Source organism: Type-A symbiont of Plautia stali, from assembly GCF_059731155.1.
This window is the reverse complement of the sequence record NZ_AP035891.1, coordinates 2,809,221-3,039,906: the sequence shown is the minus strand read 5'-3', so window position 1 is coordinate 3,039,906 and position 230,686 is coordinate 2,809,221. Positions and strand designations below refer to the sequence as shown.

At 55.6% G+C, this 230,686-nt stretch carries 153 protein-coding genes, 2 tRNA genes and 65 pseudogenes (2 of these 220 only partly in view); 110 read left to right on the top strand and 110 right to left on the bottom strand.

Annotation, left to right across the window (positions count from 1 at the left end; genetic code table 11):
- The 6 genes and pseudogenes from ugpB to AC6I8M_RS15975 all read right to left on the bottom strand — a co-directional run.
- Positions 1 to 464 (bottom strand): annotated as a pseudogene (gene ugpB / locus AC6I8M_RS16000) (sn-glycerol-3-phosphate ABC transporter substrate-binding protein UgpB) (it extends 853 nt beyond the left edge of the window).
- 341 nt (positions 465 to 805) lie between these two features.
- Entirely contained in the window at positions 806 to 1,519 is a 714-nt protein-coding gene (gene livF, locus AC6I8M_RS15995; RefSeq protein WP_010615896.1) for a high-affinity branched-chain amino acid ABC transporter ATP-binding protein LivF, read from the bottom strand.
- Position 1,520: 1 nt separating this feature from the next.
- The gene (gene livG / locus AC6I8M_RS15990) at positions 1,521 to 2,288 is read right to left on the bottom strand and encodes a high-affinity branched-chain amino acid ABC transporter ATP-binding protein LivG (RefSeq protein ID WP_010615897.1); all 768 of its coding nucleotides are present in this window, start codon (positions 2,286 to 2,288) and stop codon (positions 1,521 to 1,523) included.
- The gene (locus AC6I8M_RS15985) at positions 2,285 to 3,556 is read right to left on the bottom strand and encodes a high-affinity branched-chain amino acid ABC transporter permease LivM (protein ID WP_010615898.1); all 1,272 of its coding nucleotides are present in this window, start codon (positions 3,554 to 3,556) and stop codon (positions 2,285 to 2,287) included. Before AC6I8M_RS15985 ends, livG begins: the two co-directional genes overlap by 4 nt.
- Positions 3,553 to 4,479, bottom strand: a complete 927-nt coding sequence (gene livH / locus AC6I8M_RS15980) for a high-affinity branched-chain amino acid ABC transporter permease LivH (RefSeq protein ID WP_010615899.1) — start codon at positions 4,477 to 4,479, stop codon at positions 3,553 to 3,555. Before livH ends, AC6I8M_RS15985 begins: the two co-directional genes overlap by 4 nt.
- A gap of 150 nt (positions 4,480 to 4,629) precedes the next feature.
- On the bottom strand, positions 4,630 to 5,757 hold the full coding sequence (locus AC6I8M_RS15975; protein WP_010615900.1) for a branched-chain amino acid ABC transporter substrate-binding protein: 1,128 nt from the start codon (positions 5,755 to 5,757) through the stop codon (positions 4,630 to 4,632).
- 389 nt (positions 5,758 to 6,146) lie between these two features.
- On the opposite strand from AC6I8M_RS15975, the pseudogene panM reads away from it, so the two are divergent.
- A pseudogene (gene panM, locus AC6I8M_RS15970) lies at positions 6,147 to 6,532 on the top strand (aspartate 1-decarboxylase autocleavage activator PanM).
- Between the two features lie 129 nt (positions 6,533 to 6,661).
- Here panM and AC6I8M_RS15965 read toward each other — a convergent pair.
- On the bottom strand, positions 6,662 to 7,546 hold the full coding sequence (locus AC6I8M_RS15965) for an IS110 family RNA-guided transposase (protein ID WP_498013404.1): 885 nt from the start codon (positions 7,544 to 7,546) through the stop codon (positions 6,662 to 6,664).
- A 239-nt stretch (positions 7,547 to 7,785) separates the two neighbouring features.
- Positions 7,786 to 8,577 (bottom strand): annotated as a pseudogene (locus AC6I8M_RS15960) (MFS transporter); the annotation flags it as partial.
- Between the two features lie 392 nt (positions 8,578 to 8,969).
- Here AC6I8M_RS15960 and AC6I8M_RS15955 point away from each other — a divergent pair.
- Both AC6I8M_RS15955 and AC6I8M_RS15950 read left to right on the top strand, forming a co-directional pair.
- Positions 8,970 to 10,363: pseudogene (locus AC6I8M_RS15955) on the top strand (EAL domain-containing protein).
- Positions 10,338 to 11,186, top strand: a pseudogene (locus AC6I8M_RS15950) (D-2-hydroxyacid dehydrogenase family protein); the annotation flags it as partial. The pseudogenes AC6I8M_RS15955 and AC6I8M_RS15950, both read left to right, overlap by 26 nt.
- Positions 11,187 to 11,274: 88 nt before the next feature.
- On the opposite strand, the gene AC6I8M_RS15945 reads toward AC6I8M_RS15950, so the two are convergent.
- Positions 11,275 to 11,550 (bottom strand): hypothetical protein, encoded by a 276-nt coding sequence (locus tag AC6I8M_RS15945; protein WP_010616684.1) that lies wholly within the window; start codon positions 11,548 to 11,550, stop codon positions 11,275 to 11,277.
- On the bottom strand, positions 11,550 to 12,200 hold the full coding sequence (locus tag AC6I8M_RS15940) for a hypothetical protein (RefSeq protein WP_010616685.1): 651 nt from the start codon (positions 12,198 to 12,200) through the stop codon (positions 11,550 to 11,552). Before AC6I8M_RS15940 ends, AC6I8M_RS15945 begins: the two co-directional genes overlap by 1 nt.
- 358 nt (positions 12,201 to 12,558) lie before the next feature.
- Between AC6I8M_RS15940 and proP the strand changes: the two are divergent.
- The 3 genes and pseudogenes from proP (at position 12,559) to AC6I8M_RS15925 (ending at position 16,470) form a co-directional block, all read left to right on the top strand.
- Positions 12,559 to 14,065 (top strand): annotated as a pseudogene (gene proP / locus AC6I8M_RS15935) (glycine betaine/L-proline transporter ProP).
- Positions 14,066 to 14,401: 336 nt separating this feature from the next.
- Positions 14,402 to 15,379 carry a porphobilinogen synthase gene (gene hemB / locus AC6I8M_RS15930; protein WP_010618678.1) on the top strand — a complete coding sequence of 326 codons (978 nt, stop codon included), beginning with the start codon at positions 14,402 to 14,404 and terminating at the stop codon, positions 15,377 to 15,379.
- 116 nt (positions 15,380 to 15,495) lie between these two features.
- The gene (locus AC6I8M_RS15925; protein WP_010618677.1) at positions 15,496 to 16,470 is read left to right on the top strand and encodes a GGDEF domain-containing protein; all 975 of its coding nucleotides are present in this window, start codon (positions 15,496 to 15,498) and stop codon (positions 16,468 to 16,470) included.
- A 20-nt stretch (positions 16,471 to 16,490) separates the two neighbouring features.
- On the opposite strand, the gene AC6I8M_RS15920 is transcribed toward AC6I8M_RS15925, so the two are convergent.
- The gene (locus AC6I8M_RS15920; protein ID WP_498013825.1) at positions 16,491 to 17,459 is read right to left on the bottom strand and encodes an alpha/beta fold hydrolase; all 969 of its coding nucleotides are present in this window, start codon (positions 17,457 to 17,459) and stop codon (positions 16,491 to 16,493) included.
- Between the two features lie 426 nt (positions 17,460 to 17,885).
- Between AC6I8M_RS15920 and AC6I8M_RS15915 the strand changes: the two genes are divergently transcribed.
- The 7 genes and pseudogenes from AC6I8M_RS15915 (at position 17,886) to AC6I8M_RS15885 (ending at position 23,164) form a co-directional block, all read left to right on the top strand.
- Positions 17,886 to 18,263: a helix-turn-helix domain-containing protein gene (locus AC6I8M_RS15915; protein WP_022549200.1), complete on the top strand. Its 378-nt coding sequence runs from the start codon at positions 17,886 to 17,888 to the stop codon at positions 18,261 to 18,263.
- Positions 18,264 to 18,591: 328 nt separating this feature from the next.
- Positions 18,592 to 20,415: a S6 family peptidase gene (locus tag AC6I8M_RS15910; RefSeq protein WP_498013824.1), complete on the top strand. Its 1,824-nt coding sequence runs from the start codon at positions 18,592 to 18,594 to the stop codon at positions 20,413 to 20,415.
- 19 nt (positions 20,416 to 20,434) lie between these two features.
- Positions 20,435 to 20,947 (top strand): hypothetical protein, encoded by a 513-nt coding sequence (locus AC6I8M_RS15905; RefSeq protein WP_010618673.1) that lies wholly within the window; start codon positions 20,435 to 20,437, stop codon positions 20,945 to 20,947.
- Between the two features lie 51 nt (positions 20,948 to 20,998).
- A complete protein-coding gene (locus AC6I8M_RS15900) occupies positions 20,999 to 21,715 on the top strand; it encodes an autotransporter outer membrane beta-barrel domain-containing protein (protein WP_010618672.1) in 717 nt (238 codons plus the stop codon).
- An 18-nt stretch (positions 21,716 to 21,733) separates the two neighbouring features.
- Positions 21,734 to 22,126, top strand: a pseudogene (locus AC6I8M_RS15895) (autotransporter domain-containing protein); the annotation flags it as partial.
- Positions 22,127 to 22,273: 147 nt separating this feature from the next.
- Entirely contained in the window at positions 22,274 to 22,717 is a 444-nt protein-coding gene (locus AC6I8M_RS15890) for a hypothetical protein (protein ID WP_010618670.1), read from the top strand.
- Between the two features lie 84 nt (positions 22,718 to 22,801).
- Entirely contained in the window at positions 22,802 to 23,164 is a 363-nt protein-coding gene (locus AC6I8M_RS15885) for a hypothetical protein (protein ID WP_010618669.1), read from the top strand.
- A gap of 17 nt (positions 23,165 to 23,181) precedes the next feature.
- Here AC6I8M_RS15885 and AC6I8M_RS15880 read toward each other — a convergent pair whose 3' ends face one another.
- Entirely contained in the window at positions 23,182 to 23,340 is a 159-nt protein-coding gene (locus AC6I8M_RS15880; RefSeq protein WP_318285219.1) for a hypothetical protein, read from the bottom strand.
- 84 nt (positions 23,341 to 23,424) lie between these two features.
- On the opposite strand from AC6I8M_RS15880, the gene AC6I8M_RS15875 reads away from it, so the two are divergent.
- Positions 23,425 to 23,667 carry a hypothetical protein gene (locus AC6I8M_RS15875; protein ID WP_010618667.1) on the top strand — a complete coding sequence of 81 codons (243 nt, stop codon included), beginning with the start codon at positions 23,425 to 23,427 and terminating at the stop codon, positions 23,665 to 23,667.
- A 288-nt stretch (positions 23,668 to 23,955) separates the two neighbouring features.
- Here the strand turns inward: AC6I8M_RS15875 and AC6I8M_RS15870 are convergent, their stop codons facing one another.
- From AC6I8M_RS15870 to AC6I8M_RS15860, 3 genes and pseudogenes are all read right to left on the bottom strand, one after another.
- Positions 23,956 to 24,141 carry an Hpt domain-containing protein gene (locus AC6I8M_RS15870; RefSeq protein ID WP_153005963.1) on the bottom strand — a complete coding sequence of 62 codons (186 nt, stop codon included), beginning with the start codon at positions 24,139 to 24,141 and terminating at the stop codon, positions 23,956 to 23,958.
- 107 nt (positions 24,142 to 24,248) lie between these two features.
- A complete protein-coding gene (locus AC6I8M_RS15865) occupies positions 24,249 to 24,461 on the bottom strand; it encodes an NAD(P)/FAD-dependent oxidoreductase (RefSeq protein ID WP_498013500.1) in 213 nt (70 codons plus the stop codon).
- Positions 24,410 to 25,510 (bottom strand): annotated as a pseudogene (locus AC6I8M_RS15860) (BaiN/RdsA family NAD(P)/FAD-dependent oxidoreductase). The gene AC6I8M_RS15865 and the pseudogene AC6I8M_RS15860 overlap by 52 nt, the downstream one beginning before the upstream one ends.
- A 152-nt stretch (positions 25,511 to 25,662) precedes the next feature.
- Between AC6I8M_RS15860 and pitA the strand changes: the two are divergent.
- Positions 25,663 to 27,162 (top strand): inorganic phosphate transporter PitA, encoded by a 1,500-nt coding sequence (gene pitA, locus AC6I8M_RS15855; RefSeq protein WP_010618666.1) that lies wholly within the window; start codon positions 25,663 to 25,665, stop codon positions 27,160 to 27,162.
- A 78-nt stretch (positions 27,163 to 27,240) separates the two neighbouring features.
- On the opposite strand, the gene uspB is transcribed toward pitA, so the two are convergent.
- A complete protein-coding gene (gene uspB / locus AC6I8M_RS15850; protein ID WP_010618665.1) occupies positions 27,241 to 27,576 on the bottom strand; it encodes a universal stress protein UspB in 336 nt (111 codons plus the stop codon).
- 422 nt (positions 27,577 to 27,998) lie between these two features.
- Here uspB and uspA point away from each other — a divergent pair, with 422 nt between their 5' ends.
- Complete coding sequence (gene uspA, locus AC6I8M_RS15845) at positions 27,999 to 28,436, top strand: universal stress protein UspA (protein WP_010618664.1); 438 nt, start codon at positions 27,999 to 28,001, stop codon at positions 28,434 to 28,436.
- Positions 28,437 to 28,718: 282 nt separating this feature from the next.
- Entirely contained in the window at positions 28,719 to 29,603 is an 885-nt protein-coding gene (locus AC6I8M_RS15840) for an IS110 family RNA-guided transposase (RefSeq protein ID WP_498013404.1), read from the top strand.
- 113 nt (positions 29,604 to 29,716) lie between these two features.
- On the opposite strand, the gene queE is transcribed toward AC6I8M_RS15840, so the two are convergent.
- The 6 genes from queE to rlmD all read right to left on the bottom strand — a co-directional run bounded on the left by queE (position 29,717) and on the right by rlmD (position 38,431).
- A complete protein-coding gene (gene queE / locus AC6I8M_RS15835; RefSeq protein WP_010615609.1) occupies positions 29,717 to 30,388 on the bottom strand; it encodes a 7-carboxy-7-deazaguanine synthase QueE in 672 nt (223 codons plus the stop codon).
- Between the two features lie 156 nt (positions 30,389 to 30,544).
- Positions 30,545 to 31,837, bottom strand: a complete 1,293-nt coding sequence (gene eno, locus AC6I8M_RS15830) for a phosphopyruvate hydratase (RefSeq protein ID WP_010615610.1) — start codon at positions 31,835 to 31,837, stop codon at positions 30,545 to 30,547.
- Positions 31,838 to 31,914: 77 nt separating this feature from the next.
- Positions 31,915 to 33,552: a glutamine hydrolyzing CTP synthase gene (pyrG, locus tag AC6I8M_RS15825; RefSeq protein WP_058948848.1), complete on the bottom strand. Its 1,638-nt coding sequence runs from the start codon at positions 33,550 to 33,552 to the stop codon at positions 31,915 to 31,917.
- Positions 33,553 to 33,835: 283 nt separating this feature from the next.
- Positions 33,836 to 34,594: a nucleoside triphosphate pyrophosphohydrolase gene (gene mazG / locus AC6I8M_RS15820; protein WP_010615612.1), complete on the bottom strand. Its 759-nt coding sequence runs from the start codon at positions 34,592 to 34,594 to the stop codon at positions 33,836 to 33,838.
- A 253-nt stretch (positions 34,595 to 34,847) separates the two neighbouring features.
- Entirely contained in the window at positions 34,848 to 37,082 is a 2,235-nt protein-coding gene (gene relA / locus AC6I8M_RS15815) for a GTP diphosphokinase (protein WP_022549205.1), read from the bottom strand.
- Positions 37,083 to 37,114: 32 nt separating this feature from the next.
- Positions 37,115 to 38,431 carry a 23S rRNA (uracil(1939)-C(5))-methyltransferase RlmD gene (gene rlmD, locus AC6I8M_RS15810; protein ID WP_498013499.1) on the bottom strand — a complete coding sequence of 439 codons (1,317 nt, stop codon included), beginning with the start codon at positions 38,429 to 38,431 and terminating at the stop codon, positions 37,115 to 37,117.
- A 90-nt stretch (positions 38,432 to 38,521) separates the two neighbouring features.
- Here rlmD and barA point away from each other — a divergent pair.
- Positions 38,522 to 41,234, top strand: a pseudogene (gene barA / locus AC6I8M_RS15805) (two-component sensor histidine kinase BarA).
- Positions 41,235 to 41,326: 92 nt separating this feature from the next.
- Here barA and AC6I8M_RS15800 read toward each other — a convergent pair.
- Together AC6I8M_RS15800 and AC6I8M_RS15795 are read right to left on the bottom strand one after the other, a co-directional pair.
- Positions 41,327 to 41,740: pseudogene (locus AC6I8M_RS15800) on the bottom strand (glucarate dehydratase); the annotation flags it as partial.
- 10 nt (positions 41,741 to 41,750) lie between these two features.
- A pseudogene (locus AC6I8M_RS15795) lies at positions 41,751 to 43,098 on the bottom strand (MFS transporter).
- A gap of 507 nt (positions 43,099 to 43,605) precedes the next feature.
- Between AC6I8M_RS15795 and garD the strand changes: the two are divergent.
- Positions 43,606 to 45,164: pseudogene (gene garD / locus AC6I8M_RS15790) on the top strand (galactarate dehydratase).
- A gap of 136 nt (positions 45,165 to 45,300) precedes the next feature.
- Here the strand turns inward: garD and AC6I8M_RS15785 are convergent.
- The 4 genes from AC6I8M_RS15785 to syd form a co-directional block, all read right to left on the bottom strand.
- Positions 45,301 to 45,747 carry a flavodoxin gene (locus AC6I8M_RS15785; RefSeq protein ID WP_010616421.1) on the bottom strand — a complete coding sequence of 149 codons (447 nt, stop codon included), beginning with the start codon at positions 45,745 to 45,747 and terminating at the stop codon, positions 45,301 to 45,303.
- A 12-nt stretch (positions 45,748 to 45,759) separates the two neighbouring features.
- A complete protein-coding gene (gene truC / locus AC6I8M_RS15780) occupies positions 45,760 to 46,539 on the bottom strand; it encodes a tRNA pseudouridine(65) synthase TruC (RefSeq protein WP_010616420.1) in 780 nt (259 codons plus the stop codon).
- Positions 46,539 to 46,865, bottom strand: coding sequence for a YqcC family protein (locus AC6I8M_RS15775; RefSeq protein ID WP_010616419.1), 327 nt, complete (start codon positions 46,863 to 46,865; stop codon positions 46,539 to 46,541). Before AC6I8M_RS15775 ends, truC begins: the two co-directional genes overlap by 1 nt.
- 589 nt (positions 46,866 to 47,454) lie before the next feature.
- Positions 47,455 to 47,946, bottom strand: a complete 492-nt coding sequence (gene syd / locus AC6I8M_RS15770) for a SecY-interacting protein (RefSeq protein ID WP_041387337.1) — start codon at positions 47,944 to 47,946, stop codon at positions 47,455 to 47,457.
- Positions 47,947 to 48,008: 62 nt separating this feature from the next.
- On the opposite strand from syd, the gene queF reads away from it, so the two are divergent.
- From queF to xni, 3 genes and pseudogenes are all read left to right on the top strand, one after another.
- The gene (gene queF / locus AC6I8M_RS15765) at positions 48,009 to 48,854 is read left to right on the top strand and encodes an NADPH-dependent 7-cyano-7-deazaguanine reductase QueF (protein WP_010616417.1); all 846 of its coding nucleotides are present in this window, start codon (positions 48,009 to 48,011) and stop codon (positions 48,852 to 48,854) included.
- A gap of 186 nt (positions 48,855 to 49,040) precedes the next feature.
- A pseudogene (gene ppnN / locus AC6I8M_RS15760) lies at positions 49,041 to 50,394 on the top strand (nucleotide 5'-monophosphate nucleosidase PpnN).
- A 38-nt stretch (positions 50,395 to 50,432) separates the two neighbouring features.
- On the top strand, positions 50,433 to 51,200 hold the full coding sequence (gene xni, locus AC6I8M_RS15755) for a flap endonuclease Xni (protein WP_010616416.1): 768 nt from the start codon (positions 50,433 to 50,435) through the stop codon (positions 51,198 to 51,200).
- 208 nt (positions 51,201 to 51,408) lie between these two features.
- On the opposite strand, the pseudogene rlmM reads toward xni, so the two are convergent.
- The 4 genes and pseudogenes from rlmM to AC6I8M_RS15735 all read right to left on the bottom strand — a co-directional run bounded on the left by rlmM (position 51,409) and on the right by AC6I8M_RS15735 (position 54,372).
- Positions 51,409 to 52,566: pseudogene (rlmM, locus tag AC6I8M_RS15750) on the bottom strand (23S rRNA (cytidine(2498)-2'-O)-methyltransferase RlmM).
- Positions 52,559 to 52,837: a DUF423 domain-containing protein gene (locus AC6I8M_RS15745; RefSeq protein ID WP_010616415.1), complete on the bottom strand. Its 279-nt coding sequence runs from the start codon at positions 52,835 to 52,837 to the stop codon at positions 52,559 to 52,561. Before AC6I8M_RS15745 ends, rlmM begins: the two are co-directional and overlap by 8 nt.
- A 50-nt stretch (positions 52,838 to 52,887) precedes the next feature.
- Complete coding sequence (locus AC6I8M_RS15740; protein WP_010616414.1) at positions 52,888 to 53,805, bottom strand: transcriptional regulator GcvA; 918 nt, start codon at positions 53,803 to 53,805, stop codon at positions 52,888 to 52,890.
- Between the two features lie 342 nt (positions 53,806 to 54,147).
- Entirely contained in the window at positions 54,148 to 54,372 is a 225-nt protein-coding gene (locus tag AC6I8M_RS15735; protein WP_010616412.1) for a YgdI/YgdR family lipoprotein, read from the bottom strand.
- A gap of 208 nt (positions 54,373 to 54,580) precedes the next feature.
- On the opposite strand from AC6I8M_RS15735, the pseudogene csdA reads away from it, so the two are divergent.
- Both csdA and csdE read left to right on the top strand, forming a co-directional pair.
- A pseudogene (gene csdA, locus AC6I8M_RS15730) lies at positions 54,581 to 55,734 on the top strand (cysteine desulfurase CsdA).
- A 4-nt stretch (positions 55,735 to 55,738) separates the two neighbouring features.
- Positions 55,739 to 56,176, top strand: a pseudogene (csdE, locus tag AC6I8M_RS15725) (cysteine desulfurase sulfur acceptor subunit CsdE); the annotation flags it as partial.
- On the opposite strand, the gene tcdA reads toward csdE, so the two are convergent.
- Both tcdA and mltA read right to left on the bottom strand, forming a co-directional pair.
- Entirely contained in the window at positions 56,135 to 56,986 is an 852-nt protein-coding gene (gene tcdA, locus AC6I8M_RS15720; RefSeq protein WP_010616410.1) for a tRNA cyclic N6-threonylcarbamoyladenosine(37) synthase TcdA, read from the bottom strand. The pseudogene csdE and the gene tcdA sit on opposite strands and share 42 nt — an antisense overlap.
- A 38-nt stretch (positions 56,987 to 57,024) precedes the next feature.
- On the bottom strand, positions 57,025 to 58,173 hold the full coding sequence (mltA, locus tag AC6I8M_RS15715; protein ID WP_010616409.1) for a murein transglycosylase A: 1,149 nt from the start codon (positions 58,171 to 58,173) through the stop codon (positions 57,025 to 57,027).
- Between the two features lie 207 nt (positions 58,174 to 58,380).
- On the opposite strand from mltA, the gene AC6I8M_RS15710 reads away from it, so the two are divergent.
- Positions 58,381 to 58,457: transfer RNA gene (locus AC6I8M_RS15710), tRNA-Met, on the top strand.
- Between the two features lie 88 nt (positions 58,458 to 58,545).
- Here AC6I8M_RS15710 and AC6I8M_RS15705 read toward each other — a convergent pair.
- Positions 58,546 to 59,579, bottom strand: a pseudogene (locus AC6I8M_RS15705) (N-acetylmuramoyl-L-alanine amidase).
- A gap of 232 nt (positions 59,580 to 59,811) precedes the next feature.
- Between AC6I8M_RS15705 and argA the strand changes: the two are divergent.
- Positions 59,812 to 61,140, top strand: a complete 1,329-nt coding sequence (argA, locus tag AC6I8M_RS15700) for an amino-acid N-acetyltransferase (protein WP_010616351.1) — start codon at positions 59,812 to 59,814, stop codon at positions 61,138 to 61,140.
- Positions 61,141 to 61,192: 52 nt separating this feature from the next.
- Here argA and recD read toward each other — a convergent pair whose 3' ends face one another.
- The 13 genes from recD to rppH form a co-directional block, all read right to left on the bottom strand.
- Positions 61,193 to 63,040: an exodeoxyribonuclease V subunit alpha gene (gene recD / locus AC6I8M_RS15695; RefSeq protein ID WP_058948849.1), complete on the bottom strand. Its 1,848-nt coding sequence runs from the start codon at positions 63,038 to 63,040 to the stop codon at positions 61,193 to 61,195.
- A complete protein-coding gene (gene recB, locus AC6I8M_RS15690; RefSeq protein ID WP_010616349.1) occupies positions 63,037 to 66,576 on the bottom strand; it encodes an exodeoxyribonuclease V subunit beta in 3,540 nt (1,179 codons plus the stop codon). The genes recD and recB overlap by 4 nt, the downstream gene beginning before the upstream one ends.
- The gene (ptrA, locus tag AC6I8M_RS15685; RefSeq protein ID WP_010616348.1) at positions 66,573 to 69,467 is read right to left on the bottom strand and encodes a pitrilysin; all 2,895 of its coding nucleotides are present in this window, start codon (positions 69,465 to 69,467) and stop codon (positions 66,573 to 66,575) included. The genes recB and ptrA overlap by 4 nt, the downstream gene beginning before the upstream one ends.
- A gap of 107 nt (positions 69,468 to 69,574) precedes the next feature.
- A complete protein-coding gene (gene recC, locus AC6I8M_RS15680; protein ID WP_498013498.1) occupies positions 69,575 to 72,955 on the bottom strand; it encodes an exodeoxyribonuclease V subunit gamma in 3,381 nt (1,126 codons plus the stop codon).
- 74 nt (positions 72,956 to 73,029) lie between these two features.
- Entirely contained in the window at positions 73,030 to 73,287 is a 258-nt protein-coding gene (locus tag AC6I8M_RS15675) for a prepilin-type N-terminal cleavage/methylation domain-containing protein (RefSeq protein ID WP_022549229.1), read from the bottom strand.
- 22 nt (positions 73,288 to 73,309) lie between these two features.
- Positions 73,310 to 73,693, bottom strand: a complete 384-nt coding sequence (locus AC6I8M_RS15670; RefSeq protein WP_010616956.1) for a DUF2509 family protein — start codon at positions 73,691 to 73,693, stop codon at positions 73,310 to 73,312.
- On the bottom strand, positions 73,690 to 74,229 hold the full coding sequence (locus AC6I8M_RS15665) for a prepilin peptidase-dependent protein (RefSeq protein WP_010616955.1): 540 nt from the start codon (positions 74,227 to 74,229) through the stop codon (positions 73,690 to 73,692). The genes AC6I8M_RS15670 and AC6I8M_RS15665 overlap by 4 nt, the downstream gene beginning before the upstream one ends.
- Entirely contained in the window at positions 74,220 to 74,486 is a 267-nt protein-coding gene (locus AC6I8M_RS15660) for a hypothetical protein (protein WP_318285155.1), read from the bottom strand. Before AC6I8M_RS15660 ends, AC6I8M_RS15665 begins: the two co-directional genes overlap by 10 nt.
- A complete protein-coding gene (locus AC6I8M_RS15655; RefSeq protein WP_022549231.1) occupies positions 74,389 to 74,682 on the bottom strand; it encodes a prepilin-type N-terminal cleavage/methylation domain-containing protein in 294 nt (97 codons plus the stop codon). The genes AC6I8M_RS15660 and AC6I8M_RS15655 overlap by 98 nt, the downstream gene beginning before the upstream one ends.
- 202 nt (positions 74,683 to 74,884) lie before the next feature.
- Positions 74,885 to 75,679: a thymidylate synthase gene (thyA, locus tag AC6I8M_RS15650; RefSeq protein ID WP_010616954.1), complete on the bottom strand. Its 795-nt coding sequence runs from the start codon at positions 75,677 to 75,679 to the stop codon at positions 74,885 to 74,887.
- Positions 75,676 to 76,557 (bottom strand): prolipoprotein diacylglyceryl transferase, encoded by an 882-nt coding sequence (gene lgt / locus AC6I8M_RS15645; protein ID WP_010616953.1) that lies wholly within the window; start codon positions 76,555 to 76,557, stop codon positions 75,676 to 75,678. Before lgt ends, thyA begins: the two co-directional genes overlap by 4 nt.
- 112 nt (positions 76,558 to 76,669) lie before the next feature.
- Positions 76,670 to 78,916, bottom strand: a complete 2,247-nt coding sequence (gene ptsP / locus AC6I8M_RS15640; protein WP_010616952.1) for a phosphoenolpyruvate--protein phosphotransferase — start codon at positions 78,914 to 78,916, stop codon at positions 76,670 to 76,672.
- Positions 78,917 to 78,928: 12 nt separating this feature from the next.
- Positions 78,929 to 79,459 (bottom strand): RNA pyrophosphohydrolase, encoded by a 531-nt coding sequence (rppH, locus tag AC6I8M_RS15635; protein ID WP_010616951.1) that lies wholly within the window; start codon positions 79,457 to 79,459, stop codon positions 78,929 to 78,931.
- A 683-nt stretch (positions 79,460 to 80,142) separates the two neighbouring features.
- Here rppH and mutH point away from each other — a divergent pair.
- The 4 genes and pseudogenes from mutH (at position 80,143) to AC6I8M_RS15615 (ending at position 83,155) form a co-directional block, all read left to right on the top strand.
- The gene (gene mutH, locus AC6I8M_RS15630; RefSeq protein ID WP_010616950.1) at positions 80,143 to 80,829 is read left to right on the top strand and encodes a DNA mismatch repair endonuclease MutH; all 687 of its coding nucleotides are present in this window, start codon (positions 80,143 to 80,145) and stop codon (positions 80,827 to 80,829) included.
- A 97-nt stretch (positions 80,830 to 80,926) separates the two neighbouring features.
- Positions 80,927 to 81,637: pseudogene (locus AC6I8M_RS15625) on the top strand (TerC family protein).
- 116 nt (positions 81,638 to 81,753) lie between these two features.
- Positions 81,754 to 81,933, top strand: coding sequence for a YgdI/YgdR family lipoprotein (locus tag AC6I8M_RS15620; protein WP_022549235.1), 180 nt, complete (start codon positions 81,754 to 81,756; stop codon positions 81,931 to 81,933).
- Between the two features lie 181 nt (positions 81,934 to 82,114).
- Entirely contained in the window at positions 82,115 to 83,155 is a 1,041-nt protein-coding gene (locus tag AC6I8M_RS15615; RefSeq protein ID WP_010616948.1) for an NADP(H)-dependent aldo-keto reductase, read from the top strand.
- A 109-nt stretch (positions 83,156 to 83,264) separates the two neighbouring features.
- On the opposite strand, the pseudogene lplT reads toward AC6I8M_RS15615, so the two are convergent.
- The 9 genes and pseudogenes from lplT to AC6I8M_RS15570 all read right to left on the bottom strand — a co-directional run bounded on the left by lplT (position 83,265) and on the right by AC6I8M_RS15570 (position 97,906).
- Positions 83,265 to 84,454 (bottom strand): annotated as a pseudogene (gene lplT, locus AC6I8M_RS15610) (lysophospholipid transporter LplT).
- Positions 84,451 to 85,771: pseudogene (locus tag AC6I8M_RS15605) on the bottom strand (AMP-binding protein); the annotation flags it as partial. The pseudogenes AC6I8M_RS15605 and lplT, both read right to left, overlap by 4 nt.
- A pseudogene (locus AC6I8M_RS15600) lies at positions 85,752 to 86,771 on the bottom strand (efflux transporter outer membrane subunit); the annotation flags it as partial. The pseudogenes AC6I8M_RS15605 and AC6I8M_RS15600, both read right to left, overlap by 20 nt.
- 3 nt (positions 86,772 to 86,774) lie before the next feature.
- Positions 86,775 to 86,891, bottom strand: coding sequence for a hypothetical protein (locus AC6I8M_RS15595; protein ID WP_498013823.1), 117 nt, complete (start codon positions 86,889 to 86,891; stop codon positions 86,775 to 86,777).
- Positions 86,892 to 86,945: 54 nt separating this feature from the next.
- Positions 86,946 to 89,088, bottom strand: a pseudogene (locus AC6I8M_RS15590) (efflux RND transporter permease subunit); the annotation flags it as partial.
- A pseudogene (locus tag AC6I8M_RS15585) lies at positions 89,085 to 91,953 on the bottom strand (efflux RND transporter permease subunit). The pseudogenes AC6I8M_RS15585 and AC6I8M_RS15590, both read right to left, overlap by 4 nt.
- Positions 91,950 to 93,148, bottom strand: a pseudogene (locus AC6I8M_RS15580) (MdtA/MuxA family multidrug efflux RND transporter periplasmic adaptor subunit). The pseudogenes AC6I8M_RS15585 and AC6I8M_RS15580 overlap by 4 nt, the downstream one beginning before the upstream one ends.
- Before the next feature lie 443 nt (positions 93,149 to 93,591).
- Positions 93,592 to 95,322, bottom strand: a pseudogene (locus AC6I8M_RS15575) (penicillin-binding transpeptidase domain-containing protein).
- 310 nt (positions 95,323 to 95,632) lie between these two features.
- Positions 95,633 to 97,906, bottom strand: coding sequence for a molybdopterin-dependent oxidoreductase (locus tag AC6I8M_RS15570; protein WP_058948840.1), 2,274 nt, complete (start codon positions 97,904 to 97,906; stop codon positions 95,633 to 95,635).
- Between the two features lie 196 nt (positions 97,907 to 98,102).
- Here AC6I8M_RS15570 and galR point away from each other — a divergent pair, with 196 nt between their 5' ends.
- Positions 98,103 to 99,104 (top strand): HTH-type transcriptional regulator GalR, encoded by a 1,002-nt coding sequence (galR, locus tag AC6I8M_RS15565; RefSeq protein ID WP_010616944.1) that lies wholly within the window; start codon positions 98,103 to 98,105, stop codon positions 99,102 to 99,104.
- Between the two features lie 179 nt (positions 99,105 to 99,283).
- On the opposite strand, the pseudogene AC6I8M_RS15560 reads toward galR, so the two are convergent.
- Positions 99,284 to 99,714: pseudogene (locus AC6I8M_RS15560) on the bottom strand (GNAT family N-acetyltransferase).
- Positions 99,714 to 100,967, bottom strand: coding sequence for a diaminopimelate decarboxylase (lysA, locus tag AC6I8M_RS15555; RefSeq protein WP_010616942.1), 1,254 nt, complete (start codon positions 100,965 to 100,967; stop codon positions 99,714 to 99,716). The pseudogene AC6I8M_RS15560 and the gene lysA overlap by 1 nt, the downstream one beginning before the upstream one ends.
- 110 nt (positions 100,968 to 101,077) lie before the next feature.
- Here lysA and AC6I8M_RS15550 point away from each other — a divergent pair, with 110 nt between their 5' ends.
- On the top strand, positions 101,078 to 101,998 hold the full coding sequence (locus AC6I8M_RS15550) for a LysR family transcriptional regulator (RefSeq protein ID WP_010616941.1): 921 nt from the start codon (positions 101,078 to 101,080) through the stop codon (positions 101,996 to 101,998).
- Here the strand turns inward: AC6I8M_RS15550 and AC6I8M_RS15545 are convergent.
- On the bottom strand, positions 101,995 to 103,158 hold the full coding sequence (locus AC6I8M_RS15545) for an MFS transporter (RefSeq protein WP_498013497.1): 1,164 nt from the start codon (positions 103,156 to 103,158) through the stop codon (positions 101,995 to 101,997). The two genes, AC6I8M_RS15550 and AC6I8M_RS15545, sit on opposite strands and share 4 nt — an antisense overlap.
- Before the next feature lie 391 nt (positions 103,159 to 103,549).
- Between AC6I8M_RS15545 and AC6I8M_RS15540 the strand changes: the two are divergent.
- Positions 103,550 to 104,177 (top strand): annotated as a pseudogene (locus AC6I8M_RS15540) (serine protease).
- Between the two features lie 138 nt (positions 104,178 to 104,315).
- Here the strand turns inward: AC6I8M_RS15540 and AC6I8M_RS15535 are convergent.
- The 9 genes and pseudogenes from AC6I8M_RS15535 to prfB all read right to left on the bottom strand — a co-directional run bounded on the left by AC6I8M_RS15535 (position 104,316) and on the right by prfB (position 112,129).
- On the bottom strand, positions 104,316 to 104,990 hold the full coding sequence (locus AC6I8M_RS15535) for a DUF1989 domain-containing protein (protein ID WP_010616939.1): 675 nt from the start codon (positions 104,988 to 104,990) through the stop codon (positions 104,316 to 104,318).
- 13 nt (positions 104,991 to 105,003) lie between these two features.
- The gene (locus AC6I8M_RS15530; RefSeq protein ID WP_010616938.1) at positions 105,004 to 105,669 is read right to left on the bottom strand and encodes an amino acid ABC transporter permease; all 666 of its coding nucleotides are present in this window, start codon (positions 105,667 to 105,669) and stop codon (positions 105,004 to 105,006) included.
- Positions 105,669 to 106,320: pseudogene (locus AC6I8M_RS15525) on the bottom strand (amino acid ABC transporter permease). Before AC6I8M_RS15525 ends, AC6I8M_RS15530 begins: the two are co-directional and overlap by 1 nt.
- A 3-nt stretch (positions 106,321 to 106,323) precedes the next feature.
- Complete coding sequence (locus AC6I8M_RS15520; RefSeq protein ID WP_022549259.1) at positions 106,324 to 106,971, bottom strand: urea carboxylase-associated family protein; 648 nt, start codon at positions 106,969 to 106,971, stop codon at positions 106,324 to 106,326.
- Positions 106,955 to 107,586, bottom strand: a pseudogene (locus AC6I8M_RS15515) (DUF1989 domain-containing protein). The gene AC6I8M_RS15520 and the pseudogene AC6I8M_RS15515 overlap by 17 nt, the downstream one beginning before the upstream one ends.
- A gap of 2 nt (positions 107,587 to 107,588) precedes the next feature.
- Positions 107,589 to 108,425 (bottom strand): annotated as a pseudogene (locus AC6I8M_RS15510) (transporter substrate-binding domain-containing protein).
- Between the two features lie 95 nt (positions 108,426 to 108,520).
- A pseudogene (locus AC6I8M_RS15505) lies at positions 108,521 to 109,299 on the bottom strand (MurR/RpiR family transcriptional regulator); the annotation flags it as partial.
- Between the two features lie 201 nt (positions 109,300 to 109,500).
- Positions 109,501 to 111,021 carry a lysine--tRNA ligase gene (gene lysS / locus AC6I8M_RS15500; RefSeq protein WP_010616934.1) on the bottom strand — a complete coding sequence of 507 codons (1,521 nt, stop codon included), beginning with the start codon at positions 111,019 to 111,021 and terminating at the stop codon, positions 109,501 to 109,503.
- A gap of 9 nt (positions 111,022 to 111,030) precedes the next feature.
- A protein-coding gene (gene prfB / locus AC6I8M_RS15495; RefSeq protein ID WP_153005941.1) for a peptide chain release factor 2 occupies positions 111,031 to 112,129 on the bottom strand; the annotation gives its coding sequence in 2 pieces (ribosomal slippage) (positions 111,031 to 112,053 and positions 112,055 to 112,129; 1,098 coding nt in all).
- 551 nt (positions 112,130 to 112,680) lie between these two features.
- Between prfB and AC6I8M_RS15490 the strand changes: the two genes are divergently transcribed.
- Both AC6I8M_RS15490 and AC6I8M_RS15485 read left to right on the top strand, forming a co-directional pair.
- On the top strand, positions 112,681 to 114,213 hold the full coding sequence (locus AC6I8M_RS15490) for a S8 family serine peptidase (protein ID WP_010616932.1): 1,533 nt from the start codon (positions 112,681 to 112,683) through the stop codon (positions 114,211 to 114,213).
- 142 nt (positions 114,214 to 114,355) lie between these two features.
- Positions 114,356 to 115,438, top strand: a complete 1,083-nt coding sequence (locus AC6I8M_RS15485; protein WP_010616931.1) for an autotransporter outer membrane beta-barrel domain-containing protein — start codon at positions 114,356 to 114,358, stop codon at positions 115,436 to 115,438.
- 3 nt (positions 115,439 to 115,441) lie between these two features.
- Here the strand turns inward: AC6I8M_RS15485 and recJ are convergent, their stop codons facing one another.
- Genes recJ through xerD form a run of 3 tightly spaced genes read right to left on the bottom strand, consistent with a single transcriptional unit; the run spans position 115,442 to position 118,808 of the window.
- The gene (gene recJ / locus AC6I8M_RS15480; protein WP_498013496.1) at positions 115,442 to 117,169 is read right to left on the bottom strand and encodes a single-stranded-DNA-specific exonuclease RecJ; all 1,728 of its coding nucleotides are present in this window, start codon (positions 117,167 to 117,169) and stop codon (positions 115,442 to 115,444) included.
- A 9-nt stretch (positions 117,170 to 117,178) separates the two neighbouring features.
- Positions 117,179 to 117,892 (bottom strand): bifunctional protein-disulfide isomerase/oxidoreductase DsbC, encoded by a 714-nt coding sequence (dsbC, locus tag AC6I8M_RS15475; RefSeq protein ID WP_498013495.1) that lies wholly within the window; start codon positions 117,890 to 117,892, stop codon positions 117,179 to 117,181.
- A 22-nt stretch (positions 117,893 to 117,914) separates the two neighbouring features.
- Positions 117,915 to 118,808 (bottom strand): site-specific tyrosine recombinase XerD, encoded by an 894-nt coding sequence (gene xerD, locus AC6I8M_RS15470; protein ID WP_010616928.1) that lies wholly within the window; start codon positions 118,806 to 118,808, stop codon positions 117,915 to 117,917.
- 100 nt (positions 118,809 to 118,908) lie between these two features.
- Here xerD and fldB point away from each other — a divergent pair, with 100 nt between their 5' ends.
- On the top strand, positions 118,909 to 119,427 hold the full coding sequence (gene fldB, locus AC6I8M_RS15465; RefSeq protein WP_010616927.1) for a flavodoxin FldB: 519 nt from the start codon (positions 118,909 to 118,911) through the stop codon (positions 119,425 to 119,427).
- Here fldB and AC6I8M_RS15460 read toward each other — a convergent pair.
- Both AC6I8M_RS15460 and sdhE read right to left on the bottom strand, forming a co-directional pair.
- Positions 119,424 to 119,843, bottom strand: coding sequence for a protein YgfX (locus AC6I8M_RS15460; protein WP_010616926.1), 420 nt, complete (start codon positions 119,841 to 119,843; stop codon positions 119,424 to 119,426). The two genes, fldB and AC6I8M_RS15460, sit on opposite strands and share 4 nt — an antisense overlap.
- Positions 119,818 to 120,084 (bottom strand): FAD assembly factor SdhE, encoded by a 267-nt coding sequence (gene sdhE, locus AC6I8M_RS15455; RefSeq protein ID WP_010616925.1) that lies wholly within the window; start codon positions 120,082 to 120,084, stop codon positions 119,818 to 119,820. Before sdhE ends, AC6I8M_RS15460 begins: the two co-directional genes overlap by 26 nt.
- A gap of 228 nt (positions 120,085 to 120,312) precedes the next feature.
- On the opposite strand from sdhE, the gene ygfZ reads away from it, so the two are divergent.
- The gene (gene ygfZ, locus AC6I8M_RS15450; RefSeq protein ID WP_010616924.1) at positions 120,313 to 121,296 is read left to right on the top strand and encodes a tRNA-modifying protein YgfZ; all 984 of its coding nucleotides are present in this window, start codon (positions 120,313 to 120,315) and stop codon (positions 121,294 to 121,296) included.
- A gap of 52 nt (positions 121,297 to 121,348) precedes the next feature.
- On the opposite strand, the gene trhA is transcribed toward ygfZ, so the two are convergent.
- Entirely contained in the window at positions 121,349 to 122,002 is a 654-nt protein-coding gene (gene trhA / locus AC6I8M_RS15445; protein ID WP_498013494.1) for a PAQR family membrane homeostasis protein TrhA, read from the bottom strand.
- A gap of 177 nt (positions 122,003 to 122,179) precedes the next feature.
- Here trhA and AC6I8M_RS15440 point away from each other — a divergent pair, with 177 nt between their 5' ends.
- Entirely contained in the window at positions 122,180 to 122,911 is a 732-nt protein-coding gene (locus AC6I8M_RS15440) for a MurR/RpiR family transcriptional regulator (RefSeq protein WP_010616922.1), read from the top strand.
- Positions 122,912 to 123,035: 124 nt separating this feature from the next.
- Positions 123,036 to 124,474 (top strand): annotated as a pseudogene (locus tag AC6I8M_RS15435) (6-phospho-beta-glucosidase).
- A gap of 60 nt (positions 124,475 to 124,534) precedes the next feature.
- On the opposite strand, the pseudogene AC6I8M_RS15430 reads toward AC6I8M_RS15435, so the two are convergent.
- Both AC6I8M_RS15430 and AC6I8M_RS15425 read right to left on the bottom strand, forming a co-directional pair.
- Positions 124,535 to 125,184: pseudogene (locus AC6I8M_RS15430) on the bottom strand (SDR family oxidoreductase).
- Positions 125,185 to 125,668: 484 nt separating this feature from the next.
- On the bottom strand, positions 125,669 to 126,316 hold the full coding sequence (locus tag AC6I8M_RS15425) for a hypothetical protein (protein ID WP_022547328.1): 648 nt from the start codon (positions 126,314 to 126,316) through the stop codon (positions 125,669 to 125,671).
- A 399-nt stretch (positions 126,317 to 126,715) separates the two neighbouring features.
- Here AC6I8M_RS15425 and uraH point away from each other — a divergent pair, with 399 nt between their 5' ends.
- Entirely contained in the window at positions 126,716 to 127,051 is a 336-nt protein-coding gene (gene uraH, locus AC6I8M_RS15420; protein ID WP_010616706.1) for a hydroxyisourate hydrolase, read from the top strand.
- Positions 127,052 to 127,297: 246 nt separating this feature from the next.
- A pseudogene (gene katG, locus AC6I8M_RS15415) lies at positions 127,298 to 129,475 on the top strand (catalase/peroxidase HPI).
- A gap of 44 nt (positions 129,476 to 129,519) precedes the next feature.
- On the opposite strand, the gene AC6I8M_RS15410 reads toward katG, so the two are convergent.
- From AC6I8M_RS15410 to fadE, 3 genes and pseudogenes are all read right to left on the bottom strand, one after another.
- Positions 129,520 to 130,293, bottom strand: coding sequence for an amidohydrolase (locus tag AC6I8M_RS15410; protein ID WP_010616708.1), 774 nt, complete (start codon positions 130,291 to 130,293; stop codon positions 129,520 to 129,522).
- Positions 130,281 to 131,441, bottom strand: a complete 1,161-nt coding sequence (locus AC6I8M_RS15405) for a pyridoxal phosphate-dependent aminotransferase (protein WP_010616709.1) — start codon at positions 131,439 to 131,441, stop codon at positions 130,281 to 130,283. The genes AC6I8M_RS15410 and AC6I8M_RS15405 overlap by 13 nt, the downstream gene beginning before the upstream one ends.
- A gap of 184 nt (positions 131,442 to 131,625) precedes the next feature.
- Positions 131,626 to 134,091 (bottom strand): annotated as a pseudogene (gene fadE / locus AC6I8M_RS15400) (acyl-CoA dehydrogenase FadE).
- A gap of 229 nt (positions 134,092 to 134,320) precedes the next feature.
- Here fadE and lpcA point away from each other — a divergent pair.
- Positions 134,321 to 134,899, top strand: a complete 579-nt coding sequence (gene lpcA / locus AC6I8M_RS15395; protein ID WP_010616712.1) for a D-sedoheptulose 7-phosphate isomerase — start codon at positions 134,321 to 134,323, stop codon at positions 134,897 to 134,899.
- 48 nt (positions 134,900 to 134,947) lie between these two features.
- A pseudogene (locus AC6I8M_RS15390) lies at positions 134,948 to 135,715 on the top strand (class II glutamine amidotransferase).
- Here AC6I8M_RS15390 and dpaA read toward each other — a convergent pair.
- Positions 135,686 to 136,429, bottom strand: a complete 744-nt coding sequence (gene dpaA, locus AC6I8M_RS15385) for a peptidoglycan meso-diaminopimelic acid protein amidase (protein WP_010616713.1) — start codon at positions 136,427 to 136,429, stop codon at positions 135,686 to 135,688. The pseudogene AC6I8M_RS15390 and the gene dpaA overlap by 30 nt on opposite strands.
- Positions 136,430 to 136,673: 244 nt before the next feature.
- Here dpaA and dinB point away from each other — a divergent pair.
- Both dinB and AC6I8M_RS15375 read left to right on the top strand, forming a co-directional pair.
- Positions 136,674 to 137,676: pseudogene (gene dinB / locus AC6I8M_RS15380) on the top strand (DNA polymerase IV).
- 100 nt (positions 137,677 to 137,776) lie between these two features.
- The gene (locus AC6I8M_RS15375) at positions 137,777 to 140,329 is read left to right on the top strand and encodes an Ig-like domain-containing protein (RefSeq protein ID WP_058948986.1); all 2,553 of its coding nucleotides are present in this window, start codon (positions 137,777 to 137,779) and stop codon (positions 140,327 to 140,329) included.
- 65 nt (positions 140,330 to 140,394) lie between these two features.
- On the opposite strand, the gene pepD is transcribed toward AC6I8M_RS15375, so the two are convergent.
- Positions 140,395 to 141,855, bottom strand: a complete 1,461-nt coding sequence (gene pepD, locus AC6I8M_RS15370) for a beta-Ala-His dipeptidase (protein ID WP_010616717.1) — start codon at positions 141,853 to 141,855, stop codon at positions 140,395 to 140,397.
- A 254-nt stretch (positions 141,856 to 142,109) separates the two neighbouring features.
- Between pepD and gpt the strand changes: the two genes are divergently transcribed.
- The 3 genes and pseudogenes from gpt (at position 142,110) to crl (ending at position 144,448) form a co-directional block, all read left to right on the top strand.
- A complete protein-coding gene (gene gpt, locus AC6I8M_RS15365) occupies positions 142,110 to 142,568 on the top strand; it encodes a xanthine phosphoribosyltransferase (protein WP_010616718.1) in 459 nt (152 codons plus the stop codon).
- Positions 142,569 to 142,688: 120 nt separating this feature from the next.
- Positions 142,689 to 143,937: pseudogene (gene frsA, locus AC6I8M_RS15360) on the top strand (esterase FrsA).
- A gap of 109 nt (positions 143,938 to 144,046) precedes the next feature.
- Positions 144,047 to 144,448: a sigma factor-binding protein Crl gene (gene crl, locus AC6I8M_RS15355; RefSeq protein ID WP_010616720.1), complete on the top strand. Its 402-nt coding sequence runs from the start codon at positions 144,047 to 144,049 to the stop codon at positions 144,446 to 144,448.
- 80 nt (positions 144,449 to 144,528) lie between these two features.
- On the opposite strand, the pseudogene ompC reads toward crl, so the two are convergent.
- Positions 144,529 to 145,611: pseudogene (gene ompC, locus AC6I8M_RS15350) on the bottom strand (porin OmpC).
- Between the two features lie 246 nt (positions 145,612 to 145,857).
- Between ompC and proB the strand changes: the two are divergent.
- Positions 145,858 to 146,925, top strand: a pseudogene (gene proB / locus AC6I8M_RS15345) (glutamate 5-kinase).
- A gap of 82 nt (positions 146,926 to 147,007) precedes the next feature.
- Here the strand turns inward: proB and AC6I8M_RS15340 are convergent.
- The gene (locus AC6I8M_RS15340) at positions 147,008 to 147,598 is read right to left on the bottom strand and encodes a recombinase family protein (RefSeq protein WP_022548474.1); all 591 of its coding nucleotides are present in this window, start codon (positions 147,596 to 147,598) and stop codon (positions 147,008 to 147,010) included.
- 185 nt (positions 147,599 to 147,783) lie between these two features.
- Here AC6I8M_RS15340 and AC6I8M_RS15335 point away from each other — a divergent pair, with 185 nt between their 5' ends.
- Positions 147,784 to 148,356, top strand: coding sequence for a hypothetical protein (locus AC6I8M_RS15335; RefSeq protein WP_498013493.1), 573 nt, complete (start codon positions 147,784 to 147,786; stop codon positions 148,354 to 148,356).
- On the opposite strand, the gene AC6I8M_RS15330 is transcribed toward AC6I8M_RS15335, so the two are convergent.
- Together AC6I8M_RS15330 and AC6I8M_RS15325 are read right to left on the bottom strand one after the other, a co-directional pair.
- Positions 148,273 to 148,863, bottom strand: a complete 591-nt coding sequence (locus AC6I8M_RS15330; protein WP_022549149.1) for a tail fiber assembly protein — start codon at positions 148,861 to 148,863, stop codon at positions 148,273 to 148,275. The genes AC6I8M_RS15335 and AC6I8M_RS15330 overlap by 84 nt on opposite strands.
- Positions 148,864 to 148,870: 7 nt before the next feature.
- A complete protein-coding gene (locus AC6I8M_RS15325) occupies positions 148,871 to 149,398 on the bottom strand; it encodes a tail fiber protein (protein WP_498013492.1) in 528 nt (175 codons plus the stop codon).
- A gap of 185 nt (positions 149,399 to 149,583) precedes the next feature.
- Between AC6I8M_RS15325 and AC6I8M_RS15320 the strand changes: the two genes are divergently transcribed.
- The 3 genes and pseudogenes from AC6I8M_RS15320 to AC6I8M_RS15310 all read left to right on the top strand — a co-directional run bounded on the left by AC6I8M_RS15320 (position 149,584) and on the right by AC6I8M_RS15310 (position 151,561).
- Positions 149,584 to 150,174, top strand: a complete 591-nt coding sequence (locus tag AC6I8M_RS15320; protein WP_022548474.1) for a recombinase family protein — start codon at positions 149,584 to 149,586, stop codon at positions 150,172 to 150,174.
- 87 nt (positions 150,175 to 150,261) lie between these two features.
- A pseudogene (locus AC6I8M_RS15315) lies at positions 150,262 to 150,810 on the top strand (TraM recognition domain-containing protein); the annotation flags it as partial.
- Positions 150,803 to 151,561, top strand: coding sequence for a TIGR03747 family integrating conjugative element membrane protein (locus tag AC6I8M_RS15310; protein WP_058948775.1), 759 nt, complete (start codon positions 150,803 to 150,805; stop codon positions 151,559 to 151,561). The pseudogene AC6I8M_RS15315 and the gene AC6I8M_RS15310, both read left to right, overlap by 8 nt.
- Before the next feature lie 90 nt (positions 151,562 to 151,651).
- On the opposite strand, the gene AC6I8M_RS15305 is transcribed toward AC6I8M_RS15310, so the two are convergent.
- Positions 151,652 to 151,999, bottom strand: coding sequence for an FxLYD domain-containing protein (locus tag AC6I8M_RS15305; protein WP_058948776.1), 348 nt, complete (start codon positions 151,997 to 151,999; stop codon positions 151,652 to 151,654).
- A 184-nt stretch (positions 152,000 to 152,183) separates the two neighbouring features.
- Here AC6I8M_RS15305 and AC6I8M_RS15300 point away from each other — a divergent pair, with 184 nt between their 5' ends.
- From AC6I8M_RS15300 to AC6I8M_RS15250, 11 genes and pseudogenes are all read left to right on the top strand, one after another.
- A complete protein-coding gene (locus tag AC6I8M_RS15300; protein ID WP_058948777.1) occupies positions 152,184 to 152,531 on the top strand; it encodes an integrative conjugative element protein, RAQPRD family in 348 nt (115 codons plus the stop codon).
- Positions 152,531 to 152,775: pseudogene (locus AC6I8M_RS15295) on the top strand (TIGR03758 family integrating conjugative element protein). Before AC6I8M_RS15300 ends, AC6I8M_RS15295 begins: the two are co-directional and overlap by 1 nt.
- A 35-nt stretch (positions 152,776 to 152,810) precedes the next feature.
- Positions 152,811 to 153,197 carry a TIGR03745 family integrating conjugative element membrane protein gene (locus AC6I8M_RS15290; RefSeq protein WP_006785968.1) on the top strand — a complete coding sequence of 129 codons (387 nt, stop codon included), beginning with the start codon at positions 152,811 to 152,813 and terminating at the stop codon, positions 153,195 to 153,197.
- 12 nt (positions 153,198 to 153,209) lie between these two features.
- Positions 153,210 to 153,566 carry a TIGR03750 family conjugal transfer protein gene (locus AC6I8M_RS15285; protein WP_004115534.1) on the top strand — a complete coding sequence of 119 codons (357 nt, stop codon included), beginning with the start codon at positions 153,210 to 153,212 and terminating at the stop codon, positions 153,564 to 153,566.
- Positions 153,563 to 154,221 (top strand): annotated as a pseudogene (locus AC6I8M_RS15280) (PFL_4703 family integrating conjugative element protein). Before AC6I8M_RS15285 ends, AC6I8M_RS15280 begins: the two are co-directional and overlap by 4 nt.
- A pseudogene (locus tag AC6I8M_RS15275) lies at positions 154,221 to 155,172 on the top strand (TIGR03749 family integrating conjugative element protein). Before AC6I8M_RS15280 ends, AC6I8M_RS15275 begins: the two co-directional pseudogenes overlap by 1 nt.
- Positions 155,162 to 156,661: a TIGR03752 family integrating conjugative element protein gene (locus AC6I8M_RS15270; RefSeq protein ID WP_058948778.1), complete on the top strand. Its 1,500-nt coding sequence runs from the start codon at positions 155,162 to 155,164 to the stop codon at positions 156,659 to 156,661. Before AC6I8M_RS15275 ends, AC6I8M_RS15270 begins: the two are co-directional and overlap by 11 nt.
- Positions 156,639 to 157,040: a hypothetical protein gene (locus AC6I8M_RS15265; RefSeq protein ID WP_223479954.1), complete on the top strand. Its 402-nt coding sequence runs from the start codon at positions 156,639 to 156,641 to the stop codon at positions 157,038 to 157,040. The genes AC6I8M_RS15270 and AC6I8M_RS15265 overlap by 23 nt, the downstream gene beginning before the upstream one ends.
- Entirely contained in the window at positions 157,040 to 157,450 is a 411-nt protein-coding gene (locus tag AC6I8M_RS15260; RefSeq protein WP_058948779.1) for a TIGR03751 family conjugal transfer lipoprotein, read from the top strand. The genes AC6I8M_RS15265 and AC6I8M_RS15260 overlap by 1 nt, the downstream gene beginning before the upstream one ends.
- A pseudogene (locus tag AC6I8M_RS15255) lies at positions 157,450 to 160,310 on the top strand (conjugative transfer ATPase). Before AC6I8M_RS15260 ends, AC6I8M_RS15255 begins: the two are co-directional and overlap by 1 nt.
- The gene (locus AC6I8M_RS15250; RefSeq protein WP_004115528.1) at positions 160,307 to 160,684 is read left to right on the top strand and encodes a hypothetical protein; all 378 of its coding nucleotides are present in this window, start codon (positions 160,307 to 160,309) and stop codon (positions 160,682 to 160,684) included. Before AC6I8M_RS15255 ends, AC6I8M_RS15250 begins: the two are co-directional and overlap by 4 nt.
- Before the next feature lie 114 nt (positions 160,685 to 160,798).
- On the opposite strand, the gene AC6I8M_RS15245 is transcribed toward AC6I8M_RS15250, so the two are convergent.
- Positions 160,799 to 161,344, bottom strand: a complete 546-nt coding sequence (locus AC6I8M_RS15245; RefSeq protein ID WP_498013491.1) for a hypothetical protein — start codon at positions 161,342 to 161,344, stop codon at positions 160,799 to 160,801.
- Here AC6I8M_RS15245 and AC6I8M_RS15240 point away from each other — a divergent pair.
- Positions 161,339 to 161,572: pseudogene (locus AC6I8M_RS15240) on the top strand (tyrosine-type recombinase/integrase); the annotation flags it as partial. The gene AC6I8M_RS15245 and the pseudogene AC6I8M_RS15240 sit on opposite strands and share 6 nt — an antisense overlap.
- 51 nt (positions 161,573 to 161,623) lie before the next feature.
- Here AC6I8M_RS15240 and AC6I8M_RS15235 read toward each other — a convergent pair.
- Positions 161,624 to 163,245 (bottom strand): annotated as a pseudogene (locus tag AC6I8M_RS15235) (ISL3 family transposase).
- 83 nt (positions 163,246 to 163,328) lie between these two features.
- Here AC6I8M_RS15235 and AC6I8M_RS15230 point away from each other — a divergent pair.
- The 3 genes and pseudogenes from AC6I8M_RS15230 to AC6I8M_RS15220 all read left to right on the top strand — a co-directional run.
- Positions 163,329 to 164,234, top strand: a pseudogene (locus AC6I8M_RS15230) (tyrosine-type recombinase/integrase); the annotation flags it as partial.
- Positions 164,235 to 164,576: 342 nt separating this feature from the next.
- Entirely contained in the window at positions 164,577 to 164,819 is a 243-nt protein-coding gene (locus tag AC6I8M_RS15225) for a hypothetical protein (protein WP_318285110.1), read from the top strand.
- A gap of 95 nt (positions 164,820 to 164,914) precedes the next feature.
- Positions 164,915 to 165,241 carry a sugar phosphate isomerase/epimerase family protein gene (locus AC6I8M_RS15220; protein WP_498013490.1) on the top strand — a complete coding sequence of 109 codons (327 nt, stop codon included), beginning with the start codon at positions 164,915 to 164,917 and terminating at the stop codon, positions 165,239 to 165,241.
- Between the two features lie 469 nt (positions 165,242 to 165,710).
- On the opposite strand, the gene AC6I8M_RS15215 is transcribed toward AC6I8M_RS15220, so the two are convergent.
- Complete coding sequence (locus AC6I8M_RS15215) at positions 165,711 to 166,649, bottom strand: LysR family transcriptional regulator (RefSeq protein WP_058948797.1); 939 nt, start codon at positions 166,647 to 166,649, stop codon at positions 165,711 to 165,713.
- A 152-nt stretch (positions 166,650 to 166,801) separates the two neighbouring features.
- On the opposite strand from AC6I8M_RS15215, the gene AC6I8M_RS15210 reads away from it, so the two are divergent.
- The 5 genes from AC6I8M_RS15210 to AC6I8M_RS15190 all read left to right on the top strand — a co-directional run bounded on the left by AC6I8M_RS15210 (position 166,802) and on the right by AC6I8M_RS15190 (position 170,951).
- Entirely contained in the window at positions 166,802 to 167,230 is a 429-nt protein-coding gene (locus tag AC6I8M_RS15210) for a hypothetical protein (RefSeq protein WP_058948782.1), read from the top strand.
- 10 nt (positions 167,231 to 167,240) lie between these two features.
- A complete protein-coding gene (locus AC6I8M_RS15205) occupies positions 167,241 to 167,939 on the top strand; it encodes a metallophosphoesterase (protein WP_082670867.1) in 699 nt (232 codons plus the stop codon).
- 202 nt (positions 167,940 to 168,141) lie between these two features.
- Positions 168,142 to 169,344: an MFS transporter gene (locus AC6I8M_RS15200; protein ID WP_082670868.1), complete on the top strand. Its 1,203-nt coding sequence runs from the start codon at positions 168,142 to 168,144 to the stop codon at positions 169,342 to 169,344.
- Positions 169,341 to 170,180 (top strand): SDR family NAD(P)-dependent oxidoreductase, encoded by an 840-nt coding sequence (locus AC6I8M_RS15195; RefSeq protein WP_498013489.1) that lies wholly within the window; start codon positions 169,341 to 169,343, stop codon positions 170,178 to 170,180. Before AC6I8M_RS15200 ends, AC6I8M_RS15195 begins: the two co-directional genes overlap by 4 nt.
- A 66-nt stretch (positions 170,181 to 170,246) precedes the next feature.
- Complete coding sequence (locus AC6I8M_RS15190; RefSeq protein ID WP_498013488.1) at positions 170,247 to 170,951, top strand: dienelactone hydrolase family protein; 705 nt, start codon at positions 170,247 to 170,249, stop codon at positions 170,949 to 170,951.
- Positions 170,952 to 170,971: 20 nt separating this feature from the next.
- Here AC6I8M_RS15190 and AC6I8M_RS15185 read toward each other — a convergent pair whose 3' ends face one another.
- Together AC6I8M_RS15185 and AC6I8M_RS15180 are read right to left on the bottom strand one after the other, a co-directional pair.
- A complete protein-coding gene (locus AC6I8M_RS15185) occupies positions 170,972 to 171,775 on the bottom strand; it encodes an SDR family NAD(P)-dependent oxidoreductase (protein WP_058948785.1) in 804 nt (267 codons plus the stop codon).
- 59 nt (positions 171,776 to 171,834) lie between these two features.
- On the bottom strand, positions 171,835 to 172,719 hold the full coding sequence (locus AC6I8M_RS15180; RefSeq protein ID WP_058948786.1) for an NAD-dependent epimerase/dehydratase family protein: 885 nt from the start codon (positions 172,717 to 172,719) through the stop codon (positions 171,835 to 171,837).
- Positions 172,720 to 172,891: 172 nt separating this feature from the next.
- Here AC6I8M_RS15180 and umuC point away from each other — a divergent pair, with 172 nt between their 5' ends.
- From umuC to AC6I8M_RS15160, 4 genes and pseudogenes are all read left to right on the top strand, one after another.
- Entirely contained in the window at positions 172,892 to 174,001 is a 1,110-nt protein-coding gene (umuC, locus tag AC6I8M_RS15175) for a translesion error-prone DNA polymerase V subunit UmuC (RefSeq protein ID WP_318285113.1), read from the top strand.
- 754 nt (positions 174,002 to 174,755) lie between these two features.
- Positions 174,756 to 174,959, top strand: coding sequence for a hypothetical protein (locus AC6I8M_RS15170; protein WP_498013487.1), 204 nt, complete (start codon positions 174,756 to 174,758; stop codon positions 174,957 to 174,959).
- On the top strand, positions 174,949 to 175,455 hold the full coding sequence (locus AC6I8M_RS15165) for a hypothetical protein (RefSeq protein WP_072216133.1): 507 nt from the start codon (positions 174,949 to 174,951) through the stop codon (positions 175,453 to 175,455). The genes AC6I8M_RS15170 and AC6I8M_RS15165 overlap by 11 nt, the downstream gene beginning before the upstream one ends.
- A gap of 931 nt (positions 175,456 to 176,386) precedes the next feature.
- Positions 176,387 to 177,286: pseudogene (locus tag AC6I8M_RS15160) on the top strand (integrase domain-containing protein).
- A gap of 66 nt (positions 177,287 to 177,352) precedes the next feature.
- On the opposite strand, the pseudogene AC6I8M_RS15155 reads toward AC6I8M_RS15160, so the two are convergent.
- Positions 177,353 to 177,971 (bottom strand): annotated as a pseudogene (locus tag AC6I8M_RS15155) (recombinase family protein).
- A 463-nt stretch (positions 177,972 to 178,434) separates the two neighbouring features.
- Here AC6I8M_RS15155 and AC6I8M_RS15150 point away from each other — a divergent pair.
- The 7 genes and pseudogenes from AC6I8M_RS15150 to AC6I8M_RS15120 all read left to right on the top strand — a co-directional run bounded on the left by AC6I8M_RS15150 (position 178,435) and on the right by AC6I8M_RS15120 (position 183,123).
- Entirely contained in the window at positions 178,435 to 178,614 is a 180-nt protein-coding gene (locus AC6I8M_RS15150) for a hypothetical protein (protein WP_195910867.1), read from the top strand.
- Between the two features lie 181 nt (positions 178,615 to 178,795).
- Entirely contained in the window at positions 178,796 to 179,170 is a 375-nt protein-coding gene (locus AC6I8M_RS15145; RefSeq protein ID WP_058948788.1) for a hypothetical protein, read from the top strand.
- Positions 179,171 to 179,273: 103 nt separating this feature from the next.
- Positions 179,274 to 179,921, top strand: a complete 648-nt coding sequence (locus AC6I8M_RS15140; RefSeq protein WP_058948789.1) for a hypothetical protein — start codon at positions 179,274 to 179,276, stop codon at positions 179,919 to 179,921.
- Positions 179,922 to 179,995: 74 nt separating this feature from the next.
- Positions 179,996 to 180,751 (top strand): DUF3085 domain-containing protein, encoded by a 756-nt coding sequence (locus AC6I8M_RS15135; protein ID WP_318285114.1) that lies wholly within the window; start codon positions 179,996 to 179,998, stop codon positions 180,749 to 180,751.
- A gap of 26 nt (positions 180,752 to 180,777) precedes the next feature.
- Complete coding sequence (locus AC6I8M_RS15130) at positions 180,778 to 181,020, top strand: hypothetical protein (RefSeq protein WP_498013486.1); 243 nt, start codon at positions 180,778 to 180,780, stop codon at positions 181,018 to 181,020.
- Between the two features lie 77 nt (positions 181,021 to 181,097).
- Positions 181,098 to 182,084, top strand: a pseudogene (locus AC6I8M_RS15125) (ArdC family protein).
- A gap of 105 nt (positions 182,085 to 182,189) precedes the next feature.
- Positions 182,190 to 183,123: pseudogene (locus tag AC6I8M_RS15120) on the top strand (DUF1281 domain-containing protein).
- A gap of 48 nt (positions 183,124 to 183,171) precedes the next feature.
- On the opposite strand, the gene AC6I8M_RS15115 reads toward AC6I8M_RS15120, so the two are convergent.
- Positions 183,172 to 183,387 (bottom strand): ATP-binding cassette domain-containing protein, encoded by a 216-nt coding sequence (locus tag AC6I8M_RS15115; RefSeq protein WP_082670869.1) that lies wholly within the window; start codon positions 183,385 to 183,387, stop codon positions 183,172 to 183,174.
- A 132-nt stretch (positions 183,388 to 183,519) separates the two neighbouring features.
- A pseudogene (locus AC6I8M_RS15110) lies at positions 183,520 to 184,456 on the bottom strand (LysR family transcriptional regulator).
- Between the two features lie 109 nt (positions 184,457 to 184,565).
- Here AC6I8M_RS15110 and AC6I8M_RS15105 point away from each other — a divergent pair.
- The gene (locus AC6I8M_RS15105; RefSeq protein ID WP_058948791.1) at positions 184,566 to 185,024 is read left to right on the top strand and encodes an MFS transporter; all 459 of its coding nucleotides are present in this window, start codon (positions 184,566 to 184,568) and stop codon (positions 185,022 to 185,024) included.
- Here the strand turns inward: AC6I8M_RS15105 and AC6I8M_RS15100 are convergent.
- A complete protein-coding gene (locus tag AC6I8M_RS15100) occupies positions 184,989 to 187,973 on the bottom strand; it encodes a Tn3 family transposase (RefSeq protein ID WP_058948792.1) in 2,985 nt (994 codons plus the stop codon). The two genes, AC6I8M_RS15105 and AC6I8M_RS15100, sit on opposite strands and share 36 nt — an antisense overlap.
- Positions 187,974 to 188,132: 159 nt before the next feature.
- Here AC6I8M_RS15100 and AC6I8M_RS15095 point away from each other — a divergent pair, with 159 nt between their 5' ends.
- The 8 genes and pseudogenes from AC6I8M_RS15095 to AC6I8M_RS15060 all read left to right on the top strand — a co-directional run bounded on the left by AC6I8M_RS15095 (position 188,133) and on the right by AC6I8M_RS15060 (position 195,067).
- A complete protein-coding gene (locus AC6I8M_RS15095) occupies positions 188,133 to 188,717 on the top strand; it encodes a recombinase family protein (RefSeq protein ID WP_498013485.1) in 585 nt (194 codons plus the stop codon).
- 390 nt (positions 188,718 to 189,107) lie between these two features.
- A pseudogene (locus AC6I8M_RS15090) lies at positions 189,108 to 190,586 on the top strand (SulP family inorganic anion transporter).
- A gap of 18 nt (positions 190,587 to 190,604) precedes the next feature.
- Positions 190,605 to 191,432, top strand: coding sequence for a universal stress protein (locus AC6I8M_RS15085; RefSeq protein WP_498013484.1), 828 nt, complete (start codon positions 190,605 to 190,607; stop codon positions 191,430 to 191,432).
- 187 nt (positions 191,433 to 191,619) lie between these two features.
- The gene (locus AC6I8M_RS15080) at positions 191,620 to 191,982 is read left to right on the top strand and encodes an MFS transporter (protein ID WP_318285119.1); all 363 of its coding nucleotides are present in this window, start codon (positions 191,620 to 191,622) and stop codon (positions 191,980 to 191,982) included.
- Positions 191,979 to 192,398, top strand: a complete 420-nt coding sequence (locus tag AC6I8M_RS15075) for an MFS transporter (protein ID WP_318285120.1) — start codon at positions 191,979 to 191,981, stop codon at positions 192,396 to 192,398. Before AC6I8M_RS15080 ends, AC6I8M_RS15075 begins: the two co-directional genes overlap by 4 nt.
- A 393-nt stretch (positions 192,399 to 192,791) precedes the next feature.
- Positions 192,792 to 193,376 carry a DUF2913 family protein gene (locus AC6I8M_RS15070; protein ID WP_195910868.1) on the top strand — a complete coding sequence of 195 codons (585 nt, stop codon included), beginning with the start codon at positions 192,792 to 192,794 and terminating at the stop codon, positions 193,374 to 193,376.
- A gap of 338 nt (positions 193,377 to 193,714) precedes the next feature.
- Positions 193,715 to 194,347 carry a hypothetical protein gene (locus AC6I8M_RS15065; protein WP_498013483.1) on the top strand — a complete coding sequence of 211 codons (633 nt, stop codon included), beginning with the start codon at positions 193,715 to 193,717 and terminating at the stop codon, positions 194,345 to 194,347.
- A 408-nt stretch (positions 194,348 to 194,755) separates the two neighbouring features.
- Complete coding sequence (locus tag AC6I8M_RS15060) at positions 194,756 to 195,067, top strand: hypothetical protein (protein ID WP_498013482.1); 312 nt, start codon at positions 194,756 to 194,758, stop codon at positions 195,065 to 195,067.
- A gap of 399 nt (positions 195,068 to 195,466) precedes the next feature.
- On the opposite strand, the gene AC6I8M_RS15055 is transcribed toward AC6I8M_RS15060, so the two are convergent.
- Together AC6I8M_RS15055 and AC6I8M_RS15050 are read right to left on the bottom strand one after the other, a co-directional pair.
- Positions 195,467 to 196,426, bottom strand: a complete 960-nt coding sequence (locus tag AC6I8M_RS15055) for a sugar kinase (protein ID WP_010616168.1) — start codon at positions 196,424 to 196,426, stop codon at positions 195,467 to 195,469.
- Positions 196,427 to 196,435: 9 nt separating this feature from the next.
- A complete protein-coding gene (locus tag AC6I8M_RS15050) occupies positions 196,436 to 197,269 on the bottom strand; it encodes a DeoR/GlpR family DNA-binding transcription regulator (protein WP_022549463.1) in 834 nt (277 codons plus the stop codon).
- A 620-nt stretch (positions 197,270 to 197,889) separates the two neighbouring features.
- Here AC6I8M_RS15050 and AC6I8M_RS15045 point away from each other — a divergent pair.
- The 9 genes and pseudogenes from AC6I8M_RS15045 to lacD all read left to right on the top strand — a co-directional run bounded on the left by AC6I8M_RS15045 (position 197,890) and on the right by lacD (position 208,303).
- A complete protein-coding gene (locus tag AC6I8M_RS15045; RefSeq protein ID WP_498013822.1) occupies positions 197,890 to 198,732 on the top strand; it encodes a substrate-binding domain-containing protein in 843 nt (280 codons plus the stop codon).
- Between the two features lie 59 nt (positions 198,733 to 198,791).
- A pseudogene (locus AC6I8M_RS15040) lies at positions 198,792 to 200,289 on the top strand (sugar ABC transporter ATP-binding protein).
- A gap of 50 nt (positions 200,290 to 200,339) precedes the next feature.
- A complete protein-coding gene (locus AC6I8M_RS15035) occupies positions 200,340 to 201,272 on the top strand; it encodes an ABC transporter permease (protein WP_498013821.1) in 933 nt (310 codons plus the stop codon).
- 42 nt (positions 201,273 to 201,314) lie between these two features.
- On the top strand, positions 201,315 to 202,262 hold the full coding sequence (locus tag AC6I8M_RS15030; RefSeq protein ID WP_010616165.1) for a sugar kinase: 948 nt from the start codon (positions 201,315 to 201,317) through the stop codon (positions 202,260 to 202,262).
- A 669-nt stretch (positions 202,263 to 202,931) separates the two neighbouring features.
- A pseudogene (pfkB, locus tag AC6I8M_RS15025) lies at positions 202,932 to 203,846 on the top strand (1-phosphofructokinase).
- A gap of 10 nt (positions 203,847 to 203,856) precedes the next feature.
- A pseudogene (locus tag AC6I8M_RS15020) lies at positions 203,857 to 205,233 on the top strand (PTS fructose transporter subunit IIC); the annotation flags it as partial.
- A gap of 63 nt (positions 205,234 to 205,296) precedes the next feature.
- A pseudogene (locus tag AC6I8M_RS15015) lies at positions 205,297 to 206,081 on the top strand (HPr family phosphocarrier protein).
- A 246-nt stretch (positions 206,082 to 206,327) separates the two neighbouring features.
- Positions 206,328 to 207,263 carry a hexose kinase gene (locus AC6I8M_RS15010; RefSeq protein WP_041387753.1) on the top strand — a complete coding sequence of 312 codons (936 nt, stop codon included), beginning with the start codon at positions 206,328 to 206,330 and terminating at the stop codon, positions 207,261 to 207,263.
- A 53-nt stretch (positions 207,264 to 207,316) separates the two neighbouring features.
- On the top strand, positions 207,317 to 208,303 hold the full coding sequence (gene lacD / locus AC6I8M_RS15005; protein ID WP_498013481.1) for a tagatose-bisphosphate aldolase: 987 nt from the start codon (positions 207,317 to 207,319) through the stop codon (positions 208,301 to 208,303).
- A 210-nt stretch (positions 208,304 to 208,513) separates the two neighbouring features.
- Here the strand turns inward: lacD and AC6I8M_RS15000 are convergent.
- From AC6I8M_RS15000 to gatZ, 6 genes and pseudogenes are all read right to left on the bottom strand, one after another.
- Positions 208,514 to 208,837, bottom strand: a pseudogene (locus AC6I8M_RS15000) (IS21 family transposase); the annotation flags it as partial.
- A 972-nt stretch (positions 208,838 to 209,809) separates the two neighbouring features.
- Positions 209,810 to 210,871: a galactitol-1-phosphate 5-dehydrogenase gene (gene gatD, locus AC6I8M_RS14995; RefSeq protein WP_058948795.1), complete on the bottom strand. Its 1,062-nt coding sequence runs from the start codon at positions 210,869 to 210,871 to the stop codon at positions 209,810 to 209,812.
- Positions 210,872 to 210,920: 49 nt separating this feature from the next.
- Positions 210,921 to 212,294, bottom strand: coding sequence for a PTS galactitol transporter subunit IIC (locus AC6I8M_RS14990; protein ID WP_010616157.1), 1,374 nt, complete (start codon positions 212,292 to 212,294; stop codon positions 210,921 to 210,923).
- A 4-nt stretch (positions 212,295 to 212,298) separates the two neighbouring features.
- A complete protein-coding gene (gene gatB / locus AC6I8M_RS14985) occupies positions 212,299 to 212,583 on the bottom strand; it encodes a PTS galactitol transporter subunit IIB (RefSeq protein WP_010616156.1) in 285 nt (94 codons plus the stop codon).
- Between the two features lie 33 nt (positions 212,584 to 212,616).
- Positions 212,617 to 213,075 (bottom strand): PTS galactitol transporter subunit IIA, encoded by a 459-nt coding sequence (gene gatA / locus AC6I8M_RS14980; protein ID WP_010616155.1) that lies wholly within the window; start codon positions 213,073 to 213,075, stop codon positions 212,617 to 212,619.
- Positions 213,068 to 214,365 (bottom strand): annotated as a pseudogene (gene gatZ / locus AC6I8M_RS14975) (tagatose-bisphosphate aldolase subunit GatZ). Before gatZ ends, gatA begins: the two are co-directional and overlap by 8 nt.
- A 267-nt stretch (positions 214,366 to 214,632) precedes the next feature.
- Here gatZ and AC6I8M_RS14970 point away from each other — a divergent pair.
- From AC6I8M_RS14970 to AC6I8M_RS14950, 5 genes and pseudogenes are all read left to right on the top strand, one after another.
- Complete coding sequence (locus tag AC6I8M_RS14970; protein WP_010616154.1) at positions 214,633 to 215,409, top strand: DeoR/GlpR family DNA-binding transcription regulator; 777 nt, start codon at positions 214,633 to 214,635, stop codon at positions 215,407 to 215,409.
- 711 nt (positions 215,410 to 216,120) lie between these two features.
- A pseudogene (locus AC6I8M_RS14965) lies at positions 216,121 to 217,399 on the top strand (MFS transporter).
- 154 nt (positions 217,400 to 217,553) lie between these two features.
- Positions 217,554 to 219,058: pseudogene (xylB, locus tag AC6I8M_RS14960) on the top strand (xylulokinase).
- A gap of 184 nt (positions 219,059 to 219,242) precedes the next feature.
- The gene (locus AC6I8M_RS14955; protein ID WP_318285123.1) at positions 219,243 to 220,715 is read left to right on the top strand and encodes a TraI domain-containing protein; all 1,473 of its coding nucleotides are present in this window, start codon (positions 219,243 to 219,245) and stop codon (positions 220,713 to 220,715) included.
- Between the two features lie 228 nt (positions 220,716 to 220,943).
- Positions 220,944 to 221,882, top strand: a complete 939-nt coding sequence (locus AC6I8M_RS14950; protein ID WP_010616151.1) for a tyrosine-type recombinase/integrase — start codon at positions 220,944 to 220,946, stop codon at positions 221,880 to 221,882.
- A 244-nt stretch (positions 221,883 to 222,126) separates the two neighbouring features.
- Here AC6I8M_RS14950 and AC6I8M_RS14945 read toward each other — a convergent pair.
- A tRNA-Phe gene (locus AC6I8M_RS14945) sits at positions 222,127 to 222,202 on the bottom strand.
- A gap of 193 nt (positions 222,203 to 222,395) precedes the next feature.
- Between AC6I8M_RS14945 and AC6I8M_RS14940 the strand changes: the two are divergent.
- The 3 genes and pseudogenes from AC6I8M_RS14940 to AC6I8M_RS14930 all read left to right on the top strand — a co-directional run.
- Positions 222,396 to 223,497 (top strand): annotated as a pseudogene (locus AC6I8M_RS14940) (methyl-accepting chemotaxis protein); the annotation flags it as partial.
- A 158-nt stretch (positions 223,498 to 223,655) separates the two neighbouring features.
- Entirely contained in the window at positions 223,656 to 224,042 is a 387-nt protein-coding gene (locus AC6I8M_RS14935; protein WP_010616150.1) for a DUF1987 domain-containing protein, read from the top strand.
- A pseudogene (locus AC6I8M_RS14930) lies at positions 224,039 to 224,753 on the top strand (GGDEF domain-containing protein). Before AC6I8M_RS14935 ends, AC6I8M_RS14930 begins: the two are co-directional and overlap by 4 nt.
- On the opposite strand, the pseudogene mrdA reads toward AC6I8M_RS14930, so the two are convergent.
- The 5 genes and pseudogenes from mrdA to deoC all read right to left on the bottom strand — a co-directional run.
- Positions 224,754 to 226,643: pseudogene (gene mrdA / locus AC6I8M_RS14925) on the bottom strand (penicillin-binding protein 2). It abuts the pseudogene before it with no gap.
- Positions 226,644 to 226,882: 239 nt separating this feature from the next.
- Complete coding sequence (gene deoD, locus AC6I8M_RS14920) at positions 226,883 to 227,596, bottom strand: purine-nucleoside phosphorylase (protein WP_010616149.1); 714 nt, start codon at positions 227,594 to 227,596, stop codon at positions 226,883 to 226,885.
- 34 nt (positions 227,597 to 227,630) lie between these two features.
- Complete coding sequence (gene deoB / locus AC6I8M_RS14915; protein ID WP_010616148.1) at positions 227,631 to 228,854, bottom strand: phosphopentomutase; 1,224 nt, start codon at positions 228,852 to 228,854, stop codon at positions 227,631 to 227,633.
- 93 nt (positions 228,855 to 228,947) lie between these two features.
- Positions 228,948 to 230,270 (bottom strand): thymidine phosphorylase, encoded by a 1,323-nt coding sequence (deoA, locus tag AC6I8M_RS14910; RefSeq protein ID WP_498013480.1) that lies wholly within the window; start codon positions 230,268 to 230,270, stop codon positions 228,948 to 228,950.
- 111 nt (positions 230,271 to 230,381) lie between these two features.
- Positions 230,382 to 230,686 carry the end of a deoxyribose-phosphate aldolase gene (gene deoC / locus AC6I8M_RS14905; protein WP_022549438.1) on the bottom strand. Its footprint extends 475 nt past the window's final position, so only the last 305 of its 780 coding nucleotides appear in the window; its start codon lies off the right edge, out of view; its stop codon occupies positions 230,382 to 230,384.

The following is a 230,686-nucleotide window of genomic DNA, read 5'->3' as shown; positions in this document are numbered from 1 at the left end:
GCGTCTTTGTTGTAGTACAGCACCGGCGTGGAGCTGTTGAACGACTGCGAGATCAGCTGGCCGTTGCTGTCGCTGTAGTAACCGGCAACGGCAGGGACAAACTGTTTCAGGTCCATCGGCACGCCGGCGTCTTTAAACACTTCATGCACCGGCACGATGGCTTTAGAGGCCATCATGGTGGCGGTGCCCACTTCGTAAACCTGCAGAATGGCCGGTGCCTTACCGCTGCGCACCGCAGCGATACCCGCGGCCAGGCTCTGCTCGTAGTTGCCTTTGTAGGTCGGAACGATTTTGTAATCCGGGTGAGCCTGGTTAAAACGCTGTGCCAGAGAATCGACTTCTTTGCCTAACTCGCCTTCCATTGAGTGCCAGAAAGGGATTTCGGTAGCAGCCAGCGCATTACCGCTGATCGCCAGACCGAGCAGCAGACTCATCAGGCGGGGACGAAGCGTAAAAGCGGACATAAGGGTTTCCTGTGCTTGTGGCGCGCGCGATATCACGCATTTTTTGTTCGCGAAGTAACATGACACGAGGAAATGACGGAAAAATGACAGGAATATGACGGGAGTGTGACGGGGTTAGTGCGCGCTGACGCCCTCACCCCGGCCCTCTCCCACGGTGAGAGGGAGATAAACGACCGCGCTGATGCCTTCTTCTGCAGGGAGAGAGAGGTCCGGGAGGATGTCAGGATAGCAATGCGGCCGGTAAAACGCTGCCGTACGGTTCCCTCTCCCGCGTGCGGGAGAGGGTTAGGGTGAGGGCAAATCACCGTACCAACGTCATGACCACAGCCAGCACAGCCAGATCAGGCACCTAAATACGCGCTTCGCACCGCTTCATTCGATAACAGCGCTTCACCGCTATCCTCCAGCACCACATGGCCGTTCTCCAGCACGTAGCCGCGATCGGCCAGCTTCAGCGCTTGGTTGGCGTTCTGCTCGACAAGGAAGATGGTCATGCCTTCTTTACGCAGCTGTTCGATGGTGTCGAAAATCTGCTGGATAATGATCGGCGCCAGACCCAGCGACGGCTCGTCCAGCAGCAGCAGGCGCGGCTGGCTCATGAGTGCGCGGCCAATCGCCAGCATCTGCTGCTCACCGCCGGACATGGTGCCGGCGCGCTGCACTTTGCGCTCCGCCAGCCGGGGGAACAGCTGATAAACGCGCTCAATGCGCTCCTGATACTGCTGACGCGTCGCGAAAAAGCCGCCCATCGCCAGGTTCTCTTCCACCGTCATGCGCGAAAATACGCGCCGGCCTTCCGGCACGATGGCAATCGCTTCACGCATTATTTTTGCCGTCTGCCAGTCGGTGATGGTTTTACCATCAAAGGTGATGGTGCCGCTGGTGGCGCGCGGTTCGCCACACAGCGTACCGAGCAGCGTGGTTTTACCCGCGCCGTTAGCGCCAATCAGCGTCACGATTTCGCCCTGGCTGATGTGCAGATTAATGTTGTGCAGTGCCTGGATCGGGCCATAGTGTGCACTGACGCCCTGTAAAGTTAAAATCGGGTTCGCCATGTTACGCCTCACCTAAATAAGCGCGGATCACATCCGGGTTGTTACGCACTTCTTCCGGCGTACCGTTGGCCAGCGGCGTTCCCTGATTCACCACATAAATGCGGTCAGAAATGCCCATCACCAGTTTCATATCGTGTTCAATCAGCAACACCGTCACCTTGTGTTCGCCGCGCAGTTCAGCGATCAGCTCATCCAGTTCGTGCGTTTCGCGCGGATTGAGGCCGGCGGCCGGTTCGTCGAGCATCAGGATTTCCGGACGCGTCACCATGCAGCGGGCGATCTCCAGCCGGCGCTGCTGGCCGTAAGCCAGATTGCCGGCATGCCGGTTAGCCAGCTCCAGCAGGCCAATGCGCTCCAGCCAGCTGGCTGCGCGGTCCAGCGCTTCGCTCTCGCCGCGCCGGAACGCCGGGGTTTTAAACAGCCCGGAGAACACGCCGCTTTTCAGATGCTGATGCTGCGCCACCAGCAGGTTTTCAATCACCGTCATCTCACGGAACAGGCGCACGTGCTGAAAGGTCCGCACCACGCCCATGCGCGCAATCTTCTGCCCCGGCAGGCCCTGCAATGGCTGATCGCGCAGTTTGATGGTGCCGCCCGTTGGCTTATAGAAACCGGTCAGGCAGTTGAATACCGTGGTTTTCCCCGCCCCGTTCGGGCCAATCAGCGAGACGATCTCCTGCGGATGCAGTTCCAGCGCTACGTTGTTGACGGCCAGCAGGCCGCCGAAGCGCATCATCAGGCCTTCAACGGCTAATAAAGGCTGACTCATGCCTGCTCTCCTTGTTTTGCCTGTTTCAGCTTCAGGTGCGGACGCTTCATCGGCAGCAGCCCCTGCGGACGCCAGATCATCATCAGCACCATCAACCCACCGAGCACCAGCATGCTGTACTCGTTCAAATCACGCATCAGCTCGCGCGATACCACCAGCAGAATCGCGGCCAAGATCACCGCCAGCTGCGAACCCATGCCGCCCAGCACCACAATAGCCAGCACAAACGCAGACTCGACAAAGGTGAAGGATTCCGGGCTGACAAAGCCCTGACGCGCGGCAAACAGCGTACCGGCGAAACCGGCGAACACCGCGCTGATGGTAAAGGCCGTCAGCTTGATGCGCGTCGGACTGAGACCGAGCGAGCGGCAGGCGATCTCATCTTCACGCAGCGCTTCCCATGCGCGCCCCAGCGGCATGCGCAGCAGACGATTGATGACGAATAGCGTCAGCACCACCAGCAGCAGCGCCACCAGATAAAGGAAAATCACGCGGTGATTGGGATCGTACGCCAGGCCCGTCAGCTCGTGGAAGGTGGTCCAGCCGCCTTCACTGACGCGCCGGCCAAATTTAATGCCAAACAGGCTCGGCTTGGGAATCTGCGCGATTCCGTTGGGACCACCAGTGATTGATGTGCTGTTGAGCAGAAGAATGCGCACGATCTCACCAAAGCCGAGCGTCACAATCGCCAGATAGTCACCGCGCAGCCGCAGCACCGGGAAGCCAAGCAGCAGGCCAAAAGCACCGGCGACAATGCCCGCCAGCGGCAGACTCTCCCAGAAGCCAAAGCCGTAATAGTGGTTGAACAGTGCAAAGGTGTAAGCACCGATGGCGTAAAAGCCGCCGTAGCCCAGCACCAGCAGGCCAGACAGGCCCACCACCACATTCAGACCGAGGCCAAGCATCACGTAGATCAGCGTCAGGGTGGCGATATCCACGCTGCCGCGCGACACGAAGAAGGGCCAGGCGATGGCGGCAACAATCACCAGCAGCATCAGCAGTTTTTGTTTTGGTGTCGAACCGTCAAAACCCGGCAGCACCAGCCCTTTGCCACTGCGTTTTAACTTGCCCTGCAACAGCGGACGCAGCAGCTGGAACACAAACATCACCGCGCAGCCGAGGAAGATCCAGTTCCAGCGCACGGTGCCCGCATTCGCGACCACCAGTTTGGTGCCGTCGAGATCGAGGCGCATGCCCATAAAGAAGCTGGCGAGCACCAGCAGCATCACCGTGGAGACCACGGCGTTAACCAGGCCGAGGCGTTTCATACTTTCTCCACCTCCGGACGGCCCAGGATACCGGTTGGCATCACCAGCAGCACCACGATCAGCAGCGCGAACGACACCACGTCTTTATATTCGGTCGACAGGTAGGCTGAAGTCAGCGCTTCCGCAATGCCCAGCACCAGGCCGCCAATCATCGCGCCCGGAATGCTGCCGATGCCGCCCAGTACCGCCGCGGTAAAGGCTTTCATACCGGCCATAAAGCCGATGAACGGGTTGATGGAGCCGTAAAACTGCCCCAGCAGCACGCCAGCCACGGCCGCCATCGCTGCGCCGATCACAAAGGTCAGCGAGATCACGCGGTCGGTGTTGATGCCCAGCAGGCTGGCCATTTTCAGATCTTCAGCGCAGGCACGGCAGGCGCGGCCCATGCGCGAATAGCGGATGAACAGCGTCAGCGCCAGCATCGCCAGGAAGGTGACCACCCAGATAACCAGCTGCATGGTGGTGAGCGTGGCGGCAAAGCCGTTGCTCTCACCCAGCGTCCACTGGCCGGTGATCAGGCTGGGCAGCGCCAGATCGCGCGAGCCCTGCGTCAGGCTGACGTAGTTCTGCAGAAATATCGACATACCAATCGCCGAGATCAGCGCGATCAGGCGTTTGGAGGAGCGCACCGGCTTATACGCCACGCGCTCGATGCTCCAGCCATAGGCGCTGGAGATAATCACCGCCATCACGAACCCGGCGGCGATCATCAGCCACGAGGTGTCGATACCCATCATCATCAGGGCGGCAATCACGATAAAGGAGACATAGCTGCCGATCATGTACACCTCGCCGTGGGCGAAGTTGATCATGCCGATGATGCCGTAAACCATGGTGTAACCGATGGCGATCAGCGCGTAGGTGCTCCCGAGGGTGACCCCGTTGAACATCTGCTGAATGAAATAGAGAAACTGCTCGGACATAGTGAGGACCTGCATGTAAACGGGAAATCCCCGGTGCGTTCGGCACCGGGTTAGGGTGAGAGCACCGCGTCGCAGCGCCTCATTCAGCGCGTGCGCGCGGTGCCGCACCCTGCCCTCGCCCATCAGGAGAGGGAAAATTCAGGAGCGTGCTTACTTAACCGCGGTAGAAGAACCGTCTTTGTGCCATTTGAAGACGCCAAATTCAAAGCCCTTCAGATCGCCTTTCTGGTCCCAGCTCAGGTTACCCATCACGGTGGGTACCGGCGCACCCTCTTTCAGGTTTTTAGCAATCGCATCAGGCTCATCGCTTTTGCTGCGCTCAATGCCCGCCACCAGCGACTGAATAGCCGCATAGGTGGTCCAGACGAATGGACCAGTTGGATCTTTGCGGTTTGATGCGCTGTTGGCTTTGATCGCGTCCACAATCGCTTTGTTGTCTGGCAGCTGGTCGTAGCGCTTCGGCAGCGTCACGTACAGGCCTTCAGACGCGTCACCCGCGATGTTAGACAGGGAAGCGTTGCCGACACCTTCTGGTCCCATAAAGCCGGCTTTCAGACCGGCCGTTTTGGCCTGACGCAGAATCTGGCCCAGCTCCGGGTAGTAACCGCCGTAGTAAACGAAATCGACGTTCTCTTTCTTCAGGCGCGCAATCAGCGTGGAGAAGTCTTTATCGCCAGCGGTGCTCCCTTCGAACAGCACCACGTTGCCGCCTTTCGCCTTCAGGGTTTTCTGCACAGATTCCGCCAGGCCCTGACCGTACTGCTGCTTGTCATGCACCACTGCAATACGTTTTGGTTTGATCTGATCGAGGATGTAATTGGCAGCGGTCGGGCCCTGATCGGAATCCAGACCGGTGGTACGCATCACGTCGGCATAGCCGCGCGCGGTCAGTTCAGGCGCGGTAGCCGCCGGGGTAATCATCAGAATGCCTTCATCGTTATAAATGTCTGATGCCGGCTGAGTGGAGGAGGAGCACAGGTGGCCGATAACGTATTTGATGCCGTCATTGACCACTTTGTTGGCCACCGCAACCGCCTGTTTCGGGTCACAGGCGTCGTCATATTTTACGCCGACCAGCTTGTCACCGTTTACGCCGCCTTTGGCGTTGATGTCCTTGATAGCTTGGGCCGCACCGGTGAACTGCATGTCACCGTACTGCGCCACCGGGCCGGTTGCCGCACCGACAATCGCAATTTTGATGTCTTTCGCCAGTACCGCATGGCTCATCGCCAGCGCTACGCATCCCGCCAGTAATGCGCGTCCTTTACTCATTTTCATGCGAACTTCCCCATCTGTTGTGATTGGTTATTTATCTGCCAGTTAAAGAGCAAAACTGATTTGAGAATAATGAGTTAGCGCTCTTTTCTGGCATTTTTTGTTAAGAAGGCTTTATTTTTCAGGTTATTAAACAGGAACTTTCTTCTGTAAATCAACTGACATATTCAGTAAAAGCTGACGAGAACAGCAGATTACTCTGGTTTTTATGGCCGGTTTTTCACCACCAGGCCAGCGCGTTATGCTGGCTTTTTCAGCGATCGATGCTGGCTTACTCCACAATCCTGGCAAAGTGGCTGGCATTTGCCCTCTTTTCATCGCAAAAAAGTGACAGCGCTCTGACTGTCTAAATTCGCTACACTAAGGCCTTTCTGCCAGTACAGGTAAGGGTTATGAAGCTCACTATTCAGTGCATCAGCACGCTGACGCCGCAGATCGACTGGATTTAGCCAAAGTCTGGCCGCAGCAGGATATCGCGCAGCTGGAAGCCAGCCTCAGTGAAGCGCAGCGGCTGTATGCAGCGCGCTTTAACGATCGGTTGCTCGGAGCGCTGCGGCTGGAGATTCGCGGCACGCTGGGCAAGATTACGCAGCTGGAAGTGCGTGAAGTCACGCGGCGGCGCGGCGTAGGGCAATATCTGCTGGAAGAGACGATAGCGCAGAACAGCGCGCTGGATCACTGGTGGGTTGCCGATGACGGCAAAGACGATCAGCACGTACGCGCGGCGTTTATGCAGGCGTGTGGTTTCCGCGCGCAGAGCGACGGTTGGGTGCGTTAAGCGGCGATTTTACGCCGTGCAGAGCGGTACGCATGAATGCGTATGTTGCGTAGGAGCGTGATTAACGGTGCGCATGAATGCGCACCCAACATAAACCGTGCCATCAACCTGTAGATACCGTCTTGCCGGTTACCTGGCAAGACATATTTCGGCATCGAACGGACGACCCGACTTCAGCACACCATAAGCCAGCTGCAGCAGCTTCTTCAGCAAACTTACCGCCGGATTCCACTTCATCGCCACTATCGCTGGCATGTACAGGGCCTTGCGCATCGCGCTGTTGCCCATCTTCGATATCCTGCTTTTGCCCTTCCACTCACCGGACTCCTGCCGCATCGGATTCAGCCCCACCCACGCCACAAGAGCCTTGCTGCTGCTGAACCTCGACATGTCCCCCATATACGCCAGCATCGTGCTGCCCAGCACGCCCGGGATGGACTCCAGCAGTTCCCTGTTCTTTTTAAGGCCCGGGTCATTGTCAATATGGTCGTTTATTGCCCGCTTCGTTTCGTCTATCTGCGCATCCAGCGCCGCAATGACCACGCGGATTGAGGGCTGCACCACCGCATCCGATACCTCCAGCCGGTTCTCTTCCATCTGCCGCATTTCCTGAAGATTCGTCAGGCGCTTCACCAGCGCTTTCAGCCTGCGTTCATTCAGCGGCGCCGGCTGCCACAGCGATGGGCCGTGCAGTTTACAGTAGCGCGCTATCATGCGCGCATCGTCTTTATCCGTCTTATTCCGGCTCAGCTCGGCCTGCCCGAAGCGCCTGATGCGCGCAGGATTTTCCACGCTGACATCATAGCCTTCGTCGTGCAGGAAGGTGGCCAGCGGCTCACTGTACGCGCCGGTAGCCTCCATGCAGATATGGCAGCAGCCGAACGGCTCCAGCCATTTTTTCAGGGCGATAAAGCCCTTAGGGGTGTTGGGAAAGACTTTGGTTTTGTAAGACGTGTCGCCTTTCCAGACGGCCACATCAAACTTTCCGGAGGCAATATCAATGCCGACAGGCATACGGGTTTGTATAGATTCTCCTTAACAGCACAGGGAAACCGCCATGACCATCCTTATGGATGCGTGCTCGGGGCACAGGATACCGTCCGGTCTTGAAGGCGGGAGTTAAGTTGCCGGGGATGAATCCACAAAGCAGGCTTTATGCCCAGGGGTCGCCCCCATCTCACCAGCAACTTCCCGATGATCAGTCGGGGATCATCATACCCGGAGGAGAATGATCGGGATATAAGGGTCGCCATTCATGGCGACCTGGACACAGCGTCTTCGGCTGGCAACCCAGCCTGACGCTTGATCATCCGCAGGGTACAAAGCAGCGCAAATCCCACCAACAGCGCAGTCAGCAGGTAGACCAGCTGTACGCCGGCGAAGCTCATGATAAAACCAGCGATGGGACCGGTGATGCCGAGCGACAGATCCATAAACGCGGTGTAAGTGGCCAGCGCGCTGCCCTGGTTCTGCTGCGGCACCACTTTGACTGCGACCACGCCAATCGCCGGGAACACCAGCGAGAAACCGGCGCCGGTGAGAAAAGCGCCGAACTTCGCCATCCACGGATCGAACGCGCCCGCCACCAGCAGCAGGCCAAAACCGTACACCTTACCGAGCACCGCGCGGAACGGCAGCGGTTTGGCCTTGCTGCCTTTCACCGGCGCACGGGGCAGCGCCAGCACTATCGCCAGCACGCTGATGGCGATAATCACGCTGGAGAGCAGCAGCAGGCCGCCGCTGCGAAAGATCATCACCCCAAGCGGTGCGCCAATCGCCATCGCGCCATAGGTGACAATGCCGTTCCAGGAGATCACCCGGCCAATATGCAGCAAGCCGACTTTCGCCACGCCCCACAGCGAGGTGCCGGTGCCGCAGAAACTCTGCCCGACGCCCAGCAGCACACGCCCGAGGCACAGCAGCGCGAGGCTGAGCACCTCCTGCTCCTCCGCCAGGGCCGAAAGCAAAATACACAGCCCGCTCACCAGCGCTGCCAAATAGCCCAAGCACCACCACTTGGCTGGCGATAATGCTGGGTAATGGCCGCCCCAAACCGCGACTGTGCGTCAAAAATAACCGGCCCGCGCCGCGCCCTTAACGTCTTACCACCCCACGATGCCAGACAATCCGTATTTGTCGATCGTCTGGCATCTTCCCTGCGCAGTGACGCTGCCGCCGTATGGCGTCATCGCGCATCGTCATGCCTGATTATTCTGGCGCAACATTCTTACTCATCTCGTGTCCGAGGTGTTTTCTTGCCGGGAAATGCCAGTAACGGCAAAACATTGTCAATAAACGCAAAGCGCGAACCATAATTGACTTGTATCAGATTGGTGGAAAATCAAAACGCTAACATGCACGGCCCCGGGAAAGTGTTATGCTGCTGACGCCGTAACGCGCTCCCTGAATGCTGCTTAAACCGACCGAGGAAAGTCTGGTGCCTCTGCAAAAACGACAACGCGATTTTGGCTGGCTGTTGATTGTCTGTGCCGGGTTATTACCGCTGGTGCTGGGCATATTTTGCACAGCCATTGAGGCGCGCCATACGGTCAGCCAGCAGCAAATTGCCACCGCCAATGCCCTTCTGACGCAGGCAGAAAAGATGAGTGACAGCGCCTGGGACATGGCGACCCGCCTGCGTCAGTATCAGAATCGTCGCTGCGCCGATATTGATGAAGATTTGCAGCGCGCCGGCACCCTTAATGCCTACTTCCGCTCGATTGGCACCCTGCAGGGCAGCGAAATCACCGGCTCGTCGGCTTACGGACTACAGCACGACACTCTGCCGGGATGATGATGCAGTCGCCGCCGGTGACCGGCAAAGCCTAGTGGAGCCTGTCGATTCGCGGCACCTCCGGCGTACCGGATCGCCCGGCGGTGATTTTCGTGCGTCACCTGCCGGACAGCAGCGGTTTCTGGACGGTGATTGATGGCCAGTATCTGATGGATTTCATGCGCGCCATCGGCGAGTCGAACCGTTATCAGATGAGCCTGCGCTTCAACGGCGGCAGCCCCATCGCCAGCGGTCCGGACGACCAGCCAGAGCTGCTGTACCTCAGCAGCGCCAACTATCAGGCGGAGTCCAGCCGCTATCCAATCAGCGTCAGCGTGACGGTACCCGCCGCCGAGCTGATCAAAGCCTAGCGTCAGGCGCTGCTTATTTTCCTGCCGATGGCCGCCATCTTTTCGATTTTGCTGATGGTGCTGACCGCCAACTGGCTGCGCCGCCGCCTCTCATGGGCGGATGAAATTCGCCGGGCGATACGCAACCGTGAGTTCACGGTGCACTATCAGCCGGTGTACAGCACCGAGATTCAGCGCTGCACCGATGCGGAAGCGCTGATGCGTTTTGCCCGCAACATCCGAGATAAACAGATGCTGATCACGCTGGAGCTCACCGAGCGCAGCCTGATCGAGGACGGCGACGCGGTGTCGCGCAAGCTGCGCTATTTGCAGTCGCACGGCATGAAGGTGGCGATTGACGACTTCGGCACCGGCCACTGCGCGCTTTCCTATCTGATAACCTTCCCGCTCGATTACCTGAAGATCGACCGCGGCTTTATCAACGCCATTGAAGGACTGGAGATCGAAACCCCGGTGCTGGATGCCATCATCAATCTGTGCCACAAGCTGCAGCTCGAGGTACTGGGTGAAGGGGTAGAAACCGCGTTGCAATTTCAGTATCTGCAGCAGCGTGGCGTGGTGTTTATTCAGGGCTATTATTACGCCCGTCCGATGGACAACAACCAGCTTCGCGCCTGGCTTAATCAGCAGGGGCGCCAACCGCTTCCCGTTGAGGGCCACCATGAGCCTGAACTGCATCATTCTTGATGATTATCAAAATTTTGCCCTGTCGCTGGCCGACTGGGCATCGCTGCAACCGCAGGTACAAACTACCGCGCTGCACCGGCACTACGCCGACGAAGATGAACTGGTCGCTCACATCGCGCACGCCGACATTCTGGTGGTGATGCGCGAACGCACGCCGCTCAGCGCCCGGCTGATAGGCCGCCTGCCCAATCTGAAGCTGATTGTCACCTCCGGTATGCGCAATGCCTCAATCGATCTGCACGCCTGTGCCGAACGGCTGATCGCGGTGTGCGGCACCGCCAGTAGCAGCGCGGCGCCGCTGGAACTGAGCTGGGGGCTGCTGCTCGGTCTGGCACGCCATATCCCGGCGGAGAGCTAGGCGCTGCGCAGCAACGGTGCGTGGCAGCATACGCCGGGCATGACGCTGCACGGCAAAACCCTCGGCCTGCTCGGACTGGGCAAGATTGGCGGTGAGATGGCTAACGTGGCGCGCGCTTTTGGCATGCGCGTGTGCGCCTGGAGCCAGAACCTGAGCGAAGCACGCGCAGCGGCGTGCGGCGCAGAGAAGATGGCTTCGCTGCCGGCGCTGCTCAGGGCGAGCGATGTGGTATCGATTCATCTGGTGCTGAGTGAGCACACCCGTCATCTGCTGGACGGCGCGGCGCTGGCGCACATGAAGCCGGGCGCGCTACTGATTAACACCTCGCGCGCCGGGATTGTCGATCAGCAGGCGATGATCTGCGCGCTGCAGTCTGGCCAGCTGGCGGGCGCCGGGCTGGATGTATTTGAACAGGAGCCGCTACCGGCCGATCATCCGCTGCGTCAGTTGCCGAACGTGCTGGCGAAAACACGATCTGCGCCGCCAGCGCGGGCGGTACGGTGTCGTCTGCCAGGATACGTACGTTGCGCGTGGTGCTGAGCATGAAATCGCCCTAGCGGCGCCAGGTGGTATCGGATACGCGATGCAGGCGATAGTGGCGATCGCGTACCGTGACGGTTCCGGTCAGCGTTGAGCTGCCGCTGCCGTCCGCCTTAAAGCGCGTGCGAATGGTGGCATCAATCGCGCCAGCCGGCGCGCCTTCATGATCAAAACGATACGGTGCTTCACACCACTTCGGCACCGGTTCTACCGGCCGCAGCAGCAGCGCCAGCGCCCACGGCAGCACAAAGGCCAGTACCACCGCCGTGGTGATTATCGCTTTACGCATCAGGTATCTCCTGCGCTGACACCATCCATGAAACACATTCGTTGTCCTTCTGCGCGATCGGTTTGGCGCACAGGAAGGTACTGGAAAAGAGTCGGGTACGCACCGGCTTGATGTACACCCGCGCAGGCGCTGAGCCATCCGGCAGGCGCGGCTGCCACTGCCGATAGCGCCGCAGCGCGACATTCACCAGCAGCAGCGCAACGATCACCCAGCGCAGCACAGGCCGCTTCTTCTTTACGCTGGCCGGCCGGCGCGGGCGAAGGTAGCGGACTGACCACCGCTGCCGCTGGCGCAGCCACTGGCTCATCGCTCAGCGGCGCCACATCGACCTGATCGGCCAGCACGCAGCCAATCAGCGGCACCTGATGCACCAGCGGCCCCGGCGCGTGTGCCAGCTGCGCCTGCTGATTGATGGCGGCAATGGTGGCCGTCAGGCGTTCGGCGAACGGTGTGTCGTTGGGGACGCGCTGAAATAGCGCATGCAGGGTCTGGTTGCGCACCAGTTTGCCATCCGCATCAATCACGCGCCGCAGAATGGCGGTTTGCAGCGGCGTCAGTGCCACGCGGTGCGCGGGCGACTGCACCGGAAAGAGGACCTGCTGGTCAACGTCAAAACAGAGACTTTTTGCAAATAAAACAAAGCGTGCCATGCGGCGCCCGATCTCCGGAAGAGAAACTGGCGCAAGTATAGATATTTTCGCTCGCCCACGCATCTACGCTGCGGCCTGCGTCGCGATTCAGACAATTTTTTTGCCGCGATTGCGGACCAAAACTGCCATAGTTTTAGTCAAAAAATAGCCAGTTATTAGCGGAAACATGACAAATATCACATTTAAACGGTATACGCTGTCGCGGGATGCAATAATTACCTGAGTAATAATTGCTTTGGCAGGCCAAGGAAAAAACCACTTTCACGGCTATGCTTTAATTTTCTCAACGCCGCGGACTGAACGCTCCACCGAGTCCGCAGCGTTGAGGACTTTTTGAATTCCAATACAGGGTAACCTCATGAAATTACGTAGGAAGCGTGTAAAACCTATTGGGCTGGATGACGTCACGATTACCGATGACGCTCGTTTACGTAAGGCCATTACCGCCGCGTCACTCGGTAACGCGATGAAATGGTTGGATTTTGGTGTTTATGGCTTCGTGGCCTACGCGCTGGGTAAAGTGTTCTTCCCGGACGCCTCGCCTGGCGTGCAGATGATTGCCGCACTCGGGACCTTCTCGGTACCGTTCCTGATTCGTCCGCTGGGCGGCCTGTTCTTCGGCATGCTGGGCGATAAATATGGTCGCCAGAAAATCCTGTCGATCACCATTGTTATCATGTCGATCAGTACCTTCTGTATCGGCCTGATCCCTTCTTACGCCTCGATTGGCATCTGGGCACCGATACTGCTGCTGCTGGCGAAAATGGCGCAGGGCTTCTCGGTGGGCGGTGAATATACCGGTGCGTCGATCTTCGTCGCCGAATATTCGCCGGACCGTAAGCGCGGCTTCATGGGAAGCTGGCTGGACTTTGGTTCGATTGCCGGCTTCGTGCTGGGCGCGGGCGTGGTGGTGCTGATCTCAACGGTGATTGGCGAGCAGAAATTCCTCGACTGGGGCTGGCGTATTCCGTTCTTCCTCGCGCTGCCGCTGGGCATTATCGGCCTGTATCTGCGTCACGCACTGGAAGAGACGCCAGCGTTCCAGCAGCATGTCGATAAGCTGGAGCAAGGCGACCGCGAAGGTCTGCGCGACGGCCAGAAAGTGTCGTTCAAAGAGATCGCCAGCAAACACTGGAAAAGCCTGCTGGCCTGTATCGGTCTGGTGCTTTCCACCAACGTGACCTATTACATGCTGCTGACCTACATGCCGAGCTATCTGTCGCATAACCTGCACTATTCTGAAGATCACGGCGTGCTGATTATCATCGCCATCATGATGGGGATGCTGTTTGTGCAGCCGGTGATGGGCATGCTGAGCGACCGCTTCGGCCGTCGTCCGTTCGTGATCGTCGGCAGTATTACCCTGTTCTTCTGCGCGATTCCGGCCTTTATGCTGCTCAACAGTAACGTACTGGGGCTGATTTTTGCCGGTCTGCTGCTGCTGGCGGTGATCCTCAACGCCTTTACCGGCGTGATGGCCTCCTCGCTGCCGGCAATGTTTCCAACGCACATTCGTTATAGTGCGCTGACCAGCGCCTTTAACATCTCGATTCTGATTGCCGGCCTGACGCCAACCGTGACCGCCTGGGCGGGTGGAAGCCAGCAACAATCTGTATATGCCGGCTTACTACCTGATGGTGGTGGCGGTGGTCGGTCTGGTGACCAGTCTGTACATGAAAGAGACCGCCAACAAACCGCTGCGCGGCGAGACACCGGCGGCATCGGACCTCGAAGAGGCGCGTGAGATCCTGCAGGAGCATCACGACAATATCGAGCAGAAGATTGAAGATATTGATGAAGAGATCGCCCGCCTTGAGGCGAAGCGGAAAAACTTGGTGCAGCAGCTCCGGGACATCAACGAGTAATCTGTCCTTTCACTCCCGCCACCTAGCGGGAGTTTTGTTTCTGCGATTGCCAGGTGCGTGAGAATGTGTGCCTTGCAGTGATGCTTCCAGGTGCGCATGAATGCGCACCCTACGGGTAACGGCGGGTTGTGATTCTGCTGATTCCAGATGTGCATTAATGCGTGCCCTGCGGGTATGTTGCGGGTGATGATTCTGCGATTGCCGGGTGCGCTGTAGGGTCGGCATTCATGCCGACCGGCAACGACGCCCGGCCCGCACCGCACACAATCCTTCATGCTACCCGGCGAAAAGGGGTAAACTGTCGCCACTTTTTTCACCAGCATAAGTTAACCGAGCATGTCTGATTTCAATCTCATTCAGCGCCCAAGAAGACTGCGCAAAAGCGCGTCGATGCGCGAACTGTTCCAGGAATCCCACCTCAGCCTGAACGATCTGGCCCTGCCGATCTTCGTTGAAGAAGGCGTGGATGATTACGTGCCAATCAACGCCATGCCGGGCGTGATGCGCATTCCGGAAAAACGTCTGGCGTACGAAATCGAACGCATCGCCAAAGTCGGTATCCGTTCGGTCATGACCTTTGGTATCTCGCACCACACCGATGCCACCGGCAGCGATGCGTGGAACGAAAACGGCCTCGTGGCGCGCATGTCGCGCATCTGCAAAGACACGGTGCCGGAAATGATTGTCATGTCCGATACTTGCTTCTGTGAATACACCAGTCACGGCCACTGCGGCGTGCTGTGCGATCACGGCGTCGACAACGATCAGACGCTGGTTAACCTCGGCAAACAGGCGGTGGTTGCTGCTCAGGCCGGTGCCGACTTCATCGCGCCGTCAGCAGCAATGGATGGCCAAGTGAAAGTGATTCGCCAGGCGCTGGACGCGGCCGGCTTTACCGATACCGCTATCATCTCCTACTCCACCAAATTCGCCTCGTCGTTCTATGGCCCGTTCCGTGAAGCGGCGGGCACCGCGCTGAAAGGCGACCGCAAAACCTATCAGATGAACCCGATGAACCGCCGTGAAGCGATTCGCGAGTCGCTGATTGATGAAGCGGAAGGTGCAGATTCGCTGATGGTCAAACCGGCAGGCGTTTACCTCGATATCCTGCGTGATATCCGCGAGCGCACCACGCTGCCGCTGGCGGCTTACCAGGTAAGCGGTGAGTACGCGATGATCAAATTCGTCGCTCAGGCGGGCGCCATCGATGAACGCAACGTGGTGCTGGAGAGCTTAGGTGCCATTAAGCGTGCCGGTGCCGATCTCATTTTCAGCTATTTCGCCCTTGATCTTGCCGAGCAAAAAGTGCTCTGATCCTCTCGTTACGCTAAACAATCGCGGATTGCCGCGGTTGTTTAGTGCTCTCTGCCCCTGCACGGGCACGACATCCGGTTTGCTGTAACACATCCATCATTAACAAGAGTTACGCGATGAAAGCACCTGCACTGCCTGCGGACGAATCACAGCGTCTGGCCCAGTTACGTGCGCTCAACATTCTGCACACACCCACAGAAGAGCGTTTTGACCGTTTAACCCGCCTTGCCCGACGTCTGTTTGACGTTCCGGTCGCGATGGTCAGTCTGCTGGAGAATGACTATCAATGGTTTAAATCCAGCGACGGTTTTGATCGGCCAACCACCGCCCGTAACATCTCTTTTTGCGGCCACACCATCCTGCAGGATGAGGTGATGGTGGTAGAGGACGCGCTGGCCGACACGCGCTTCAGCGATAATCCGCTGGTTACCGATGCAGACAATCCGGTGCGTTTCTACGCGGGCTATCCGCTGCGCACGCCGTCCGGCGCCAAAGTCGGTACGCTGTGCATCATCGATAATCATGCGCGCCAGTTCAACGCGGAGGATCTGCACGCGCTGCGCGATCTGGCGGCCATGGCCGAAGCCGAGCTGGTGGCGTTTCAGACCGCGACTTCCGATGAGCTGACGCAAATCACCAACCGGCGCGGCTTTATGACGCAGGGACAGATGGCGCTGAATGAGTGCCAGCTGAGACTGCTGCCCGCCAGCCTGACGTTTCTCGATCTCGACGGCTTCAAGGCTATCAACGACCGGCATGGTCACTGCGAGGGCGACCGCGCGCTGATGGACTTTGCCGATGCCATGAAGGTGAGTTTTCGCCATGCCGATATCTTTGCCCGGCTCGGCGGTGATGAGTTTGTGGTGCTGCTGAACGGCATTCGTCAGGACGAGGCGGAAGCGACGCTGGCGCGCTTCGCCCACTATCTGCATAAACAGATGCAGGATCTGGAGCGGCGCTACACGCTGCAGTTTTCGTCGGGCATCGTAGAATTTGATCCGCAGCAGCCGCAATCGCTGGAGCAGCTGCTGGAAAGCAGCGACGCACGCATGTACGCCGCCAAGTACCAGAAAAGGCAGCCGCGCAGATAGCTGCCGCGCGGGCATTCACCTTAATGCGCTAGGTCATCAATCAACGTCTGATTAAACTTCGCTGGCGCTTCCATCTGCGGCGCGTGCCCCATGCCGGGGAACTCAATCAGTCGCGCGCCAGGAATCAGCTGTGCCACCTGTTTGCCCAGCACATTGTAATGTCCGAGCTGCGCTTTCACCGCCTGTGAAGCGATATCGCTTCCAATCGCTGTGGTATCGGCCGTGCCGATCATCAGCGTGGTCGGCACCTTCAGGTCTTTAAACTCGTAATAGACCGGCTGGGTGAAAATCATGTCGTAGATGAGCGCCGAGTTCCACGCCACTTTCTCATGCCCTAGTCCTTTATTCAGCCCGGCCAGCATCTGCACCCATTTGTCATATTCCGGCTTCCACTGGCCGCTGTAATAGGTGTGCTGCTCATATTTCTTAATGCCCGCCGCGTCGAGCTTCAGCTCGCGCTGATACCACTGATCCACCGAGCGCCACGGCGCGCCCTTCGCCTTCCAGTCCTCGAGACCAATCGGATTGACCAGCACCAGCTTCTGCGTCTGCTGCGGATACATCAGTGCGTAACGCGTCGCCAGCATACCGCCGGTCGAGTGGCCAACGATCACCGCTTTCTCAATGCCGAGCTGCGCTAACAGCTGATGAGTATTTTGCGCCAGCTGCTGAAAGCTGTACTGATAGCGGGCGGGTTTGGTGGAGGTGCAGAAACCAATCTGATCCGGCGCGATCACGCGATAGCCCTGCTGGCTCAGTGCGTTGATGGTGTCTTCCCAAGTGGCAGCGCAGAAGTTTTTACCGTGCATCAGCACCACTGTCTGACCATTGGCCTGCTGCGCGGGCTTCACGTCCATATAGCCCATGCTGAGCGACTGCTGCTGGGAGGAGAAGATAAAATGCTGCAGCGGATAAGGATAGTGAAACCCCTCCAGCTGCTCGCCATACACGACCTCTGCGGCCTGCGCGCTGAGCGTGCCGCACAGCATCGCTGACGCCAGCGTCACGCTAAGTAACGGTTTTAATCGAAAACGAAACGTCATGTGACCTCTTCTGTAAAGGGGAAAACCCTCAGTCTGGCACGAAAAACGCCGGTGGATATTGATGCGCCGTGAAGCCGCCCGTCACACCTTTGACTGTTAAGCCGCGCAAAGCGATAACCAATTTGCGTTAATAATAACGGCCGTAATTACGGCAACTATTCAACATCATCACAACATGTCGGCGATTAATTTCACGATAAACAAGACCAGTCTTGATGACAATTAATAAAAAAGCCATTTCCTGATAAAACTTTACGTTACGACGGTGCTTAAAAAGTTTAATTTAATTACACTGTGTCGAGTTATTGGAGGACCATAATGATGCAGTAAAAATACAACCAAGGGGTGATTGATTCGGTGACCTAATGGATTATGGCCAACCTAGATCAATGTTTGAGCATTGATGATATTGCACTGAAATTTGGCTATTCCAAATGGTATTTACAGAAACTGTTTGCCCGTTACCATAACGAAACGCTGGCGCGTTATATTCGCAAAAAGAAACTGATTTGTTGCGTGAACGAGCTGAAATTCAGCCGCACACCGATCATCGGTCTGGCGGTTAAATACCATTTCGAAAGTCAGCAATCCTTTACCCGATCGTTTAAACAGGTGATGGGCTGCACGCCGCTGTTCTGCCGCAAACGCCAGCTGAGCGATGCTGCCGAAGCCCTGTTGCGCAGCAGTGACGATCCCTGCGCGCTGTTATCGCGCCCGTCATGGGTCAGCGTACAAAAGGTCGCGATGTAGTAAGCCTTGTCCTCATCGCTGTAATGCGGCATCAGCCACCAGACCAGCGCACTAATAACCAGCAACAGCGGCAGCAGGAATTTGATTTTTAACATGGGTTTATTGACCAGCTGAAAAAGAAAACGCCGCGATCTTAACAGATTCGCCGCGCCATGCCGCACGCCATTTTCAGGCTTTTCTCCGGCAGATTGAGACGAGGCTTAAGCGTGAATAACGCCGATGCGCTTATAAAGTAGCCCACTTATTTGCTTCATTATTCAGGGAAGAAAATCATGAGAAAAAGCCAGCTTGCACTGCAGCTTGTCTTAGCAGTTCGCCGCAGGCCGGTATCATACGCCACGACGTTGATATGCAGGAGTACCGGGATTTTGCAGAGAATCGCGGTAAATACGTCGTCGGCGCTACCAACATTCCGGTATATCGTAAAGACGGCAGCTTTGATGGTTATGTCGGCGATGTACCGATGCCCGATTTCGGCATGGTAAATGAAAAGGGTTTTACCACCTTTATTTCACCAGCGTTTGTTGTCAGTGCTGCGCACAATAAAGGTAATAGTTTGACTGTTATTGGCAACAAGGCAAAATTTGCGCCGGTCTATGCATCTGTTGGTAATTATGTCAGTGAAATTCGTGACTTCCATGTACAGCGCGTGAAAAAAGTCATTGTTGAAAGTGCGCCAGCGCCATTTATTAGTAGCGAAGAATTTCTTACCAACCAGGATCGCTATATCACCTTTGCACGTGTGGGTGCTGGGTATCATTACGCGGAAAACCCCATAACCGGTGTGCTGGATTACATCCGTGGAGTATATGCCTATAACGCAGGCGGCATAATTTCATCACAAGCGATACATGACTTCACCAGGAATCGGATGTGGTGGTCTACTTTTTTGCCTAGCGACCCCAGATCCGCAACGCTAGCCATTGGTACTCGCCCGGGAGATAGTGGTAGTCCGATGTTCGTCTGGGACACCTTAGAAAAACGCTGGGTTCTGTTTGGTGTTCACACCCATGGTACATTGTCAGACATACCTTATAAGCGAACTTACGTTGCCACTCTGATTGATAATGAAGCCGTACAATCAGCGCTGGATGCGCTGAAAACACCCGACGTCGAAAATATTGGTAACAGCGTCATTCAATGGCGCAGCGACATGATTTTGCAGGATGATAAGCAGTGGCTGTGGTATGGACTTGATAACAGCCTGGCGGAAACGATTCCGGATAAAGCTAGCAATGATCAGCTCAATGCCACCAAAGATCTGCGCTTTAACGGCGACGGCGGCATCATCGAGCTGGCGCAGTCGGTCAACCTAGGTGCGGGTTTGCTGCGTTTCTCTAACGACTACACCCTGCGCGCCGCAGGCGACGGCAACTTCAGCTGGGTCGGCGGCGGCGTTGAGGTCGACAAAGACAAAACCGTGCTGTGGCAGGTTAACGGCCTGCAGGACGATGCGCTGCACAAAATCGGCGCCGGCACGGTCATCCTCGACCAGCAGGCCGACGCGCAGGGGCGCAAACAGGCGTTCTCCACCGTCACCCTGTTCAGCGGCCGCCCGACCGTGGTGCTCAACAGCGCCGATCAGTTGAGCACTGACAACATCCGCTTCGGCTATCGCGGCGGTACGCTGGACGTTAACGGCCACGATTTGACCTTCGACGATATCCTGCACAACGACAGCGGCGCGCGCATCGTTAACCGCAGCCAGACGCTGGCGCATCTCGATCTCACCGGCGATAACCGCCTGTTCCTCGGCGAGCTGGGCGAAACGGACTCACGCGATAACCTCAACGTGACCACCCATCAGCGCTGGCAGCTGGCCGGCGGCGCGCAGCTTAACCAGCTGGCGGTGGCCGACGGTGTGCTGACGCTGAGCGGCGAACAGGTTGAGCATGCCGGGAAAGTGTTCTTTGCCAATGACTGGCAGGACAAAACTTATCACATCAACCAGCTGCAGGTGGCGCAGGACGCCGCGCTAACCGTTGCTGAGCACGCCCACGTTACCGGCGATATCACGCTGGCCGACGAGGCCACGCTTAACGTGCTGGGCCGATCCACTCTGGCCGGCGACATCAACCTGAGCGGCACCGCTTCCAGTCTGAGCGCAGTACGTCAGCACGCTGGGCGAGCTGGCTTCCACCATCAGCGCTAATATCAGTGGCCAGGGCAGCGTGATTAAAAGCGGTGACGGCCGGCTGACGCTGAGTGGTGACGTCAGCAATCAGCAGGGCATCGGGGTGCTGAAGGGCGAGCTGGAAGTGAGCGGTCGGCTGCATACGCCGCTGAACATGGCCGCCGGCACGCTGCTCTCCGGCGGCGGCGTCATCAATCACGCCAGCCTCGCCGATAACGTCACGCTGGCACCGGGCTGGAACAATGCGCCGGACAGCTGGTCGGCCATGCGCCTTGGCGATCTGCGCCACGGGCGTGATACGGCGCTGGTGCTGAACTCCGCGTTCCGCGATAACGCCAGCGATCGCCTACTGATCGATGGCGATCTGCAACAGCCGGACGATGCGCCGCTGTGGCTGACGGTAAAACCGCAGGCCAGCTGGATCGATAGCGATCGTAACCACAACGGCGCAGCGGATAACAATGAAGGTGTGTCGCTGGTGCAGGTGGGCGGCCAGACGCACGCCGACAGCGTCCAGCTGGCCCGCAACTATGTGGCGCGCGGCGCCTAGGCTTACGGTCTGTACGCCTTCGCGCCGGGCCGCGCCAGTGCCGATGAGCGTTTGGTAGCGGGCGAAGGGGATCAGTTCTGGGATTACCGTCTGCAAAACATTCTGCTGGCGGAAGGGGATAACCGCGAACCTTACCTGCCGGAGCCGGCACCTGAACCCGAACCGCAGCCGCAACCCGAGCCAGAACCGCAGCCGGAACCGGAAAATCCGCAGGTGCCGCAGCCAGAGCCAAAACCGGAGGCGGGCAAGGTGCGCGCGGCGGTGATTCCGCAGGTGCCGGCGTACATCTCGCTGCCTGCCGCCTTCCACAGCGTGACGCACAACCTGCAAGCGCTGTTCAGCAGCAGCGCGCAGCAGGCGGGCGCAGAGGGCCGTCCGGATCTGTTTGTGTCCGGCTACACCGGCGACGACCGCTATCACAGCGCGGGCGGCTTTATGGATTACGGCTACGATTTCCACAGCCGCTATCAGGGCTGGATGATTGGCAGCCGCTTCCCGCTACATTCCGCGCTGGCGCTGAGCGTCGGCGTCAATAAAGGCAACCTGAGCATCACACCGGAAGCGCGCGACGGCAACAGTCACGCCCGCGTCGACACGCTGGGCGCCAGTACGCTACTGAGCTGGCAGCCCGATCAGGGCCTGCAGCTGGCCGTGCCGGTTGGCGTGATGCAGTATCGCGGCAGCGTCAGCACTGACCTGCGCGGTAACGTGACGCAGGTGAAAGCGCGCGGCGCTAACCTTGGGCTCGACAGCGGCTGGCGCTGGTAGTCCGGCGCGCATGCGCTAACGCCGGTGGCCGGCGTGAATGCGCAGTGGCTCGATATCAATGATTTCACCGACAGCGACGGCGCACAGGTCAGCTACCGTAATCCGCTGCAGTGGCAGCTTTCCGGCGGCGTAAAATACGACTTCCGCCTCAACGAGAAGCTGAAGCTGGGCGCGGGAACGCGCTACGTGCAGCGCATCAGCCAGCGCGATCGGGTGGCGATTGGTGACGGCCAGCAGGCGGCGCACTTCGCCACCGGACGCGGCGGCAACAGCCTGCAGTACAGCGGTTACGCCGGCTGGCAGGTACTGGATAATCTGGAGCTTAACACCCAGCTTCAGGGCCAGCAGCGCCTGACGCAGGAAGGCATCAGCGACTGGAATCTGCAGGCCGGTGTGAAGATCAGTTTTTAATCGCGGCTCTCACCACGCATCAGCCCGGGACATGTCTTACCGGGCTTTTTTATGCTTTTCTGAAAAAAACCAGACAAAACTTAATTGCTACGTTAGTCGGTCGCTTTAGGTTTGCGATTCTCGCTATTTTCATCCATGGAAGAGAATATGAAACTTACCCCGCTGACGCTGGTGATCAGTACGTTCTGTTATGGCCTTCCTGCATTCGCTGATGAGCGCTACCCTGCATTTTCCACATCACAAAATAATAACGTTAACGCTGCGAATATTCCGCAGCTGCCAGAGCCTTCGTCTGGCACGGCAATTGAGGAAATTCTTGAGCTGCCGCTGATGGCGCAGGTCAGCCGCCAGACCGGCGAAGGGATTAAACAGCTTGGGAAAATGATCGCCCGCGGCTCGTGGTTTGATGAGATCAATCCGGCCACGTCTGGCCTAGTGAGAAGCAGCGTGCTGGCCGGCAATAACAGCCATCATTTATGGTATTACCGGTTACAAAACGTGGTTGTGACCGGTGAGCCAGACAATGGCATCCCTAATCTTATTGATATCCCCGGTGAAATAATGCCGGAACCTGATCCCGATCGTGGCTAAGCTGTCATAATACCGCCGCCTGAGCCGGAACCGCCACAGCTCACACCCGCGCCACAAATCCCGACCTATCTCGCCCTGCCCAACATGCTGTATGCCCTGAACGACGCCATGCAAACCCGCTTCCACTTCGCTGCCCAGCAGATGAGCCTGGATAATCATCACAACCTGTTTGTGTATGGCTATAGCGGCGGCGAGCATTATCGCAGTGCGCAGGGCGATAGCGATGCCACCAGCCGCTATCAGGGCTGGATGCTGGGCGCGCGCTGGACGCCTGAAGCGGAACAGAGCCCGCTGGCCTTCAGTGCTGGCGTGCATAAAGGCGTAGTGACTATGCTGTCGGATACGCAGGCGGGACGCAGCCAGCTGCGTATCAAACCCAGGGCATCAATGCGCTGGTCGGTATTCAGCCGCCTGAGGGTTGGCAGCTGGAGATACCGCTGGGGCTGACGCATTATCGCGGCACCTTACGCCATGAAACCCAGGGTGAAGTTGCGCGGATCAGCGCCGTTAGCGGCAATATCGGCGCAGAAGCGAGCTGGCGCTGGCAGCAGGATGCGCATAGCCTGATGCCGCTGGCCGCAGCCGGTGTGCAGTGGCTGCATATTGCGGATTTTACGGAGCAACAGGGTGCATAGGTGGACTATCAGCTGGCGCCGCAGTTCAGCCTAGCTGGCGGTGTTAAGTATGATTATCAGCCGCTGTAGTCAGTGAAGCTTGGGCTGGAGGCGCGTTATGTCTGGCACAGCGGCAGGCAGAATACGCTGGATGCCGGCGATATGCGCGGATTACCAATTGAGCGCGCCCGTCACAGCGCAAAGATGGGCAGTTACGTCAGCTGGCAGCTGCATGAAAACGTGGAGATTGGCACGCAGTTGCAGGCGCAGCAGCGGCTGGATCGCCCCGGCCTGAGCGACTGGAATGTGCTGGGCGGATTGAAAGTGGCGTTTTAAAATTAATAACAAGGGAAGCGGTGGTGAATAGCTGGCGATAAATGATTTGGTCGCCATAAATGGCCCCCTACAACGATGCGGGACAGGTTTTGTCGTCAGGCACATTCATGCACGCTTGTAGCAAGGTTGCACAGTACCGTAGGGTGCGCATTCATGCGCACCGGCGTGAAGATGAAAATGTTTGCTTAGATAAACGTCATTGCGCAATAAATTGCGCCGCTACTAACCGTGCGGTTATCCGCTGCATGTAATACCAGCATGATCAACGCGATAAACCACCCCGCTCCATCACGACGCCTGTAAATAATGCACTGCCGACTGGTTCAGCGTATCCAGCTTCTCTTCCAGCAGGTGTAGCCCTTCGCGGATGACCTCATGATCTTCAGCGCTTTGGCAGGCGCGCTCGATCTGTCCGCACAGATTATCGATCTCGCCGGCGTAAATGATCTGCGCCGACCCGCCCAGCCGATGCAGCCAGCGCCGGCCAGTTCACTCTCCCGCCGGGAGAGATACCGTCTTGCCGGATGACCGGCAAGACATAAGGGTTAGGGTGAGGGAAAAACCACTCTACTATCAAAAAATTAAATCGCCTGCGCCCACGCCGAGCTCCACGCCCACAGGAAATTGTAGCCGCCCAGCCAGCCCGTCACGTCCACCACTTCGCCAATGAAATAGAGCCCCGGCACATCGCGCGCTTCCATGGTCTTTGACGACAGCTGCGTAGTATCCACGCCGCCTAGCGTCACTTCGGCGGGTGCGATAGCCTTCGATGCCGTTTGGGCTGCACGCGCCACTGGTGCAGCGTAGTGACCAGCTCGCTCTGCTGCTTGCTGTTGAGCTGCTTCAGCGTCACGTCTGGAATCTGCTGCAGCTCCTGCAACACTTCCACCAGCCGCTTCGGCAGGCTGTTTTTCTGGCTGAGGTTGGGATGCGCCGCGCGCTGCACGTCGATAAAATCGTCCAGCGCGGTCTCCGGCGACAGGTTGACGGTGACAAACTCGCCCGGCTGCCAGTAGCTGGAGATCTGCAGCACCGCCGGACCGGACAGGCCGTGGTGGGTAAACAGCATCGCCTCTTTAAACAGCGTGCTGTCCTGAGCGGTGATGGTGGTCGGCAGCGCCACGCCGGAAAGTGTGTTCGGCTGCTCCAGCAGCGGCTTGTGCAGCGTAAACGGCACCAGCGCGGCGCGCGTCGGATGCACGCGCAGGCCAAACTGTTCCGCTACCTTATAACCGAACGGTGTTGCCCCCAGTCCCGGCATCGACAGACCACCGCTGGCGATCACCAGTTTTTCCGCGCGAACCGCCGAGCCATTCAGCTGCAGCGTATAGCCGTCGTCGTCGCGCGCCACGCTCAGCACTTCGCTGCGCAGCCGCAGCGTCACCTGGCCGGCTTAACACTCCTTCAGCAGCAGATCAACAATCTGCTGCGCCGAATCATCGCAGAACAGCTGGCTAAGAGTTTTCTCGTGATATGCGATGCCGTGACGATTAACCAGATCGATAAAATCCCACTGGGTGTAGCGCGCCAGCGCCGATTTGCAGAAGTGCGGATTATGCGACAGATACGCCGCCGGTTCGGTGTACAGATTAGTGAAGTTGCAGCGGCCGCCGCCGGACATCAGGATTTTGCGCCCCGCTTTCTTGCCGTTATCCAGCAGCAGCACGCGACGGCCCAATTGCCCGGCCTGCGCCGCGCAGAACATGCCGGCCGCGCCTGCACCAATGATGATAACGTCAAACTTTTCCACTGCCTTAACCCACCTGATTGAAAGGCGCTGATTGGATTGTAGAGATCTGCGGCTTTTCGCGCCAGCGACAAAAAATTGCCGTAAATGTGTCATATTGTAACTTGCTCATTTTGCGGTCTTTTTGCCTTTAATTACCTGCCGGATGACAAATTTAAGACAAAAAATAGCTATATTTTTCTTTCCCATAACGCACGTTGTCGCAGATAATGCGCCGCGTTCATGTCCTCCAAAATGGCGTAACGTTTATGCTACATCTGTTTGCTGGTCTTGACCTAAGCACCGGCCTGTTATTGGTTCTTGCTCTGCTGTTTGTGTTGTTTTACGAAGCAATCAACGGCTTTCACGACACTGCCAACGCTGTCGCTACAGTCATTTACACCCGTGCGATGCGGGCGCAACTGGCGGTTGTGATGGCCGGTGTGTTCAACTTCTTAGGTGTGCTGCTCGGCGGTTTGAGCGTGGCCTATGCCATCGTGCATATGCTGCCAACCGATTTGCTGTTGAACGTCGGTTCGGCGCATGGGCTCACCATGGTGTTCTCCATGCTGCTGGCGGCGATTATCTGGAACCTCGGTACCTGGTATCTCGGCTTACCGGCGTCCAGTTCGCACACGCTGATCGGCGCCATCATCGGTATTGGTCTCACAAATGCGCTGATGACCGGCACGTCGGTGGTGGATGCGCTGAACCTGCCGAAAGTCATCAATATTTTCCTCTCCCTGATTCTGTCACCGATTGTCGGTCTGATCATTGCGGGTGGCCTGATTTTCCTGCTGCGTCGCTACTGGAGCAGCACCAAGAAACGGGCTCGCATCCACATGACGCCCGCTGACCGCGAGAAGATCGACGGCAAGAAAAAGCCGCCGTTCTGGACGCGTATCGCGCTGATTGTCTCCGCCATTGGCGTGAGCTACTCGCACGGTGCCAACGACGGTCAGAAAGGCATCGGCCTGATCATGCTGGTGCTGATCGGCGTCGCGCCGGCGGGATTTGTGGTGAATATGAATGCCTCCGGTTATGACATCACCCGTACGCGCGACGCGGTGAACCATCTGGAACAGTATTACCAGCAGCACGGCCAGTCGCTGACGCACATTGTGCATATGGCACCACCGGCGGTGCCGACGCCGGAAGAGTCGCTCGGCGGCCCGCAGGAGTTCCATTGTGATAGCTCCCGTGCGCTCGATGCGATAAACCGGGCGCAGGGTCTGCTGGGTAATCTGCAGAGCTACAGCGATCTCACGCCTGACCAGCGCGGTCAGATGCGTCGTCTGCTGCTGTGCATCTCCGACACTGCGGACAAAGCCGCTAAGCTGCCGGAGACCAGCGCCGACGATAAGCGCTTCCTCAATAAGCTGAAAGGCGATCTGCTCGGCACCATCGAGTATGCGCCGGTATGGATTATCGTGGCGGTCGCACTGGCGCTCGGCATCGGTACCATGATTGGCTGGCGCCGCGTGGCGACTACCATCGGCGAGAAGATCGGTAAAAAAGGCATGACTTATGCGCAGGGCATGTCAGCCCAGGTAACGGCTGCGGTGTCGATTGGTATCGCCAGCTACATCGGGATGCCGGTTTCGACCACGCACATTCTGTCATCGTCGGTTACCGGTACCATGCTGGTAGATGGCGGTGGGCTGCAGAGCCGCACCATCAAAAATATCGCGATGGCATGGGTATTTACCCTGCCGGTGTGTATTTTGCTGTCTGGCTCGCTGTACTGGATTGCGCTGAAGCTGATTTAACGCTTCAGCGTTGCACGGTTCTGTCGTGGTGCGTTGCGAATACAACACAGCGCGCCGCTACAGAACCCGCTCCCCCTCTCAGTGCCAAATCGCTAAGGCGATCAGGCTCACCACCACCAGAAAACACAGCCCGCTGGTCAGAACAAACTGACCGCGCACCCGCTCGCAGCGACGAATAAATTCATCGTCGTGGTGATCGCGATAGCGTTTCTCCCAGATATAGCGCACCAGCCGCACCTGCTTGCTCGGCTGACCGTGGGACGTAAAGAAACCGGCACCATCAACATACTGATACAGCAACGGATCGCACCCGCGCAGCACCGCCAGCAGTGAGCGCAACGATGAGAAGTAACGCGCCATATTCACCAGACAAACCACACACAGAGCCCAAAAAAGCGCGATAGTGCTGATCATGTTCCCCTCCCGGCTGGAGCCGCAATGACGTTACCTGCAGCGAGGAAAAGCTGCAGACGCCCCACGGGGAATAAGCCAGCCACAGATGAATCGAATTGCATTGTTGTTATGCGGACCTGAGTGCACTACCCGGACGGGAGTGGCCCTCATTGTCAGTGTAGGAGATCTGTTTAAATTTTTTCCAGCGATGATTTTCGTTCAGCGCGAGCGAAAAAAGCGATAACCCATGATCTGACTCACAACCGGGCTTCGGTTTGCAGCATTTGCTACCCACTCTGGCTATACTCGGGATATAACAATTATTCGCCTGCGTGGCTGACATCGTGGTTGGTGGCGCTTCATCGCCGTTACGCGCAAAGGATTACGCCAGCCGAACGGCAGGAATTCGGGTTGCCCCAGAATCTTGAGAAAGGAGTTTTATCATGGCTTATAAACACATCCTGATTGCAGTAGACCTTTCCCCGGAAAGCCAGTTACTGGTTGATAAAGCAGTATTACTGGCCCATCCTTACGATGCAAAAATCTCGCTGATTCACGTTGATGTGAACTATTCAGATCTCTACACAGGGCTGATTGACGTCAACCTCGGCGATATGCAGAAGCGTATTTCGGAAGAGACGCACACCGCGCTGCGCGAGCTCTCCACCAATGCCGGTTATCCGATTAGCGAAACCCTGAGCGGCAGCGGCGATCTCGGCCAAGTGCTGGTGGACGCGATTAAAAAATACGATGTCGATTTGGTGGTGTGTGGGCATCATCAGGATTTCTGGAGCAAGCTGATGTCGTCAGCGCGCCAGCTGATCAATACCGTGCATATCGATATGCTGATTGTGCCGCTGCGCGATGAGGAAGAGGAATAACCGCGAGGCGTGGGGTCGCCGGGACCGGATTCGGTCGCCATGAATGGCGACCCTTATATCCCGATCATTCTCCTCCGGGTATGATGATCCCCGACTGATCATCGGGAAGTTGCTGGTGAGATGGGGGCGACCCCTGGGCATAAAGCCTGCTTTGTGGATTCATCCCCGGCAACTTAACTCCCGCCTTCAAGACCGGACGGTATCCTGTGCCCCGAGCACGCATCCATAAGGATGGTCATGGCGGTTTCCCTGTGCTGTTAAGGAGAATCTATACAAACCCGTATGCCTGTCGGCATTGATATTGCCTCCGGAAAGTTTGATGTGGCCGTCTGGAAAGGCGACACGTCTTACAAAACCAAAGTCTTTCCCAACACCCCTAAGGGCTTTATCGCCCTGAAAAAATGGCTGGAGCCGTTCGGCTGCTGCCATATCTGCATGGAGGCTACCGGCGCGTACAGTGAGCCGCTGGCCACCTTCCTGCACGACGAAGGCTATGATGTCAGCGTGGAAAATCCTGCGCGCATCAGGCGCTTCGGGCAGGCCGAGCTGAGCCGGAATAAGACGGATAAAGACGATGCGCGCATGATAGCGCGCTACTGTAAACTGCACGGCCCATCGCTGTGGCAGCCGGCGCCGCTGAATGAACGCAGGCTGAAAGCGCTGGTGAAGCGCCTGACGAATCTTCAGGAAATGCGGCAGATGGAAGAGAACCGGCTGGAGGTATCGGATGCGGTGGTGCAGCCCTCAATCCGCGTGGTCATTGCGGCGCTGGATGCGCAGATAGACGAAACGAAGCGGGCAATAAACGACCATATTGACAATGACCCGGGCCTTAAAAAGAACAGGGAACTGCTGGAGTCCATCCCGGGCGTGCTGGGCAGCACGATGCTGGCGTATATGGGGGACATGTCGAGGTTCAGCAGCAGCAAGGCTCTTGTGGCGTGGGTGGGGCTGAATCCGATGCGGCAGGAGTCCGGTGAGTGGAAGGGCAAAAGCAGGATATCGAAGATGGGCAACAGCGCGATGCGCAAGGCCCTGTACATGCCAGCGATAGTGGCGATGAAGTGGAATCCGGCGGTAAGTTTGCTGAAGAAGCTGCTGCAGCTGGCTTATGGTGTGCTGAAGTCGGGTCGTCCGTTCGATGCCGAAATATGTCTTGCCAGGTAACCGGCAAGACGGTATCTACAAAATATGGCCCGATGCGCATTCATGCGCATCGGATACAATCCCACAACCGTTGCCGTTTGTCATAGGGTGCGCATTGATGCGCATCGGGTGAATCAGGCGATGTTCAGGTATTTGTGCGTCTGCATCGAAAGCCGCCAGTTGCGGACAATGCAGGTTTCAATACACAGTCTGGTCGCCGCCTCGCCACGGCTGATGGGCTGCAGCGCCACAATGCGCTTTTTCTCATCCTGCAGGCCAGCCAGCAGCGCATCCAGCGCTTCCACATCCCGCTCGCGCGCCACCGGATGTTTGATCTCATCGGCACGCTGCAGCGCCTGCGGCAGCACATCGTAGCCACCCCGCATGTTCACCTTCGGCGACACCGTCACCCAGGTGGCAGCGGAACAGTGCACTTCATGCGTGCCGCTGGTTTCAATCTGACACTGAAAACCGGCCGTTTCCAGCGCTTCCGTCAGTGGACGTAAGTCAAAAATTGCCGGTTCACCGCCAGTGATCACTAAATGGCGGGCGGTCCAGCCCTGACGCTGAATGGTCTCAATCAGCGTGGCCGCATCGGCGCTGCCCCATGCATCGCTCTCCACGGTTTTGACCAGAATGTCTCCCAGCGACGTCTCCAGATCCGCCCGCGTTTCCCAGGTATGTTTGGTATCACACCAGCTACAGCCCACCGGACATCCTTGTAAGCGGATAAAGATGGCCGGCACGCCGGTGTAAAAACCTTCGCCCTGCAGCGTCTGGAACATTTCGTTAATCGGGTAGAACATTTTTTTACTCACGTCAGAAATTCGAGGCGCAGATTATGGCAGATTTTGTGCGTCGCTTCACAGCTGCTTCGTGCCATAAAAAGCAAAAGCCCCGCACGAGGCGGGGCCTGATGTCAGGCGATGTGGCCGTTTAGCCACATCCGCAGGCGATTACGCCTAGCCTTTAACTTCTTTCAGACCGTTGAACGGCGCTTTGTCACCCAGCGCTTCTTCGATACGAATCAGCTGGTTGTACTTAGCAACGCGGTCAGAACGGCTCATAGAACCGGTTTTGATCTGGCCAGCCGCAGTACCGACCGCCAGGTCAGCGATGGTAGCGTCTTCAGTTTCACCAGAACGGTGAGAGATGACCGCGGTGTAGCCAGCGTCTTTCGCCATCTTGATCGCAGCCAGGGTTTCGGTCAGAGAACCGATCTGGTTGAATTTGATCAGGATAGAGTTAGCGATGCCTTTCTCGATCCCTTCTTTCAGGATTTTGGTGTTGGTCACGAACAGGTCGTCGCCCACCAGCTGAATTTTGTCGCCCAGCACTTTAGTCTGGTAAGCGAAGCCGTTCCAGTCAGACTCATCCAGACCGTCTTCGATAGAAATGATTGAGTACTGTTTGGTCAGGTCTTCCAGGAAGTGGGTGAACTCTTCAGAAGTGAAGGCTTTGTTGCCTTCGCCAGCCAGTACATATTTGCCGTCTTTGTAGAATTCAGATGCTGCACAGTCCATCGCCAAGGTGATGTCTTTGCCCAGCTCGTAGCCTGCTGCTTTAACGGCTTCTGCGATAACGGCCAGCGCTTCGGCGTTTGAACCCAGGTTTGGCGCGTAGCCACCTTCGTCACCCACCGCCGTGTTCATGCCTTTGGCTTTCAGGACTTTAGCCAGGTGATGGAACACTTCAGAACCCATACGGATGGCTTCTTTCACGGTTTTCGCGCCAACCGGCTGAATCATGAACTCCTGGATATCAACGTTGTTATCCGCGTGCTCACCACCGTTGATGATGTTCATCATTGGCAGTGGCATAGAGTATTTGCCCGGGGTGCCGTTCAGTTCTGCAATGTGTGCGTACAGTGGCAGGCCTTTAGACGCTGCAGCCGCTTTAGCCGCTGCCAGGGAAACCGCCAGAATGGCGTTTGCACCGAAGTTGGATTTGTTGTCAGTACCGTCCAGCTCGATCATGATCTTATCGATGTTCGCCTGGTCTTTGGCATCTTTGCCTTTTACCGCGTCAGCGATTGGGCCGTTAACCGCAGCAACCGCTTTGGTTACGCCTTTGCCTAGGAAACGAGACTTATCACCGTCACGCAGCTCCAGTGCTTCGCGTGAACCGGTTGATGCACCTGATGGCGCAGCAGCCAGACCAACGAAACCGCCTTCCAGATGCACTTCTGCTTCTACAGTCGGGTTGCCACGGGAGTCGATGATTTCGCGACCGATGACTTTAACGATTTTGGACATTCGATTTTCCTCAGTACAAGTTAGTCAATCCTAAGACAAACAACGCGCGAAAAGTTCGCGCGCTGTTCGTTAAACTCTTACTTCGCTAAACGCTTCTGGTGCTCCTGCGCGGCTTTCACAAAGCCAGCGAACAGCGGATGACCATCACGCGGGGTCGACGTGAATTCCGGGTGGAACTGGCAGGCTACAAACCATGGATGATTCGGGATCTCGATGATCTCCACCAGTTGATCGTCGCCGGAACGGCCTGCGATGTGCAGACCCGCCGCTTCAATCTGCTTCAGCAGCAGATTGTTTACTTCGTAACGGTGGCGATGACGCTCAGTAATGACGTCAGAGCCGTACAGCTGGCGCACTTTGCTTTCCGGCGTCAGCTGGCACTGCTGGCTTCCCAGACGCATGGTGCCGCCCAGATCGCTCTGCTCGGTGCGCTGTTCAACGTTACCGTTTTCATCGCGCCATTCGGTGATTAACGCAACCACCGGGTACTTACAGTCTGGCACAAATTCAGTGGAGTTGACGCCTTCCATGCCGGCCACGTTGCGCGCAAATTCCATCAGCGCAATCTGCATTCCAAGGCAAATGCCGAGGTACGGAATGTTGTTTTCACGTGCGTATTGCGCGGTCAGCAATTTCCCTTCCACACCCCGGTAACCGAAGCCACCAGGAATCAGGATAGCATCAAGATCTTTCAGAATTTCGACGCCGCGCGTTTCCACATCCTGCGAATCGATCAGCTTGATGTTAACGGTGACACGATTTTTCAGGCCGCCGTGCTTCAGCGCTTCAATCACGGATTTGTAGGCATCCGGCAGTTCGACATATTTGCCGACCATGCCGATGGTGACTTCGCCGCCCGGATTAGCTTCTTCATAAATCACCTGCTCCCACTCGGCCAGATTGGCTTCCGGCGCGCTCAGGTTGAAACGCTTGCAGATGTAATCATCCAGACCCTGCGATTTCAGCAGGCCCGGGATCTTGTAGATCGAATCAACGTCTTTCAGCGAGATAACCGCTTTTTCCAGCACGTTACAGAACAGGGCTATCTTCGCGCGTTCGTTGGCCGGCACCGCGCGGTCTGAACGGCAAATCAGCACGTCGGGCTGAATACCAATCGACAGCAGCTCTTTAACCGAGTGCTGAGTTGGCTTGGTTTTCACTTCACTCGCCGCCGCCATGTAAGGCACCAGCGTCAGGTGCATATACATGGTGTGTTCACGGCCAACATCGACCGCCATCTGGCGAATAGCTTCTAGGAACGGCAGGGATTCGATATCACCCACGGTTCCGCCGATTTCCACCAGCACGACGTCATGACCTTCGCCACCTTCAATGATGCGCTCCTTGATGGCGTTGGTGATGTGTGGGATGACCTGAATGGTCGCACCCAGATAGTCGCCGCGACGCTCTTTGCGCAGCACTTCTGAGTAGATACGGCCGGTAGTAAAGTTGTTGCGGCGCGACATTTTGGTACGGATGAAGCGCTCGTAGTGACCTAAATCCAGATCGGTCTCGGCCCCGTCATCGGTGACGAACACTTCACCGTGCTGCGTAGGGCTCATGGTACCCGGATCGACGTTGATATACGGATCGAGTTTCATGATGGTCACATTCAGACCACGTGCTTCAAGGATGGCTGCGAGGGAGGCTGCGGCAATGCCTTTGCCCAGAGAGGAAACGACCCCGCCGGTCACAAAAATATAATTCGTTGTCATGCTGAACCTGAGAGTTTAGGTTTAAAGACGGTGGAATAACCAAGACGGGAAAACAGTATACCCGAAGTCGTCCGCAGCCACAATTGATGAATCACACCATCCTCCTCGCATTACAGCCTGTAACATAGCGGAGAGTGCCGGGTGAAATGTTGACGTACGTCACAAAGCTGCCGACTGGCTGAATCGAGTAAGCTCAGGCTGTGATTTTATGCGCAGCGCTGGAATAATCACCTGCGCTGCGCAGAAAGGTTGAACAAGGTTATTCGCCCGCTTTGACCTGCTGCTAGGCGGCTTCCATCTGCGCCAGCGTAGCCTGTTCCATACTCAGCCCCTGGGCCTGAATAATATTCTCTACCTGGCGGAAGCGGCGCTCGAACTTGTCGTTGGCCTTTTGTAGCGCGGTTTCCGCTTTGCTGCCGAGATGGCGTGACAGATTGACGGTAGCGAACAGCAGATCGCCAATCTCCTCTTCCAGCTTGTCGCTGTCCATCACGGCCTGCTGCGCTTCATGCATCACTTCGTCGATCTCTTCGTGCACTTTATCCAGCACCGGCCCGAGGCTATCCCAGTCGAAGCCTACACTGTGACAGCGCTTCTGAATTTTATAGGCGCGCATCAGCGCCGGTAGCGCTTTAGGGATATCGTCCAGCACCGAGTGCTGCGACTTCTCCGCACGCTCGCGCTGCTTGATCGCCTCCCAGCTTTTCAGCACTTCGGCCGTGGAATCGACCTGGACTTCACCGAAGATGTGCGGATGGCGACGCTCCAGTTTGTCACTGATGGCGTTGCAGATGTCATCGAAGTTGAAACGCTGCTGTTCCTCGGCCATGCGGGCGTAGAACACCACCTGAAACAGCAGATCGCCCAGTTCGCCGCGCAGATCGTCAAAGTCTTCACGCTGGATGGCGTCGATAACTTCATAAGTATCTTCCAGCGTGTACGGCGCGATAGAGGCAAAGGTCTGCTGGCGATCCTCGGGGCAGCCGCGCACCGGATCGCGCAGGGTTTGCATGATGGTGAGCAAGCGGTTTAAAGCAGTCATGAAAGTCCCCGGAACAACAAGATAAAAAAGCCATGAATGGCGTGATACCGATTCGTTAAGGTAGCAACAAGTCGCACAATACTGGTAGCGGCGCGATTTATCGCGCAATAAATTGCGCCGCTACCAAAACGCAACCGCTGTGGAACAGGTTCGAAACTTAACTGAACGGCATCGCACCATGAATGGCGACCCTGCAGGGTAATTACGCGGTTTTGCCAAGGTGCGCATTGCTGCGCACCGGTCTCAGCAGGGCTTAATGTAAGCGGCGCGCATCGATAATATCCGGCACCTGATTAAGGCGCGCCAGCACGCGACCCAGCACCCGCTGGTTATAAATCTCGATATCCATATCGATGGTAGCGAGCTGCTTTTTGGTGTCGCTGCGGCTGGACACGCCCAGCACGTTGACCTTTTCATTGGCCAGGATGGTGGTGATGTCGCGCAGCAGCCCGCTGCGATCGTTGGCCGTCACGCGTACCACCAGCGAATAACCGCTGGAGTAACTTTCGCCCCACACCGCATCGACAATACGTTCCGGCGCATGCGAAATCAGTTCGCTGAGCTGATCGCAGTCGGCGCGGTGAATCGAAATGCCGCGCCCCTGGGTAATAAACCCGACAATATCATCGCCCGGAATCGGCTGGCAGCAGCGCGCAATGTGGTGCAGCAGATTGCCGACGCCCTCCACTACCACGCGGCCACTCTCTTTGCGCGCCGACGACGGCTGATGCGATTTCTGCGTCAGCTGACGTAGCGCCTCGCGATCTTCCTCTTCGGCGCTCGGCTTGTTGAGCTTCGCCTGTAGGAAGTTAACCATCTGGTTAAGACGGATGTCCCCGCCGCCAATCATCGCCAGCAGCTCATCCTGCGAGCTGACGTTATAACGCTGCAGCAGAAGCTTCTCGGCTTCGCGCATGCTGATATCCAGCTGGCCCAGCTCGTTATCCAGAATCTGCCGGCCGGCCGCGATATTTTTGTCGCGATCCTGTTTACGGAACCAGGCATGAATCTTCGAGCGTCCGCGGCTGGTGGTGATATAGCCTAGGTTGGGGTTCAGCCAGTCGCGGCTCGGGTTCGACTGCTTCTGGGTGATCACCTCAATCTGATCACCCAGAAGCAGCTGATAGGTAAAGGGCACGATACGGCCGCCGATTTTGGCGCCGATGCAGCGATGACCAATATCACTGTGAATGTGATAGGCAAAGTCGAGCGGCGTGGAACCGGCCGGCAAATCGACCACGTCGCCCTTCGGCGTAAACACGTAAACGCGGTCATCAAATACCTGGCTGCGCACCTCTTCCAGCATCTCGCCGGAATCCGCCATCTCTTCCTGCCAGGTAATCAGTTTACGCAGCCAGGCGATGCGCTCTTCGTGCCCTGCGGCATCGCGTGCGTTGCTGGCCGTCGGTCCTTCTTTGTACTTCCAGTGTGCCGCGACGCCCAGTTCAGCGTCCTCGTGCATCTGGCGGGTACGAATCTGAATCTCGACCGTTTTGCCCTGCGGTCCCAGCACCACGGTATGAATCGACTGATAGCCGTTTGGCTTAGGATTGGCGACGTAATCGTCGAACTCGCTTGGCAGATGACGATACAGCGTGTGGACAGTGCCGAGCGCGCCGTAGCAGTCTTGCAGGCGTTCAGCGACGATGCGCACCGCGCGCACGTCGAACAGCTCATCAAACGCCAGCGACTTCTTCTGCATTTTGCGCCAGATGCTGTAGATATGCTTGGGACGGCCGTAAACTTCCGCACGCACGCCCTCTTTTTGCATCTCTTTACGCAGGTTATCGACGAAGTTATCAATATATTGTTCACGATCGATGCGGCGTTCGTGCAGCAGTTTGGCGATGCGCTTATATTCGTCAGGATGCAGGTAGCGGAAGCAGTAATCTTCCAGCTCCCATTTGAGCTGGCCGATACCGAGACGGTTGGCCAGAGGCGCATAAATGTTGGTGCTCTCTTTCGCCGCCAGCACGCGCTCATCTTCCGGCGCATCTTTCATCTCGCGCAGATGGGCAATACGTTCTGCCAGCTTGATGACCACGCAGCGGAAATCTTCCACCATCGCCAGCAGCATGCGGCGCACGTTATCCACCTGCTCTGAGGCCATCGAGTCGTTGTGAATGGCTTTCAGCTGGCGGATGGCATCCATATCGCGCACGCCGTGCACCAGCGAGACGATGCTTTTGCCAAAGGCCTTCTCCAGATCCTCTTCGCTCACCACGCTCGCATTGGCCAGCGGGAACAACAGCGCGGCGCGTAGACTGTCGATATCCATACTGAGCATGGTGAGAATTTCCACCATCTCAATACCGCGCCACAGCAGCAGAGCCTGATCTGGATGGTCGTGCGTTTCGGCTTCACAGTAGCGCCATGTTTCCGCCAGTCGTTCGCAGGATTGCGGATTACTGATACTCAAGCTGGCGATCCACTGGTCAAGGGCAAATTCCCCGGCCGTATTTAAATGCGCACTTCTAACCGCAACCATATCCTCTCCTGCCACAGCGACTTAAACATCGCTTATGTTTTGCTAAACAGCACCATGGATTCGAGATGGCTGGTATGAGGCAACATATCCAGCATAGCGACCCTTTCCAGATGGTAGCCCGCCGACAGTAATGTCTGACTGTCGCGGGCAAGTGTTGTCGGGTTACAGGAAACATAGACCACGCGTTGCGGAGCAAGTTTAACGATATGCGACATCACGCCCGCGGCCCCGGCACGCGCCGGATCCAGTAACACCTTATTAAATCCCTGCGCCGCCCATGGCTGGCGCGAGACATCTTGCTCTAAATTGTGCTGGAAGAAGCAGACATTTCTGAGATTGTTAAGCTGAGCATTATACTCTGCCTGGCGCACTAATACTGCAACGCCCTCCACACCCACCGCATTTTGTACGAACTTTCCTGGCGGCAATGTGAAGTTGCCCATGCCGCAGAACAGATCGAGCACCCGATCGTCCGGCTGCAGATCCAGCCAGGCAATCGCCTGTGCCACCATCTGCTGATTCACGCCATCGTTGACCTGAATGAAATCCTGCGGGCTAAAGGTTAGCTGCAAATCAAACGAGCGATAGTAAGGCTGCTCAGCGCCGAGCGCCTGCAGCGCGTCACTGCCGTCCGCCAGCCAGATCATCAGCCGGTGCTCGTGCGAAAAACGTTCCAGTTTTGTCCGGTCCGCAGCCGAGAGCGCATCAAGATGGCGCAGCACCATTAGCGGACCGTTGTCCGCCAGCACCAGTTCCACATGCCCCAGCCGTTTCACTGCGTGCAGGCTGCTGAGAAAGTGGTGCAGCGACTGCAGCAGCGCCTCAAGCTCGGGCACCAAAACAGGGCATTGCGTCAAATCAATCAGATCGTTACTGGCCGCCTGACGGAAGCCCATGTGCAGGCGCTGCTGCTTCGGCAGCCACTGCAAACCGAGACGCGCGCGCCGGCGATATCCCCAGGGCGCAGCGCTGATGATCTCATCCACCTGCACCGGCAGCGCCGCTTCCTGACTCAGCATGCGGCCCAGCGCCCGCGCTTTGCTCTCCTGCTGCAACGCCACGGACACGTGCTGCTGCTGGCAGCCGCCGCACACGCCGAAATGGATGCAGCGCGGTTGCTGGCGCTGCGGGCTCGGTTGTGTAATCTTTTTGGCTTTGCCGCGCGCAAACTGACGCTTATCTTCGGTCAGGATCACCTCGGCCTGTTCGCCGGGTAGCGCGCCGCTGACAAACAGCGTTTTACCGTTATGGCGCGCCACGCCCTGACCAAAGGGATCGAGCTCGTCAATGGTGACGCTGAGACGTTGCTTCGTCGTCACACGCTGTTTTGCGGAGTAAAATTGCGCCATAGTATTGTGAATTCTCAGTTTTCATTAGGTGTGCAGCCGTACGCGGTTTTTGCACAGGGATAAAATGCCAAGAGTCGCTAGGCCACAATTATGACCAAATACAGCCTGCGGGCGCGAATGATGATTCTGATACTGGCGCCGACGCTGATGATTGGCCTGCTGCTCAGTACCTTCTTCGTGGTGCACCGCTACAACGAACTGCAGCACCAGGTGCGCGATGCCGGCGCTAACATTATCGAACCGCTGGCGGTGTCGAGCGAGTACGGCATGACATGGCATAATCGTGATGTGATTCGCGAGCTGGTCAGCCTGCTGCATCGCCGTCATTCGGATATTGTCCGTGCCATTACGGTTTTCGACAACAACAATCACATCTACGTTAGCTCCAATAACAACCAGAACCTCGCGCTGCTGCAAAAAGCCGATATTTCCACGCTGGCGGATGGCGTGTCGGTGGAGCGGCACGGCAACCAGATGGTGCTGCGCACGCCGATCATCTCTGAACGCTATTCGGTGGACGAACTGCCGGGTGAAGACGCCAAGCCGGCAGCGAATCCGCTGGGTTATGTGGCGATTGAGCTGGATCTGCAGTCGGTGCGGCTGGAGCAGTACAAAGAGGTCTTTGTCGCCACCCTGCTGCTGCTGTTCTGCCTGTGTATCGCCATGCTGTTTGCCTATCGACTAATGCGCGACGTCACCGGGCCCATCCGCAACATGGTTACTACCGTGGACCGCATCCGGCGTGGCCAGCTCGACAGCCGCGTGGATGGCTATATGCTGGGCGAGCTGAGCATCCTGAAAAACGGCATCAACGCCATGGTGATGTCGCTCACCGCCTACCATGAAGAGATGCAGCAGAACATTGACCAAGCAACCTACGATCTGCGCGAAACGCTGGAGCAGTTGGAGATTCAGAACGCCGAGCTGGACCTGGCGAAAAAGCGCGCCTAGGAAGCGGCACGCATCAAGTCGGAGTTTCTCGCCAATATGTCGCACGAGCTGCGCACGCCGCTCAATGGCGTCATTGGCTTTACCCGCCAGATGCTGAAAACCGGGCTAAGCACCAACCAGCGTGATTACATGAGCACCATTGAGCGTTCGGCCAATAACCTGCTCAGCATCATTAACGACGTGCTCGATTTCTCCAAACTGGAAGCCGGTAAGCTGGTACTGGAGTCCATCCCGTTCCCGCTGCGCGCCACACCGGATGAAACGCTGGTGCTTCTGGCGCCGTCCGCGCACGAAAAAGGCTTGGAGATTACCGTATGCCTGGAGAAACAGGTGCCGGATAATGTGATTGGCGATCCGCTGCGTCTGCAGCAAATTCTGATCAACCTGATTGGCAACGCCATCAAATTCACCGAGCGCGGCCACATTGATCTGCGCGTCGAGCTGCGTCATCTCAGCATCACGCGGGCTGAACTGGAGATTCAGGTGCACGATACCGGCATCGGTATCTCCGAGCAGCAGCAGTCGCAGCTGTTTCAGGCATTTCGTCAGGCGGACGCCAGTATTTCACGCCGTCACGGCGGTACCGGTCTTGGCCTGGTGATTACGCAGAAACTGGTGCATGAAATGGGCGGTGAGATCGCCTTTCACAGCCGGCAGAATCAGGGCTCCACCTTCTGGGTACAGGTACATCTGGATCTCAATCCTAATGCACCGGCGATTCCACGCATGCTGGACGATCTGCACGCCACGCCGCTGGCTTATATCGAACCCCATCCGGCGGTGGCGAAAGCGGTTCAGGAGATGCTGAGCATTACGCCTCTGCAGGTGCAGCACTTTGCCAGCCTTGACGATCTGCCCGACGCCCACTTCCCGCTGCTGCTGATGGGGCTGCCGGTCAGCGATTCGCATCCGGCTACCCTGTCCGATGCGCTGATTGCCCGCCTGCGCGCGCATGCCGATTCCGTGCTGCTGGCGCTGCCAAGTGAAATGATGCTGTTCGCTGACGATTTGCGCGCGCGCGCGGTATCGCCGGCTGCATTGCCAAACCGGTGTCGCTGACGCGATTGCTACCGATGCTGCTCGATCTCAACATCCGTCACAGCGACGCCGCCCCGCGCGGCGTAAGACAGCCACTGACGGTGATGGCGGTGGATGATAATCCGGCCAACCTGAAGCTGATCGGCGCATTGCTGGAGGAGCAGGTCCAGAACATCATTCTGTGCGACAACGCTAGTCAGGCGATTCATCAGGCGCGGCAGCATCGGCTGGACGTGATTCTGATGGATATTCAGATGCCGGACATCGATGGCATCCGCGCCAGCGAGATTATCCGCAGCCTGCCACAGCACGCCGATTGTCGCGGTCACGGCGCATGCGCGGGATGGCGAACGCGAGCAGTTGATCGCCGCCGGCATGAATGATTATCTCGCCAAGCCGATTGATGAGGACAAGCTGAAGCAGCTGCTGCAGCGCTATGCGCCGAGCGGCGTGGCGAGCGCGGTGCGACAACCAGCTATCGCGCCCTCACTCGACTGGGCGCTGGCGCTGCGTCAGGCGGCGAATTAAAGTGGAGCTGGCGCGCGATCTGCTGCAGATGCTGCTGGATTTTCTGCCAGAAGTGGAGCAGCGCATGGCGCAGAATGACGTCGATGGGCTGCGCGAGATTATCCACAAGCTGCACGGCAGCGCCAGCTACAGCGGCGTGCCGCGGCTGAAACAGCTGTGTCAGCAGCTGGAGAAGAGTCTGCATCAGGAGAGCGATATCGCAGCGCTGGAACCAGAGCTGCTGGAGCTGAGCGACGAGATGGCCAACGTGGCGCGCGAAGCGCGTCAGGTGCTGGGCGTGGCGTAGTGAGGGATGTGCGCTGGCCCCTAACCCTAACCCTTTCCCGCCTGCGGGAGAGGGTTAGAGTTAGAGTTAGGGGAAAATCGCACCCCCTATAACCCCTGCCCCACCTTAATCGTGGCAGCGACATTCCTTGACGTCAGGCGTACATTCTGCGCGGCATTGGCCAGCGCCGCCACCGCATTGACCCGCAGCTCAAACGTCCAGGCGCCGTTGCCGAAGGTATCGAAATCCGCCGACTGGTTACCTTTGTGCACCTGCTGAACCAGCCGGTTCATGCGCGCCACCTGCTGCCCTTTCACCTGCGGTATTGCTGCGACCAGCGTCTGATAGATGTTTTCACCGCCCGGCGCTTCGCCGACGCCAGTGTGGCCGGCGCTGTCGGTCAGCACCACGATATTGCGTGTGAAGCAGGCGCTGTGCGCGCCGCCGATGTTGAGCAGCATGCTGTCGTAACCCGCCACCGGGACCACCTGCATGTCGGTGATCACCGGGGAACTTTGCGTATTCATGTTCTGTTCCTTATGACCGGGGTTTGAGTTCGACACGTTTGATATCGCCGGTTATCACCAGGAAGCTGAACGCCGCCACAAACGCATGGATGCCGACATAAATCAGCGCCCCTTCAAACGAACCGCTGGTGGCGATGATGTAACCAATGGCAATCGGCGTGACGATGCCAGAGAAGTTACCGAACATATTGAACAGGCCGCCGCTCAGGCCGCTGATCTCTTTGGGTGCGGTATCGGCCATCACCGCCCAGCCCAGCGCGCCAATGCCTTTACCAAAGAACGCCAGCGCCATAAACAGCACTACCACCCATTCGGTTTCGGTGTAGTTACACATCACCATGCTGATGGAGAGCAGCATGCCGATGACGATTGGGGTTTTACGCGCGATGTTCAGCGAGCCGGTTTTACGCATCAGATAATCTGAAATCACGCCGCCCAGCACGCCGCCGAGGAAGCCGCAGATGGCGGGAATAGAGGCGATCATGCCGGCTTTAAGAATCGACATGCCGCGCGCCTACACCAGATACACCGGGAACCAAGTAATAAAGAAGTAGGTCAGGGCGTTAACGCAGTACTGGCCGAGATAGATCCCCCCACATCATGCGGGTGGAGAGCAGTTGCTTAATTTGAAACCACTTCTCATCCCAGCTCACTTTACGCTCGGCTTTCTTCGCATCCATGTTGATCAGCGCACCGCCCTGCTCCATGTACTCCAGCTCGGCTTTGTTCACGCCAAGGTGATCGTTCGGGTCATGAATCACTTTCAGCCAGATAAAGCTGAGAATGATGCCCAGCCCGCCCATGAACCAGAACACGTGCGCCCAGCCCACCTCGGCCACCAGCCAGCCCATGATCGGTGCGAAAATCACCGTGGCGAAGTACTGGGCGGAGTTAAAGATGGCGACGGCGGTACCGCGCTCCTGCGCCGGGAACCAGGCAGCAACAATACGGCTGTTACCCGGGAAAGACGGCGCTTCCGCCAGCCCCACCATGAAGCGCAGCAGGAACAGCGACACCACAATGCCAAAGCCGCTAAAGATGTCGACAAAGCCCTGCAGCAGGGTAAACAGCGACCACAGGAAGATGCTCCAGAAATAGACGCGTTTGGAGTCGAAGCGGTCCAGCAGCCAGCCGCCAGGAATCTGACCAATAACGTACGCCCACGAAAAGGCGGAGAAGATGTAGCCGAGGCCGACGGAATCGAGACCGATCGCCTTCGACATCGCCGAACCGGCAATTGAAATGGTGGCCCGGTCACCGTAGTTGAACGAGGTGACGATAAATAACATCACCACAATCCAGTAACGGGCGTTGGTGCGCTTCTGCACCGCTGTCGCTGTCTGGCTGTAACTATTCATGATGCACTCCTGAAATATAGCGAACGCTACATTCACTCTGACTGCATACACATCGCGTTGGGTATCAGAATGATGTTGGGTTAAACACGGCGATTGTTGTTATGGCAAAACGATGATGCGTCGTGACGAATAACCAAACGTTGAAGAACGGCAATCAGTATAGAAACAGCATCGCCGCGAAATACTGGAGGAACGCCCGAGGATAATCACCAATCCGGCACGATTTTATGGCATTTGCCCATAACGCTGCGGCGTGGCTCACGGAACCCGCCATTCAGCCGCCAGATTGCTGCAAAAGTGAACAGCAAGCGTACGCTTTGTGAGGCTCTTCACTTGCGTTTGGTAAAACGAACCAAACTGCGCGCCAAACGCGGCGCAAAGCCAGTCAGTTGCACAATGCGCGGGCGAATACCCCTGCTTATACTGAGGCTGGCAAATAACGATGATGTGACGGACGTGATTTCAACCGCACCGCCATGACCGGTGCGACGAACCGGAAGGTGAGCAATGAACCGACCTCTGACAGACAAACCGCGCTACATTAAAGTGCACGACGCCGATAACGTGGCGATTGTGGTCAACGATCAGGGACTGCCCGCAGGCAGCCGCTTTGATGATGGTCTGCAGCTGACTGAGCATGTGCCGCAGGGGCACAAAGTGGCGCTGAGCGATATCGCCCTGCACGGTGCCATCGTGCGTTACGGTGAAGTGATTGGCACGGCGCTGCGCCCGATTGCGCGCGGCAGCTGGATTGAGGAGTCACTGGTGGCGCTGCCCGCCGCCCCGCCGCTGGCCAGCCTGCCGCTGGCTACCAACGTGCCTCCCCCCCTGCCGCCGCTGGAAGGATACACCTTTGAAGGCTATCGCAACGCCGACGGCAGCGTCGGCACGCGCAATCTGCTCGGCATCACCACTAGCGTGCACTGCGTGGCGGGCGTGGTGGATTATGTGGTGCAGCTGATTGAGCGCGATCTGCTGCCGCGCTACAGCAACGTAGACGGCGTGGTGGCGCTCAACCATTTATATGGCTGCGGCGTGGCGATCAACGCACCGGCGGCGGTGGTGCCCATTCGCACCATTCACAACCTTGCACTGAATCCTAATTTTGGCGGCGAAGTGATGGTGGTGAGCCTCGGCTGCGAGAAATTACAGCCGGAGCGCCTGCTGACCGGTACACCGAACGTACAGGCCATTTCGCTGGATGAGCGCGATATCGTACGCCTGCAGGATGAACGTCACGTGGGTTTTGGCGCGATGGTCGATGAAATTCTGCAGGTGGCCGAGCGCCATCTGAAAAAGCTCAACCAGCGTCAGCGCGAAACCTGTCCGGCATCGGCGCTGGTGGTGGGCACCCAGTGCGGCGGCAGCGACGCGTTTTCCGGCGTGACGGCCAATCCGGCGGTTGGCTTTGCCTCGGATCTGCTGGTGCGCTGTGGCGCGACGGTGATGTTCTCGGAAGTGACCGAGGTGCGCGATGCAATCCATCTGCTGACGCCGCGTGTGGTAAACGAAGCGGTGGGCAAACGGCTGCTGAAGGAGATGGCGTGGTACGACGACTACCTGAGCCAGGGACAAACCGACCGCAGCGCGAATCCGTCGCCGGGCAATAAAAAAGCGGCCTGGCCAATGTGGTAGAAAAAGCGCTGGGCTCGATTGCCAAATCCGGGCGCAGCCCGATTGTCGAAGTGCTGTCACCCGGACAGCGCCCGACGCAGCGCGGGCTGATTTACGCCGCCACGCCGGCCAGCGATTTTGTCTGTGGCACCCAGCAGATGGCTTCCGGCATTACGCTGCAGGTATTCACCACCGGACGCGGCACGCCCTACGGCCTGGCGGCGATTCCGGTGATCAAAATGGCGACGCGCAGCACGCTGGCGAACCGCTGGCACGACCTGATGGACATCAATGCCGGCACCATCGCGACGGGCGAAGAGAGTATTGAACAGGTCGGCTGGCGGCTGTTTGAGCTGATTCTGGATATCGCCAGCGGACGTAAACAGACGTGGTCAGATCGCTGGGGAATACGTAATCAGCTGGCAGTATTCAATCTGGCACCGGTGACGTAATGTGTGCACACTTGGCGGAAGGAAGAAGCTGTTCGGGTGAACAGTTAAGGTTCATCCCTACAGCCCCCGCGCGCACAGGCTGTTCCCTCTCCCGCCTGCGGGAGAGGGTTAGGGTGAGGGCGTGAACCAGGCAAAACTACAACAGCTGACCCCAGCTCTCCACCCACGGCGTGGTCACTGACTCGGGCTCCGGATTTTCCGTCGCATCCACCAGCAGCACCTCGCCAATACGCTGCACCTGCTGCTCCTGCAGCGTGGCATCAAAGGTCTTTCCTGCCCCGCAGAAGTGGTCGTAACTGCTGTCGCCTAAAGCGATTACGCCATAGCGCAGCTCAGGCTGATAGCCCAGCTCATCGCGCACCTGCACATACAGCCGCGCGATATTGTCCGGAAAATCGCCCTGCCCGGTGGTCGAGGTAACAATTAACGCGACCTCTTTGCTGTAAGCCTGCCAGTCGGCCAGTGACGGATCTTCAAACACCTTCACCTCATGCCCCTGCGCTTCCAGCACCGGCTGCGCCTCTTCGGCGACCAGCAGCGCGTTGCCGTACACCGTACCTGTAAAAATGCCAATCTTTGCCATTTTGCCGCTCCTTTATTCTGTCGGCTTATCCTGGACTGCCTCAGCGGCAAACTCAACCCTCGGCACATCAGGCAGTTGCTGCTGCCAGCCAAACGGGTGCAGCATCTGCTGCCAGACGCGATCCAGCCCGGCGCGAATCACCAGCGGTTCGCCGGTCACCGGATGCGTTAGCGTCAGCGCACTGGCGTGCAGCATCAGTCGATCCATGCCAAAGTGGGCCGCGGCACCGCGGTTCTGCCGCAGATCGCCGTGCGAGCTGTCACCAATAATAGGATGACGCAGGTGCGCCATATGGCGCCGCAGTTGATGCTTGCGCCCGGTGTGCGGCGACAGCTCAACCAGCGTATAACGTGCGCTGGAGTACTTGCCGATAGCCACTGGCAGTTCCGCCTGCGCCAGCGCGCGATAATCGGTGACCGCCGGCTGCGGCGCTCGCGGTTCCGTGACAAACTTGTCCGCAATTTTATCCAGCTCTTCCACCAGCGGATAATCCAGCGTTGCGCTACCGTCCAGCCAGCCGCGCACCACTGCGTGATAGGTTTTCTGAATCTGATGCTGCTCAAACTGCTGCGCCAGCAGCCGCCCGATTTCGCTGGAGAGTCCCATCAGCAGCACGCCAGAAGTGGGACGATCGAGGCAATGCGCGGTAAATACGTGCTGACCAATCTGATCGCGCACCGTCTGCATCACCACCACTTTCTCTTTGCGATCGAGCCAGCTGCGGTGCACCAGCCAGCCCGCCGGTTTATTCACCGCAACCAGCCATGCATCCTGATAAATGATCTCCAGCATCAGGCGTCCGTCGGCGCAAACAGCGCATCAAGCTGGCTGAGCGTCAGCAGCAGCGCTGCATGGCCCGGCGTGGTTGGCGGTAGGGCCATCTCATAATAAGGCGTAACGGCGAAGTTTTGCGGCAGCGCGGCGTCGGCGTCAAGCAGCGCCTGCATGCGCGGCAGCAGTACCCACTGCAGCCATTCAAGCGGCTGCAGGGTATCGAGACAGAAAGGTTGCGTGCTATTAAAGGCTTCCGCCGCCGGGGCGTGCGTCTGCCAGTGGCCGTGTTCGCGCATCACTGCTTCGACCTGCTGCAGTCGCTGAATAATCAGGTGCGTCGACATACGCTACCTCCGCGTCAAAAAGGGGCGGCAAGCATATCATTAGTGGGTGCGCGCGCAAAAACGGCATAAAAAAAGGGAGCACTGTGATTACAGTGCTCCCGGTTCGTTTGCAGCATTCCCGCCACCGCTGCGCTCCCTGCTCATCCATGACAACTGTTCCTGCGCTTTCCGTCGCCTGTCATCGTGACATTGGTCCTTAGCATCCTGGCCCGCCACATCCCGCGTGGATCTCATTCTCCATCCTGGATGGTGTCCTTTACTCACTCCGGAGTGTCCTGCTTCATCCTGAAGCCTTCCCTGTGACGTAAACTCCGTTACGTTCCTGCCGCCTGGCTGACATTCTCCTGAAAGTCTCTCAATCCATGGCTTCCTGCCAGTGGTGACTACTCTGGCAGAAACCATCGCAATAACAAGTCAGTAAGCGCCGTTAAACGATTAAGCCATGTCTTTATTTTCAGATTGATGCCATAACTGCATGATTCAAAATCTTTTTACATTGCGGACTTCCGGAAGCCTGCGTAATGTTCTGGCGATCTCGCACAACAGTTGTGAGAGCTCTCTTACAAGAGCTGCGAGAAAAGTCTGCAACTCACGGACTAACCGGTTGTAAAGTATTAAAAAATGTCTGAATATCCACCGCCAGTAACTGCCGCTTTTTCGTACCCGGCTGCTCCAGAATCACCTCGCCGGTCAGATTACACACCGCGGTAACATCCTGCTCAGAATCTGTAGTGGCGATAAACAGCGTCGGGCTCTGTTTCAGACGGCGCTTCATCACCAGATGACCAATCAGGTTTTCCTGCAGGCGGGTAAAATCGGCCTCGCTCCACACCTGCAGCAGCGTCAGCGGTTGCTGCGCAAAATGCGCGCGCATGTCACCGGCAAATTGCGTGGTATAGAACGTGGTGAGGTCCGGCTGCAGCTGAATATCCAGTGCGCGCTCATCCAGTTCACTGATGATGCAGGGCGACGGCACGCCGTACAGCTCTTCGCTGGCGGGAAAATGGCCGTGCTGCTGCTGCCAGTGCGCTACATAACGGGCGGTAAAATCGCGCAGGGCCTCTGCGGTTTGCTGCATCATTCATCTTCTCGCTGGTGATTGGTTACACTGACTCCCTTTGATGGATTTTAGTGGTAACCGTTATGTCTTCTGAAAACCGGGATACGGCGCTGAGCAGCCTGACTTTGGGTAAGCCCACCGCGTATGTTGATCGCTACGATAACACGCTGCTGCAGGCGGTGCCGCGCAGCCTGAATCGCGAACCTCTCGGGCTTTATCCCGATAACCTGCCGTTCCACGGCGCAGATATCTGGACGCTGTATGAACTCTCCTGGCTTAACAGCAAAGGCGTGCCGCAGGTCGCGGTCGGCGAAGTGGTGCTAAGCGCCGACAGCGTGAATCTGATCGAGTCCAAAAGCTTCAAACTCTATCTTAACAGCTTTAACCAGACGATTTTCGCCGACTGGGGCGCCGTGCGGCAAACGCTGGAGCGCGATCTCAGCGCCTGCGCTAACGGCCAGGTCAGCGTGGCGCTGTTTCGCCTGAGCGAAGTGGAAGGTCAGCCGATCGGGCACTTCGCTGGGGATGTCATCGACGAGCAGGATATCACCATCAGCAATTACGGCTTTAACGCCGATTACCTCGCCAGCGCAACGGGCAGCGAAGTGGTTGAAGAGACGCTGGTCAGCCATCTGCTGAAATCGAACTGTCTGATCACCAATCAGCCGGACTGGGGTTCAGTGATGATTCGCTATCAGGGCCCGCGTATCGATCGCGAAGCGCTGCTGCGCTATCTGATTTCGTTCCGCCAGCACAATGAGTTTCACGAGCAGTGCATCGAGCGCATTTTTAACGATATTCAGCGCTTTTGTCAGCCAGCAGCATTAACCGTCTACGCGCGCTACACGCGGCGCGGCGGGCTGGATATCAATCCGTGGCGCAGCAATGTTCCTTTCACGCCGGGCTACTCCCGCCTGGTGCGCCAGTAGCAGATTGCGAGATGTCTTGCAGGCCGCCGCACGGATGCGCGGTTCCACTTGAGCATTCGCGGCCGACAACGGTACTCTGGTACAGGCGCGAGGGCGACAGCGTGCTTACCGAAGGATTTTCGTCACTGCGCTCAACGGGTTAAGCGCAGCGTCATCAGTCACGCATTTGCGTGTAAAGGAGTTCTCTTGATTACACATATCAGCCCGCTTGGCTCAATGGATCTGCTCTCCCAGCTGGAAGTCGACATGCTGAAGCGTACTGCCAGCAGCGATCTCTACCAGCTGTTTCGCAACTGCTCGCTGGCGGTACTCAACTCCGGCAGTCAGACCGACAGTAGCCACGAACTGCTTTCCCGCTTTGAAAACTTTGACATCAACGTGCTGCGCCGCGAGCGCGGCGTGAAACTGGAGCTGATCAATCCGCCGGAAGAGGCATTTGTTGACGGCCGGATTATCCGTTCGCTGCAGGCGAACCTGTTTGCCGTACTGCGCGACATTCTGTTTGTTAACGGCCAGCTCTCGGCGGCGGATCGTTTGCAAAATCAGGACGTCACCGACTCCGCGCACATTACCAATCAGGTGTTCTCTATTCTGCGCAACGCGCGCGCGCTGCACGTGGGCGAATATCCCAACACTGTGGTGTGCTGGGGCGGTCACTCCATCAACGCGGTCGAATATCAATATTGCCGCAATGTCGGGACGCAGATGGGCCTGCGCGAACTGAACATCTGTACCGGCTGTGGTCCGGGCGTGATGGAAGCGCCGATGAAAGGGGCGGCGGTAGGCCATGCACAGCAGCGCTATCACGACAGCCGGTTTACCGGCCTGACCGAACCGTCCATCATCGCTGCGGAGCCACCTAACCCGCTGGTGAATGAACTGATCATCATGCCGGATATTGAAAAGCGTCTGGAAGCCTTTGTGCGCATCGTGATCTTCCCGGGCGGCGTGGGTACGGCAGAAGAGCTGTTGTATCTGCTGGGCATTCTGATGAATCCGCAGAACAGCGATCAGGTCCTGCCGCTGATCCTCACCGGGCCAAAAGAGAGCGCCGATGACTTCCGCGTGCTGGATGATTTCATCGTTAATACGCTGGGTGAAGCCGCGCGCCGGCATTACAAAATCATCATTGATGATGCTGCGGAAGTGGCGCGTCTGATGAAGAAAGCCATGCCGCAGGTGAAAGAGTACCGCCGCGAAACCGGCGATGCCTACAGCTTCAACTGGTCGATTCACATTGCGCCGGATCTGCAGGTGCCGTTCCTGCCGACCCACGAAAATATGGCCAACCTCAAGCTGTTCCCGAATCAGCCAGCGGAAAAACTGGCGGCGGATCTGCGGCGTGCCTTCTCGGGCATCGTGGCCGGTAACGTCAAAGAGATGGGGGATCCGCGAAATCCGGGAAAAAGGTCCGTATCAGCTGCAAGGCGATGCCGATCTGATGCACCGTATGGACGAACTGCTGCAGGGCTTCGTCGCGCAGCAGCGCATGAAGCTGCCGGGTAGCGCTTACATCCCCTGCGACGAAATCATCAAATAACCCATCAGGAAGGCAGCCTGCGGGCTGCCGGTATCACTATGTCGCTTCATCTGCTTATTATCGACGCGCTCAATCTGATCCGCCGCCTGCACGCGGTGCAGGGTTCGCCCTGTCGTGAGGCCTGCGTGGCAGCGCTGCATCAGCTGCTGGGCCACACGCGACCAACACACGTGGTGGCGGTGTTTGACAGCCATGACCGACAGCCCGGCTGGCGTCATCAGTTATTGCCGGACTACAAAGCGGGTCGCCCGCCGATGCCGGATGATTTACAGCAGGAGATGGCCTCGCTGCAGGCGGCCTTTGAGGCCAGCGGTGTCAGCTGCTGGATTGCCGAACATGATGAAGCGGACGATCTGGCCGCGACGCTGGCAGTGAAGATGGCCGACGCCGGTCATCAGGCCACCATCGTTTCCACCGATAAAGGTTACTGCCAGCTGCTGGCGCCGAGCATCCGCATCCGCGATTATTTTCAGAAGCGCTGGCTGGACGTGCCGTTTATTGAACAGGAGTTCGGCGTCGCGCCGGCCCAGCTGGCGGATTACTGGGGCTTATGCGGTATCAGTAGTAGCAAAATTCCAGGCGTGCTTGGCATCGGGCCGAAAAGCGCGCGGGAATTGCTGCAGCAGTTTGGTTCGCTCGAGGCCCTGTATCAGCAGCTGGATCAGGTACCTGAGAAGTGGCAGAAAAAGTTACGCGATCACCGCGCGATCGCGGAGGTGTGCCGACAGGTGTCAACGCTGAAGCGGGATTTGGTGTTGCAGGGGAATTTAAATACGCTGAGGTCTCAGGGGCCGGCGCGTCATTGAGGTCGCCATAAATGGCGGCCCTACAGCAGGACGGCAAGCCTGAGCTGGTCAGGCAGCTTTCAAACCCATCCCACACCAGTTGCGGTTTTGGTAGCGGCGCAATTTATTGCGCGATGAATCGCGCCGCTACGGGTTAGTGCAACTAAGTTCTGCGAAATAATTTGTGCTAGCGCAAGGCGGCAAGCCTGGGAGTCACCGGGAGCATACATTAGTATGTGACCGGGGCGAGCAGGCGCAGCCAACGCTGCGGTAGTGCAAAGTATGAAGCAGGACTAGCGTTCGTCGCGCCGTCCGCCGCCCAGATACGGCGCACATGCACGGTCACTTCTTCGCGGTCGTGATACAGCTGGCGCGCCTGAATCTGCGCGTTTACGCCCTTCTCCTTCAGCGCCGCGTCCATCATCGCCAGGTTCTGCGTGACTTCTTCATAGCGCTTTTTCATCGGCAGCTTGAGGTTGAAAATCGCCTCACGGCACCAGCCGTTGACCAGCCATTAGGTCATCAGGCTGGCGACGCGCACCGGTTTTTCCACCATGTCACACACCAGCCAGCGGATGTTGCTGCGCGGCGGGCGGAATTTGAAACCGTCTTCGCTGCAGTGCGTAACCTGTCCGGTATCCATCAGGCTCGGCGCCATCGGGCCGTTATCCACCGCGTAGACCCACATGCTGCGCTTCACCAGTTGATAGGTCCAGCCGCCGGGGCAGGCACCGAGATCGACCGCATACATGCCGCTGCCCAACCGTTCGTCCCACTCATCGGCCGGCACGAACACATGGAATGCTTCTTCCAGCTTCAGTGTAGAGCGGCTTGGCGCATCGGCCGGGAACTTCAGGCGCGGAATTCCCATATAAAACGGCGAATTGTTGTGCGGCAGCGAATAACCGACATAGCAGGTGCCCGGCGCGATAAAGAACACATGCACCACCGGACGTTTATTGCTCTCATAATTCAGCAGGATTTTGCTGTCGCGCAGGCTGGCGCGCAGCGGTACCGTCAGCTTTCGGCAAAATCTGGTCAGCTCTTTGACTTCATTGGTGTCGGGCACTTCAACGCGCAGCTCGCCGCCCTTCTCCACCACGCCGCTCAGCATGCCGACGATCGGGGTAATACGATCTTCCGGCGGGAGATCGCGCAGCAGCTCGCCCACCACCAGCATTTGCCGGGCAAAAATCAGCTCCGCGAACGGCAGCGTGGCGATCAGTTTTTCCGCCTCTTCCGGCTGGTAGCACTCAAACAGCACGTAACCGGCGTCATCTTTAACGCGCGGAAAACCGTAGATTTCGCGCTCCGCTGCTTTGGCACTGATTTCTGCCGCGCATTCTTTCTCAAATCCCGGGCGGCAATAGAGTAAAACTTTATTCATGGCGATCTGCCTTTCGTTTCAGACGCAGCGCGCCAATCAACATCAAAAACCAGCCAATCAGGAAGCACAGGCCTCCAACCGGCGTAACGAACACCCAAAACTTCAGGTGCGACAGCGCCAGACAATAGAGGCTGCCGCTGAACAGGACGATACCCAGCGCCATCTCGGCCGCGCCAAGGGATTTGCTCAGCACGTGCGCCCCAAAAGCACCAAACGCCACCAGCAGAAAGCCGCTGATGGCGGCAAATATAAACATGGCACGACTGGACATTTATTTATTCTCAAGGTGAAACCGCACATCACTGTGCGGCAGGCAACGCGTTAGTGATCGTAGCGGAAGCGGAATTTTTCTTGTTCAGTTGCGGCTTTTTCCAGAATCCACTGCCGAAAGGCGGCTATTTTACCCAGTTCTGCCTGGCTGTCATGACAAACCAGATAAAAAGCATTTTTACTCACTAAGACATCGTTGAAAGGGCAGACCAGACGTCCGGCCTCAATTTCACTCTGCGCCATCACGTTATTGGCCAGCGCCACGCCCTGGCCGTGGATCGCCGCCTGCAGCACCATAGCGCTGTGGCTGAAGATCGGCCCCTGCTGAACATTAATGTGCTGCAAGCCCAGCTGACGAATATAGGATTGCCAGTCACGTCGCGAAGCGTCATGCAGCAGCGTGAAATGCGCCAGATCGGCCGGTGATTTGAGCGGATTGTCGCCGGTCAGCAGCAGTGGCGAGCACACCGGCAGCAGATATTCGGCATACAATTTCTCTACCCGCAAACCGGGCCAGTTGCCGCGGCCGTAAAAAATCGCCACGTCGACATCGTCGGCCAGCTTCTCCTCATCACGGTCCACCGCCTGGATACGCACATCAATGCCCGGATAAGCCAGATTAAAGCTAGAGAGGCGCGGAACCAGCCACTGAATGGCGAAACTCGGCAGCAGGCTGACGGTGAGTGCCCCTTTGGCACTGCGCGCCTGCAGTTTGCGCGTGGCATCGTTCAGTGCCGAAAAAATTTCTTTGATATCGAGATAGTAGCTTTGACCCTCTTCGGTCAGTAACAGCGAACGATTTCGCCGGCGAAACAGCTTGAGACCGAGAAAATCTTCCAGCGATTTAATCTGATGGCTGACAGCCGCCTGGGTCACAAACAGCTCCTCAGCGGCTTTGGTGAAGCTCAAATGACGGGCCGCAGCGTCGAAGACGCGAAGAGCATTAAGCGGCGGAAGGCGTTTTGACATGGTTTTCCGTACCCGGATTGACACCGTAACACTGCAACTTATACAAAGTTGTTACGTATTAGATTTTTTAATCCGAGACATTATAATTTGTCCGTTGAGGAAGCTCCAGCAAATACCTATAGTTGCCGCACTTTCTGAGCCGGAACGAAAAGATTTCTGGAAACGTGCGAGAGATCGCAGACTTTTAGAGAGCTTTTGGCTTATGGTCGTGACGTTGTGTTTGCATTTTGATCTGACGATTGCAGATCAAACTTTTAATTCCTGTAGATTTACCCTGTCTGTCCATAGTGATTTTAAATAGCACCGCAAATTGCGGTGCTTTTTTTTACCTGCTTACCGGGCTTACTGGCCCATTTCCACCATCTCTTTCACATCTGAGCGGTTAATCTGCTGCTCGTTGCCATTGGCATCTTTATAGCTGATCATACCGGTTTCATCGTCAACTTTTGGTTTGCCATCCGCAACAATGGTGCGACCATCATTTGTATGCATGACGTAGTTGCTGGAACAGGCGGCCAGGGTAAAGGCCATGGTGCACACGGCCAGCACTGCAGCGAGTTTATTCATCTTCTATCTCCTTGCAGATTGATTGCATTAAACCACCCGCGTGCGCTGACCAACGGCAGCAAACAGAGCGATCGACTGGAACAGACCGATTCGTTATGCGGGTTTCGGTTCAAACCTTGCAATAATTAGCATAACGCGCTTTTCCAGCTTTGCCAGACCACGGCGTGGCTTTCAGCCTGATCCTAACATCCAAGTAAGTGAGCTGAGTATGACCCATTTCTCTCCTGGCGAGTTTCGTCAGCAGTTTCCCGCGCTGAGCGATGCGGGTGTCTATCTCGACAGCGCCGCCACCGCGCTGAAGCCGCAGGCGGTGATTGACGCGACCGCGCAGTTTTATTCGCTGAGCGGCGGCACCGTCCACCGCAGCCAGTTCGCCGCCGCCCGCGCGCTGACGGCACAGTATGAACAGGCGCGCGCGTGGCGCACTGGCTGCAGGCGGCGGACGATCGGCAAATTGTCTGGACGCGTGGCACCACGGAAGCCATTAACCTAGTGGCGCACAGCTGGCTGGCGCCGCGTCTGCAGCCGGGCGACGAGATTGTGGTGAGCGAAGCCGAGCACCACGCCAATCTGGTGCCGTGGCTGATGGTGGCGCAGGCCAGCGGTGCGAAAGTGATAAAGTGGCCGATTGGCGCTGACCGGCGACCGGATATCGCCCTGCTGCCGCAGCTGCTCAACGCGCGCACCCGGCTGCTGGCGATAGGTCAGATGTCTAACGTGACCGGAGGCTGTCCGGATCTGGCGCAGGCGATTACGCTGGCGCACGGCGTCGGGGCGAAAGTGATGGTTGATGGCGCTCAGGGCGTGGTGCACTGCCCGCCGGATGTGCAGGCGCTGGATATCGACTTCTACGCCTTTTCCGCGCACAAGCTGTATGGTCCGATGGGCACTGGCGTGCTGTACGGCAAAGCTGAGCTACTGGAAGCGATGCCGCCGTGGCAGGGCGGCGGCAAAATGCTAACGCAGGTCGATTTCAGCGGCTTCACGCCGCAGCCGGTGCCGTGGCGCTTTGAAGCAGGCACGCCGAACGTGGCGGGCGTGGTCGGGCTGAGTGCGGCGCTGGACTGGCTGGCGCAGCACGATGCGGAAAAAGCCGAACGCTGGAGCCAGCAGCTGGCCAGCCTTGCCGCAGAGCAACTCAGCACCATTCCCGGCTTCCGCAGTTTCCGCTGCGGCAGCGCCAGCCTGCTGGCGGAACAGGGCATCGCGCTGCGCGCCGGCCAGCACTGTGCCCAGCCGCTGATGGCGGCGCTTGGCGTCAGCGGCACGCTGCGCGTCTCATTTGCCCCCTATAATAATCTGCAGGACGTGGACGCGCTGGTGCGCGCCATGCACCATGCCGTGGATTTACTAAGTGAGTAACGTAATGACATCAGCCCTGCTTGCCCCCCATCCGTTTGGTGACCTGATTACCGAAGCCAGCCTGACGGAGAAGTTTGCCTATTTTCATCAGAGGGAAGATAGCTATCGCCAGCTGATTCAGCTCAGCCGGCAGCTGCCGGCGCTGCCGGAGGCGCTGAAAACGGCGGAAATTGAGCTGTCCGGCTGCGAAAACCGCGTCTGGCTCAGCAGCCAGCAGCGGGCCGACGGCACGCTGCATTTTTACGGCGACAGTGAGGGGCGCATTGTACGCGGATTGCTGGCGGTGCTGCTGACAGCGGTGGAAGGAAAAACGCCCGCGGCGCTGTTAGCCACAGACCCGCTGGCGCTGTTTGATACCTTAGGTCTGCGCGCGCAGCTGAGCGCCTCGCGCAGCAGTGGTTTACAGGCGCTGGCTGAGGCGGTACAGCGTGCCGCACGCGCGCATCAGGCAGACCTGACGCGCCGCACGCGCGAGAAATTTTTTCAGCACGTGCGACACCGCAACAAAACCAAAGGTGGCCGTGACCATGGTAGCCGCACCAAAGCCGGCGGCACAGTCCATGCGCTTTGGCCCTTCCGCCGTGCTGCGCGAAGCGCACACGCTGCCGTCCGGCTGCGGATACACTAACGCCTCGGTGGAGAACACGCAGTCAATCCCCAGTTTACCCTTGCTGTTTTTCACCACGCCAAAATCGCTTTTCAGCCGCTCGCGCAGTTTGGCAGCCAGCGGATCCTGAATGGTTTTGGCTAAGTCACTGACCTGAATCTGCGTCGGATCGATCTGTCCGCCCGCGCCGCCGGTGGTGATCAGCGGGATCTTATTGCGCCGGCACCAGGCGATCAGCGCAGCCTTAGGGCGCACGCTATCAATCGCGTCGATCACATAGTCGAACCCCGCCGCCATCAGCTCAGCGGTATTGTCCGGCGTGATAAAGTCATCGATGCAGATCACCTCACACTCCGGATTGATGGCGTGAATACGCTGCGCCATCACCTCGGTTTTCGCCTGACCGACATTACCCTGCAACGCATGAATCTGACGGTTGGTATTGGTAATACACACATCGTCCATGTCGATCAGGGTAATTTTACCGATGCCGGTGCGCGCCAGCGCTTCGGCCGCCCAGGAACCGACGCCGCCGATGCCGATGACGCAGAAATGCGCGTCGGCAAAACGCAGCAGTGCTTCCTGCCCGTAGAGACGCGCCGTGCCGCCAAATCGCTGGCGCCAGGCGTCGCTGACAACTTTCATAGCTAACCTTTTAGTACGATGCGCAGATGCGCACCCTATCAATTCGCGCCGATAATCAATGAACCATTATTGCCGTTTTGCGGATTGCTGAACAGCGGCTGGCCGGTTCCCGGTGCGGCTTTCAGCACCCAGACGCGGCCATAATGGTTGTAGAAGCCCGCCAGATGCGCCGCATCCGGGCCGACGCCCTGGTAGATATCGAAGTGCTGGCCTTTGATCGCGCCGCCCACGTCCAGCGCGACCATCAGGCGCATCTCATATTTGCCGTTGAATTTGCCCTTCCCATTCAGCTGCGGCACTTCAGCCAGCAGCGCCGTGCCAGCGGGAATCAGCGAACGACCGGACGCCACCGAGGCTTTGGCAATCAGCGGTACCGCGCTGGCGCCGCGCACCGGCACATACTCTTCCGGCTTGAAGAACACGAACGACTGGTTCGTTTCCAGTACGTTGCGCACTTCCTGCGGCGAGTGCTCCTGCGCCCACTGACGAATCGCCTGCATCGACATGTCTTCGCGCTTCACTTCACCGCGGTCGATCAGCTCTTTACCAATACTGTGGTAAGCCCAGCCGTTCTTGCCGCCGTAGCCGAAGAAGCGCAGCGGACGGCCATCGCCGAAATCGACATAGCCGCTGCCCTGCACGTCCATCATAAAGTTGTCGATCAGCGAGTTGCTCCAGGCAATCACATAACGCTCATCCAGCGCGCCGCTATAGATAGAAGCGCGGCTTGGCAGCTTCTGTCCGCGCGGACGCCGCGGCATGCGATAAATCGGATACTGGAATTCGCCCTGACGGGTATAACGCGCTTCCACCACCGGTGTGTAGTAACCGGTAAACTGTACGTTGCCGTAGCTGTCGGTGCCTTCCATCTGATAGGCGTTCAGGCCGAAATGGCGCAGCTGACGCGTATCGGCGCCGGAGAGCAGCCAGTTCTGAATCGCACTGTAAGTGCCGAGGTTGCGGCCATACAGACCGGACGACGCCGACTGGATCTGCTGCACCTGCAGGCCGAAATCACGGCCATTGACCGGACGCCCTTTGGCGTTCGGCTCATTTACCAGCCCGAGCGGTTGCTCCAGCTTGCCATCAATATATTGCTGACCGCGATCGGTCGGCTTAGAGCTACAACCGGCTAACAGCGCCAGAAATGCGCCAGTAAGTGCATACTTCGCCCAATGTCCTTTCATTACCTTCTCTTTTTAAGCTAGTTGTTTGCACGGCGACGATAGCAAAGGGGCAGACAGAATGAAATCTGCCGCAGGCTAGCGCGCTCACATCTGTATAATAAATCGCCCAATGGCCAAATAATTCAGCAACTGTTTGTCTATTTAGCGCTTTAACGCAAAAAAGGGGTTGCATCATCATACGCCCGGTGTATAGTGCGCATCCACGGACGCGGGGTGGAGCAGCCTGGTAGCTCGTCGGGCTCATAACCCGAAGGTCGTCGGTTCGAATCCGGCCCCCGCAACCACTTCTTCTGCGGAAGAACATCACAACCCTCTGACGGGTGTTTTTTTGTTTCTGCGCCCGATAAAAAGCGGCATCGCTGCCGCCCTGACCTAACGTCGTGCCAGAACGCAGCCTTTGTCAAAATACGCCTTAATACCGTGCAGAATGGCTTCCGCCACCTGATGCTGATAGCGCGGCGTACGCAGCTTCCGCTCCTCTTCAACGTTACTGATAAACGCCGTTTCCACCAGAATCGACGGGATATCCGGCGCTTTCAGCACCGCAAAGCCGGCCTGATCCACCGTGCGTTTATGCAGGTGGTTAATGTGGCCCATGCGCGTCAGCACTTCTTTGCCAAACTTCAGGCTGTCGCTGATGGTCTGCCGCTGCACCATATCGAACATGGTGTGGTCGAGATAGCGATCGCCGCTCATGCTGACCCCCCGATGAAATCCGCTTCGTTCTGCGTCTGGGCGAGAAAGCGCGCGGCGGCCGAGGTTGCACCGCTGGTGGAGAGCGCGAAGACCGAAGAGCCGCGCGCCGCCCGGCTGGTAAAAGCGTCAGCGTGAATCGAGACAAACAGATCGGCGCGCTGCTTACGCGCTTTGGCTACCCGCACGCGCAGCGGTATAAACACATCTTCGTTGCGCGTCATGTAAGCCTTCATATTACGTTCTTTGTTGATCAGCGCTTTCAGATAGCGTCCAATCTTCAGCACGATATCTTTCTCGCGCGTTTTGTACTTGCCGTGCGCACTGGGATCTTCGCCGCCGTGACCGGGATCGATCATGATAATAATCGGTCGATCGCGCCCGGCTTTGCCCGGTAGCGGCGCCTGCGCCGGTTGATCGCGCTCCAGTTCGCCCTGGTTGTAATCCTTCAGTAACGCCAGCAGCGGATCCTCTTCCTATGACGACTGGCTGGGATAGAGATCGACCACCAGCCGTTCGGGATTGCTCAGCGTGAACTGCTTATAGTGCAGCGCTACGTTGGATTCCAGCGTCACGCGCGAGTAAGTCGAGGATGGCCAGATGCGCACAGCCACAATGTGCTGACTGGCCGCAAAACCGCTGCGCGTCACGCTCAGCAACCACAGCGCACCTGCGCCCTGTAAAAGTCGTCTTCGGGTAAAAGCTTCGGACATGCCGCTCCAGCTACTGTGTTATGTCTAAAAAATCGTCAGTTGACGAGCAGAAGGCGAAAACTTTATTCAATGAGGAATGTCTTGTCTTGCCGGAAAAACCAGATAATGCAGTCTGTTAGCGCGGCTTGCATCAGAAAAATCGTAAAGTAACGTCAGGTCCGATGCTTGCAAAAAGCGGTGAAATAGCATAAAAATACATAAATTTAGAATAACCATTCACAGAGTGTTTGCCGTGAAGGAACGCAGTACCGAACTGGTTCAGGGTTTTCGCCATACCGTTCCCTATATTAATGCCCACCGTAACAAGACGTTTGTCATCATGCTGGGTGGCGAGGCCATAGAGCATGAGAACTTCTCCAGCATCGTTAACGATATCGGCCTGTTGCATAGTCTCGGCATTCGCCTAGTGGTGGTTTATGGCGCACGGCCGCAGATCGATGCCAGCCTCGCGCAGCAGCAGCTGGAGCCGATTTATCACAAACACACGCGCGTGACCGATGCCCAATCGCTGGAGCTGGTGAAGCAGGCGGCCGGGCGTTTACAGCTCGATATTACGGCGCGTCTGTCGATGAGCCTGAATAATACGCCGCTGCAGGGCGCGCATATTAATGTGGTGAGCGGTAACTTTATCATCGCTCAGCCGCTGGGCGTGGATGACGGCGTCGATTACTGCCACAGCGGCCGCATCCGCCGGATTGACGAAGAGGCGATCCATCGTCAGCTGGATAACAATGCCATTGTGCTGCTGGGTCCGGTGGCGGTCTCAGTGACCGGCGAAAGCTTTAACCTGACCTCGGAAGAGGTGGCGACGCAGCTGGCGATTAAGCTGAAAGCCGAGAAGATGATCGGTTTCTGCTCTGAACAGGGCGTAACCGACCGCGAAGGCACCATCATTTCCGAGCTGTTCCCGAACGAGGCACAGACGCGTATTGATGAAATGGAGAGCGACGGTGATTTTCTCTCCGGCACCGTGCGTTTCCTGCGTGGTGCGGTCAAAGCCTGCCGCAGCGGCGTGCGCCGCGGCCATCTGATCAGCTACCAGGAGGATGGCGCGCTGCTGCAGGAGCTGTTCTCCCGTGACGGTATCGGTACGCAGATTGTCATGGAGTCGGCCGAGCAGATTCGCCGCGCCAACATCAACGACATCGGCGGGATTCTTGAACTGATTCGTCCGCTGGAGCAGCAGGGCATTCTGGTGCGCCGTTCGCGCGAGCAGTTGGAGATGGAGATCGACAAATTCACCATTATTCAGCGCGACAACATGACCATCGCCTGCGCGGCGCTCTATCCGTTCCCGGACGAACAAATCGGCGAGATGGCCTGCGTGGCGGTGCACCCCGACTATCGCAGCTCTTCGCGCGGCGAGCTGCTGCTGGAGCGCGTGGCGCTGCAGGCGCGGCAGATGGGGCTGAAGAAGCTGTTCGTGCTGACCACGCGCAGTATCCACTGGTTCCAGGAACGCGGCTTCACGCCAGTGGATATTGAGTCGCTGCCTGAAAGCAAAAAGCAGATGTACAACTATCAGCGTCGTTCCAAAGTGCTGATGGCAGACTTACGCTAAGCGCCAGCGCACCTTTACGCGCCGCTGAGGGCTATTACCCGCTGCGGCGCAATCATCTGCCCTCTTCTCCCCCTAAACGATCCAGCAGTCCGCTGCGCCGCTGCGTGCGCAACTGCACCGCGCGCCGGAATACCGCCTCATCACTGAACAGCGTCAGCTGGCTGCGCGCCCGGGTAATGGCCGTGTAAATCAGCTCGCGCGTCAGTACCGGCAGGAACTGAGCCGGCATCACCAGCGCGGTGTGGTCAAACTCCGAACCCTGTGATTTGTGCACCGTCATCGCCCATGCCGTGTCATGGGCCGGCAGGCGACTTGGCTGTACCGCTTTGATGCTGCCATCGGGCAGCGGGAAAAACACCTTGAGCAGCCCTTCCTCATCGAACAGCGTAATGCCGATGTCACCATTGAACAGGCCGAGTGCGCTGTCGTTACGCGTCACCATCACCGGACGCCCCTGATACCAGCGGCTGCCCCCCGGCGGACGACGAATCAGCTGCAGCTGCATCAGCTTGTGCTCAATACGCTGATTGAGCCCCTGCACGCCAAATGGCCCTTCGCGCAAAGCGCACAGCAGCTGATAACGGCCAAACGCAGCAATCACCTCGGCCGGTGCGGCACGCTGGTTAATCAGCTGGAGAAACGGCCGATAGCCTTCGGCAATCTGCGTCAGCATCGCCTGATACGCTTCGGCATCGTTGAGCGGCTGGCGCACGATATCGCTAAAGCCCGCCTGAAAGGCCGCCTCGACTGCCTGCGCTTCGCCGGCGTTGACCGCCGCAGCCAGTTGACCGATGCCGGAGTGCGCCGCAAAACGGTAGCTTTTGCGCAGCAGGCAGATGGCATCGCGCACCGCCGGGGCCACCGCATCATCGGTGCCGGCAACCTCGCAGCCGGTCAGCATGGTGAGCTGCAGCGCGCGCACCGGACTGTAGCCCGCCTCGGCACAGCGGCAGATATCCCCGAGTACCGCACCGGCTTCAACCGAGGCCAGCTGGTCGCGATCGCCGAGAAAAATCACCCGCGCGTGAGCGGGCAGCGCGGCGATCAGGTTTGCCATCATGCCGAGATCGACCATTGAGGCTTCATCGACCACCAGCACATCGAGATGCAGCGGGTTACCGGCGTGGTAGCGCAGGCGCTGCGTCTCCGGCTGGGCACCGAGTAAACGGTGCAGCGTGGTGGCTTCTGCCGGAAAACGCTGGCGCTCCGCATCGCTAACGTCGAGACTGCGCAGCGCCTTACCCAGCGACTCGGTGAGCCGCGCCGCCGCCTTGCCGGTAGGGGCGGCCAGCTGAATGCGCAGGGTTCCCTCACTGAGGCGAATCAGCGCCGCCAGCAGCTTCGCCACCGTGGTGGTTTTGCCGGTGCCGGGCCCGCCGGAGATCACCGCGGTTTTTTGCGTCAGCGCCACCGCCGCCGCAATTTTCTGCCAGTCCTCAGGCTGGCTGCCGAAAAAGGTATCCAGCACGCGGCGCACCTGTTCGGGCGCAAACAGCTGCGGCGCCGCTTGTGGCTGGAAGAAGCGCGCCACTTCCCCTTCGTGATGCCAGAGCCGGTGCAGATAGAGCCGGTTATCACGCAGCACCACCGGCGCCGGGCGATCGCTGGCGCTGAGCGCCTGCCAGTCCGCCAGCAGCGTCGGCCAGTCCTGCGGCTCGCCGGCGGCCTGCCAGATGGCGTGCGCCAGCTCCGGATGACGACCGCTAAACAGCCCTTCGCGGGTGAGCTGCGACAGCGGCAGGCAGACGTGACCGTCACCGGCTTCCGCACTGAGACAGGCAGCCGCCAGCAGATGCGCGGGCCGATCGTCGTCGGCCAGCAGCCGGGCAAACTGAATATCCAGCGCCCGCAGCAGGCGCAGTTCTGCCGCCTGTGCCAATAGCGTACTCATGCTACTCATGCTGCTGCTCCCGGCCCGCGAAACAGGCTATCCAGTTGTGAAACGAAATCTGACGTCGGTCGGGTATGGAACACCCCGTTATCCGGCGAGCTGCCATCCATGCCGCGTAAAAACAGATAGAATACGCCGCCAAAATGCTGTTCATAATCGTAATGCGTCAGGCGGTGCTGCAAATAGCGATGCAGCGCCAGCGTATACAGCTGATACTGCAAATCGTAACGGTGGTCGATCATCGCCTGCGCCATCGCCTGCGGTGTGTACGCCTGATGGCTCTCGCCCAGCCAGTTAGATTTGTAATCCAGCAGATAGTATTTGCCCTGCCAGCGAAATACCAGGTCGATGAAGCCCTTCAGCATGCCCTGCACTTGGCGGAAGTCGAGCGGCGGCGCCTGACGCGACAGCGGATCCTGCCGCATTAACGCGTCCAGCGCCGGTGCCGTCAGCAGTCCGTCAATCGGCAGATAGAACTCCATCTCGATCAGGCGATTGCCCGGTGTGATGTCGCTCAGCCGGATCCCTTCAGTGTTGAGCGGCGTGTTCACCACGCGGGTAATCCACTTGCTCAGCATCGGCTGCCAGTGCAGCGGATAGCCGCTCTGCTGCAACTGCTGTTCCAGCTGCACCGCTGACGGCGGCTGGGTAAAGTCGAGCGATTCAAACAGCGTATGCAGAAAAGTCCCGGGCGCCGCGCCGTGCGGGAAATGGTGCGGCGTCAGCACGGCTTCCAGCACTTCCGCCTGGCGATCTTCCCCGACCGCTTCCGCATCGAAGCCCGGCATCACATCCAGCAGACGGTGGCTGCCGTGCTGCTGCAGCCCGGAGTAGCTGGTAACACGCCACGGATCGGCCAGCGCGCGTGTGACGCTGCGCGCATCCAGCTCATCGTCAACCTGGTCCAGCGCCTGCCAGCGTTCATGGCCCTGCGGCTGCGCCAGCACCACTTCGGTTCCTGTCACGCTGATGTCGTGCAGTAAACTCGCCAGCTGTTCTGCGGTGGCCGGCTCGCCGCGCTGCAGCAGGAAACCCAGCGCGCTTTTATGGAGATCGCTGTCGCCCTCTTTCTTGCGCGTGCCGCGAAACAGCGGTGCAACACCGACGCTGCAGTGATACACCGAACGCGTCAGCGCCACGTACAGCAGGCGCAAATCCTCTGCCAGCCGCTCCTGCTCCGCCAGCGCCAGACTTTGCTCATCATTCTGCAAATCCAGTACCGCGTTGTAATGCTCGCGGTCGTGATAGAGCGCGATATCCGCCTCGCGGAAACCGGCGACAAACGGCAGCCACACCAGCGGATACTGTAACCCCTTGGATTTATAGATGGTGACAATCTGCACCAGGTGGCGGTCGCTCTCCAGCCGCAGCTGCTGGCTGGCCGACTGGCTGTCCGGTCGGGCGATTTGCTGCGCCAGATAACGCACCAGCGCGTGCGGACTGTCGAGCTGGGCCGCCGCCTCCTGCAGCAGTTCGCCGAGGTGCAGCAGATCGGTCAGGCGACGCTCGCCGTTCTCTGAGGCCAGCAGGTTTTCTGCCAGCTGGCGCTCCAGCATCAGCTGACGCAGCATCGGCAGCACGCCTCGCTGGTGCCACAATTGCTGCCAGCGGGCAAAGGTATCCACCAGCGCATCCCAGCCGCGTGCATCCTGATCCAGCGCATCCAGCTGCGCGGCATCAAAGGCAAACAGCGACGTGGCCAGCGCGGTGCGCAGCATACGCTCCTGCTCGGGCGCGAGGATCGCCTGCAAAAGCCACAGCAGTTCTCGCGCCTCGGGCGTGGTATACACGCTGTCGCGGTTGGAGAGATACACCGAAGGGATGCCGAGCTGATTGAGCGCGGCGCGAATCAGATTGGCTTCGTTCCGACTGCGCACCAGTACGGTGATGTCCGAGGCCTGCACCGGCCGCTGGTCGGGCGTTTTGCCCAGCAGCGCGCGCTGTTGCTGACCCGCCTGCAGCCAGCGGCTGATATCGGCGGCACACTGCTGCGCCATCAGCTGCTGGTATTCACTGACGCTGCAGCCTGCGCCCGGCTGTAGCCAGAAGCGCAGCGCGGCCTGCTCCTCGCCGTCGATACTCAGCGACAAACGCTGATTGGGCGGCGCGGCATTGACCGGCAGAAACGGGATGTCCGCAAACAGAAACGGTGCGGGCTGGCGCATAAACAGCTGATTGACGCTCTCCACCATCGCCGGTGACGAGCGCCAGTTGGTATCCAGCGTGTAGTGGGCGTGAACTTCACTGCGCGCGCGGATATAGGTAAAGATGTCCGCACCGCGGAAGGCGTAGATGGCCTGTTTCGGGTCGCCAATCAGCAGCAGCGCATGCTGCAGCTGCTGTAAATAGAGCGTGCGGAAAATACGGTACTGCAGCGGGTCAGTATCCTGGAATTCGTCAATCAGCGCCACCGGAAAGCGCTGGCGAATCGCCTGCGCCAGCTGCTCGCCGCCAGGCTGTTGCAGCGCCTCGTCCAGCCGGCTCAGCAGATCGTCAAACCCCAGCAGCGCCTGCAGGCGTTTCTCTTTACGCACCGCGTGACGCACCTCCACCAGCGCGCGCGCTATCACCAAATCGCGCAGCGACAGCGGCTGCGCCAGGAACGTATCAATGGCGGCAAACAACGGGTGCTGCGGTGGCGCACCCTTTTTAGTTTTTTCATTGAGCACCTGCTGACCGAAACGCGCCAGCTCGGCGGGAATCTGGTAATCCGCGGTCTCGCTCTGCGCCCAAGCGCTGACTTTGCTGACCCACAGCGGCAGGTTTTTGCTGCTGTAGCTGCGCTTATCGACATCAGACTGCCCGACCAGCGTCAGCACCTCTTCGCCCAGCGCCCGCCACTGCGCTTTCATTTCGGCAATACGCGCCAGGTTGCTGCTGTGGCGCGATGTCAGGGTTTCACTGTCGCGCGGCGCCAAGCGCAGGCTGGGCGACTCGCCCTGCAGCCACGGACGCAGCGTCGACAACAGCTGCTCCGGTCCGCTCCATTCCGCAACGATGACGCGCGCAATATCCAGCGTCAGCGGATAGCAGTGGCGCCGCCAGAAATCCGCCGTCGCCTGACGCAACAGCTGCTGTTCATCTTCAATCAGCTGCTGCTCGAACAGCATACCGGACTCAAACGCATTGAGATTGAGCATGCGCTGGCAGAAGCCGTGAATGGTGAAGATCGCCGCCTCATCCATCTGACGTTCAGCTGCCAGCAGCAGCGCAGCCGCCTCAGCGGGCTGGGCAATGTCGGCCAGCAGCTGCATCAGCATCGGGTTTGCGCTGACGCCGCGCAGACAGGCCAGCCGCAGCTCATGAATATTTTCCCGGATACGGCCGCGCAGTTCGGCGGTGGCGGCTTCGGTAAAGGTCACCACCAGAATCTCTTCCACCGACAGCGGGCGCGCATAGGCATTCGGTCCGCCAAGTCCCAGCAGCAAACGCAGGTAGAGCAGACCGATGGTAAAGGTCTTACCGGTGCCGGCGGAGGCCTCAATCAGACGCTCACCCTGCAGCGGCAGCGTCAGGGGATTGAGCGATTCAGGGCGCTGACTCATGGCGCATCACTCTTCACGGAGAGCGACTGCTGCAGCCAGGCGACTTCATCCCAGGTGGTAAAGCCCGGCAGCGGCGCGTAATCAGCATCGTGGGTGCAATCGTGACTGCCGCCAATCTGCGAGATCATCGCCATTCCCTGCTGCGCCAGCACGGCCTGATGGAAAAAGTCAGCTAGGCTGGCCGGCATCAGCTGCTGAATTTGCGCAATGGCTTTCTCACGCGTATCAAACGCGAAGTTCTGGCGATTGAAATCACGGCTGTAACGGTTGGCTTCTTCATCCAGCGTTTGCGGACGCTGTTTCAGATCGTTGATCAGTGCCTGCTGATACTGGGCGAAATCTTCCGCTGTCATGCTGCGCAGACGCTGTTCCGCCTGCGGATAGAACGCCTGAAAACGCTGCAGCAGATAAGCTGGCGGTTTACTGTTGCTTTGCAGCAGGAAGCCAATGCCCCACTGGCGGCCAATCGGCATCTGATAGGCGAACACCGCATAGCCCAGCTGCTCCTCGGTGCGCAGCTGATTGTAGAACCACGGCTGCACAATCTGGCTCAGCATGGTGCTGTTAGCCATACTTTGATACTCGCTGTAGCCGAGCGGCACATACAGCGTCGCCAGCGCCGAGTCGGTGCTGCCGGTTTTCTGCAGGTTGGCTTTGATCGGCTTATCCACCACCACATAATCGCTGTGCCAGTAACCGTGCCCCGCGCTGTGCAGCTGCTGTTTAAGCTCTTCGCCCAGCTGCTTTACGCGATCGGCCGACAGATTGCCGACCACCATCATTTCCGGCGTGGCGTGCTGGATCAGCGCATCGCGGTAATCCATCACCTCCTGCAGCGTGATCTGTTTCACCAGCTGGCGTCGCGCCTCACGCTGGGTGTAGGGCAGCTGGGACAACATTTGCATCGGCTGAATCGCCTGTTCAAACGCTTTGCCCTTTTCCGCTGCTTCCAGCCGATCCAGATACCAGGATTTCGCCTGCTCCAGCTGCTGCGCATCCGGCTGGAAGCTGGCGTAGCCTTCAACCAGCTTTTTCAGCAGCTCCGGCAGGCGCTGGGTGAAGCCGCTGGCATTGAACACCAGCCCGTCGTCCTCACCGGTGGAGAAGCTGATGCCGCCCACCGAAGCCTGCGAATTCAGCTCATCCAGCGCCAGGCTGGAGAGGTAGTCGTTGAGACCAAACAACACCTGCTGGCGCGCATCGCTGATCGCTGATTTGTTACGCAGCGCGAGCGTAATAGCGGCCTTCGGCTCGCTGGCGTAGAACTGGCTCGGCATCCAGTAGATGCGCATGCTGTCACCCTTGGTCAGCACCACCGGATGATCGTAATGCTTGCCGTCAGACGGGATGAGGGAGAAATCAGACGGAATGTAGGGATTCAGGGTCGGCAGCGACAGTGGAATCTGCTGCGCCTGCTGCTGCCAGTCGCTGAACTGCGCGGCGGTGATTTTATCCACCTGATAAGGCGCATTCACAAAGTAAGCCTGTTTGTTGTGCGGCTCAGCGCGACTGATGTACCAGATGCGGGCGTTCTGCGGCGTCATCTCAGCCAGACGGGCGTTGATCGCGGCCGCATCATAGCGGTCAGCCAGATAAGGCGCATCCAGTGTGTGCGTCACCGGCACGCGCAGCATGGTATCCACCAGCCACTCAATGTAATCCATATCGCGGGTAATCGACGGATAACGGAAATCCAGCGCCAGCACGTGCGCAACTTCATCGAAATAGCGCTTGTCGATGCCTTGTTTGCGCAGCATATCAAGGTAGCTGAATACCGCAGCCACCACGCGATCGCGCTGAGCCAGGCCTTTGTCGGTTAGCGAAACCGAGATGGCAAACACGCCGCTGTTGCGCTCGGTCATGGGATCCGCGCCGGCATTAACGCCATCCGCCAGTCCCTGCTGCTGCAACCAGTCGTTCAGGGTATTTTTGCTGCGGTTGCCCAGCAGATAGCTGATTAAGGTGTCGGTTTTGCTGCGGAACTGGTCACTGTCGTTGGCGATGCGAAACTCAATTTTCAGCTGCTTGCGCGGCTGCGCTGGCACGTAATGAATGATGATGCCTTTCTGCGCATCGGTGACCACCGGCACGGTAATGTCCGGCACGCTGGCCTGATGATTGGCCACGCGACCAAAGGTCTGGGCAGCGATCGTCGCCATCTCCGGCAGCGGTTTATTACTGTAAATCACCGCTTTCATCAGATTCGCCGAATAGTGGCGGTGATAGAAATCGAGCAGCGCCTGATGCAGGTTGCTGTCGGGTTTGTCACTCAGGGTATCAAGGTTACCGCCCGAATAGCGCGAACCGGGGTGCGCCGGGTTGAGGGTTTCCGCGCCAACCTGCGCTATACGCAGCCCATCGCGCGAGCGTGCCATCGTCAGCTCAGCGTTAACCGCATGCCGCTCGCGGTCCGCGTTGGTCGGGTCGAGCAAGGGTTGCGCAATCGCATCCGCCAGACGATCCACCGCCGGTTGCAGCGCATCGTTTTCGACTTCCAGGTAAAACGCGGTGCGGTACGAGGCTGTGCTGGCATTGTGGCTGCCACCGTGCTTCTTAAGAAACTCCGCCAGGTTATCCGGCTGCGGATAATTTTTTGACCCCATCAGCACCATGTGTTCCAGATAGTGTGCCAGGCCCAGCTGACTGTCGGGATCGTTCAGAGAACCGATCGGTAACGTCAGCGCCGCCAGCGATTTCGGCGCGGCGGCATCCGACACCAGCAGCACCGTCATGCCGTTGCTCAGGGTAATGGCCTGATAACTGCGCGGATCGTGATCGCTCTTGCGGATGGTTTCATCAATCGGCTGCCAGCCGCGCCCGTCGTCGGCAAAGGCATTCAGCGCCAGCATGCTCAGCAGCAGCGCTCCTATCCAGCGTGCGTAAATCCGCATTTCAACCCCTTAACGTTACCCTTATCCGCCGGCGTTGCGCCGGTCGGGATACTCAAACACTTTCTTATAAGACGGTGGCAGCCAAGGTACAGGCCACACTTCCGTTGCTATTCATCATCCTGATGCGCGAGGCGCACCGGCAAATACCACTGACGCGCCGCAGCGATGATCTGCTGCTGCGTCGGCTCGTCCAGCTTGCGGCACAGGCGCTGCAGATAGGGATCGCTGCCCTCGCCTTCAACCTGATAGCCGCCCTGCCACGCCTGCAACAGCTTGTTGAGCGCCTTTTTCTGCGTGGTGTCATCTTCCTGAAGCTGGCCGGATTTGCTGTCAAAGCTGGCGTCCAGCCAAGCGCCGCCGGATTTATTCAGCAGCAGCAGCGGCTGTGCCAGACCCGCCTCACAGGCGGCCACATATTCAGTCAGCTGCTCCTGCGCTTGGGCGGGTGCCACGGCCGCGAAGCGCCAGCGGCTCTGTTTGCGACCATACATACGGCTGGTGCCGTTGCCGCCCAGTGCACAATACACCAGATGTTCCAGCCACAGCAGCAGGCCATCGTTGATGTTGAGCATGCCCGGACGCCAGCGTAGCTGCCCATCAGCTTGCACCTGAGTCAGCCAGCCGGTCAACTGCGTTGCGCCCAGCGTCAGGTTGACTTCCCAGCTCTCCGCCGGCAGCCGCTGCGCGCTCACTTCCGCCGCCACCTCCTGCATCTCTTCGGTCTGGCTTTGCCAGAAAAGTTCCCCGAAGGCGCCGTAAGGCAGATTACCGGCGGCGCGATGGTGCGCATACAGCTGGGCCGGATCGTCACCGTTGACCAGCGTATTGAGCAGTTCAGCGTTGATCTGATAGCGCTCTAGGCTGTCCGGTGCAAACGGTTCGCTGTCCGGCAGCTCGCTCTCCTCCATCCAGAAAGCCACGCCGAGGCGCTGCTGAAACCACGCCCGCACCGGATGACGCCAGAAGCGCAGCAGCTGCTCCAGCGACAGCGTGGTCAGCGGCTGAACCGGCAGCTGCTGGACAAACCCGGGCTGCGCCACGCCGCTGCCGGTCGCCGCCGGCAACAATTCTGCGGCAAAGCTCTGCACGTGGCTTCCCGGCTGGAAATTTTCCGCCGCAAACGGCATGCGGCTGTGCAGGCGTTGCAAATGTGCCCGCACCCGCTGCTCACTGACGTCCGGCTCACAGACTTCATCGCCCGGCAGACAGAAGCTTTGCGCCAGATAATCCACCAGTTCAGTCACCAGCACCGAGGGATAGCGCTCGGTGTTGTCCTGAATCGCCCGGCCAATGTAGCTGATGTACAGCTGCTGCTGCGCCGAGATCAACGCTTCAAGGAACAGATAGCGGTCATCATCACGCCGGCTGCGATCGCCTTTCCGCGTCTGCTGCTGCATCAGGTCAAAACCGAGCGGCGCCAAGGTGCGCGGATACACGCCGTCGTTCATACCCAGCAGGCACACCACTTTAAACGGGATGGAGCGCATCGGCATCAGCGTACAGAAGTTGATCGGCCCGGCCAGGAAGCGCTGGCTGATGCGCTGCTGATCGAGGCGCGAACGCAGCTCATCGCGCAGCAGCGTGACCGGAATTGGCTGCTGATATGCGGCCTGCATCCCCTGCTCAATGATCTCCTGCCACTGCGTTTCGACCAGCAGCAGCGCCGCCTCGCTGTCGACATCGCCGCTAAAGAAGCTGTCGATCAGCTCGCGGCACAGCGGCAGCCACTCCGCCAGGGTGCGCGTCTGCGCAAGGCGTGTGCGCCAGCTGTCGAGCCGCGCCAGCAGCTCGGCCAGATTGCCCGCCAGCTCGGCGATCAGGCCGCTGGATTCGTCATACGGCAAAATGCCCTGCCAGTCGCCGTTGCGGCTTTCCAGCGCGTAGCCCAGCAGCATACGCTGCAGGCCAAAGCGCCAGGTGTGCTGACCGGTGACCGGCAGCGCCAGCGCTTCCACGCTGGCGTCATCCAGTCCCCAGCGGATGCCGGATTCCATCACCCAGCGGCGCAGCAGGCGCAGGCCGCTCTCCTCGACGGAGAAACGCTGTGCCAGTGCCGGCACCTCCAGCAGCGCCAGCACCTCTTCCGAGGCAAAGCGACTGTCTGGCAATACCAGCAGGCTGAGCAGCGCGAGGATTGCCGGATGCGCCTGACTGGCGCGACGGTCAGAGATGGCGAACGGCAGATAGCGCTCGGGCGGCGCACTGGCAAAAGCCGCCTGAATAAAAGGCGCGTAGCTATCGATGTCTGCCACCATGACGATGATATCGCGCGGCTTCAGCTCCGGATCGGCTTCCATCAGCGCCAGCAGGTGATCCTGCAGCACTTCCACTTCACGTTGGGCGCTGTGACACACCTGGAGCGTGATGGAACGATCGTGCGGATCGAGCCGGCGCTTGTCCATGCTGTCTGCCAGCTCGCCTGCGCTGAGCCCAATCACCGCGCGATCGTCAAGATTGAGCAGATCGGCCTGCAGGCAGTGCAGCAGGTTGTCCGGTGACATCTCCACAAACGCATCGATGTCGTTGGCGGCTGACTCCATTTGGCTCAGCAGAAACAGGTTGTCGCGGCCCAGCTTGCCCCACGAGGCCAGCAGTGGATTGGTCAGCTGCTGCTCGCCCAGTTCGTTAAACAGCGCTGGCGCTGCATCCGGGTCGCGGAACAGCGGCTGCGTCTCCTGAGAATGCAGGCGCAGCCGCTGGCGGCTCTGCAGCTTCGCGAGGAAGGCGTAATCCTGAATGTCGCCCCAGTAATGACGACAGGGATTGGTAAACAGCAGGTGAATATCAATGTGGCGGCCTAGCGCTTCCAGCGCCTGCAGATAAACCGGCGGCAGCGCAGAGATACCGCAGATGAAGACGCGCTGCGGCAGCCCCGGCGGCGGCGTTGACGCCTGCTCCAGCGCCTGGATAAACCGTGCATAGAGGTTGGCACGGTGCCACATCGGCTGACCGAGGCTGCGCGTGAATTCGACCAGATCGCGCCACAGCGCCGCCTGCCACTGCTGAGCATCGCTCAGCCTGTCCACCTGTTCGCCGCGCTCCCAGCGGTTCAGCCAGTCGGACCGGTAGACCAGATACTGGTCGAACAGATCCGCCACGCGCGCGCTGAGCTGGTAGAGTTTGCGCTGATCGTCGTCGTCATGCAGATAGCTGCGCAGCGGCTGAAACGCCTCCTGCTCCAGCAGCACCGGCAGCCGGTGCATCAGCTTCCAGCTCATGCTGGCTTTGGTAAAAGCACTCTCTTCCGGGATATCAGGCAGCACTTTAACGAACATGCTCCAGATAAAGCTGGCGGGCAGCGGAAAATCGATGTTGGCGGCAATGTTGAAGCGGTTAGCCAGCTCCATCTGCAGCCACTGCGCCATGCCCGGGCTCTGTACCAGCACCTGCTCAGCCGCGAGCGGATCGGCCAGCGGCTGGAGTTTTATCAGCTCTACCGCTAAGTCTTTCAATAAATCTAACCGATTGGAGTGGTAAACCCGGAACATAAAACTCCTTAAAGAAGGGAAAGCGCAGCCCGGTCACTCTACCCTTAATCGTCTGGCCTGCCTACCCGCCGGCATCACCTTCGCGGCAATTGAGCCGCGCCAGCGACGCCGTGCGCTGATGGAGTCCGGTGACGGTAACGCGGATCCAGCACGCAGCCGCTAGGTAAACTCTGCGGCTGGTGCACAATGTGCCAGCCGGCGGTATCACGCCCGAGCAGCGCCTGCCCGGCCACCTGCCACGCCTGGCGCTGCTGCCACTGCTGGCTAAATCCCAGCGCCAGTACGCGATGATACTGCAGCAGCGTGCTGATGGTCATCGCCAGCAGCAGCATCGCGACCAGCGTTTCCGCCAGGCTAAAACCCTGCTGTCGCCTCTGGCAACTGACACTGCTCCGCCTTCGCCAGCAGGCAGTAGTCGATCCAGCCATGCGGCTGTGGCTGCAGCTGACCGTTGCGCAGCGACACCCACTGATAGAGCACGAGCGAGCGTCCGGTGCCGCGCGCCGATAATAAGCCATAATTCTCCTCCTGCCGCAGCATACAGCTTTGCCACGCGTCGGCCAGACCGGTCTGACACTGCCAGCCCGCGACCTGCGGCCAGTTTTGCTGCCGGCCCCACGTTAGAGCGGCCTGCGCCATGCCCTGTGCCAGCTGCGTGCGCGCGGCGTGCAGCGTGAGCCCGCCCATCAGCAATAACATCACGACCATGCCAAGCGTGCTATTGCCCCGCTGCTTCACAGATTCAGCCCCTCAGCTATCATCGTCAGCTCTGCCTGCTGGCGACATGCCGTGGCGGCCAGCTGCAACAGTAGCCGCGTGCCCTGACGCTCAACCCGGAAGGTGCTGAGGGTGAGGAATGCCGGATCGGTGATGCGCTCCCAGCCGTTGCTGCTGCACTCATCCACGCCGCGCTGCATCTCCAGCTGTCCGTTGCGCAGACGATAGCCGTAATAATCGCTTTCACTGTGACCGACACCTTCCCAGCGTCCGTTACTGTTTTCGTCCCAGCGCAGCAATACACAGCTGCCGCCGCTCACCAGCGTTAGCGCTGCACCGCTGCACTGACCGTGACAGTAACCGGCACGGCGCAGCACTTTTGCCAGCGAGCCGGCAATCTGCTGCAGCTCCTGTTGCAGCTGGACCCGCTGCTGCAGGCGCAGGTTCTGTTCCAGCAGCAGCGGCAGAAAGCGGCCAACGCTGACCATCAGCACCGCGCCAATCGCCATGGCGATCAACATCTCCAGCAGACTGAAGCCCCCCTGCGCTATTCGCATCCCTTCTCTCCCGGCGGGCAGACCCGGATGCGCGCCCGGGCGGAGAGGATGATGCGCCAGCGGCCAGCTGCGCTCTCCAGTTCGATACTGCCGGGCCGGGCAACATCGCGTCTGCCGTAAAAGCCCGGCTCGCCGACCAGCGCGGTGATGCGCACTTCGCTATAAGGCGGCCGAAACAGCCAGCGCGACGGCAGCTGACACCCTTCTGCGGGCTGCGGCCCGGTGCCGAGGCAGCCGTTTTCGCCCGGTTGCAGCACACAGGCTGAGGTCGCGGTTGTGCCAGCTGGCGTGTGCGCGCAGCCGCAGCAAAAAGCTCTGCAGCTGCAGTACGCTCTCACGCAGTTGCTGATACTGCTGCCAGCCCTGTAAGGCTGCGATGCTGAGGATGCCGGCAATCACCATAACCAGCAGCAGTTCCGGCAGCGTAAAGCCGGCGTTTTGGGTTCTGTTCATAACCGGTACTCTGCGCCTGCCGGGCGAAAAGCAACAGCGGCTAACAGAGAAGATGGAAAGCACGCCGCAGGAGAGTTATGCCCGGTGCAGACAACTACCTTTTTTTGCGAGTCGGATTCAGAAAATCCCCGCAGAAGCGGACGGAGGGCAAGCAAAAAAAAGCCCTGCGCGATGGCAGGGCCTGATGCTGAAGAGCGGCAGATTACACGGCTACCGGCGCTTTGATCGCCGGATGCGGATCGTAGCCTTCGATCTCAAAATCATCGAACTGGTAATCAAAAATCGACGCGGGCTTACGCTTAATCACCAGCTTCGGCAGCGGTCGCGGTTCACGCGTCAGCTGCAGTCGCGCCTGTTCGAGATGGTTGCTGTACAGGTGCGTATCGCCGCCGGTCCAGACGAAATCGCCCACCTCAAGATCGCACTGCTGTGCCACCATATGCACCAGCAGCGCATAGCTGGCGATATTGAACGGCAGGCCGAGGAAGATATCGCACGAACGCTGGTACAGCTGGCACGACAGCTTGCCATTCGCCACGTAGAACTGGAAAAACGCGTGGCACGGCGCCAGCGCCATCTGATCCAGCTCACCGACGTTCCATGCCGAAACGATAATGCGGCGCGAATCCGGATCGCGTTTCAGCTGCTCAATCACCTTGCTGATTTGATCGATCTCTTCGCCGGAAGCCTTGCCCCAGCTGCGCCACTGCTTGCCGTAGACCGGTCCCAGATCGCCGTTTTCGTCCGCCCACTCGTCCCAGATGGTGACCTTATTCTCTTTCAGGTAGCCGATGCTGGTGTCGCCTTTGAGGAACCACAGCAGCTCATGAATGATCGAGCGCAGATGCACCTTCTTGGTCGTGACCAGCGGAAAACCGTCCTGCAAATTGAAACGCATCTGGTGGCCAAAGATGGAGAGCGTGCCGGTACCGGTACGGTCGGCCTTTTCTGCGCCTTCATTCAGCACATGTTGCATCAGATCCAGATACTGTTTCATTTTACCTCACGCGTTTGTTGCTGCGGGCGACGACGATACGCCCAGACCATCATAATCACTCCAGCCAGAATCATCGGGATCGACAGAATCTGGCCCATACTGATACCGCCTTCGAACAGGCCAAGCTGGGCATCCGGCTGGCGGAAAAATTCCACGATGATGCGGAATGCGCCGTAGCCAATCAGGAACAGGCCAGAGACGCTGCCCATCGGTCGCGGCTTGCGAATAAACAGGTTGAGAATAATAAACAGCACGATGCCTTCCAGGCACAGCTCGTACAGCTGTGACGGATGGCGCGGCAGCACGCCGTAAGTGTTCAGCAGTTCCTGATATTGCGGGTTATTGGCCGCCAGCGCGAGGTCTTCGCTGCGCGAACCCGGGAACAGCATGGCGAATTTAAAGTCAGGCGCCACGCGGCCCCACAGTTCGCCGTTGATGAAGTTGCCGAGACGGCCAGCACCGAGGCCAAACGGGATCAGCGGCGCAATGAAATCAGAGACTTGGAAGAAGGTGCGTTTGGTACGGCGGGCGAAGATCAGCATCACCACGATCCCCCCAATCAGACCACCGTGGAATGACATGCCCCCGTCCCACACTTTGAACAGATAGAGTGGGTTGTCGAGGAACAGCGGCAGGTTATAGAACAGCACGTAGCCGATGCGGCCGCCGAGGAACACGCCGAGGAAGCCCGCGTACAGCAGGTTTTCAACTTCTTCTTTTTTCCAGCCGCTGCCGGGTTTGTTGGCGCGGCGCACCGCCAGCCACATAGCAAACACAAAGCCTACCAGATACATCAGGCCGTACCAGTGCAGCGAAACCGGTCCGATGGAGAAAATCACCGGATCGAATTGGGGAAATGAAATGTAGCCGTTAGTCATCTTTCACCATGTTTTTTCTGCCCGCAAAAGGGCGTGGCTAAAGGGCCATACAATAAAAGGCTGCGCATCATAGCACAGCCGCTTTTCACCATTTCCGCAGAAATGTAAACAGTTAACGTCCGCCGCGAATCAGTCCGCCCAAGCCGCGCCGCTCCATGAAGGCCGACACCAGATGGCGCACTTCCGTTGCGGTGTGCGCCATCACGCCCTGCTGACTCAGTTTCTGCGCCTCTTCATGATCGAGGTGGCGCAGCAGGTATTTAACGCGCGGAATGTTCTTGCCGTTCATGCTGAGATGGTGATAACCCAGACCCACCAGCAGCGCGACGCACATCGGATCGCCCGCCATTTCACCACACAGGCACAGCTCCAGTTTGGCCTGGCGGGCTTCACTGGCGATGGTTTGCAACGCCCGCAGCATCGCCGGATGCAGCGAATCGTAAAGGTTGGCGACGCGGGTATTGTTGCGATCGACCGCCAGCAGATACTGGGTAAGATCGTTGGTGCCGACGGAGATAAAGCCCACGCGTTGCGCCAGATGCGGGATCAGGAACAGCATCGACGGCACTTCAATCATCACGCCAATGCGCGGTTTTGGAATGGCATAACCGAGCATCTCTTCCACTTCGCGACCGGCGCGATCGATCAAACGCCGCGCCTCTTCGATCTCGTCGATATGACTGATCATCGGCAGCAGAATGCTCAGGTTGCCCGAGGCAACGTTGGCGCGCAGCATGGCGCGCACCTGCACTAGGAAGATCTCCGGCTGGTCGAGCGTCAGACGAATGCCGCGCCAGCCGAGACAGGGATTCTCTTCACTGATCGGCATGTAAGGCAGCTGTTTGTCAGCGCCGACATCCAGCGTGCGCAGCGTCACCGGTTTGTCGTAAAACAGTTGCAGCATGCCCTGATATTGCGCCACCTGCTCCTCTTCCGACGGGAAGCCGCTTTGCAGCATGAACGGAATTTCGGTGCGATACAGGCCGATACCGTCAACCCAGTTGTCGAGCGCCTGTTCATGTTCCGGGCTGAGACCGGCGTTGAGCATTACCTGGACGCGCTCGCCGCTTTTCAACTCGCCGGGCTGCTCCACCACGTCTTCGGCCATTTTACTCAGCGCGTTCTCTTCGCTGATCAGCCGCTGATACTCCTGCACCAGCACCGGCTCCGGGTCGATCAGCACTTCGCCGCGATAGCCGTCAACGATCAGCAGCCGCTTGTTGAGCTGCGACGGCAGGATATCCGCGCCCATCACGGTAGGAATACCCATGGCGCGCGTGAGGATCGCCGCGTGCGAGTTGGCTGCGCCATCGCGCACCACCACGCCCGCCAGCCGCTCCTGCGGCAGCTCCGCCAGCGTGGTGGCAGTGAGTTCATCGGCCACCAGCACAAAGCGTTCCGGCCAGGCATTGGTGCCCACCAGCGTGTCGTCAAGGTGGAACAGCAGGCGCTGGCCGAGCACGCGCAAATCCCCGGCGCGCTCGCGTAAATAGTGATCCTGCAGGCTGGCAAACTGTGCGGCAAACTTCTCGATCACCGTTTTTACCGCCCACTCGGCTACCGATCCGCGCTCGATCTCGGCAAACAGATCTTTTTTTAGTCGCGCATCGGTGAGCAGGTGCGAGTAGAGATCGAAGACCGCCGCGCTCTCTTTCTGCACGCTGGCCGCGAAACGCTTGCTGAAGCGACGAAACTCGTTGCCCGCCTCGCCCATGGCGACAATCAGGCGCTCGCGTTCACGCTGCGGATCGAGTGTGGAGGCGGCAGACACCTGGTCGAGCAGCGGCTGCGTTTCATCAACCCAGCCAGGTGCAACGGCGACGCCCGGCGCGGCGGCAATCGCTTTGACGCGCGTCTGGCGGAACTGACCGAACAGCTGGCCAAGCTGCGACTGCGACAGCAGCGCGGCCATCTGCGTGGCCAGCGTCACCAGAAATGACTCTTCGCTTTCGTCGAACTGACGATGCTCTCGCTGTTGCACCACCAGCACGCCGAGCAGTTGACGCCGGCTGATGATTGGCACACCCAGAAACGAGCGGTAGCGCTCTTCTTTGACGGAGGGAATGTATTTGAAGCTGGGATGACTTTGCGCATCGGCGAGGTTGATCGGTTCGGCCAGCCGGCCTACCAGCCCGATGATACCTTCGTCGAACGCCAGCGTAACCATGCGGCCGCGCGGCTTTTTCAGGCCGCGCGTCGCCATCAGGTAGTAGCAACGCCGATCGTGATCGGCGAGGTAAACCGAGCAGACCTCGGTCTCCATCGCTAGGCATATTTCGTTGACCAGAATGTCGAGTGCTTCATTCAGACGCGGTGCACTCGCCACTTTTTCTACAATTTCGCGCAACTGAGTGAGCATAAAGGGCGTGGCCTATCCTCTTTTACGTCGATGGGCGGCGTTATTATTGCGCTGCCCCGCACTCTCCTGCATAGACATCACCACGCCAGCGAATTCCTTCATGACGCGGCGATACACATCGCGCTTGAAAGAGACAACCTGACGTACCGGATACCAGAAGCTGACCCAGCGCCAGCCATCGAACTCCGGCGTGCTGCTGTGTTGCACATTAATATCCGCGTCATTACACATCAACTGCAGAAGAAACCACTTTTGTTTCTGGCCGATACACACCGGCTTTGTGTCCCAACGCACCAAACGTTTTGGCAACTTGTAACGTAACCAGTTACGGGTTGAAGCAAGTATTCGAACATCTTTGCGGTGTAAACCCACTTCTTCGAACAGTTCGCGATACATCGCCTGTTCAGCGGTTTCACCCGGATTGATGCCTCCCTGAGGAAACTGCCAAGAGTGCTGTCCAAAGCGCCTAGCCCATAACACTTGTCCTTGCCTGTTACAGATTACGATACCAACATTCGGGCGGTAGCCATCATCATCGATCACTGGACTACCTCAAAGCTAAATTTGAATAGCCTGATTGTTTCATACTCCTTACAGGCGGTAAACCACTGGATATCCGTGCCGCTGACCGGATAACAATGGGATAACTCACAGATAATAGCCATGTTATAAACAGACAGGGGCATTTAACGGCGATATTATTCACCTTTTCTGTGGATAGATTTGTGCAGAACACGGGAATGAGTTGAATAACCGCTTCGGAAAATTCTCATGCACGCCGGGGCGAATAGCACTAAAAACACCATTTATCATAGCGATAGCCAATCAACCCGTTCAGATACACAGCGTGAAAGCCGGTTATTCTTCACCACGCGGTTACCGCTGCTCAAAGATCCATCACCGTTGATTTTATCCACAGATAATATCCTAAACCTGGGCAGAGAATGGAAAAAAAGCGCGCAGTTCGGCAAAGTCAAGGCTGTAAATGGAAACAGGGGTGGGCAAACGTGGGGTTATCCCACTTTTCTGTGGATAACTGGGTTTAAGATCCTGTTCATTGTCGATAACAAACCGGGATAACCGCCTCTTACCCTAGTGAGCTCCAGGTCAATCGCGCTAAAAAAGCATGCTGAATCATGCTATTATCACGCTTACATTGTCCGGCACGATGTGGACAACGCGCACTGACCTTTACTGACCATATTTTGACCAATGCGAGTTTTATCATGAATTGCCCTGCCGCCTTGCCTGCTGCGCCCCGTAACGAAGCCGAACTGCTCCAGCGAGCCCAACAGCTGGCTGGTCAGAGCTTTGCCGCGCTGGCCGCGCAGCTCGGCCTGCCGATGCCCGCCGATTTACGCCGTGACAAAGGCTGGGTCGGCATGCTGCTGGAGCTGCTGCTTGGCGCCAGCGCCGGCAGTAAAGCCGAGCAGGATTTTGCGCATCTGGGTATTGAACTCAAAACCATTCCGGTCGACGCGCAGGGTAAGCCGCTGGAAACCACCTTTGTCTGCGTGGCACCGCTCACCGGCAACAGCGGCGTTACCTGGCAAACCAGCCACGTGCGCCACAAGCTGGCGCGGGTGCTGTGGATCCCGGTGGAGGGCGATCGCGCTATTCCGCTGGCTGAGCGCCGCGTTGGTTCGCCGCTGCTGTGGCAGCCGAATGCGCAGGAAGAGCAGCAGTTACGTGAGGACTGGGAAGAGCTGATGGACATGATCGTGCTCGGTCAGGTGGAGCGCATCACCGCCCGCCACGGTGCGTGGCTGCAAATCCGGCCGAAAGCGGCCAACAGCAAAGCGCTGACCGAAGCCATCGGCGAACATGGCGAGCCGATCATGACGCTGCCGCGCGGTTTTTATCTCAAGAAGACCTTTACCGGACCGCTGCTGGCACGGCATTTTCTGCTGTAATTCCCGGTACAACCTCGCCCTTGCAGGAACGCTTTAGGCAGCGCCGCCTGCGCCGTGTATAATTCCCGTTTATTTTTCGTTTAGGAATGAAGGATTCATGTTTGACTGTATTGCTGATCCCAACGCCTGGCTGGCGCTGGGAACATTAACCATTCTGGAAGTGGTGCTGGGTATCGATAACATTATTTTCCTGTCTCTGGTGGTCGCGAAACTGCCGCAGCACTAGCAAAACCGGGCGCGCCGGCTGGGTCTGATGGGGGCGATGTTGATGCGCCTCGGGTTGCTGGCCTCCATCGCCTGGGTGGTGAGACTGACGCAGCCGTTCTTTTCCATCATGGACCACGCCTTCTCCGCGCGCGATCTGATTCTGCTGTTCGGCGGCCTGTTCCTGTTGTGGAAGTCGAGCATGGAGATCCATGAAACCATCGAAGCCGGCGAAGAGGAGCACAAAACCAATGTGCACTCTTTCTTCGGCGCCATCGTGCAGATCATACTGCTCGACATCATCTTCAGCCTGGATTCGGTGATCACCGCCGTCGGCCTGTCCGATCACCTGTTCATTATGATGGCGGCGGTGGTAATCGCGGTGCTGATGATGATGGTGGCCGCGCGCGCGATTGGCGAGTTTGTTGAGCGGCATCCGTCGGTCAAAATGCTGGCGCTGGCGTTTCTGATTCTGGTCGGCTTTACCCTGATCCTCGAGAGTTTTGGTATGCATGTACCAAAAGGTTACATTTATTTTGCGATGTTCTTCTCCATGGCGGTAGAGTGTCTGAACTTGATGCGCAGCAGGAAAAACAAAGCGTAACCTGTCAAGGGCGAGCGCATCTCGCACTGTTATTTTAGGAATGATGCGATTACTCCAGCTGGCAAAAGCATTTATTACTACACTTTTGCTGTTGAAGTGGCTTGAGGGAGCTGAGAATGAAAGGGTTGGTAAGTGCAGTGGGCCTGCTGCTGGCGGCGCTGGCATTAAGCGGTTGCAGCAGTGATTACGTAATGGCCACCAAAGATGGCCGCATGATTATGACCGAAGGTAAGCCGTCGATTGATAAAGAAACCGGTCTGGTGCAGTACACCGACGAACAGGGCCATGTTATGTAAATTAATGGTGACGAGGTTTCCACCATCATTGAGCGTTAAGTGCCAAATTGCCTCGCCTGTACGCGTTTTCCCCCTGTGCAGGCGTTTCCCGAACTTTCCCCCCTTCCTTCTGCGCCACTTCACAGGCTATAGTCCCAGAGAACACAACATTCCCTTTCATAATGAAAAAAGGAAGCCGGCAATGCATTATCACCGTATCCCCCATAGCACGCTGGAAGTCAGTCAGCTGGGGTTAGGCACGATGACGTTTGGTGAGCAGAATAGCGAAGCCGACGCCCACCAGCAGCTTGATTACGCCGTAAGCCAGGGTATTAACCTGATTGATACCGCCGAGATGTATCCGGTGCCACCGCGTCCGGAAACTCAGGGCCTGACCGAAAAATACATTGGCAGCTGGCTGCAAAAGCGTGGCAGCCGCGACAAAATCATTCTGGCGAGTAAAGTCGCCGGTCCGGTGCGCGGCAGCGATGCGCTGATTCGCCCCAACCAAGCGCTGGACCGCAAGAACATCCGCGAAGCGCTGGACGCTAGCCTGAAGCGCCTCAATACCGATTACCTCGACCTCTACCAGCTGCACTGGCCGCAGCGCCAGACCAACTACTTTGGCAAGCTCGGTTATCAGTACAGTGACAACACTGCCACCGTTACGCTGCTTGAAACGCTGGAAGCGCTGACCGAACAGGTGCGCGCGGGCAAGATCCGTTACATTGGCGTCTCGAACGAAACGGCCTGGGGCGTGATGCGCTACCTGCAGCTGTCGGAGAAGCACGAGCTGCCGCGTATCGTCACCATTCAGAATCTGTACAGCCTGCTGAACCGCAGTTTTGAAGTGGGTCTGGCAGAGATTAGCCAGCATGAGGGCGTGGAACTGCTGGCCTATTCCAGTCTGGCCTTTGGCACGCTGAGCGGCAAATACCTCAACGGTGCGAAACCGGCCGGCGCACGCAATACGCTGTTCAGCCGCTTTACCCGCTACAGCGGCGAGCAGTCACAGCAGGCGATTGCCGCCTACGTGGCGCTGGCGAAACAGCACAACCTAGATCCGTCACAGATGGCGCTGGCCTATGTGCGGCAGCAGCCGTTTGTGGCCAGCACCCTGCTCGGTGCCACCACCATGGAACAGCTGAAGATTAACGTGGAGAGTTTCAACCTGACGCTGAGCGGCGAGGTGTTAGAGGCGCTGGAAGCGATTCACCGTCAGTACACGTATCCGGCACCGTAATCCCCTTGGTGCGCGTTAACGCGCAGCCTGTAAGGTTTATGACCCTGGCGTACGCGCCGGGCTATGGTAGGGTCGCCATTAATGGCGACCTAGTCCCTTTCTGCGCCGCTCAGCGACGCGCTCTCCACCACAGCACTGCAATCGCAATGGCGAACAGCGCGCCGAAGCCCACACCCGTCGCGACCGCCGGCGCACCCAGCTTAATCGCCACGGTATACAGCCCCAGCATAAGCAGCATCGCGTTATTTTCACCCAGATTTTGCACCGCAATCGCGTTGCCTGAACCCACGGTATCTTTGCCGCGCTCCTGCAACAGCGCGTTGAGCAGCACCATAAAGAAGCCGCCGAGCGCACCAATCAGCATCAGTAACAGATACGCATTCAGCAGGCTATGCTGCAGCGAGAACAGCACCACCATCACGCCAATCAACACGCCGGCCGGCATGCAGCGCCGCACCGTTTGCAGCGTGACCAGTTTTGCCGCCGCGGCCGCGCCGATAACGATACCGATCGCCACCATGGCATTCAGCGTGGTCGGCGTTTTGTTGTCCGTGATGCCGAGCACCACCGGCACCCACAGCACCAGCAGGAAGCGCAGCGTGACGCCGGCGCCCCAGAACAGGCTGGTGCCGAGCAGCGAGAAGCGGGTTTCACCGTTACGCCACAGCAGCTGTGCAGAGGCGATAAAGCTGCGCAGCATCGCGCCCGAGTGCCAGCTCTGGCCGGGGCGCGCTGCCTGCAGACGCGGAATGAACAGGTTCGCCACCACCGCCAGTGCGTAAGTGAGTGCACACACCACCAGTGCTGCCAGCAGATGCCAGTCGGCGAGCATGCCGCCTGCCACCGAGCCGAGCAAAATCGCCGCGATAGTCGACGACTCCATCAGCCCGTTGGCTTTCACCAGCCGCGCGCCGCTGGTGATCTCCGTCAGGATGCCGTATTTCGCGGGCGAATAAGCCGCCGCGCCGACGCCCACCAGCGTATAGCCAGAAACGGATTAAAGCCGAAGCAGATCACCAGCGCACCGAGCAGCTTAAGGCTGTTGGCAAACATCATCACCCGCCCTTTGGCAAAGCTGTCGGCCATCTGCCCGACAAACGGCGCGAGCAGAATGTAAGTGGCCACAAACAGCATCTGCAGGATCGGCTGACTCCAGTCCGGATAGAACTGACTTTTCAGCAAAGCCAGCGTGGCAAACAGCAGCGCGTTGTCGCCAAAGGCAGAGAAAAACTGTGCCACGATCACCGCCAGCATACTGCGCGACAGTAAAGGGGCGTCCGGATTCACCGACTGACTCATGCCCGCTCCTCTTCTGCCAGCTGTTTCAGGCTGACGTAGTCTGGTTTACCGCTGCCCAGCATCGGCAGCTGTTTCATGTAGCGAATATCGCGCGGCACGGCCAGCTCTGGCGCACCAATCTCACGCGCGGCCAGCTGCAGCCGGTCGCGGCTGAGTTCACTGTCGGTGGTAAACAGCACCAGCGCTTCACCGCGCTGACCATCTGGCCGCAGCGACGCCGCGTGCTGTTTCTCGGCCGAGGCTTTCAGAGCAATCTTGCTCCACGCTCTCCAGCGACACCATCTCTCCGGCGATTTTGGCGAAGCGTTTAGCGCGCCCCTGAATCTGACAGAAACCGCCATCGTCAAAGCTGACAATATCACCGGTATCGTACCAGCCCGCTTCCTGTTCGCCTTCGCCGTTATCCGCCACCGGTGGCTCCAGCACGCCGGGGTTTTCCACCCGCAGATAGCCGTTCATGACGTTCGGACCGCGCAGCTGCAGCCGTCCGCCCTGCTCAATGCCGGGTACCGCAATCAGTCGTGAATCCATGCCCGGCAGAATACGCCCTACCGTATGCGATTTGGCGGCCATCGGCACGTTGATTGCCACCACTGGCGCACTCTCGGTCACGCCGTAACCTTCGAGGATGCGGATGCCGTACTTCTCCATGTAAATCTGGCGCGTGCCTTCCTGCAGCTTCTCGGCACCGGCGAAGACGTAGCGCAGCCAGGCGAAATCGTACGGGCTGGCAAAGCGCGCATAGTTGCCGAGGAAGGTGGAGGTGCCGAACAGCACGGTGCAGTTACGGTCATACACCAGCTCCGGCACGATGCGATAGTGCAGCGGGCTGGGATAGAGGAACACCTGCGCGCCGGTCAGCAGCGGCGTGAACAGCCCGACGGTGAGGCCGAAGGCGTGGAACAGCGGCAGCGCCGACATAAAGCGGTCACGTGGGGTGAAGTCCGCCACGGTGCGAATCTGCTCCACATTCGCCAGCAGGCTTTTGTGCGAGTGCACCACGCCTTTGGGATTGCCTTCCGAGCCGGAGGTAAACAGCACCATTGCCGCGTCTTCTGGCTGCTGCGCAACCTGCGCCCGGCGCGGCAGCAGCAGGTGCGCGAGGATCCACAGTTTGTCCTGCAGCGTTACGGTATCCTTCAGATCCTCCAGATAGATCCACTGCACCTCCGTCAGTCCCTGCGGCAGGTGCCACAGGTTGCCCTTCTCCAGGAACTGGCGCGAGGTAAACACGGTTTTCACCTGCGAGGCGGTCAGCGCCGCGCGCATGCCGTTGATGCCGGCGGTGTAGTTGAGCATGGCCGGCACGCGCCTGCGCCACTTTCGCCGAGGTCGCGCCAAAATCGAGCAGCGTACCGCTGAGCTCCGGCCCCAGCGACCAGGCGCGATTCGGCAGCGACAATAAACTGTGGATCGCTGAGGCGGTCACCCCACCGCTGGCGCTGAGCGTCAGGTCAGGATAATAACCGGCAATCGCCACCCCAACCGCCGCGTTGGCGGCCGCCACGTTACGTTCGGCATAAGCGATGTCCGGACGGCGCTGCAGCAGCGCCGAAGGCAGGCTCTCAGGGATGGACGGCAGCGTGGCATCCAGCTTCGCCACCGGCAGCGTAAAGTCGGCTGGCGCACGCCCCAGCAGCAGCGCCACCGCGTGTTCCAGCTGCGCGCGCTGCCACTGATAATCCTGCGCCAAGGTGGCGCGGGATTCGCTACCGGCGCGGTACTTGTTGTTAATCACGCTGAGATAGCGCTGATAAGCCTCAATGCTGCGCTGATAGAGCGCGATCTTTTCGTCGATGATGCGCAACTGAAAATAGTCCTGCGCCAGCTCTGACTGGGCACTCAGCGTGACATTGGCCAGTTCAGCCTGACTGGCCTGCGCGCTGGCCTTATCCTCTTCCTGCGAGCGGTGCAGTTTGCCCCACAGATCCAGCTCCCAGCTGGCACTCAGCGTGGCACTGTGGCTGTTGCTGACGCTGCACTGACCGCTGGTGCTGGCATCGTAGTCGAGTGAGGGAAACAGCGCCGCGCGCGACTGCGCGCTCAGCGCCTAGGCTTCGCGATACTGCGCCGCATAACTGGCGACGTTCTGGTTGGAGATGCTCACCTGGCGCAGCAGGCTGGACAAGGTGACATCGTGATACACCGTCCACCACTCCCCTTTGCGACTGGCGTCCTGCGGAGTGGCCTGCGTCCAGCCTTTGGCCTCTTTATAATGCGTCGGCAGCGCCATCGCCGAACGCTGATAATCGGGGCCAACGCTACAGCCAGCAACCAGCAGCGCTGCCGTCAGCGTGCCAATGTTCATCATTTTCATCAATCAGGATTCCACATGACGCACGCGCCGCCACTGACGCTGGGTGGCGCGGCTGAGACGATCCAGCCAGAGATAGACCACTGGCGTGGTAAACAGGGTCAGCAGCTGGCTCAGGGCCAGACCGCCGGCAATGGCAATCCCCAGCGGACTGCGTAAATCAGCGTCGCCACCGCTGCCCAGCCGCGTGGCGCGGTCGCGATCGATGTTAATCACCACCTCCTGTCCGCCGGTTTGCGCATCGGAATCCACGCTGTTGAGTTGCGGTATGGCGTCCAGCGGCGCAGCAGATCGAGATCGTCAGCCTGCAGGCTGTACTGATAAGTGGCGTTGGCGCTGCGCCCTCCGATGTGCAGATCCTGCGCGGCTATCAGGAACAGCTGCGCCCCGGCAATATGGCGGTTTTCAGGCTCAGCCGGTTAGCCACTTCGGTAGCACTGGCGGTGCGCTGGTCAAAATCTTTCAGCCGGACAAAAAAGTTGGCGCTATTGCGCGAGCCAAACATGCCGCTGCCCATTGACGACATCACGCTGTCTACCGCCGGATCGGCCTCAATGATTTTGGTGAACGCCAGCATCTTTGGCTTCATCGCCTGGAAGGAGATGTTCTGGTCAGCGCGCAGGGCGCCCATCAGCAGACCGGTGTCCTGGTTGGGGAAAAAGCCCTTTTGCACCACGCTAAACAGAAACAGATTGAGCAATACGGTGAGCAGCAAGCTCAGCAGGGTGATCTTCTGGTGCGCCATCACCCACGCTAGGCCACGCGCGTAGGCGGCCAGCAGCGCGTTGAGCGCATTTTCGATCAGCTGATAGAGCGGATGCGGCCGCCGGGTGACCTGCGGCTTCGGCCGCAGCAGCCGGGCGCACAGCATCGGGGTCAGGCTGAGCGAGACAAACATGGAGATCAGCAGCGAGACCGTCAGCGTCACCGCAAATTCACGGAACAGGCGGCCAACAATACTGCCCATCAGCAGAATCGGGATAAACACCGCTACCAGCGACACCGTCATCGACAGTACCGTAAAGCTCACCTCATGGGCACCGCGCAGGGCGGCACGCAGCGGACTCAGACCGGCTTCGATGTGCCGGGTGATATCTTCCAGCACCACGATGGCGTCATCGACGACAAAGCCCGTGGCGATGATCAGCGCCACCAGCGACAGGTTATCGAGACTGTAGCCGAGCAGATACATCACCGCGCAGGTGCCGATCAGCGACACCGGCAGCGCCAGCGCCGGAATCACCACCGCCTGCAGATTGCGCAGGAAGACAAATACAACGGCAATCACCAGCAGCATCGCCACCAGCAGCGTCTCTTCGGTGTCATACAGTGAGGCGCGCACCGTTGGCGAACGGTCTACCACCACTTTGAGCTGGGTATCGGCAGGCAGATCTTTCTCCAGCTGTGGCAGCTGCGCTTTGATGGCGTCAATGGTGTCGAGCATGTTGGCGCCGGCCTGACGCTTGATGGCGATCATCACCGACGGCTGTGAATTGAGAAAGCCGGCCTGATACTGATCCTCCACCGAGTCATACACCGTGGCGACGTCATGCAGTCGCACCGCCTTACCCGCGTGGTAGCTGACTATCAGGTCGCGGTACTGTGCCGCTTTGTCCAGCTGGCCGTTGCCGTCCACCATCCAGGACTGGCTGCTGCCCTGCAGCATGCCTTTCGGCAGATTGGTGGTGGTGCTGGCGACGGCGCTGCGCACCGTATCCAGCGCAATGCTAAAGTGCGTCAGCTGTTGCGGCTGCAGATCGATGCGGACCGCCGGCAGCGCGCTGCCCATCAGCGACACTTCGCCCACACCCCTGACCTGCCCCATCGCCTGCTCGATTTTGCTTTCGGCGAGGTCGTACAGTTCACCCGGCGTGCGCGTGGCGGAGGTGAGCGCCAGCATCACAATCGGCGCATCCGAGGGATTCGCTTTGCGATAGGTCGGCAGCGACTCCATGGCACTCGGTAACAGGCTGCGCGCCGCGTTTATCGCTGCCTGTACGTCGCGCGCCGCGCCATTGATATCGCGGTCAAGTTCAAACTGCAGTATCACGCTGGTCGAGCCCTGCGAGCTGGTCGACGTCATCTCCGTCACACCGGCAATCTGGCCGAGCGAACGCTCCAGCGGCGTCGCCACCGTGGCCGCCATGGTTTCCGGGCTGGCGCCGGCCAGGCTGGCGCTGACCATGATGGTAGGAAAATCCACCTGCGGCAGCGGCGCGACGGGCAGCAGCCGGTAGCCCAGCGCCCCGAGCAGCAGGATCGCCAGCGTCAGCAGCAGCGTGGCAACCGGGCGAAAGATAAACAGCCGGGTGATGTTCATGGCTCGCCCCGCGCCTGCTGCTGCCTGCGCTGCACGTAGCGCTTACCGCGCTGCGCCAGCCCATCAAACCACAGATAGATCACCGGGGTGGAGAACAGCGTCAGCACCTGGCTCACCAGCAGGCCACCGACAATCACCAGCCCGAGCGGCTGACGCAGTTCGGCACCGGAGCCGGAGGCCAGCATCAGCGGCAACGCCCCGAGCAGCGCCGCCATGGTGGTCATCAGAATCGGCCGGAAGCGCAGCAGGCAGGCCTGATGGATCGCTTCGCGCGGCGTCATATGCTGCTTATGCTGCGCCTCCAGTGCGAAGTCGATCATCATAATGGCGTTCTTTTTGACGATGCCAATCAGCAGAATGACGCCAATCAGTGCGATCAGGCTGAATTCGCTGCCCGCCAGCATCAGCGTCAGCAGCGCCCCGACCGCCGCCGACGGCAGCGTGGAGAGAATGGTCACCGGATGGATAAAGCTCTCATATAAAATGCCCAGCACCACGTACATGGTGATCAGCGCCGCCAGAATCAGCCACAGCGTATTGCCGGTGGCACTCTGGAACGCCGCGGTTTCACCCTGATAACGCAGCGTTATGCTGGTGGGCAGTTTAAGCTGCTGCGTGACCTGCGCAATCGCCCGCTGCCCGTCCTCCAGCGAATAACCGGGGTTAAGATTGAACGACACCATCACCGCCGGGAACTGATTCAGGCGCATGTGCATCAGCGCCCCGGTCCGCGCATGCACGCTGGCGACCGCGGTGAGTTTCACCATGCCGGTGGTGGTGGTCTCACTGTCGCTGTCGCTGCTGGTTGATGCACTGCTGCTCACCGGCAGATAAACGTCATCAAAAGACGCCGGCGACTGCTGATACTGCGGAGCCACTTCCAGCACCACGCGATACTGATTAGCCTGGGTAAAAATGGTGGAAACCAGCCGCTGACCAAAGCTGTTGTACAGTGCGGTATCGACGTCAGCCGCAGTAATGCCGTAGAGCGCCGCTTTATCGCGATTCAGCTCCACATAGGCCACGCGCCCCTGATCCTGCAGGTTGCTGACCAAGCCATTAAACTCCGGGCGCTGCTGCAGCGCAGCTATCAGCTGCGGCGTCCAGCGCACCAGGTTTTCGCTGTCGGCATCATCAAGGGTGAACTGGTACTGGCTCGGCGTCACCTGATCGTTAACCGTCAGGTCCTGTGATGGCTGCAGATAAAGCTGAATGCCGGCGACCTGGCGCGCCGCCTGCTGTAGCTGCTCAATCACCTCATCGGCTTTGACGTCGCGCTGGTCAAACGATTTCAGGTTGATCTGCAGGCGCCCGCTATTGAGGCTGGTGTTATTGCCGTCGATACCAATGGTTGAGGACACACTTTCTACCGCCGGATTTTGCAGGATCACCTTTGCCAGCGCCTGCTGACGCTGCGCCATCGCCGTGAAGAAGACATCCTGCGACGCCACGGTCACACCCTGAATCAGCCCGGTATCCTGCGTGGGAAAGAACCCTTTCGGGATGGCAAGATACAGCAGCGGAATCAGGACCGCAATCAGGGAAAACGTGAGGGAAATAATGGCGAATCCAATCTGCTGCGAGCCTTTCAGCGCGGCCTGCATCGGCGTTTCGCCCTGCTCCAGCCGACGCGAAATGTTCTCCACCACCACAATCGCGTCATCAATGACAAACCCGGTGGCGATGGTCAGCGCCATCAGCGACAGGTTGTTGAGGCTGAAATCGGCGAGATACATTACGCCAAAGGTGCCAATCAGCGACAGCGGTACTGCCACGCTGGGAATCAGCGTCGCCGCCACGTTGCGCAGAAACAGGAAGGTCACCATCACCACCAGTGCGATCGACAGCATCAGTTCAAACTGTACGTCGCTGATCGAAGCGCGGATGGTCTGCGTGCGATCGGCGAGCACGCGCATTTTCACGCCATCCGGCAGCGCCGCCTGCAGTACGGGCAGCTGCATTTTTAATGCTATCCACCACCTGAATGACGTTGGCTCTAGGCTGGCGCTGTACGCTGATGACAATTGCCGGACGGTCATTGTCCCACGCCGACTGAAAGCGATTCTCCGGCCCCAGTTCGATATGGGCGATATCCTTGAGCCGCAGCGCCGCACCGTTCTGCTAGGTGAGAATCAGATTGCCGTATTCGGCCGCGGTGCGCAGCTGGTCGTTGGCGTCGATGGTCACCGAGTGATATTTGCTGTCGAAGCCGCCTTTTGAACCGTTGACGTTGCTGTTGGCGATCAGCGTATTGACGTCTTCCAGTGACAGCTTGTGTGCCGCCAGCGCTTTCGGATCCATCTGCACGCGAATCGCCGGCTGATGACCGCCCGCCAGGGTCATCATACCCACGCCGTTGATTTGCGACAGCTTCAGCGCCACGCGCGTGTTCACCAGATCCTGCACCTCAGTCAGCGGCAGCGTGTCGGAACTGGCCGCCAGCGTGATCACCGCACTGTCGGCCGGATTGACCTTTTTATACGTCGGCGGATTGGGCAGATCGTCCGGTAACAGATTATTCGCCGCGTTGATCGCCGTCTGGACTTCCTGTTCGGCTACGTCGAGCGAAAGATCCAGGCTGAACTTCAGGGTGATAATCGATGACCCGCCCGAGCTGGCAGACGTCATCTGGCTAAGGCCGGCCATCTGACCGAGCTGACGCTCCAGCGGCGAGGTCACGGACGAGGCCATCACGTCCGGGCTGGCGCCAAAATAAAGGGTAGTAACCTGAATGGTCGGATAATCCACCTGCGGCAGCGCCGAGGTGGAGAGAAATCGATAAGCGAACAGGCCGGCGATCAGCACGCCGACCATCAGCAGAATCGTCGCCACCGGGCGCAGGATAAACAGACGAGACGGATTCATGGCTGGGTACTTTTGCTGTCGTCAGCCAACTGGACTTTGCTGCCGTTAGTCAGACGATCGATCCCCTCGGTCACCAGACGATCGCCTAGCGCCACGCCCTGCAGGATCGCCTGACGATCTTCCCCCAGTGCCGGTCCGGTGGTGACCGCTTTGCGCGTCACGCTATGATCGTTATTGATAATAAACACAAAGCTCCCGTCGCTGCTCAGCTGCAACGCCTGCGCCGGAATCACCGTAGCGTTTTTCAGCGTGCCGGTTTGCAGACGCAGATTAACGAACTGGTTAGCAAACAGCGCTTCGTCTTCGTTAGGAAAGCTGGCTTTCAGTTCGATGGTGCCGGTGCTGGTATCGATCTGATTGCTGATGTAATTCACCTCACCCTGTGCCAGTACGCTGCTGTTGTCCTGATCGAAGGCCGTCGCGGGCAGGCTCTGGCCGTTGCGCAGTGCGTGCGTCAGCTGCGCGATGTAGCTCTGCGGCACGCTGAACGTCACGGCGGCAGGCTGTATTTGCGTCACCACCACAATGCCGGTGGTGTCGCTGGTCTGCACCATATTGCCGGGATCGACCAGCCGCAGGCCCACGCGGCCGCTGATCGGCGACGTGATGCGGGCATACTCAATATCCAGTTTTGCGCTGGCGATTTGCGCCTGATCCGCCGCCACCGTGCCCTGATACTGGCCGACGGTAGCAATCTGGGTATCCAGATCCTGGCGCGACAGCGAGTCCTGCGCTGCCAGCTTTTTGTAGCGTGCCAGCGTCAGTTGCGCACTGGCAGCAGCGCCTGGTTCTGGCTGAGATCGCCCTGATACTGCGCCAGCGTCGCCTGATAACTGCGCGGATCGATCTGCGCCAGCAGCTGACCGGCGCTGACTTTCTGCCCTTCAGTAAAGAACACCTGCTGCAACTGCCCGGCCACGCGGCTGGTGACGCTGGCGTTGGGGACCACCGTGCCAAGCGCGTTCAGGTATACCGGCACGTCGGCCGTCGCGGCAACGCCGCTTTGCACCAGCGTTGCCGGGCCGCTCATCTGCGCCGCCCCGCGATGACCGCCTGGCGGCAGGTCGCCGGGTACTGCGCCCCGCTTGCCGCTTGCCACACGCCAGATCACGCCTGCCGCGATCAGCAGCACCAGCAACACAAGCAGCCATTTCAGCCAGCGGGAGAAACCAGAACGGGGAGCATGGATAGTCATCAGCGTCTTCAGATCAGCAAAAGTGTGGGTAAAACCCCCGGTAAACAGGGGATTATTTCAGCGAAAATCATCACGACGCGCATTATCGGCGGATCGCCAGAACGTTTTCTTATACGCAAACCGTAAGCGTTTAGTTAAGAGATGCAGGATTTAAACCGCGCCCGGCAGCGGTCGGTGATGGCGCGCGCAGGCGCTATAAACAGGAGAGGAGGACAACTTACAGGCAAAAAAACCCACGCATCCGCGTGGTTCGGTGCAACCGAACAGGGTGAATACCACAAGGGTATCGCTGCCGCAGCAGCCGATCTTCACACCAATCAATACCTCTGGGACCTTTATCGTCGCGCAATGGCGGCGCGGATAACAGCCGCAAATCGCAACGGAGTTCGGCGAAATGCAACGAGGTGTGAAAAGCTCAACTGCGCGTTTACATCCTGATTTCGTTAAGATTTATCTGATGCCGGTTTACTGTAAATCGCGTCTGGTGCCACGTTCATGTGTTTTAGCACCGGACCCATGATGTTGCCAAATACCGGCGCGGCCACCGAGCCGCCAAAGTGATCGCCAGCGGTAGGATGGTTAATCATCACCACCAGCGCCACTTCCGGATGGCTGGCCGGCGCGATGCCAGCGGTGTAGTTGACATAGCCGCCGTCATATTTGCCGCTGCTGCCCATCTTCTCCGCGGTGCCGGTTTTGGTCGCCAGCCGGTAGCCCGGTACCGCCGCTTTCACCCCGGTACCGCCCGGCAGCACGTCACTCTCCAGCATGTGCACCACGGTTTGCACGATCTGCGGATCCGCCACCTGCCTGCCCAGCACCGGTGGCATCACTTTGGTGATCGACAGCGGGCGATAGACGCCGTATGAGCCGAGCATGGCGTATTCACGCGCAATCTGCAGCGGCGTTACGCGCAGACCGTAGCCGAACGAAAAGGTGGCGCGCTCAATGTCCGCCCAGCGCTGGCGATGCAGCGGGAAGTAGCCCACGCTCTCACCGGTCAGTCCCAGTCCGGTCGGCTTGCCGAGACCAAACGCCTGGTAGGTGTTCACCAGCGCTTCCGCCGGCATCGCCAGCGCAATGTGCGACACGCCGATGTCGCTGGATTTCTGCAAAATGCCGGTCATGGTCAGCCGCGGCCAGTGGCCGACATCGCGAATAAGGTGGCCGTTGACGCTGTAGGGCGTGGTGTCGATCACCGAATCGGGGCGAACCAGATGGCGCTGCAGCCCTTCCATCACCACCAGCGGCTTCACCGTCGAACCGGGTTCGTAGCTGTCGTTGATGGCGGTATTGCGCATTTGCGCCGGTGTGGCGTTGTCATAATTGTTGGGGTTGAACGACGGATAAGACGCCATGGCGAGGATTTCGCCGGTGTCGATCTTCACCAGCACCGCCGCGCCCGAATCGGCCTTGTTGAGCAGCACGCCGTCGCGCAGCTTGCTGTACAGCGTAAACTGATCAAATTTGTCGATGCTGAGCTGTACCGTCGGCGGCTGCTTCGGCGGCTCGTAATCGATCATCGCAATAATGTTGCCGTCCCCGTCCTAGCGATACACCTCTTTACCCGGCTCGCCCTGCAGTACCCGGTAAAAGCCCTTCTCCAGCCCGTTAAGCCCGTTATTGTCCGCCCCGACGATGCCAATCAGCGGCGCCGCGGCTTCACTCATCGGATAAAAACTGCTGTCGTCATACACCGAACTGATGCCTTTCAGATGCAGCTCTGCAATATCTTTGGCAATGCCCAGCTCGATTTTGCGCCCGAGATAGAGGAAGCGCTTTTTCGGATTGGCGGTGATCTGCGTGCGCAGCTCGTCCGGTCGCAGATTCAGCGCCGCCGCCAGATAGCTCCATTTGGCGCTGGTGAAATCGGGATTGGCCTCCAGCACGCGCATCGGATCGGCGATGATATCGCGCGATGGTACGCTGAGCGCCAGCGCCTGGCCGTCGCGGTCGAGCAGCGTGCCGCGGTTGGTCGGCAGTGTCACGGTACGCAGCGAGCGCTGGTCGGCTTCGTGCTCCAGCATCGGATGATTGATCAGCTGCAGATCGCCGACGCGTGCCAGCAGCAGGCCCATGCAGCCTAATACGTCCAGACAAATCAGACGAAAACGAAACGGGTTAAACGGGGCTTTAATCTGGTCTTTTCCCAGAAATTTTTTAATCGAAGGCATGGCGATCCGCTGCGATAAAAGATGAATCCAAAGGGGTTAGCTGCAGTTATAAAGAAAGGTAAAGCGAGTTGACAGGAAAACAATATATCAGTTCGTTTATGCCCGATTGAGGTCATCGCGACGGGACGCGTCACACCGGCAGATCGCAGGCAAAAAAACCTGCGCATCTGCGCAGGTCGGTGTAATCAAGAAAACTGTTGATGTTCAACCATCAATACCTCTGGGACCCAGACTGTAGCAAGTTGCTCAGCGCAGAAACTATCACTCAAACGCAACAGTTACCGGCAAAATGTAACCAGCGGTGAGATTGTTAGCCGATTGTGCAACTGACGTGTTTTTTGATTTCCACCAGGCAGCTCATGGCGTTCGGGCCCTGTGTTAACGACGAGGTCCCGATGTCAAGCGTCAGCACGTTAGGGTTGCCGGCGCGGTCCCACGGCTGCCACGCTTTGCCAAAACCGGGATCGAACCAAGCGCCGGTGGCGATGATCACCACGCCGGGCGTCAGGCCGTCCGTCACGCGAACGCCAGCCAGCATACGGCCACGCGCGTTGCTCACTTCAATCTCATCGCCGTCACTGATACCGCGCGCGGCGGCATCGTCAACGTGCATATACAGCGTTTCGTGACCGGCGGTTTTGCCGGCCTGTACCGTGGCGGTGGCATCCAGCTGACTGTGCAGGCGATCCGCAGGCTGAACGGAGATCATGTGCAGCGGGAACTGCGCGCTGAGCGCTGCGCCAAGCCACTCCTGCGGCGCGCGCCACTCCGGATGCCCGGCGAAATCCGCCAGCTGGTAATCGGCAATGGTCTGGCAAAACAGCTCAATTTTGCCGCTGGCGGTGTGAATCGGATGCGCCTGCGGATCGGCGCGGAAATCATCCATAAACACGTACGGCTTGCCGCCCTGCGGAATCTCAACAAAGCCGCGCTGCCAGAATACCTCAAATTCCGGGAACGCGATGTCCAGTTGCGCATGCGCCTGCGCGCACTGCTGGTAAAGATGCTCAATCCACTGCATCTCGTTGCGTCCTTCGGTAAAACGATCGCGGTAGCTGAGGCGATCGGCCAGATCGGCAAAAATATCAAAGTCGTTGCGCGCCTGATGCTGCGGTTTAATCGCCTGGTGCATTGCCAGCACGAAGCGGTCACGCGAGGAGCCGCCAATGTCGTTGCGCTCCAGCGTGGTGGTGGCCGGCAGCACGATGTCCGCCATCTGCGCCGCGGGCGTCCAGACGATATCCTGCACGATTACCGTATCCGGGCGCTGCCAGCCCTCGACCAGCCGGTTGAGCTGCTGGTGATGATGGAACGGATTGCCGCCTGCCCAGTGCACTAGGTGAATGTCGGGATAGTGCAGCGTTTCGCCCTGAAACGCATACGGCTGGCCGGGATTGAGCAGCATGTCGCTGATGCGCGCCACCGGGATCGACAGGTTCGCCGGATTCGGTCCGGTGCTCATCAGCGGCGCCGGGCCTTCCTGACGCGGATTGCCGACGCTGTTCATCGAGCCATGCCCAAAAGAGAAGCCGCCGCCCGGCAGTCCCGGCTGGCCCAGCATCGACGAGAGCGCAATCATCATCCAGTACGGCTGCTCGCCGCGATGGGCGCGCTGCACCGCATAAGCACAGGTGATAAAGCTGCGTTTGCCCGCCAGCTGCTGCGCCAGCAGCGCGATACGCGCCGCCGGGATGCCGGTTATCGCACTGGCCCACGCGGGCGTTTTCGCCACGCCGTCGCTTTCGCCTAGCAGATAGGCACGCAGCTGCGGCCAGCCGGTACAGTGGCTGGCGAGGAAAGCCTCATCGATAGCGTTCCGGCGGGTAATTTCATAGCCGAGCGCCAGCATCAGCGCCACGTCGGTGTTCGGGCGAATCGGAATCCACTCGGCGTTAACGAACGCCGGGCAGTCATCGCGCATCGGGCTGATGTTAATGATCGGCGTGCCTTTGGCGCTCAGCTGCTGCAGCGCCGGTTTCAGGCTGTGCTCGCCGGCGCCGCCGGATGCCACCTGCGCATTTTTCAGCGCCAGGCCGCCAAAGGCGACGAAAATTTCTGCGTGCTCCACCAATTGCGGCCAGTCGGTGACGCGGCCGGTGAGCGGCATATAAGTGCCAATCACGTACGGCAGAAAGAACTGTGCCGCGCCCCAGCTGTAGTTACCCTGCTGATCAACGCCACCGCCGCCCTGGAAATAGAAGCGACGAATCAGGGTACGCGCATGGTTAACGCGACCGGCTGATGACCAGCCGTACGAACCGTTGAAAATGCCGGAAGCACCGTAGCGGTCGCGCACCCGGCAGTTCTCTTCCGCCACCAGATCGAGCGCGGTGTCCCAGTCCACGGCGACAAAATCTTCCCGGCCGCGCAGCGTGCGATCGCTGTTTTCACGCGACTTCAGCCACGAACGGCGCACCATCGGCTGACGGATGCGTTTATCCGAGTACACCAGTTCAGGGAGGGTGTGGATCATCGGTGAAGGATCGGCATCGGCGAAGAAAGGTTCGCAGGCAATCAGGCGCTGATTTTCGGTTACGGCGGTAAACGCGCCCCAGTGCGCGAGGTGCGGCACACGAGTTTTCATGGTTATGGGTCCGGCAGGCAGGTGTGATTCAGGCTGGCAGCATAGCACGGTGCCGTTACCGGGCTAAAGCCTCACCGTGAGCGTCTGATTTTCCGCACTTTTGCGACAGCGCTGACATTCTGGCGGGTTGCGGCTGCCGGGCTTTTCCGTAACACTCAGAGCATGTGTAAACGTTTTCCCGGATGTCGACCATTGCATGGCTACTATTAAGGATGTTGCCCGCATGGCGGGGGTGTCGGTCGCGACCGTGTCCCGCGTCATCAATAATTCGCCCAAAGCCAGCGAGAGTTCGCGCCTCGCCGTTACCCAGGCCATGGAACAGCTGCAGTATCACCCTAACGCCAATGCCCGCGCGCTGGCGCAGCAATCCACCGAAACGCTCGGGCTGGTGATAGGCGATGTGTCAGACCCGTTTTTTGGCGCGATTGTGAAAGCGGTCGATGAAGTCGCCGGGCAAACCGGCAACTTTCTGCTGATTGGTAACGGTTACCATAATGAGCAAAAAGAGCGCCAGGCGATTGAACAGCTGATACGCCATCGCTGTGCCGCCCTGGTGGTGCACGCCAAGAAAATTCCCGATGACGACTTAGAGCTGCTGATGAAGCAGGTGCCGGGCATGGTGCTGCTGAATCGGCTGCTGCAGGGATTTGAGTCGCGCTGCATCGCGCTGGATGACCGCTACGGCGCCTGGCTGGCCACCCGCCACCTGATTCAGCAGGGTCATACTCAGATCGCCTTTATCTGCTCGACGCACACCATTTCTGACGCCGAAGATCGGCTGCAGGGCTACTACGATGCGCTGAAGGAGCACGGTCTGCCGTGCAACGACCGGCTGGTGGCGTGGGGAGAACCGGACGAGGTAGGCGGCGAGCAGGCAATGACGGAACTGCTCGGACGCGGCAAGCAGGTGAGCGCGGTAGCGTGCTACAACGATTCGATGGCCGCCGGTGCGCTGGCGGTGCTGAGCGATAACGGCATTCGCGTACCGGAAGAGATGTCGCTGATTGGCTTTGATGATGTCCTGGTGTCGCGCTACGTGCGTCCGCACCTGACCACGGTGCGCTATCCGATTGTGACCATGGCGCAGCAGGCCGCGCAGCTGGCGCTGGCGCTGGCCAACGGCACCGCGCTGCCGGAGGTGACCAATATGTTTAGCCCGACGCTGGTAAGGCGGCATTCGGTGGGTGGACCGGGCTGAGCACCAGGTGCGCATCAACATGTGCCATGCGAAATGATGAATAAACGGAAATGAACGGAATGGTTTTTCCAGGTGCGCATGAATACGCACCCTACGAAACAAAGCTGAACGAGGCTTTTTAGCCGGGTGCGCATCAACGTGCGCCATACGACGTAGGGTCGGCATTCATGCCGACCTGGTCATAAATCCTGCGAATACACCTTCACCGGCACATCGGGGAACACCAGCGCATCACACTGATACTGCCAGCCGAAACGCTCGTAGTAGCCGCCAAACGTCGACCACAGCCACACCGTTTCATAGCCGCGCTGGCGGGCGTAATCCAGCACGTGCTGCTGCAGGGTGGCGCTTCATCCACATACAGCACGGCAACCCACGGATAGAGATCCTGACGGCTAATCAAATCGCAGCGCCAGAACCCTACCGTGCCGTGCGGCACGTCATCGTCGTCCAGCGCGACAAAGGTCACCCGAAACGCGGCACCGTTCAGACTGCTGCGTACAATGCTGTCGTAAAACGCGCGTGAGGTGCCGTCACCAAACGCCTGCCATAGCCAGTCGGTGATCTGGCTGGCGTGATGCGGCACGCTGCTGAGCGGCACGATGCGCATCAGTTCAGCTCCAGCGCCAGCAGTTCCTGAATGGTCTGCGCACGGCGAATCTCACGCGGCACGCCCTGCTCGAACAGCACTTCCGGGATCAGCGGACGGCTGTTGTAGTTGGAGGACATTGATGCGCCGTAAGCGCCGGTATCATGGAACACCAGATAATCGCCGACCTTTGCCGCTGGCAGCGCGCGGGTTTCCACTTTGCCCCCTTCCCGCTGGGTAAACACATCTCCCGATTCACACAGCGGCCCGGCCACCACGCTCTCCACATTCGCCTCACCCGGCGCGCTGCCATCGGCAGGCAGCAGCGAAATATGATGATAGCTGCCGTACATCGACGGACGCATCAGATCGCTGAAACCGGCATCCACCAGCACAAAGTGACGGCTACCCATCTGCTTCACCGCCCGCACCTGCGACACCAGCACGCCCGATTCCGCCACGAGGAAGCGGCCCGGCTCGATCTCCAGCTTCACCGCATGGCCGAGGTGCGCCGCGATACGCTCGCGCGCGCCGTTCCACAGGCCATAATAGTGCTGCGTATCTATCGCCTCCTCACTAAAGCGGTAAGGAATCGACAGCCCACCGCCCGCCGAAATGGCCTGCAGGTCCTGGCCAAAGGCCACCACCTGATCGACCATCGCGTCGCACACCTGCTGCAGATGGCCATAATCGACACCGGAGCCAATGTGCATATGTAGCCCCACCAGCTGCAGGCCGTGTTGCGGAATCGCCGCCAGCGCCAGCGGCAGATCGCTGTGCCAGATGCCGTGCTTACTGTTTTCGCCGCCGGTATTGGTTTTCTGGCTGTGACCGTGGCCAAAGCCCGGGTTAATACGCAGCCAGACGCTGTGGCCCGGCGAAACCGCGCCGAGCTGATGCAGCATATCCACTGAGCCGGCATTCACCGGCACCTTCAGCTCGGCGATGCGCGCCAGTGTCGGCGAGTCCAGCACATCGGCGGTGAACACAATATCCTCGCCGCCCGGCTGAAAACCGGCAGCCAGCGCACGTTCGATCTCGCCGAGCGAGACCGAATCGACCTTGACGCCGGCAGCGCGCATCAGGCGCAGAATATGAATATTCGAGCAGGCCTTTTGCGCAAAGCGCACCACATCAAACGCGCTGAGCTGTGCAATACGCTGCTGAATGATTTCTGCATCGTAAGCCCAGAACGGGCCGCTGTAGCGCTGCGCCAGCGGCAGCAGATTTGTGGCGTTAAGCGCCGTCTGGGAATCGTTAAGTGGACGTGGCATGAACATTCTCCTGAGTCGTTGCTGTCATTTAGCCACAGCACAGCGATGCAGAAAAATATCTATTTAAGCATCAGCTATGCAAATATGATATGGATGACACGGAGGCGACGATGGCAAAAATTAACTGGCGGCATATCGAAATCTTTCACGCGGTGATGACCAGCGGCAATCTGACCCAGGCAGCCACGCTGCTGCACACCTCGCAGCCAACGGTGAGCCGCGAACTGGCGCGGCTGGAGCAGCAGCTGGGCTTACAGCTGTTTGAGCGGGTGCGCGGCCGCCTGCAGCCTACCGTGCAGGGACTGCGGCTGTACGAAGAGGTGCAGCGCTCGTGGTTCGGTCTGGATCGCATCATGGATGCCGCCGAAGGGCTGCGCAATTTCCGCCAGGGCGAGCTGTCAATCGCCTGCCTGCCGGTCTTTTCCCAGTCGCTGTTGCCGCCATTGCTGCAGCCGTTTTTACAGCGCTATCCGCAGGTGAGCCTGAATATTATTCCGCAGGAGTCGCCGCTGCTGGAGGAGTGGCTGTCGGCGCAGCGCTACGATCTCGGTCTGACCGAAACCCAGCATGCACCCGCCGGGACTGAACGCCTGGCACTGCTGACCAGTGATGAAGTGTGCGTGCTGCCACCGCAGCATCCGCTGTGTCAGCGGGCGGTGCTGACGCCGCAGGATTTCCACGGTGAAAACTATGTCAGCCTGTCGCGCAGCGATAGGTATCGTCAGTTACTGGATGCGCTGTTCCATGAGCAGCAGGTGGAGCGGCAGCTGGTGCTAGAGACGCACAGCGCCGCGTCGGTGTGCGCGATGGTGCGCGCCGGAGTGGGTATTTCGATTGTTAATCCCCTGACGGCGCTGGATTACGCCGACAGCGGTGTGGTGATGCGCCGCTTCAGTATTGCCGTGCCGTTCACGGTGAGCCTGATGCGGCCACAGCATCGACCGGCATCGGCGCTGGTCGATCACTTTTGCGACCACCTGCAGCAGCAGGTGGCCACCTTTCCGCAGCGCATCGCCCAGCGTCTGGCTTAAGCGCGCACCGTCTCGCGCTGACCGCCCGATTTGCGGAAGGTCAGCAGACAAACCACTAATCCCGCTGCCGCCAGCGCCGCCGCCGCGACCAGAACCGCCGTCAGGCCATAGCCTTTGTCGATCACTGCGCCGCCCACCCACGCACCGAGCGCGTTACCGACGTTAAAGGCCGAGATGTTGAGCGTCGACACCAGATTTGGCGCCTCTTTACCGTGGCGCACTACGTTGATCTGCAGGCCTGGCACGGTGGCGAAGGTCGCCATCGCCCACAGGAACAGGGTGACTTCAGCCAGCCACAGCGCATGGCTGGTCCAGCTGAACAGCAGCGAGAACACGGCGATCAGCGAAAAGCTGAGGATCAGGCTGAACGACACTTTCCAGTCCGCCAGTTTCCCGCCAACAATGTTACCCACCGTCAGGCCGGTGCCAATCAGGAACAGCGTCCAGCTGACGCCGCGATCGCTGATGCCAGTCACCTGCAGCAGCAGCGGCGCAATGTAGCTGAACAGCGCAAACATCGCGGCGGCAAAACACACCGTCATCAGCAGCGACAGCCACAGTTTGCCGTTGGCCAGCGCGCTGATTTCGCTCGCCAGATGCACCGGTTTTTCATCTTTGTTGGTTGGCAGGCTGACAATCAGCGCGATGAACGCGAGGATGCCGATAATCGCCACGCCCCAGAAGGTGACGCGCCAGCCAAACAGCTGACCAAACCAGGTGCCGAGCGGCACGCCCAGCACGTTGGCCAGCGTCAGACCGGTAAACATCAGCGCCACCGCTGACGCCTGACGACTCGGTGCCACCAAGCTGGCCGTGACCACTGAACCGATGCAGAAGAACGCACCGTGACACAACGCGGTAATGACGCGCGCCAGCATCAGCAGGTTATAGGTATAAGCCAGCGCACAGAGTACGTTGCCGATGATGAAGATGATCATCAGCAGAATCAGGGTACGTTTACGCGGCAGTTTCGCGGTCAGCAGCGCCATGATTGGCGCGCCGATGGCCACGCCCAGCGCATAGCCGCTGATCAGCCAGCCCGCAGAAGGAATCGACACCTGCAGGTCACCCGCCACTTCCGGCAGTAACCCCATGATGACGAACTCCGTGGTGCCGATGGCGAACGCACTCAGCGCCAGCGCCAGTAATGCAACAGGCATAACACACTCTCCCAAGATAATTTTGCAGGCGGGCCGCACGACGAACGCCGTACGGTTAAGAAAGACGCGTATCCCTCCGACAGTGCGGGGATGTTTATTTTTGAACTGCGTCACAGTCTGCTATTAAAGCACAGCCTCCGGCTATCAACCACCCGGGCGGCAGCAAGGCTATTTTGCCTGCGCGGCAATAATCCCGGCGCTAAAAAGCGTCGCTTATGCATCACTGAGACAGGACGGCGATAACAGACTACGCTTGATAACAGGTTGTGATCGCTGTCACAGCGACAGCGCTTTCTGGCGTTAAATCAGGCAGTAAAGGATGGTCGCACATTGCCGATACCCCAATGGATTGCCCGGTGATGCGGCGTCAACACAACAGGGGGACAGAGTTATGCGATGGATCATCGCGCTGGCGATCGGCGGCTTAAGCGGCTGCTCGGTCGGGCACTATGAATACAGCTCAGAAGCGGCCAGGCGCGTCGATATGACCGTCACCGGCATCCCCACCGTACTTGGCATGGGTGCGCTGGGCACCACTATCCCCCTGACGCGCGAATACAGCCTGACGGCGGCGCACGTGGCCAAATATTCGCTGTATCGGGTGAAGGCCTGGCATCCGGAGTGCGATATCGCCGTGGTTTATCATGCGAATAAATAAGCCAATCTGCCCCCCGCAGTTCCGTAACAGCCATATCGGCGACAACGTTAATCTGTATGGGTATAGCTTTATCTCTGCGCTGCCGGTGGCATCAAGCGGCAAAAACCTGATCAATACTACGCTGAGCAATGACTGGAATAAGGCCAGCTGCGTGGTGGTGGCGGCCAATGCCGGCGTGGTGAAAGGCATGTCCGGCGGCGCGGTGTATAACGCCAGCGACGACACGCTGGCCGGGGTGATTGTCGGCTATAGCAGTCGGATTGATGATAATAAGAGCGGCAAAACGCTGTTTAAAGATGTGGCGCTGTATGTGCCTTATGCGCGGTTCCAGGCGTGGCTGGAGGGCGTGGTGAAGTCTTAGGTTGGGTACGCGCTGATGCCCTCACCCCGGCCTTCTCCCACAGGGAGAAGGAGACGCTGCCACATGTTCGCTCGATCGGTATCTCTCCCACTTGTGGGAGAGATACCGTCTTGCCGGATGATCGGCAAGACATAAGGCTTAGGGTGAGGGAACCCACGCACCTTGCAACTGCACCTGCGGAAATCCGCTGGTCAGAATACGCAGCTCGGCATCGCGCGGGGTGTTGTCGCCCTGCCCCTGAATGCTGACGATATCCTGCGGACAGGCGGAAAACGCCACAAAACAATCCATCTCGGCGCGCAGCACAATATAGTCGCCCGGCTTCGTCACCACCGGCAGCGTCTTCAGCGTAATGCCATCCGGCTGCACCTGAATATTCATAAAGATATTAAACGAGGCCAGATTGCCGTGCGGCAGCGTCACGCCCAGCTCACGCATGCCTTCAAACAGATTGTCATGGCAGTTGCGATGCGGTTCGGTGCAGCCGAGCAGCTCATAACGACGTGCGTCGCAGGCCGCCATGAAGGTGTCGTGCACGCCAGGCGAGGTATCCGCCACCAGCGTCAAAATCGGGTGGCGCTGACTGGTGATAAAGCTGTCGCCCATTTTGGGATTGAGACGCTGATTCCACACGCGCGTCGCCTCCATACACATATATTCACTCACATCCTCAGCGTTGTACGCCCAGCAATCCACCACCTGCGTGCCGTGCAGGTTAATCACCTGCACCGCTTCACCTTTCTTCAGGCGCACCGCTTTGCCGTAGCGCGCCGGGATGGTCATCGCTTCACGATGCTGAAATCCAGCCGACATGTTGTTCTCCTGATTAATGCTGCATGGCACGACGATAGCGCGTCATGCGAGATTCAAGGCCGCGCGCCAGCCAGTCGATGACGCTGTTGAGCAGCCAGTAGCAGAGCGCCACAGTGAGATAGATCTCCAGCGGCGCGTAGGTATCCGAAATCGCCTGTTTGGCGGCGTACATAAACTCCTGCACCGAGACAATCGACAGCAGCGCGGAGTCTTTAATCAAAACGGTCATCAGCCCGACCAGCGGCGAAAGCATCTGCGGCAGCGTTTGCGGCAGCACCACGTCGCGCAGTTGTTCGCTGCGGCTCAGGCCGAGCACGCGGCATGCTTCCCACTGCCCTTTTGGCAGCGCATCAATGGCCGAGCGGATCACCTGCGCAATGTAAGGCGCGTAATAGAGCGTCAATGCCAGCACGCCCACCACTGGCGATGACAGCGTGATGTCATATTCCGGCAACACAAAATAGAGCAGATAGATCACCACCAGCAGCGGCAGTGCAAGGGTTAAGCCTCTGTAAAGATTGAGCAACCGTAGCCAGAACCGCGAGGCACGCATCAGCAGCACGGCCAACAGCGCGCCCCACAGCAGCGAGCAGAGCGCCGCCACCAGACAGAGCTGCAAGGTGGCGAGCAGGCCGTCACCGAGCGATGGCAAAGAGGTGATAATTGCCTGCCAATCCATTACGCCAACCTCCGTTTCGCTTCTAAACGACGCGCCGCCGCAATTAACGGCATGGCGATCAGCAGATAACCGGCCGCCACCAGCAGCAGAACCTGCGTGGCTTCGTAGGTGCGGGCGATGACGATCTGTCCGGCGTAGGTCAGTTCGGTCAGCGCCACCATCGACGCCAGCGGCGTGGTTTTCAGCAGAATGGTGAACTCATTCACCAGCATCGGCAGACTGGCGCGCATCACCTGTGGATTGATGACGTACCACCACGTCAGCAAGCGGCTCAGGCCCAACGTGCGCGACGCTTCCAGCTGTCCGCGCGTCACCAGGCTTGCGGTTAACGCGCAGGATTTCCGCCACGTACGCGCCGCTGTTGAGGCCAATGGCAATCACCGCCGCCAGCATCGGCTGACCGCCCAACCCCAGCCGCGGCAAGGTGAAAAACACCACAAACAGCTGAACAATCGCCGGCGTTCCGCGCATCACGCTGACATAGAAACGCCCGATGGCGCGCCAGATCCAGGCACGACGCAGCTGCAGGAAGCAGCCGAGCTGCCCCATCACCACGCTGACTAACGACGCCAGCACGGTGAGCACCAGCGTCATCAGCAGGCCGTGTCCGAGTTCCGGCAGCGCGGCCACTACCTGTTGATCCAGCCCCATGCGTTACTCCGCGTTAAAGTCGTGCAGGTTTTCCGCCACCGACAGCAGCAGCGGCGCGGGACGGTCGTTGCCCTCAGTACCGGTGTTGCAGGCCGAGACGATGAACTGCGTATCCATCACCACGCGACAGGTAATGCTGTCACCGGCTTTGGTCAGGTTGGTTTCCGGCAGAATCTCGCCTTCTCGCTTCAGCCTGACGTGCATAAACAGGTTGATGGGTTCTGGCAGCTTCGGCATCACCATGCCCAGACGCGCCAGCTCGCCGCGCAGCGCATCGAGGCAACCTTCGCCCTGATAGCCGCGCTCATTAAGAAACGCCGTGGTGGACGCCGGCAGCAGCAGGTCGTGACGCTTCACGCTATCTTTGCCCAGCACCATCATCGGACGGCGACGATTATTCACCAGACGCATGCCGGAACCGAGCAGGTAGCTGTTGCTGAACACCCGCGTGTGGTGCACCGACAGCCACACGGCGGGATCGGCCATGCTGAAGCCAAACAGCGAAGCCACCGCGCCGTCGCCCTGGGCGGTGATGCGCAGTAACTGGTCGCGCAGCACGCGAATCGAACCGATGCTGCCCGGCGCAACCGGCACCGGTTCAGCCAGCGTACGCACGGCGGTTTCCTGATAATTTTCACGCATTAACAGCATGATTCATCTCCTGAGCGTGAAAATGGTCGCTGACCACGATGTCGATTGGTGTCACCTGCAGGCCGTTGCCGGGAATGATGTCCTGCGGACAGGATGAGACCGCGCAGATCAGATCGCACAGCGCTTCAAAGGTGATGCTGTCGCCCGCTTTGCTGTTGGGATCGGTCACTTCCATGCGGCCATCGGCGGTAACCGGGCCGTTCTGGAACAGGTTGAACGGCTCCGGCAGCGAGAAGTAGGTAACGCCAAACGCCTTCATCCCCTCCAGCAGGTTATCCACGCAGTTGCGATGCCCTTCGACACCGAAATCAATGCTGAAACGGGTGCGATCGCAGGCGGGCACGTTGGCGTCGTGGATGCCGATGCTGTCAGCAAGAATGCGCAGCATCGGGCGGTTTTCACTCGACCACAGCGCGTCGCACGGCTTGAAGAACAGCGAGCGCAGCTGCTGACGCGTGTGCACTGGCGACAGTTTCTCGTTCAGGTCATCGGCATTAACCGCGACGAAATCGGCCGCCTGCTGCCCTCACTATCAATCACGGTAATAAACTGGCCCTTGCGCACGCGGAAGGTTTTGCCAAAGCCGGCAGGCACCGTCAGGTTGAACTGGCACATAATTACTCCTGCGGAATGAAGTCGCTGGCGGGCACGGTAAAGGTGGTGCCGAGATACTGCTGTTGCAGCCTGGTCAGTTCGCCGTCTTTCTGCATCGCCAGGATGTGGTCGCTAATGGCTTTGTTCAGGCTGCCATCTTCTTTACGTGTCGCCCAACCCATCCACTGCGACGGGCCGACTTCGCCCACCTGCGCCACTCTGCCGGCATATTTTTTTGCTACCGGCGCGAGTACCGAGATGTCGTCATAAACGAAGTCGGCGCGTTTGGTCATCAGCGTGCTGACGGTTTGATCCAGCGAATCGACGTTGATGATGGTGATCGGTTTCTTACCCTCTTTCTTCAACTGCTCATTGAAGCCCTTCAGCAGCTGCTCTGGCACGCTGGCCGTTTTCACCGCACCGCGCAGACCCGACAAGCTTTCCGGACTCAGGGTTTTGCCGCTGAAGGTTTTCGCCTCAGCTTAACGCACCAGCACGCCGTTGACGGTTTTGCTGTATGGCACGGTGAACAGCACTTTCTTCGCGCGTTCCGCCGTGACGTTAAGGGATGAACCTTCGGCATTAGAAGGAGCCCGAAATCAGGCCCGGCAGAATGCCGCTGAAGGCGGTTTTCTGAAACTCCAGTTTCACACCGAGATCTTTGGCGAAGATTGCATGATCGCCACGCTGTAGCCGGTGATCTCACTTTTGTCATCGGTGTATTCGTAGGGAGGAAAGGTTGGATCGATACCGACAGTGATTTTGCCGCTGCTTTTGATGTCAGCCAGCGTGTCGGCTTGCGCCTGCGCCACGGTGCCTACGGAGAGAAGTGCGGCAATCAGCAGTGCTGTTTTTTTCATAATGGTGTTTCCTTGGTGTTGGTGAAATATCTTTTTCTACTGAGCACATTTTGTGCCAGCTTTTTCACCACTGCGCAGAGTAACCAGAGACAATGTCGGGCCACCAGTGAACAGAGCAGATTACACACGCCGGGGAGCGCGGCGGTGCTATCGAAGATCAGGCTGCTGTCGGTGTGACAGCGGATGACCCACAGCGCATGGCGCGCCGGTTTGCCGGAGAGCACGTCGGCGATATACAGCATCGGCACGTTGCGCTCGGCCAGCGCGTTCATTGCCGCCTCCAGCGCGGGCATGCGCCGACGCAGACCGACGCAGATCACCACATCCCCGGCGGTCAGAGCCGCTATATGTTCCGCCAGCGAATCGCCGGGACGCGGCAGCAGACGCACATCGAAGTGAATATGGATCAGATCGCGATAGATCAGATGCGTGATGGTTTGACTGTGCCGCCAACCCATCACCACCACGCGCCGCGCCTGGCTGATGGCGCTGACCGCCTGCTGCAGCTGTTCACTGTCCAGTGTGCGATAGCTGTTAACCAAGCTGGCGATCTCTTTTTCCAGATGCTGCTGCATGATGCTGGCCAGCGGCGACGCGCTGGGTGCCGGTTGCAGATAGAGCGGTGAACCACTGTGCTCTGCATGTCACGCGCCTAGCGACGTGCGGCTTCATAACTTTCGTAGCCGAGATGGCGGAAGAAGCGCGTGGTGGTGGCTTTGGACACGCCCGCGCTGTGTGCCAGTTCAGTGGCAGTGTTCATGGCTAACTGGCCCGGTGCGGCGAGTAGTACATCGGCAAGTCGCTGCTCGTGGCTGGAGAGTTGATCCCAGTGCTGACGAATCCGGCCCTCTAACGTTGCCGCTTTTGCACTCATGGTGATTCCCTGAAAATGAAAAAAACCATCCTGCACAGAGCGTGCCGGGTTGTCATCAGGAATTTTATGTTGGGGGAAGTTGGGTGCGAGCTGGTGCCCTCTCCCACAGGGAGAGGGAGAAAACCAGAGCGGCCCTCTGCCACGCGGGAACAAGCAAGTCCCCTCTCCCCATGGGAGAGGGTTAGGGTGAGGGCAACCTAATTACTTACCGGTCGGGCGCAGAGCCGGGAACAGGATCACGTCACGAATGGTGTGGCTGTTGGTGAACAGCATGACCAGACGGTCGATACCAATGCCCAGACCCGCGGTCGGTGGCAGACCGTGCTCCAGCGCGGTGACGTAGTCTTCGTCGTAGAACATCGCTTCGTCATCACCGGCGTCCTTCGCGTTAACCTGCTGCAGGAAACGCTCGGCCTGATCTTCCGCATCGTTCAGCTCGGAGAAGCCGTTACCGATTTCACGGCCGCCGATGAAGAACTCAAAGCGGTCGGTGATTTCCGGGTTCTCGTCATTACGACGCGCCAGCGGTGACACTTCTGCCGGATACTCGGTGATGAAGGTTGGCTGAATCAGGTGCGCTTCCGCGGTCTCTTCGAAGATCTCGGTCACCACGCGGCCCAGCCCCCAGCTTTTCTCCACTTTGATGTGCAGCGCATTGGCAATCGCCACCGCTTTGTCAAAGTCATCCAGATCGGCGAGGTCCGTTTCCGGACGGTATTTCTTGATCGCTTCACGCATGGTGAGCTTCTCAAACGGCTTGCCGAAATCGAAGGTGTGCTCACCGTATGGCACTTCCGTAGTGCCCAGCACGTCCTGCGCCAAGGTGCGGAACAGGCTCTCGGTCAGTTCGATCAGATCTTTGTAGTCCGCATACGCCATATAGAGTTCCATCATGGTGAACTCTGGATTGTGGCGCGGCGAAATCCCTTCGTTACGGAAGTTACGATTGATCTCAAACACGCGATCAAAACCGCCTACCACCAGACGCTTGAGGTACAGCTCCGGCGCAATACGCAGGTACATGTCGATGTCGAGCGCATTGTGATGGGTGATGAATGGACGCGCGGACGCGCCGCCAGGAATCACCTGCATCATCGGCGTTTCCACTTCCATAAAGTCGCGGTTAACCATGAACTGACGAATGCCGGCCATGATTTGTGAGCGAATTTTGAACGTCTTGCGCGAATCGTCGTTGGAGATCAGGTCAAGGTAACGCTGACGGTAACGGGTTTCCTGATCGGCGAGGCCGTGGAATTTGTCCGGCAGCGGACGCAGCGCTTTGGTCAGCAGGCGCAGCTCAGAGATGTGGATCGACAGCTCGCCGGTTTTGGTTTTGAACAGCTTACCGCGCGCGCCGAGAATGTCGCCGAGATCCCATTTTTTGAACTGCTCGTTGTAGACGCCTTCCGGCAGATCGTCACGTGATACGTAGATCTGGATCTGGCCGCCCACATCCTGCAGGGTGGCGAATGACGCTTTACCCATGATGCGGCGGGTAATCATACGACCGGCTACGCTTACCTCGACGCCGAGCGCTTCCAGCTCGTCGTTCTCTTTGCTGTCATAGTCGGCATGCAGACGATCGGAGGTAGTGTCACGGCGGAAATCGTTAGGAAACGCCACGCCCTTTTCACGCAGCGCGCTGAGTTTTTCGCGACGCGCTTTCAGTTCGTTGTTTAACTCAAGGGCGGCATCAGCGCTCTGCGGTTGTTGTTCAGACATGTCGGTTCCTTATAGCCCTGCTTTTAAACTTGCTTCAATAAAACGGTCAAGATCGCCATCCAGTACGGCCTGGGTGTTACGCGTTTCTACGCTGGTACGCAGATCCTTGATGCGCGAATCGTCAAGAACGTATGAACGGATCTGGCTGCCCCAGCCGATGTCCGACTTGTTCTCTTCCGCCGCCTGCTTGTCGGCATTCTTCTTCTGCATTTCGTATTCATACAGCTTGGCACGCAGCTGTTTGAAGGCCTGATCTTTGTTCTTATGCTGCGAGCGGTCGTTCTGGCACTGCACCACAATGTTGGTCGGCAGGTGGGTAATACGCACCGCTGACTCGGTTTTGTTAACGTGCTGACCACCGGCACCCGAGGCGCGATAAACGTCGATACGCAGGTCGGCCGGGTTGATTTCGATGTCGATGCTGTCATCCACTTCCGGGTAAATAAATACCGAACTGAATGAGGTGTGACGACGACCGCCGGAGTCGAACGGGCTCTTACGCACCAGACGATGAACGCCGGTTTCGGTACGCAGCCAGCCGTAAGCGTAATCACCGATGATTTTGATGGTGGCTGATTTGGTACCGGCCACTTCGCCTTCGGACTCTTCGATGATCTCGGTTTTGAAGCCTTTGGCTTCCGCCCAGCGCAGATACATGCGCAGCAGCATGCTGGCCCAGTCCTGCGCTTCGGTGCCGCCGGAGCCGGCCTGAATATCCATGTAGCAGTCGGCGCTGTCGTATTCGCCGGAGAACATGCGGCGGAACTCCAGTTCACCCAGCTTCACGTCCAGCGCGTCCAACTCGACCACGGCTTCGTTGAAGGTCTCTTCGTCGTCGGCTTCAACCGCCAGCTCCAGCAGACCCTGCACATCTTCCAGCCCCTGCTGCATCTGGTCGAGCGTTTCGACCACCGCTTCCAGCGAGGCGCGCTCTTTGCCCAGCGCCTGCGTGCGTTCAGGTTCGTTCCAGACGTCCGGCTGTTCCAGCTCGGCGTTTACTTCTTCGAGGCGTTCTTTCTTGGCATCGTAGTCAAAGATACCCCCTAAGAACGCTGCTGCGCTCGCTGAGGTCCTGGATACGATTTTTGACCGGATTAATTTCAAACATGGCTTTTCAGTCTTTTTTGACGATTCGGTGAGAGGAAATAAAAGTAACGCGCTACTTTACCCGAAAGCGCGCCTAGTTTGTAGCTTTGCACATCAATGGCTATACCGCGTATGAACCGGCAGAAAATAATTGCGCCACTTCTGGAAACCGGCAGGTATGGCGGTTGCCAGAAATCCCGCTGCCACTCGCCATCCGCGCGGTGCGCCTTCAGAATTTTCCTACATAATCACGGCAATAAACGCCAGCTGGCGTCATTAAAACCCATGATTTCTCAGACAAAATCATTAAAACTCCACCATCAGAAATGTCTGGTTCGAAGCGTGATATAGCGCGATTAGCCTGCGCAATGCTGCGCTGTCCTGGCCATCAACCGGCCAGTGCGCACCTTATCCTTTCTGCACCCTGGCGGAATCTCAGGGGGTCGTGATTCATCTATTGCGTTCTGTCTGTCAGCCACGTTGCTCAGGAGTATTCGTGACAGGGAAAGACTGCATTCAGGCCCGTTAACGTGAACGGGCGACAACATGCCCTGAGAGGCATGAGGAGTTGCCATGCATTATCCTGTCGTTACTTTTCGTACCTCACCGCGCCTGCTGGCGCTCATCATCCCGTTTCTGCTGAGCGCCTGTGGTGGCGGAGGCGGCGGCGGTGGTAGCGGCGGCGGAAGCACCCTGACCCCGGTCACGCCGGTCGTTGAACCTGCGGTGCCGGCCACGGCCGCCAGCAGTAAAGTGGGCATCATTGACTCAGGTCTGGCCCCGGGCCGCAGCGAAGTTAATTACGCCAACGTGAATTTCTCCAGCTATGTCGGCAGCAACACAGCGCTGAATGAGAACATGGGGATCAACGGCCACGGCACGCTGGTGGCAATGACGCTACTGGGGTTGTCGCCTGACAGCACGCTGTATGTGGCGCAGGCGTCACAAAATAACATTTTCAGCTATGACAATACTGCGCGCGCCGTGCAGGGATTAGTGGCGCAGGGCGTGCGCATCTTCAATATGTCATACGGTTCGCAGGAGCGCTTCACCAGCCAGCAGGCGCTGACCGACGCGCGCCAGCGCTATCAGTCGCTGTATCAGGGGCTCAACGCGGTGGCTGCGGCAGATGGGCTGGCGGTGATGATCACCGGCAACAACAGCGGCGCCACGCCGGCACCGGACGTGCTGACACCGCTGATGTATAACGACCCGCAGCTGGCCCGTAATCTGGTGGCGGTCACCGGCATCATGGATCATACCGGTTATGACCTGCCGGGCCGCGCAGCCGGCACCGGACCGTTTGACGCCTGCGGCGCGGCCGCCGCATGGTGCCTGACCGCGCCGGGTTATACCGATTATCTGTATCAAAATTCTGACGGCAGCTGGGTACAGGTGCGCAGCTTCGGCACCTCGTTTGCCGCACCGCGCGTGACGGCCGCGGCCTCGCAGCTGCTGCAGCGTTTCCCGTGGATGAGCGGCCATAACCTGCAGCAAACCCTGCTGACAACCGCCACCTACCGCAGTGATGCGCACGATAACGTCGCCGACAGCGCGAACGGGCGGCCATACAATGAGACGTTCGGCTGGGGCGATCTTAACGCCGCCAAAGCCTTAAACGGGCCGGGACAATTCTGGGCAGAGGACTTCAGTGCGCGCCTCGACGGCGGCCAGTATGTGTTCAGCAATGACATCAGCGGCGATCGCGGGCTGGTGCTGGACGGCAGCGAACGCGGCGGTACGCTGCAGCTGACCGGCAACAACAGCTATCAGGGCCTGACGCAGGTCTCCGCCAATAGCTTGCTGATTGACGGTGCGATTGCCGGCAACGCGCTGGTGAACGGCAGCGGCAAACTGGGTGGCAGCGGACGCATCGGCGGCAATCTGGTCAACCAGGGATCGGTTAACGGCGACCTGCAGGTGGCGGGCAACTATCAGCAAAGCGCCGACGGTACGCTCAACGTCACGCTGAACAATCCGCTGCGCGTGGCCGGCAACGCGGCGCTCGACGGCACGCAGAACCTCGCGCCGCCCTCCGCCAGCTACGTGGTGAAACAGCAGGAAACGCTGCTGACCAGCGGCGGCGTGAGCGGTCAGTTTAGCTAGGTCAATACCGGCGTATTTCTCGACGGTTCCGTCAGCTATGACGCCCACAGCGTTACCGGCCAGCTAACGCGCAAGAACACCGCCGCGGCGGTACAGGCGATGGGAATGGATAGCGCCAGCGCGCAGCAAACCAGCCGCAACCTTGGAGCAGGCGTTTGAACTGGCGGACCGCTGGCAGGGTCAGGCGACGCTGAGCAGTGCGCAGCAGTCAGCGCTGGCGGCTGCAGGCGCCTTCCAGACGCTGGCGGACACCCGCAGCGCACAGGCGGCGATCAACTCCCTTTCCGGCCAGGCGCATGCCTCCGGCAATGCGGTGCTGTTCAACGCGCTTGATTATCAGACGCGCCTGCTTAACAACCGCATCGATGATGCCAGCGAACAGGGGCGCTTCGGCTTCTGGCTGGAGAGCGGTCAGCTGCGCGGTTCGCTCGACCAGGACGGCTATCTCGGCAACCGCTACCGCAATACCCTGACCGCGCTGGGTGTCGACAGCGATTTTGGCCAGCCCGGCCTGCGCCTCGGCATCGCCTGGACGCACACTCAGCTTGATGCCACCTATGACGACACCGGCGGCAATAGCCAGAACAGCCTGCAGGGCATAATGCTGTATGGACGCTATGCGGTGACGCCAGCCTGGTACTGGCAGGGCAATCTCAGCTATCAGCATGGACGCGACAAACTGCAGCGCCTGGTGCTGCTGGATGAAGCTGCACCGGTCTCCTCTTCCGCCCGCACAGACAGCTGGCAGGCGGCGCTGCAGAGCGGCTATCGCTGGACGCTGCAGGAGGATTATCGCATTGAGCCCTACCTCGGCTGGCGTGAAACCGGCCTGCAAACCGGCAGCTTCAGCGACAGCGGCAGCGCGTTTGGCCTGCAGGGCGACGGCGACAGCTATCGCCGCAGCGTCGGTTACGGTGGCCTGAATCTCAGCGCGCGCCAGGACTGGTCGGCGGGCTGGTGGAGCATGCTGAGCCTGTACGGCGAATACCAGTACGCTTTCAGCAATCCGTCGATGGACGTCAGCGCGCGCTGGAGCGGCTTCGGCAGCGGTCAGCAGAGCTTTACCATCCCGGGTATGCAGCTCGATCGCCGCTCGCAGTGGTTTGGTGCGCGGGTTGATCTGGTGCAGTCGGCACGCGCGCGGCTGTTTCTGCGTGCCGACCGCCACGTGGCCGATCGCGGCGATGAGAAGGTACTGCGCGGCGGTGTCGACGTAATGTTCTAAAGGTTACGACTGTGGCCAGATATGGTCGATGATCAGCTGTACCGAGCGATTGCCGCGGTATCCGTTGATATCCAGCTTGTAGGCCAGCTGCACCTGACGCACGCTGCTGTCCGGCCACAGGCTGGTGTCCACGTTAAAGGCGATACCATCCAGTAACGGGCCGCCGCCCAGCGGCTCGACCATCACCTTAAGGTGACGCTCGCCCACCAGACGCTGCTGCAACAGCTTAAACTGACCGTCGAACACCGGCTCCGGAAACGCCTGGCCCCAGGGGCCGGCTTCACGCAGCATTTCCGCGGTGTGCAGGGTGAACTCCTGCGCGTGCAGTTCGCCATCGGACCACATCACGCCCTGCATCGCCTCGCCTTCCAGCCATTCGTCGATCAGCGCGGCAAAGCGCTGGCGGAACTCATCGTACTTCGCCTCTTCCAGCGACAGCCCCGCCGCCATGGCGTGCCCGCCAAATTTGATGATCAGGCCAGGATAGAGCGTGTCGATCCGTTCCAGCGCGTCGCGCAGATGCAGTCCGGCAATCGAACGGCCAGAGCCCTTCAGCGTGCCGTCACCGGCCGGCGCGAAGGCGATTACCGGACGGTGGAAGCGCTCTTTCAGGCGTGACGCGAGGATGCCAACCACGCCCTGATGCCACTCCGGGTGATAAAACGCCAGCCCGAGCGGCAGATCGCGATGCTGGCGCTCCAGCTCATCGCACAGCGCCAGCGCCTCGCTCTTCATGCCCTGCTCAATCTCTTTGCGCGTCTGATTAAGCGCATCAAGTTCGCTGGCCAGCATGCGCGCTTGGGCAATATCCTCCGTCAGCAGCAGCGCAACGCCAACCGACATATCGTCCAGCCGGCCGGCAGCATTGAGGCGTGGCCCGACGGCAAAACCGAGATCGCTGGCCGCCAGCTGACGCGCATCGCGGTTGGCAATGTCCAGCAGCGCGCGGATGCCGGCACGGCATTTCCCGGCGCGGATGCGGCTCAGCCCCTGCCACACCAGAATGCGGTTGTTGGCATCCAGCGGCACCACGTCGGCCACGGTGCCGAGCGCCACCAGATCCAGCAGTTCGGCCAGATTGGGTTCACTGCGCCCGTCGCTGAACCAGTTCTGCTGACGCAGATGGGCACGCAGCGCCAACATCAGATAAAACGCCACGCCCACGCCCGCCAGCGAACGCGACGGGAATGCGCTGTCGCTCAGGTTAGGGTTAACGATGGCCTCTGCCGCCGGCAGCGTTTCGCCCGGCAGGTGGTGATCGGTGATCAGTACCAGAATACCGTGCTGGTGCGCGGTGTCGACACCCGCGTGCGACGAAATGCCGTTATCCACGGTGAGGATCAGCTCGGCGCCGCGCGCGCGCGCCTGCTCCACCACTTCCGGGCTCAGGCCATAGCCGTCCTCAAAGCGGTTCGGCACCAGATAATCGACGTTGCCGCCCATGCTGCGCAGCGCCAGCACGGTGAGCGCGGTGCTGGTGGCACCATCGGCATCGAAATCGCCCACCACCACGATGCGGCGTTGCTGCTGCAGCATCTGGTGCAGCAGCGTCACGGCGCGCTCAATGCCGCCAAGACTTTGCCACGGCAGCAGGAATTTAGCGCCGCGTTCCAGTTCGGCGGCGTCTTTGACGCCGCGCTGCAGGTAGAGACGACGCAGCAGCGGCGGTAAATCATCGGGTAAGCGCGCGTCGGCCTGGGCTTCACGCCGACGCAATTCTACAGAGTGCATCACTGTGTCTTAACCACCACGCTTCTGCCCGTCCAGCACCTGCTTCAGCTCCTGCGGTCCCTGGTAGCTAGGAATCATCATGCCGCTGTCGGTGAGGATGGCGGGCGTGCCCTGAATACCAAACAGAATGCCCAGCTTGTAGTGCTGGTCGAGATTGATTTTGCAGCTCGCCGGCGCATCCATTTGCGGTGCGTCGCCTTTCATTGCGGCATCAAACGCCTTGTTGCGATCGGCGCTGCACCAGATGGCGGTCATGGCTTTCTCCACCTGGCCGTGCAGGCCTTCACGCGGGAACGCCAGATAGCGCACGGTGATGCCCAGCGCATTGTAGTCAGCCATCTGCTCGTGCAGCTTGCGGCAGTAGCCGCAGATGATGTCGGTGAACACGGTGATCACGTGCTGCTCTTTCGGCGCTTTGTAGACAATCATTTCCGGTGCCAGCGCGGCGACTTTTTTCTCCAGCTGCTGATTGGTGACATTCACCGGCTGCGCGCCGCTGACATCATACAGCGGGCCCTGAATCATGTGCTTGCCGTCTTCGGTGACGTACAGCACGCCGCTTTCGGTCATCACCGTTTTGATACCCGGCAGCGGCGACGGCTGGATTTCCGCCTGCTGCATACCCAGTTTTTTCAGTGATTGCTGAATCGCGCTGTCATCGGCATGGGCCAGCGCAGAAAAGGCGCTGACCAGCAGAGCCAGCGTCGTAACGGTTTTTTTCATCTCAAATCCTTGTTGCCGCTGCTCAAGCGCGCGGATGATGCTGTTGATGTAACTGACGCAGGCGCTCAGTCGCCACGTGCGTGTAAATCTGGGTGGTCGACAGGTCGCTGTGCCCCAGCAACATCTGTACGACGCGTAAATCGGCACCATGGTTCAGTAAATGTGTGGCAAATGCATGGCGCAGCACGTGCGGTGACAGCTTTTCGCTGTCGATGCCGGCAAGGGTGGCATAGTGTTTGATGCGATGCCAGAAGGTCTGGCGTGTCATCTGCTGCGCGCGGTTGCTGGGGAACAGCACATCAATGGTCTGTCCGTTCAGCAGCCACGGCCGCCCGTGTTCCATATAGTGCTCCAGCCAGTAAATCGCTTCTTCACCTAATGGCACCAGCCGCTCTTTATTGCCTTTACCGATGACGCGCACCACACCCTGACGCAGGCTGACATCACTCAACGTCAAACCGACCAGCTCAGAGACGCGCAGCCCGGTAGCGTACAGCAGCTCCAGCATCGCTTTGTCACGCAGCTCGAGCGGTATGTCCGTTGCCGGCGCCTGTAACAGGCGCTCGACCTGATTTTCTGACAGATCTTTCGGCAGGCGCTGCGGCAATTTCGGCGCAGACAACAGCGCGCTGGGGTCGTCACTGCGCAGCTTTTCGCGGTACAGATACTGGAACAGACGGCGCATTGCGCTCAGGGTACGCGCTGAGCTGGTGGCTTTGTAACCGCCCTCAATCCGCTCAGCCAGAAACTGCTGTAAATCAGCGGCTTCCAGCGACAGCAGCGTGCGCTCATGGTGGTGCAGCCAGGCAGTAAGCGTCTGCAAATCCTGACGATAGGACGCCAGCGTATTCTGCGCCAGGTTGCGCTCAGTCCAGAGCGCGTCGAGAAACTGTTCTATCAGATCGCTGTCCTGCACTGTTGCCCCTCGCCGTGTGAAATCGTGCTCATTATGCCTGAAACTGGCCTGCTTCTGGTACAATTGCGCCAGAGTGAGTTTCAGTCAGAGCATTAATTGCATGAATATCGGTCTGTTTTACGGTTCCAGTACCTGTTACACCGAGATGACGGCGGAGAAAATCCGCGACTTTATCGGTGAAGAATTAGTCACACTGCATAACCTGAAAGATGACGATCCGTCGCTGATGGAGCAGTACGATTTACTGATTCTCGGTATTCCGACCTGGGATTTCGGCGAACTGCAGGAGGACTGGGAAGCGGTGTGGCAACAGCTGCCAGCACTCAACCTGCAGGGCAAAATTGTGGCGCTGTACGGCATGGGCGACCAGGTCGAGTACAGCGAATGGTTCCTTGATGCGCTGGGTATGCTGCACGAACTGCTGCTGCCGATGGGCGTGCAGTTTGTCGGTTACTGGCCGCTCGACGGCTACCAGTTTACCAGCAAAAAACCGCTGACCGCCGATGGTCAGCAGTTTGTCGGTCTGGCGCTCGACGACGTTAATCAGTTTGAGCTGAGCGAAGAGCGCGTCGAGCAGTGGTGCGAACAGATTCTGACCGAAACCGCCGCGCTGCTTTAATGCGGCGTCGCGCCATCAAGCAAAAAACAGCGGGCGCGTAACGCGCGCCACGCGTCGGGCGGCATGCTGTCGTGCAGCAGCCACAGTCGCCAGCGCTGCCCGCGACGGTTACGCAGCACCAGCAACACGCCCCACGGTAGCCAGTCCGGCTGCAGTTGCGCCTGCCAGCGCTCACCGCGCCAGTGCCAGTCACCCTTGTCATCCAGCATGAGCGCTCCGCAGCGCTGCTGCAGGCGACGCGCGTTACGCCAGCACTGCAGAGTCAGCAGGATCAGTACCGCGACCTGAACCCAGGCCCAGCCCGCCGGCCAGCGACAGCTCAGCAACAGCGAGCCATACAGCCCGAACAGCGTCACATTCAGCGCCCGCGCGCTGCGTGACGCGCGCAGATCACATTGCCACCGGCCCGCGTTCACGGTTGCGCTGCTGAATCAGTTTCACCATGCGTTTGAACTCGGGATCGGCCGGTTCGCCGTGGTTCATCATCCAGTTAAACAGGTCCGGATCGTCGCTCTTCAGCAGCGCGACAAACACCTGCTTGTCGCTGTCGCTCAGCGAATCATACTCATATTTAAAGAACGGCATGATGGAAACATCCAGCTCCAGCATGCCGCGACGGCATGCCCACTGGACGCGCGCTTTGTCATGAATATCCATGTATCTTCTTCCACAGCTGATAACAGTGGCGCTCAGTGTACCTGCTTTTTCGCCGCGCTGCAGGCGTGCAACCGGACGCTGCGCGCGGTGACGCACAGCAATGCCACCAGTTACAGGGTTATCACGCGATTTGTGCGCCAGATTCCGCAAACAGGTTGCAATGGCGCACTGCTCTTTTAACATTGGTAAGCATATTACTGGATAAACCTTATTGATCAGGACGGACTCATGCCGATTTTCACCCTTCCGCCTCGCCAGCCCGCTGCGGCGTCGCGCCTGCCTTTAACGCTGATGTCGCTCGACGAGTGGGCGCTGGTGTCGGTGCAGGGCAAAGACAGCACCTCTTATCTGCAGGGTCAGCTGACGCTGGACGTGGCGGCGCTGGACGCAGCGCAGCATCGCCCGGCGGGGCACTGCGATGCCAAAGGCAAAATGTGGAGCAATCTGCGTCTGTTCCATCGTGGAGAAGGTTATGCCTATGTTGTGCGCCGCAATCTGCGCGAGCAGCAGGTGACCGAGCTGAAGAAGTATGCGGTGTTCGCCAAAGTGACCATTGCGGCAGATGATGACGCGGTACTGCTCGGCGCCGCCGGTTTTCAGGCGCGCGCCGCGCTGGCTAACGTTTTCGCCACGCTGCCGGATGCCACAACACCAGTGGTGCAGCAGGATGACACAACTCTGCTGTGGTTCGCCGAACCAGCCGAGCGTTTTCTGCTGGTCACCACGCCGGCGCAGGCCGAAGCGCTGCAGCAGAAGCTGGCCGGGGAAGCGCAGCTGAATGACAGCACGCAGTGGCTGGCGCTGGATATTGCGGCGGGCGTGCCGGTGATCGACAGCGCCACCACGGCGCAGCTGATTCCGCAGGCCATTAACCTGCAGGCGCTGGATGCCATCAGCTTTAAAAAAGGCTGTTACACCGGCCAGGAGATGGTGGCGCGCGCCAAATTCCGCGGCACCAATAAACGTGCGCTCTACTGGCTGGCGGGCAGCGCCAGCAAAGTGCCTGACGCAGCCAGTTCGCTGGAGTTGCAGATGGGCGACAAATGGCGTCGCACCGGCACGGTGCTGAGCGGCGTACAGCTGGATGATGGCAGCGTGTGGGTGCAGGCGGTGCTGAACAACGATCTGGAGCCGGATAGCGTGCTGCGCGTTGAAGGCGATGAAAGCGGTAAGCTGACCATTCAGCCGCTGCCCTATTCGCTGGAAGAGTAACGGTTACGGCTGGTATGCCACAGGGTCGCCATCAGTGGCGACCCATGCCTTGTTACATCACGTAAAAATAGATGGCGCAAAAGTGCAGCACGCTGCCGCCCAGCACGAAACCGTGCCAGATGGCATGATTGTACGGGATACGGCGCGACACATAGAAAATCACCCCGAGCGAATAGACAATCCCGCCCGCCGCCAGCAGCCAGACGCCGCCGGCCGACAGTTTGGTTGCCAGCTGATAAATCACCACCACCGACAGCCAGCCCATGCTGAGATAGGTCACCAGGGACAGCACTTTAAAGCGATGCGCAATGGTCAGCTTAAAGATGATGCCCGCCAGCGCCAGACTCCAGATCACCACCATCAATCCCTGCGCCAGCGGCGATTTCAGTCCGACCAGCAGAAACCGCGTGTAAGTCCGGGCGATCAGCAAATAGATGGCGCAGTGGTCAAATTTCTTCAGCCAGTATTTGGCGCGCTGATGCGGAATGGCGTGATACAGCGTCGAGGCGAGGAACAGCAGAATCATGCTGCCGCCGTACAAGCTATAGCTGGTAATTGCGGTGATATTCGCATGCATTTCAACGGCTTGGATCAACAGCAACACCAGCCCCACGATGCCAAACACACAGCCCAAGCCGTGGCTGATGCTGTTGGCGATCTCTTCTGCCAGTGAATAGCCTTGGGCAATAAGTCGGTTCTGTACCATGGCGTCGGATTCCTGAACATCGTAACGAAAGTTATGCTTTTTCTGTGCAACAGAGTTGCGAAGAACAATTTCAGAGTACACATGTACGCTAAAATTATTCTGTGAATGAGGTGTGACAACCCAGCGGCAAACCAATCAGTTACACTGAGGCTTCTTTTTGCCGTGAGCGCCGCCCGAATGTTTTCACACAGCGACCTGTCCCGTTTGAATGACCTTGAGATGCAGGTTTATCACTTCATCATCAAACACCGGGAAAGTGTCAGTTATATGACCATCCGCGAACTGGCGGCGCAGGCGGGCGTCTCGACCACCACGGTGCTGCGCTTCTGCTGCAAAATGCACTGTGACGGCTGGTCAGAATTCCGCATCCGTTTTCACCTAGCGCAGGAGCAAAGCGCGCCGGTGCTGCTGCCCTCCGGCGTCGGAGAAATGCTGAGCTTTTTTAAAAGCATCAATAACGCAGAATTTAATCAGCAGATTGCCACCGCAGCGCAAATGATCATTGAGGCTGAGCACATTTTCTTTATTGGTGCCGGTACCTCAGGTAGTCTTGGCAAATATAGTGCGCGCTACTTTTCCAATATTGGTAAATTCAGCCATCACATCGATGATCCTTATTACCCGGTGAGTAAAAGTGCCTGGGAAAATGCGCTGGCCATTATTTTATCCGTCTCTGGCGAAACCGAAGAGATCCTGCGCTTTGCCAGTCAGTTCAGTCTGCATCACTGTAAAATCATCTCCATCACCAATCATGACAACTGCTCGCTGGCGAAAATGGCGAATTTCAATCTCTCCTATCATGTGCCGCAGGAGAAACTGCCTGACCGCTACGATATTACCACCCAGGTACCGGTAATTTATATTCTGGAGACGCTGGGCCGATATATTTCCTGCCTCACGCAGGTATAAAACAGCCTGTTTTTCTGCGGTAACAAGTCACATTTCCGCGCCGGTGTTATAGCGTGACTTTGCTATTTCAGTTGTTACACTGCGGGCAGTGTTATTTTCGCCAACAGCGTGACGAGGTAATGAAATGAGTGAAGGATTGCAGTTACCCAGCGGATTTCTCTGGGGCGGCGCGGTGGCAGCCCATCAGGTTGAGGGCGGCTGGGATCAGGGCGGCAAAGGCGTCAGCATCGCCGATGTTCTCACCGGCGGCGCACACGGCGTTGATCGCGTTATCACGTCCGGTGTCCAGCCCGGCCAGCACTATCCCAACCATCAGGCGGTGGAATTCTATTCGCACTACAAACAGGACGTGGCGCTGTTTGCCGAGATGGGTTTCAAATGTTTCCGCACCTCGATTGCCTGGACGCGCATTTTCCCCAACGGCGATGAACTGCAGCCCAATGAAGCCGGCCTGCAATTTTACGATGACCTGTTTGATGAGCTGCTGAAATATGGCATCGAACCGGTGATTACCCTGTCGCACTTTGAGATGCCTTATCATCTGGTTAAAGAGTACGGCGGCTGGGCCAATCGCAAAGTGGTCGATTTCTTTGTGCGCTTCAGTGAAGTGGTGATGACGCGCTATCGCCACAAGGTGAAGTACTGGATGATCTTCAATGAAATCAATAACCAGCGCAACTGGCAGTATCCGCTGTTCGGCTACTGCTGCTCCGGCGTGGTGTTCACCGATCATGAAAAGCCGGAGCAGACGATGTATCAGGTGATGCATCACCAGTTCGTCGCCAGTGCCAAAGTGGTGAAGCGCGGCCACGAAATCAACCCGGATTTCCAGATTGGCTACATGATCGCCATGGTGCCGGTCTATCCGTTCTCCTGCCATCCGGATGACGTGATGCGCGCGCAGGAGTCGATGCGTCAGCGCTACGTGTTCAGCGACGTGCAGATGCGCGGCGCGTACCCGGCTTATACGCTGAAAGAGTGGGCGCGCAAGGGCTATCACATTGCGATGGAAGCCGATGACGCCGAAACGCTGCGTCAGGGCTGCTGCGATTACATCGGTTTCAGTTACTACATGAGCAATGCGGTGGACACCAAAGCCAGCGGCGTCGACGACCCGATCACCGGCTTCGACGGCGTAGTGCCTAACCCGCATGTGAAAGCGTCCGACTGGGGCTGGCAGATTGATCCGGTCGGCCTGCGCTACGGCTGAATGCGCTGTATGAGCGCTATCAGAAGCCGCTGTTTATCGTTGAGAACGGCTTTGGTGCCATTGATAAAGCCAACGCACAGGGCGTGATCGAAGATGACTACCGCATTGATTATCTGCGCACGCACATCGAAGAGATGAAAAAAGCGGTGGCGCTGGATGGCGTCGATCGGCTGGGCTATACGCCGTGGTGCTGCATCGACTGCGTCTCCTTTACCACCGGCCAGTACAGCAAGCGCTACGGCTTTATCCACGTCGATAAAAACGATGACGGCAGCGGCAGCTTTGCCCGTTCGAAGAAGAAGAGTTTCGCCTGGTATCAGCAGGTGATTGCCAGCAATGGTGAAGTGCTGTAACCGCTTATAGCGCGCGACGTGAAGATGTACGCCGCGCGCTAACAGGCTGTGACGTGCGGCTCAACGCCCGCCTGACGCATCAATAAAGCTGCCGGTGACGTATGAAGCGGCGTCACTGGCCAGCTAGGCGATGGCGGCAGCGATCTCCTCCGCCTGGCCGCCGCGCTGCATCGGCAGCGATGCCGCGAGACGATCAACGCGCCCCGGCTCGCCGCCGTCGGCATGCATATCGGTGTAGATCAGCCCTAGCCGCACGCTGTTGAGCGAATCCCCTGCGCCGCCACTTCCAGTGATAATCCTCTGGTCAGCGTGTCCATCGCGCCTTTCGACGCTGCATAATCGACATACTCATTGGGCGAGCCGGTACGCGAGGCCGCCGACGAGACGTTAACAATGGCGCCGTCCCGGCCGCCGTGTGCGGTGCTCATGCGTTTTACCGCTTCGCGGCAGCAGATAAACGTGCCGGTGACGTTGGTTGCCAGCACGCGCAGCGCGCCCGGCTGCTGGTCCAGCTGTCGGAACATGCGCACCACCTGCGCTTCATCGGCAATATCCGCCTGTAAGGCAAACGCGCTGCCGCCCTGCGCTTCGATATCTGCCACTACCTGCAACGCTTCTGCTTCGCGCTGCCGGAAATTGATTACCACGCGATAACCCGCCTGCGCCAGCAGCAGCGATGTTGCCCGTCCAATTCTGATAGGACGTGAGATATTTAAAAGGGAAACGTGCGATAAATGTGGATCTACCTGGGACAAACTGGATCTATCTGGGACGGGTGAGGTAATTAAGTTTCACATAGTGAAACAGAAATCAGTACTCAAATCGACCGATTATTGAAATCATGTTGCTACTTGAAGTCGTATCCGGTTCAGTCAGGAGAAGAGCCTGATGGCTTTCCTGCTGTAATTACTTTTCAGTATGTGAAAGAGAAAACAGAATCAAAATCACCTGCCATTGCATCTTTCCTCAACGATAATCTAGAATCTCGTTTGCTAGTACATCGATTCTTATACTACGTGAGGAAAGTGCAATGAGTAATAACAAAGACCAGAGGCATGACCGCGTTGACTACTCTGACGACTCCAAAGGTATGGTGACGATTGTTTTCGACAAAGATACGCTTCGTAATGAGAAAACAGACTCATCTTCTAAACCAGTCACACCACCGCCATCCAGACCAGCCCGACAATAACGTTACTCTTCAGGGAGAACCCTTGCCTCTTTGAACCTGGTTCTCCTTACCTGTACCCGCGCTATCTGATCCGCAGGGACATAAGTCGCCAGTGCTCCCCAGGTTTCATGCAGTACATCACTGCATGCTTTCCAGTCTGTGCTGCCAGCCGCTTTTTCATGGGTTACATAGAGCAAAATGTCTTTTTCGTTTCCCAGAACAAAGCATCCGCATGGTTGCCCTTCAAAGTGGCCAGGTGCTTCCGACAAAAGCGTTGAGCCATTTTTCAGGTAAACATAGACTTCCGAAACATAGTAGCCACGCTGGTCAAACATCCTCTGCCAGGCAGAGTGGGTGCTGTCAGACCACGATATATCATATTTCCGCAGGAGGCCATACATCCATTTCTTGCCGTATTTGCGCCAAACCGAACCTGCAATAAAAGCAGAGATAACAGCCGGAACAGATGCTATGTAGGTGTTGAACCCCAACCACACTGCTGAATGATAAAGCCCGGCGGGTAAAAGACAAAAGACCAGGGTCGTAAACGTGATATCAACAGGCTTATGGTGCTGTTTCAAGCCAACATTGGCAATAAAATAACCGATGTAGCCAGAGGCCAGTGTTACCAGAGTTGCCCAGGGCAGATTCAGCAGCGATGCCTCTATCATTCAATCCTCCTTCGCCTCGTGTTGCCAGGACTCATTAGTGCTTTCTCGCAGAACATTCTTGTATACATATGGCAAACAGACTAGTAAACACCTTTAATGACGTTGAGGATTTTACCCTCATTGCACAACAAGTGATGAATCGAGCATATGAAATATTCTTCTATTGTCTGGTTAGCATTAAACCAATACTCACTATCTGGTGTACAGGTTATGTTTTTCTCTCCGACGTTTCACTGTGTGAAACTTAATTACCGTAACCTGTCCCAGATAGATCCAGTTTGTCCCAGGTAGATCCACATTTATCGCACGTTTCCCTTTTAAATATCTCACGTCCTATCAGCAGGAAGCGCTGGCGCAGCTGCGGGAAATTACCCTGTTACGGCTTAAGGAGAGCATCACATGAGCACCATCACCACTCATATTCTCGACACCGCGCTGGGCAAACCGGCGATTGGCGTCGCGATGTCGCTGGAGCAGAACAGTCCCGAGGGCTGGCTGCCGGTGGCCGAGGGCGAAACCGACAGCGACGGGCGCATCAAAGATCTCACGCCTGAACCGCTGGCGCCGGGCCACTATCGCTTAACCGCTGAGATCGGTGACTATTTCGCCGCCGACGGGCGTGATGCGCTGTACGTCAGCGCGCAGATTGATTTTGTGATTGGTGCCGCCGGCAGCCATTATCACCTGCCGTTCCTCATTTCCCCGTGGTCGTGGTCGACCTACCGCGGGAGTTAATCCAGGTCGCCATATAATGGCGACCCTACAAAATCGTTATGCGGATACGTAGAGTGCGCATTGATGCGCACCGGTATATCCCGATCCATCATGAGGTGTACAAATGCGCCCTGAAATTCGTGCTCTCTATCACAAACCTCGCGCTTGAAAGCCATTAACTATCAAAACCTTCGGTCCATCCAAATATATTCTGCAACACGGTGCGGTTATCTTAACCGGACAACGTGAAGCCAATGGAGCCGAGAAATGAGCACGCCCGAAAATAATGATAATGCAGCCGCCTCAGGAAAATGCCCCTTTCATCATGGAGCATCGGAAGAGAAAAGCGTTTTAGCGCGTGGCGCCGGAAGCGGAACCACTAACCGCGACTGCTGGCGCAAACATGCTGCGCGTCGATCTGTTAAACCAGCATTCCAGCCGTTCTAACCCCCTCAGTGACAATTTCAACTACCGTGAAGAGTTCAGCAAGCTGGATTACGCCGCGCTGAAAGCCGATATTCGTGCGCTGCTGACCGATTCGCAATCCTGGTGGCCAGCCGACTGGGGCAGCTACATCGGGTTGTTTATCCGTATGGCATGGCACAGCGCCGGCACCTACCGCACCATCGACGGTCGCGGCGGTTCCGGACGTGGCCAGCAGCGCTTTGCGCCGCTCAACTCCTGGCCGGATAACGTCAGCCTCGACAAAGCACGTCGTCTGCTGTGGCCGGTGAAACAGAAGTATGGCCAGAAAATTTCCTGGGCCGATCTCTACATTCTTGCCGGTAACGTGTCGCTGGAAAACGCCGGCTTCCGTACCTTTGGCTTTGGTGCCGGTCGTGAAGACGTCTGGGAACCGGACATGGACGTGGACTGGGGACATGAGACCGAATGGCTGGCGCACCGCCATCCGGAGAGTCTGGCAAACGCGCCGCTCGGCGCGACGGAAATGGGTCTGATCTACGTGAACCCGGAAGGTCCGGAAGCCAGCGGCGATCCGCGCTCAGCGGCCCGGCGATTCGCGCCATCTTCGGCAACATGGGCATGAACGACGAAGAGATCGTCGCGCTGATTGCCGGCGGGCATACGCTGGGTAAAACGCACGGTGCCGCTGCGGCCAGCCACGTGGGCGTCGATCCGGAAGCCTCGCCGCTGGAAGCACACGGTCTGGGCTGGCACAGCAGCTACGGCAGCGGTGCCGGTGCAGATGCCATTACTTCCGGTCTGGAAGTGGTATGGACGCAAACCCCAACGCAGTGGAGCAACTACTTCTTCGAGAACCTGTTCAAATATGAGTGGGTACAAACGCACAGCCCGGCGGGCGCGATTCAGTTTGAAGCGGTTGATGCCGAAGCGATTATCCCGGATCCGTTCGATCCAGAGAAAAAACGCAAGCCGACCATGCTGGTCACCGACCTGACGCTGCGTTTCGATCCGGAGTTCGAGAAGATTTCGCGTCGTTTCCTCAACGATCCGCAGGCGTTCAACGAAGCCTTCGCCCGCGCCTGGTTCAAACTGACGCACCGCGATATGGGGCCAAAAGCGCGCTACCTCGGTCCGGAAGTGCCGAAGGAAGATCTGCTGTGGCAGGATCCGTTACCGCAGGCCACGCATCAGCCGACGCCGCATGACATCACCGATCTGAAAGCGAAAATTGCCGCTTCGGGTCTGAGCATCAGCCAGCTGGTCTCTGCGGCCTGGGCGTCCGCTTCCACCTTCCGTGGCGGCGATAAACGCGGCGGGGCGAATGGTGCCCGTCTGGCGCTGGCGCCGCAGAACGGCTGGGCGGTCAACGCCAGTGTCACCCGCGATGTGCTGCCGGTGCTGCAGAAGATTCAGCAGGAGTCGGGTAAAGCGTCGCTGGCGGATGTGATTGTGCTGGCGGGCAGCGTCGGGATTGAGCAGGCCGCAGCGGCGGCAGGCGTTGCCGTACAGGTGCCGTTCACGCCGGGTCGTGTGGATGCGCGTCAGGACCAGACGGATGTCGAGTCATTCAACGTACTGCAGCCGCTGGCCGATGGTTTCCGTAACTATCGCCGCGTGCAGGGCGGTTCTTCCACCGAAACCCTGCTGCTGGACAAAGCGCAACAGCTGACGGTACTGCTGGGTGGTCTGCGCGTGCTGGGCACCAACTTCGACGGCAGCGCGCACGGCGTGTTTACCGATCGCGTGGGTGTGCTGAGCAACGACTTCTTCATCAATCTGCTGGATATGCGCACCGCATGGCGCGCCACCGATGAGAGCGCTGAGCTGTTCGAAGGCCGCGATCGTCAGAGCGGAGAAGTGAAGTACAGAGCCACCCGCGCCGATCTGGTGTTTGGTTCTAACGCCATCCTGCGCACGCTGGCGGAAGTTTATGCCAGCAGCGATGCGAAGCAGAAGTTCATTAACGACTTCGTGGCCGCCTGGACCAAAGTGATGAACCTCGACCGGTTCGATCTGTAAGCAACTGACGTGAATACCGCGAACCCCGGCTTGGCCGGGGTTTTTTATTTGTTCAGCGTATATTCATCCGCGTCGCGCCATGCCGGGAAGCGTTCGCGATAGTCGCGCAGCGCCTTCAGTGACAGTCCGGCGTCGAGGCGCGCACGGGCGAAGGGTTCAGCGGCCGCTAAGATCTCACCCAGCGGCGAGATAATCCGGCTGTCGCCGCTGTATTGATGCTGATTGCCGTCACTGCCGACGCGGTTACAACCGGCTACATAGGCCTGATTCTCAATGGCGCGCGCCAGCAGCAGCGCCTGCCAGTGCAGCGCGCGCGGTGCCGGCCAGTTGGCGACGTACAGCGCCAGATCGTAATCATTCTGGTTGCGCGAAAACACCGGGAAGCGCAGGTCGTAGCAAATCTGCGGCAGAATACGCCAGCCGCGCCAGTGGAACACCTCGCGCGTTTCACCGGGCACATAGTGCTGGTGCTCATTGGCCATGCGGAACAGATGGCGTTTGTCGTACTGGTGCAGCGTACCGTCGGGCTCCACCAGCAGGAAACGGTTTACCGCGCCCTGATCGCTCTGAATCGCCGCGCTGCCGCCGACTAGAGCATTCAGTGCTTTAGCATGACCGTGCAGCCACGCCACTACCTGATCCTGCGGCAGCGAACTGGCCGCCGCCTCCATGGCGAAGCCGGTGGTAAACATCTCCGGCAGCAGGATGACATCGCGGCCCGTCATGCCCTGCAGCACCGCATCAAAATGGCGCAGGTTAGCCGCGCCATCCATCCAGCTCAGGGTTTCCTGTAATACGGTAAGTTTTAAAGCTGACATAAACGCTCCGCAGCGGCGTTGAGCGTCGCTTCCTGTTTGGCAAAGCACAGGCGAATGAGCTTGTGCGGGAAAGGGGCCGCGCAGAACACCGACAGCGGAATCGCCGCCACGCCCACTTCGCGGGTTAACCACTGGCAGAAACTGACATCATCCAAATCGGAAATAGCGTTGTAATCCACCAGCAGGAAATAGGTGCCGGCACAGGGCAGCACCTTAAACCGGCTGGCGGCCAGCGCCTGCATCAGGCGGTCACGCCGGGCGCGATAGAATGCCGGCAGCTCATCAATATGTTCCGGCTGCTGGCGCAGCATATCGGCAATCGCCAGCTGCGCCGGGGTATTCACTGAAAAAGTGAGATACTGATGCACTTTACGGATTTCGGCGCTGATCGCCGCCGGAGCGATGCAGTAACCCACTTTCCAGCCGGTCATATGAAAGGTTTTGCTGAAGGATGAGACTGCGATGGCGCGCTGACGCAGGTCGGCATGCGCCAGCACGCTGGCATGGCCCTGCTCATCAAAACAGATGTGCTCATAGACTTCATCGCTGAGCACATAAATTTCCTGTTCGGCGATCGCCTGCCACAGCGCGGCGTAGTCGCTGGCGTGCCACACGGTGGCGGACGGATTATGCGGTGTATTGACGATCACCAGCCGGGTGCGCGCGCTGAGCAGGCTGCTGAAGGCCTGCCAGTCGACCTGAAAAGCGGGCGGCTGCAGCGCGATGCGTTTCAGCACGCCGCCGGCCAGCTGAACCGCCGGCGCATAGCTGTCGTAGCTGGGATCGAAGCAGATCACCTCGTCGCCCAGCCGCACCAGCGCGGTGATCGCGGCATACAGCGCTTCGGTCGCGCCCGCCGTCACGATGATGTCGCTGTTGATATCCGGCCGATGACCATACATGTCTGCGGTTTTATCGGCGATCGCCTCGCGCAGCGGTAGGGTGCCAATCATCGGCGCGTACTGGTTGGCGCCTTCACTAACATGATGTGCCAGGCGCTGCTGCAAATAGCGCGGGCCGTCAAAATCGGGAAAGCCCTGTGACAGATTGATGGCGTTGTGCTGGGCGGCGAGGGCGCTCATTTGGGTAAAAATGGTGGTGCCGAGCGCCGGTAGTTTGCTCTCGGGGATCAGGTTGGGCTGCGTCATTATCGGGTGCCTTAAGCGCGAATGTCGTTGCGGAGTAACCTTGTGCTGCAGCCACTATAAACAGGATGTTAACACTTGGCAATCGAGACGCTTAGACGTCTAAACGTAGCTGGCACAGATGCTGAGTGCGCTTATTCCGCGCCGCAAGCCATAAAAAAAGCCTCCGGCTGGAGGCTTTTTGCTGTTACGCCGCTTCGCTGGGGCGGGCGCTCGGTTTGGGTTTGCTGTCCGGTTTCGCCACCGCCACCGCCACCGCCAGCGCCTCGGGCGCAAAATTATCCACGTTGATGGCCTTCAGACGGCTGGCTTCGGCCCGCGTCAGCACCTTCGCTTCACTCTCTCGTCAATCCAGCCTTCTTTCAGCGCGCGCTGGGCCAGCGCATCCAGCAGGGTGAAGGATAAGTGTTTTTTCTGCTGCTGACACAGACGATCGTGAATCACTTCCGCCGCCATCACATCCTGCAGCGCCTGCTCGAGCTGACCGGCCGGGTTGTGCTTACTCGGGGTCAGATACTGGCCGCGGCCCAGACGGGTGCGGGTTGCGGACGGCAGCTGCAGCATTTTGGCCAGCTTATGATCCAGTTTATCGGACGGTGCCGGGCAGTGTTTGCCGCCGGCGAAAATCACCAGCCGCAGCGCACCCGCAACCAAGCGATTCGGGAAGTTGCGCAGCAGATCGTCCATTGCCACTTCCGCCTGATGCAGCGCATCCTGCACGCCCCAGTGCACCAGCGGCAGATCCGCCTCGTTGCAGCCTTCATCGTCATAGCGTTTCAGCGTGGCTGACGCCAGATACATCTGGCTCAGCACATCGCCGAGGCGTGCCGAAATACGTTCGCGGCGTTTCAGGCTACCGCCCAGCACCGCCATCGACACATCCGACAGCAGCGCAAGGTTGGCGCTCAGGCGATTCAGCTGCTGATAGTAGCGGCGGGTCGCGTCACGGGTTGGCGTAGCGCTGGTGCGGCCGCCGGTCAGGCCTAGCCACAGGCTGCGCACTTTGTTGCTGCCGACGTGGCCGATATGGCTGAACAGCGCGCGGTCAAAGGCAACGAGATCGTTCTTCGCGGCGGCGTTCATCTCTTCCAGCACCCACGGGTGGCAGCGGATTGCGCCCTGGCCAAAGATAATCATGCTGCGCGTCAGGATGTTCGCGCCCTCAACGGTGATGGCGATCGGGGCGCCCTGATAGGCACGCGCCAGGAAGTTGTTCTCGCTAAGCATGATGCCTTTACCGCCGGCGATATCCATTGCATCAATGATGGCGCGCTGGCCGCGATGGGTGCAGTGGTATTTGACAATCGCTGACAGCACCGCCGGTTTTTCGCCCAGCATAATGCCGCTGGTGATCAGCGTCGCCGCCGCGTCCATCACGTAAGCGTTACCGGCGATGCGCGCCAGCGGCTCCTCAATCCCTTCCATTTTACCGATAGAGACTTTGAACTGGCGGCGAATGTGCGCGTAGGCACCGGTCGCCAGCGCCAGGCTTTTCAGGCTGCCGGTAGCGTTAGACGGCAGAGTAATGCCGCGTCCCACCGACAGGCACTCAACCAGCATGCGCCAGCCCTGACCGGCCATGGCCGGACCGCCGATGATGTAATCGATCGGCACAAAGATATCTTTGCCGCGCATCGGCCCGTTCTGGAACGGCACGTTCAGCGGGAAGTGACGTCTGCCAATCTCAACACCTGGCGTGTGGGTCGGGATCAGCGCACAGGTAATGCCCAGCTCTTCGGTTTCGCCCAGCAGATGATCGGGATCGGAGAGCTTAAAGGCGAGGCCGAGCACGGTGGCAATCGGCGCCAGGGTAATGTAACGCTTGTTCCAGGTCAGGCGCATGCCCAGCACCTGCTGGCCCTGCCATTCGCCCATGCACACCACGCCGGTATCCGGAATGGCGCCGGCGTCGGAGCCCGCTTCCGGGCTGGTCAGCGCAAAGCAGAGGATTTCATCGCCGCGCGCGAGGCGTGGCAGGTAGTGATCTTTCTGCTCATCGGTACCGTAATGCTGCAGCAGTTCACCCGGACCCAGCGAGTTCGGCACGCCGACGGTGATCGCCAGGATCCCGGACACGCCTGCCAGTTTTTGCAGCACACGCGCCTGCGCGTAAGCGGAAAACTCCAGACCGCCGTACTCTTTTTTGATGATCATGGCAAAGAAGCAGTGCTGCTTGAGGTAAGCCCACAGCTCCGGCGGCAGATCGGCCATTTCATGGGTGATCGCGAAGTCGTTAGCCATGCGGCAGGCTTCTTCCACCGGACCATCCAGAAACGCCTGTTCCTCTTCGGTCAGGCGCGGCTGCGGATAGTTGTGCAGTTTCTGCCAGTCCGGTTTGCCGCGAAACAGATCGCCTTCCCACCACGTGGTGCCGGCGTCGATCGCCTCTTTTTCGGTGCACGACATCGGCGGCATCACCTTCTGGAAGCTGTGCAGTGCCGGCTTAGAGAACATGCTGCGGCGCATCGCCGGCAGGTTGAAAGGCAGCAGAATAATTGCCAGCGGCAGCAGCAGCCACGGCGTCCACAGGCCGGTGGCAGCCAGTGCCGCGGTCCATAGCAGCACAAATCGCACTGCTGAGCCGCAGTGAAACCTGATGGTAGAAGAGGGCGCTAATTAACACCAGCGTCGCGATGATCGAGGCAAGCAACATAATGAACCGCTCCGTAAGTTGTAAGAGGTCTGACCTGTTAGTGATAAGGTTTAGAGCAGCGCACGAAATTTATCAATCTGTTTACATCGCAATTACAACCGAACTCACAAAATCGCGCCGGCAATCGGACGTCAGCGCGACGTCGCGCTTTTCCCTGCTGCGGGCGCTTTGCGGCTCTGGCCCATTCCGTTAAACTTGCTGGGTCAATTTTCCTCTAAAGGACATCCCTATGTATCAGGATATTATTCGCTCAGAACTCAATGAAGCCGCCGATACGCTCAATAAGTTCCTGAGTGATGAAGCCAACATTCACGCCATTCAGCGCGCAGCCGTGCTGCTGGCCGACAGCTTCAAAGCCGGTGGTAAAGTGCTCTCCTGCGGCAACGGCGGCTCGCACTGCGATGCCATGCACTTCGCTGAGGAGCTGACCGGGCGCTACCGCGAAAATCGTCCTGGCTATCCGGCCATCGCCATTTCGGATGTCAGCCATCTTTCCTGCGTCAGCAACGATTTTGGCTACGACTATGTGTTCTCCCGCTACATCGAGGCGGTCGGCCGCGAGGGCGATGTGCTGCTGGGGCTGTCCACTTCGGGTAACTCGGCGAACATCATCAAAGCCTTAGAAGCCGTGCGCGCCAAAGGCATGAAAGTGATTACCCTGACCGGTAAAGACGGTGGCAAAATGGCCGGTACGGCGGATATCGAAATTCGCGTGCCGCACTTTGGTTATGCCGATCGCATTCAGGAGATTCACATCAAAGTGATCCACATCCTGATGCTGTTAATCGAAAAAGAGATGGTTAAGTGATGACGTGCTCCTCCCGCGTCCGCGGGAGGTTCTGATGAGGCGGTTGCTATGTGCGAATTGCTCGGGATGAGCGCCAATGTCCCCACAAATATCTGTTTCAGTTTTACCGGTCTGGTGCAGCGTGGCGGTGGAACCGGGCCGCACAAAGATGGCTGGGGCATCACCTTTTACGAAGATAAAGGCTGCCGCACTTTTAAAGATCCGCTGCCGAGCTACAACTCGCCGATTGCCCGCCTGGTGCAGGAGTATCCGATCAAGTAGCACTCGGTGGTAGCGCATATTCGTCAGGCCAATCGCGGCCAGGTTTCACTGGAAAATACCCATCCGTTTACCCGCGAACTGTGGGGCCGCAACTGGACTTACGCGCATAACGGCCAGCTAAAGGGCTATCGCCAGCTGGAAACCGGGCATTTCCGTCCGGTAGGCGAAACCGACAGCGAGAAGGCGTTTTGCTGGATTCTGCATAAGCTGGCCGAGCGCTATCCGCGTACGCCGGGCAACTGGCCGGCCGTGTTTCGCTATGTGGCGGAGCTGGCAACGGAGCTGCGCCAGAAGGGCGTGTTCAATATGCTGTTGTCTGACGGACGCTATCTGATGGCCTTCTGCTCAACCAACCTGTACTGGATTACGCGCCGCGCGCCGTTTGGCAAAGCGAAGCTGCTCGATTAGGATGTGGAGATTGACTTTCTGCAGCAGACGACGCCGAAAGACGTGGTGACGGTCATTGCGACGCAGCCGCTGACCGGTAATGAAACCTGGCACCGGATCGTGCCAGGTGAGTGGGCATTATTTTACCTGGGTGAGCGCCAGGAATGATTTCGACGCCGCTTCCGGCGTGGTCATTACCGGCGTGTTGTTCACCGCATACTGACCGGTTGCCGTCACGTTGACCGTTGGCGGCACGTGGTATTTGGCGAAGTAAGCATAGCCCGGCTGCAGTTCACGCCAGAAGCTGATGTAAGTTGAGTAACGATGACGCTGCATGTTGCTGTCGGTCATGCGGAACGGGAAGATGTTGACCTGCACATCCTGCTGACCGTTACGCAGCGCGGCGTTCACGTAAGTGAAGATCTCATCCATCGACGCGTTGGTCATGGCATAGCAGCCCACGGACACGCAATCGCCGTGAATCATCAGATAGTTACCGTTATAGCCTTTGGCGCGATCGTACTGATTCGGGAATCCGGTATTGATGGCGCGATAAAAACGGCTGTCCGGCTTGAGCTGATTCATCTTCACGTTATAAAAGCCTTCCGGACTTTTAAAATCGCCCTGACGACGTTTCGGCCCGAGGCCGCCGGAGATGTTACAGATGCGATAGCTGTCCAGCAGACGATATTCATTACCGATTTTGCCGTACAGTTCCAGCGTACGCTCTTCCTTGAAGATCTGAATAAATACCGGTGTACCCAGTAATTGTTTCTTTAACTCTTTGCTCACCGGAGCCAGCGGCTGCATTGGCTCAGGCGTCATTGCCCAGCTCAGGAGCGGCATAAGAATCATCGCAAACAATAATGCGATTCTGCCCATTCTGTGTGTACCTTGAAGTGAAGAGGAACGCTGACGCAGTGCGTCACTGTATTGCATTATCGGAAATATCCGCTACCGCAGCGCAACATTATCATTGTCTGGCGTTTAATCAAGCCGGAGTCCGAGAAAATGGTGCAATCCTAAAGGGAATACGACCACAAATTTGTAAACTTTAATCGCGCGCGCCACAAATATTGCCGTTGTTTTTCTCTGCTGTATACTTATCCAGTATCCGGAGGGGCGTATGCGCAAAATCATTCATGTCGATATGGACTGCTTTTTCGCGGCAGTGGAAATGCGCGACGATCCTTCATTACGTGATATCCCGATTGCCATTGGCGGCAGCCGCGTGCAGCGCGATGCCGACCGCCACGGCGCTGCGCCTCTGTCCCCATCTGAAACTGCTGCCCGGCCGCTTTGATGCCTATAAAGAAGCCTCGCAGCAGATTCGCGCCATCTTTACCCGCTATACGCCACTGATTGAGCCATTGTCGCTGGATGAAGCCTACCTGGACGTCACCGACAGCGAACACTGCCAGGGATCGGCCACGCTGATGGCGCAGGCGATTCGCGCCGATATCCTGCGCGAAACCGGCCTGACCGCGTCCGCGGGCATTGCGCCGATCAAGTTTCTTGCCAAAATCGCCTCAGACATGAACAAGCCCGACGGCCAGTATGTAATTACGCCGCAGGCGATGCCGGACTTTCTGCTGACGCTGCCGCTGAGCAAGATTCCCGGCGTCGGTAAAGTGGCCACCAAAAAGCTCGAAGAGATGGGGCTGCGCACCTGCGCTGACGTACAACAGGCCGATCTGGCGCAGCTGCTGAAGCGCTTTGGAAAATTTGGCCGCGTGCTGTGGGAGCGCAGCAACGGCATCGACGATCGCGACGTGGTGGTGGAGCGCGAGCGCAAATCGCTGGGCGTCGAGCGTACGCTGGGCGAGGACATCCATCACTGGGAGCAGTGCTTGGAGATTATTGATTTTCTCTACGCCGAACTCGATCGCCGTCTCAGCGCGATCCGCCCGGATAAGCAGATTGCACGTCAGGGCGTAAAGCTGAAGTTCAACGATTTTCAGCTCACCACCTAGGAGCATGTCTGGCCGGTGCTGAATAAAGACGACATGATCGCCGTGGCGCGTCAGGCCTGGGACGAACGCCGCGCCGAACGCGGTGTGCGGCTGGTGGGGCTGCACGTCACGCTGGTAAATCCGCAGCTGGAGCGCCAGCTGGTGCTGGGGTTGTGACGTCGCGCCGTTTTAAGCTCCCTTCAGGACGTTTCGTACATCGTTCCACTAATGAATCGCCAACAATGCACGCTTTTACACTCCTCACTCAAGGTGCAACATGGCAAATTATTACTCAACCCGCCCGACCATTACGTCAATCTATGATGATGTTGGCGAAACCGGCGTCGTTTCACGCGGCGGGTTCACTGACGATGTGCGTCCACGCATTACCGGTAAGGCGAATCCGGGGGCGGTTATTTACCTTTATGATAACAATAGACTTATTTACCAGATTCAGGCCGGGTGCGACGGTACCTTTGACGTGACACTCGGGTATGACTTACCGCAGGGGGCATACAGTTTCCGGTTATCCAGTCAGGGCCAGTACAGCGAGCCTTACGCGATCAATATCTCTTCAGTCAACGTCGAGCCGCCGAAAATTCTCTCACTGTACGATAACGTTGGTGAAACCGGTAATGTGCTGCACGGTGACAAGACCGACGATCGCCGCCCGCTGATCAAAGGCAGCGGTACGCCGGGGGCCACCGTGACGCTGCTGGATAACGGCACGGTAATCGGCCAGACCCGCGTTGATGCCAAAGGCAACTGGAGCCTCCAGCCGTCGCGCGATCTGCCATTAGGTGAACATCACCTGACCGTGCAGAGTCGGGGCATGACCAGCAGCGGTTTTAAGGTCGAGGTAGTGCCGGTGAAAACCATCAAACCGGAAATTCTGGAAATCTTTGACCGCGTGGATGAAACCGGCCTGCTGAAGACTGGTGATGATACCGACGACCGTCGTCCGCTGCTGAAAGGCGTGGGCACGCCGGGTGCGGTGGTGTGGCTGATGGATAATGGCCGCGGCATTACTTATACCGTGGTGGATAAGCAGGGCAACTGGACGCTGCAGCCGTCTAACGATTTGGCGCTGGGTAAACACAACCTCGCGGTTTACATCAATGGCGTGGTCAGTGAACCGGTTGAACTCAACGTGGTGATCCGTGAAGGGTCTGAGCCGGTGATCGTTGCTATTCATGACAATGTGAATGAAGTGGGGGTGGTTGAGCTAGGTAAAGACACCGACGATCGCCGTCCGATTGTCAGCGGCACCGCGCTGCCGCACACCACCATCTGGCTGCTGGATTCCGGCTGTATCCTCGGCAGCGCGCGTTCGGATGCGCAAGGTAACCGGAGCATCAAGCCGGATATCGAACTGCGTTATGGTCTGAATAAGCTCTGGGTCAGCAATGGCGACTCGGTCAGCGAAATCTATCCGATTAACATTGTGCCCATGCAAGGTCAGGCACCGGAGATCCACGCGGTGTATGATGATGTGGGCTACCATGCTGGTAATGTTGCAAACGGAAGCAAAACCGACGATGCACGGCCAACCCTGAGCGGCAAAGGCATTCCGGGAGAAACCGTCACGCTGCTGGCCAACGGTATTCAGATGGCGAACACCCTTGTTGATGCGCACGGTAACTGGACGATGGAGCCGTACCGCGATCTGGATCCGGGCAACTATAGCCTGGTCATCGACAGCAACGGTAAGAAGAGCGCGCCGTGGAAGATTGACGTGGTGGCGGAAAACCGCATTCTGAATCTGTACGATGATGTCGGGATGGAAGGAACCATCGGCAATAATGGCGTCACCGATGATACGCGTCCCAAAGCAAGCGGCATGGGCCAGCCGGGCAGCTTGGTTAAACTGATTGTGGGCGGTACGGTATTAGGCAGTGCCATCGTCAATGAGGATGGACTGTGGCAGATTGAGCCGGTGCGCGACTTACCGGTGGGTTCACATAAACTGATGGTGGTGAGCGACGGTTTTTACAGCCAGCCTTTCTATGTTGAGATCGTGGCAGCAATGGAAGACGCGCCGGAGATCCTGTTACTCGAAGATCGTATCCGTAATATCGATTATATGGGTGAAAACGATAAGTTTTATGATCGTCGTCCGGTCATTACCGGAGAAGGCCGCCTAGGCCAGATAGTGGAAATTTTCGATAACGACGTGTCGATCGGTAGCGTGAAAATCCAGCCGGATGGCATGTGGCAATTCCAGCCGCACAGCGATCTCGCGGTGGGTGATCATGAGCTGGTGGCGAAAGTCGCGGGTACAGCCGGCAACGCCATGCCGATCACTGTCGTTGAGCTGAAAATTATTCAGGTGCTGGATGATGTCAACGAGCCGGCGCTGCTGCAGCCAGGCGATATCACGGATGACAGCAAGCCGCAGTTTAAAGGCACTGGCCTGCCGGGCGAATTCATTTATCTGCTGGATAACGGCGTGAAAGTCGGTTCCGCTAAGGTAAACAGCAAAGGCGAATGGACGCTGGAACCCAAATGGCACCTTGAGCCGGGTGAACATAACTTCGAAATTCAGGGGCGTCATCTGAAGACCGAAGCGTTCAGCCTGGTGGTTGAAGAGCCGGTTGAAGAGGACTTCACGATGCTGACTCTGGATGAAAGCTCGCTGACGCTGACGTCGCTGCTAAGCGATGCCGCGCCGCAGCTGTTCAGCGAGTCGCCGCAGTCAGCCTCTCCAGCCACTCTCAGCCTGGATAACCTCGATCTGCGCGTTGAGAGCGGCGCTCAGCTGGCACGCAGTGAGACGCTGCCGTCACTGGAGATGCTGCCGCTGGAAGAGAGCTACAGCGCGGTCGCCTGACGCGGCACCGTTACCGTAAATAAAAAATCCTGCCCGAGGGCAGGATTTTTTTTATCGCAACGGCGTTACGCTTTTTCCGGCACCACGTTCAGCAGTGCGGTCAGCAGCTTCCAGTACAGACCGACGCTGTCGATGTGCACCTGCTCGTCCGGCGAGTGCGGACCGGTGATGGTAGGCCCAATCGACACCATGTCCATGTCCGGATACGGTTTTTTGAACAGACCGCACTCCAGACCGGCGTGAATCACCTGAATGTTTGGCGTCTTACCAAACAGCGCTTCATAGGTCTTACGCGTCAGCGCCATGATTGGCGAGTCAGCATCCGGCTGCCAGCCCGGGTAACCGCCTTTCGGCGCGGTTTTCGCCCCGGCCAGCGCACCCAGCGAGGTCAGGGTTTCGACCACCCAATCTTTACCGGTGTCGATCAGCGAGCGAATCAGGCAGATGATCTCGGCGCTGTCCTGCTCCATAGTGACCACGCCGACGTTAAGCGAGGTTTCCACCACGCCTTTCGCCACGTCCGAGTTGCGAATCACACCGTTTGGCGTGCTGTTCAGCAGGTTGATGAAGCGATCGCGGCTGTCTGCGGTCAGCGCCTGGCCCTGATGCGCCAGCGGCTCGCTCAGCACGGAGACGTTTTTCTCTTTACTGCCCAGCTCATTCTGCAACGTGGCCTGGAAATGGGCGGCAGCAGACTTCAGCGCATCCACTTTATGGCTGTCGATGGCCAGCGTAGCGAACGCTTCGCGCGGAATCGCATTGCGCAGCGTACCGCCGGTGAACTCAATCAGACGGATATCCAGCTCAGCGGCGTGCACGGCAAGGAAGCGCGCCAGCAGCTTATTGGCGTTGCCGAGACCAAGATGAATGTCAGCGCCGGAGTGGCCGCCTTTCAAACCTTTTAGCGTCAGCTTCAGGGTTTCGAAACTGGCAGGCACGGCCTCTCGGCTCAGCGGCAGGGTAGTGATAAAGTCGATACCCCCGGCGCAGCCCGTATAGATCTCACCTTCCTCTTCCGAGTCGGTGTTGATCAGGATGTCCGCCTGCAGCCAGTTTGGCTGCAGACCAAAGGCGCCGTCCATGCCCGACTCTTCGGTCATGGTCAGCAGCACTTCCAGCGGACCGTGGGTCAGGCTGTTGTCAGCCAGCACCGCCAGCGCGGAAGCCATACCGATACCGTTATCCGCACCCAGCGTGGTGCCGCGCGCTTTCACCCACTCGCCATCAACGTACGGCTGAATCGGGTCTTTGGTGAAGTCGTGTACCGTATCATTGTTCTTCTGCGGCACCATATCAAGGTGCGCCTGCAGCGCCACCGGGGTACGGTTTTCCATGCCTGCGGTAGCAGGTTTACGAATCAGGATATTGCCGACCTGATCGCGTTCAACCCAGAAACCTTGCTCTTTAGCCCAGCCAACAACGTATTCGGCCAGCGCTTCTTCATGATAAGAAGGGTGCGGAATCGAGCAGATTTTTGCCAAGATATCCCACAGCGGCTGCGGGGAAAGTTGAGACAATTCAGACACAACGCGTCTCCTGTGTCAGCGCGGCGGACATACCGCTCGCACGCGGGTTTCCAGTGAAAGATCGCCGTCAGCACATCTGACGTGATGAGCCAGAGAATATCACTGTTTCCTGCCGGGTGCGCCATCGGGCGCGCTAAAAACCTGCAACCGATGTGACGGGTGCTGGTTTTTAACGCGTCAGATCCTTATAATCTCGCGCAACCTTTTCCCCCTTGCATATTTTTATGCCAATCTCATTGGCCGGGATTCCTTTTATGAGCGAAAAATACGTCGTTACCTGGGACATGCTGCAGATTCATGCCCGTAAACTGGCCCAGCGCCTGCTTCCTGTGGAACAGTGGAAAGGCATCATCGCGGTCAGCCGCGGTGGTCTGGTTCCGGCATCGCTGCTGGCGCGTGAACTGGGGATTCGCTACGTCGATACCGTGTGCATCTCCAGCTACGATCACGATCACCAGCGTGAAATGAAAGTGCTGAAGCGCGCAGAAGGCGACGGTGAAGGTTTTGTGGTCATCGACGATCTGGTGGATACCGGCGGTACCGCGCAGGCGATTCGTGATATGTATCCAAAAGCGCGTTTCTGCACCATCTTCGCCAAGCCGGGTGGCCGCGCGCTGGTGGACGACTACATTGTCGATATTCCGCAGAACACCTGGATCGAGCAGCCATGGGACATGGGCGTGGTGTACATTCAGCCGATTGTGAAAAGCTGATTGATGCAACGCAAACAACGCCCGGTTATGCCGGGCGTTGTGCTTTCTGCGCCTCGCGCCCGTGCAGCGGGTGCAGTACACTCTTAGCCATCTATGCGACTGCCGCAGGAGAAGCTTAAGATGGCCGAGAAAAATCTCAACGAAGAACTGTTCAAACCCCCGCTTCAAACACCCGGAAATCTCCTCGCTGGTGCATTGCCAGCACCACCCGACGGCGCAGGTGCACAATGTTCTGGAAGGCGATACCCAGCGCGGCTGATATCGCATGCTGAATAAGCTGCTGTGGACGTGGCGCGGCCTGGCGCCGCAGGAGATCAGCGAAGTGCTGGCGCGCATTGCCGTCAGTGAGTTTGAACACACCGACGAAACGCTGCTGGACACGGTGATTGGCTATCGCGGCGGCAACTGGAACTATGAGTGGTCGAAACAGGCGGCGCAGTGGCAGCAACGTGCGATGCAGAACGCCGATCACGATGAGGCCGGCCAGCAGTGGCTGCATGCCGCCAATCTCTACAGCCTGGCCGCGTATCCCTACATTAAAGGTGATGAGCTGGCTGATCAGGCGCAGGCGCTGGCGAATCGCGCTTATGAAGAAGCCACCCAGCGCCTGCCCGGCGAGCTGAAATCACTGACGTTTCCCATCAGCGGCGGCAGTCCGGTCACCGACTTCCTGCATATGCCGGCGCAGGCCAGTGCGCCGTATCCGACCGTGCTGCTGTGCGGCGGCCTCGACTCGCTGCAGAGCGACCATTACCGGCTGTTTCATGATTATCTGGCACCGCGCGGCATCGCCATGCTGACGCTGGATATGCCGTCGGTGGGTTTCAGCAGCAAATGGACGCTCAATCAGGACACCAGCCAGCTGCATCAGCAGGTGCTGCGCGAGCTGAGCAACGTGCCGTGGATTGACCACACGCGCGTGGCGCTGTTCGGTTACCGCTTTGGCGCCAACGTGGCAACGCGGCTGGCTTACCTTGAGGTGCCGCGTCTGCGCGCGGTGGCGTCGCTCGGGCCGATGGTGCATCACGTGTTTGTCGATGCGCAGCGCCAGCAGCAGCTGCCGGATATGTATATGGACATGCTGGTCAGCCGGCTGGGCATGTCGTCGACCTCCGACAGCAATCTGCGCATCGAGCTCAACCGCTATTCGCTTAAAGTGCAGGGCCTGCTGGGCCGCCGGACGCCGGTGCCGATGCTGGCCGCTTACTGGCCCAACGATCTGTTCAGCCCGGAAAAGGAGGCGCAGCTGATCGTCAACTCCTCGGCGCAGGGCAAGGCGCTGGCGATTCCCGCCACGCCAGTGTTTGCCAGCTTTGATAAGGCGCTCAATCAAATTTGCGACTGGCTGGCAAAACAGTTGCAGCGCTAACTGGCGAAATACGCAGACTCTGCTACAACTTAACTTCGGGAAAATACGTGCGGTGGCGTTTTGCCGCCGCGCTGCGTTTTATACGGTTTATTTGAGGGAGAGAGTTAGCATGACGTTACCGAGTGGTCACCCCCGCAGTCGCCTGCTTAAGCGCTTCACCGAATTGGGGCCGTACATCCGTGAAGGACAGTGTGAAGAGACGCGTTTCTTCTTTGATTGCCTGGCGGCGTGCGTCAACGTCAAACCGGCGCCGGAAAGCCGCGAGTTCTGGGGCTGGTGGATGACGCTGAACGCCTATGAAGATCACTTCACCTACGAATACCACTTCGGCCTGTTTGATAAAGACGGCGACTGGAGCGTGGCCGCGATCAAGGGCAAAGACAACAATGAGAAAGTGGAGAGCACGCTGCGTAATTTCCACGAGCGCCTGAAAGCTACGCTGCATGAGCTGAAGCTCGATCTCAGGCCCGCGGCGGGGTTCAAAGAAGAACCGGTTAAACTCAGCGCCTGAACCTGAGTCAGACCTGAATAAGAAAGAGCCGGTGATGAGCCGGCTCTTTTTTACAGACACAGACAGGGTTATGCTGAAGCTTAGAACTGGTAGGTCAGACCGACCGCCACCACGTCATCGCTATTGATGACCAGCGGGTTGTTGTCATCCAGCTGGTTGATTTTGTAGTCAACCATGGCCTACATGTTTTTGTTGAAGTAGGACGTCCTCGCCACGTCGACATATTTCACGATGTCCGCATCGCCAATGCCTTCAATGTCTTTGCCTTTGCTCTGCACGTAGCCCAGCGATGGACGCAGACCGAAGTCGAACTGATACTGCGCAACCACTTCAAAGTTCTGCGTTTTATTCGCCACGCCGCCAGTGATTGGCGTCATGTTACGGGTTTCAGAGTAGGTCGACGCCAGGTAGATGCTGTTCGCGTCATATTTGATGCCCGCGCCCCAGGCTTCCGCTTTGTCACCACGGCCCAGACGGGTCGCCACGTCCTGTGAGTTAGTACGGTCAGCAGAGGAGATCGCACTCATCAGGCTGACACCGCTATCGCCGAGGGTGTAACCCAGTAACGCACCGTAACCGTCGCCGTTCTGCTTAGGAATCTCTGAACGGCCGTTGGCGCTGGTGGAATCATTCTTGCCCTGATACTGCACCGCGAAACGCAGGCCATCAACCAGACCGAAGAAATTGCTGTTGCGGTAAGTGGCGACGCCAGAAGTACTGCCCAGCATGTCGGTGTCGGTGTAGGCGCTGTCGCCACCGAATTCTGGCAGCACGTCGGTCCATGCCAGCACATCGTAAACCACGCCGTAGTTACGACCGTAATCAACAGAGTCGTAGTTACCAAACTTCAGACCGGCAAAGCCCAGACGGGTTTTGTTACCGATGTTAGCGTCGGTGTTGGTTTCTGCGCGGTTACCCTGGAACTGATATTCCCACTGACCGTAGCCGGTCATCAGGTCGTTAATCTGCGTCTGCCCTTTAAAGCCCAGACGGATGTAAGTTTTGTCGCCGTCAGCGGCTGCGTTGTCGCTGAAGTAGTGCATGCCTTTCACACGACCGTACAGATCCAGTTTGTTACCGTCTTTGTTATAAACTTCTGCGGCTTGTGCGGTTGAGGCCAGAGCCAGCGCGGAAACGATGAGTGCCAGTGTGCTTTTCTTCATTTTGCTATCAATCCCAATGAGTAAAATTTGTTGTACCCGTGAAAAGGTTTGTAAAACACGGGATGTTTTACCGACTGGCAATGAAGGTTTTATGACATTTTTTCTGATTTCTTGTTAATCGCGAACTTTTGGTCTAACCGCTTGTCAGGCGTTTTTTGTGCTTTTCCCCTTGCCGCTGTTGGCTTCCTTGCTGACTCCTGTTAAAACGTCCCTTCGCAGATTTTTTTCTTACATGGCAGGAAAAACATGAGTGGCAGTCAGACCCTGGCGGTCAAATTGGGTACCAGCGTCCTCACCGGCGGATCGCGCCGGCTGAACCGGGCGCATATGATGGAGCTGGTTCGGCAGTGTGCATAACTGCACGCCGCCGGTCATCGCATTATCATCGTCACCTCAGGCGCGATTGCCGCCGGTCGCGAACACCTTGGTTAGCCGGAACTGCCACCGACCATCGCCTCAAAGCAGCTGCTGGCTGCGGTGGGGCAGAGCCGTTTAATCCAGCTGTGGGAGCAGCTGTTCTCCATCTACGGTATCCATATCGGGCAGATGCTGCTGACGCGCGCCGACATGGAAGACCGTGAACGCTTCCTCTACGCGCGCGATATGCTGCGCGCGCTGCTCGACAACCATATCGTGCCGGTCATTAACGAGAACGACGCGGTGGCAACCGCGGAAATCAAGGTTGGCGACAATGACAACCTGTCCGCGCTGGCGGCGATGCTCGGCGGTACCGATAAACTGCTGCTGCTGACCGATCAGCCTGGTCTGTTTACCGCCGATCCGCGCACCAATCCCGAGGCAGAACTGATCAGCGATGTGCATCAGATTGATGATGCGCTGCGCACGCTGGCTGGCGGCAGCGTCTCCGGTCTCGGCACCGGCGGCATGGCCACCAAACTGCAGGCGGCGGATGTCGCCTGCCGCGCCGGCATTGACGTCATCATTATTGCAGCCGGCAGCCGCGCGGATGTGATCGGGGATGTGCTGCACGGGAAACCGATGGGGACGCGCTTCCACGCGCAGCAGTCACCGCTGGAAAACCGCAAGCGCTGGATCTTCGGCGCGCCACCGGCGGGCGAGATCACCATTGACGACGGCGCGCTGGCGGCGGTGCTGGAGCGCGGCAGTTCGCTGCTGCCGAAAGGCGTCCGTGACGTGCAGGGCAATTTCTCGCGCGGCGAAGTGATCCGCATTCGTAACCTGCAGGGGCGCGATATCGCCCACGGCGTCACGCGCTATAACAGCGATGCGATGCGCATGATCGCCGGTCATCACAGTCAGGAGATTGGTGAGATCCTCGGTTACGAATCTTGATGCGGCGTGCGATATTTGAAGCCAAAACGTGCGATAAATGACAGGCTACTTTTGTTTCCATCAGTGCAACGAAATTACACTGTCATTTTTCATCAAAGCCATTTTGGCCTGTTCGAGCATTCCGGTTAACTGGACAATATTTGTAGATGCTGGCCAATGAAACATCATACAGTAATGCAAGCTGTTTTCTGCTATGACCATTCGCCAATAATTTTTGAGCTTCCTGTTGCTGTGCAAAAGATAGCGACTGAGGTCTGCCGCCAATACGTCCTCTGCTTCTCGCTGCAGCTAAACCAGCCTGAGTACGTTCAACAATCAGTTCGCGCTCCATTTGTGCTAACGCGCTCATCACATGAAAGAAAAAACGGCCTGCGGACGTAGAGGTATCAATGGCATCCGTCAAACTATGAAAATGAATACCTTCATCTTCCAGATTGGATATTAAAGTAATCAAATGTTTAATGCTGCGACCCAGCCTGTCGAGCTTCCAGACCACCAGAGTATCCCCCGATTTCAGGCAGTTTAACGCGCGTTTTAATCCGGGTCTCTGGTCTGTTTTTCCACTGATTTTATCCTCAAAAATCTGTTCGCAATTTGCACAAATCAAGGATTTTTGCTGTAAATCGGTGTTTTGGTCATTTTTTGACACCCTCATATAGCCAATTTTTGCCATTTTAGCCCCTAATCCTCCCTCCGAAAGCCTTGTCATCGCTGGTTTTGGGCAAAATATTAGCTAAATTCCCGATTTAAGAAAACCTTGGTTTAACGGAAACGGTAGATTGTGCAAAAAATGCACTGGATAAACGGACTGGCGGAACGGTCAATGGCGACATTCTTTCACAGGGTGGCCAAATCGGAATGAAGGGGGATAACAGTAAGCCTTTTATTCTCGCGAATGCTGATGGCAACGTGCGCGCCTATATCTGGAAAGATAAGGGCGGTGATGGAATACACATCAATAACGGTATTGACGGCGGCGGCGATTATATTTTTCATAAAGATGGCGGTTTTCGTGCCCCTTCTTCCGTATATGCCGGAGCCGCAAGGATAGCCTCTGACGGCAATATCTACGGTAGCATGTGGGGCAATCAGTGGCTGGACGCTTACCTGGAAAAGACCTTCCAGCCTAAAGGGGCCTACGGCAAAGCGAATACCGCGAAAATGGAAGTCAACGGATGGTGGAAATGCGGGGACACGGGGTTGATTATCCAGTGGGCAAGATATGGAAAAGATAAAAGGGAAGGAACCTATGATTTCCCGTTGCCCATGAAATTTCCCAGCGCGGGATTGTTCTGTATCGGCTATGTTGCTTCTGCGATAAATTTTCATGCAGATCGTCAATCACAGTCAGCCCATCTGGTCGATAACGGGATCGTCAGGGTGACGGTGGATAACAGCCTTGAAACCGTGGTTCTGGCGATTGGTTTCTGAAGGAGGATCTGGCCAGTCGATATCCGTGGCTGCGCTGAGATCGATACGATTAAGCAGCACGCGGTATTTTTTCCAGGACAGCAGTAACGCTTTTTCGGCATCCGTTGCCATATCGAGGTCTACCGCATCCTGTAGCGGGGCAATAACGGTGGAGGCTTGCTGCATCAACGCGGCTTTCTTAAACTTTGCTTTCGCAACACGTTCACCCTGAGTCGGGATGCGGGGGACTATTTTTTCACCCTCAAATAGCCAGTCACCGGAGATATCCACACCATCAGGCAGTTCATCGACGTCGACAACGGTAAATCCTGCGGGGTAGAGGGAGGATACATCTTCAGCCATTGAACGAATGATACCGGTATCGGGTTCTATGCAGAGTGTGTATTTTTTGGTGAACAGGTTCAGCGATTCATAAAAATCCTGACCGTCTTCACTCTTAAAATACTGGACACCATGACCATAGGGCATGTTATCCGGGGAGTAGCAGGAGACATTTTTTAATTCCATAGTGACCTCATTTTGAATCAGAAATGTCAGAAATCGTGCGCCATGCGCCATTGATTTTAATCTGCAACGGGCAATAACGAACCTGATAAACGTGTGTCCCCGTCGAGCCGTCACCACTCAGTGTCATACCCACCATGACACACCCCTTCGGGGCATCAGTGGATGTATTTTCTGGCGTGTAGATTGCGCTCACTGCCCCCCCTTTCACATCTTGCACATACCGAGCGTCTGATTCCTCCTTGGTGTAAGCCTGACCCGCCCCCTTGGGCTGGAAGGTCTTTTCCAGGTAAGCGTCCAGCCACTGATTGCCCCACATGCTACCGTAGATATTGCCGTCAGAGGCTATCCTTGCGGCTCCGGCATATACGGAAGAAGGGGCACGAAAACCGCCATCTTTATGAAAAATATAATCGCCGCCGCCGTCAATACCGTTATTGATGTGTATTCCATCACCGCCCTTATCTTTCCAGATATAGGCGCGCACGTTGCCATCAGCATTCGCGAGAATAAAAGGCTTACTGTTATCCCCCTTCATTCCGATTTGGCCACCCTGTGAAAGAATGTCGCCATTGACCGTTCCGCCAGTCCGTTTATCCAGTGCATTTTTTGCACAATCTACCGTTTCCGTTAAACCAAGGTTTTCTTAAATCGGGAATTTAGCTAATATTTTGCCCAAAACCAGCGATGACAAGGCTTTCGGAGGGAGGATTAGGGGCTAAAATGGCAAAAATTGGCTATATGAGGGTGTCAAAAAATGACCAAAACACCGATTTACAGCAAAAATCCTTGATTTGTGCAAATTGCGAACAGATTTTTGAGGATAAAATCAGTGGAAAAACAGACCAGAGACCCGGATTAAAACGCGCGTTAAACTGCCTGAAATCGGGGGATACTCTGGTGGTCTGGAAGCTCGACAGGCTGGGTCGCAGCATTAAACATTTGATTACTTTAATATCCAATCTGGAAGATGAAGGTATTCATTTTCATAGTTTGACGGATGCCATTGATACCTCTACGTCCGCAGGCCGTTTTTTCTTTCATGTGATGAGCGCGTTAGCACAAATGGAGCGCGAACTGATTGTTGAGCGTACTCAGGCTGGTTTAGCTGCAGCGAGAAGCAGAGGACGTATTGGCGGCAGACCTCAGTCGCTATCTTTTGCACAGCAACAGGAAGCTCAAAAATTATTGGCGAATGGTCATAGCAGAAAACAGCTTGCGTTACTGTATGATGTTTCATTGGCCAGCATCTACAAATATTGTCCAGTTAACCGGAATGCTCGAACAGGCCAAAATGGCTTTGATGAAAAATGACAGTGTAATTTCGTTGCACTGATGGAAACAAAAGTAGCCTGCCATTTATCGCACGTTTTGGCTTCAAATATCGCACGCCGCATCAATTTTATCCCTCTCATCAACAAAGGTGGCGGTGCCGGCATGCAGGTGACGGCCTATACCCAGACGTCTTCTGATATTGAGGCCCGCATCGGGAATGCGGCCAAGACGGCCTAGGTACAGGGTAACTTTAACAACCTGATTATGCTGCGCGTCAAGGAGAACCGCACCGCCGAGCTGCTGACCACGCAGCTGCCGCAGGTGGAGATTTACACCAAAACGCTGGTCTCCGGGCACCAGGACACGGCAGATGTCAATGCAGACCAGGACTTTACTTCAAGCACCCAGGACCGCGTCGGGACGGTAAAAGTCCCGCTGCTGGAGCCGGCCGATATCGTGACGCTGCCGAAAGGGCAGGCGTTTGCCCTGCTGGAAGGCGGGCAACTGTGGAAAATCCGCATGCCGCTGTCTGCCGGGGATGCTGATGATGTGCTGATGCCGGAAAGCATCGAGAAAATAGCGGAGGAGATGCGGCGCAGTTATCACAGCGGCGAATCCTGGTGGCGGGACGGTCCGGCCCTGAACGTGCCGGTCGCAGGAGGGGAGAATGGCTGAGGTAAAACGTCCCCCACAGCAGCAGACGCTGCCGGAGCGCAAACACGGCATCCTGTATAATCTGCTCTGGGGCTGGCCGTGGGCCCTGGTAGGCGTGGTGCTGTCCTCGCTGCTGCTGAGCCTGCTGATTGAATATATCGGCATCGCCTTCTTCTGGCCGGAAGCCGGGGCGGCGCACAGTGAAGCGGTTATGAATACCGAGCTGGGGTGGCTGTCCACAGAGTTCACCCGCAGCCTGATGCTGTCTGAGCCATCGGTGACGGTTGTGCGCTGGGTGACCACTGCCTATCAGTGGGCTTTTGTGGACAGTGGCTTCCTCGACTGGGTCCGGCAGCAGTATGCGCACCAGATGCACAGTGACAATGCCGTCACCCGGGAAATCAACAGCTGGAGCGGCTGGCTTGCCGGCTACCTGCGTGAGTACCTGCTGGCCACGGTATGGATAAGCATTATCACCCTGGTACGCGTCACCATCCTGGTGCTGTCCGTCCCGCTGTTTGTGCTGGTCGTGGTGGTGGCGCTGGTTGAGGGACTGGGGCGGCGTGATCTGCGGCGGTACGGCGCGGGGTATGAAAGTTCGTTTGTCTATCATCATGCCAAGAAGCTGGTCAAACCGGCAGCTGTGTTGCCCGCCATGCTGTACCTTTCCTGGCCCACTGCAGTCTACCCCAACCTGCTGTTGTTGCCGGCGGCTGTACTGCTGGGTATCGCCGTGACCGTGACCACGGCTTCATTCAAGAAGTATCTTTAAATCAGGGCTGGACGGAGGCGTGCAAAACTTGTTTTGCGCGCCTGCCGTCAGCAGACAAGCCATGAAACAACCGTTACTGGCGCGTCAGTGTCAGTTATTAAATACCGTCAGTTCTGTCACTTTGAAGCTGTCTGGCTTGATGGTTGTGCTGTCGTAGGGTGCCTGTATTTTCCATTGCTGACCTGCCTCCAGATTTTCAGCCATCGCTGCCGTATTTCCTATCACTGTCCCGTTCTGGAGCAAGTTGAATTTGACAATTACAGTCTTCACAGGCCCGCCTGACACGTTTGTTCCCGTGCCTTCTACTTGCTGTATACCATTTGCTGCTGTGGCGAAATGCAGGTCTGAAAGCTGGACTTTGCCAGTACCGTCGGCCGCAAGAACAGGGCCGGTAATCAGTGCAGTGATTAACGTGGCCTTCAGAACAGTATTCATCATTTTCCTTTCCCCTCTGTTTACCGTTGAGTTTTCTTAATATCACAATGAATGTTTATTTATAGCTAATCCTGCTACCGGCACTGAGCCTCAATTAATTTTAAAATTTCTGTTTAGGGTTTATCGCTGACCCGACGCTCCCTCTTCCGCATCCTGTCCGCACCCCTTAATCCTTCTGGAGGTGCGTATGAACTCAAATCGTCCGGCCATGCGGCGCAACAGTCGTGTCCCGGGCATCACGGGCCTGATATTGCTGACCTTTCTGGCATCAGCTGCTGCACAGGCATCTGAGAAAGACGAGCTTGCGTCTGTTCAGCGTCAGCTGGACCAGGTTCAGGCGTCGCTTGAACGGGCCCGCGTGGCGGCTGCACAGGCCGACCCGGCTGACCGTGGCCGCTTTTTCTTTGATTACCGGCAGGCCACATCCGATCTCAACACCATCCGCAGCGGCATTGACCGCTATCTGGAGCCCTCCCGCGCGCAACCGCGCGACCCGTCTTTTGTGGCCGGTAATTACCGGCGGGAGCGGCCCTGATGCCCATGACATCCGAACAAACGAACGCGTTTAAAGCCGGCTCCGGCAGTCTTGATGTGAACATCCTTCATCTGCTCTGCATCGGGGCACTGCTGGCGTTTCTTTTTTTATGGGCCGCGCGTGGGCGCTGTCGGATGTCTGGACCGGCTGGAGTAACACAAAAGTGCGGGACGCGGCGCTGGGGCGTTTTGCCGTCCGCACCGTGCTGCTGTTGCTTGTGTGTATCTGGATGTTTGCCAGTTAACCCGATTATTAACGTTACGTCAGGAGATGAATTCCATGCACCATTCTGAGTCTGTTGTTGCCCGCCTGCGCCGTCTCGCCAGTCGTACGCTGACCCGCGCCGGTACGCTTGCCCTCCTGGGCTGGCTCACCTGCAAACCGGCCTTTGCGGATTTGCCAAGCGTTGAAGCGCCTGAGTCCGGAGGCGGCAGCGGGCTGTCCGGACAAATCAAGGGCTACCTGCAGGACGGCATTGTTATCGGGGGGCTGGTCGTGGCGGCCGTTGCCTTTATCAACGTTGCCATTGCCGCCCTGCACACCTTCACCGAAGTCCGCAATGAGAAAGCCACCTGGACCAAATTCGGGGCCATTGTGGTGGTGGGTGTGGTGCTACTGGTTGCCGTTATCTGGCTGCTCGGCAAGTCTGCCGACATTCTGTTGTAGGAGCCTGCGACGATGCAGACCATTCGTTTTTTACCTGACCGTCTCAACAGTGAGCCCGTGGTGTTTCGCGGGTTTACCACCCATGAGATGGGGCTGGCAGCCCTTGCCGGCGCGGGTGCGGGTCTGCTCCTGTCACTGCCGTTTATCCCGCTGGCCGGCTGGGTTGTTGTGCCCACCGGCCTGCTGGTCATGCCGCTGCTGCTGGTCTGGTTTGGTGGCCGCTGGATGGCCAGGCTCAAGCGCGGTAAGCCCGAGAACTGGCTCTGGCAGCGACTGGAGACCAAAAAACGCCGGCTGGGAATGGGCAATCCGAAACTGATAGTGGATGCCCGGGGCTGGTCAGTGAAACGTAACAGGAGAGCCTCATGAGCCGTTTTCGCCATGCGGTAAAAGACCGCGACCAGCATATTCAGACGCTGCGCATCGCCTGCGCCGTGCTCGCCTTTTTCCTTATGTTTGCCTGTGCCGGCTGGATGCTGGCACCCAGTAAGCTGACCGTGCATAACCCGCCGGATTTACGCTCCGGCAGCACGCGACCCTAGTGGGAGGTGCCACCCCCGACCGTTTACTCTTTCGCCTTCTATATCTTCCAGCAACTGAATGCCTAGCCGAAAAATGGTGAGGTGGATTATTCCGCCAAAATCAATGCGCTGTCGCCGTATCTGACGCCGTCCTGTCAGGATTTCCTGAAAGCGGACGCGAAGAAACGCGGTGACGCCGGCGAACTCACCGACCGCGTGCGCGTGGTGTATGAAGTGCCCGGTCGCGGTTACCAGTCACAGAGCGTGACCGTACAGGATCGCGATCACTGGATTGCCCGCCTTGACGTGGTGGCCGATGAATATTTCCATGCCGAGCGGTCAAACGCGCCCTGGTGCGTTACCCGCTGAAAGTGGTGCGCAGGGAAGGTGATGCGGAGCGCAACCCGTTCGGTCTGGCGCTGGACTGTTATGCCGGTGTGCCCCAGCGTCTGGAGGCGGCACCGCCTGCACCTAAACCGGAGAAGTCAGGAGTGTTTCAGTGATGAGTAAAAAACCCCACTACCGCGCCGGGCTGATGGCGCTGTCCTTCGTCCTGCTGCCCCTGGCGACACTGGTATCACGTCCTGCCGGCGCAGATGAGCTGATGAAATGGGAGCGTATTCCGCTGCAGATCCCCCTGAAGGTGGGGCAGGAGCGGGTGGTCTTTGTGGACAAAAACGTCCGCGTTGGTTTTCCGCCGGCGCTTAACGGCAAACTTCGGGTGCAGAGCACCGGGGGTGCCGTCTACCTGAAAGCCGACAGCGCCTTTCCGCAGACGCGGGTGCAGCTGCAGGATGTGGAAAGCGGCGAGGTTCTGCTGTTTGATATCGCCGCCGGTGAAAAAGGGCCGACTGAGCCGGTCCGTCTGGTCTACAGCGGTGATGTCAGCACGCGTGAGTCACGCCGGCGATGCGGCCGGTCAGCCAGGTGGTGCAGATCGGGCTGCTTCCGGATCAGGCTCATCTGCTCCCACCAGCAGCGATGACGGCACCCAGGCAAAGCGTAAAAAAATCCGCTACAGCGCCCCCATCCCGGTGCTGCTGACCCGCTATGCCGCTCAAAGCCTTTATGCGCCGGCACGTACGGTCGAGGCGGTCCCGGGTATTCATCCGGTCAACCCGCATCTGCCCCGACGCGTCAGCACGCTGTATCCCTCTGAACCATTAACGGTCACGCCGCTGGCTGGCTGGGGCGTGGCAAACCGCAGCGTGGTGGCACTCAGGCTCACGAACACCGGCAGCCGTAAAGTCGTTCTGGATCCGCGTGCGCTGCAGGGACAATTTGTGTCCGCCACCTTCCAGCACTGCTGGGTCGGTCCGGCCGGCACGCCGGAAGACACCACCACGGTGTATGTGGTGACCGCCGGTCGTCCGGAGAGCGCATTTATTGCTGAGCCGTCTGCACTGCGTAAAGCGGCCCGCACGGTAAAACAGGAGGCCCGCCATGCAGATTAAATCTAATGCCCTGGTGAAGTTTATCGTGCCGGCCGTGGTGATTGCCGGGCTGGCCGTGGGGCTCAAAAGCTGCAAAAACGAACCGGCAGAACAACCTCAGGCAAAACAAAGCGGCTCCCTGAAAAACCTCTCGCCGGATGAACTGAAGGCGCTGGGGGTGGAAGGCGACACGCCGGAGGACACCCTGCGCACGCTCATTGGCCGGCTGAATGATGTGCGTGACCGCCAGAAAACGCTGGATAAGCAGAACGCGGATTTGGTGAAAGAAAACGAGCGGTTGCGCCGGCGCAATCAGGACGTTTCAGGACAGGTGAATGAGGTCGTTAATGGTCTGCGCGAGCAGTACGACAAGCGGCAGGCTCAGCTTCAGAACGAACAACTGAGCCTGACGGCGAAAATCCAGGAGCTGACCGACAAACTCAAAAAGCCTGACAGCGAGAAAAAAACGGCGGACAGCGATATCCCGCTGGGGCTGGGCCTGGACGGCATGAGCAGCAGCACCGGGGGGAGCGCTTCTCAGGGCAGCGACGGCATGATATGGGTCGCGCCGACGGACCAGAAAGAAACGGATCCGCGGGATGCGGCCAGCGGCAAAGCCTCACCTCAGTTCCCGACCTCTTTTCTGGGGGAAAATGAGCTGACCCGCCAGAAAGCCGCTTATGAGGAGAAAGTGAAGGGACGGACGAATGAAAAAGGGGCGGAAGAGAGCGCCGAGCCGGTTTACACGCTGCCGGAAAATTCCACGCTGGTCGGCAGCCGCGCCATGACGGCACTGCTTGGCCGTGTGCCCATCAACGGCACCGTGACCGATCCTTATCCGTTCAAGGTGCTTATCGGTAAGGATAACCTGACGGCGAACGGCATCGAGTTACCGGACGTCGAAGGGGCGATTGTTTCGGGGACGGCCAGCGGTGACTGGACGCTGTCCTGCGTGCGCGGGCAGGTTAACAGCGTCACCTTTGTCTTTTCCGACGGTACGGTGCGCACCCTCCCCAGACCAGACACCAGTAACAACGCCGGCGGGCAAAATAATAACGCTCAGGCTAAACAGGATACCGGCACCAGTGGCGGTATCGGCTGGATCTCGGATGAAAACGGGATCCCGTGCATTGGCGGCGAACGTAAGTCCAACGCCTCCACCTACCTGCCCACCATCTTTGGCCTGTCGGCTGCCGGTGCGGCGGGTGAAGCGATGAGCCAGGGGCAGTACACGACGCAGAACAACGTGAATGGCATTTCCGCTACCATGACCGGCGACGCCGGACAGGCGGCGCTGGGGAAAGCCATTTCCGGCGGCATGTCTGAAACCACCGACTGGATCAAACAGCGTTACGGGATGACGTTTGATGCCATTTATGTGCCGCCCGGTGCCCGTCTTGCCGTGCATATCACCCGTCAGCTGGCCATTGATTATGAAGATAAGGGCCGTAAGGTGCGCTACGACTTCACCCTGCCGGGTGGCGTCAGTGACAACGGCGGACTGGACTGAATACACGGCCATGGCGGGACAGATAACGTTTTTCCCTCTTTCATCCGTGTGCTGGACGTTCAGCGACGGGGCAGGCTGGCATATTGACGTGATCCCTGCGTCTTCTGCGGTTCTGTTGCTGCGACCCGTAGCGCTGTTGCCTGCCGGCGCACCTTTACTGCGCTGGCGCGATGGCCAGCTTTTACTGGATATCGGCAGGTTCTCCCTGCCGCTCAGTGCCCGGGAGTGTGCCGTTTCGTGGCGCAGCCCGAAAATCCCGCGCCGGCTTTACTGCCCGCGTATGACATTACGGGAGCTGGGGCACCTGCTGAATGTCAGTGCGTTCGTTTTTATCTGCGGCGGTTACGATCCGGCCGCCTCACAAAGGAGATACCGGTAATGTACAGAACGGTTTTCATTCTGACCCTGAGCTGTGTGATGCTCAGCGGCTGCTCAACCTCCAAAGAGGAAATGCTGCCGGCGGGCGATAACACCATGCTTGAACTGTGGAACGGGGCGGACGGTGGCGGCAGTACTTCCCGCCAGTCTGCGGCGGCCCGCGACACGCTGCGACGCCCGCTGACGGGCAGCGAAACGCAGGCGGACGCGCAGGCCGACCGCAGCTACAGTCGTACTCAGGAAAGCGAAATCACCCAGCAGTTTCCCCGGCTGCCCAACCCCGACATGGTGATGTACCTGTATCCCCACCTGGCAGACGGTAACACGCCGGTGCCGGGTTACAGCACCGTGTTCCCGTTCTACAGCCAGACGCAGTATGCCATGCCTGGCGAGCGCACGGAGGCCCTGTAATGCTTTCACTGTTTACGCGTAATAAATCCACCGACCGGCAGACGCCGGTTGATGACGGCCAGTCCGTTCAGGCAGATGAAACCCTGACCGCGGCCGTGAAGGGCCGGCAACCCCTGAATCGCCCCGGGAAAATGACGCGCCAGGATGAGGAGAAGGTTTATCACGCCAATCCGTCCATCATTGACTTTTTGCCCTGGGCAGAATTTCTCGATGAAGAGCAGTGTCTCCTGCTTGATGACGGCGTGTCGGTGGGGGCCGTTTATGATGTGACACCGGTGGCGACCGAAGGGCGAACCGAAGAGCGCCTGGAGCAAATCCGGGACTCGGTTGAGGATGCACTTCAGGACAGCTTTGATGAACATGACGTGAATCCCTGGGTCGTGCAGTTCTTCTGCCAGGACGAGGACGACACTGACGCGTACCTGGACAGGCTGCGCGGGTATGTCAAACCACATGCACAGCGCACGGCGTTTACCGACGCCTGGCTGGGTGAAATGGAGCGCCATATTCGCAGTATCTCCCGGCCTGAGGGACTTTTTACTGACTCGCTGATTACCGGCCAGCCGTGGCGCGGGCAGCAGCGCCGCACCCGGATGGTTGTTTATCGCTGGCTTGGGAAAAGCCGGGATCCGATGCCGCCGGTGGCGATGCTCAACCAGGTGTGCGACCGGGTCGTTAATGCCCTGGGCGGGGCGGGGATCCGCTGCACCCGGCAGAACGGCCTGCAGGTGCATGGCTGGCTGCTGCGGCTGTTCAATCCGTCACCGGACTGGGTGGAGAAAACCACGCTCTATCGGCAGGCTGCTTACGCAGACCCGCGCGAGACACCTGAAGGCACCGTGCCGGTCAGCAATGATTTTGCCGAAACCCTGTGGTTCACGCCGTCGGTTTCAGACCCGGAAAACGGCGTGTGGTGGATTGACAACAAGCCGCACTGCGCGGTGGCGGTGGAAAAACTGCGTACACCGCCGGAGCCGGGCACCCTGACCGGCGAGAAAAGCCGGGGTGAAAAGAAAATTAATGCCCTGATGGATATGTTTCCGGAAGGGACCATGGTGTGCATGACCGTGGTGGTGCAGCCCCAGGACCGGCTTGAAGAGCAGTTTAACCGGCTGTCGAAAAATGCGGTCGGTGAGAATACCGAGTCGGGCCGCGTCCGCCAGGATGTGAAGACGGTAAAAGAGTATCTGGGCAACCGGCACAAACTGTACCGGGCGGGGATCACCTTCCTGCTGCGCGGCGATGACATGACCAGCCTGAAGCGCAAGCGGCTGGAGCTGTCCACCGTATTGCTAGGGGCCGGTCTGCAGCCGGTACGGCCGGAGTTTGAAGAAGGTCCGCTGAACAGCTGGCTGCGGGCGCTGCCGATGTGCTTTAACCCGGACAGCGACAAAAAACACTGGTATACCCGTCTGACATGGGTTCAGCACCTGGCAGGACTTTTGCCGGTAACCGGGCGGGAAACCGGCACGGGGCACCCCGGCTTCAGCTTTTTCAACCGCGGCGGGGATACCCTGACATTCGATCCGCTCAACAAGCTCGACCGCACCCAGAACGCGCATCTGCTGTTGTTCGGCCCGACCGGAGCGGGCAAGTCGGCCACGCCTGTGTGCCGCGCTCTCCCAGCTGATGGCCGTCCACCGTCCGCGGCTGTTTATTGCGGAGGCCGGGAACTCGTTCGGCCTGCTGGCCGATTTCTTTGACAGCCTCGGACTGACGGTGAATAAAATCAGCGTCAAACCCGGGAGCGGCGTCAGTCTGCCGCCGTTTGCTGATGCTCACAAACTGGTGGAAGAAGGCCTGGCCGCCCAGGCCGTGGATGAGAGCGACCTGCCGGATATCGACACGGACGACGATGGCGAGGATGACAAGCGTGACGTTCTCGGTGAAATGGAAATCTCCGCGCGCATGATGATCACCGGCGGCGACCCGAAAGAAGAGGCTGACCTTAAGCGCGCCGACAGGGCGATGATACGTGAGGCACTGCTGATGGCGGCGCATGCCACGTATAAAGAAGAGCGACAGATGCTGCCGTCTGACCTGCAGAAGGCGCTGTATGACATAGCCTCTGACAACGATGAGGGCGTCATCAATGTCCGCAATGCCCAGCGCAAGGCGAAAGCGGCGGAAATGGCGGAATCCCTGGGCATGTTTACCCAGGCCGGCAGCTTTGAGGCGGAGCTGTTCAACCGCGAAGGGGAGCTGTGGCCGGAAGCGGACGTGACGCTGGTTGACCTGGGGCATCTGGCGCGTGAAGGCTACGAGGCGCAGATGGCCCTGACCATGGTCTCGATGACCAACATGATTAACAACATCGCGGAGCGTGACCAGTTCCTGGGTCGGGATATTGTCTTCACGGTGGATGAGGCGCATATCGTCACGGTCAACCCGCTGCTGTCGCCCTACATGACGAAGGTGGTCAAGATGTGGCGTAAGCTCGGGGCCTGGGCTGTGGCTGGCCACCCAGAACCTTAAGGACTACCCGGATATTGCCGAAAAAATGCTGAACATGGCGGAATGGTGGATTTGTCTGACCATGTCCCCGGAGGAGGTAAAAGATATCAGCCGTTTCCGCGCGCTCACGCCGGAGCAGGAATCGGTGCTGCTTTCCGCCAGTAAACTGTCGGGTTGTTATACGGAAGGCGTGGTGCTGGCGAAACGGATCGAAGCGTTTTTTCGTGCCGTGCCGCCCAGTCTCTTCCTGGCACTGGGCATGACGGAAAAAGAAGAGAAAGCCGAACGCCGGGCGCTGATGAATGAATTTCACTGCAGCGAACTGGAGGCGGCAAAACGCGTCGCGCAGAATCTGGACCGTCTGCGCGGTCTGACGGAGAAACAACAGGAGCCTGCCACGGTATGATGACACTGAAGTACCCTGAACCCGCTATTCATGAGCACAGTGGCGGTGCGCTATTCACCCTGTCGCCTCAGGGGGAGCCCGGCGTGCTCCCGGCGACCCATCAGCACCTGGTGAGACTGCGGGCAATGCTCAGGCAGCGTCTGACCGGGCCGGTCAAAATGACGTGTCACCCGCACCGGGTGGGACTCAGCAGCAGCGTGGCCATCTATCTTGAGGGAAAGCTGAAGCAGGCGGTAAACATCCTCATCACCGTGACGGGGCAGACAAGCTGGCCGCAGGAAGAGGAGTACGCGCATCCGCGCTGGTATATCACGGTGCCGGATTCGGCCGATCTGGTGTATCTGATGCTGTGGATCAACGGGCTTGACGTATAACTACAGACTTGCCTTCACCAGGGGCATGATTACAAAAAGAAAATAACAATATTGCATACCGGCCCGCAGGGCCGGTTTTTTTTGCTAAGTAACGTCATAAAATTGACTACGAGGTCAAGAAGATTTTCTTCGCATAACCTTCTTAACGCATTTACTTATAAATCCTTTTTGCTTATGGGAAATATCCATGAACATTGATTCACCTTCCATTTTGAAAGGTAAAACTCCTCCCTCGTATGCAAACCCAGTTTTGTTCAGAGGATAAAACAGCGCAATCCTATACTCTGCTTCATGAGAAAATATATTTGGTTTAAAAAAAACAAGCTCTTCAGGAGTGAAGCTATCTGGTGCCGTTCCTGGATGGTAATAGATCACATCTTTCCCTTTAATTTCAATGCCCGGGAATCGGTGGTCTAAAAGAGAAAGTCTTTTTTGGAGGAGATCAACGTCGAATGCGATGCAGATATCAGCTTTAAAAGCAGCATAGAGTTCTGGCTCATCTTGCCGATTACTTAAACATATACAATAACAATGACGAGGCGATAGCGTAAACATGGGATCTGCAGTCATATCGTCAGGGTTAAGGGTGCGCCCATTAATTTTTATAGCAACTTGATAACGATCCGGAGTGAAAATTTTTTCCATTTCATTATCGCGCATTTTATCTATTCACTGCGACGATTTATGAGTGATTTCGAACTATGGGGATGGGGACGCCTGAAATTCAGCCCTGCGCGTCACCTTTCCACGCCAGATACACCACTTTTTCGCCGTGGTGTAAATCCGAGAGTGATTGATGATCCAGTCTGGCTCAAACTCATCTGGGCCAGTCTGAACCTGCGCCGTGAAGACCTGCTCAGTGAAATTCACTATCCTCTTTCCATACTTCATGTCAACAACGGGTAAAAAGTGGGTCTTCCGCAACCTGGGTGGAGATTTTCATGCCAGAGGACTCATTACCCGTCGCCTCAGTAGCTCGAACCCGGCCCGACCATACATCTGACGTTTCAGCATCTTCAGGCGATTTACATGCCCCTCAACAACACCATTACTCCATCTGCTGGTGATGGCTTCACATATTGCCGCCGTATCAGTTTCCATCCCTGCGGCTACACGCTGAAGTTCTGTTGAACCGCTTTCGCTGACGCGGGTGAACCAGTTGCTTAGCTGTGGTTTATTTTTGGTTTTCAGGATCTGGTAGAACTCGAGTGCCAGTTGCTGTGCTATTTTCAGTTGTGGCTCTTTTTCACACAGCAGACTAATAAAACGGGAAGCGTAATTTTCTTCACCTCTGATGATTCGCCAGGGCATCAGCCAGCGGCTCACACGGGAAGCGGAAGGAAGGCGGGCGATGGCAGTAACCGGCGGGAGCCAGCCTTTACGCCATCTGGCAACGGCGTCCCTGACGATGGTTTCACTGCCTGTAAACCCCTTCGCCACCATTTCTCGCCATATCTGACTGGCATTGTGGTTTCCGCTTTCGCGCTGTTCTTCGAGCCAGCCCTTCCATGGATCCAGAAGTCCCCGTTTTGGTGGACGGGTCGACATTTCGGGGAATGTCCCGGATTGTACCCATCGACTTATCGTCACCCGGGATAATCCGGTGATACGGGATATTTCCCTGAACCCGCATCCCTTAATTATGCAGGGCCATAACCTCCGTCCACCGTTGATGTCGTTTTTTGCGGGTCTGCTGTTTCAGCAGTTCCGGGCGACGGATTGATGATAGTGGCTCTACTGGCGTTGACTCTGCTGATTTTTTTGGTGCCAGTTCACTGGCAACAAGACGTATCAAAGGCATATATCTGTACATCATCCGTTCGAGCGCATCACCAATATTTTTCAGCAGGTGCCAGCGGTCTGCCACCTGCCTTGCCTGAGGTGCGCCTTCCCTGGCAGCCATAGCATAGATGCCACCGCGATCCCGTGATACTACCTGTATCTCAGGATATTTTCTGAACCAGGATGCCAGTGTACGCCGGTCGCGTCCGGGAAGCAGAACCAGGGGACGGTGAGTATCAAGATTGACTATCAGCGTACCGTAACGATGACCCCGATACCAGGCCCATTCGTCGATTCCTACGTGTGGAGTACATGGTTGCTTTGTTTCAGGGGTAGTTATTACCCTGCGAATAAGGGTATCCGCGCTGGTCCGCAGACCTGCTGCCGTTGCAGCCCGTCGTCCCGCTTCTCCACCGGCAATCAACCCCAGTTGATGCTGTAATTTTTGCAGTGAATGCGAAGCCTGCTGTCGCGGACCAGCAAAAGGCTCTAAAGATTCGGCAAAGATTTTGCGTGAACAGGATGGATTTCGGCAGTACCAGTGGCGAACGGCAAATATCAGCCAGAGAGCCTGGCCCGAACATGGCAGATGCTGTATCCTGCGGCGTCGTCGACTGTGTACAGAAGTGCTGCGCTTCATGCATTCAGGGCAGTGCCCGGTTTTACGGGTCGCCATGTAAATGGATCGTCACTCCGCCAGAGGCAGTGGTTTGCCGGACCGTTTGCCACCCGCAAGGCAACTGCAAAAGCGTCTTAAGTGAAGGCATATCGTTATCCATAACTTAAAACAGCTTAGATCTTTGTTAACTAAAAAGTTTCATTGATTTTCTTCCACCCAGGTTGCGGAAGACCCAGTTTTGCACCATTGGTAACACTTCAGGCAATGGCTGTTATCTGGACCCATGCTGGTCTGCGACAAAATGAACTCCTGCGCCTGGCTACGGAATGCGTCACACCTCAGTCAGAAGACATTATCAGAGAGGATGGCAGCGTCGTTCCTGCCGGAACACTGTGTTATCTGAATGTCCCAGCGGGTAAGACGTCGAAGGCATTTGTTAAACCCGTTTCTGTCATTGTAAAAAAATATGTAGACATATGGTTGAACGACCGTCCCGGGGAACAGGCGAAACTGAATGATGATCGCACAGGAGAAAAAGTTTGTTATCTCTTCCAGTATCGCGGTAAGCCAGCCGGCAGTGATGTGATTAACCGGACGGTCATCCCTGTACTCTGTGCCAGAGCGGGTCTGCCAGTTGAAGACAGCGGAGGCACTATAACCAGCCACCGTGGACGAGCTTCAGCCCTCACTGCACTTTCCAGTGTGCCACAGGGCATGTCGCTTTATGAACTGATGCAATGGTCAGGTCATTCATCACCGCAGTCAACCCTTCATTACATTCGGATCCGCCCTACACAGCTGGCAGCGTCATTTGTGAAGGCTGATCGGATTGCCCATATGATAAGTGTACTTGTCGATCATGACCCCGAAGCGGTCTCGTTCACTGGCCCGGCAACCTATTATGATCTTGGTGAGTCCTTCTGTATGAATCCATTCTGGAGCAGTTGTCCGCACAGAATGGCCTGCATTGGTTGCGATTTTAATCTGCTGAAAGACAGTGCGCGCGGTCTGATACTGGAGAGTAAAACATCTATCAGGCGTTATCTAGAAGAGGTTCCGCTCACTCCTGATGAGAAAGCTATAGTTGAGCAGGACATTGAAAAAGTAGAACAGGCTCTTTCAAGATTAACCACTAACCCCAAAGATTGATATGGACCTGTTTGTGCCAAAAGCGGACATAAATTGTATTAAATACTCTATGAATCGAAAATACGCCGCCATAAGATTGAATCTGTCCCAATATCCCATCATGGTTCTCTGCCCTGGTTACTTTCTCTCTTTATTCTTCTTTGCATAGTAGTCACCGTCGCTCAACCACATTCTGACAGTATTGACTTCGGATGAATGGAAAAAACGCAATTTATAACTTACTCACATCTGTCAACCTGAAATGGTCTACATCACATTTTCCATTCTAAACTATTGACAAAAAAGTTCATTCATTACTATTTAATACATATTTGTAATCGATTACATTCTAGGGGAGAGATCATGGTCCATCGTTCAGTTTTAAGCACATTACTGCTGTCATCAGCCGCGCTCATATCATTTGCAGCTTCAGCTGCTTCAGTTGATGATAAAATTGCACTGCAAATGTACACCCTGCGCAATGCTGGTTCTGCAGAGCAGCAATTCGCCATGGCACATAAAGCAGGCTTTAAGCACGTCGAAATCGTTGGAACGCATGACCTCAGCGCGAAACAATTATCAACCCTTCTGGAAAAAATGACCTGACTGTTACTTCAGCACACGTACAACTTTCAACCCTTGAAAACGATTTTGCCCGGACCGTTGCATTCAATAAATCTGTAGGAAACAGCACTATTGTTGTGCCGTGGATTGAACCAAAAGAGCGTCCAGACAGCGTTCAGAGCTGGATTGACTTTGCCAGACGACTGGATGCAGCAGGAGCAAAACTGCATCATGAAGGTCTCCAGCTTGCTTACCATAACCATGATTTTGAAATGAAAAAATATGCCGGGACAACGGCGCTGGAGATTATCCTTAATCATTCTTCGGACAAAAATTTAAAGCTGGAAATGGATGCAGCCTGGGTATCACGAGGTGGTCAGGACCCGGTTAGGTTTCTGAAGGCCTATCCTGGTCGCATATATGCTATCCACGCCAAAGATAATGCGTCAATCGGGGGTACGTGATGATGAAATGAACTTCGCTCCGCCAGGAGAGGGTCTGCTGGACTGGTCAGCGATTCTGTCTGCTGCGAAGGAAAGTGGTGTGAGATGGTTCATTGTTGAGCATGACAAACCGAAAGATGTATGGAGCATCATTACCACATCACTCCGTAATTTACGCGCTGCGCTGGAAAAGCAGTCGGAATAAGTTCCTTACCGTGTTCCATAGTACAGTTTTCACGTATTCTGAAACTGTACAGGCCTGAGAGACTGGCAGGGAATTCTTAAAATCTATCCATCTGAGGCTAATTGACAGAAATCTTTCTTACTGAAGCTGTTAGATTAGCCTCAGGAATAATTTTGACCTGTAACCCCAGCATTACAGTGAACCAGGAAGTGCAATTAAAACCAGCACCACTAATCATGAGGAAGTCATCAGTATCAGTAAGGTATGTTCCATAAACTGACATTGTCAGAACAGCGCGCTGGATTATTAAGTAGAAATTTCTTTATCGGCTTCAATCCCTTCTTTTAGCACCTCAATCAGCTCCTTCAGGCCCTGTGGAACTTGCCGGTGGCCGGGATAGTAAAGATACATAGGCTCTTCGATGGGGGCCCATTCCGGGAGCACGATCCTCAGGCTGCCGTCACGAACGTGGTCACGGACCCTGTCTTCAAGGCAGTAAGCAATGCCTGCTCCGGATAGCGCAAGCTCAATTGCCAGCGCCGTTTCACTCACGCAGAGCTGCCCCCTGACGTCAATCACGCGATAGTCATCTCCCTTACGGAATTCCCATTTGTAGATGACGCCCTGGCCGGTTCGCAGTTGAATACAGTCATGCAGGCGCAGATCCTCTGGGGCGGCAGGTGGAGTATGCTGATAAAGATAGCGTGGCGATGCCACCGCTACCCATCTGAGTTCTTTTCCCAGTCGGACTGCAACGAGACCTTCAGGGACGGTTCCGCCAAATCGGATCCCGGCATCAAACCCTTCCTTGACGATATCGACCATCCTGTCATCAACGCTGATTTCGAGTTCCACTTCAGGATATTTGCTGATAAAGCGCGGAAGATGTCGCGCCATGATGAGGCGTGCTCCGTCACTCAGCACATTAAGCCTGAGCTTTCCCACGGGCCGATCGCGCATGCGGTTAATTTCCTCAAGTGCGTCGCCAATTTCTTTAAATCCTGTTTCAAGGCGCAGTGCCAGGCTCGCGCCCGCTTCGGTCGGCGAGACCGTACGGCTTGTTCTGTTCAGCAGCCTGACGCCCAGGCGCGTCTCAAGGTTGCGAATGGTATGACTCAGCGCAGAGGTGGTTATTCCCAGTTCTATGGCGGCTTTGGTAAAACTGCGCCTTTTCTCAGTGATAAGAAATGCGTTGAGCTCAGCCAGATCGCTTCGGGTGAGCGTGGTAGATAGTCTGGAGGACATGGCGTTAAACCGTTGATTAAAATTCAATGCAATGTCAAAGGACATTCAATGGAATTGTTCCTGAAGGATGGTAAGTTTAGTTTCATTCAACTAAATGTTGCAACCCGATTCTACGGCAAACTAACAGTTTTTCATTCCCGGGAGATTTCTGCGTGTTTCACATCTGGACCCTCATTCCAGCGCTTTACGTGCTGTTTCGGTTTATCAGGCCGCTGCCCGTCCCGCTTTCGGCAAAAATTATCGGCGCTACCGTACTCCTTGTGGCCTCCGAATTTCATCTGATTACGAAATTATTTACCGGGAATATGTTTTCTCCGGAGATACCAAAACCGCTGTTGCTGCTTACCACCTGGCTTTTCGGTATGACCGTTTTTATGGCGGTCCTGTTAGTACTGCGGGACATATTCTGGGTACTGCACCGACTTGTATCAGGACGCCGGATGCAATGGCATTCGGCTTTCTGGTTTATTCTGCCTGTTCTGGCGGCAATACTGACAACGCTGGCCCTGAAAAATGGGACAGCGGTTCCTGAAGTGAAAAAGACAGACGTCGCGCTCAGGGGATTACCCCCCCCGTTTTGAAGGTTACCGGATAGTTCAGCTGACGGATTTACACGCCAGCAGACTTCTGCCGAGAAGCTGGATACAGGATGTTGTTAACCGAACACTCGGGCTGGATGCGGATATGGTAGTGGTTACCGGGGATATGATTGACGGCTGGCCGGATGCTCGTCTCTCCGACATTGAACCGCTTGGCCAGCTACGGGCGCGGGACGGCGTTTTTGCCGTAACGGGCAATCATGAATATTACTTTGGCGCAGAAAACTGGATCCTGACCTTTGAAAAAATGGGCCTGCATTTTCTTAATAATACAGGATACCGTGTAAGCCGTGGCGGCGACTCGCTATATCTGGCGGGCGTGACGGATGCCGTGGCGCCATCATACGGTCTGCCAGGGCCTGACCTGGCACAGGCTCTGAAGTCTTCCCGCCCTGGTGAAACGATTATACTTCTTGACCACAGGCCTGAGAATGCCGGCCTTGCAGTAGAAAACAAAGTAAGTCTTCAGCTCTCCGGACATACCCACGGCGGTATGATCGCCGGACTGGACAAGCTGGTTGCACCTGCCAATAACGGTTTTGTGTCTGGCCTTTACGCAGAAGGTTCCCTGGCGCTTTACGTCAGCAACGGTGCAGGCATCTGGAACGGTTTTCCTTTCCGGCTGGGAAAATCTTCCGAAATAACGCTTATCACTCTTCATGGTGAAACCAGAGATGTGTCAGTTGAATAATAAGCAACCATGCTGGCGATAAAATTCATCAATAATCCAAAACAAGAGGTTATAGTTTACTTCAATTCAACATACCACTGCCTGTTGCCGTTCTTTAAGAAACGTCGTGACCCATAAGCTGCACATAGCTGAGAGCCGTTGCCCGACAGGGACCGGCTCTTCTTTTTGCATACGGCAGTTGAATCGATCGGGAGTTATAGCAATGTCTGAGCAAACACTTTCACGTCAGCGTGAACGTATTCATCCACCCATGGGTCTTTTCCCCGCCATGCTTGCACTGGGCGCGGGCGGATTGTGCATCGGTACGGGCGAGTTTGCACCGATGAGCCTTCTGCCGGACCTGGCCCAGGGGACCGGCGTTTCCATCCCTGCCGCAGGAGGCTACATAAGCGCTTATGCGGCGGGCGTGGTGGTCGGTGCCCCGGCCATCGCGGTGCTTGGTGCGCGCCAGGCCCGTAAAACTCTGCTGCTGATACTGTTAATTATTGCGCTTGCAGGTTACGCCCTGAGCGCACTGGCTACGGGCTATAACGCCATGCTGGCAGCGCGTTTCATTTCAGGTATGCCTCACGGTGCCTGGTACGGCGTATCCGCGCTTGTAGCGGCCTCAATGGTATCACCGCAGCATAAAGCACGGTATATCGGTTACGTTATGCTGGGACTTGCCGTCGCGAACGTTGCCGGCGTTCCGCTTGTCACATGGGCTGGGCAGGCGCTGGGCTGGAGAATGTCATTCTGGATGGTTACAGCTGGTCTTGTGCTTACGGCCATAATGGTTCTGCTTTTTGTTCCATCCGTGGCGGCGGACAGGTCCGCTTCACCGCTGAAGGAGCTTGGCGCACTGAAGAGTCACCGGATCCTGATGACGTTTGCCGTCGCTTCAGTCAGCTTCGCCGGCATGTTTGCCGTATACAGCTTTATTACCCCAGCGCTGACGGAAGCTGCCGGATTTACAATCTCATCCGTGCCGTGGATCTTGGTACTCTGGGGAGCCGGCATGGTTGTAGGGAACATTATCGGGGGCAGACTGGCAGACATTGCGCTGATCCCATCGATATTTGGCATCATCATATGGAATATCGTCTTTCTGGCTCTTTTTTCCCTTGCGGGAATGGTGCAGGTAGCGGTCCTCATTGTGCTGTTTATGCTGGAGTGCGGGTTTTCCCTCGTGCCGTCGCTTCAGGCGCATATGATGAACATTGCCGGTGAAGCACAGACTCTCGCCTCTTCCCTGACCCACAGCGCGTTTAATATTTCCAATGCCCTTGGCGCGGCTGCAGGGGGTTTCGTTGTCGCTTCGGGAGGAAGCTGGATCTCTACAGGATGGGTAGGGGCTGCTTTTTCCCTGTTAGCACTTCTCCTTATGTTCATATCGGTACGCATTACTGACAGGAGTAAATCATGAACAATAAAGTCATCAGTACAGGTAACGTTGCAGTAATAACTGGTGCGGCGAAAGGTATTGGCGCCGCGGCTGCAAGGGAGCTGGCACGAAAGGGCATGAGGCTTTGTCTTTTTGACCGCAACAGACAGGCCCTGGAGCAGCTGGCCGGCGAACTGGAGGCTGAAACGCTGCTGGTTACCGGCGACATCACCCATGATGAAGACCAGCAGCATCTCAGGGACACCGTTTACAGCAACTGGGGAAAAGTAAATCTGCTGTTTAATAATGCCGGCGTGAAAATAGCTGCTGGCGCCTGTGATTCCCCCACTCTCTGGCGACAGCAGATGGAGGTAAACCTGCTGTCCATGGTTGCCACTCAGCACATTTTTCTGCCAGAGATGCTAAAAATGGAAGATAAAGGTGCGATTGTTAACCTCGGCTCGAAGGAGGGTATTACGACCCCGCCCGGGTTTGCAGCCTATAACGCCTCAAAAGCAGCCGTAAAAGTGCTGACAGAGCAGCTGTCTCATCAGCTTGTGAAGGAAACCGGTACCAGGCTCACCGCTCATCTTCTGGTGCCAGGCTATACTTGGACCGATATGAACGATCCCGGTATGGATGAGCGCAGCGGTAACAAGCCAGATGAAGCGTGGACGGCCACGCAGGTCATTGATTATTTTCTCCCGCGCTTTGAGCGCGGTGATTTCTATATCATTTGCCCTGATAACGCTGTTACCAGCGAAATGGATGCCAGGCGCATCATGTGGGCTTTCCAGGATATGCTGGACAACCGCCCGGCCCTGTCGCGCTGGCACCCTGACTGGAAGGTGGCTTTTGAACGCTGGATGAAAAGCTGATATGTCGCCGGCAGCCTGGACAAAGGCAGGTTGCCGGGGTAACAGGAACTTACAGAGGCCAGAGCCATGCCAATTACTGAAGAATTCATTCACTACCATGCTGTGGGAAAAATCTTTACGGGTGTACTCGTTCGTGATCCCGGAAACGCAACGCTTCCCGGTATTCTTCTTGCCCCGAATATGATGGGTACCGCAGCATCAAGCATTGAACATGCGCGCACGATAGCAAAAAAAGGCTACGTTGTGCTCGTCGCCGATCTGTACGGCCATTTGCCTGACTCGGCAGAGGAGGCGGCTAATTGTATGCATTCTGTCAAGGACTGGTCGGCAGAGCGGCTGATACTTAACGCAGCGCTGGCCCGACTGGCGGAACTTCGGTACGTAAATGCGGATAAGCTTGCTGCTGTAGGGTTCTGCTATGGCGGGCATTGCGTGCTCGAGCTGGCGCGCAGCGGAGCGCCTCTGGCTCTCACGGCGTGTTTTCACGGTACACTTGATACCCGTATTCCTGCTGAAAAAGGGAATATAAGAGGCAAGATCGCTGTTTTAAACGGGGCCGACGATCCTTTTGTAACCCCTGAGCAGATACAAGCTTTCGCCGGTGAAATGGCGTCCTGCGGATGTGATTTTCAGCTGACGAGCTATGCCGGCGCGGTTCACTCTTTTACCTGTCCCAGAGCCGATGTTCCGGGCAAAACGCATTACAACGAGGCCGTCAGCAACCATGCTTTTGGTATTGTATTTACCCTGCTGAAAGAGGCGCTGGGCTGATGCCCGGCGCCGTGCGTATTTTATTTTTTCGTGGCAGAATTGGGTTCAGAAATGATGCGGTGACGCTGAGCCTTGTGCGATTCACTCATCATTCTGTTCATCACCTCGCCCTCATACTCGGCATACTCGCTTCCGTAGACAAATTCATGCCCCGTCATCAGGGCATACCAGGCGCGTTTGGCCACTTCTTTCGGATCGTCCTTTTTCATGGAACCTACCGTCGTGCTTGCCTGTCCTGCATTTTTGAAGAAATTGGTTTGCGTTGCCCCGGGCATCAGAAGCGTCATCGATAAACCGCTTCCCATCAGCTCGTTGCGTATGGCGTAAAAGAAGGAGTTGACGAAAGCTTTTAACGCCCCGTAAACCGCTTCAAAAGGTATTGGTGCCGAGCCGGAGAGCGAGGAAGTGACAAGAACGTGTCCGTTGCCCTTTTCAACAAGCCGCGGGATAAATATTTTAGAGAGATGGACCACAGCATCAACGTTAAGCCGGATTAACCTGAGCTCTTTTTCAAGATCGGTACCGTCAATAAAGGCGCCACCGAGGCCCTGTCCAGCGTTTATGACCAGGGCGCTGAGGTTTAAACCGGCCCTATCCATTCTGACCTGAAGGTCAGTTATCTGGTCATACTCACTCAGGTCAGCACTGAATACGTGAATGTTAACTGAGAAGTGTTTTTGCAGATGTTCGCGGGCGGCTGATAGCTTTTTTTCATCCCGGGCTACGATGGCAAGATCGTATCCGTTAGCCGCAAATTCTTCCGCCAGCGCCAGTCCGATACCGTTACTTGCGCCGGTTATGAGAGCCAGTTTTTTTTCACTCATACAATTCTCCAGTTAAAAGATGTTACCCGACCCTGTACAGGCCGGTAGCAAAGGGATCATCAGACGCTGTCGGTCCAGCGGTGAGCCGGACGGTAACCCAGTACACGCATTGCTTTTTCGCTGCTCAGCACTGACTCATTACCTGCAAATTTTTTACGCTGTTCAACGTCAGGGTAGTAGCGGTGGAGAAGGTCCTGCGTAGGGGTTCGCATGCAGGTGACATCGCTTGTAATAAAGAACTCATCTTTACCCCTGACGTCATATTCAAGGGCTTTCTCAATTGCCTGAGCAACGTCCCGGACGTCAACGAAGGTCCACATGTTCCATAACCTGACGGTCGGATCGTCCTGCCAGCTTTCAAACTGAGCATATTCTTGCGGCGCCATAACGTTAGAAAGCCGCAAACAGGTAATGCGCATATCAGGATTATTAAGGCAGAACTGACGGGCCAATTCTTCACCCAGCACTTTAGTCAGCGCATAAATGCTGAGCCCACGAGTCGGATAATATTCATCTACCGGCACATAAGGTGGATCCCATTGGTCGTAAGGCACGCCGGTAGGGACTTCGCTCGATGACCAGACGATATTTTTAATACCCAGACGCCTGCATGCCTCAAACACGTTGAAAGTGGACAGCATATTGTTTCTGAACTCTTCAGAGTCGGGGATCATCCTAGGATGCGGAATACTGGCGAGGTGAACAACGGCATCAAAGGCTGCCAGTTCGGGTCGTGAGTAAACGTCTTCTCCTACGGAGGAAAGCGCGTCGAGTGTTGCACCAAAATCCTCTAAATCAGCGATCATAGCAGGATGAGTATCAGTTATCGGGTCTGTTTTATCTATGAGAAACAGGTCATAACCCGCTTTCTCAAGCCACTCTACTGTAACCCGGCCAATTTTCCCTGACGATCCGGTGATGGCGATACGTTTTTTATCTGACATACATCGTCCTTATGGTTGAGGTGCAAATCAACCTTAAGTTTTGACGACAAAAAACGATATGCGATGAACCTGGCTAATGACTACGGTTACTTTAATTCATCAATTGAAGTTTGTTTGCAGAACAGGCGGGATCTATCAACAGGCATTGGTACTTACACTAAAGGCTTTATAATTGAGTGTTCGCTTTTCGCTGCTATTCAAAGTATTAATAATTTTCGTAGATTTTCTATTCCACATAAATGCTGATATGTCAGACAGAGTGATGACTATTTTGCAGTTACTGACTCCGCGAGTGGAAATTTACAGTATCGACGAAGCTTTTTGTGATCTTACGTGTATGCGTAATCTGTTATCGCTTGAGGTGTTTGGCCACCAGATACGTGATCAGATTAAGCGAAGAACACATCTGACTGTGGGAGTGGGAATAGGCCCTACAAAAACGCTCGCCAAACTGGCTCAGTATGCAAGTAAGCGCTGGCCCGCAACGCGAGGTGTGGTAGATCTCAGTGACAGACAGCGTCAGCGTAAGTTAATGGCTTTAGTACCAGTTGAGGAGGTCTGGGGTATCGGACGGCGGCTGGGTAAAAAATTACAGTTTATGGGCATTAACAATGCACTTCAGCTGGCTGAGCTGTCGCCTTCATTCATTCGTAAACAGTTCTCAGTAGTTGTTGAGCGCACGGTCAGAGAGCTGAACGGAACTCCTTGCCTCGGTTTAGAAGAATTTACTGCCCTAAAAGAACAAATCATATGCTCCCGATCTTTTGGAGAAAAACCGTCGGACGAAGTCCGCCTGCATCAGGCCATTTGCGCTCATGCTGAACGTGCAGCAGAAAAACTCCGTGCAGAGCATCAATTTTGTAAACGGGTAGCGGTTTTCATTAGTACCAGCCCTTTCTCAGAAAATGCGGTGTTTTATAAGAATCAGGCGGTAACAGAGCTTGCTGTACCCGCTCAGGATTCACGGGATATCATCAACGCGGCTATAAAGGCATTTGATACGATATTTGTACCAGGGCACCGTTATCATCGTGCTGGCGTGATGCTCACTGATTTCCGAAGCGCTGCCGTATCTCAATTAAGCCTTTTTGATGACTTTCAGCCTCATCGTAACAGCGAAGAGCTGATGACTTTAATAGACAGCATTAACCATTCAGGCAAAGGCTCTGTCTGGTTTGCAGGGCAAGGTATTAAAGATGCATCTATGGGCTGGAAGATGCGCAGAAAAAGGCTTTCCCCCGCCTTCACGACTAAGCTAAGTGATATAATTAAAGTGAAATGAGCTTCCTTTTACGGCCAGCCATTTGTTATACCTCATCATTGACTTTCATTATACAATACGGCAGGGTTTTACAGTCTGTTACAATGTGACGGAATATTAAGTCGTACTAAAGCTCTTATTTTCACGGTAAAAATAGGGAGAAAAAAGGAATATGAAGGGTTTATATACTATTTTAATACTACCTGCTCTCGTAACAGCTTGTAGTATGAATGATATAGCAACTACAAACCAGAAAATCAGTGACGGTGCCTCAGGAATAATGAATTCCATGAGAGGTAACTCCTCAGGAAATGAGGAGCAGCGTATGAAAGTATCTCCTTCAGAAAAAAAGAATCGACCTCTAAAAGTTATACTGTACCAGTAGATGTTGATACTGCAGCAGCAAGAATTAAAAGGAAGTATAAGTTTATTTCTAATGATGAACTGAGATCAATCAGAGAAAAAATAACGATGGCGAATGGACTGCCAGCGCAATTACCGATAGTAATCAGGAATGGGATGCGATGACTGGAAGTTATTATAAAATGAGCTCATACTGGGGTGACTATGATGATCACCTTACTGTTGAGCTTGAAAAAATGGGTCAGGTAGTCGTATTCATATAACGTACAGTTCTTCTTCAAAGCAAAGACTCGCAAGTAGCGGTTTGCAGAATTTAATGCAAAATATTAAAAATGTGGCTGAAGGGAAATAATTAATTATTAAGGGTGTGGATATTGCTATATCCGCACTCGTAAATATATAAGGAGTAAGCGTGTTTAATCTCTTGTCCTGTTTTCATAATAAATATAAAGGCCGAATTATAGAGTGTGACGAAACCCTGGATTACAGAGCCAACTTTGAGCATGCATTAAAATTTAAAAAAAGACTGGGCTTTAATGAAGGTTCAATAAGGGATTTGATAGATGGTGAATTGGATTATAATAATATGATGACAAAAGTATGTCATGAAGCATGAAGTGGATAGCTTCTCTTTTTCAGCAGGGCAATGTCTTAAGTGGTGTCATTTCCTTCAGCCATATTTTGAATCCGCACTTGGCTGTAAAATTTGGACAACAGTCGGTCAATTATGGAAGGGAGATAAATGGATTTATAATCCCACATATGATGAGTTTGAAAAATGGTCCAGTAAGGGATTTCAGCCCGAAGATTTTTCTGAGACGCCTGCCCTAAATCTTCATGCCTGGTATACAACAGATACTGGTCATTTGATTGATATTTCATATCTGAGTACACTTTCAAGTGTATTTCCTGATTGCCATGAATATACCGGAGGTGTGCTGGTAGGTAAGCCAAATGATATTTTTCCTGGCCACCAGTACGTACCTGTAGTCGTTGGGCAAGGTATAGTAGAAAAAATTCAAAGCAAATCTTTTATACCTTTTCTTGCTAATGACGTTGAGGATCTAATGGCTGTTGGAATGGTGATATATGCAGACCCTGACAATGAATAATATAAGAAAGTTGACGATCATCTGGGGCGTTGCTAACATCACCAGTGCATTAGAAGTCGCTACGGCGACCATCCAAAACCCCTGTAACCTGAGAGGGGTGCCTTCGGGCGGTTACCAGCCAATGCTTCAGCGGTCTGAGAGAAGCGCCTTCGGGTGACTGCCAGCTAATGTCCCACATACCTGAGAGGGACGCCTTATGGCGGTAAACCCGTTTAACCTTTGAAAACGGGGGCCACTAATGTGGATAAGGTCACCGACCAAAAACTGGCCGGCTAACGCCTCAATGATTCACATCTTCCTGATGTTGAATTGTCATTAAAGGAGCTGAATCAGGCTCTGATCTTTCACTACGTTATGATTCTTGCCAGGGATACGCCCTGAGTTTCGTACGACTTTTGCATCGACGGATAAGGCCATTTGGTACATTTGGCCGCTTATGGAGTTGCATTAGGAGCACGAAGCTGCGCGGCGTCACTTGTGAAGTGGCGAAGACACTACCAATTGACGCGCGCAGCGCATAACGTCTCAACCCACGTACGACGTGGTTTTCAACGTTTTACTACCATCTGACCAACATGTAGTCCGTGTCAGTACGGTATTAAACTCACTTTTACATCAACGTAAGCACGACGGAAGGCCGTCTGAACGTTCAACTATCAGTAAGGAGGAAATCGACTCGGTATCGATGGCGACACTGCGAACAGTAGTGTTGGAGGCAGCTTGACGTAAGTCAGCTCTGCATAAGCAGCAAACAGATCAGAGATCTGGGGTGCCTCGCAAGAACTCAACAATTCGCCGCCCCGATGCACAGATACCAGTTGAGACGCAGGAAGCGCAAAAGCAACCGTGTCGTCGGGGATGAATTACTGGGGTACAGATCCGTCCGCTTATTTACAAGCCGAGGGACGTGTATCCCTGTGGAGATATAGGAATGTCCAGATTCAGTAAACAGCTGTGTAAACAACTTGTCACACTTGCTCGTCAGGGACGGGGAAGTTATAAAACTGTGGCTGACCGCTCAAGAATTGCAGAACGTTTTTCTGAACGTCTGTCTGAACTGAATATTCAGATTAGGGACGTAAAACATATCAAAACTTCCCATATTGAAAAGTATATTGAGAGCAGGAAGGCAGATAGTTTGTCTCTCAGGACGTTACAGAATGAGATGTCTGCTATCCGCTCTGTTTTATTATCAGCAGGGAGAAATAAACTGGCCGATCCCAATCATACCAGCCTGAGTAATCAAGCCCTGGAAATTTCTGGTGCTAACCGGGATGGCACTAAACTCCCTATTACAGATGAAAAACTTAATGCGGTTGTGAATTTTGCGCTTAAAAAAGATGAAGGTGTTGCGCTCGCGGTACAACTTTCAAGATACCTTGGGTTGAGAACAGAAGAAACCGTGCAGTCCGCAAAGTCGTTAAAAACATGGAAGCAGTCATTGATTAACAATAATGAGCGTGTCCGTGTTGTTTTCGGGACGAAAGGCGGGCGGCCGAGAGAAACAACAGTTTTCAATCGTGAAAAAGTTTTATCAATTCTTGATAAGGCAATTCATTATGTCAATGAACATAACGGAAAGCTGATTGATAAACCCTCTCTGCATACCGCAATTGATCGTTACCGAAATATTGTAAGAGAGGCAGGGATGAATGGTAAAAATGCGCCGCACAGTTTACGTTATGCTTACTCACGGGATGCTGTAAATCATCATATTAAAAATGGAATGAGTCGCGATGAAGCCGAGGCATTAGTTTAAATGGACCTGGGCCACGGAGATGGCCGGGGGCGGTATATCAAACAGGTTTATTTTCGTGAGGAAACAGAATAGACGTTTTTACAATTCAATTTTAGGATGTAACGCCACAGCACAATCAGGGCTGTGGCTTATTCAAAGTCAATCTTTATCCTTACATGCTCGAATAACGGTCATGCGTGATACGCCAGCGAGCCTTGCCGTTTCGTTTATTGACTTTCCGTTTTTATTGCGGAGAGTTCTTATTAATTCATGTTTTTCCTTGTCTGCCAGCCTTCCCCTGTATTTTCCCTTCTCCCTGGCGCTTGTAATTCCCTCCATCTGCCTTCTGCGGCGATCTTCATAATCTTTACGAGCAATTGCGGCTAACATATCCAGCATCATATTATTCACTGCCCGGAGCATACTACGGGTAAAGTCATCAGCTGCGGATCTGGATAGCGCAATATGACTTGTAGGCAGATCAAGGCTTATTATTGAAAGCGATTTCTCATGAATCATCTTTTTTAAAGACTCCCAGCCGTTATCATCCAAACGTGAAAGCCGATCTACTTGTTCTATAACTATCGCATCTCCTGGCTCTGCATCCTGAAGCAGTCTCATCAGTTCCGGTCGATGCAATGCTGCACCTGAAGCATTTTCAACATACCAGCCAGCTATGCGATGATTGTGTTGTTGAGCAAAGTCCTTGAGCCTCGCTTTTGCACGCAACGCATCCTGTTCTATGTGTTGAAGCACGAAGATATCCAAATATAAACAAAGTCCCTCCGGCAGTAACATTAAAATAGTCACATTCCAATTGGTATCATATGAATGGTAACTTATTTATATTCTATCAATAAATTGGGTAGTATTTAATAGGTACACCCATTTGATACCTAGGTTGACATAATCACTATTTGCTCTGAAAATAGACAGGCTTACTTGTTGCTACATGCAACCAGCTAATGCTCCGGCAGTCTGAGAGGAGCGCCTTCGGGTGACTGCCAACCAACGTTTTACCGGTCTGAGAGAAACACCTTCGGGTGACCGGAAAATCCTCGCAGCCTGAGAGAGGATACCTTCGGGTGGTAAATCCGTTTAACCTCTGGAAACGGATATCACTGAATAGTGATTGAGGTCATTTCAACTTATCAGACAGTCAGAATGTTGTTTTTTCTGACTCCCCGACGGGAAACACTTCCCGGCCGGGCAGGTGTTTCCTTTTTTTATGGAGAAACACAATGTCTGTCATCTCTTCTGCGGTTTTCCCTGAACACCTTCTTACTCAACTTCAGCAGTCTGCTGACGCAACTGTCTGGAAATTAAAATCTTTCATTTATCTGCATCGCAACAGCGGCTGGTATGTCAACGGCTCGGGCAATTATGCCGTCCGTGCGCATATCACTTCTGTCAAAGACTAGGGCGTTAAGGTCTTTCTTACCGTCCGTACAGGCTGCCACCGCGGCGAGTATGTTTTTCACCGCCTGCCGGTCTCCTTTCCTGAGGGAATGACAGGTCGTCGAAACGCATACCGCCATGCCTGCCGTCAGGCACAGCATTTGGCACACCTGCGCTACAGTTTTCTTTCCGGAGGGCATTCTTATGACTGAAGCGCTGCACGATGTCACTTTTCGTATTCTGTCGATGTCTGAGGCCCGACGGGATGTATGTCCCGCTCATTACAGCCCCGTAAGTGGCGTTTTCATCCGGGGCGAAATCCTCAGAGATAACATCTCCTGTGGCGAACAGGTTTTTATCGCACCCCTCGGTGATTGTGATCCGGCTGACCCCGAACTTTGCGTCTGGTGTCAGTATTACGGATATTCTTCCCGGGTTAAGGCTGGCGACATACTGAATGGTGTGGCCGTTTCTGGCATAAATTTCGCTGATCCACTGTCGTTAGCTGTGCTGCAACGCCTCCGCTTTAATCCTGAATATGTGTATCAGGAGCAATCAGATTCATATGCACTGAACTGATCGGCTGATGAAGGCCGTGACCGTAAAATGTTGTGGACCCTGACGGGGATTTACTCCCGTCCGGGGCATAAATCCCCCCTTTTTATTCGCGGAGGATTTATCGATGAAAAACCTATTTTCTTCGCCGGCTTCCATGTCGGTTGTCTACACCATCGAGCATGTCAGCACGGTTCCGTTGCGACACTGGCATGCTTTCGTTCTGGCCGTTACAGAAACTTTCTGGCAACTGCCGGTGCGTCTGCGTCCGGGGAATACGTATCTGCCGTCGCTTAATCGCGCGGCTGACCTGTTTCCGGTTGCTGATGTCATGGCGTTCTGTGGCGACACAGGCGGCAGTGTCTGGCCGGTCAACATGACGATTGAGCGTGAGCGCAACCGCAATACGCTGAGTATCCAGGAGCTGGATTTTCAGCATCAGCCCTGCGATTTCTTTGCACGCATTGTGATGGTCCTGCTGCATAACCTGTGTCCTGACAGCTTCCGGATACATTCTTCAGACGAGGGTCGCAGCTGGGCGTTACCGTTACGCTGGATTGAACAACATCTCGGCTTGCCTGAGCAACCGACGCTGACCGCGCCTCAGCCGGTACTGAAAACACCGGTGAGCGATGGCGCGTTTGATTCCCTGCTGCTGCAGCTGCTGTCTGGTGGTGAGCGGGTACTGAGCAACGACGACTGGAATGCGTTTACAGAAGCTGAATTTCAGCTGTATGAACTGAAGCGGGTCGCGGAAAAATCTGACTCGTTTTAAACAGTAATGACTTTAACCCCGTCGGGAGAGATGACTCCGGACGGAGCGGCTCTCCCGTTTTTACAGGAGAACCCATGCTTTTTTTCGACAATAAAGACCTGACGAACGTCCTGCTGACCGCCCGCATGCAGGGAGGCCGGCTTCGGCTTCATCTGGCAAAGGATGAGGGTGTTTATCTTATGCCGGCCACCGGTGCCTGGCAGGGCAACGATCCGGTGCCGCGTATTGCGTATGCCGCAGGGTGTCACCCTCAGAAAAATGAGAACTGGTACGAAACGGCGCGCCTGCTTGCTGGCGGCAATGATTTAATTGAATCACTGACGATAAGCGACGCGGTCGCCACCTCTGTACTGTCCGGCAGGACGGACCTGAGGATCCTGATTACCAATACACAGATACAGGTGCTCACCGCAGCGACTGACCGGGTAAAAGTGGCGCAGTATCGCCAGAAGACCGATCAGTTTTTGGTGAGTGCGGTCTGTCACTTCAGTGCCTGTGTCGGGCCTGATGAACTCTGCCGCTGGCGTGAAAACGCCGTGCGTCTGCTGACCCAGGCGGCCTTCATCAGCTGTAAGCGGGCGAAGCCTGAAGATCATCAAACCTTTCTGAACGCCTGTGGCAGGCTGCAGGCCAGGTTATCCCAGGTGACCCCGCAGGGGGCGCTGCGAATAACCGGACGTTATCACCCCGGCAGGGACTTTTCCTGCCGGAAAGGTTCCTGCCTCTTTCTGAACCGAAGGAGGCCCGTATGGGACTGGATATATTTCTCTACAGCCAGCACAGGCAGATCGTCGCAGTACCGGCACCGTATCATCCGGTGTGTGAACTGAGCCGCGATTTTTCACTGGTTACCTGGGTGGATAAGCATGTCGGTGAGGTGGAAAACGCGACCTATCTGGAACTGTCACGCGAGCATATTCAGCAACTGAAAGAGAGGCTGGACTGTGCGATTGCGACATTTACAGAGGGTAATGAGGATAATCCGCTTCTTCAGCGCCAGCTGCAGTACGTTTTCACCCTGCGTGACAGGCTGGAAAGCCTGCTCAGTGATTTTGACTTTGAACATGAATACCTGTGTTTTATGCCGCATGGTAACTGACTTCTGAATTTCCCGTCGACGGGCGTATCTCTGCGCCCGCCGGCGCAGGGGTATGCCTCTGATTAAAGGTATATCTCATGAAAAAAACAACTTCACACAAGGCGGCTCGCCGTCCGGCAAAACAGACTGATCTTTATCGCCAGATCACCGACCGCATTGTTGTCGCGTTGGAAAACGGCGTCGCGCCCTAGCGTAAGCCGTGGCGTGCGGCTGCCGGCAGCGGTCTGGCCGGTCTGCCCCTGAATGCCACAACCGGACGTCACTACAGCGGCGTGAATGTCCTGCTTCTCTGGATGTCAGCGGAAGAGCAGGGTTTTCGCAATAATCACTGGATGACTTACCGGCAGGCGCAGCAGGCTGGCGGGCAGGTGCGTAAGGGTGAGAAAGCCACCCTGGCGGTGGTTTATAAGGACTGGACGAAGCAGGCGGAGGATCGAGAAGGCAACCGCCTTTATGACAGTGACGGTAAACCGCTGATGGAAACCGTGCCGATGCTTAAACCCCTGTAGTTGTTCAACGCTGAGCAGTGTGAGGGGTTGCCGGCAGAGGTTGCGGCTTCACCTGAGCAACCACCGACGGTGGATGAGGACGGCATACTCTGTCCGGACGTGATGAACAGGGTGATCCGGATGTTTAACGCCACAGGGGTTAAACACCGGATGCTGCCTCAGAACCGGGCTTATTACCGCCCGCTGACGGATGAAATTGTGATGCCGATGGCTGAGCAGTTTTTTAAGGAGGCGGACTGCTGGTCCACGCTGTTGCATGAGCTGGTACACAGTACCGGTCATGCGAAGCGACTTAACCGGGAGGGGATAACCTCCTCATCCCGGCAGTTCGGGGACCCGGTGTATGCCTTTGAGGAGCTCATCGCCGAAATGGGCAGCGCGTTTTTGTGTGCTCAGCTCGGCGTGTTTGGTGAGGTTCAGCACGACAGCTATGTGGACCACTGGCTGAAGGTGCTGAAATCTGACAAAAAGGCCCTGTTCCGCGCCTGCCGGCATGCCCGGGAAGCGTCGGAATATCTGCTGGCACTGCATGAAAGTCAGGCTGTGGCGGCGTAATTAACTTATCCGGTGGCGGTTATTCCGTAACTGCCGCCGTCCCGTGAGGACACCGCTCCTCACGGGGCTGTGTCCTCTTTTTTTTATGAAAGAGGAGTATTCACTATGTCCGAATGGTGTCATAACCGCCTGGAAATCACCGGTAAATCCGTCTGCATCGATGTCATGCTGCAGTGGATAAACGGCACTGACGTACCGCGTCACCGCCACGCCGTGCAGCAGAGCATACAGCTGTTTCTGGCCGACGCGGCGGGGATACTCAAGCCGGTGCGCACAACGTCGTATCCGCCTTTTCAGGGTCTGGTCCGTGCAGGCACAGGGCTTTCCACTGCGGCCAATCAGGCGTTTGAAAGCTGGCTGGCGCTCCTGCTTAAGGATGCCGTCCTCGATACGGAAACTATCAGGACCATTGACCGGCTGTATCACCAGTCAGGTCTGGGCGCGCTGAAATGGGAAAATATTCCCGACCCGGCACGTGAGGTTATGGCGGAGCTGATTGCCAGGCAATACACCGACTGGTTTGGTCTGGTCAGTGCCGGCGATGAGTCTGATGCCGCAACTGCCTGGGAGCGGCTCAGCCAGTATCCTGAACGCTCCAAGCCCTGCGATATGCTGGCCGTCATACCTACGCGGCTGGCAGCAGAGCTGAACGGTTCCGGGGGGCTGATGTCAGGCGTATCGACCATAACCAGCCTCTACTGCAGGCAGTACGGTATTGGAGTGGCCGGCCGGGCACAATGTCAACTGGCAGCGCCATACGCCAAACAGTCTTACGCTGCAGATGGATACGCCTTGGTTCCCGCCGTCAGGTGAGGTTGTCGGGGAAATTTCTGCGGTATTTGACTGCGAGGTGCGTCACAGCTACAGAGAGTCCTTGAGCGGTCTCAGCGGTTACGACTGCTATGACGGCGGCGAACATGTCGACGGACACAAAGGTGCGTCCGGAGCGTCTCAGCCCAATCGGGTACTTTATCTCGTAAGCGATGAGCCAGCTTTGCCGACTCAGGATATTGCATCCTACAGTGAGGTACGGGGTTAAAAGCCTGCGCCTCCGTTAACTCTGTCACGGCTATGCCGTGGCCTTTTTTCAACCTACTACGCATTTTTCCAGCAAAACCAGCCCTTCTTTCGGCAGCAACAATCCCATCAGAGCTCGCAGCAAAGTATTTTTACCGGAACCAGTAGGTCCGCTCAGGCCATACAGAGGGCTTTCATCTGAACTCAATTTACAATCTTTAACCGTCGCCGTATGAGTATTATTCCTGACTCCGTAACCATTCTTAGGCCTAGTTCCATCAGGCATTCAACGCACAATAACGCTTCGGTTCCCTGATGATTACCGGGGGCAGGTCACGCCTGGTGAAAAAACTGTGGTCAACATAGAAGAGCATTGCGGTAATACGTGGCTGCGGCGTATTCTGGAAAAATAGGTTCTTTAATCTATTCCGGAAGCCACAATCAAATCCTGCGCGACCCGTTCGGCCAGGAAGTCGAGCAGCACCCTGACCCTGGCCGGCACATGGCGGCCAAGGCCGACGAACACCGCATGAATGTCTTCCACGGCGCCGCAGTTGTGGTTTTCCAGCAAGGGCACCAGCCGGCCGGCGGCAAGGTCGGCTCCGACGTGATAGCGCGCCAGCCGGGCGACACCGACACCGACCCCGGCCAGCGCCATCTGACGCATGCTCTCGCCATCGCCCAGGCGCAGACCGCCTGAGGGTGCGATGGCGATGCGCTCGCCGTCATAGTCGATGAAGGGCCAGGCATCCACATGCCGGGCGTAGTTGAAGCCCAGGCGCCGATGCTGGCGCAGGTCTTCGGGTCTTTCGGGGATACCTGTGCGCCGTAGGTAGTCGGGCGAGGCCACCACCACCATGCCGCTCGCGCCAATTCGCCGTTGGGTCAGCCACGAGTCCGGCAGCGGCCCGGTGCGGATAGCCACATCGCTGCGGTCGTCCAGCAGATCGACCACGATGTCGCTCAGTGTCACGTCCAGTTGAACGTCCGGGTAGCGTTCCAGAAACTCCGGCAAATGCGGCAACAGGTAGTGGATGCCGAAAGCCACATGGCTGTTGATCCGCACGCGCCCACGCGGCAATCCCACCTGTGCGGCCTCGTGCTCGGCGCAGTCGATGTAGTCAAGGATGCGCAGGCAGCGTGCATGGAAGGCGCTGCCTTCGGGCGTGAGTTGCAGCTTGCGCGTGGTGCGGCAGCAGCTTCGTCCCCAGGCGCGTTTCCAGCCGATTGATGAGTTTGCTGACGGCCGAGGCCGTAATGCCCAATGGTTCGGCGGCTGCGGTGAAGCCTTCGGCGGCCACCACCGCGATGAACACTTCCATCTCGAAGGCGCGATTGATGTTCTGTCGAGACATATAAAGAATCCATTTCAATGGTGAATTGAGCTAAAGCATCTATTTCATCGTAGCTGTTCCCTCTATGCTTCGGAAAACTTGTTCCAATTCATCTATTCCGGAGTGTTTGATGGCCGTTTCCACCCAGCGCGGCACCATGCCCGCTTTGCTGTCCATGATGGTCGGTGGCTTCGCCATCGGCACCAGCGAATACGCGAGCGTCGGCGTGCTGCCGCAGATCGCCGATGACCTCGGGGTCAACTTGGTGCGCGCCGGGTTGGTCGTCAGCGGCTATGCGCTGGGCGTCAGCTTCGGGTCGCCGATCCTCGCGGTGCTGACGGGAAACCTGTCGCGCAAGACGCTGATGCTTGCGGTGATGGCCTTGTTCGTCCTCGCCAATACGGTGGCCGCGTTGGCCGCGAGCTATGAGTTCCTCATCGTCGCGCGCATTGTCTCTGTCTTGCCGCATGGCATCTTTTTCGGCATCGGTGCGGCGATCGCCGCGAGTCTGGTGGGGGAAGGGGTCCGCTTGGAAAACGGAAAATATCCTACGTTATGCCTGTTTTTTGTACAGACCGTTATCTACTGAGCGTAACGAACGGTATTTTCCCTGTCCCAGCTTAAGGTTTGTTCGCCAGACGTAATCCCCACTCAGGTTGATGTGTTCCCATCCCAGCGGCGACAGATGAGAAATCAGCTGTTCATTTAGTGGGATCCCTTTTCGCTTCAGAGAATCTATGGCTCTTTCTATATATACTGTATTCCACAGTGAAATCGCCGCAGTCAGCAATGTCAGCCCGCTGGCCCGGTAGCTCTGATTTTCCAGTCCCCGATCTCTGATTTCCCCCAGCCGGTGCATAAAGACTGCTCGTGCAAGGGCATTGCGGGCCTCACCTTTATTCAACCCCGCCTGTACACGTCGACGAAGGGAAGGATCCCGGAACCAGTCCAGCATAAACAATGACCTTTCGATGCGGCCAATCTCCCTCAGAGCCTTTGCCAGACCATTCTGTTTCGGGTAGCTGGCCAGCTTTTTCATCATCAGTGATGCTGTGACCGTTCCCTGCTTTATAGAACTTGCCAGACGCAGTACCTCATGCCAGTGGGTTTCAATTTCCTTAAGATTCAGGCTGGTTGAGGAGATGATTGACTGAAGCCCTGGATACAACTCAGCTTTTCCATGAATAAACAGCCGCTTGCCATTAAGAGCCCGGATCCTTGGCGCAAATTCGAATCCGAGCAGATGCATTAGCGCGAAAACGTGCTCGGTGAAGTCTGCGGTGTCGGTGTAATGCTCTGTAATTTCCAGATCGGTTTCGTGGTACAGCAGACCATCAAGCACGTGTGTTGAGTCCCGCACACGACTGATGACTTTGGTGTAAAACGGGCTGTATTGGTCCGAAATATGCGTATAAATCTGCACGCCAGGCTCCTGACCGTATTTCAGATTGACCTGACCCGCATAACGCCCGTGACTCCCCACCCGAAAGTTCTGTCCGTCAGACGATGACGTTGATCCATCGCCCCAGAATGCTGCCAGAGGCCGTTTTTTCTGAGCATTAACCAACTCGGCCAGTGCAGCTGAATAGGTTTCATCCCTGATGTACCAGGCCTGGATGCCCTCAAGTGACGATTTTGTCGTTCCCGGACAGGATTCGGCCATTTTTGTCAGCCCAAGGTTGATGCTATCTGCCAGGATGGTGGTCAGTAACAACTTCCTGTCTTTAGGTCTGACGTGGTTATTTTTGAGATGTGTAAAATGGCGGGTAAAACCTGTCCAGCCGTCCACTTCATCCAGCATTTCAGTAATTTTAGGGTGAGGCAGCATGCCATAAACCAGATCGCCTAAAGGGGATGCTGCTGAAGGGACACTGTTATCCAGCGGAGTAATTTTCACGCCTTTATCCCATATATCAACATCGGGCAAATCACCGACCAGCGCCATCGCATTGACTTCCTCCAGGCGCGATGCCAGAAGAGTCATACGGCTCTTGATGTATTCATGGTAATCAGTCGGAACAGTAAGGGGTAACTGGTTATCCCGGAGGGATTTGTCAAAATCGCCAGACGGGATCAGATAATCATCGAAATTCCTGTTGCGGCGAGATCCTTTTACCCAGATGTCACCTGAACGTAAGGCTCCCTTTAGTTCATTCAACACGCAAAATTCGTAATATTTTCGGTCAATGCCTGTAGGAGTGATCACAACTTTTCTCCAGCTTTCCGGGATGAACCCGGTTGGCGCGGAAGGCGGTACTTTTCGGAGTTGTTTTCGATACATCTCCCTGACGGTATCCAGTGCATCACTGAGAGGCATTGCGGCGGGTGCAGCCCTGAACTGCAACGCGGACAGCATCCGGGGGGCGTATTTACGCAGCGTACTGTATTTTTCGGTGATCAGGTGCAGCGGGTCGAAATTGTCCTTACGTGACAGGAACCGTGTCTCTTCAACGCTGTTGATGAATTCCTGCCAGGGAAGGACGTCTTCTATTGCAGCCCAGGGATCTTCACCGGATTCTCTGGCATTAAGCAATGCCTGCCCGACAGTAACGTATTGCTTCAGCTTACTCTGAATCAGCTTTCCCGTTTGCTGGAGTTGTTCGGCCTGCGTGCGTTTTGCCCTGCTGAACAGGCTGCCCAGAATGCGCTCGTGCAGATCAATAACTTCGTCAGTCAGGGTGGCCCTGGCTTCCGATATGACACAAACCAGCGAGGCATAACGGCGAACAGCCGTAAATTTTGCCAGGTCCCGGCTACTCATTTTCCTGCCTTCACGTGCGAGTTTCAGGAGCCGGTTCTGGTGAACGGAAAGCGCAATACCGTCAGGCAGTGCCAGCGACTCTATCGCATTTAACCGGTCGATATGTTGCAGGACATTCTTACCATTAATTTTTCCCGGAGGCTGGAGCATCCAAGCCAGCCGTGAAGGTTGCTCTCCCTCAGAGACCAGCAGACGGTCCAGCGCCGCTTTATGTTCCGGTTCAAGCTGCTCGGTCAGCGCAGAAAATACCGCCCTGTCTGCAAGCGTTGTGGCTTCGGCCAGGGTTCGCTCGATAACATCAAAAGAAGGGAAAATGACATTATTATTGTGGAGCCAGGAGAGCATTTCTTGCGCAAGTAAAAAACCTCTGTCTGTCCGCATGGCGTGGGGATAAAGGTGGCGAATGCAGGCTTTTTGCAGCGTCCGGTTGAACGGGGATAATTCCAGGTAGCGGTAAAGTTCAGCCAGATGCTCCCAGCGGGTGACCTCTCTTGATGCATACTCGGCCCACAAATCAGGCTGAAGTTTCAAATGAGCCGCAAGCCGGGAAACGACTCCGTCGTGAGGAGACGCATTTTTGTCGGGAGGAAACCCCGCCCCCCGCAAATAACAGAGTAAAACAGCAAAGCCCAGGCGGTTTGCGGGTCTGCGGTGTTTATTAATAAGCGTGAGATCATGTTCACTCAAAAAACACATGCGTGTCAGAAGGACGTCATCATCCAGTACAACCAGCAAGCGTTCTTTTTCTTCACTACTGAGTATTTGTCTCCGCGGCATAAATGCTTCCTCTACAAATAGTTCATTGTTGTTATCGCTTTGCACTGACCGAAACCGGTCGGTTTCGTACACTTTCTAATATATCTGTCCGAAAGTAAGTGAAATTCATTTCGTACAGGTGCTATAATTCGGACGTCCATTTCGTACGGAAAGTTTCCTATGTCACGAGTTTTTGCTTACTGCCGGGTTTCGACTCTTGAGCAAACCACCGAGAATCAGCAAAGGGAAATTGAAGCGGCGGGTTTTGCCATCAGACCCCAGCGACTGATTGAGGAACATATAAGTGGTTCGGTTGCTGCCAGCGAACGTCCCGGTTTTATCCGGCTGCTTGATCGCATGGAAAATGGTGATGTACTGATCGTCACCAAGCTGGATCGTCTTGGGCGTAATGCCATGGATATAAGAAAAACTGTAGAGCAACTGGCTTCATCAGATATTCGTGTTCACTGCCTAGTGCTCGGAGGTGTTGATTTAACCAGCGCTGCCGGGAGAATGACGATGCAGGTGATTTCAGCGGTGGCGGAATTTGAACGGGATTTGCTTCTTGAGCGCACACATTCAGGTATTGCGAGAGCGAAAGCAGCTGGAAAGCGGTTTGGTCGTCCTTCAGCTCTGAATCAAGAACAACAACTTAATGTTATTGCACGTGTTAAGGCTGGGGTAAGTATCAGCGCCATCGCCCGGGAATTTAATACTACCCGGCAAACCATACTCAGGGTAAAGGCAGGACAGCAATCATCCTGAATGTAGCTCCAGCTTGACGATCAGCTATGTGCCAGGCATTTCAAAGCAAAATATGTGTATCACTTGTTGGTGAGGACTTATGTACTGAATCCCGGGTTTGACCCTGCCTGTAATTTGTTTATAGTATTGGGCGGCTTTGGTTTGGTCCTGGCTCAGACCCTATGCCTCTCATTCATCCCGGGCAACAGACCCGGCAATACATGCTCTCTCGCTCTGGAGAATCGGACAATCGTTATGCGTAATTACGCCACCCTGAGTTTTTCCTTCCTCTGTCGTACTGAGCGAACCTCAGAACGCACTCAATAACATCCCGTCTGCGGATGTGCTTTACCGTACGTAAAAATGTAGTCCTCCGGGGCTGACTCTGTATCTAAAAACTGAGAAATAACTATGTTGCTGTCCTCGACGCGTAAGGACTGGCTGGGTATGTCCGTGGTGACATTCTGGCTGGTATTGTTGTCGCGCTCGCACTCATTCCAGAAGCGATCGCCTTTTCCATTATCGCCGGTGTCGATCCCCAAGGTGGGCCTCTACTCGGCGTTCAGTATTCCTCTCGTTATGGCCTTCTTTGGCGGACGTCCGGCGATGATTTCGTCATCCACCGGCGCAATGGCGCTGCTGATGGTGACGCTGGTGAAAGATCATGGTTTACAGTATTTACTGGCCGCCTCCATACTGACCGGAGTATTCCAGCTGATAGCCGGTTACCTGAAGCTCGGCGGGCTGATGCGTTTTGTTTCACGCTCAGTGGTCACGGGATTTGTTAATGCGCTGGCAATACTGATATTTATGGCCCAGTTGCCTGAGCTGACCAACGTGACATGGCATGTTTATGCCATGACTGCGGCGGGGCTCGGGATCATCTACCTCTTCCCTTATATCAACAAAACCATTCCTTCACCGCTTGTGTGCATCGTGGTACTGACCGGCATTGCCATGTGGCTGCATCTGGATGTGCGAACCGTCGGCGATATGGGGAAACTTCCCAACAGCCTGCCGGTCTTCTTGCTTCCTGACGTGCCTTTAAATCTCCAGACGCTGCTCATCATCTTGCCTTATTCTGCGGGGCTTGCTGTGGTTGGCCTGCTTGAGTCGATGATGACCGCCACTATTGTGGATGACATGACCGACACGCCAAGCGACAAAAACAGGGAGTGCAAAGCTCAGGGTATCGCGAATATCTGCACATCCTTTATCGGAGGAATGGCAGGCTGCGCGATGATTGGACAATCCGTTATCAATGTAAAATCCGGTGGACGTGGACGGCTTTCAACCCTCACAGCAGGCGTGGTGCTGCTTTGCCTAATTGTGTTTCTGCGCGACTGGGTTTCCCAAATCCCGATGGCAGCGCTTGTCGCGGTGATGATTATGGTTTCCATCGGGACATTCTCCTGGCGCTCCATTACAAACCTGCGTACACACCCCCTTTCAACCAGCGTGGTCATGCTTGCTACCGTCGCGGTTGTGGTGGCAACACATAATCTGGCCTTCGGCGTGCTGACCGGTGTACTGATTGCTTCGCTCAACTTTGCTACGAAAGTATCCCGGTTCATGCGTGTAACCTCAGTTCTGGAAGGGACGAGCCGGACGTATACCATCACCGGCCAGATATTCTTTGCATCAGCAGACCGCTTTACCAGCCACTTTGATTTCCGTGAAGCGATTGAGAATATGGTGATAGACGTTTCACACGCCCATTTCTGGGACATCACATCCGTCAGCGCCCTGGATAAGGTGGTCATCAAGTTCCGCAGAGAGGGCACCGAGGTTGAGATACGTGGGATGAATGAAGCTACCCGCACCATCGTTGACCGGTTTGGTGTCCACGATAAACCTGAAGAAGTCGAAAAACTGATGGGCGGTCATTAACAGACCGGAGGGAAAACTATGAATAATACTGTTACAGCCTGTGTGGACGGTTCACTTTCAACGCGGTCCGTGTGTGAATATGGTGCGTGGGCAGCCCGCACTTTACACTCACAGCTTGCACTGTTGCACGTTATCGAAAAAGACAGCACCCCGGTGGTGTCAGACCTGACCGGCACTCTCGGCATAGACAGTCAGCAATTGCTAACCGATGAGCTGGTAGAAATCGAAGGGCAACGTAATCGCCTGCTGATGGCGCAGGGGAAAGCAATACTGGAAAGTTGTGCTGAACTGCTTCAAAAACAGGGAAGCACTAATGTGCTTTTGATGCAAAAACACGGTACACCGGATGAAATTCCGGCACAGCTGAGCGACCTTTGTCTCATGGTGCTGGGGCGTCGGGGTAGCCAGTATCCGGTAGGCTCTCATCTGGAAAGCGTTATTCGTCTGCAAAAGAAACCCCTGCTGGTTGTTCCGGAGAACTACTCAGCGCCTTCCAGAGTCATGTTTGCTTATGATGGTAGTGAAGAAAGCAGGAGAAACTTGGAGCGTCTGACGATGAGTCCCTTACTCAGCGGGCTGGAGTGTCACCTTGTCATGGTAAACGGTAAGAAAGAAGGTCTGCTGACCGCACAACAAATTTTACGTGACGTGGGTATAGAAAACAGCACAGCACATATTACCGGGCAATCCGTCGGGGATGCGCTTATTCGTTACGCCGAGGAAAATGCTGTCGATCTGATAGTAATGGGGGCCTACGGCCATTCCAGGTTGCGACAATTCTTTATCGGTAGCCATACCTCTGAAATGCTGCAAAAGACGCAACAGCCGCTTCTTATCCTCCGTTAGTACTGATTTTCTTAAATAAAAAGGGCGAGTTTTCTCGCCCATCGTCATGAAGTGGGTTAGCCATCTATCACATAGATCACCCTGAATCGGCATGAGTTCAACGACATAAGCCTGCCTAAAAATCGGCTTAGCGTAGGATATTTTCCGTTTTCCAAGCGGACCCCGGGAAGATTGGCGGGCCTCGGCAGTGGCGATCGTGTTCGGCGGTCTGACAACCGCGGTCGCCGCTGGCGTGCCGATTGCAACCGTCATCGGGCAGCGCCTGGGCTGGTCGATGGCCTACTGGTTTGTCGCGGCCATCGGTCTGGTGTCGCTGCTGGCGATGGCGGCCACTTTGCCGCGGAAGATTGACGTCGCGCCGGCCGGCAGCTTCATTGAGCAGGTTAAGGTGCTGGGCAGCGGACGCCTGCTGATCGTTTTTGGCATGAACTTCTGCGCCTTGGGCGGCACTTTCGTTGCCTTCGCCTACCTGCCCAGGATCCTCGCCGACATCACCGGCTTTGGCCCGAACGGCGTGGCGTGGATGCTGGCCCTTTATGGGGGGCGGTGATCGTCGGCAATTTCCTTGGCGGGCGGGTATCCGACAAGAAGGTCGTGCCAGTGCTGGCGCTGATGCTCGGCGCGCAGGCGGGGGTGTTGTTGATCTTCACCTTCACGGCCTCGTCAGTGATCGGTTCGATCCTGACGCTCGGCGTGCTGGGCGCGCTCATGTTCTGCAACGTGCCGGGGCTGGCGCTCTACGTCGTGCAGCTTGCTCAGCGCCATCGGCCGGGCAACGTAGACATCGCTTCCACCATCAACGTGTCGGCCGCCAATGCCGGCATCGTGCTAGGCGCCTTCATCGGCGGGCTGGTGGCGGATTCCCGGCTGGGACTGGGTGCGACGCCGTGGGTTGGCGCGATTATGGTCATCGTCGGTTTGCTGCTGACCTTGTGGAGCGGCTGGCTGGACAAAAAAGATAAGTGACCGAACAATGCGTTTTTTTTATTTAGACAAACACACGGCGTTAAGCATGTGTTGAAGACTTGACATAACCTTGCCTGAACTGGTACAGCTTGCTCTAAGGCAAATATAATAGACTCAACGTCGTTTTTTCACCTCCTCTTAAATAATGAAAGCAGGAGCGGATATGTGGTCTGGGGGAGAATAAATATGCTCTCGTAAAACTTACTGTAAGCCTAGGGATATTGGTGAGGATGGAAAAGCGGTGTTCAATTTCGTTCGCCATGTCAGGATGGGGGGATGAAAATAAATCAGGGGCCATTTTTATGAGTCAGGAGCAGGGACCCTCCTGAGGAAAAGTATTCGGGGAAAGTAATAACTGGTAGATGAGAGAATGACGTAGTGACAGATGAATCCTTGACAAAGAAAGCAGGGCATATGGCGTGGTGCGCACTAGTGGCGCTGAGACTGGCGGGCCAGGGTGGCGCAATCAGGTCAGAGTTTGAGGAAAATCTGTTTCTGACGCGCTGGCTGGCGGCAGCATTGAAACAGCATCGTCTTCCGAGAGAAGTAGCACCTGACATTGAGTGGTTGCTAAAGCAGGGAAGAACTATGGGGGGGAAGGCCAGGCTTTCAGGTAAGCTTGAATACCTTTGGTATTCTGGTAGCGGAGTGTTGTCAGAACAAACTGACCTTTTCCGGCTGACTTTTGCGCTGGAAACGGCCAAGGCTATGAACTGGATATACTGTTTACTTTCAGAGCGAGAATGGACTGGTCGCAATGCTGTTTCAATGAATCCGGATATGAATGGTATCTATATTTGTCGTTCTGCACTGGCTGTGGCTTTTGATGAAGACGGTAAACAAGTAACACCGCTCAAAGTCCGTATAACTGGTAATATTCCACCATTTGAAATGGTGTTCAGGCGATGTGGATGGCGGATTGATGATGAGATTAACCCAGAAGTTACTCATCTCTATAGCCTGATCACACCTGTCTGACAAAAAGAGTCAGTTGACATGGACTTTAAAAAATCTCATCAGGTGTCTCCTCGATATCCTTAAATCGTAGGTTTTTTTTCAGTTGAGCGAAGAATCTGTTTTGCCTGCATTTTGGGGTGATAGCTTTTTTCTATATCTCCAGGTCCGGTCATCGGTTGTAGTTATATTATGCTGTAAAGCATAAATTATATCTTTACTGCTTTGGTCGGTTTTGATATTATCTGGAGTGATTTAGTAAAACGTAATGGGATGATTTGTAACTTATTTTATTGGGTGTAATGCGATGGCTGAAAATAATAAAAAAGGGGTGAGGGAGTATTTTGATTTGTTGAAGTCTCATGAGTCATGATTTGAAGAACGGCAGAAAAATTGCAAATAACCGACTGGAATTAAAATTATTCATTGTGCTGGTTTTTACTGTTTCGCTCGCCTTCACGTTCATGGGTATTTATTTTCTTATTAAGCCTGCCGGGCAATGGCTTATCAATTTATCTGCGCTGCTCATATTTCTATCATATCTTTTACTGATGTTTATTCCCCTGATTAAAGTCTACCAGGAACGAGGGTCGATTAAATATTTCTTTTTTTCTCCGCTAAGTGCCAGTATTGATCAGAATATTAGAAAAGAATCTATCATTGATGAACGTTTCGTTCCAGAGTTTATTTTATTAGGAAAGGACACTCTTGAAATAGGGTTGATGGAAGTCAGGCATGAACGGGAATATTTGAATAAAAGAATAAATCTTGTTGCAGGGCCTGTCGAAAAATTAGGGATACTTCCAGGTGTCATCTCTATGATAATCACTATATCAAAACCGATTGAAGGACATGACTGGATTACAGGACTGGCATATGGTTATATAGCTTTAACGGTTCTTTCCCTGTTATTTGTTAACTTATTAGTGAAATATGATCGTGTCATTGCATTGACGGAAATCGCCCTGTCAAGATGCAATAGGGAAGAATACTAACTATTGGTTGGAATTACTTATGCATTTGAAAATGCGAGGTTAGCTAATGCTATAAGTATTTATGATGCGCTGTTCTGCACTGTAACAAGAATGTTAAATAGACATAAGTTACGAAAAATGTTATGTGAAAACGTAGGTTTTATATGCGCGACATGAAGATATGATGAACACGCGTCATTGCCTCTCAGCAGCACTTTAATGTTCCTGACAATCTTACAGTGACACTCAAAACACTCTGAAATTATCATTGTGCAGTGATTTTTAGGAGGACTTGACTTGAGGGCATAATTTCGGGAAGACTAAAGCTAATTTTAAAAAGCGGGAGTGAATTTGAGGTGGTAGGGCATAGTAATGAAAATCAGGTTATTTTTCAATTCTGTAATGGGAGGATGACAGCTAATTCGGTATATGAGAGGCTATAACTGCATTGGGGGGCTTTACTTAAAATTACACCAGGCAAAAATGCAGCTTCTGATTGAGAGTTTTTGGATATTTGCCTTAAAAAAAGGAGGAGTAGTGAATAATTTAATTATTATTATTGTTACAATGTTGTTGTGTTTCTTATCTATTTATTTTCTTTTCCAGTGGCCACTGGCTTTGGGATCACTGGCTGCATGGGTAACAACGGGCTCATTTTTTTTGCAGGTCGTCCATATACTTAAAAATAAAGATACCAGTGGGTTATCAATTGGGATGTGGGCTGCACTTTTTTTGGCGTAAGTTGCTGGTCTGCGTATGGTGCAAAGCTAAACGACTTACCACTATTAGTTGCAAATGGAATAACAGCGTTAATGGCACTTATAGTCATTATGTTAAAATTATGGAATGAACGTCCTCGTAAGCGTGATGGTAACGGAAGGAAAATAAGGCGTATTCCTGGCATAGTACTTCGGCCAAGAATAAAGAAAGCCAAACCGCTAAAATAGCTAGTCTATTTTTTCTGGTGATTATTAATTTGCATTTTATGTCTGTCCTCTTGTTTTAGTATAGTGATACAAATATGAATGCTCATGAATTAAATCCGTAAGACTATATTGCTCAAATATATGGAAATAACCTCTTCTGTCACCAAAAGTCAGTATGTTATTAGATATAACCCCTCACTCAGGAGGGGTGAGCTCATTTAGCGGAAGACAAAAGACTTTCTATTTGTGTAAGAGATGACAGACCTTCCATTGGCCCTCTGGAAGAAACAGCTAAAGCACCACTGGCGTTCGCATACTTCAGTGCTTTTTCTTCCGGATAGTCGGCCAGCAACAGGCTGACAAATGTTGCACCGAAACAGTCTCCCGCCCCGGTTGGATCGACAATCCTGGTCCCCAGACCCTGAACATGGCGTTCTCTGATTTTTCCTTTAGATAAACGGTAATGGCTTGCTCCTTTTGGGCCTCTTTTTATTACGACGTATTTTATTCCATTATTTAATAATTCATAAACAACCTCATCCTCAGACTGATTTTTTGTCCTAGAGAAATGAGATATTTCACTTTCACTTGGCAAAAAAATATCTGTATACTCAAGGATATAGTCAAAGGCCTGTTCCATTTCGGGAATATTCAGCATTTCCTTACGAATATTGGGATCAAAGGAGACGGTTCCGTTATGCTCTTTTACAATCTCAATGGCTTTTCGCATCGCATCAATGATACGAAAGGAAAACAAGGATGACCCCATTATATGGATATGCTGGCATTGCTTTAGTAATTTAATATCAATATGTTTTGCAGTAAAGTGACCACTGGCGCTATTAGGGATATTAAATATAAAATCACGTTCTGTCTGGTTGCGGTAGCTGACAAAGGCGGTGCCTGTGGGGGCTTGATCAATAATACTGATACCATCGGTTATGACACCTTCAAGGCGCAATCTTTCGATGTTCAGTCGACCGAAGTCATCGTTACCCACACAACCGAACAGATTGGATTTAAATCCCAGTCTGGCTACTTGTGCTGCAAAAATTGCGGGAGCACCGCTGGGATAGGGGCCGGTGAACTCACCGGGTTGAGTAAACCCCTGATTGGCATTCCTAGAGAGGAATTCAACTAAAAGTTCACCCATAGAGCAGATATTAACAGACATAGTCACTCCTTATTCTCCGGATAAGTTACGGTTAGACCATGTAAAACATTCATTATTGCTGTAGCGAATGTTGAAATCGGCATCGGAAAGTAATTGCTGATAATTTTCATTTATAAAACGGCAGGTTACCAGATTATTCACCTGACTGAGACTCCCGAGGGTAGGTATCGTTCCCGATATTTCATGGACAGGGTTAAGTATCGCAGTTGTATCCTGAGCTTTATCGATACATCTCTGGTAATGTGATGTCAGTAATGGTTGATTGACAATTAAACCACCGTTTGATTCAAGTATGCTGACTTCTAAAATACAGTGGTTAATCGTGAATTTCTGAATGACATCATCAAAGGTTTTACCTGAAAGTAATGACTCGGGACGAATGACATCATCACCAGCCACGATGATATCACCATCTATATATTGTTCAGCCAGCAGGACATGCTGTAAGTCATTAACTATCACTCTTAACTTTTTCTTCTCACAAAGAAAAGGAATAATTCTGCGACAGGTTTCACCATGACCCAGAAAGATTGTTTCCCTGTCTGAGATCAGTCTTGCACAGTGATGTGCAATCTCAAGTTTGTGTACGAGGGACACCGGCTGAGCGGAGACTGAAGATTCATACTGCGAAGAGATATTAAGAACAGCAGGTGTCGCAATCGCACCGCCGAAGGAACGTTTCAGGTATCCCTGTTGTTCGAGGTAGTTAAGATCACCTCGGATCGTGACTCCCGAAACCCCAAGGAGTACGGACAGGTCATCTACTTTTATTTCTCCCTGCTGTCCCACCAGTTCTGCAATTTTTAATCGGCGTTTTAATAGGTTAGATGATTTTCTGGGCACATTGACCCCCGGTCATAAATATATGAGGACGCTACTATAACGCCCGGTACTTTTAATTGAAAGTAACGCAGCTTCAGTCTGGATTACTGCCATAAATCACTGGTATCAAGAGTGCAGACTGTTTTAAGGCCTGTAATTTCAGAGATAAGCATTTAACTAATTAATATCAAATGGTTAGGAGTCTTATTTTGAATGTCCTTTTGTTCACGACATGAATCCTCGCGCGAGAATATCTTCCCTAGCTATATTTTAATTTGATTTAAATCAGAGAGTTAAATTTATCTTTGCTCTTTTTAAGTAAATCTCGATCTTCCTCACGCTTTTGCTTACGTTTTGCTTATATATTGACTTTCATAACGAAAGTTATGTTGTCTTTCATTCCGTTTTGAAGGCTAATCCATAATCCGACTGGATAATGTTTTAAAAGTCAGAGGATCGAAAGTGATGAAGGTGAAGATTTTGTAGCTGAAAAGAACACTCCCAACAGAGGAGTGTAGTCAGAGATGGATGAGTGCTTATTAACCTTTAATGGTTGATATACAAATCAATTACAATAAGTCTGAGGATAGAATATGAAACAGCTTAAAATTCCAGGTGTCGCAGTGTTTATCGGACTCATAATGATATCTCAGGCAGTTTTGGCAAAAGAATATCAGATAGGCGCCTCTCTGCTGACCCAGCAACATCCGTTTTATATTGAACTGGCAGATGCCATGAAAAGTGAAACGAAAAAAGATAATGTAATATTGAGTTTATCTGTTGCTAATCAGGATTTAAATAAACAACTTTCTGATGTTGAAGACTTTATCACGAGAAAAGTTGATGCCATCATTATTTCTCCAGTTGATTCGAAAGGCGTTCAGGCTGCCATTATGAAAGCCGAAAAAGCAGGTATTCCGGTCATTACCGTTGATGTGGCCGCTGAGGGGGTACCTGTTGTGACGCATGTAGCAACTGATAACTACGCTGGAGGAGTGAAGGCGGGTAAACTGATGGGGCAATTGCTTAATGGCAAAGGTAAGGTCGGAATCATTGACTATCCTGCAGTGCAGTCTGTTGTACAAAGGGTAGAAGGATTTAAAAAAGGGCTCGCCGAGACGCCGGATGTACAAATAGTTTCTATCCAGACCGGGATCACGTGCGCGGAAGCTTTAACGGTTGCGCAAAATATGTTACAGGCACATCCTGATTTGAATGGATTATTTGGCTTCGGGGATGATGCGGCCCTCGCCGCCGTCATTGCAGCCAAATCGGCGCACAATGACCAGATAAAAATTATTGGCTTTGACGGTATGCCGGAAGCGCGACAGGCAGTTGATACAGAGAAAACATTTGTCGCTGTAATACGCCAGTATCCCGATCAGATGGGGGTAAAAGCGATTGATGCGGCGGTGGATCATCTGAACGGTAAGCCGGTAGATAAAATAATCTCTGTAGCACCTGGAATTTATACTAAAAAATAACTGTCAACATTATCTGCTGATAAAACATGATAAGTGCTTTATTGCTTGTGGAAGATTAAATGACGGAACCCGTCCTGGCAGTAAGAGATATAGCCAAAAGTTTCGGACCAGTTAATGCCTTAAGAAATGTCAGCCTGAATATTCGTAAAGGAAAAGTGCATACGTTGCTAGGTGAAAATGGTGCCGGAAAATCAACGCTGATGAAAATTCTTGCCGGCGTTTACCATCCGACCAAAGGACAAATTATGCTGAATGGGCACGAGGTTCGTATTGTCAGTCCGAGCCATTCACGCGCACTGGGTATTGCCATTATTTTTCAGGAGTTAAGTCTGAGTAATAATCTGACAGTAGCAGAAAACATTTATGCTAATCATGAGCCATCACGATACGGATTTATTAATGACCGAAAACTGGTAAATGATTGCCAGAAATTACTTTCTGAACTTGGAATTAATGTAGACCCGCAACAGACTGTCGGGACGATGTCGATGGCCCAGCGTCAGTTGGTTGAAATTGCGAAAGCATTAAGCTACCCGGCAAAAGTGGTGATTATGGATGAACCGACATCATCGCTCAGCGACAACGAGGCCGAAATTCTCTTTAATATTATACAGAAATTAAAACGCCGTGGCACGGCGATAATTTACATTTCTCATCGCATGGATGAAATTATGCGAGTATCGGATGATATTTCCGTCATGCGTGATGTTCAGTATATAGCCACTCATCAAAAAGATGAGACTACGATTAAAAAACTGATTGCCGAAATGGTTGGACGGGAAATGGCTGATATCTACCCTCCGCGCATTGGTATGCCACTGTCCGGGGGGGCCGGCTGAATTATTTGCGGTCAGGAAATTGAGTCATCCCCGGTTATTCAACGACATCAGCTTTTCGGTACGGGCAGGGGAAGTGCTGGGTTTCTTCGGGCTTGTGGGGTCAGGACGCTCCGATCTCATGAAATCCATTTTTGGCCTTGAAAGCTATCAGGGAGAGATCCTGATTGACGGTGCGCCAGTTGTGCTCCGTAACCCCCGGCACGCAATTGAGCATGGGATTGCTTTTGTGACCGAAAACCGCAAAGAGGAGGGGCTGGTGTTGATGCATTATGTCGGTATGAATGTGCATCATGTGGCGTTTCAACATACTGGGTCAGCATTCATCAGCCATAAAAAAGAGCTGAAACAAACCATTCAGGCCATTCAGCGAATGAACATCAAGGTTAATTCTCCCCATCAGCTTGTCAGTACTTTGAGTGGGGGTAATCAGCAAAAGATCGTTCTCTCGAAATGGCTTGAAAAACTACCGCGTATATTGATCCTGGATGAACCTACGCGCGGTGTGGATGTTGTGGCGAAATTTGAGATTTACAACGTTATCCGGCAGCTCAGCGCTCAGGGAACGGCCATTATCCTGGTGTCTTCCGAACTCCCCGAAGTCATGGCACTGAGTGACAGGTTGATCGTGATGCGGAATAAAAAAATCGCTGCCACTTTTTCCAGCGCAGGTTTAACACAGACTCAGGTCATGATTGAAGCAACAGGAGTCGGACAATGAACGAAAAAGCTATTCACACTCCCGCAGGCGAACTCAAGGGGCACTCATCCATGGCTAAAATGATTAAACAGTACGGAGGGATACTGATTGGTCTGCTGGCATTAATCGTATTATTCACCCTGGCTAATGACAATTTCCTGACTGTGAACAATATCACAAACATAATTCTTCAGGTGTCGATTATTGCCATAATCGCTTATGGTATGACCTATGTGTTATTACTGGGCGATATAGATCTTTCAGTTGGATCAACGATTGCACTGATCGGTACATTTTCAGCTCTGGGGTTATCTTTTGGTATTCCTTTTATTCTTGTCCTTCCGCTCTCTGTTGTGGCAGCGATGCTGCTCGGCCTTATCAATGGAGGATTGACTGCGATAGCCTGTATTCCTTCTTTCATTGTTACGGTTGCGACTATGGGGATCTTCAGAGGGATTGCATATATTCTGACTGAAGGTACGCCGGTAATGATTAAAGATGATACGTTTCTTGCATTGGGGAGTGGTGTCTTTCTTTATATCCCCGTACCGATTTTGATCCTGCTAGTCTTATTACTTGTGAATCACTTCGTATTATCTAAAACCACATTTGGTCGTAAGATATATATCACCGGTGGCAACAGAGAAGTTACCATATATTCTGGTATTAATGTAACCACACTGAAGATTAAAGTTTTTATGATAACCGCAGTAATGGCAGGTATCAGTGGAATGATTCTGGCCTCACGCCTGTGTTCAGGGCAACCTAATGCCGCCCTGAGCTATGAGCTTGATGCTATTGCTGCTGCAGTTCTTGGTGGTACCAGTCTCAACGGTGGGTATGGTACAGTGATTGGAACCTTAATTGGTGCACTTATTATCGGTATTATCAATAATGGTATGAACCTGATGAATGTTCCCTATTTTTATCAGATGGTGGTAAAAGGGCTCGTAATTCTTATTGCAGTCTATGTTGATGTGAGAAATAAAAAGAAACGCGGATGACCGGGGCAAAGTTACCTATTAATTTAACTGAGGGTCAGAATAATGGAAAAGATTTATACCATCGGTGAAATACTGGTTGAGATTATGGCTGACAAGGTTGGACAATCCTTTTCCTCACCGGGAATGTGGCATGGGCCCTATCCCAGCGGTGCACCGGCTATCTTTATTGATCAAGTCACCAGACTTGGTGCGCCATGTGGAATCATCAGCTGCGTGGGGAATGATGGTTTTGGCAGAATGAATATTGAACGTCTGGCAAGCGATGGTGTTGATACGCGAGGCATCCGTATTTTGCCTGCTGATTCAACCGGAAGTGCTTTTGTTACTTATCATCCTGACGGTGAACGAGATTTTATTTTTAATATTAAAAACGCAGCCTGCGGGAAGATTTCTGCTGATGATGTCACTGAGGAGTTGCTTAAAGAATGCCGTTATTTCCATGTGATGGGATCATCCTTGTTCTCCTTCCCGCTGGTTAATGCTGTCAAGAAAGCCGCATCAATTGTAAAAGCAAATGGCGGTATCGTCTCCTTTGACCCTAATATTCGTAAAGAAATGTTAGATATCCCGGAAATGCGTGATGCACTGCATTATGTACTTGAACTGACGGATATCTTTTTGCCGAGTGAGAATGAAGTTACGCTGTTGTCTTCACAGATATCAGAGAACAAAGCGGTAGAAGGCTATCTGAATAACGGTGTCAGGGAAGTAATCATCAAGCGAGGGAAGCAAGGGGCCAGTTATTATTCACCTGCCGGGACTTATCATATCAGCGGCCATCAGGTAGATGAAATCGATCCTACCGGTGCGGGGGATTGCTTTGGCGGCGCTTTTATTGCCAGCTGCTCGCTGGGTTACGGTGTTGAGCAGGCACTCCGTTTCGCCAATGCGTGTGGCGCAATGGCTGTGACACGTCGGGGCCCAATGGAAGGGGCCTCTACCAGGGATGAAGTGACTGCTTTTCTGGAACATCATGATGTTTCAGTCTGAGAGCTGTTGCCATTTTCTGTCATGAGCAATCTTTTAGGGGATTGTTCATGGTCTGATCCCGAAATGCAGCATCTCTCTTTGCGGGCGAAAATGCAGGCTGAAATAATTTAAATCACCGGTAATCAAACGCTTGAGTTATTTAATTTATATTTTAGTGTCATTTACAAATGAAAGTTAACTATATTTTTGTCTTTCAATTTGAAGGGTGTATTCCTGAACTGTGCATTTGATCACAAAAAAAACTCCTCTGCATTGATACATTTATTTCTAAATGAAGATTTGTTGCTGATAACTTATTTTTAGGAAGTGAATGATATGAGGACCGTCTTAACTGAGAGCATTTTGCACCGGTGCCGGGGAAGTGGGAGGTTCATCATCGGCATTCATGTTTCGGACAGTGAATATGCGGATATGAGCATTAACTTCCGGGATAGTTGCGTGTCAGTTATTTCTGTACGGGATCCTGAAGTTCTTTACAAATGGGGCTCACCTAAGTGGAACACGGGATATCTTACATACTGGTATCTAACGTTCCTGAGAAAAATTGTAACGCGATCACCCGTAGCCCTTTTGTCAGTCCTGCCAGCATTTAGAAAGTTAACCTGCTTATTTGTAAATTTACCCTGCTGCCAGAGCTGCTGCTCTGGAGAATAAAAGAGGTACGCTACTGTGATTTATACACTGACACTAAACACCGCAATAGATATGAATATTTCGTGCGATCCTGTCACTCCTTCCGTTGTTAATCGTGCTCACCATACTGAATATTGCCCGAACGGAAAAGGTGTCAATGTTGCGCGTGTATTAGGTCACTTCAATTAGCCTGCACATATTATGGGGATTTTCGGCGGGTTTACTGGCCGTTATATTGTGGAAGAACTGCTTAAGGAAAAGTTTAAAGTGATTCCCGCATGGGTAAACCAGCCGACAAGGATAAATATCATTATTAATGACGGGAAACATGAATACAAACTGCTTAACCCGGGAAACCATGTTGATGATGACTGTAAGCTCCAGGTTCTCCATCACCTTGGCTGTCTGAACGAAGGAGATAAACTGGTTATCAGTGGCAGTCTCCCTCCCGGGATTGAAAGCAGTTTTTACGATGAAATACTCAGCGTTTGTCGGGATAAAGGCTGTGAGGTGATCCTTGACATCAGTCATCCGGTATTAAAAGAACTGATTAAACAGAAACCGTTACTGATCAAACCCAACGATGATGAACTTGCGGAGATCTTCGGACTTGAAGTTGGAACTCGCCAGCAGGTCAGAGAAGCGATGACCTCTCTTCATAAAGCAGGCGCCCGTAATGTTCTGCTGACCATGGGCGCGCGGGGACTCTATTTTTCTGATGGCACCGATATCTGGTTCTGTACGGCACCTGAAATTGAACTGGTCAGTTCAGCCTGTGCCGGAGATGCTGCTTTGGGAGCATTTTTAAGCGTCTGGCTTCGGGGTGGTGACGTTAGTGAGGCGCTCAGATTGGCCAGTGCCACGGGAGCTGATGTGGCAGCTTCGCCAGGACTCGGAACGTTTTCCCGGGTGGAGCAGTTAATGACGCAGACAGAGACCGTCAAATTATAAGAGGCAAATCATGAAAAAAGTCATTGCGGTAACCGGCTGCCCTACCGGAATCGCCCATACTTTTATGGCCGAAGAGGCATTAAAGACTGCAGCAAAAAAACTGAACGTTGAAATTAAAGTAGAGACTAATGGCGCATCAGGTGTTGAAAATGCAATTACACTTGGCGATCTACAAGATATCTATGGGGTTATTATTGCCGCGGATAAGGATGTGAATGCAGATCGCTTTAACGGTCTACCGGTCATTGAAGTTCCTGTTAAAGATGGCATCCACCACCCTGAGGAACTGATAACAAAAGTCATTCAGGGGAACGCCCCCATACGTAAAGGTTCAGTCACGGCATCAACTTCTTCGGGCGAAGTACAGGCAGAACAGGGGTCATTCGGACGCCAGTTTTATAAACACCTGATGAGTGGTGTATCCAATATGCTTCCCTTTGTTGTGGCGGGGGGGATATTAATCGCCATTTCTTTCCTCTGGGGAATTTATTCGGCCAACCCGGAATCTCCGCAATACAATATTATTGCGGCAACCCTGATGAAAGTCGGGCAACAGGCGTTCTCTATCATGGTTCCTGTATTTACCGCCTATATTGCCTACTCAATTGCAGGACGCCCGGGCATGGTGGCCGGATTTGTCGGCGGATTACTGGCTAACGTGACAGGAGCTGGATTTCTTGGCGGTATCATCGCAGGTTTTGCTGCGGGTTACTTTATGCTCTGGGTGAGGAATCTTCTGGGACGACTTCCCCGACAGTATGAAGGTCTGAAGTCTATTTTTATCATGCCCTTGATCGGTGTACTGGTTATTGGTGTCATGATGATCCTGCTCGGTCAGCCCGTGGCGGCACTGAACAACGGAATGATGCACTGGCTGAGCTCTCTTCAGGAGGCCAATCCCATTCTGTTAGGCATTGTTGTCGGTGCGATGTGCTCGTTTGACTTCGGTGGACCGGTGAATAAAGCAGCGTATGTGACCGGAACACTGTTGTTAGGGCAGGGGAACGACTTCTTTATGGCCGGCGTTTCTGCTGCGTGTATCACTCCACCTCTGGTTATAGCCCTCGCGACAATCTTCTTCCCGAAAGGATTTACCGAAGAAGAACGTACAGCGGGTATGGTGAACTATATTCTTGGTTGTACTCATATCACCGAAGGCGCCATTCCTTTCGCCGCCAAAGATCCGCTGCGGGTTATCCCGCTGATGATGATTGCATCTTCTGTATCGGCGGTACTCAGCTACAGCATGCAAATCCAGGTTCCGGCACCCCATGGTGGATTCCTGATCCTTCCTCTGGTGAGTAAACCCATCATATGGGTGTTGTGTATTCTGGCAGGTTCAGTATGCGGCGCAGTTATGCTGGGAGCGCTTCGTCTCTGGCAAAAAGGTAACCAGACGACTCCTGTTGTACCAGAGCCAGTGCAACCTGTACCGGCGGAGAAAAATGCCATTAATCTGACAACCGGGGACATTTTCTTTAATCGTGATGTGAGCGTAAAAGATGATGCTCTGATGCAGGTGGCTAAAGCCATGGAAGATGCGAAACTTATCAGCTCTGAATATCTGATCGGAATGCGCGACCGTGAAGCACAGATTAGTACGTATCTTGGTAACGGTATTGCCATTCCCCATGGTACGCCACAAAGCCGCCATGCCGTATTAAAAACAGGTGTGAAAGTCATGGTATGTCCCAGGGGATTGACTGGGGAGAGGGTCAGACAGCACGTCTGATTGTCGCCATCGCTGCCCAAGACAATGAACACCTTGATATTCTTCGTCGTCTTACGCATGTACTGAGTCATGACGGAGTTCAGGAAGCCCTTGAGAAAGCATCTGATGCACAGGACGTACTGAACATTCTTGAAGGAAAAATCCCAGATAGCCACCCACAGGATAAACAGGAGCAAATCAGTCAGTGTGATGCTGAAGGAACTTTCACACTCACCAACGCCCATGGCCTGCACGCTCGTCCCAGTGCGCTGCTGGTTAAAACCATTAAACAGTGGCAGTCAGATATCCGCGTTGAAAATCTGGACACACAGTCGGGCGTAGTGGACGGTAAGAACCTGATGAAGGTGGTCTCTCTCGGCGCTAAAAAGGGACATCGCCTGCATGTTATGGCAAAGGTTCCTGACGCGCATGAGGCGATTGAGGCTATCGGTGCAGCGTTTGACGCTGGACTGGGTGAAGGGAGTGACTCAGAACATCAATCTCCCGACGCCCGGGTTCATTAGCGGACAGATGTACGATAATAACTTCGCTCTGGGTCTCAGAGCGAAGTTATCGTTCCCATTGCGAGTTTGCCTGGAGTACAGCTTTTCTTTCGCACTCTGAGTGAAGTGACGGGTTATGATACGAGAATTAGAAAGTTAATGAAGTGTTTCGAAAATGCTTTTTGTAAGTTTTTTATTTTCGATTCATTTTCTATTGTTTCGCTTGTATAATGCCAACCATTACAATTACTTTGTGAGGTGGTGACAATCATTCTTACCGTTACGATGAATCCTTCTGTAGATATCTCCTACCCGCTAAAAAAACTTGAACTCAATACCGTTAACAGAGTTTCAGATGTCAGAAAAGAAGCTGGAGGGAAAGGGCTCAATGTATCGAGGGTCATAAAACTGGCGGGAGAGGAGGTAATGGCGACTGGCCTCATCGGAGGAACTTTGGGAAAATATATCACCAGTCATCTTGATGACGTGGGGATTGAACATTCTTTCCAGCAGATCGCCCAGGAATCCCGTAACTGTATTGCTATATTGCATGAGGGGCTGCAGACAGAAATACTCGAGTCTGGCCCGGTAGTGACAGAACAGGAACAGTTCATCAGACACTTCACCGGTTTGCTTGATCAAGCTGATACTGTCACGCTCTCTGGCAGCCTGCCGGTAGGCGTTCCAAAAGATTTCTACCAGACACTGATTCGAATCGCCCGTAGCAGGAATAAAAAGGTATTGCTCGACTGTTCTGGTGAGTGCCTCAAAAGAGCCACAACCGGACCCGAGCTTCCGTATTTAATCAAACCCAATCAACAGGAACTCGAACAAATCACTGGCCTGTCATTTGATGCAGATTCGCCGGGGACGTTTATCGAGATGATAAGCAGCCATAAAGAACTGCAGGAAATACCCTGGATTGTGGTTTCCCTTGGAAAGAACGGGGCTTTTGCCCGCATTGAAGGACATTATTTCACAGTTCGGATCCCTGAAATTAATGTCATTAATGCTGTGGGATCCGGAGATTCAACCATTGCTGGCCTTGCTGTGGGTATCAGCAACCATGACTCACCGGAAAATATTCTCAAGCGCGCCATGGCATTTGGAATGCTGAATGCCATGGAACCTCAGACGGGATGTATCAACATGAAACATTTTGAGCATCTGTTTAACAGTATCTCTGTTGTTCCCTGTCACTGATTATTGAAATCATCGTTCCTGACAGAACGTTTTGCAAAAAAGGTAGAGTAAAGATGACGAAACTGACTGAACAAAAAAAACAGGCCATGCTCAGATTATCGAACGAGTCTGGTGTGATAGCTGCGCTGGCCATTGATCAGCGCGGGGCGTTGAAAAAGATGATCGCGGCTCATAAATCGCAGGGTGCTGAGGATAAAGATATCATTGACTTCAAAACGCTGGTATCAAAAGAACTGACCTCTTATGCTTCTTCAATTCTTCTTGACCCCGAGTATGGACTGCCGGCCGCAGAGGCGAGAGCCGGTAATGCAGGTCTTTTACTGGCTTATGAAAAAACGGGATATGATGCCAGTAAAAAAGGCCGTTTGCCGGATTTACTGAACGTCTGGTCGGCAAAGCGTCTGAAAGAGGCCGGAGCTGATGCGGTAAAATTTTTGCTTTATTATGATATTGATGAAGAAGCGGAAATTAATGATCAGAAGCATGCGTTTATCGAACGTCTGGGCTCAGAATGTACAGCAGAAGATATTCCTTTTTACCTCGAACTGGTTTCCTACGATGCAACTAATGCCGATGCCGGCAGTAAAGAGTATGCGAAAGTGAAACCGCATAAAGTTAACGAGATGATGAAGGAATTCTCAAAACCCCGTTATGGTGTGGATGTCCTGAAAGTAGAAGTTCCTGTCAATATGAAGTATGTGGAAGGGTATGCTTCTGGTGATGAATATATTTACACTAAAGAGCAGGCTGCCAGGTACTTCAAGGAGCAGTCTGAAGCCACACCATTACCCTTTATTTTCCTGAGTGCAGGTGTCAGTGCCGAACTTTTCCAGGAAACGCTGCGCTTTGCTAAAACAGCAGGCTCAACATTCAATGGTGTATTATGCGGTCGGGCGACCTGGGCTAATGGTGTTGAGCCTTTTATTACTCAAGGTGAGAGCGCTGCCAGAAATTGGCTCGAAGCACAGGGTAAGAACAACATCAATGAGTTAAATGAAGTACTGAAAGAAACCGCATCATCGTGGTTTGATAAAGTGTAAAGCTCCCAGGCAATTTCACGAAACGGCCCTTCAGGGCCGTTTTTATACCTGCACAAACACTATTTCCTGCGAAGATGCTCAGCAACCGGTTGGATGTGCGATTAATGCTACTTATGGGAAGATCGCATCTGTTACCCAACTATAAGGTTAAACCTTGTGTTGATTCCAGAAAACATCTCATGTGCTTTAATTTTATCAAAAACATATCGTTTGAGGGATGGCGAGTGTACGTATGAATTCTCTCAGAATAGTCATACCACCAGAATATCCCTGTCCTGCGATCTCACGGCTGATAACCGTTGCAGGGATTTTATTAGAGTGGACAACGACAATGCGCTGACGAATATAGTCCCGGGATTCATCCAGTAGTGAAGGGGCTGCTGGACGTGGCGTATATTATGGTGGTGCAGGCTGCGCCCGCAAATAACACTTCACGGGATTACAGGGAGATACCCAGATCTTTTGCGATCGCCGACAGCTTATACCCTGCGTGTACAGGATTTTAATTTCTATAACTGTCTCAAAAATGGCCATAAGCTCCCGAATCAGGAGAGCAGATTAACCCCAAAAGCTGATTTAAGGCGTCGGATCTGGATCACTTACGCACCTTACGAGACATAAAGGATATAATATCACTTCGATTGTGCTGTGAATTTTTAAATCTGAAGAAGGACAAGCTATGGGTAAATTATTATAAAATGAGATTACTACGTGGTTTCCAAAACTATAAACTAATAAATGATCAGGAGTTATCCGAAATATCTGCAAAAACATGAAATTGAAGACAGCCGGCTTCGACTACCACTGGTATGAACGGAAGTTCTCAGAGACCAGAGTGGGTTGTGTGCCTTTATTGAGCCTTAGGAATACAACCTGCTATTCAGGTTTTTTGTGTTCAAATATAAACATTATAATTTTCATTTATGACTAATAGCCCTCCTTGGGATTAATGCTTTCGTCTTCGCAGCATATCCTGATACAGGGTAAGACGCTACAGTTATATGTCAACACGCAAGAGAAATACAGTTTTTAACGATAGTATTCCTCATTAGTCTGCAGTTTTATACAGGCATGATATATGCTATTCAGCATTGATTCCAGTTGATTACAGTTTCTCTTTGGCAATTCTTCCTGAAGCCATAAGATCTCTTTATGGACAATTTTATCAAAAACTTTACTTTTTTTGGTTTCACTCAGCCAGGTGGAAATATGCTTTTTTTGTCCGGAGGATGTTGGTGTTGTTGCATTTTTTTATACAGAAGAATGGAAATAAGTAAACAATAGTAAAAATCGGTTATGGTAGCTAAATGTTGAGTGTCCAATATTCACCTCCTGGGATAATAAGCGATACATAAAAAAAAGGGGCAGAAAGAGCCCCTCAAACAGGAACACTATGTTCCCACTTCCACGTTCAGAACTTTATTGTTATATTGAAGCAATATAATTCAGATAATCACAGTAGACGGAAAATTTCAACACAATAATATAACTGACCACGCAGACAGATCATGCCTCCGGAATACTGGTTGTGAAATCGAGCATGATTTTTCCGTTCATGGGTTTACCATTAAGCGCGGTGACCGCATCTACATAAATATCTGTATTTCCCTGAACGGCAATCAGCGAAGCAAGATCAATTTTTCCGTCCTGGAAGAGCTGTGTTGCCTGCTTCCATTCCACCCCTGGCCACTCGCCGGAATAGTTCATCCAGCTGCCGAGGATACGTAGTTCCTTACGCAGAATAAAACCAAATGTTTTTTCCGGAACTGTCAGGTCATTGTGTAGTGTACCAATGAGGGCAATCTGCGCCTGGGGACCAGCAATCTGAATGGCCAGTTGTACTGTCATCGGATTGCCTGCAGTTTCCAGCACCAGTTGGTCAAAGCGGCGTTCGTTGAGCGCTTTCCCAATCTCTTCTGCGGACATTTCCGCGCTGTTATAAGTGTAGGTGGCACCGATTTTTTTCGACAGTTCAAGCCGTTCAGGGTTAATGTCAATGGCGGTTACCGACTTCGCGCCCATCGCTGCGGCACATTGCATAGCCAGCAAACCAATGGTGCCGGCGCCAATAATAATGACCTCTTTACCTTCAACACCACCGGCCAGTTCCATTGCATGAAGGCCGACGGTCATCGGTTCGAAAAAGGCCCCCTCGGTAGGAGTTGTGCCTGCGGGTAACAGAAACAGGTTTTTTCGTGCCACTACGATATATTCGCAGTTACCCCCGTGGATTCTGGAACCAATAAACTGATAGTTTTTACACTGAGACCATAGCTGACGCTCACATTCAGGGCAATTAAAGCAGGGTCTTAGAGGAACGCAGGAGACAAGATCGCCTTGCTTCAAATCAGTGACACCGGCGCCGATTTCTTGAACGATACCACTGAATTCGTGGCCGAGAATGATAGGATAGAAATGGGAACCGTTATGAAAAATTCTAGGGATATCTGAACCACACAGTCCAGAGCAACAGACTTTCACCAGAACATCATCAGCGGATTCAATCTGGGGCATTGCCTTTTCTTCAACTGAAACGCTGCCTCCGGCGTTAATCACCAATGATTTCATATATTTACTCCTGATATTAAAAGGAGGGTTGCCCCTCCTTATTAAAAATTTATTTCACCTGCGGGGCGGAGCCATCTACCGACAGAGCCTCAGACTTATCTGCCCGGCGAGCTCTGTTCCAGGTCAGTATTAATCCCAGAACATAGACGATACCAATAACGGTCAGACCAAGGATGTTCTGCCAGGTTAGCAACTGAATTAACAAATAGGTAATCGGTGAGCCCCCCTGGTCCATCGACGCCACCTGACCTCCGGCTTTCAATGCACCGGCATTGGCAGCCAGTTGGGTATGGAAAACAATGGTTTGCGTGGAGATCCACAGCGTAATCCCCATAATAATGACGCCGGAGATGATTGTGCGGAACAGGTTCCCCTGATGTACTGCGACTGCCATGGCCACGAAGAAACCAATCGTTGCCAGATCACCGAAGGGCAGAACTTTATTCCCGGGCAGCAGAACGGCAACAAGAATGGTCAACGGGATGAACAGCAGACTGGCCGATACCACTGATGTGTGGCCCAGTAGCAAGGCTGGATCCAGACCAATCAGAAACTCCTGACCGCCAAACTTCGCCTGCAGGCGTTTACGTGCCTGTTTAGCAATAGGGTTGAGACCGTCCATAATGGGCTTGATAACACGTGGCATCAGCAGCATTACCGCTGCGGTCTTAACTGCCAGTTGCAAAACGCCTTTGGCGTCATAGGAAGCCAGCAGACCAATCACGATCCCCATGATAAAGCCGACAGTTACTGGTTCACCAAAAGGACCAAATCGCTTCTGCACATCATCAGCACTGAAATGTATACGCTTCAGGCCTGGTATTTTGTCGATGATGGTATCCACCAGAACTGCAATGGGCCCCATATAAGCAGAGGTTCCGTGCGGGATGGCGATCCCTTCAAGGCCAAAATAATCACGTGTGTCACGAGAGAACCAGTCACCCAGGTTGAAAACCAACGCTGCGTGAATCACAACGCCCAGTATTCCGAGCCAGTACGAACCTGTCGCAATATGAACCAGTGCGCCGGTGAACGTCATATGCCAGATGTTCCAGATGTCCACGTTGACTACACGGGTCATTCTGGTAACTAACATCAGAATATTCACACCAATGGCTACCGGAATGGCGATCAGAGCAATTTGTGATGCCCAGGTCATAGGTGCCGAACCTGGCCAGCCCACGTCAACCACTTCGAGCCCAATCTGGAAGTTTTCGGCCATGGCTTTTGCAGCGGGACCGATGGAGTCCAGCATCAGACCGATCACCAGACCGATCCCGACGAACCCTATACCGATATGCAGGCCGGATTTGAATGCGTCCCCGATTTTCATTCCCAGTGCGACTGAGAAAATAATGATCACGATCGGCAGCATTACCGTCGGACCAAGATCGAGGACATAACGCATGATGTCAGTAAACATGCTGTCACCCCTTGAGGATTGCCAGAATTTTAGCCTGCAATGCGTCAATGCCTACACCTGAAACAAATGGCATACCGTGAACTACCGGAATATCGCCGAAGGTTCTGTCCACCTTTGCGGTGGTACAGATTAAATCGACGCCATCCATATATGTTTCAATTTCATTAACGCGACATTGTACAATTTCAACTGTAATGCCGTTTTCTTCACACAGATCTTTAATTTCTTCTGCTGCCATAGTGGATGTTGCTACAGCACCGCCACAGGCGACAATGACTTTACGTTTCATTTGTTTCTCCAGTACATAGGGTACAACTTATTATCAGGCGACTGCTGCCAGAATATTTTCATGGAAATAGTTTTCTATCTCCGTTTCTTTAGCAAGCAGCAGCCCTTCTATAAATTCGTTCTGCTGCAGTTTGCCAAATAGTGTGCGTAATAATTTCAGTTGTTCCTGGGGGTCTGTCACAATCAGGGCAATGATCAACTCTGCTGCAACCTGCCCGTCATCATCCGCCTGTGAAAAAGGTACCGGGGCCGACGGCCGGATCAGATAGATGGCCGGCTCTCTGGCATGAATTGCTTCACAATGGGGAATGGCAACAATATGTTCTTCAAGGGCAATCCCTGTCGGATAAGTTGCTTCACGCTCCAGCAGTGCCGCCGGATAGGTGTCCTTTACCACGCCTTCATTCACCATTCTCTCCCCGATATGCTTCAGGACTTCTGTGGAATCGGCGAAATTCAACCCTGAAGCAACAAAAAGCCGATAGTTATGCATTGGACACCTCTTTGTGGGGGGCTGAAACAGAGGGTTCGCAACCAAAGGCATAATCGCGAAGCACATCCTGAATCTTGTCAATAATTAGCGGGCGTGGTTCTGAAAGGAGCGTTCCATTAAGGACGCGTTCAAACTGCTTAGGTAAGAACTGACTGAGAAGACCGAGCGGGATATCAGTATTGTCGAGGTTGGCAAGCAGTTTATCCACAGCAGCGCTGATTCGGGGATTCGGCCAGTAATAGCGGATACGATCTGACAGACTATAGTGAATATCGACCATCGCCTGGGAGAATTCAGGGCGGTAATATTTTTTCCAGTAACCAGGCTCATCAAGCATGACCTGATCAATAATCGCCAGTACCTGGCTCTGGTCTTCCGGGAAAACGAGCTCTTGCTCAATTTTTGCGAGAGCAAAAATGGCTTCACGTAATGCAAACGTAAGTGCCGGGCCTACTTTCAGAATGGCGAAATGGTCCTTCACCAGCGCGCGATAGGCTGCCCGGGTCTGATAATCAGTCGAATGCGCTTCATACACAATTGGCGTGTTTTCGATAAAACGGCTCAGATCAGTGGCTTTGGACGACTTGTAATGAATCACACTACTGTGGTCGAACTCCACTCCAGGCTGAACAACCAGACCGATGATACGATCGATCGCCTTATCAAGTCCTGCTTTCAGAAATGCATCGTGGTGAACCTGAATGGTATACGCGGCATCCTGAGGACGGGTAATATGAACCTCATTTATAGCGGAAGCCTCACCACCCGGAACCGGAACTTCCGTCCCAATAACATAAGTCAGGTTTGCCTTTTGCTCTGCTGTAGCTATGTCTTCGGCAACCCGGCACAAATCAGCAGCCCGAGCGGCAACCACTTCCGGCGGAAGTGGAACAGGATCTCCTGCGCAGGACATCGACGCATCCAGGTGAATTTTACTGAAACCTGCCTGAACATATTCCGCAATTAAGACCCGGGATTTTTCCATCGCCTGTTCAGCTGGTTCATTCTGCCAGCAGTTTGGTCCGAGATGGTCCCCCCAAGGAGCAGACGTTCTACAGGAAAACCAACTTTCGCCGCAATGCCTTTGACATAATCGCGGAAATCCTCCGGTTTCATGCCGGTATAGCCACCATACTGATTCACCTGATTTGAGGTAGCTTCGATTAATACCTTTCGTTCAGTATTGAGATCGAAACGCAACGCGGCCTCAATAACCATCGGATGTGCTGAACATACGGAACAAATACCAATATCAAGACCTTGCTTATGTTGCTGGATTAAATGCTTCATGACGTCCTCCTGATGTATGCCATAAACTATCGTTTGTTTTTCGTATTCATGACAAATTCTTTCTTTTTGTTGTGTGATATCGATCACTCAAAATGTATCGTATCATTTCGTTATCCTTTGAATTTCTTTGTTTTATGGTGAGCACGGGATCAAGCATGTGTTTGATGGTATTTGGGGTTATTAATACCCAGATCGCAACAACAGACTTTATCTTTTACTTTCTGTACCTTTCGAATTAGTATGAGCAGAACTTTCAGGGGAGAAAAAATGAACACTTTTGATAGACGTAACTACATAATGGAACTTGTTAACACTAAAGGAAGCGTACTGGTCAGTGAAATCTCTTCTGAAATGGAGGTTTCAGAGGTAACCATCAGAGCCGACCTGCGTTTACTGGAAGAGCGGGGACTACTGTCGCGTTTTCATGGTGGTGCAGCAAAACGGAAAGATTCCGGGCTGGAGCCCGCGGGTAATAAAGAACTCAATTTAAATGATAGGTACAATGTAGCGGCAGATCCTAAGCGGCGGATTGCAGCCGCGGCAGCAAATCTGGTGCGTGAAGGCGATACCATCATTCTTGATAGCGGTAGCACGACAAAACTACTTGCTGAAGAGTTGCTGGGTCGTACCAATATTACGGTGATTACTAATAATCTGGCTGCAGCTTATGTGTTATCAGAAAATAAAGACATAACTCTTGTTGTCTGCGGAGGGACACTGCGGCACAAAACTGTCTCGCTGCATGGCTCTCTGGCGGAATACGCGCTGAGGGATGTTACTGCAAATATTATGTTTGTAGGCGCGGATGGCCTTGACGGACAGAACGGTATTACCACGTTCAATGAGGGCTATGCCATCAGCGCTGTGATGGCTTCTGCAGCTAATCAGGTAGTTGTGGTGACAGATTCATCTAAATTTAGTCGGAAAGGATTCAATACGGTTTTACCCATTGATCAAATTGATATGATAATTACCGATTCAGACGCACCGGATCCCCAGATTGAACATTTCAGGAAAAATGGAATGAAACTCCTTTTAGTATAATTATTTTCTGATATTTGATCTTTCAAGAATTTTGCTTGTATTCATCTTCTCCCCTGCTTCCGAACTCTCCGGGACACATCCCGGAGCATTGAATTCCATCAACAACTGTATTTTGTGTATTGAGGTGTTATACAACCTTACCCTACGTCAACGTCATCTCTGTGGCGTCAGTCTGGATCCCCTATCCTCAGGACTGTAGATGTGTACGAAACAAGTATTATGGCACCTATCTCCCTTCCAAATTGACCTCCCGCTTGCCCTGGCATGTTTCAGCATCAGCTCATGGTATATGTGAATTTTTCTTTGAAAGAATAAGAAAATATTCGTCGCAACACGAAGAAACATGAAAGAGATCACAAAATCATGTCTAGTCGTTTGTCATGGAATTTACACTGTTTTTTCCTGATGTTAACAAAACGGGTCACTTAACGTTGGATTAACCCCAGATTTAGAACACCCGGTTGGCGGATGCCACGTACCGAATTAGGAATGAATCGGAAGATAATGAAACTATTGATTTTCCTGCAGATACATTGCAGGTAACTGCGTTTTTACGAAGTCGGTGCCCAAAATGGTATGCAATAAACATGGGCCCTGTTAACAGTCCTGTTTTGGTATGTAAGAAGCAAAAGCAGGGTTAGTTACCTCACTGGTAATGACGTGTGATGCAGTCCTGTACTGGTATAACTCATTATCAGCAGTCGAGAGGGTATGCGAAGCATGAAGTATTTTTATGGGTTTCCACTGAGTTTTTTCTGGGGATACGTTGCAGTTGCGGTCTTCATGACGGGAGATGGTTTTGAAATGGCATTCCTGTCAAAACACATCGTTGATCTCGGCTTCACGCCGTCTCAGGCAGCTATGGTCGTGACCATTTACGGGCTGGCCGCAGCAGTTTCAGCGTGGGCTACGGGCGTTATTGCTGAACTAATAACACCACAGCGTGCAATGACTATTGGATTTATCTTCTGGTGTATATTGCACACGCTTTTCATGCGTATTTGGTCTGGGGCAGAATAATTACCCTATGATGCTTCTGTTTTATGGGTTGCGCGGTCTGGCATATCCTCTGTTTATCTATTCATTCGTGCTTCTTCTGGTACAGAAATTGCCGTCTAAACGGGTTGCGGCTGCAACTGGCTGGTTCTGGGCCGTGTATACGTTGGGCATGGGGGCGGTTGGCAGTTTCCTGCCGAGTCTGACGATACCTGCATTCGGGGAAACGGGAACACTCTGGTTCGCGATGTTATGGGTTTTCACTGGCGGAATTATTGCCATGTTGAGTCTGAGAAAAATAGAGGCTGACAGGTCAAGAGTCGGACTGCCATTTAATAAAAAAGTTGAAGAGATGACGCGTGCGGTGACTATCCTTTTCAGCAGCAAAGACATTTTCTTTTCATGCATTCTGCGCATGGTGAATACCATTTCATATTTTGGCATACCTGTAATCATGCCGATCCTGTTCGTTGACCGACTCAATTACACCGTTTCTGAATGGCTCCTTGTCTGGACGGTTTATTCTTTCATTACAATCTTTACAAATATTTTCTGGGGCATAGCTGGAGAATATCTGGGCTGGATGCGTCAGATAAGGTGGTTTGGCTGTCTTGGGATGGCTCTTGCTACGTTGAGTTTCTACTACATCCCGGTAAATGCAGACCATAACCTCTGGCTGGTACTGCTCCCTGCCGTCCTGATGGGGATAGCCATCGCCGCTTTCGTCCCGATGACCTCCGTATTTACGACTCTCGAACCCAACCATAAAGGCGCAGTTCTGTCTGTTTATAACCTGTCCGCTGGTCTGAGTAACTGTGTCGCCCCGGCGATTGCCTTTACCCTTTTGCCGTTGTTTGATATTGCCGGCGTTATCTGGGCTTATACCGGCCTGTACCTGTTTGCCGGGATGCTGACTTTCTTTATCCGGGTCGAACAGTTTACCGGTGAAACAAAGCAAAGCAACGCAGTACCATCTGCTGAAGCGAGTGACTGAGCACGAAGGGAAGCTACGTGGTCCCCGTTAGCGTATCAGCTACCTGAATCTGTGTTGAACCGCAAAAGCATTCCACCGTGAGTACTGCATTTACTTAACAGAAGCCTTAGCAGAGTTTTCATAAAATAATTTTTTAATTTACGTCGGAGAATCTATGTTTTTGGGAATTGATTGCGGTACTCAGGGAACAAAGGTGCTTTTGTGGGATGATGTGAACCAGGAAGTTCGGGCTGTCAGTTACCATGTTCATCATCTGATCAGCGAGAGGAAGGGGCAGAAAGAACAACATCCCGGTGACTGGCTGTCCGCCATGAAACAGGGAATCCAAGCGTGCTCTCCGAGTCCGGAATCAGTCCATTAAAAATCAGAGGTATCGACGTATCCGGACAGCAGCATGGACTGGTGCTTCTGGACACTGAAGATGAGGTGATCCGACCAGCAAAGCTATGGTGTGATACAGAATGTGAAGCCGTGCTGAATGCATTCCTTGATGAGTACAGGTTGATCTACGGGAAATGTTTGACTTCTGTTATTGGCATTCAGGTTCCGGTGGCATTTACACTCGGCAAACTGTTATGGGTTAAAGAACATGAAGAACCTAACTTCAGGCAAATCCATAAAGTCATGCTGCCTCATGAATATCTGAACTTTTACCTTACTGGTGAGTTCAGGGCTGAACCCGGGGATGCATCCGGGACCGGCTATTTCGATACCCGTCAGAGAACCTGGTGTTTATCTGCATTGGAGTTGGTGGAGACTGATTTTGTTCACAAACTGCCTGAAATAATTAAGTCACATGAGGCTCACGGCCGACTTTCCGCAGACGCGGCACAGTTTCTGGGACTCCCCGCCGGAATCATTGTTTCCAGTGGGGGGGGCGATAATATGATGTCAGCAATTGGTACAGGAAACACTGAAACAGGCCATGTGACCATGAGCCTGGGGACTTCTGGTACCTTGTCGACCTGCCAGCCTGAACAGGTCGACTGCACAGGGTTTGAAGATATCAATACCTTCTGTTCGTCGACCGGCTACTGGTTGCCGCTTATCAGCACGATGAACGTGACTAATGCAATTAACACTTACAGACAACTGATGGACATCGATATCAAAGATTTTGAAAACGATCTGATGGCCAGCAAACCCGGCGCGGAAGGGCTGTTTTCATTTCCATGGCTGAACGGGGCCCGTCTGCCTAATCTACCCGGCGCACATGGGGAAATATCAGGCATTACCATGGTTAATTTCACTAAACCTCACTTGCTGCGTTCCGTCGTTGAAGGCACAACCTTTAACCTCTGCAAAGGTATCGACATTTTTAACGCCAGGGGACTCAGATTTGACAGTGTCAGCGTAATAGGTGGTGGAGCAAATAGCAAGACGTGGTGCGGTATGATAGCTGATATAAGTGGGCTCACTGTTAAGCGTCCGCTTATTCCTGACGCTGCGGCACTCGGTGCGGCAATACAGGCACACTGGTGCCACAGTAATACCAAAAGCGAACGATTTGTTGAGATTGCAGAAGTGATGCCAGAGCTGATTACAACGCATAAAGGGGAGGTATTTGATCCCGATCCAACTATCCACAAGAGATATCAACAGATTTATCAGGAGTATCACGCTGAAGTTGATCTGCTCAAAGCCCGCTATATGAACTGAGTCTGCTATTGCCTTATGTTATCGAGTTGCAGTTTATTGACGTCGCTAATTTATTAAACAGAAAAAAGGGAAGCATAAAGGGGGAACGAAACCACGAAAAACTTCTGAGGCTGAGTAACTGGTTTTTTATGGTGAATAGCAGGGCGTATTACAACACTGGATCGCCCTATACCAGGAGAACATTATGTTCGACAGAATCAGGATTTTGATCTCTCTGTTTTCAAAACTAGAGTCAGCGTCAGAAAGTTATTCACCTGTTGCCGCTCCAGCCGGCTACTACGCACCGCGTACAATCGACGTGGTGTGCCGCAGTCCGCTAAGAAAAAACTGCCTGCAGCAGATATGGGAAAATAGCTCTCTGCCCGCAAATGTTTATCAGCGACTTTACATAACTCCACTTCATGGTCTATTGACAAGAGTACAGAATGTGCCGGCAACAAAGCAGGGAAGGTGGTCGCAGTTAGACGGCTTCGGAGACCTTACGCTGCAGTTCACAGCCTGTGCGGTCAGACTGGCCAAAGGATACATGTTTCCACCCGGAGCTGCGCCAGAAGAGCAGGCAGAGCAAAACGTAATGTGGAATGCGGTGATTTTCTGGTCTGCACTGTCCTGGCATTTGCCACTCCTGGCGTCTCTGGAGGGTGAACTGCTTGACGGTAAAAGCTGGCTTCCGGGAATAACCGTTCCGGAATCGCCTTATCGATTTCGTTTCAGGGGGGCTCAAAACAGGTCTGCTTTCGCGGCTCTGGCTGCAGGGCAGCTTATGCCAGAAGAGGCGATGAGTTGGATAGCAGAAAATCCGGAGGCTCTGGGCAATCTGGCCGGGTCCTTATGGAACCAGCATCCGGCAATGCCGTTGATCCGAAGCCTGATGAAACAAGCAGCTGAGAAAACAGAGTCTCCTCTGATGGAGAGGAAACCTGCGGAAATTTTAAGTTCTTATGCAGGTGAAATTTCAGAAAATACAGCCCTTTCAAATGAGGGGGGCGCTACGGTTTTACCTACAGATATGTTATCTGAACAAACAGCTCTGAGCGGGGCAACTGATCCATCTTCCCCTGAGATCTTTACACTTGCCACAGGTATTGATAACCCCACTCAACTCGGTGATTCACTGGTTAAAAGCAGTGAAGAAAACGAAGAAGAAAGTGCTTTAAGCGGAATTGTAAAAAGTACTGGCTCTGACTCTTTACCCTATGAAGATGATGCTGATGCTCTCCTGTCTCTTTTCGACATGTCAGGAGATGCTAAAGCTTCAGAAAATGAAGGAGAGGTTCAGGCAGACGTGTCCGTAGTGATTGCAGAGGAACAGCAATCGTCAGAACCCCTTGAAAAGAAAGAAGACCCCGCAAATGAAAAGGAACCGTCTGCAAAAGGAAACTCGGACTATTCTCAGATTGCAATTGTTAACAAATGTGATGAAAGATCAGATTCCGTACCCGTAGCAGTCTCCGGTACTGACGTCGCGGAAGGAGAACAGTTTTTTGATTGGCTCCGGGAGGGACTCAATCGGGGAGATATTAGTTTTAATGGTAAAGCAGACAAGATCCATGTTATTGCCGGCTATGTCTTTTTACCCGTCCCCGGTATCTTTTTCGACTACCTTAAGGCCACTGGTTCGACTATTCAACGGAAAAGCATTCAGGCTTCTTTTTAGCGACTTAACTTGCATAAGCGTCGTGATAACAGGAGATTTTATTTTGCTCAGCTTTACGATACACCCGACAAGTCCGGGAGGTTCAAACGGGTAAAAGGCTACTTGGTGAAAAGCAGGCGGGTATACAGAAAGACCATCCCTCAGGACAGTCAGTTCATTTTGTTCCCCTGACCACAACGTCGGTCTGACATCTGGTGCGTTACTGTTACTAAGAGAGGAATAGAAAAAATGAACGAAAATAGTGCTGACTGGCTCTGGCAGGAACTTATGGATGAGTACTTTTTCTGTAAATCGCTGCGCGAAGATACCGAGTGGAGTTATAAGAAGGTTGTTCGTGGTTTCAGGAAGCATATCGGGGAAGCCTGCCCGCCTTACGACATAACCAGTCGTGATGTGCTTGAGTGGCGAAGGCATGTGCTCAAGAAGCAGTGCCTTTCTGCACATACCTGGAACAATAAGGTCAGCCATATGCGTGCCCTTTATAATTTTGCCATCACTTCTCAACTGACGAACTTAAGTAAAAATCCTTTCAATGGCGTATCGGTCAAACAGGACAAGAAGCGTAAAAAAACTCTGACAAAAAACCAGATGACAAAAATCTGGCTAACTATGCAGCAATTTGCTTCTGAACCCAGAACCGAGTCTAAATGCGCCCTGAGGCCAGTATGGTATTGGCTGACAGTCCTGGACACGTTGCGTTACACCGGGATGCGGCAAAATCAACTGCTCCATATACGTCTAAAAGATGTGTGTCTTGACGATGGGTGGATTGAATTAAGAGCGGAAGGCAGTAAAACGTACCGGGAGTGGCGGGTTCCCGTTGTCAGTCATTTACGACCGAGACTGGAAGCGTTGCTTCAGCGTGCAAGGGACTGCGGTGCCGGCAATAATGATTCGCTTTTTCACTATGAGCGGTTTGCCTCTTCGCCTGCAGATTGGGCGTCTCTTTCGGAAAAACCATCGCTGCAACCGTTACGCTCTTTTTTTCGCAGGCTGTCAAAAGAGTGCGGGTTTGATGTTTCTCCCCACCGGTTCAGGCATACCCTTGCCACGACACTGATGAGCTCGCCTGAACGAAACCTGCAACTGGTTAAGGGGTTGCTTGGGCACCGCAACGTGAGTACAACAATGGAATATGTTGATATCAGTATGGATATTGTGAGCTAGGCGCTGGAAAAGGAAATGGCACTTTACACCGATAAGGCTGAAGAGATGTTTTAGAATGGTTGACATTCAGTCACGTCATTGTAATTATTCACAGTGATCGAGAAAAGGGAGCCTGTTACAGCAGGCTCCCTAATCGAGAGAGTAACTTCTTGATGTATGCTGATGTGAGGATCAACATCAACAAGTACCACTCCCGTTAAACGCCCGTCAGTTTTCTCACCTCTGACCAGCGTGCTTCGAATAGTGGTGCCCGGAGGCGGAATCGAACCACCGACACGGGGATTTTCAATCCCCTGCTCTACCGACTGAGCTATCCGGGCAACGGGGCGCATTAAACCTTACTCGCGCCGTACCGTCAAACGCTTTTCGGTAAAAATCAGCTGACTGCTGCCTTTTGCAGCAAATGCCGGACCAGATGGTAAAAACCTGTGCAACCGCGTTATTTAGTGGTGAATTTTTAGCCACCCACGCCGATAACCATGTTGACATCCCATAACCATAATAAGGTCCACCATGTTCAGCACTATTACATCGGGTATCCTGTCGCGCCTCGCGTGGCAGAAACGCAGTCACAGCAGCGCAACACTCAGTTCGCTGCAGGAGGTCATCGCCATGGTTGAGTTTACGCCTGATGGCCACATCCTCACCGCCAACGCGCTGTTTCTGGAGCGCATGGGCTACACGCTGGCAGAAATTATCGGCCAGCATCACAGCCTGTTCTGCACGCCGGATATGGTGCAGTCACCGCAGTATCGTGAGTTCTGGCAGCGCTTGAATCGCGGCGAAGGCTTCAGCGATAAGTTTTTGCGCGTGGCGAAGCACAGCCGTCCGATCTGGCTGGAAGCCAACTACGTACCGGTGCAGGATCGTCACGGCCGGGTGATTAAAATCGTCAAGCTGGCGAGTGATATTACCGCGCGCATCATGGATGCGCAGGAGCAGAGCGCCATGACCACCGCCATTGAGCGCTCGATGGCGGTGATCGCCTTCAACCTCAAAGGCGAAGTGCTGATGGCCAACGATAACTTCTTCAATACCATGGGCTATCGCGCTGATGAGATTATCGGTCGCCATCACAGCCTGTTCTGTCCGCCCGGGATGCGCACCAGCGAGGCCTATCGCCGCTTCTGGCACAAGCTCAATCAGGGTGAATATATCTCCGGCCAGTTCGAGCGCGTCAATAAGCAGGGCAACACCGTCTGGCTGCGCGCCACCTATAATCCGGTGTTTAACAGCGCCGGCGAGCTGTACAAAGTGGTGAAGTTCGCCACCGACGTTACCGCGCAGGTGGAAAAGAACTAGCTGGAGCGCGAAGCAGCGCAGCAGGCATGGCAGACCGCTCTGCATACCAGCGAAAGCACGCAACAGGGTGCGGCGGTCATTGAGAACAGCGTGCAGAATATCAATGCGCTGGCCAGCGAGCTGCACGGTATTTCTGGTGATATCAATGATCTGAGCGACTCTTCCGATCGCATCGGCGCCATCGTGGAAAGTATCCGCCGTATTGCCGACCAAACCAATCTGCTGGCGCTCAATGCCGCAGTGGAAGCCGCGCGCGCCGGTCAGCATGGCCGCAGTTTCGCCGTGGTCGCCAACGAAGTGCGCACCCTTGCGGCGAACATCAATCGCGCCACCAGCAAAGGGGCCAATATCGGTTTGCTGACGCTTGCCCGTGATGTCAGTGAACCGCTGGAGTATGAACTGCGTCCGCTGCCCGCCAGCGGCTACGCCACGTTTTGGCTTAAAGCCACCATTCACCAGGATTGAGGTTGTATGCAAAACCTGATTATCGCTGCCACTGAGAGCACGCCCGAAGTGAGTTTTGATTTTGCCACCCGCCAGTTTGCGCTGCGCGGCGAGTCGTGGCCGGAGAACGCGGCGGCGTTTTATCGCCCGCTGCTGGATGCCCTTGAGCAGTGGCAACCCACCGACAAGGACGCGGTTGTTGTCACTATCGCGCTGCGCTACTTCAACAGCTCCAGCACAAAAATGCTGTTCAGCCTGTTCGATCTGTTCAACCAGCTGGCGCAGCGCGGTCAGCGCGTCACGCTGAACTGGCTGTTTGATGCGGAAGATGACATCGCGGAAGAGTTTGGTCAGGAACTGGCGCTGGATTTTACCGATCTGCAGGTTAATCTGCAGGCGGAACTGGCGTCATGATGGACCTCAATGAGCTGTTCCGTGAAGAGAGCGAGGTGCTGAATCGCTCACAGCATGTGGCGGCGCAAAACACGCTGAGCGCGCAGGATTACCGCGAGGCGCTGCTGCACCTGAATCGCCACTATCAGCCAGTGCCTGATGCGCGAAACCTGGCGACTGATTTCCCGCAGCGATCGCGCTGAGCGCGAACTAAACCGCGTAAATGAGCAGTTAAACCAGCTGGCGCAGGAGCTGGAGTACAAAGCCAGCCACGATCCGCTGACGGCGGTGTGGAATCGCGGCGCGATTATTCAGCGCATCAGCCAGACGCTGGAGAGCGGCCCGGCGGCGCTGATCATTCTGGATATCGACCACTTCAAGAAGATCAACGACGAATACGGCCATCCGATGGGCGATAAGGTGATTTGCGGGCTGGTGACGCGCATTCAGGCGCACTGCCCGGCTGGCGCCAGCATTGGCCGCATCGGTGGCGAAGAGTTTACCGTGCTGCTGCCGCACTATCGCCTGTCCGACGCGGTGATTGTCGCCGGTGCGATCCACGCCTCGCTTAACGCCTCGCCGCTGGCGGTGCTGCCGCAGCAGCTGGTGACCGCCAGCCTCGGCGTGAGCTACGGCAAGCCGGGCTCCGATTTCGACACGCTATATAGCAATGCCGATGCCGCGCTCTACGATGCCAAACACCACGGCCGCAACCGGGTATTTTTCCGCTGATCAGTGCACCTGCGCGGTGCTGGCCGTCTGCATCGGCACGCTGGTATCCGGCGGCGGCAGGAAGATGTGGTCGAGCATATTGCGCATCACCGGCGCGGCCGTAATGCCTTCGTTACCGCCGTTTTCCAGAATCAGCGCCACCGCCACCTGCGGGTTGTTAAACGGCGCAAAGGCGGTATAGAAAATGTAGTCACGCAGGCGCACCGGGATCATCTTCGCGTTGTAAGTCTGGTTCTGCTTCAGGCTAAACACCTGCGACGTACCGGACTTGGCGGCGATGCCATACGGCGCGGTATGGAAATATTTATAACCGGTGCCGTTAGGCGCGTTGGCCATACCAAACATGGCGTGGCGCACCAGCGACCAGTACGGTGATTTCGCATCGCCAGTCTGCGGCTGCGGCGCGGTCGGCTGATAAACCTGCTGCCAGGTGCCGCGCTGTGCTTTAGCCAGCAGGTGCGGATTAATCACCCGGCCGTTATTGATCAGCGCCACCATGGCTTTCACCATCTGAATCGGCGTGGCAATCCAGTAGCCCTAGCCGATCCCCACCGATACCGTATCGCCCTGATACCACACGTGTTTATGCACTTTCTGCTTCCATTCGCGGCTCGGCAGCAGCCCGGCGTACTCTTCATTCAAATCGATACCGGTAGGTTTTCCGTAGCCGAACTGGCTGAGCATGCTGTGGATGCGGTCGATGCCCATCATGAACGCCACCTGATAGAAGAAGGTGTCGGCGGACTCTTCAATCGCTTTGGTGACGTCGAGCATGCCGTGGCCGGACTTTTTCCAGTCGCGGTATTTGCGATCGGTGCCCGGTAGCGTCTAGGTGGGCGCGCCAAAGAAGGTGGTGCCCGGCGTAATCACTTTGCTCAGCAGCGCCGACATCGCCATGTATGGTTTTACCGTCGATGCCGGTGGATACAGCCCCTGGGTAACGCGATTGATCAGCGGCAGGTTTTTATCCTGCAGCAGCGTTTTATAGGCTTTGTAGCTGATGCCCTTCACGAACGGGTTGGGATCGTAGCTCGGGCTGGAGACCATCGCCAGGACGCCGCCATCGTGCGGATCCTCAATCAGCACCGCCGCACGCTGCCCGGCCAGCTGGCTCTCCACATACTGCTGCAGATGCAGATCCAGCGTCAGCCAGATGTTTTTGCCTGCTACCGGCGGCACCTCTTTCAGCACGCGCACGATGCGGCCGTGGTTATCCACTTCCACTTCCTGATAGCAGGTTTTGCCGTGCAGCAGAGATTCGTAGTAGCCCTCAATACCCTGCTTGCCGATGTTATGGTCGGCGGCGTAGTTTTCGCCCACGCCCTCGGCATTGAGCCGCTTGTAATCATTGTCGTTAATCTTCGACACGTAGCCGACCACGTGCGCCAGATCGGCGCCGTACGGGTATTCACGATCCTGATAGGTATCAATGGTGACGCCGGTGAAGCGGAACTGATTGACCGAGAAGCGCGCCACCTCTTCGTCGGTGAGCTCGGCTTTTAGCTCCACCGGTTTATAGCAGCTGCTCTGCTTCAGTTCATGCTCAAAGGTTTCGATATCATCCGGTGTCAGATCGACGATAGGCGTCAGCGCCTTCAGCGTCGCCTGCATGTTGTCGATTTTGTACGGCGTGACGAGAATGTCGTACCAGGTGACGTTGCGCACTAGCGGGATGCCGTTGCGATCGTAAATAAGCCCGCGCGTCGGCGCGATGGGGATCATTTTGATGTCATTCTCATTGGAACGTGTCTGGTAATAGCTGTGCTGATCCACCTGTAAGCGATACAGGTTGATGCCAAGAATGGTGAAGCAGATAACAACCAAGGCAAACGCCACCAGCGCGCGGCGCACAAACAGTTTCTCTTCAGCTTCGAAATTGCGGAAATTCATCAGGGGCTTAGCATCTTCATTATCACGCTAATGATAGGGAGAGATCGCCGCAGAGCCAGCAGGAAGATGCACAAGCCTGGGTAAAAGTGTGTCAGATGTTTACGGTGGGGCTGCTGCGTCGGGAATGCGGGACAGAGGCTGAGGATGGGGAGCGGAAATAGTACGGTGCGCGTGGATGCCCTCACCCCGCCCCTCTCCCGCTCGCGGGAGAGGGCTAGGGTAAGGGGAAACGAGGAAAATCAATCCCCCAGCAGCACCGACTCCAGCGCGATCTTAATCATATCGTTGAACGTCGTCTGACGCTCTGCCGCCGTGGTTTGCTCGTGCGTACGGATGTGATCCGACACGGTACAGATGGTCAGCGCTTTGGCACCAAACTCTGCCGCCACACCGTAGATGCCGGCCGCTTCCATCTCTACGCCGAGGATGCCGTACTTCTCCATCACGTCGAACATCTGCGGGTCCGGCGTATAGAACAAATCAGCCGAGAAGATGTTACCGACGCGCGCGTCCACGCCCAGCGCTTTAGCCGCGTCGACCGCGTTACGCACCATGTCGAAATCCGCGATGGCGGCAAAATCGTGATCCTTGAAACGCATGCGGTTAACTTTCGAGTCGGTGCAGGCGCCCATACCAATCACTACATCACGCAGTTTCACGTCTGCACGCACTGCACCGCAGGAACCCACACGAATGATCTTCTTCACGCCGAAATCGGTGATCAGCTCTTTGGTGTAGATCGAGCAGGATGGAATACCCATACCGTGGCCCATCACGGAGATTTTGCGGACTTTGTAAGTCCCGGTGAAGCCCAGCATGCCGCGTACGTTGTTCACTTCGACCACATCGTCGAGGAAGGTCTCGGCAATGTGTTTTGCACGCAGCGGATCGCCTGGCATCAGCACCACGTCCGCGAAATCGCCCATTTCGGCATTAATATGAGGAGTTGCCATTGTTGTTCTTCCTTATGAAAAAGTGGTGGCTGTTTTACAGCAAGCTTTTGCCGTAGTCCATGCTGGACAGGCCAAAATAGCTGGCGATGGTCTGGCCGATATCGGCGAAGGTATAGCTGTAACCCAGCGAGCCCGGTTTTACTTTTGGACCGTAGATCAGAATCGGGATGTGCTCGCGCGTGTGCTCGGTGCCATGCCAGCTCGGATCGCAGCCGTGGTCAGCGGTGAGAATCAGGATATCGTCCTCTTTCACCAGCGCCATCAGCTCCGGCAGACGGCGGTCAAACAGCTCCAGCCCACCGGCATAACCGGCGATATCGCGGCGATGGCCCCAGGTCGAGTCAAAATCGACGAAGTTGGTGAACACAATGGCGTTGTCCGGCGCCTTTTTCATCTGCTCGATGGTGGCGTCAAACAGCGCATCCAGACCGGTGGCTTTAACTTTTTGCGTGATGCCTTGCTCCGCGTAGATATCAGCGATTTTACCCACTGAAATCACTTCGCCGCCCTTCTCATCCACCAGCTTTTTCAGCATGGTTGGTGCCAGTGGTTCGACCGCCAGATCGTGACGGTTACCGGTGCGCTGGAAGTTACCGGCTTTATCGCCGACAAACGGACGCGCGATTACGCGGCCAATGTTATAGCCGCCGTTGGTCAGCTCTTCACGGGCAATTTCACACAGCGCATACAGGCGATCGAGGCCAAAGGTCTCTTCATGGCAGGCAATCTGGAACACCGAATCTGCCGAGGTGTAGAAAATCGGCTTGCCGCTTTTCATGTGCTCCTCGCCCAGCTGGTTAAGAATTACCGTACCGGAGGAGTGGCAGTTGCCGAGGTAGCCCGGCAGATCGGCGCGTTTTACCAGCGTATCCAGCAGCTCCTGCGGGAAGCTGTTCTCTTTGTCGCTGAAGTAGCCCCAGTCAAACAGCACCGGCACCCCGGCTATTTCCCAGTGGCCGGACGGCGTATCTTTGCCCGAAGAGAGTTCGCTGGCGTAGGCGTAAGCGCCGATAATTTCCGCCTGCGGATCCAGTCCCGGCGGGAAGCGGCCGGTAGAGAGTTCCGCCGCTTTGCCAAGGCCGAGTGCGGTCATGTTGGGCAGATGCAGCGGACCTTCTCGGCCTTCATTGGCGCGGCTTTCAAAGCACGCTTCGGCGATATTGCCGAGCGTATCCGATCCTTTATCACCGAATTTATCGGCGTCTTTGCTGGAACCAATCCCGAAGGAGTCGAGAACCATAATAAAAGCACGTTTCATGCAAGTCTCCTGCGCCATAGCGCGATGACAAGTCAAAAAAAGCGATCAGATCAGTATACCCGAACGGCCGCTGCCTGGCACGCAGTTACGCCACTATTCGCTGATGAGGCGATACACCACCGGCGTGGCCTCCGGGGCGTGGTCGCTGAGCGTTATCGCCGCTTTCACTGCCGCAGCGGCCTGCTGCCACTGTGCTTCAGTTGCGGCATGAATCACCGCCAGCGGCTGCTGCGCATTTACCTCACTGCCCAGCGTGATCATGTCGCTCAGGCCCACGCTGTAATCAATGCTGTCGCTGGCGCGCTGACGGCCACCGCCCAGCGCCACCACCGCCATCCCCAGCGCCCGCGTGTCCATGGCGCTGACGATGCCGGGACGATCGGCGTACACCGCTTTGCTCAGCATCGGTGCCGGCAAGTAGCGGTCCATCTGCTCGATGAAATCCGTCGGGCCGTTCTGCGCCGCCACCATGCGGGCAAACACGTCAGCCGCTTTACCGTTATCCAGCACTTGCTGCAGTTTTTGCCGCGCTTCGGCTTCGTTCGCCGCCAGTTTGCCGGAGATCAGCATCTCGGCGCACAGCGCCAGCGTGACCTCCAGCAGCCGCGGATTGCGCTCCTCGCCGGTGAGGAAATGCACCGCTTCGCGCACTTCCAGCGCATTACTGGCGCTCGACGCCAGCACTTGGTTCATGTCGGTGAGCAGCGCGGTGGTTTTGCATCCCGCGCCGTTGGCGACGCCGACAATCGCCTGCGCCAGCTGCTGCGAGGCCTCAAAGGTTGGCATAAACGCCCCGGATCCGACTTTGACATCCATCACCAGCGCGTCTAAGACTTCGGCTAATTTTTTGGCGAGGATCGAGGCGGTGATCAGCGGAATTGAATCCACGGTGGCGGTGATATCGCGCGTGGCGTAGAACCGCTTGTCCGCCGGCGCCAGCGAATTGGTCTGACCGATAATGGCAACGCCGACCTGTTTGATGATCTGGCGGAAGCGATCGTCGCTGGGGAATATATCGAAGCCGGGAATGGCTTCCAGTTTATCCAGCGTGCCGCCGGTGTGGCCGAGGCCGCGCCCGGAAATCATTGGCACGTAGCCGCCGCAGGCCGCCACCATCGGACCCAGCATCAGCGAAGTTACATCGCCCACGCCGCCGGTCGAATGTTTATCAACAATCGGTCCGTTGAGATTCAGCGCCTGCCAGTTGAGCACCGTGCCGGAATTGCGCATCGCCATGGTCAGCGCCACGCGCTCTTCCAGGTTCATGTCGTGAAAATAAATCGTCATCGCCAGCGCGGCGATTTGCCCTTCAGACACGCTGTTATCACGCACGCCGTTGATGAAAAAGCGGATTTCCGCTTCGCTCAGCGGCTGGCCGTCGCGTTTTTTACGAATAATTTCTTGTGGCAGGAACAAGGTTGCCTCCCCGGAAAAGCGATGTATCGCTGAATGACAGCCGCCAGATGCGCAGCAATGCGCACCTGACGACAGTGACACCGTGGGCCGCCATTTTAGCGACCGCGTGGATCAATAACCGACTTTGCTGGTCGCCGTAGCGTGACCCAAGGTGTTCAGCAGGCTGGCTAACAGGCTGGAAACGCCGAAGCGGAAATGACGCGCATCCGCCCAGCCGCTGCCGAGGATATCGTCGGCCAGTTGCAGGTAGATGGCGGCATCTTCCGCCGTACGCACGCCGCCAGCCGGTTTGAAGCCCACCTGCTGCTGCACGCTTTTGTCACGGATCACCTGCATCATGATTGCCGCCACCTCTGGCGTGGCGTTGACCGGCACTTTACCGGTAGAGGTTTTGATAAAATCCGCCCCGGCATCGA

What these genes read in the sequence shown, in the direction of transcription:
- livF (WP_010615896.1), bottom strand. Translation starts at nt 1,519, where the DNA reads ATGGCGAACCCGATTTTAACTTTACAGGGCGTCAGTGCACACTATGGC.
- livG (WP_010615897.1), bottom strand. Translation starts at nt 2,288, where the DNA reads ATGAGTCAGCCTTTATTAGCCGTTGAAGGCCTGATGATGCGCTTCGGC.
- AC6I8M_RS15985 (WP_010615898.1), bottom strand. Translation starts at nt 3,556, where the DNA reads ATGAAACGCCTCGGCCTGGTTAACGCCGTGGTCTCCACGGTGATGCTG.
- livH (WP_010615899.1), bottom strand. Translation starts at nt 4,479, where the DNA reads ATGTCCGAGCAGTTTCTCTATTTCATTCAGCAGATGTTCAACGGGGTC.
- AC6I8M_RS15975 (WP_010615900.1), bottom strand. Translation starts at nt 5,757, where the DNA reads ATGAAAATGAGTAAAGGACGCGCATTACTGGCGGGATGCGTAGCGCTG.
- AC6I8M_RS15965 (WP_498013404.1), bottom strand. Translation starts at nt 7,546, where the DNA reads ATGCCTGTCGGCATTGATATTGCCTCCGGAAAGTTTGATGTGGCCGTC.
- AC6I8M_RS15945 (WP_010616684.1), bottom strand. Translation starts at nt 11,550, where the DNA reads ATGCGTAAAGCGATAATCACCACGGCGGTGGTACTGGCCTTTGTGCTG.
- AC6I8M_RS15940 (WP_010616685.1), bottom strand. Translation starts at nt 12,200, where the DNA reads ATGGCACGCTTTGTTTTATTTGCAAAAAGTCTCTGTTTTGACGTTGAC.
- hemB (WP_010618678.1), top strand. Translation starts at nt 14,402, where the DNA reads ATGTCTGATTTCAATCTCATTCAGCGCCCAAGAAGACTGCGCAAAAGC.
- AC6I8M_RS15925 (WP_010618677.1), top strand. Translation starts at nt 15,496, where the DNA reads ATGAAAGCACCTGCACTGCCTGCGGACGAATCACAGCGTCTGGCCCAG.
- AC6I8M_RS15920 (WP_498013825.1), bottom strand. Translation starts at nt 17,459, where the DNA reads ATGCTGTGCGGCACGCTCAGCGCGCAGGCCGCAGAGGTCGTGTATGGC.
- AC6I8M_RS15915 (WP_022549200.1), top strand. Translation starts at nt 17,886, where the DNA reads ATGGCCAACCTAGATCAATGTTTGAGCATTGATGATATTGCACTGAAA.
- AC6I8M_RS15890 (WP_010618670.1), top strand. Translation starts at nt 22,274, where the DNA reads ATGAAACTTACCCCGCTGACGCTGGTGATCAGTACGTTCTGTTATGGC.
- AC6I8M_RS15885 (WP_010618669.1), top strand. Translation starts at nt 22,802, where the DNA reads ATGCTGTATGCCCTGAACGACGCCATGCAAACCCGCTTCCACTTCGCT.
- pitA (WP_010618666.1), top strand. Translation starts at nt 25,663, where the DNA reads ATGCTACATCTGTTTGCTGGTCTTGACCTAAGCACCGGCCTGTTATTG.
- uspB (WP_010618665.1), bottom strand. Translation starts at nt 27,576, where the DNA reads ATGATCAGCACTATCGCGCTTTTTTGGGCTCTGTGTGTGGTTTGTCTG.
- uspA (WP_010618664.1), top strand. Translation starts at nt 27,999, where the DNA reads ATGGCTTATAAACACATCCTGATTGCAGTAGACCTTTCCCCGGAAAGC.
- AC6I8M_RS15840 (WP_498013404.1), top strand. Translation starts at nt 28,719, where the DNA reads ATGCCTGTCGGCATTGATATTGCCTCCGGAAAGTTTGATGTGGCCGTC.
- queE (WP_010615609.1), bottom strand. Translation starts at nt 30,388, where the DNA reads ATGTTCTACCCGATTAACGAAATGTTCCAGACGCTGCAGGGCGAAGGT.
- eno (WP_010615610.1), bottom strand. Translation starts at nt 31,837, where the DNA reads ATGTCCAAAATCGTTAAAGTCATCGGTCGCGAAATCATCGACTCCCGT.
- pyrG (WP_058948848.1), bottom strand. Translation starts at nt 33,552, where the DNA reads ATGACAACGAATTATATTTTTGTGACCGGCGGGGTCGTTTCCTCTCTG.
- mazG (WP_010615612.1), bottom strand. Translation starts at nt 34,594, where the DNA reads ATGACTGCTTTAAACCGCTTGCTCACCATCATGCAAACCCTGCGCGAT.
- relA (WP_022549205.1), bottom strand. Translation starts at nt 37,082, where the DNA reads ATGGTTGCGGTTAGAAGTGCGCATTTAAATACGGCCGGGGAATTTGCC.
- rlmD (WP_498013499.1), bottom strand. Translation starts at nt 38,431, where the DNA reads ATGGCGCAATTTTACTCCGCAAAACAGCGTGTGACGACGAAGCAACGT.
- AC6I8M_RS15785 (WP_010616421.1), bottom strand. Translation starts at nt 45,747, where the DNA reads ATGGCAAAGATTGGCATTTTTACAGGTACGGTGTACGGCAACGCGCTG.
- truC (WP_010616420.1), bottom strand. Translation starts at nt 46,539, where the DNA reads ATGCTGGAGATCATTTATCAGGATGCATGGCTGGTTGCGGTGAATAAA.
- AC6I8M_RS15775 (WP_010616419.1), bottom strand. Translation starts at nt 46,865, where the DNA reads ATGTCGACGCACCTGATTATTCAGCGACTGCAGCAGGTCGAAGCAGTG.
- syd (WP_041387337.1), bottom strand. Translation starts at nt 47,946, where the DNA reads ATGATGCAGCAAACCGCAGAGGCCCTGCGCGATTTTACCGCCCGTTAT.
- queF (WP_010616417.1), top strand. Translation starts at nt 48,009, where the DNA reads ATGTCTTCTGAAAACCGGGATACGGCGCTGAGCAGCCTGACTTTGGGT.
- xni (WP_010616416.1), top strand. Translation starts at nt 50,433, where the DNA reads ATGTCGCTTCATCTGCTTATTATCGACGCGCTCAATCTGATCCGCCGC.
- AC6I8M_RS15745 (WP_010616415.1), bottom strand. Translation starts at nt 52,837, where the DNA reads ATGTCCAGTCGTGCCATGTTTATATTTGCCGCCATCAGCGGCTTTCTG.
- AC6I8M_RS15740 (WP_010616414.1), bottom strand. Translation starts at nt 53,805, where the DNA reads ATGTCAAAACGCCTTCCGCCGCTTAATGCTCTTCGCGTCTTCGACGCT.
- AC6I8M_RS15735 (WP_010616412.1), bottom strand. Translation starts at nt 54,372, where the DNA reads ATGAATAAACTCGCTGCAGTGCTGGCCGTGTGCACCATGGCCTTTACC.
- tcdA (WP_010616410.1), bottom strand. Translation starts at nt 56,986, where the DNA reads ATGAAAGTTGTCAGCGACGCCTGGCGCCAGCGATTTGGCGGCACGGCG.
- mltA (WP_010616409.1), bottom strand. Translation starts at nt 58,173, where the DNA reads ATGAAAGGACATTGGGCGAAGTATGCACTTACTGGCGCATTTCTGGCG.
- recD (WP_058948849.1), bottom strand. Translation starts at nt 63,040, where the DNA reads ATGAGTAGCATGAGTACGCTATTGGCACAGGCGGCAGAACTGCGCCTG.
- recB (WP_010616349.1), bottom strand. Translation starts at nt 66,576, where the DNA reads ATGAGTCAGCGCCCTGAATCGCTCAATCCCCTGACGCTGCCGCTGCAG.
- ptrA (WP_010616348.1), bottom strand. Translation starts at nt 69,467, where the DNA reads ATGCGGATTTACGCACGCTGGATAGGAGCGCTGCTGCTGAGCATGCTG.
- recC (WP_498013498.1), bottom strand. Translation starts at nt 72,955, where the DNA reads ATGTTCCGGGTTTACCACTCCAATCGGTTAGATTTATTGAAAGACTTA.
- AC6I8M_RS15675 (WP_022549229.1), bottom strand. Translation starts at nt 73,287, where the DNA reads ATGCTGCTGCTGGCGATGACCATCAGCACGCTGCTGCAGTATCATCGC.
- AC6I8M_RS15665 (WP_010616955.1), bottom strand. Translation starts at nt 74,229, where the DNA reads ATGCGAATAGCGCAGGGGGGCTTCAGTCTGCTGGAGATGTTGATCGCC.
- AC6I8M_RS15655 (WP_022549231.1), bottom strand. Translation starts at nt 74,682, where the DNA reads ATGAACAGAACCCAAAACGCCGGCTTTACGCTGCCGGAACTGCTGCTG.
- thyA (WP_010616954.1), bottom strand. Translation starts at nt 75,679, where the DNA reads ATGAAACAGTATCTGGATCTGATGCAACATGTGCTGAATGAAGGCGCA.
- lgt (WP_010616953.1), bottom strand. Translation starts at nt 76,557, where the DNA reads ATGACTAACGGCTACATTTCATTTCCCCAATTCGATCCGGTGATTTTC.
- ptsP (WP_010616952.1), bottom strand. Translation starts at nt 78,916, where the DNA reads ATGCTCACTCAGTTGCGCGAAATTGTAGAAAAAGTGGCGAGTGCACCG.
- mutH (WP_010616950.1), top strand. Translation starts at nt 80,143, where the DNA reads ATGAATTGCCCTGCCGCCTTGCCTGCTGCGCCCCGTAACGAAGCCGAA.
- AC6I8M_RS15620 (WP_022549235.1), top strand. Translation starts at nt 81,754, where the DNA reads ATGAAAGGGTTGGTAAGTGCAGTGGGCCTGCTGCTGGCGGCGCTGGCA.
- AC6I8M_RS15615 (WP_010616948.1), top strand. Translation starts at nt 82,115, where the DNA reads ATGCATTATCACCGTATCCCCCATAGCACGCTGGAAGTCAGTCAGCTG.
- AC6I8M_RS15570 (WP_058948840.1), bottom strand. Translation starts at nt 97,906, where the DNA reads ATGAAAACTCGTGTGCCGCACCTCGCGCACTGGGGCGCGTTTACCGCC.
- galR (WP_010616944.1), top strand. Translation starts at nt 98,103, where the DNA reads ATGGCTACTATTAAGGATGTTGCCCGCATGGCGGGGGTGTCGGTCGCG.
- lysA (WP_010616942.1), bottom strand. Translation starts at nt 100,967, where the DNA reads ATGCCACGTCCACTTAACGATTCCCAGACGGCGCTTAACGCCACAAAT.
- AC6I8M_RS15550 (WP_010616941.1), top strand. Translation starts at nt 101,078, where the DNA reads ATGGCAAAAATTAACTGGCGGCATATCGAAATCTTTCACGCGGTGATG.
- AC6I8M_RS15545 (WP_498013497.1), bottom strand. Translation starts at nt 103,158, where the DNA reads ATGCCTGTTGCATTACTGGCGCTGGCGCTGAGTGCGTTCGCCATCGGC.
- AC6I8M_RS15535 (WP_010616939.1), bottom strand. Translation starts at nt 104,990, where the DNA reads ATGTCGGCTGGATTTCAGCATCGTGAAGCGATGACCATCCCGGCGCGC.
- AC6I8M_RS15530 (WP_010616938.1), bottom strand. Translation starts at nt 105,669, where the DNA reads ATGGATTGGCAGGCAATTATCACCTCTTTGCCATCGCTCGGTGACGGC.
- AC6I8M_RS15520 (WP_022549259.1), bottom strand. Translation starts at nt 106,971, where the DNA reads ATGCTGTTAATGCGTGAAAATTATCAGGAAACCGCCGTGCGTACGCTG.
- lysS (WP_010616934.1), bottom strand. Translation starts at nt 111,021, where the DNA reads ATGTCTGAACAACAACCGCAGAGCGCTGATGCCGCCCTTGAGTTAAAC.
- AC6I8M_RS15490 (WP_010616932.1), top strand. Translation starts at nt 112,681, where the DNA reads ATGCATTATCCTGTCGTTACTTTTCGTACCTCACCGCGCCTGCTGGCG.
- recJ (WP_498013496.1), bottom strand. Translation starts at nt 117,169, where the DNA reads ATGCACTCTGTAGAATTGCGTCGGCGTGAAGCCCAGGCCGACGCGCGC.
- dsbC (WP_498013495.1), bottom strand. Translation starts at nt 117,892, where the DNA reads ATGAAAAAAACCGTTACGACGCTGGCTCTGCTGGTCAGCGCCTTTTCT.
- fldB (WP_010616927.1), top strand. Translation starts at nt 118,909, where the DNA reads ATGAATATCGGTCTGTTTTACGGTTCCAGTACCTGTTACACCGAGATG.
- sdhE (WP_010616925.1), bottom strand. Translation starts at nt 120,084, where the DNA reads ATGGATATTCATGACAAAGCGCGCGTCCAGTGGGCATGCCGTCGCGGC.
- ygfZ (WP_010616924.1), top strand. Translation starts at nt 120,313, where the DNA reads ATGCCGATTTTCACCCTTCCGCCTCGCCAGCCCGCTGCGGCGTCGCGC.
- trhA (WP_498013494.1), bottom strand. Translation starts at nt 122,002, where the DNA reads ATGGTACAGAACCGACTTATTGCCCAAGGCTATTCACTGGCAGAAGAG.
- AC6I8M_RS15440 (WP_010616922.1), top strand. Translation starts at nt 122,180, where the DNA reads ATGTTTTCACACAGCGACCTGTCCCGTTTGAATGACCTTGAGATGCAG.
- AC6I8M_RS15425 (WP_022547328.1), bottom strand. Translation starts at nt 126,316, where the DNA reads ATGATAGAGGCATCGCTGCTGAATCTGCCCTGGGCAACTCTGGTAACA.
- uraH (WP_010616706.1), top strand. Translation starts at nt 126,716, where the DNA reads ATGAGCACCATCACCACTCATATTCTCGACACCGCGCTGGGCAAACCG.
- AC6I8M_RS15410 (WP_010616708.1), bottom strand. Translation starts at nt 130,293, where the DNA reads ATGTCAGCTTTAAAACTTACCGTATTACAGGAAACCCTGAGCTGGATG.
- AC6I8M_RS15405 (WP_010616709.1), bottom strand. Translation starts at nt 131,441, where the DNA reads ATGACGCAGCCCAACCTGATCCCCGAGAGCAAACTACCGGCGCTCGGC.
- lpcA (WP_010616712.1), top strand. Translation starts at nt 134,321, where the DNA reads ATGTATCAGGATATTATTCGCTCAGAACTCAATGAAGCCGCCGATACG.
- dpaA (WP_010616713.1), bottom strand. Translation starts at nt 136,429, where the DNA reads ATGGGCAGAATCGCATTATTGTTTGCGATGATTCTTATGCCGCTCCTG.
- AC6I8M_RS15375 (WP_058948986.1), top strand. Translation starts at nt 137,777, where the DNA reads ATGGCAAATTATTACTCAACCCGCCCGACCATTACGTCAATCTATGAT.
- gpt (WP_010616718.1), top strand. Translation starts at nt 142,110, where the DNA reads ATGAGCGAAAAATACGTCGTTACCTGGGACATGCTGCAGATTCATGCC.
- crl (WP_010616720.1), top strand. Translation starts at nt 144,047, where the DNA reads ATGACGTTACCGAGTGGTCACCCCCGCAGTCGCCTGCTTAAGCGCTTC.
- AC6I8M_RS15340 (WP_022548474.1), bottom strand. Translation starts at nt 147,598, where the DNA reads ATGGCAAAAATTGGCTATATGAGGGTGTCAAAAAATGACCAAAACACC.
- AC6I8M_RS15335 (WP_498013493.1), top strand. Translation starts at nt 147,784, where the DNA reads ATGAAGGGGGATAACAGTAAGCCTTTTATTCTCGCGAATGCTGATGGC.
- AC6I8M_RS15330 (WP_022549149.1), bottom strand. Translation starts at nt 148,863, where the DNA reads ATGGAATTAAAAAATGTCTCCTGCTACTCCCCGGATAACATGCCCTAT.
- AC6I8M_RS15325 (WP_498013492.1), bottom strand. Translation starts at nt 149,398, where the DNA reads ATGAAGGGGGATAACAGTAAGCCTTTTATTCTCGCGAATGCTGATGGC.
- AC6I8M_RS15320 (WP_022548474.1), top strand. Translation starts at nt 149,584, where the DNA reads ATGGCAAAAATTGGCTATATGAGGGTGTCAAAAAATGACCAAAACACC.
- AC6I8M_RS15310 (WP_058948775.1), top strand. Translation starts at nt 150,803, where the DNA reads ATGGCTGAGGTAAAACGTCCCCCACAGCAGCAGACGCTGCCGGAGCGC.
- AC6I8M_RS15305 (WP_058948776.1), bottom strand. Translation starts at nt 151,999, where the DNA reads ATGATGAATACTGTTCTGAAGGCCACGTTAATCACTGCACTGATTACC.
- AC6I8M_RS15300 (WP_058948777.1), top strand. Translation starts at nt 152,184, where the DNA reads ATGAACTCAAATCGTCCGGCCATGCGGCGCAACAGTCGTGTCCCGGGC.
- AC6I8M_RS15290 (WP_006785968.1), top strand. Translation starts at nt 152,811, where the DNA reads ATGCACCATTCTGAGTCTGTTGTTGCCCGCCTGCGCCGTCTCGCCAGT.
- AC6I8M_RS15285 (WP_004115534.1), top strand. Translation starts at nt 153,210, where the DNA reads ATGCAGACCATTCGTTTTTTACCTGACCGTCTCAACAGTGAGCCCGTG.
- AC6I8M_RS15270 (WP_058948778.1), top strand. Translation starts at nt 155,162, where the DNA reads ATGCAGATTAAATCTAATGCCCTGGTGAAGTTTATCGTGCCGGCCGTG.
- AC6I8M_RS15260 (WP_058948779.1), top strand. Translation starts at nt 157,040, where the DNA reads ATGTACAGAACGGTTTTCATTCTGACCCTGAGCTGTGTGATGCTCAGC.
- AC6I8M_RS15250 (WP_004115528.1), top strand. Translation starts at nt 160,307, where the DNA reads ATGATGACACTGAAGTACCCTGAACCCGCTATTCATGAGCACAGTGGC.
- AC6I8M_RS15245 (WP_498013491.1), bottom strand. Translation starts at nt 161,344, where the DNA reads ATGCGCGATAATGAAATGGAAAAAATTTTCACTCCGGATCGTTATCAA.
- AC6I8M_RS15225 (WP_318285110.1), top strand. Translation starts at nt 164,577, where the DNA reads ATGGTCCATCGTTCAGTTTTAAGCACATTACTGCTGTCATCAGCCGCG.
- AC6I8M_RS15215 (WP_058948797.1), bottom strand. Translation starts at nt 166,649, where the DNA reads ATGTCCTCCAGACTATCTACCACGCTCACCCGAAGCGATCTGGCTGAG.
- AC6I8M_RS15200 (WP_082670868.1), top strand. Translation starts at nt 168,142, where the DNA reads ATGTCTGAGCAAACACTTTCACGTCAGCGTGAACGTATTCATCCACCC.
- AC6I8M_RS15195 (WP_498013489.1), top strand. Translation starts at nt 169,341, where the DNA reads ATGAACAATAAAGTCATCAGTACAGGTAACGTTGCAGTAATAACTGGT.
- AC6I8M_RS15190 (WP_498013488.1), top strand. Translation starts at nt 170,247, where the DNA reads ATGCCAATTACTGAAGAATTCATTCACTACCATGCTGTGGGAAAAATC.
- AC6I8M_RS15185 (WP_058948785.1), bottom strand. Translation starts at nt 171,775, where the DNA reads ATGAGTGAAAAAAAACTGGCTCTCATAACCGGCGCAAGTAACGGTATC.
- AC6I8M_RS15180 (WP_058948786.1), bottom strand. Translation starts at nt 172,719, where the DNA reads ATGTCAGATAAAAAACGTATCGCCATCACCGGATCGTCAGGGAAAATT.
- AC6I8M_RS15165 (WP_072216133.1), top strand. Translation starts at nt 174,949, where the DNA reads ATGAAGCATGAAGTGGATAGCTTCTCTTTTTCAGCAGGGCAATGTCTT.
- AC6I8M_RS15150 (WP_195910867.1), top strand. Translation starts at nt 178,435, where the DNA reads ATGTCTGTCATCTCTTCTGCGGTTTTCCCTGAACACCTTCTTACTCAA.
- AC6I8M_RS15145 (WP_058948788.1), top strand. Translation starts at nt 178,796, where the DNA reads ATGACTGAAGCGCTGCACGATGTCACTTTTCGTATTCTGTCGATGTCT.
- AC6I8M_RS15140 (WP_058948789.1), top strand. Translation starts at nt 179,274, where the DNA reads ATGAAAAACCTATTTTCTTCGCCGGCTTCCATGTCGGTTGTCTACACC.
- AC6I8M_RS15135 (WP_318285114.1), top strand. Translation starts at nt 179,996, where the DNA reads ATGCTTTTTTTCGACAATAAAGACCTGACGAACGTCCTGCTGACCGCC.
- AC6I8M_RS15115 (WP_082670869.1), bottom strand. Translation starts at nt 183,387, where the DNA reads ATGCCTGATGGAACTAGGCCTAAGAATGGTTACGGAGTCAGGAATAAT.
- AC6I8M_RS15105 (WP_058948791.1), top strand. Translation starts at nt 184,566, where the DNA reads ATGGCCGTTTCCACCCAGCGCGGCACCATGCCCGCTTTGCTGTCCATG.
- AC6I8M_RS15100 (WP_058948792.1), bottom strand. Translation starts at nt 187,973, where the DNA reads ATGCCGCGGAGACAAATACTCAGTAGTGAAGAAAAAGAACGCTTGCTG.
- AC6I8M_RS15095 (WP_498013485.1), top strand. Translation starts at nt 188,133, where the DNA reads ATGTCACGAGTTTTTGCTTACTGCCGGGTTTCGACTCTTGAGCAAACC.
- AC6I8M_RS15085 (WP_498013484.1), top strand. Translation starts at nt 190,605, where the DNA reads ATGAATAATACTGTTACAGCCTGTGTGGACGGTTCACTTTCAACGCGG.
- AC6I8M_RS15065 (WP_498013483.1), top strand. Translation starts at nt 193,715, where the DNA reads ATGAGTCATGATTTGAAGAACGGCAGAAAAATTGCAAATAACCGACTG.
- AC6I8M_RS15060 (WP_498013482.1), top strand. Translation starts at nt 194,756, where the DNA reads ATGAGAGGCTATAACTGCATTGGGGGGCTTTACTTAAAATTACACCAG.
- AC6I8M_RS15055 (WP_010616168.1), bottom strand. Translation starts at nt 196,426, where the DNA reads ATGTCTGTTAATATCTGCTCTATGGGTGAACTTTTAGTTGAATTCCTC.
- AC6I8M_RS15045 (WP_498013822.1), top strand. Translation starts at nt 197,890, where the DNA reads ATGATATCTCAGGCAGTTTTGGCAAAAGAATATCAGATAGGCGCCTCT.
- AC6I8M_RS15035 (WP_498013821.1), top strand. Translation starts at nt 200,340, where the DNA reads ATGGCTAAAATGATTAAACAGTACGGAGGGATACTGATTGGTCTGCTG.
- AC6I8M_RS15030 (WP_010616165.1), top strand. Translation starts at nt 201,315, where the DNA reads ATGGAAAAGATTTATACCATCGGTGAAATACTGGTTGAGATTATGGCT.
- lacD (WP_498013481.1), top strand. Translation starts at nt 207,317, where the DNA reads ATGACGAAACTGACTGAACAAAAAAAACAGGCCATGCTCAGATTATCG.
- gatD (WP_058948795.1), bottom strand. Translation starts at nt 210,871, where the DNA reads ATGAAATCATTGGTGATTAACGCCGGAGGCAGCGTTTCAGTTGAAGAA.
- AC6I8M_RS14990 (WP_010616157.1), bottom strand. Translation starts at nt 212,294, where the DNA reads ATGTTTACTGACATCATGCGTTATGTCCTCGATCTTGGTCCGACGGTA.
- gatB (WP_010616156.1), bottom strand. Translation starts at nt 212,583, where the DNA reads ATGAAACGTAAAGTCATTGTCGCCTGTGGCGGTGCTGTAGCAACATCC.
- gatA (WP_010616155.1), bottom strand. Translation starts at nt 213,075, where the DNA reads ATGCATAACTATCGGCTTTTTGTTGCTTCAGGGTTGAATTTCGCCGAT.
- AC6I8M_RS14970 (WP_010616154.1), top strand. Translation starts at nt 214,633, where the DNA reads ATGAACACTTTTGATAGACGTAACTACATAATGGAACTTGTTAACACT.
- AC6I8M_RS14955 (WP_318285123.1), top strand. Translation starts at nt 219,243, where the DNA reads ATGTTCGACAGAATCAGGATTTTGATCTCTCTGTTTTCAAAACTAGAG.
- AC6I8M_RS14950 (WP_010616151.1), top strand. Translation starts at nt 220,944, where the DNA reads ATGAACGAAAATAGTGCTGACTGGCTCTGGCAGGAACTTATGGATGAG.
- AC6I8M_RS14935 (WP_010616150.1), top strand. Translation starts at nt 223,656, where the DNA reads ATGCAAAACCTGATTATCGCTGCCACTGAGAGCACGCCCGAAGTGAGT.
- deoD (WP_010616149.1), bottom strand. Translation starts at nt 227,596, where the DNA reads ATGGCAACTCCTCATATTAATGCCGAAATGGGCGATTTCGCGGACGTG.
- deoB (WP_010616148.1), bottom strand. Translation starts at nt 228,854, where the DNA reads ATGAAACGTGCTTTTATTATGGTTCTCGACTCCTTCGGGATTGGTTCC.